The organism is Halorubrum sp. ASP1 (genome assembly GCF_005435135.1).
In the GTDB taxonomy this organism is placed as follows: Archaea; Halobacteriota; Halobacteria; order Halobacteriales; family Haloferacaceae; genus Halorubrum; species Halorubrum tropicale.
This window is the reverse complement of the sequence record NZ_SGUA01000007.1, coordinates 1-216,355: the sequence shown is the minus strand read 5'-3', so window position 1 is coordinate 216,355 and position 216,355 is coordinate 1. Positions and strand designations below refer to the sequence as shown.

Genomic DNA, 216,355 nt, shown 5'->3' with positions numbered 1-216,355 from the left:
GTGTAGCAGTAGACCCCGAGTAGAGTGGCTGCGACTGCCACGTCCCAAAGGAGACAGCGGAAACGGTGGGGTGGGTGTTGTAAAGGCTACCGGGAAATGTAGTTCTGCCGAGAGAAGACAGCGGAAACAGTGGGGTGATATTGGATTACGGCGCTTGAACAATCTCAGACACTCCAGCACGGACGATGTGTTCCGGTTGCTGAAGCTCGTGTTCCTTATACTTACCACCGCTCTCGCCCTGATTTATCTCAGTTGAGGAGACGATTCCGAGTGTTGCGAACTCAGAGAGATGATCGCGGACGGATCTCAGAGTGATAGGGTCAAAACCTTCCTGTTCACAGATTTGGTCATACGCTTCTTTGACGGCGCGTGTTCGAGCGGGAGTGAGATCCTGTTTCTTGAGATTCGTGAGCGCTAGGAGGGTCAGCTGTGCGTGGTCGGATGTCTTGCTAATCCCGTCGACGATCCGGTCCTTTTGGAGACGTTCGAGTGCGATATCGACATGCTTCTGGAGGACTTGGTCTGCATCTCTCTCGCGAGCAACGTCACCGCTCTCAAGTAGTAGATCCAGCGCCTGACGTGCGTCTCCCGAATCTTTCGCCCCGTGAGCAGCGCACTTCGGTGTGACGGACGAGTGTATCGCATCATCGTGGAAAGCAACGGAGACACGCTGTTCAAGAACCTCAGAGAGTTCATTAGCGTTGTACGCGCTGAACGAGAGTTCCTTCTCACAGAGACTCGACCTCACCTTTGAGCTCAGCTGCTCGCGGAACCGAAGGTCGTTCGAAATGCCGATGACCCCAAGGCGTGCATTGGAGACATCACCGTTTGATCGTGCTCGCGGGAGTTTGTACAGAATTGAGTCGTCTTCGATATGATCAACCTCGTCGAGAACAATCAGAACGGTACCACCTACATCATCAAGAGCTTCAAACATGAATTCATAAACAGACGCTTGTGGATACCCGGTGTTCGAGATTTGATTTTCGGGTTCTCGAAGAGCGTTCACGATCGCGACAGCGGTTTGGTAACTCGTGTTGAGTCCGTCGCAGTTTATCTCGATAGTCGTGAGGTCCAAGCCGTCTATCTGCTCTGCATCCGTTTTGAGTTGGTTGAAGAGGAATCGAGTCGCTGCGGTCTTCCCCACGCCGCTACGCCCATACAGGAATATATTGGATGGTGTTTCTCCTTCGATTACTGGCTGGAGGGCGTTATGGTAGCGACGAAGTTCGTCGTCACGACCGACAAGGACGTTAGGTGTCCATTCCTCAAGGAGTGCTTCTCGCTTCTTGAAAATATTCCCAGAGGGGGTGAAGCCGAAATCCGGTGCTGACATGAGAGATGTATAGTGAGAGCTACCCCTTAACCTTTGCTTCCGCTGTCTCCGTTGTCCGGTTTCACTTATAAACTTGCTACCCCACTACTTCCGCTGTCGTATGAATCTCCTCTGTCGGATCGTCTTATCAACTCTAAGCCGGTTGGGATGAACCGGCTACGGACGGAGAAAACTACCTGAAGTCATCAAGAGACGTTCCTTGCGTAGTGTCACGGCTAGTAGACTCAGAAGAGCTAGTGGAGGGCCGTGACATATCAACTGTACCAGCCGAGTTACCGAATTTCAGGAACTCTCGACCTGATTCGGCAATTGGGGGCTGCTGCCGGTCGCTTACGTCACCGCCGGCCCAGTCCTCTACAGCTTTAACGACTGTCGGGGCAGTCCCCGTAGAAATGTGGTCAGCGCCTCGGACGATGTTATCCTCAAAACCCGATGGCGCCTCAGCGTGCTGGAATACCAACTTTTCTACCGTTGAGGCACTCCCCGGCGGCGTATCTTTTTCCAGACCTGACCACGCGGTTTGGATCTGGTCCTCTAGTGCCATCACCCGGCCACGAGCGATCCCGTCGTAGGACGTCAGGTGGAGATCGTCCACAGTGACGCCGTCAGCAAGTTGTTGTGCGAACGTCTCCATCCATACAGGCTCTTCATACGGTGTCGCAGTATACAACTCACCAACGGCACCAATCGCCTCTGAGAGATTACTGGCCGTGGTAGAGAGTTGCGCAACATCGATTTCTGCGCGATCTTCGATCAAGTCAGCGTCGATACCTTGAGCCCAGAGCCACGTCATCACAGCTGCCGTCATCGTCTCGTCCGTCTGTTCGTAGCCGTTTCTATCCAGCAACTCCCACAGCGAGTTGCCCTCTCCGGGCGACTCCTGTAGATTACACCTGTATGACACCGCTGCGAATTCTTTGACCAGCCGCTCAGGAGAGATCGGGTGGTAGTTTTCCAGCATCTTGGTGACTCCCTTGAGCGCATCGGGAGTGGCCTCGAGCCGCGTTGCGTGATCGTACTCAAATACCGATTCACCGAGGTCTGTCGGCGTGATTTCATTGTCGGACCGATAGTTGATGAACTCCTTCTTGTCGAGCTCTTCAACAAACCGAGTCACCTTGTTTGCGACGGGATCACCGCCCAGAGTCGGGGTTGTCGCCGTCGAAGTTCCCTGATAGAATCCGTACAACGTCATCGACACGAACTCGATGATCTCATCGAGCGTATTCCAGCCACTGACAACCAACTCGATCAGCAACCAGCGGAGGTTCGTATCCGCATTTTCCGCATTCGATATGTATTCGTCTCGCGGGAAGTGGTCAGGAACAGGTCCGAAGTGTGACCCTATCGACTCAAGCGATTTCTCTTCAACTGGTGTGCCGAACTCAAAGTAATCTTCGGCCTCATCTTTTGTGTAGATGGGGTAGGCGTACGCCTCTTCCATATCCCCGCCACGACCTGCGCGACCAATCCACTGAATATACTCGTACTTCCCGATGAATTCCCCGAATCGGGCGAGATCGGCCACTATGACTGACTGGATAGGCGAATCAAAGCCGTACGCGAGAGTGGTCGTACAAGAGATACACTTGATATCCCCATTCTTGACGCCTTCCTCAACAAGCTCTTTTACGGAGTTCTCAAGACCGGCGTAGTGGAACGCCACTCCGTTTTCGAGACAGTTGATCAAGTCGTGGTGTGTGCTCGTAAGAACCGTATCAACAGCTGATTCGACTTTCGAGCGATAATCAGTATCCGGGCGCTCAAACCGACAGCTGTCTTTGATGCGTAGGGCTCGAGTCTGCGCGTTCGACGTCGAGAAGTTGAACACCATGAATGGCCCCACATCTCGATTATCCATTATCAGGTCCCCGATGAACTCCCCGTACGATTTCCGCGAGTCGCCCTTCATGACAGGCCGTTCAACGATGGGGACACCCCGCTCCGCAGGGCTGATGACAAGGTCAGACTCCAGCCACCGGGCAATTTCATCCGGATTACCGACCGTCGCGCTATTGGCGAATACCTCTGCCCCGTTCTGACGAGCGATTGTCAAGCACTTTTCAATTGTATCTCCGCGAAAGTCCGAATAGAGCTCGTGAAAGTCGTCGAAAATGACTGTGTCGACGCCGAGACCGACGCCCCGGATCGCAGCCTCGTAGTACGAGTCAAACGTCGCAACGATCACGTCCGCGCTTCGGTAACCAGCTGTTTGCCCCCACGTTGCATTCGCGAGCGTGTACCGGTCATCCAACCACTCGTCGATTGACGCGTACTTGCCATTCGTAAGCGAAACGCTCGGCACCAGATAGGCTACTGACCGTCCATTTTCAAGCGCTCGCTGAACGACAGTCTCGGCGCAGAACGTCTTCCCATTTCCAGTCTCGGCACAGAGTAGCGTGTTCCCCCTATCCATACCGCCTGCTTTGAGGAAGGCCGCCTGCGTCTCGTTTACTGAGTCAAAGCCTTTCTCGTCAAGTAAGTATTCGACTCGATCGCGACCTTGCTCAGAGAGGTTACTTGGTATGTCAGCCATATATTGAGTTGGAGAAACGATGTCGCCCATCGAATAAAAAATCTAGCTCTACCGACTCTATCGGGATCACGTTTTCAGAAAACATCTCTTCAAATAGACAGCGAAGTGATTCTTAAAACCTACGACGTTGCTAATGTCGGAGATGGACAGAACAAAGTAGATGCGCTGTAACTACGTTATTAACTTTGCCCGACAATAATCATCCACTCTTCGACCCAGATCTAGTCGAGGAGCACTTACAACAACAAGAGCTTAGCCGTCCAACAGACACAGATGAGCTAGTTGACTCTGTGGAAGGGTGGGTAGACACTACCACTACGCTCACGGAGCGGAATCTTCAACAGTCATTTGTCAGCGACCTCTTCAGCACAGTTCTCGGATATACGAGACCGCGTGGTACAGCTGGCGAATTCGAACTCCTCCCGGAATCGCTGTCGCAAGGGGGAGACGGATTCCCCGACGTCTTGCTTGGGCGGTTCGAGCAAGAAGAAGGAGAACTCGTTGAAGACGAACGTAAAGTCGTTGGGGAGCTCAAAGACCCCGGTACAGATCTTGACAAAGTTGATCCGTCACGACTAAAATCGCCCATTGAACAAGCGTTCGAGTACGCGATCACGAACGGGTTGTCGGTCCGGTGGGTCGTCGCATCCAATATGGAAGAGATTAGACTCTACCACCATGGATCGAAAAACCACTACGAGACGTGGGAAATTGATTCATTCCTCGATGACGGTGAGTTAACGGACACGTTCTGGGAGTTCTACTTCATCCTCCACCGAGATTACTTACTCGGTGACAGTGGCGGTGAATCACAGATAGAAGGGCTCATGCGGCAGAATCTTTCCGAACGGTTAGAGCTGACTGAAGATTTCTACCAGTTTTACAGAGTTGCTGTAGAAGACGTCTACGACGCGATTACTGAACAAGACCCAACACTCGCAGAAACCAGCGAAGGGCAACTCGAAGCCATCCAAGCCGCCCAGACTTTCATCCACCGCGGGCTCGTAATCTGCTTCTTCTCAGACCACCCATCGCAACTACTGCCAGAAGATCTGTTAGCCGATGTCATCGAGCGTGGGAAGAACTTACCAACACTCACTGGCGAAAAAATCTATCCCCTTCTCCATGATCTCTTTCGAGTCATCGACACTGGAGCTCCAGATGAGTACCCGTACGACATTTTTGGGTACGACGGTGGGCTATTCGAAGAGGACCCAGTTCTGTCTGAGATTGTCTTGCCAGACAATCTGTTTACTGAGACATACAAAATTGGCGATACAGAGATTGAGGGAATCTTCGGCTTTCACGAGTATGATTTTCATGCTGATCTCAACGAACACGTCCTTGGGCGAATTTTCGAAGAATCCGTCGCCGACATCGAGCAGGTCCGCGCAAACCTCGCAGAAGGCGACGATAACCCATTTAGTGGGACACGTGGCGACTATGGGTTGTTCTTTACTCGCGAGGGCTTAACTGAATTTGTCGCACAACACGTTATCGAAGACCTGTTGGAAGATATACGGGCAGAGGTACGCGAGGAGCTCGGTCTAGAAACTGGGGTACTAGAGGTCGAAAACCCCGACAAAGAATTTCTTGAAGCGTATCTCCAGAGAATCATCAACATCCGGATCGCTGATATCGCCTGCGGTTCTGGTGCGTTCCTCGTATCGTGCTTCAACCATCTTAGCCGGGAGGCACGCCGAGTCCATGAAAAGATGATCTCTGCTCAAGAGGGGCAGGTATCGCTTCGATCCTTCTCACAGACAGAGATTGATATTCTCGACGAGTGTCTACACGGTAACGACCTCCTCCAAGAGGCGGTGGAGATATCGAAACTGTCGGTGTGGCTGCGGTCTGCTCGGAAGGATACTTCGTTAGGGATGCTGACCGGGAATTTTGCGTCTCAAGACGCTCTTACGGGCGAGATCGAGTTCGAGGACGCGGACGAGACCGCTGGCTTTGGTGAATTCGACCTGATCATCGGAAATCCGCCGTGGGGCGGTCAGGTAAGCAACGAAGCAAAGCAGTGGGTTAGTGGTGAATTTGGCGACGAGTTCGATGTCGATAACATGGACACCTATGAGCTCTTCATTCTCGTCGCTTTGGAGTATTTAAATGACGGTGGCCGGTTAGCGTTCGTGCTTCCACAGACCATATTGAACCCGGACCACTCTGGTGTCCGAGAACACCTACTTGAGAACTACACGTTTGAGCGGTTCCACATACTCGGAGCCGATTGGTTTGGCTCAGAAATCCGGATGAACACCACGACGCTACAAATCCGGAATGAAGAGCCGAGCGATGGGAATACGTTCCGTAGTATGACACTCGTAGATGACGACCGCCGAGCGGCGATAGAAGGTGATTTGAGCCTGTCACAGCTGGAATCAGCGTATTCATTTGACATTCCGCAGGATAGGTGTATTAAATCTGGGGAGATTGAACCGTTCCGATATACCACGGACGACGAGATACTCGGGACGATGGAGTCAAACTCGATACCGCTCGGTGCGTTCTGTGAATCACACCGAGGAGTTGAGCTCAACAAAGCCGGTCACATCATTCAGTGCCCGGTCTGTGGGGTATGGATGCCGCCGCCGCGGGGACGCGATCCGGACACAGAGAAAACGTGCCCCGACTGTGAGACTGTATTCGAGTACCAGAACAAACTCGGCGAGGAGTACATCGTTTCCGACGATCCTACAAACAGCGACGTGACGTACATGGATGGGGATTCCTTCGGAGAGAGGTACGACCACTTGATGCTAAAGGGGTTAGACACAGGGTACAACGGGATCCAGTACAAGAATGAGGCGATATACAGCGGCGATAAAGTGTTCATCAGGCAAGCTGGAGTCGGCCTATCCGTCGCGTACCACGGTGACACCGTATACTGCCCACAAAGTGTCTACGTTTACAAGATTCGGGAGAACAGAAGCGAAATCCGAGACTGGTACGTTGATGCCGATCCTGAAGCTGACGAAGAGTATGATGGGAAGTGGACCGACCCGGAGAATATCCCAGATGGGTTAAAAACTGAAACGTATCATAAGTTCCTGTTAGGTGTGCTGAACTCCCGTGTATTCCATTATTACGTCTTTAAGCGGTTCGGTGAAATTGATGGCGCTCAGGCGTTTGCTAAGTTAACACAGACGAAGATCCGGTCGCTGCCGATCCCCGTGGGAAAACTGACAACAGAAGAGGGCATGGAGACAGCAGAAAACATTGCGAACTGCGTTGATGAGTTACTGGCGGGTGAGGGGGAATTAGGTGGAGAAACAGACTGGCAGATCGAACAAGGACTCCAAGATTTGTACGGTCTCAAAGGAGGCGACATGATCCACATTACCAGCCAGATGGGCCTCGTTGCGTATCATCAGACGATGCAAGAACTCTATCCTGACGGGAAGCCGCCAGCACCGGAACGAAAACAGAATATTCAGGTCGATGTAGATACGGCCACATCTGAAGCAGAGGCCGACGACTAGTCTACACCCTCAGATTGTCGATTGTCGGTGTTTTGGATCGCCTCAGTAGCCTGTGAAGCACGTTCAGCAGCCTCTATGTGCTGATACGCCTCTCTGACCTGTTCTTCGGAATTATCGAGATAACGAGCAGCAGCAGCGAACCCGAATTCCCGCACCATCACTTCACCCATGCCACGTCGAGCCCCGTGGAGTTGGAGGTAATCCGCACCGCCGCTTTCAGGGTCGATATCAATGCCAGCAGACTCGGTGAGCGACCGCATGATATTCCGGCCACCGTCTGTCGATAACGCTCGAGGCGGCTCGTAGCCGTTATCTGCCAGAATCAGGAAGTCAGTCTTCGCTCCCCGTAACTCAGCAATCTCGGATTCTGTATAACCATCTGCTTCGAGGCAATTGGTGGTATGCGTCGCCAGCGTAGGACGGTGGAGGGTGGTAAAGACCGGCCACTCATCTGGCGGCGAAAGCCGTTGTTGGTAGTTCTGGAGCGGCTGAATCACTGGGTCAGGAAGGGCTGCTTCCTCCCAGTTCTGCTTCTTGCGAAACACCGAGAGACTCCCATCGTCAAAGTTGATGTCGGTCCACTGGATCCCGCGCCGGCCGTCGCGATTGTCACTCCGGTCGCGAAGAAACTCTGCCCCTCTAAGCCCAGTATACGCGAGGAGGTACACGAACGCTCGTTTACGGACTGCCTTGATGGCCCTGAAGCGTAGCGTCTGCCTCTGTTGCCACAGATCACTAGACAAATCCCCCCACTCCCCGTCAGGAACTTCGACGTCGTCGTAGGCATCCAACGCCGCGTCAGCCAGCTCGTCGACATACCGAGTCAGCTGATCGCGATGAGACTGTGTCCACGCTTGCTGTTGTGTCCGTTCAGTCGGTTCCTCAAGGTTCCTGATCGCATCTGACTGTCGAGCGTAGTGAGAGTCCAAATACCCCTCACGAGTGCTCCACTTGGACCACGACGAGATGTATGCGTAGTAGGTCTGAATGGTACTATCGGCAAGTCCTCGCGATCGAAGATACCTGATGTAAGCCGAGAACGCCGTGGTGTCGAGGTCTTCGAAGGTCACAGCCCCCTCTTGAGCGAGTCCAGTCCACGACTCAGGAGGATCGGCGTTAGCAGGGTCAGCAATTTTGCCAGACGCCCATTTACCGAACTCTTCCAACTGTCCCTCAGCGTTCCGCCGGTAGTTCCCAGTCTCACCTTCGCCTTTCCCCTTGTCGCGAAGGAATTGCTCGAAGGTCTCTCGAATCGGCACTTGGGATCGGTGGTGTGACATTGTTAGTAGTTCCTGCTAACTAAAACAGCTGAGTAGTCGGAAGAGTCGATACGCGTCGGCGAGGGCTCGAACCGTCGCCTGTAGGCTGGAGTTGAGCATCGCGAGGAGCGGGGAGAGAGGTCGCGCATCGTTTGTGATTTGCCTCAGCAGGGGGTACGTGGAACCCCCAATTAGTTTTACCGATGATTACCTAGTTAATCACAGGTAAAGTCTAGAGCCGGTTTTCCCTCCCACAGCCCCATCTCAACTCGGATTCAGTCACCACAGCCTCTCTCGCGCAGTTATAGCCTGTAGTAAACCATATGATGCTATATCAAATGCGCTCAAAATTTTTAGCCCTCGGTATCACCGTCCACAGATTCGCTCTCGGCACAGGCAGGCATGTAGACGCCCAGAACGCCGATATCGAGTAGGAAGGGACCGGCCACGGTCGATGGCCAACCAGAGCAAACACACATCTTGATCGCACCCGCTTTCAACATTAACGACAGCGAGCGTCGGCGCGGCGAAGAACACGTCGTGTCGGTTCAGTACAATTGACATCCTCCAGTGGTTCTCCCCGGGGAACCCAAGGCTTGAACTCACAGCCCTAACACAGTACTTCCATGGGAGATTCGCCTTCCAGCGATAGCGATCAGAGCGAACAGCCGTGGGAACAAACAGAAGCTGGGTTCAGAGCGCCGGTGACCAAGAGCGCCGTAGAACAGGCAATTGATCTCCCGGGTATTGGAGTTACTTCGGGAGGTCTCTTCTGCCACAATCTCGACTGTGAGAAGGCTGACCGGGAGATGAAAGTCCAAGCGACCACACGCCTTGCCGATTTACTTGAGTCCCCGCACCCAGTTGATGAAGACCTTGAGGAAGAACTCCGCGAAAAATCAACTGAAAAAGTCCCTCACGAAGCACACGACGTCTACGAGGGAGACATCTGGTACTTCTCAATTGGACCAGTTCCTGATGAGGGCGAAGTGAAAATCGGAGGGTGGTACTGTAGTCCCGAATGCGTCGATTCAGTTCCGTCACTCTCAGCAGAACACCTCACGGTTGCAGCCTCAATGGGCTATCCGGGATATCCAGACGTACGGACAGGCACGACCCCGCCGGTAGTAGACGAAGTCAAAGGCGTGTACGCGGACCCGATGGACTAGTCTGACCCCAGCCGACACGAACACAGGGAGACAGCAAAGGGAAGAGAGACACCTGCCACGGTCGCTGGGTTCGCTCTCACTTCTGGTCGAGACATCTACCCGAAAGAAACAGGACGTATACCGTCATGTTTTATATGCGAACAGGACAATATACGTCATGTATGACGCACCCAGAGACAGGCCGAGACGACAGCCTCCCCGAGCGGTTCACCTTTGCCGGCTCAAGCCCTCGAAACGGAGCCCCCATGGACGATCGCACACGAGTCACAGCCCGTGGCTTCGTTGAGATTGACTCAGATTCTCAGGACGGCTCAGACGAATACATACAGGACTTGGTCAAGACAGAAGCTGCTAATGGACGGCTTTTCATTGACGGAGTCTATCCCGATGCCGGCGACGTCAACGAAGAGATGGCGTATCAATTGATACGCGCGCAGGCGGACGAAGGGTTTGTCGAGATTGAGGGCTGGGAAGTCGTTGTACAGGACTCTCAAAGCGACTCGAGCGACGAACTCCGTGTGAACGTTGCTTGCTTTGCTGACCTCCCGACAGAAGCGATCGTCGACGACCCATCATTTGATGATGCGGCGTCAAAACTCTCAGCGAGGTCGCTCTTGAGTCCGCGTGAGGCTGAGCTGTCGATTCTCCGTAACCGCGGTCTCAACCACCGAGAGGCAGCTGCGGTGATGGGAGTCACAAAGGGGACAACAGACAAACTCAGCCAGCGAATCGATGAGAAAAGGCGCAAGGCCGAAGCCACACTCGAGCACGTCAGGGAACCCCAAGACGAGCCACACCTGTCTTGACCGCTTCTCAGTGGTTTCCCGGACCGGAACTCTTTTTATTTCGTGTTTAATCTGTTATGATAGCCACGTAGGACGCCTATCTAGTCAATAGGTTGCTTGGCTTGTCCGTCCCGCTGACGGATCCAGCGCTTCGATTCCATGGTCGGTATCGGATTGCTCACGTTGCTCCTACGTGGCTGTTCTTGACCTAAGAGCGACTGCTCACCCACCGGATGCTGTCCGGTCACCGGACGTTTATTGGCGAGTGCGACAGTCTTCATACGTACAAATGGACTTACCTCGCAGCGAACTTCTAAAACGGTTACAGGCACTCGATCCATACGAATTTGAGAAGTTTGTCGCTGATGTTTGGGAGTACATGGGCTGGGAGACTACGGTAACACAACAGGCGGGAGATCGCGGGAAGGATATTGTCGCCCGGAAAGAGCTGCCATTCAAGCAAAAGCAACTGATACAGGTCAAGAGATATGCCCGGCATAATAGAGTTGATATCGCTGAAGTCCAGCAATACGGTAGCCTCTACTTGGACAAGAGCCCAACCCGCGACGTCGACGCCGATGTTGTAGCTTTAGTTACGACAAGTAGTCTCACCAAGCCGGCTCAAGAGAAAGCACAAGAGATCAATGTGCGTGTCGTCGACGGTGAAAGACTCACACGAATGGTTACCGAGTGGGATCTATCGGGGATTGTCGGAAAATACATTGAGTCCGGTTCAGACAGCCGACCAGATTTCCAGAGACAGGTAGAAGATCTCGAAGATAGCGACGGCTGGAACATGATTGAAGCATTCAACAGCCAAGAGCGCTCATCAACAGGTGAGAATCTAAAACTTACAGCGACAGCCGACGGTTCCGTCGCCTATGAACTCTATCACGGCCACTCACACCAAGATCAACTGTCGGAGCGGAAAAATATCCACTACGTCAGAGGTATCGACGATCAGCAGCTCGACCATCTAAAGTACATCGCAGATGACCTCAACATGCGGCTGTTGGTAGCAGATGAAGACGGGTGGCGAATCTTCGACAAAGGCGAAAGCGAACCGAAGGCGCACCGCACAGTCGAAATCGGGGCACGAATATTGAGTGGCGTATACGGTATTCAATTTGAACAGGCCACATTCGACGTTGAGGTTGGTCGAGAGGACTCCGCCCCAAAGCGGTTGTAGACCGGGCGCTAGGCGTATCCGCCGTCTTTACTGATTGTTTAGAACAGGCCCTCTGGCTCAGTGAGGCTGATCTCATACCGAGAGACGTTGTCCATCCGCCCTTCGTGTGCCTCTGAAATTTCTTTTGAGGTGTTCGCGGGTATCGTCTCATCAACCGTCGCTTCATCGGATGCGACTATTGTATCACCATCATACAGCGTGATATTCAACCCCACCTCAATAGCCTCATTAGACGAGTTCTTGACTGTGACGAGTGCGTTGACAACCTCTGTGCCAAACATCTCTGTGTTCTCAAGTCGGCTGGATTCAACGGTAATACTGTCAAACTCGTTCGTCACCACCGAAGAGGACGGACTACCACCGGAACAACCAGCGAGCGAAGTGAGTCCGCCGACCGAGACGATAGCTGTACCCTTGAGGAAATTCCGTCTTTCCATGGACCCCAGTAACTCCCAATCTGATATAATATATGGGGGTACAACTCGTCCTGTGTGTGGTCCTTGTACGCAGCTTCGACACCCCAAAATGAGCGGTCTAATATCCATTGGACTTATGTACACTGGTTAAGAATGCACACTGAAAATGGGACGCATTGAAACAAATACGATCTCAGGACAGATCTTGAGAGAGGCGATGTCAAATTCATCTGGTCACATCATAGCAGTTAACCCAGCAAAGGTAGGGGTAAGGCAGATCGTTCAAGAGATATTAGAAAGCAAGAGCTGGACGCCCGTCAAAGTCTTCGCGACCAAAGACGCTCTGGAGGCATCACTTTCTGAGTTCCTAATCGCAAGCCGAACGGCAGATTTAATAAACAATGGTCAGCTGGAAATAGCGTACTTAGATGCCGAAAATGAGACAGAGTTGCTCATGTCAAAAGAAAAGGTGATAATTCCAATTTCGGAAAATGCGTTTACCGTAGTAACCGCGTCAGAAGACAATACAGTCGGCGAACTGTATGAGGAATTCAGTCACCGGTTTGAGTCAGCAACGCAGCACAAGCTCCGGACACCAGCACTCAGCTCAATACAAGAGTCTCTGGCAGATGAGGTGGGCCAGTCTGTCCGAGCCGATTTAGAGTCAGTTCTTGACTCGGAAGTCGCGCTCACAGGTGAGAGTGGCTCCCTGAACATTGTAGAGCTAATGGTCCTTCTCGCAGCACGGAATCGTGCTGAGAACTACACGATCTCCAAGTGGGGAGAAGATGTTGGCATCGCTTCGAGAGCCACCTTCTCAAGGACAAAAAAGTCACTAGAGGAAGGCGGCCTGATCGCAACGGAAAAAATACCACAAGAGATTGGCCGCCCCCGCCTCCGACTCCTCCTCGCTACCGAGGAACTGAAAGAGTACTCACCTGTTGAACTCGCAAAGCAAGCGCCAAGCCAACTGAATTCGTAGCCGACAGTCCAATTCTCGGCCCACCCCAAATGCAAAACGTCTAATAAAAGAGTTAATTAGCACCCATACAGTACGATTAGCCGAAGAACATGTTCACCATATCAGAGGGGTGGTAACAGACATGAGCCGAGTCAAGTCACCGCTCGCATCTGGGGCCTCTATTTCAATCCTCCACGCTGATGATGACGGAGCATTCCGAGAACTAGTTAACACTGTCATTACTCACCATCATGCGAGTATAGAGATTGAATCAGTGAGCCACGCGCGGGAGGGAATACAAGCATTTGACCCTAACCAAGTCGATTGTATCATTTCCGATTGGGATATGATGGACATAGGAGGGCTGGGGTTCCTCAAGCAGATCAGGAAGAACCACCCCAACTTTCCGTTCATCATCTACAGTAACAAGCGTGAATCCCGCGTTGCTGATGAGGTAATTAGCGCAGGAGCAACGGACTTCATCCGTAAATCGGCGGGAGAGGACCACTACGAAGAACTCACACAGCGCGTTGCTTCAGCAGTATATCGTCAAAGCGACGCTATCCCAACTCGGAATGTGGAACAACTATTCGAAAGTATATCTGAGAAATCGCAGGACGTGTGCTGGCTATTTTCGTCAGAGTCAGAAGAGTTTACATTTGTATCAGGTCCATATAAACGTCTATTCGGACAAGATGTCGAGTCGATCCTAAATGACCCCTACGCGCTTCTTGATACAATCCACCCTTCTGAACAGCAAAGAGTTGAGCAAACGATGGAGAGCGCAAGAGAAGGTATCTCGTTCAATACGCGCTATCAAGTAAATGAGAACAACGACTTCGCTTCGCATGTCTGGGTGCGTGGCGAGCCAATCTTCAATAAATCCGGTGAGATCAGCCACATCGGTGGGTTTTGTAGACCTATTTCTCGCTATTGACGTGAGCAATACACCAGCTACGGGCGAAGAATATTTGACGAATCTCGTCTGATAACGCAAACCCCGCGTGATAACGTATGCGCTGTTATTACGGCGGCAGCGTGGTGTTTTCTGATTCTCGGTTCATCTCATGTCTACCGAATAAATATAAGCCAACCGGCTCATCTACAAACTAGCACATGGAGCATGGCGATCAGACAGCCTCTTTGAAGAGTGTGTTACAACGTGACGTTGTAGCTTCCGATGGACGAGCGCTCGTAGTTGGGGCTGATGTCCGGAAAATCTCCCGAGTTGTCCAGATACTCTCAAGAGAGGACTCAGATGGCCGAGTGGATGTTCTAACGAATGAGGGTAATCTGTCGTCATTCGCCGACCAAACCCTTCTGGCTTCCAGAGCCGACCAACTGGTACAGAATGGTCAACTGTCTCTTCGGTCGACTGGGCCACAGCTCCTCTCTGGACTGATCACAACTTCTGATGGGGTTTACGCGGAGGTGGGTGAGAGTAAGTACCTACCAGTCCAGAACAGATCGGCAAGTGACTCTGATATTCGCCAGAGCTACGCACCCACTGTCAAGGATTTTGAACCGTATCAGCTGGGAGCAATTGACTTCGGCCGACTTGAACGGACTCTCTCTGAACACGTTGTTGATGGAGTTGGGAAAGACCTCGCTGAGGCGCTCAATGGAGTGACGAACTTTACTGATAGCCGGGCGGGCTGTCTCTCTCTTGTGGCGCCCCTACTGACTGCTAAGCATAACGGATTTTTACACGATCTTGGTGAGTGGGCTGAGGAACTGGGGATTAGATCAAACTCGACGATATCACGGTACAAGACGAGACTGAGTGATGCTGGCCTTGTTACGACCGAAAAGGTTCGCGTTGGGTTGGGGTCTCCCCGTCAAAGGCTCATGCTCACAGATGAAGAGTTGAAGCAGCTATCTCCTTCAGAATTGATACAAACAAGTGAGGATTGGATCTATTCGGATTGAGTACCCTATCTTTTTGACTGATGGATAGGTAGACAACGTTACATGCGACGCAGAAAGTTGATGGCAACTGTCGCTGCAAGTGGGATCGCTACGTCTCTCGCTGGGTGTTCAGGGTCGTCGAGGGGTGCCGACACACCTGACTTTGAGGTGAATAAAGATGCCCCGGCACGGCTGGCATTACTAACTGGAACTCCTCCTGAAGAGGGAGTCGCCCTCAGAGATGAATTCACGATTACGGCAGTCGTAGCGAACACGGGCGGTGAGACACTCGACACGGAAGCTGATGTCGAAATGTTCCACCCCTCGAGCGGAGTCGACCCACTAAACAGTACGATCGTCGTCGACGGACTCAATTCTGGGGACACAAAGGAGGTGACTGTTGGGCCGTTCGAGCCAGCCTTCGCCGGAAAGTGGGAGTTCCGGGGCGGTAATGGGTTCGCAAGCACTCACGACAAGTTCGATCTCGCAGTGGACATCAGCTCAAAGGAATTCACTCTCGGAGAAAGTTTCGACCACCCCTCTGGCCTTCGCTTCACACCAGAAGAATTCTCTATCGAGCGCACGTTCCACTACATCAAAGCGGAATCCGCGGGCCTCTTGTATTCTAACGAGGTTAAAGCACTCCAGTCGCCTGCGTCTAAGCAGGTCATCGCACGGGTTTCGATGACAGTAGAAAACCGCACTTCAAAGCCCATGACGACTGAAGAGAAAGTCTACACAGATAATAAGAATCCTCTGAGCCAGACAGTTGTCGACTTCAATCACGGAAGCCGGTATCCGCCAATGAACAGCACCTTCGAGGGAAGTCACATTGATAACCTCGAACTCGGCGCAGGAGACTCTGGCACATACTACATCTTGTCAGCAGTAGACATCGAAAATCTGAGTGACCTGAGTCTCAACGTCGCGTTTACTGATGATGACTCCGCCCCGGAGATTGTCACTCAGCTAGATCCGCAAACCGACCTACCAAAGTTCGAATTTGTAGAGCTTGACCTTCCAGACGAGCGTAAAACCGGTAATCAGGAACTGGGTGTCGTCGTAAAGAATACAGGAGATTCAGCTGGCACGTTCAGGGGAGCTATCCAGTGGAAGTCGGACGATGAGTGGTTCCACCTCGAACCAGCGCTCAAGGCTGAAATCGAACCCGGTGAGACCGCTACAACAGCGGCCACGTCGGACGTCGATCCCGAAGACGCGCCATACGAGTACCGGGTTGTCCCGTTCAACGAGCGGTTTAGCTTCTAGCAGCAGAACCCGGTCGCTGACTTCCTTCCGTTTTTCTAGGACTCAAGACGAGTACTCTGGGTGTTGACCCCCCGGTCGGTTCACGTAGAACTGCCTTTTGCCGCGATCTCAACGCCGGCTAGGAGCTCGAGTGCGAGCGACCCGGTGTTCGCTGTATATTTGTCTTGATGTTCTTCAGAGTGCCTCATCATGATCTTCACTGAGTCAAGTACAGGCAAGTGCTGACTCACTGCGTAGCGGGATGCGCCGGCAATATCGGCCCACTCCGTTAGAGAGAGCGGGTCGATTTGTACACCGCCTGCGATGTGACTAGTAAAACAGATCTCACAGAGCCGACGTCGAACGCTTGACCGAAACAGGTCAGGTAAGCTCTCGATCGCCTTGTCTACATCAAGACGTGGTCCATCAACATTGGATAGCAACTCCCGAAACCCACCGGCACATGCGGTTACCGTGGTGAACGTCTGGTTATCGGTGACTAGAGAGTACAGATGTCGAGGCCCTTCGCGCGTATAAGAGAGCATACCGATTTCCTCAAAGATTCCAATATTGTCAGATACGCTCTGAATGTCGACACCGACATCGTCGGCGATCGTAGACAGTGATCTTGGGCTGCTGTCTCCAAATAAGCCTTCAGAAACGAAATAGTCGCACAAATCTCGACGGACAGGTGTTGAGAACATCTCCCCGACTGTAGTGATTGGTGGGTGATTGCTATTCTGACCACTGACCTCAGATATAGCGTCATCGACATGGATCAAGAACTCATCACCCTCTATACCGGCCATACGAGAAATCGGCCGTATCCAGTAATAAACATGATGGATGCGCGCTAATACTGGGATATTCCCAGTCGAGAGTAGCGAGACCGCAGCAACGAGCAAGCGGTACTCACAACCGGCAAAGGCCGGAGTGGGACAGCCGTTACTGTACCTTTTCTGCGAAAGCGACGTTCGGCGTGACGCTCTCTATCTCCGCCGTAACAGTGTCTCCTGTCTGCGTCTCAGGGACGATCACTACGAACCCTTCGCTAGTCTTCGCGATCCCATCGCCTTGTTCTCCAATTGTTTCAATCTCAAGCTCCCTGACTTCGCCTTCCTGAACAGGAGGAGAATCAGAGTCCACTTTGTCTGCATTCGAAGCCTCTTGCTCAGGAGAGGACCGGTCTGTTTGAACATCGTCCGACTTTACATCCTTGGAGTGTCCACTGTTACTACTGAGGACCGCTATTCGGTAATTCTCACTAACGGTCAGATCTCCCCCTTCGACTTCCCTCGCAGGGACAGCAATATGATACTCACTCGCTCCATCAACATCAGAGGATTTCTCAATATCACTAGTAAACAACGTCTTGAGCTCTGGCGGAATTTCTGTCATACGTATCGACGTGTTGTATCACTACTTCCACTTCTAAAACGTTGTGTGACTTCACTCCCGGATTTGTTCCCGTCGGATCGTTAGTACATCGCTCTCCAGAGTGTTTTTTGAGTCTCGAAAGATACACACCACTCCCCACGCAGAAGAGCTGGATGATACAGGTGCCTTGTCTCCGATCTGGAATCCCGCATCCTTCGCTCCGGGTAACTGAACCTGATACCCATTGCCTGCGATTTGTACTTGTGCGTCCCCGCCTCGGTAAATCGAGTCGCGTGCCTTGGATACAGTCCTAACCAACTCAGCAACCTGCGCTGGAGCTACTCGCTCTCTATCCACCACTAAGAGAAAGTCGTCGAAGCCATAGACTCGGACAGGGGCTAGTCTACGTGCCTCGCCTTCCGGATTCTCTTCTACTAACTGCGCTGTCCGAGCTGCTTCTGTGACTTGGAGCGCAACACCAGAGGCGGACTTTTTGATTTGATTTGTGCTGGCCACAAAGTTAGTATGTTATACTAACAGATAATATCTTCGCGACGATTCCCCAAACAGCACACGCAAACATTCAAGCGATACCGGTATAGATGGTCGATAGATGATACGTGGTCGGAAATCCTCACTAATACAGTCGTTTACTGCGGTCGCCCTTTCAGGATTTCTCTTGATTTCGCTTCTTACCACGGCGGCAGTAGTACCATCAGGAGCGGCACCGGCAGCTGTCGAGGAAGGGGATGGACCGGCCACCGACGTGGCCCACAATATGTCTTCTACTGTAAGTGATGAGGAAGCCAACCGCACTGTCACTCAACACACGACCCTCACTCTGGAACAGAACGGAACGGTCACAGTCACCAGCCGATTAACAGCAGACCCGACATTAACAGACGTTGCGGTCGAGGTATCTCTACAGTCAGCAGAGATTGCCCCTGATGGAATTCGTGTAGTCGGGTTTGATACAACTACTGCTGGGGCAGCATACAGCTGGCAGCCAAATGCGACACAGAACCACTCAGAAGCAGATCAACCTAGCTTAACATATACCGTTCCAAAAGATGCCGTCCAATACCGGGCTGAGAACCATACTGCGTTCACGGCCTCTCATCAGTGGCACACTATCGATCTCAGGGCCGATTGTCGGAACGTCTCACTAGTCCGTAACACTACCATACAGGGAAGTGGGGTTGTTGGTGATAGGGTTGCGTACTTTGGACCCGTCAGCACGTATACTAGAAGCGTCGACGGGGTCGAATATCGGTTATGGGTCCCGTCAGAAAGCGCAGACTCGCTATCAAAAACACCTAAACAGACCCTCAACTTGCTCTCCTCAACCGGGGGGTCGCTCGGCTTACACAACTACCAAGACTCGGTTAGTCTTCTTGCGATCCCCGCTGGAGAGGTACCAGAGGAAGGAATTGGAATGATGTGGCCCACTGAGGGAGAGGGATGGGTTCGAGCAGACCTACCTACGGACACATATCCGAGCGTCTGGGCTCACGAGCTCGCGCACGCAAGCCAACCATATCAGACTGCGGCAGACGCATACTGGTTTCTTGAGGGTTACGCAGAATACTATGGAACCACGCTCCCAGCAAGCTACTATAACGAAAGCGACCGGATAAACCAGTCGCTCACGCGTAGCGCAGGTAATGTAATCCTTTCTGACCCTGAGACGTGGCCTACCCGCAAGGTTGCTTATCGGGAAGGGTCAGTCACTGTAGCAGCACTTAACGCCCGAATCAAACGGGCAACGAACCACCAGAAAACAGTAGTAGACCTAAACAGGTACATAGCCCGGAATCATCCGAAAGGCGATCGACTGACGAATCAGCAACTCGTTGAGTACGTAGGCGAAGTATCGAACAGTAAAGTAGAAAACTGGACACGCGAAGAGACGACGTCTAACCTGTCACTCAGTAAGGACACTCGATCGCTATCAACACCCCAGCCGACCCCTGAAAAGCAGCCAAACAACCCCAAACAAGACTACTCACGATCGCCGCCACAAGACAAACCACTCCTTAACCAGCTCTGGCAATGTGCCGCCCGGTTGTTCGGATTCGGCGGACAGTGAACTACCCTACCCCTAATCGCTCACGGCTGATGCCGTTCGCTCCTTGAGGGTGGGGGCTTAGCGCCTATATCCAGCTAACAACTGGAAGCTCGGAAGAATAGCGAACCCGTCTCTCCCTCGATCCTGACGGGACAGGTGGACCCACCCTCTCTTAACCAACAGATCCCTGTATCATACAGACTTGTTGGTTAAACAGAGCAGTCTATATCCAGTCTGTTTATACAACTTTAGCGGTGTTTCTCTACCAGCAACACAAATATGATTGTAGACACACACACACCGTATTGCCGCCGCAAACAGAAAAGGCGGGTCGGACCTGAAATCATGGCTTGTTCATCGCCAATTGTCTCGTTCAGGCGCGTACTCTCGACAAGGACAGAAACACGTCGAGGACGTTTCTACCCCGATTTCATGTTTCCTCGCCGAAAACCACTCGGCTCGTCAGTACGCCAAAAAACCAGTGCGGCTATGGTACGGCGGGTGGGTATTTAGAACCCCGTGTTTTGCTCACTAGCTGGATCGGTATAAGATTGAACAGCGGAGAGATCACTGCTAAGACGCCCTCTATTGTGCTTTTGCGACTTCTACGGGTGACATCACACGAGAGACTTCTTCGTGGAATCAAGAAATCTAATTCGGACCAGTTGACTTACGGCGGCAATACGGTGTGTGTGTGTCCCCACCCGTGGCGGGTACTGACTTACGGCGGCAATACGGTGTGTGCCCCAACCGCAGTAGATGTGGGTCGGCTCTGGGGATTCGGTTTCGCCTGATCAGAAACAACACGTCCATGTCTTTGAGAGTCTTGCCAACTACTAACGAGACACCACCGCCATCTCAACGATAGCTCCCATCCCAAGCCAAGTTTGAGCTCACCCGCTTCACCACCACTGATCCCCTGATATTACGGCGGCAATGTGGTGTGTCACCTCTGCTTGACAGCAAGCTACTGTTATTACGGCGGCAATACGGTGTGTCCCCCCTGCTTGACAGCGAGTTACTGTTATTACGGCGGCAATGCGGTGTGTCCCCTTTGCTTGACAGCGGGTTACTGCTATTGCGGCGGCAATGTGGTGTGTCTCCTTTGCTTGACAGCGGGTTACTGTTATTGCGGCGGCAATGCGGTGTGTCTCTTCTCGAGATACGGCGGCAATACACCGATCTACCTGAATTAGAAACACGCTCTGATACCACTCTACTACGGATATACACACACTTACCGCGGCACCACGGTCAGTAGATTTATAACCAGTCAGGAGATTGTAGGAACTATGATTGACCCAAACGAATTGTTCGAGAACGACAATCCCATATTCGCCAACAAGGACCTGCTTCGTGTTGAGCACCTTCCTAAGGGTGACAAAATCATAGGGAGAGATGAACAAATACAATCACTCGCTAACGCCCTCAGACAAGCGGTCCACGGCCGAACTCCAAATAATGCCCTCGTATATGGAAAGACAGGTACGGGCAAATCGCTCTGTACGAAGTATGTGACGAAAAATATCGTCCCCCAAGCTAAATCAAATGGTGTTTCGGTCGGGGTGTCATATATTGACTGCCTACAGGAAGACAGTGAAACCGATCTAATATCCTCTATCGCACGCGAATTCAACTCTCCTGATACCGGTATTACCGTCCCGCTCAAGGGGATTAGCACATCTCAGTACTACCAGAAACTCTGGGACATTCTCGATCACTCCTACGACGTCGGTATCATTGTCCTCGACGAAATCGACAAGATTGGCGACGAAGATAGTGAGAAGGCCTTGATGCTGTTGTCACGTGCCGTTGAAGCAGGCAAAATATCCGACTGTAAACTCGGAATTATCGGCATCAGCAATGACATCCGATATAAGGAAAAGGCAGATGAACGGCTCAAGTCGAGCCTTGGTGAGCAAGAATTCGTTTTTCCGCCGTATGATGCAAACCAACTCAGAGAGATCCTCAAGTCGCGGAGAGAAGCGTTTGCCGACAGCGCATTATCTGAAGATGCGATCCCGAAAGCGGCTGCCTTCGCCGCGAAAGAGCATGGAGACGCTCGTAAGGCAATAGACATCCTCCGTTTCGCGGGTGAAAAGGCCGAAGCAGAGGGGGCAAGCACGGTCACCGATGCCCACATCGATGAGGCCCGAGACCGTCAAGAAGAAGCACGACTCGCTGAACTGATCTCATGCCAAGTCGACCACTCTCAGTATCTACTCATCGCGTTAGCTATGAAAACGAAAGAAAACGGACATACAGATGGAGAAGTCCCCACCAAGAAACTATACGAGTTCTACAAGACAATTTGTGATCGGGAAGGGACTGATCCGCTGAAGATTCGGCGTGTGCGGGGACTTCTCGATGAACTTGACTTTCTCTCGCTGATTGATCAAGAATACAAATCGCGAGGCCGCGGTCGGGGTGGCCACATGGTCAACACGTTACTCGACGATCCTGACCTCGTCCTTTCTGCGTGTGATCTGACCAACTCGTAGTACCTCTGATTCAGAATCGCACAATTTAATTAAATCAACACGCAACCGGGTGTATGGGGCACTACGTGTGACATCCATGCCCGACAATCCCGCCGGGCTATCGCCCCATACGCACAGCAGAAGCGTGTTGTAGCCGGGGGAATGCACGTTACTGCCCCTGTGCGGATTCCTCTTGTCAGAGGCATACCAGTCCTCCTTCCTGCGAATACCAGCCAAATAGAACATCGGTTTTATATTCGATGGGGTGGATATTTTATTCGCATATGGCAGACTTAGTCGTAAAGGCCGCCGTCAAGGAGGCCCTAGAGGACAGTAACGTGAGCGCAGACTTCTACGAAGCTCTTGACGAGGAAGTTGAAGAGCTTCTGTCGGATGCTGCTGAACGAGCCGAAGCTAACGATCGCAAGACTGTCCAAGCACGCGATCTGTAGCTGGCTTCCAGAGCTTCTACGCCTTCGGCCCTCCAGCATTTCGGCCAAGACTAATCCAAATCGCACCTAGCCGTAGGCTGCGCCTTTGTATAGCGACTTAGAGTACACTGTCCAGAAAAGCCACCGAGTAGATGCTCAACTCAGTCGGACGTGATTGCGTGCGCCACAGCAGACTCTTTCTCGGTAGACTGTTTGGACTCCCCGATTAGGACATCAATATTACTCACGACGAACGCCGCAAAACCGACACGGTAGATAATGTTCGTGTACTGGAGAGTCGCTATCAACGTGAATTCGTCCAAGATCCCGCTCACCTGAAGCTGTGACCATACAACGAGCATCGCGAATATGAAGACGATCAGGTTTCGCGTTTTCTTATATAGCAGCTCACGACGAGGGGCTTCCTTCGCAGCCTCCTGCGCGATAGGGCCGTACATGAGAGCGACCGCAGCGCCGTAGCCCACTATGATTGCCCCGTTCGCAACGATTGCGAGTGTTCCTTCGAGTACTGCCACCAGATCGTACGCAAACCGAACGCCGAGCAGAAGGCCTACCACGAGTCCGATATACCGCCGTCCGGCGTTTGCGACGTAGACAGTGAACCCAAAGAGGACAGCATATGTCGGGTAGTCCGTGATAACCTGAGGGACCATGATCTCCCCGCTCCCAACTGAGTACGTCCCAAGACCAGCACCCCACGCTACCGCCATGGCCCCTCCGAGTGCGACGATCGCAATAATCGGATACAAGTACCGGCGACCAGCATCCTTGATCTGGAGTGTGAGTAAGCTCAATACTACAGTCGCGATTGCGTACACTCCTGCCGTGGCATAGTGAACGCCCGCAACGTCAATCATCATCAACCCCCGTCTGAACCGCTCCAACACTCCCGCCTGCCGGTTGTTCGACCTCCATCGGCTCTACACTATCTTGCGTTTCGAACTCACTTAGCCGCTCTTCAAGCTCATGCGTGCGATTCGCCAGCTGACTTGTTGTGGTTTCAACTTCGGCCATTGTAGTTGCGGCTTGTTCTGCCGAATCAGCAACCGACCTCGCCTCCTCGACAGCAGCATCAGCTCCCTGACTCACTTCACTCACTATTGCCGCAACCTGTTCAACCCCAGATGCGCCTTCGGCTGTAGCATCCGAGATATCTTTCATCGCTGTGTCGACTTGCTCCACGGTCTCCGTCAGCTCGGCAATTGCTTCACCAGCCTCTCGTGCGGAGTCACTTGTTTCGTTGATTTCTGCTACCGTCTGGTCCATCTCCGCACTGACGTCGTCAACGTTGCCAATCACGTCGGAAATGATTTGATCGACCTCTTTTGTCGACTCCTGTGTCTCCTCTGCAAGTTGTTTCACCTCATCAGCGACAACTCCGAACCCATCTCCATCACTTCCTGCTCGAGCCGCCTCAATAGACGCGTTTAATGCGAGGATATTGGTCTGTTCGGCTATATCAGAAATGATGTCTGTCGTATCTCCGACGTCGTCCATCTGGCTGTCGAGACCTTCGATTACCCCCTGTAACTCCTGTAGCGACTGAGCGATCGCAAGAATCGACTCAATTGCTCTTGTTGCCTTCGTTTCACCCTCTTCCCCCACTTCTACAGCCATCGTTGCGTCTTTCGACACTTCGTCTGTCGTCGACGCTATCTCCTCGATGAGGGCGCTAAACGAGTCAGTTTCATTAACTGCTTCTTGGAGATCTTCACTCTGGGATTCTATGTCGCCTGCGAGGGCCCGGATCTGTGTCGCAACTTCTTGATTCATCTCTCCAACGCGCTGAGCTTTCTCAGACACTTCGGTAGACGTGTGTTCAACTTCGTTAGCAAACTCGTATAATTCCGTGACTGTTCCTGATAGCTCAGTCACCATACTATTGTACGAGGTCGTGATCTCTCGCATAGCCTCAACGTCAGCATCAGATTCAAGCTCGTGAGTAAAGTCACCATTTGCCGCAGAGTCCATAGCATCACCAACGGAAGCAGCCTGACTCATCAGCGTTGAATTTAGCTCTTCAGCTTCTTCCTGTGCTTCTTCGGCATCAGCTCGTGCTGTCTCAGCCTCACTCACAGCGCCACGAAGTGAAATCCGCATGTCGTCGACACTGCTAAACAACCGACCGATCTCGTCATTTCTGCTTGACTGGGCACTGGTACTGAAATCCCCGTCTTCGATCGATTCAGCAACCGTCAGTAACCTCGATAGCTCCGTCCCAATGTTGTCACCAACGATGATCCCCAGCGTCCCGAAGTTGAGTAGCAGGACAAAACAGGTTGCTCCTATCGCAGCTACTCCTGCGCTAGTGGTCCCCACAGCCTGTAGATACCGTGTGAATCCAATTGCCAGTCCAACGGTCAGCAATATTGTCCCGGCGACAAGGCTTCGAAATCTCCACCCATAACGCCCGAACAACTTTTTCCTCAGACCCATGTCTATACTCACAACAAGGATTGTAAAATACCCTCTCAACCAATTATCTTTGCTAATATCTGCTGGCACCAAATTACATAGCGTTCCATTCACCTCCAAATGTGACAGTAACACCGTTAATGAATATCACATAAAGCACCTCAGGCAACCAAGGTTGACACCCAATTGTCTCCTACACAATATTGTAGCTGGACTAGAAGGCGTAGCAGCCACACAACTATTTTCATCTGAACCAATCTACGCCGACAGACAATCCCTTTAGCAGGATTCAGATCAGCTCAAGAACTGCCCGGACTGTCACGCCTTGATGCCTCCCGCTCGTTTTGGCGACAGACAACCCGCTGAGTGGGACGCTACCTTCCATTGATGATTTCCAACAAAGAATTTGCGTCCTCATCTGCCTACTCTGAACCCAGTCAATTTTGCTCTGCCGCCTGTTATCTGCTGATTCAGACGGTTTACTGTACAGGAATCTTTATAGATAACTAGTTGTCTGTCTATTCAGATTACTGCGCGTCTTTCCAGACAGAAATGTATCTAGGTAACTGTCTGTGTTTCTGTCTGTCTGACGTAGTTTTATTACAACGGGCTTTCTATACCGTCGTATGCCAAGCCAAGCAACAGGCAGGCTGGACGGGTTGACTACCGACCATGCGGCCACACACCGAGGAGGCCAGTAAGACCAATGTCTGAAAAACAGCCTCGCTCTGTCGCGTTCAACGTTCTGAAAGGCGGCATGGGCAAAACAATGGTTTCAAAAAATACAGCGTGTGAGCTCGCACGCGAGGACTCAGTTCTCCTCATCGACCTCGACGACAATGGACACCTCAGCCGCCACCTCGGCTTCGAGGAAGAGTTCTTCGATGGCTACCACATCGGCGAAGCCATGACAAAACGGATTAATGTTGAGCTCGAGGACCTCGTCCACGACACTGGATTCGGGTTTGATTTCATTCCCGCAACCCACCGAATTGAGCAACTAGAAGGCTTCTTCCGTGGGCGCGCGTCGGAAGTCGAGGTCCTCCGGAACCAGATCGTCGAACCGTGGCTCGGCTCACGGTACGACTACATCTTATTTGACACCCCAGCTAACCGCAGCCTCGCAACAAAAAATGCTGTTGTTGCAGCGCGCAACTTGGTCGTGCCTGTCGTGTCTGGAGTCCAAGGAGACGATGGGATCAACTCCACGATAAAGCGGATTCACAAACCGCTCAACGAACGTCTTGATGCTGGCGTCCGGATCCTCGGTCTAATTCCCAACAAGATCAACCAGCGACTTGACCAGCAGACGAATGACCGGAAGCTACTCGAGAATATCAACACTCGAGATGGCATCACTCGGTGGGTTCCGAACTTTGCCCGAATCCCTGATGAGATTTGGACGGAGATTGATAACGGCGCGCTCTCTTCAACCCCGAAGCCCGGCATCAGGTACGATGGCGATCTCGACAAGGAAGCGCCCCTTCGGTACGTGAACGACGAAAGCCAACAGCTCGAGTACTTCGAAGAAATCGCAAACATCGTGCGATACGGTGGAGTCAGCCGTAACGATAACATCGCTGACGAAATCCGCAAGGAACACGGAGGTAGCTCAGCATGAGTGATGACGACCCATTCGCTGCGGCCGAAGAATCCGCAGAGTTGGAAGATGACGGCTGGGGCGGGGTGGGGACCAGTGACGACGAGGCGCCTCAGGCTGACAATGCGTCCACAGAGTCGCAGGAAAGCAAGACACAAGCAACAGCAGATGACCAGTCTAGCGGTTCGGACTCGACGCAGAAACTCTCGCAAGAAGACATACCGCCAAAGTTCCGACGGGAAGGAGCTAAGGACAATCGATCGTCTGTGAACTTCTACCTCTCTGACGACGATCGACAGCGGATAGACGAGCTAGTTGCCCTTGCTCGCCGCGAATTCTCCGACGAGAAGGTCTCTAAACTCGATGTTTACGCCGCCGCATTCCGCTCCGATCTCTCCGATGACGACTTCCTCAAGGAAATGCGTAAAATTGGGTACGATTACTGGGACGACTGACGTATCCCAGAAAGGGCTCGTTTTTGACCTACCGACTGCTCTCAACCGCCTTTTGACCCTCCCCTTCGGATCTCCGTTAACGACCTGACTTGCTAGCAAAACTACCGCTACTACTCATCGGTAACGAGGGTTGTCTCAAACGAAACCTCTGGGGGAATACGAGATACAGTAAGGTCCACACTCGCAGATGAATACGCGTACCCCCTTCCCCCTCCACTCTCGAATGAATCCGCCTCGTACGAGATTGTTGCTGGTCCCTTAACCTCAACCGACCCACTCTTTGTAGGATTCTCGCTCCCATAATCAGTTGCACCAACGTACGCACTCACGCTAGCGCCCGGAGAAACACTAGCATCAGCCCCCCCTGAATTGTATCCTCTGAAACTTGTCCCGGCATTAGCCTCAATCGAATACTCAACTTTGTATGTAGTCCCACTTGGAACGGTTATTGACCCACTATCTTCGTCTGTAATACTTGGGCTCGCAATTTGGGTCGGACTCGAACCTGATCCCTGTGTAAGATCAACCGTTACGTCATTTCCACCTTTGTCTATAGTGACCAGCTCATCATTGCCAATTTCAACCGTCACAGAAGGATATCTAGTCTCTGCCTCACCAACAGGTGTCAACTCCATATGTATTGTATCGGCTACGGTGGTAATTACATTTTTCGCGTGACAACCCTACCGAAGTATCGAAACAAAACCTCTCCAATCAGAACTAGTATTCAACATTTTCTACTTTAATGTCGTCACCAGAAACAGATGACACAAAAGACACAGTAAAATCCATACTATATTCTCCATGCGATGAACCGGGGACTTCATCAGGAGCTTTTGCCCGCACAGACCCATCAACCGTAATTGTACTCGGGCCTTCGACAGTAAGTGTCCCTGAGTCAGAAGCTTGATCAGTCTTACGAGGCTTGTATTCTCCAGTATAAGTGTTGTACACAAAAAGGCCCAGTAAGTTCTTCGTCGACCCGTCTACAGTTATATCGAGTTCCGCACCACCTGAAGTGTCATCACCGGGGCGAGTAACACTATCAGCTCCAACAGAACCACTGGCAGAATATTCCAACTTGACCGTTGACCCATCATCAACATCCAAATCAAGATGAGTTTTATCTTTGTATTCCCCACCGGAACCAGTTGATCCAACCGAAAACTCAATATTATCGTCGATGAATGTTTCTGGTTCGTCGTTTTGTTTGACTGGTGTGATCGATAATGTCGCATCAGCTGGCACAGTCTCGCTGACGACCTCGTCGCCATCCATCATTATCGTCACAGTCCGCTCTTCTATCTCTGTCCGGGTTAGAACTGGTTCAAGACTCATGTTAACAGATATCTCCTGAGAACTGTCTACTCGTCATGGGACAATTAACTCCCCACTATTCCCCCAGTTCCCCCTGTGGCCATCAGACGACCCTTCTGAGTAACCTTCATCTCCACCTTGGCCGGGAGACCCTCCGCTCTGTTTGACGACTCCATCTGGAAGTGTAACCGTTTCACCAACTGCGGCACAGTCTCCACCGCCGCCACCACCACCGCCGCCGGCACCAGAGTTTGCTTCGATTTGGTCCCCAGCACTTTCACCGTCTTCACCATCTTGGCCCCGCAAGTCGATCATGGCCGAGGGAGCAACGACGATTTCAGGAGCGCAGAGTAGTAATCCTGCCCCGCCGTTGCCCCCGTCTCCGCCCGCCTGTCCAGAGCTCCACGAAGCACCACCGCCACCACCACCACCGCCTCCAGCACCACCAAGACTGGGCAACGTAGTAAACGACGATGAGACGGCCATCGAGTAATAAGCGGCCAACTTGTTCGCACTGACAGACCGAGTGTTTCCACCGTCACCGCCTCGACCGCCTTCGTCGTAGTCACGGGCAAAAGCGGACGCCCAACCTCCCGAGCCTCCATCTCCCCCGGCACCACCCATCATACCCTCGTTGCCTTTTTCGCCGGGATCTTCCGTCCCGTACCCACCATACCCACCGTTAGACCCTTTCCCTTTGCCGTTTATCGTCGCGTTCGCCTTGATTTCTATCTTCTTGGTAGCAAACAAATAGAGGGTATCTTGCGCGGTAACGGATGCCCCCTCTCCGATTATAATCTCCTCAGCTTCAACGATCCCGTTGCTCGGAATGTTCGATTCAGTTACTTGACCTTCCGACCCACTAAGATATGGCTCTTTCAGCGGGAAACCTTGGCCTCCCCCGCCCATACTAATTGGCACTAACGGCATACCCTAATGTGGACTAACTGTCTACTTATCTATTTCGGCACCCGCCATGTCGTATCCGGTGCGAGAACTCAATAGATATCTACTCACCACCACGGGAATGAGCCTGAACTAAGTCCAGATCACGGTTCCTGTGACATCCTAAGCGATGTTATTCTACCCGCCCTTCTCCCACACGCTTAACTCGGCAGGCGATGGTTAATTCTCACATGGTACCACTCTATATCCACACTTCCGGTCGTATCCTGACCGTCGAAGCGCAGACACAAACCGCTACCGCGACGCTTCACTTCGCAATGAACACTGACAGAGAACTCTCAGAAAAACTCGAGTCGCTCCTTACCCGCCTACGGCTAACAGATCGAGGGCCGTTAGTCTACATTGGCGGCGCGTGGCACGACAACTCGCCTGAAGATGCTACCAACGGGCCTGAAGCAACAACCTCCGCATCTGATCCGTCAGCACAGGCGTATGTCCACCCAGACAGAAATCCAGAAGAACTTGGTCAGGCACGCTCAAGAATTGGCTCATCCACCGGTGCTGAGTCAGAAAACGAAGTCACCAGTCGGTTCATTCACCACCCACCACAAAGCATCGTTGACGCCCTTGAAGACTACCGCTTCAACTATCTCGGAGTCGACCCTTCCCTAACTGGTGTTGATCCTGCGCGTCAAAATGTAGCGAGGATCACCCACGTCTTCGAGTCGCCCCCTCCCGAAGTTATAGGCGACCGTAACTGGTCGTCACCGGTCACAAACACCGAGGCTCTTGACTGGGAGCCTCAGATTCCAGATGAAGAATTGAAAGCAGCTAGTGAAGCAGAAGACAACTCGGGCCCCGACGACGGAGCCTCTGTAGACAAAGCAAACAGCAGTGACGATGGAGAGGATCACGGACCCGCTACGGACCAAGACACGACCGCTGAGTCTACCGATTCAGAGCCTGCTTCAGCCTAAGGAAGCAAGCACTGGAGGGGTCGTTACTCCCACACATTTATACTGAACCGATATAGACAGATGCGTAGGCAGAGCTCCAACACATAGAGGGAGCCTGTAAAATCACAAATGTTTGAACGACTTCAGAAGGCGAAAGAAGCCCTTGCTAGTGACAACCGCGGACTGAGCGAGGCAACCACTGTAGTGCTCTTGATCGTAGTCGGCGTCGCCGCAGCTGGCGCCGTCTCCGGTGCGATCGGTGGGTACACCTCGGGCATCGCACCCACTCCCGGCGCGGATGTTACGGTTGACCAGCAGGACAATACCCTCTCGATCACCGTTAACAGCGTCGACGACGGCCTCGACAAGATCAAGGTGGGTGGTGACAATAGCGGCGCAGAGTTTGATAATGGCGGTAATGAAACCACTGGCGTACAAGTGGGTGATGTATACACGTATGAAAACGCCAGTGACAGTGGTGATGCTGGTCTTACAACTGGTGACACAATCACAATCATCGCGGTAGGCGAAGAAGGCGGTGAGAAGACCATCGAGACGATCGAAGTAGCCTAACGAAGCCGACTCCGCACCGCTCCCTACCGCAGTTTTCAGCGGCCCATTCATATGGAATTCACACCAACCGAAGCTGTTCCTGATCGACGAGCTAACTCAACGACGGTCGGCTACATCCTGATCATCGCCATGGTGCTTGCGGTCGCTGCTGGCACCTTAGTCCTCTCCGGGGCCTTATTCGGGGCCGACTCGGTGAGTAGCCATGACGCAGAGATCAACCTTGCCCAAACACCTGATGGGCTCTTCATCAACTACGGCGGCCCGCCGCCCGATGACGACGACACGATCATCATTCGAGGCCCTCAAGGGACGGAATTCCCCTTTGACTTCTCGTCTGGCCCAACCTGCGGGGCTGATGGGGTAGACCCAACAATCGAGGAGTACGCCGCTACTGATGGTTCAAGCGAGCCCCCGACGCCTGAGGACTACGAGGCTACAGGCGTTGTCGGCGTTGACGGCGAGAATGTTGGCTCAATCAACGGGGCCATCGCGAACGTCCGCGCGGACGGTGCTGACACGTGTGGCGAGGTTCAGGAGATCGTCGACGACATAACTGGAGGCACTCCCCCTTCCGACACTGAACTGTGTAATGCCCTTGGTGATGACATTGAGGGAGAAACTGTTGATGTCATCTACTCGACCGAGGATGGAGATGAAATCCTCGGGTCGGTCGAGATTGCTGAGGGTGCCTGTACTACACCGGGCAATAGCACCAACTCCTCGAGTGCAGAAGGTGATGGAGAGGTGGATGTTGTAATCGGGTAACACCCAAGAGTCTAAGCATGATGCCGAAAGAAGATGAATTGAGCCTGATGAAAGTCACCGCAAATAGCTCACACGAAAGTGGTGAGACGAATCCTGACGGCGAACCGAGGTCGACAGAAACAGCAGAGAACGACTGTAGTGAGTCTGGTAGCGAGTACGCGGTCACTCGTCGCGACGTGGTTTTGACGTCCACTGTTGCGGGCCTCTTCGGTGGTGGTAGCCTGTCGGCAGGCAGTGTAGCCGCGGAAGCGGGGTCAGGGAAGATCACGATCGACACGACCGACGCGGTCGGCGCAAATCACGTTCGCAAGCCGACACAGTTCCACCTAGGGAGCGGTTCGGAGTTCACAATCACGACTTCGAACATGGAGGACGGCAAAGTTCTCCTGATTGCGCTTGAAGCTCGTCCGGGCGGTGGTAACTATCACAAACTGGCAGAAGAAGGGTTCATTGTCGACGGGGACAGCTTCACATTCGATGCGGGCGACCTTCATAAAGCAGAGCGAGATTTCACTCGCCACCCAGAGATAAGCCTCAGCGACTTTGAGATCGACAGCAGTATCGAGGAATTGGCTCACAAAGAAAATACAACAAAGACGCGCACCTTCGACTTACGCATCCGGGTCATCGACGAAAATAAGCAGACGGTCGCGAAGGGAACCCGGTCGTTCGATGTTACGTATGGGCTCCTAGGTGGCCCCGGCGTCCGGCTAGGATATAATAGCATGCGCGTTGCACCTACGGATAGAATTCGAGATACGCTGTCTCGATAGCGATACACCAGAACACAATGTCATCGGAAGATAACGCGAACGACGTATTTGAGGACACAGGGCAGTCCCACGAAGACGCAATCAGCCAGTACGAGTCTGAGTTTAGTGGGGCTGAAACAGACGTTGAAGAAGTGACGATGCCGGGGGCAGACGAGCCATATTTTGAGCTCCTTACGTGGCTTGTGGCACGGGCAGACGCTGACACACTCAAATTCGGTGATCCGAACGACTACACTGGTTCCGATTCGACCGTGGCTGTTCTTCATGAAGCGGGGTCTGGAAACTATCAGATCACCCGCGTTGCCGGGGATGGAACACAGACCATCCTCGCGGACGAGGAAGCAGCAGAGCTAGGCCGTCGACTCAATATCGACAATTCTGGCGATAGCTTCGAGCTCGTGTTTGAGGGCGAAGACAAGACAAGCAACGTCTCGTTCTCGACCCAAAACGGGTTTGAGATCAATCTTGACCACACTGAGCAAACGTCACTTAGTGTTGTTGAGGGTGCCAGCGACATTTCGATCGAATACAACTCCGAAGATCTTGACAGCTCCAAAGAGATCATCACCGTCCCCAAGGAGTTTGCTGACGAGCCACAAAACTCAGCAAATAACTTCCCGACAGTCCCGATGCTGAACAAGTCGAAAACAGAAATCGAAAACACTGTTGATGTTCCTGATGGGGGGCTCGTGTACTCTCTTGTGGACGAGACCTTGTTCATCAACAAGTAACAGACTGTCTCCCAATTCGTTCAACTACATATGGAAGAATCCAATTACCCTGACGCAATTTCAGCTGAACAGTCCGCTATAGATACAGTTAGTAACATGGGCGGGTTCTTCGTAACTCCGAAGGGCCTCCCAACGATTGCTACCGGAGGCGATCTTGAGGCCTCGATTCCGGTTGAGGAACGCGAAGACCTCGTCGAACTGGATAGGTACTGGGCCGCCTATCCGTATTCGTACGTCTCAGTGTGTCGCTCGAAAGAAAATAATGAAGTCCGGTACTTTGTTGTCGAGCCCTACCTCTCCGATCCAGAAGCCGACCTTATCGCATTTCTGATGGAGAAGCTGGAGCATAGCCTGCGTAATGACGCAGGGACGATACTTGACGAGGACAGCCAAGTTCAGCGTTCGGACGTCCGTCGACGTGTCTTCACGCTCCTGAGCAGGTACGATCTGTTCGACCCGGCGCCTCTCGAAGCTGCTCATATGTCGACTGGGAAGTCGCTTTACGGGTCACAGTCAAATGGACTACTGAGCCGGCTCACGGCACTCGTGTCCGATTCGAGCGAGCCCTCGATACCAGAGTTCGAGTACTACGGGCCAACCGCTCTTGACTACGGCGGTCTGGAAACAGACGGGTATCTCCCCGTTGTGGATCATATTGCGGGCCACCCAGCATATCGGAGCAAGGCATCTGAAGAAAGCGAACCAGACGTTGACGCAGATGAGAGCGACTTGCCGCTCTCCGACAGCGACGTCTCCCAGTCGCAATCAGGCGAAGAAGCAGCGCCCGATGGAGGGGTTGCGAAAGTAACTGAGAACTCGCCCGGTCAAGATGAACTGAGTGGTGCTCCAGAGACCGCTTTCAGTAGCTCCGGTCAGTCGGATGGGCTATCAGGAGACGATGTGCGGTCTATGGCGCTATCCGACGCGGATGACGCGGCCCTCAATGAGTACCACGTCTACAAGATCCTCTACTATCTTGAACGTGAATTACTTGGCTACGGTCAGATTGACGCCATTAAGAACGACCAAAGTATCGAAGACATATCGTCTAACGGATACAATGAGCCGGTGTTCGTCTACCACGCTCAACACGAGCAGATCCGGACGAACGTCGTCCACGGCGAAGAAGAACTCGACCGATTCGTTAAGTCCCTAGCACAGTTCGCTGGAAAGGAGGTCAGTCGCCGTTCCCCGGAGGCTGACGCAAAGATTCCTGACGGCTCGCGTGCCCAGCTTACACTAGGCAAGGAGGTGTCTGAAGACGGGACAAACTACACGATTCGCCAGTTCAAAGATGTCCCCTTCACTCCGGTTGACCTCCTAAATTGGGGCACATACGGAGTCGATCCGCTTGCGGTCCTTTGGCTTGCCATCGAGTCGGAAATGTCCGTACTCGTGGCTGGAGGGACTGGTGCCGGTAAAACCACGACCCTCAATGCGCTTTCATTGTTCATCCCAAGCCGTAACAAGGTCGTCTCGATCGAAGACACTCAGGAAATCAAGTTGCCTCACCGCAACTGGACACGCAAGACCACCCGCGAGGCTGGTGACCAGATGGACGACTCGGCATCTATCACCGAGTATGACCTTCTTGAGTCTGCACTTCGGATGCGTCCTGACCAGATCGTGATGGGAGAGGTTCGTGGCTCGGAAGGACAGGACCTCTTACAGGGTATGTCTACTGGGCACTCTGGGATAACGACGTTCCACGCGAATTCTGTGGACAAAGTCGTCCACCGGTTTACAACCGACCCGATCTCTGTCGCTAAACCACTCTTCGCGTCCCTCGACTTGATCTGTGTACAGACTGAAACACAGGTAGATGGGACTCGAGTACGCCGCGCAACGAACCTCTCCGAAGTCAACGGCTATGACACCGACACGGACAGCATCGATATTGATACGCTCTATGAGTGGACTCCGCAAGAGGATGGATACGTGAGTAAGAAGTCCACTCCGGGCATTCTCGCTAACATCCAGCAGCAGAAGGGTTGGTCTGACGATCAACTTCAGGCGGAGCTCATGAAGCGGAAGGCTGTACTCACCTACCTGTCACTGAATGGTATTTCCGACTATCAAGACGTCGCAGCTGTGATTCAGGCCTTCATCCAAGACCAAGAGACTATTCTGACCCACATTGCTGACGGCACTTTGGAGAACAACCTCCACAAACTGCGCCGCCTCGGGAATATTGACATTGAGACGACCGCCAGTGCTGAAAAGAGCATCAACAGACCTGAACCCAGCGACGAGTTGGCCAATAAGCTCGATGACATCCTCACCGAGTGTATAACTGAGGTGTTCTAATCAATGAGCTCACCAAGCGCCGACCGGCGGATGAGCAAAGAAGAGGGTACTGTCCCGAACCACTCACAAATGTCTGTAGATGGCAAGTCAGAAGAAGTGTCTCCCGACCGCCTTCCTAACACTTCAAATGACATTTCGGTTAGGTCGATTAACGCCCGACTTGCCCGGTATCTGGATCCTGAAAAACGGCCACTCTCTCTACTCCCAGATCAATGGATACGGGGGAATAGAGACGTTCCAGTAGACCTATTCGCCGCACAGACATTTACTCTGGCGACTGTTTGCGGATTGGTGTTGGCACTCACGATAGCAGTCATTGTCCCCGCGACCGGTTCGGTGAATTCTCTCCCAACCGTTATCCCGGTACTCAGTAGCCTTCTGGCCGGCTTCTTTGGGGTTGTTATCTACCGGTTCGGGTCAACCGCCTCAAAGGCAAGTAACAGGGAAGATGAAATCAATGCCGTCCTCCCGGACGCGATTGGCTTCATGTATTCTCAGGCGGAAGGGAACACGAACATCTATGCCGTAATCGCCGCAATGAGCGAAGCTGAAGACGCTTATGGAGCCGTCGCAAAAGAATTCCAAAGTGTCACTCGGCGCTGTGAGTACTTCGGTACTGACCTCAAGCAAGCGCTTCACGACCAAGCAGAAGCGACCCCCTCTTCAGAGATGTCTCGCCTGTTTAGCGACATGGTGACCTTCATCGAAAGCGGTGGGAATATCTCTGAATTCTTCTCACGAGAGAACCAGAAGGCCTTCGAGCGCGTAGAAAACCGCCAGCAAGAACAACTCGACTTCGTTGACATGCTGTCCACGATGTACGTACCGTTCTCGACTGTTCCCGTTCTGTTGGTGTTGATCATAGCGGGGATTAGCTCTTTCCGACCTCTCGGGACAACTCCCTTGTATCTCCTTAGCTACGTCCTCGCACCGCTCATCCCTATCGCGTTCATGCTAATTGCTGATTTCATTAGTCCGTACAGTGACGAGCAGACTTCGCTTTCAATCGACCGAGGCGAGCGTCAAGTTCTATCGCCATCCGCTTACGCTAGCTCGGACGCGGAAGAGGATGAACCCGCTACGGACGATGACAAGACCACGCTTCGTACCCGCACGGGTGTGTTCGGTGGCCGGAGTCGCGCGAGTAAATCCGACGAAATCACCCCGTCGTCAGCACTTCACCCTGCGTCGGAGGGCATAGTCAAGACAGATTCAGCTACAGACCTTGCTGAGAGTAGCTCCGCATTTGACTCTGTTCCCAACCGAGAACGGTTCTACCGCATCCGATCGATTTTCACGAACCCGCTGAGCTACTTCACTCTAAAGCCCCAACACGCGTTCATCGTCAGCCTACCGCTAGCGATCGCTGCCCTTGTAGGGGCGATTGTGTACGGATACGTTCCAGCGCCAAGTCAGGAAGCCGCAATCAACGCCCCTATCGAGACGACAGCATGGTGGGTTATGCTGCCAGCAATCGTTGCCCTAGCGCCAGTGTCGTTCTTCCATGAGCTAGGGCGACGAAAGAGGCTGTCCGTCCGCTCAGAGTTCCCGAGCGCACTCCAGAAGATTTCCTCGGCAAACGAGACGGGGATGACTCTCTTCGAGAGCATTCGAGAGGCGTCTACTGAGCAGGCAACCCAAATCAACGAGGAACTCAGGATCATCGAAAATAAGGTCGCTCTTGGTGTTCCAGTTGAGCAAGCTCTCGTTGAGTTTGCGAATGCTCATAAGGATTCGCAGATCTCTCGGACCACTCGACTCCTGATTGAGGCTCAGCGTGCCAGTGAGCGGGTTTCAAACGTGCTTGACGTCGCGATCTCTGCTGCGGTTTCACAGGAGGCCCTCCGAGAGCAGCACGCGTCTGAAACAAAGTCGTTTGTCGCGATGATCTCTCTGACGACGGTCATCGTGATTGTCGCAGCCACGGTTCTCAGCCAGACACTCGTTCCACTCATCAGCGGTGGCAGTATGGGTCCAATACCCGGCGCTGGGGTGGACGTGGGATCCAGTTCGGGAGGGTTAAACCCTGACGTACTCCGAACAGTATTGTTCCACATCTCGTTCCAATATGCCGTGCTAGGCGGCCTGTTCAGTGGATTCCTCGCTACTGGCGAGTTCAAGAGTGGGTACAAGTTCGCACTCGCCGGGATGGTAGTTGCCACCGTAATCTGGGTCGTCTTCGAAAGTGGGCTGATCTAAATGAGGTCCAACTCCACCGACTCGTATCAAGACGATCGGGCACAAACAGTAATTGGGTTCGTGATTGCGGTCTCCACGTTTGTGCTTATCATCGCGGTCTTATTCGCGTCGCTCGGCGGCGTACTAACCACGCCAATCACCAATCAGGCCGACACGACGGAAGAGGCAGCACAGACGGCTCAGACTCTCGTCGTAGACACTCTATCGGCACACACAACCTCGTCACCTACGACGACCCAACTCTCCCACGAGAAGGTAGTAGAGTTTTTTGACAACGACAGCCCCCAATTAGACAACGTTACCGCAGGCGATAACCTCTCATCGCGAGTAACACTCGTTTACATTGGCCCACAGGAACCACCAACGGCATTCGGTTCTAACCGGACGCTCGTCGTGGGTGACCAGCCGCCAAACTCCAATGTGGCATCGTCGTATACGACAACAGCAGTACTTGACGACCGCCCTGTAATGGTTGAGGTGGAAACATGGCACTAAGGAGTACGCAATCATCTGATAGAGCAGCTGCTTACATCTTCGAGACAGTTGCCCTACTGGCAATTCTCGGAATCGCTGTCGTAGGTACGGTAACGGTGACTGGGATCACCCCTGCCTCTATAGCTGATACTACGCAGGTCGAGCAAGGGGCAACTGTGGGCGAAGAAGTAGATGTTGCTCTGTCTGCGTCGGTTAGTGACGGTTCGCTCAAGCAGACGGTCCTCGCATGGGACGACGACTCTACTAGCGCCATCCCGGCCCCGAAGTTCGCGGACGGAAGTGGAACCCCTGCGGCTGGTGACTTCGGACAATTCATCAGCTATCCAGATACCGCATTCGGCAAGCGACTGGCCCACATCAGCGATCAACATGATATTCAGCTAAACGTCTATGTCATCCCGCAGTATCCTGAATCGTCGGGTGACAGTTCCTCACCACGTCAGCGCGCGAATCGAATCCCGATCATCCAACGGGGGACTCCCGATGAAACCGCACGGACTATCCAAACGACGATCCCGATCTACGATCAAGACCAGCTCAGGTCACCGGCTAACTCGCACAGCATGACCACCCCTGCTGTCGATACCACTCAGGGAGAGGGTACTGTCGCGAGCTCATCCAGTTACCCGATACCACAAGGATACAACACCAGTAACCGCGTCTACAACGTGGTTACTGTACAGGTGGTGGTGTGGGATGTCTAGTCGCCCGTTCCAGAGTGATATGCGAGGGCAAGTACTCATGGTAACGGCTGTAGTCATCAGCTTGTTCTTCGTGACAATCATCGGCTTTGGGTACGTCGCCCAATCATCGACGAGTCAGGCGGCGACAGGCCCGACAGACTTCACAAGTGAGTCCGATAGAGTTGTTCAGCTTGCTGACTACAGTATGACAACTGCTATTCAGTCAGTCAACCATGACGAAACTCTGGGATCTCAGACTGCCCGTGAAACCGCTGTCCGTGAGACTCTCATAGCGAGCGTCTCCGGACTCAGCGCCGATGGCAAGTTTCGTGGTTACGACGTCGACGTCGAACTCGTCGAATACAATGGAGAAAAAACAGTCGCCGGCACCCGAGTGACCCAAAATCAAAACTCGGTACTGAATGGCACTGATAGCGCCGGAAACCCTGTCTCAAATTGGACGGCCGTATCTGGCGCCAAGCAGACCAGCCAAGCGGTCTTCTCCCTCGAGTCAGACGAACTAGCCACTGCCGGGGACCAGAACCCATTCACACTGAAACTATCCAACAGTAGTACCAGCCAGAACGTGAGTGTTTTTCAGAATGGCGCGGATATCGTGCTTGAACACGATGACGGTCAGTGTTCAATCGAGGCACCGTCTGAGGTAACGGTCGACTTCATATCTGGGACGGTTAACGGGATGTCCTGTAGCGGGTATGATGTGCCATCAACGATCGAAACAATAGCAATCGCGAACGGCCACAACGCATCTGGCACGTACACGATTGTCGGCCTTGGAGAGCCTTCCGCAATTGCCGGTTCAGAAGTCGGTGTGACTTCTACCGCACCCAGCTCGTCTAGCGCCGATACCCCGACCGGCCACCACGTCGTGTATGCCGTACCAGTCAAGTTGACTATCGCAACCGATCACACAACAACTACGCGGCTCGTCATAGTCGCTCCCGGCAAGCCAGTAAACCCACTACCAACCTGATGATTCGCTCAAAACAACTCACAGAAGACGAGAGGGCGGTGACATTCACTGTTGAGTATGTCACCACCTTCCTAATCGCACTCCTCTTACTGACGGGCGTTACCCCGATCTTCGCAGGAGGGGCCAACGATATTCAGCACCAGACGACCCAGTCAGAATTCGATCGGATAGGGGCGGAAGTCGCCTCGGCGGTCGAAACAGTTGACCACCATCAGTCGCAGCATGATACTGTCGAGTCACAGACTGGCATCACAACCGATTCAAAAGCCACAGTACGGTTAGAAGTTCCAGAGAAAGTTGGCGGGTTATCTTACTGGATACGTGCTGAAGGCAACAAGATCGTTATCGAACCCACCCGCTCAAGTGAAGTGGAAGCACGAGCTGAATTCCCGGTGGATATCAGCGGAAATGTAACTGCGAACGGTGGTACCCCCGGAGGGCATGTCACCATTAGCGTGAATCAGACAACCGGAAACATCCAAATTCGTCCCGACTCCACATCTGGCGCGGTCGCATTCAAACCAAACTCGCTGGCGACTTCGCCGCTTCAAGGTGGTGATCTATGAACCAGTCAAAAACACAGTCCAACCAGCGGGCTCTGGCCCCAATTATCGGCCAAATCCTCATTACATCTCTCGTTGTGGCGGCCGTCCTCAGCGTCAGTGCTATTGCGATCCCAGTAATCGAAGAGAATCAAGCCTCAATTCAGCAGGAGGTAATGCTAGACGCCACTGAGCAGTTCGAAGAAGAACTGATGGCTGTCGCGTCGACGAACATCTCTCGAGCCACATCTATTGACGCACCAGCCGGCACCGTTACACTGGGTGAAGAAACCACTACGATACAGTTTGAAGACACAGATTCAGCACAAACTCATACAATCAGAAGTAGTAACGTCGGGTTCACAGCCGGTGGTAGCGAACTCACATACGAAGCGGGGTTACTCAGTAGGTCTCTTGGGCCACAAAGCAGCCAAATTGAGAGCGAACCAGCTCAACAAGTCACTACTGGATCCTCTTCGCGATACGCGATCCAATTCGTCGAGCTCAACGTTACCGAGACTCGCCGGCTTACCAGCGGGCGCGCATTCAACTTCCAGACGTATATTGTGCCCCGTGGCGCACCTCAAACGTCCGTATTTGATTCAAACAACTCTGGAGACATCCGCGTCACCGTCGATACAAATAGTACAGCGGCTTGGGAATTCTACTTTTCCAACCACCCCGGATTCGAGAATGTCTCCACCAGCAGTGGTGAAGTGGTTGCCGATGTATCACCCGACACCACACTCCAAGTGACCTCAACGCCGATCTCTGTGCGAGCCGAACAGTAGTCAACCTGTTCAGCTGGCTACCCCCCTTGCCGCCCCGATAGATCCTTAGCCAACTCCCTCCACTCAAGCCCTATCCAAGGGTAATATGTAAGGGGCCGTCGTATCCTAATTTCAATAGAATTCGCATACCCCACTCGCATGATCTTCAACTCAACATTTTGGCCACATATCCAGACACGTCACGCAACAAGCAAAGCCACCACAAACGGATTTCAAGACACTACCAACATGCTGGAACGGCTTCATTCTCCGAACTACTTGACAGTCCGAACTGCCACTGGTGTTCTGCGAGGCCGATTCGAATAATGGCCAGCCAGAACGAAGAACCGATCGAGGTTCATCCTGAAGACCTCTGGGACATCATCTTCCCATTCCCCAACGCGTATGATGCTCAGTCAGAGGGCATTCGAGAACTTATCAAGACATCCACGCACGAGGACGGTGGCTATACCGTCCTCGAAGGTGCCTGTGGCACGGGTAAGACGCTTCTTTCGGTTGTCGCCGGGATCTCTTTGGTCCGCTCTCCGATGACGGACTTCAATAGGATCTTTATCACGACCAGTGTCAAACAACAACTTGAGGCGTTTGAAGACGATCTCGAAGCTGTCAACGAGCATCTTCGCGAACTTGACCCGAGCCAGTTTGATATACCAGATGAACTTCTCGATCCTATCACTGCCCTCTCCTTAGTTGGCAAGAAGGACGTGTGTCCGTTCAAATACTCTGGTCATATCGACCCAGACTACATCTACCAGAACTGTAGCGACTTGATGGACCGGACAGACGATATGATCAATTACTACGACGACAAGATGGATAAGGCATCTGCCGCTGAAAAACTCGCTGCCGATGCTCAATTAGCGCAGGGATCCGACCCTGAGAAATCACTTGACGTCGAAGACCCAGACACGCACCCGTACCCGGACACCCCACCACAGCTTAGCGGGAAGACGTATTGCCCCTACTACGCGCAGTGGCGACTCGACGACATCACCGACAACAAACCAATCAAATACACTGGGAGTGTTCTCACGCCACAGCGCCTTACCGAACGTGCGCTTCAGCAGGGAACTTGCCCACACGCAGCGATGAAAGAGATTGCTCCAGAGGCAGAAGTGATCATCGGAAACTATGTTCATATGCTCCAGCCGCAGACTGTCCGAGCCTTCACCCGACATCTGATGGGTAACGACACCTTCCTGATATGCGACGAGGCCCACACGATCGTATCTAAGGCCCGCCGCATGTTCTCAAAGTCGGTCACACTTACCGGGCTTAACCGATCTTGTGAGCAAATACAGCAAGTTATCGACTGGGCAAACAAAGGCCCAGTGGAAGCGTCTGAAGCTGTCCGAGATGCACTCTCACGGGCCAAACTCTCTCCTACTGATCTACAAGAATTCAAGCGATTAATCGAATTCACGATAGACCGCGCAGAAAAATCTATTCCAGATAACTTCTCCCGAGCAGACGCCTCCGCAAAGGAACTTCGGAATTACGGTGACTCACTGGAATACTCAGAGCATGTGCCGCTCCGAGACCCAGAAGAACCCGCCCCCGATGACATTTCGCTCCAATACGTCTACTCAGAATTTGGTGACAGAGACCCCCCAATCGCATCTCTTGGCGGGCAAGTTGGCGACGGGGTCAGGGAAGCATTCCATGAAGTAGCCAACGAACTTCCTGATGTCGACATTCCAACTGAAGTATACGCAGAGACTGTTGGACCGTTTATCCAACAGTATTACCTCCAAAATCACCGCGACTACTTCCGCGAAGCCGAAATTATCCCGCCAGATGATTTCCGCGCACCCTTCGGCAACGGCGCCCCAGAGCATCAAATCGATGTCCCTCAACCCATCTTGCTTAGCGTGAAAAACTGCGTTCCCGCTGGAAAGCTATCAAACTCATTTGACAACTTCGGGAGTGGAGTTTGTATGTCTGCTACCATCGCCCCACAATGGATATACCGGGGCGAAACAGGACTTAACTACCTAGATCATGAGATTACGGAACTCCAATACGGGCTTCAGTTCCCGGAAGAAAACCGGGCCACCTATGCGGTTGATCTCAAGAAGTTCACGTCTCGTAACCGCGAGACAAAATGGGCAAATTCGCAGGAAGAAAAGAAATCAATCCAGCGACTGAGAGATAATTACTACGAAGCAATCAAGGCTGTCGTCAGTGAGACGCCCGGTAATGTCCTTGTAGCTGGCCCCTCGTATGATGAAGGCGAATGGGCAGCTGACCGTCTTGAGAAAGACCCGGACATCACTAAGGAAGTCCTCTTGGACACTAGCAGCAGCAATGAAGCCACTAATAAGCTCAGAAAAGAGTTCATCGATGGCCCACCGAAAGTATTGACCACAGGGATGCTCGGAACCCTTACTGAAGGTGTTGACTTCGACGGTGATGCACTCAAAGCAGTCGCGGTCTTCGGCATCCCTATTCCGTATCTTGGCGATCCAGTCTCAGATGCCACCCAGATCGCATATAGCGATCTGTTCTCCGAAAGTGGAGACAGTAATGCAGGATTTCAATATGCCCACGGGATCCCCGCAATTCGGAAAGCTCGCCAAGCAATCGGACGGGTAATTCGATCAGGGTCTGATGTCGGTGTGCGAGTGTTAATCGACTCCCGGTACTGTTCAGGACCCTTCCACAGCCATCTTAGTGAATCTGAACGGGAAGAACTCGACGTCGTTTCCCATCGTTCGTTAGCAGAGGAAGTCAGCCAGTTCTGGAGCGATAGATAGTCAAAATCCACCTCCTCCAACTAAATGAGTACCTCCATAGACGAATGCTCCAATCATCGCTACAAAGCCTACTATCAATAGAGCGGTGTTTGAGGATTCATTCGATGCCTTTGTCAATTCGAACTTCACCTTTCGGTCGTCAACTGGCTCAAATGGGTTGATCCCCCACGGAGTGATCATGTCCCCTAGCAGATGGCTAAGAACGCCAGCAAACCCTCCGACACCACTAACAACCGCAATCCACTGAAGTGAGTCAATATCCACAACTGACTGTACAATGCTATTATTTGTATACAAAAAAGTCAATACAAGTAGAGATACGATACCCAGTAGAACTCCGTAAATCAGCCCAAACCAGACTGTGTGAAGAAATCCTCTATGTTTCACGACTGGCACGCGCGTGTCAACGTCAGGAAGCCCCCCGCCAGCAAGGAGAGAGCCAGTAAAGACAATGGCTTCCGCTACAAATCCACCCGCCAACAGTAGTCCGGTGAACGGCGCCGACACTAGTAACGACATCCCAGTGTGACCTCTCCGAAGCATATCAGAGTAGATGATAATGCGTACCAATAAATTATATCCAGAGGCCACTCTGAGAACAAGCACACACCACCACCACCAATTGTAGCATGGTGATTTATATGCGGGTGGATTTAGAATAGCACTCAACATGACTATCAAACCTCTCGGCGGCACCGGAAACACGGGTGAGGAGACACAGGCCACGGCCGTACTCTCCGATTCTCCTCTGCGGAAGATGGTAATCAAGAGCGAGTCGGCTGATGAGGAGATGTCTCGCACTGACGGCTTTGAAGGAACAGCAATTCCCCGGACAACAAAGCTGGTTGATACGGATCGGATGTCGGATAGCCTAATGGAACGAGCTCAGAAGATCACAGTTCAGTGAGCGTGGGAGAGTGGTCGTTTGACAAAGAACACGCCGATTAAGCATCCTTCGCCGGCAACTTCTCCTAATCAGATCTACCGGAAAACGTATAAGAGGGTGGAGAATGCATGGAGAATTACGAGGCTGCAAGAAACAACTTGTCCAGCCCGGGGTTGAGAACACCCACTACCATGAAACCAGACTTTGACACCACCGAGGACCGGAAGACCGAATCCTCGCATGACGGTCAGCTGTATAAGAGATTCAAACACAAGGTTCGGCAAGCCCTTCTCGGTGCTTTTGGCACACTGCTAGTTGCTGTCGCACCGGTTGTCGCAGATGATGAGACAACTTCCGCTTCTGAGGCGACGGACGCCATTTCATCGGTCATCGAGACCTTCACTGGCCTCATCGTCGAAATTGGTGCTGTTCTCCTGTTCGGCTACGCCGCTGTTTTGTTCATCCGAATGGGTATCTCTGGTTTCAGAAGCGATGGGCTCAAGCGCACCGCGATCACAATCGGCGCAGCAATTGCCCTCTTAATGTTCGAAGACGTCATCACGCCGCTCATTCGTGGTGTGGCACAGACTGGATCCGACGAAGCCTCGACGATCGTTGTTGACCCCAGCTTCATCAACTTCGCCACCGGAGTTGTGGGCTACTTCCCGATTTAACGACAACAGGCCCCGACATCAACTCTCAAACGTTGTGTCGGCACTTCATCCGCATGCGGGAGCATAGACCATTTCCCATTCATAATCGATCCATGATCAGTAACCCGCTCGCTGAGAGCCCTGAGAACAGTCGCATTGATACCCAACGAATAGCTGCTGTCTCCTTCTCGCTACTGCTTTTGGCAGCTCCTGTAGCACTCGCAGCAGGGACCGGACCGACAGCAGCGGCCGATTTTGGGGGCGTAGAGGACGCTGCTGGCAACGGCCCTTCCCCAGACCCTTCTGACAGCGTAATCGCTGTTATTTCCGGGCCAGATAACAGACACGACACTTCAGACGACCCGCCGGACTCGTCTGAAGATATTGTGGGCTGGACCCCACCGCCGCCTCCTCCGGGCCTTGACATCACGCCAATCCAGTATCTCGACCTTTGGGGACAAACGTACAATAGCAATGAGTCCGAGATTTTGTTGGAAGAAGCCGGCTTCTCTGAGAGTCAGATCACTAAGGGGGTAAAACAACAGAGTGACATCGTCTCGAGAGGTACAACGTACTCACTAGTCGCACACCACACCACTGCCGAGTGGAATGCGTATCTCAACCACTATGCTGCCGACACAAATGAGTCGGTTAGCCATGTGAAATGGAACACTGGTCGGAGTAGCGATACAAAAGACGGGTCGCTGTATCTGGAGGATGTTCAGTACGACTTGACGGCTATCGAGCCGAGTACTATCGTAACCGACCCGAACAGCGGAGACCCGGATACACACGGTGACGAAATTATCTATGTCGCAGGGGACACGATCGGCACCCACGGCACCTTTGATTACCGAATCGACGAACCAGACAATTCGATCGAATCTGGGACACGGACATTGTTTGATCTCGAAGAGACAGAAGTCCAAGGCCCGGATATCACCCTTGACATGGATAGTGGAGGGATCTATACAGGCAGTGGCTCAACGGCCAGCTCAACCACTGCCACAGAAGCGCAAATGTCGATTCCAGACTCACTCTCTGGTACTGGTGAGCTGACATCGGAAGTTGAAGTTGAGGTATCTTATACCAAGACGGTCGAGACCGAGATTTGTCCAGACCATGACGACGATGATGACGACGATGACGATGACTCGTCGAGCGGTGATGATAGCGGCGACGATAACGACGGTGGCTACGACCCCCCGTCAATGTATGACCCCGGCTCCGACCCCTCAAATGATAATGGCGATAGTGACGATAATGACGACGATGACGGCGGCGACAGCAGTAATGCCCCCAACCCCGGTCCCGGGAATAGCGGTGTAGTTAGCATCGACAGCCAATTGAACTCACCAAGCGCCAGCCACTGCTACTGGGAGCAGGAAAGTAGTGTAGAACTGAGCGATACAGTTACTGTTTCCAATACTGAGGAGGTTCGAATCGGCAATGGCGACGAGGTTACTGCCAGATATTGGGAGCCGAAGTCCGAAGCTGCTAGTGGATATATGGTTCTAGATACCCCTGACCACTGGGCAACCATCCAGCTGGCAGATGGGACTACACTTTCCGATCCCCGAGGTATCTACACAGAGCGGGACAAGTCGTATGGCCTAGCTGAAGCACGTACAGATGATGACGAAGAATACTACATTTCCGACTATAGGCCCGCTCGAAATTACTTCATCGGCACGTCAGAAACTGTGTCGATCACCAGTGGTAGTATTGTTGGGGATGCTGGGAGCGACTGGGCTGTGGGTCTCTCCGATGTTCAAGGAGACCGCGTAACACAAGATCCTCCGTCCTTGACCTCGCAAGGTTCCCGATCTCCCGAATTCATCCACGCAGATGAGATCCGATTATCCATCACCCAGCAAGCTGCCTCTCCCGATACCGATATCTTCGCTGATGGAATTCAAGCACGCGGACCCGCACCGGGACAAAACATAGACACGGAAACCGATAGGGCAGGAGTAGCGATCAAAGGCAACGTGACAGCAGAATACGTTGATGTCAACAACGGGACTGACGCAGACCCAGATTACCACCTCAAAATAACAACGACCGAGGAAGGGTCTGGAGATCCAATCGTTACCAGAAACTACCGCAACATCCGGGTCAAGATAACCGATCTCGGAAGTGAGGGGCAGGTTTCCATCGTCAACACCGACGTGGAAGGTGAAGCACTAGTTGATGTCGACGATACGTCCACGGTTGAAGCCGAAATCGTCAGCGAATTTGATCCTGTCTCAAATCTCTATATTGAGCCAGATTATGACCGAGCCAGCCAAACGAATGTGTCTGGATTCTTTGGTTATTTGCTGTCATTTGGGCTCTGGTTCGTATTAGCTCTACTCCCCCTCATTGTCGCAATAGCAACCCTTGAGCTAGCAATTAAGGGTAAGATCACTCTCATGGGCTTCTTGTCTTAACGATCAAAACGGGATACTGCCCCCGTTTTTCTCCACATAGTATTTATATTGGTGGGCGCTGATAGCCCAATTATCATAGGCACGTAACACGTGCTACCTTGAGGTCAGTCGCCTCACCCGCTAACCCGCAACAACACAAAATGTTGATCCGACTACTCAAAATTGGCGCCCTGTGGAATGAAAATTCTGCTGGGCTATCACGCATTGACCAGCTCAGAAAGGCTTCTGAGTACTCTCACTCAACCACTCGAGTACTGTTATATATCATCGTCATTTCTGGGGCCGTCGCAGCGCTCTTTCCGTCTATCGCCTTTGCCGACGACGATGACGACGATGATGATGACGATGATGGCAGTAACAACAGTGGCGATGACGAAGGCTACATCGAAAAGGCTCGAGAAGCAATAGCGGGAGCCCTACCGGATGCTGGTATCTCTGAGGCATTCGTCTCCGCAATGTCGTTTATTTTCGACGGGGTCGCCTACGCAATGGGATGGGTCATGATGTGGTTCTTCTACTATGTCGGTGTCTTTCTTGAAACGCCACTCCCACCGGAAGCTCCGGGAATCGCCGCAACGCCCGGTACTGGCATCGGGTCAAGCGCCTTCGGGACGTTCGGTGAGTTGAACACTCTCTTTTCTGAACTCGCGATATCACTTATTATCGCCTACGCAGCATGGTATATCGCTTCTATCGGCCTTGGGAGGTACTCTGCGTCAAGTAAGGGCCGGATTCTACTGATGTTCGGTGTGGCAATTGGTGTTATAGGGGCAAGCGCTGAGCTCATTGCGCTATTTTACGAGTTCCTCCACGCCCTGACTGAAGCAATCCTCCCGTCAACAAATGTTGGACAGGGAATCATGCAAGAATCACTCGCTGGTGTAACCGATATTGATGCTGATGGCAGTCTCGAGAATATGGCGAAGTCGATCGGGATAGGCGGCCTCACAAACGCTGCTATCATTCTTCTGTACCCGATGACAACCACTCTGTTTTCTCTTGTCGGTGGGTTTGTTCTCTTAGTTTTAGTTATGTTCCTGATTGTCAGGCTCATCGCCCTTTACGCCCTGTACGCAGCTGCCCCACTTGTACTCGTGATTTACACCCTCAAGCAAGGGCCTGCTAAACTACTTACTGGTCCCGCAGACCGGTTTATTAGTACAACTGTTTCGCTTGCTGTCGCCTCTATCCCTCTCGCTATTGCTCTCAGGATCGGTGTTGAACTCTCGATGGCAATGGCAGATACTCTGCCGTTCGGCGGCGGTTACCTCTTAGCGGTCGCTACTTTGTCTGCATCTACCTACTTCGCGTTGAAAACCACAGACACAACAAAATCTATCGCTGGCAAGCTCAAAACCGCAGGGCTGATCGCCGGTACGGTGGGTGCGGTCGCACTATCAGGTGGCGCTGCCGGAGCAGTCATGAGGGGCGCAGCATATCGTGGCTCTTCTGGCGCAATGGCAATGGGTGCGAGTGAAATCGGAACTAGTGCCAGTAAGAAGGTCAAAGAAAACGGACTCCCAAGCCCGTTCGGGCGGGTATTCGGAGATGATGAGACCGATCTTGATGACGCGGATAAGCCAGAAGCACTCCAAGACCTCGAAGACAAGAGCGATCTGGAACACGCTATCGACCAGACGGAGAACACCGCCGACGACGATGATGACGGATTTAATGCGTTCTCGCGCTCTCCTGCCGCAGAGCGAAAAAAGGACCTCACCCAGCAAGCACTTGAACAAGCGAATGAGAACGGCAACCTCGACGAGGTCACAAGCTATCTGTCTGAACAAGGTTACTTAGAGGAAGAATACGCCGAAGATCCCGACACGATCGCTGCGGATGAAGAAACAGAGGTGGGAGACGGCCCCGAGTCTGATAGCACTCCTGAATCGGCTAGTGATATTGGGCCTGACGACGGACGAGAGCTCGACACCGCCACAGACAGTCAGACTGCATGGAGTGCGACAGGCAGGAGCGGCACCGACTGGAGTACCGCCGCTGACTCGGTAGACAGCCAAATCGACCCCGACGAAGAGATGGGCGTCGTAGACGACCCACCACTCCCAGACGAGGCTCTTGACGGAGACGGCGGCTACTATATGAAGCTAGGAGATGCGGCTGAATCTCGGTCTGATTCCGAATTGGCTGAAACAATGCCTGACTCAGACTCCGTCGCAATCAGTGAGGACGAGGATGGAAACCTCATGTTCAACGTTCCTGATGGAGAGGCTGAAGACGTGAAGAGTCGGATTAGTCAGGCAACGAACGGGCGGGCAGATATCGAGGAAACAGAGGATGGCAACCTCAAGATGGATCCCGCTGACTATGAGGACTCTATCCACGGAGAACTCATGACTGGTCTAAACGGCCCAGAGAAAACGTTAGGGTTCGAAAATTCCGCCACGGAAGCTATCGCAGACGCACATACATCTGAGAGCGCCGGTACCGCAACACCAAACGGCAGGTTGCTGGACTCCGAGGCGCTTCAAGATCGCCATGACGTCGAAGAGGCACGCCGCCGCGCTGAGGCCGAAGGCAAAGAAGAATTGAGCAAGCGGCTTGCCAACCCCGGCGACCAGTTCCTACTCGAGACAGACGATATGCCCGCTAGTATCGCGGATGAAGTCACGCCTGACACAGCCGCAAAAAGTGATACTCTAGGTGGCTACCTTCTGGACACAAGCGAACTAGAGCAAGCTGCTCAAGGGCTCAACGACGCTGGTGCGACCATTTCACCCACAGACCAAGTTCAAAGACATCTCAGCGAACAGGGGATCAGCACCGGCAGCGCATCGCAGACTGTGGCCGCATCTGTGGGTTCGCTTGGTAGTATCGCACCAGCAGGTGAAGACAAGCGCCTAGATATTGTGGTTGGGGATGATGGAAAAGTCGATCAGATCAACCCCTCCGCCGATATTGATGCCAATAAGGCGCAACTCTCGCGACTCTCATACAGTCGCATGGACGACGCCGGCAACGAGGTTGTCGATACCCATGACGCGTCGACACTCGATCTCACACAAATCGACTCTGAAAAACGGGCACCAGTCAGGAAAGCATTAAACGGCCTTGACGGGGCAGAACCCATCTCGACCGGCTCAAACGGCGAGGCGTATGAGTACAAGGTGAAGACTGAGGGTAACACCACTTCGCAGGTGGCAAACCTCTTGAAAACCAACGGGATCGACTTCCAAGCCGACGAGTACACGGCAAGTAATATTGACCTCGAAGCAGCTGGACAGGCGACTACACTGGTCGATGTCCCCAGTACAGACGACGCCGTCGTCCAATTCCTCCCAACGGAGTCCGGCTCCGTGTACCCCACAAGCGCTACGGCTCCGCGTGGAGGAGTTGTGGACGCAGGCCTGAGCCCAGATACAGGAAGCGTCACTCTCGAAGGAACCGGTGTAGATACCGACGCGTTCCTTGATGTCGTCGAGCCAAACATAACCGACGAAGCCGCTGAAGCCATCGCAAATGGAGACCGTATGCCCGTCGTTGAGTTCATGCAACGCGACCTCGCACAAGACACGGTTAGACGGGCCGCCAACAAGACTGGCATTCAGATGGATCCATCTGATGCTCAGGCTCTCGGTCTTACACGGGAACAAACATCGAAAAGCCAGAGTTACCAAGTCGACCTCGGAGACATCACCGGAGAAACGTCTCCTGAAATCATCTCAATTGATGGTGGGGCAGGCGCCGAGCCGGAAGTCAATCTCCACTCATCTTCGGATACCATCTCGGACTACGATCTCGCTATCACGGAGTCGGACAACGCTGTCCGGCTGAATATGCCCAACTCGAAGTCCAGTAACGTCATGAAGGCGGTTGGCTCTGATCTGATATCTGGCGCCCCGCAGGAAGTCGGGGAAGACGTGACCGCCGCGGTCTTATCAGCAGACAACGTGGAGCAGAATCTTGAGCAAGTGATCACGCGTGCCCAGTCCGCAGGCCTCAATGTGAAAGCCACTCGCAGTGCGTTTGAAACTGCTGGAAAGAACCCGGCAACGATCCAATCGCAACTCAACATCAATGACGGTGAGCAAGTTCAGTTTGACTTTAGCCGAAGCAACAATCCGTCTGTCTCCACCGTGTCTCGCACAGAAGCAGCCAAGGCAGATGCTCGGGTGAGAACAATAGAAGGGACCGGCCCCACCGAGCCGACCGAAATGGAAATTGAACTTAGTGCCGCCGAACACGTTCAAGAACTTCGTTCAACGCTTGAGCAGCGTGTAGATGATGTCCGAGTTATTGACGATGACACACCGACGATCCGATCGCCAGCTGTCCCCGAAGAGGTGAAACGGGCTGTCAGAGACGCGGGCATTCAAACGACATTCGACCGCGAGTCCTTTGCCGAACTGAACAGTGTGTCTGAAGTTAGTCGAAAAGAATCGACGCACGACAAAGACCTCGCGGGATACCATGCTGACGGCTGGATGCTAGACCCCGACGAGTAACGACCCGCGCCGCACTGGTACTAACTTTTGCTCTATCCCGCCCGGTAGGTCGGACGAGCCGCCCGCAAACGAGCTCGAAAGGAGGAAACCAGCCACGGCTGCTTCTCCCGAACTATTTTGTTATCAGGACAGAGAGGAGATGATAGAATGAGCGGCCAGAGCCAGCGTCGAATACCGCAAGGAACAGAGAAAGCAGACAAATTAGTCGCCGGCAGGTCATTCCTCGACCTTGCTGTCTTCGCTGGGGTCCCGATGATGGCTGGTGGCGTGTTGATGTTCCTTGACGTGATCAACGCACTTGAGTACGTTATCGTAGTAGGAGCGATCCTCGGACTGGACTCCATTTTGTTCCGCCTCATCCCCGACAACGAATCCGTCACTCTCTGGGTTCGTGGAATGATACACCACTTTAAGACCCCGACAATATCGCACAATCAGATGAATAGTGACTCCATCCAAGCTGATGAGGATCTCGACTACGATCTCACCCTCCGCGCTGACGGCGCTGGCGAGGACGTTGAGTCTCGTTCTGATCTTGAGTCTGCGTGGTGGCAATCAGAAGCAAATGTAGTTGACCAAGTGGGAATCGAACAGGTCTATCCTAACGCTCCAATTGTCCTTCGTACTGACGGAAAACTCGTTGCGGCCGTCGAGGTCATCGGCCGTGACATCTCGCTCGCCGCTCGCGAAGAAACCCAGCGGCTCATCCGGCAGTACGGGTCCCACCTGAATAGCGTCGACTTCGACACGACGACCTACATTACCGACGACAAATTCGATCTTGAAGGCCACGTTCAGCACGCTCGCGATCGGCTCAACGACCAAGATATCCAGAGCCGGCCAATCCTCGCTGAACTCCAGATATCAAACATCCAGCGGCTGGAGAACAACCGCCAAGATATGGGCGTTCGCCAACGCCGCACGTTCGAGATTGTGACTGTTGACCCGAACGATCAACAGGAAGAGGAAGCAGATACCCCGTTCGACTTTATCGAGCCCGATTCCCCTGTTGGGCGACTACTTGGCATTCAAGACAAAGGGACAGGCGAAGAACAGCGCGCGTACGTCAGAGCCCAGAATGAACTAGAATCTCGTGTTGATTCACTAATGTCCGGACTCGGCGGCATCGAAGGGGTTCAGGCCGTCCGGGCCGACACAGACCTCCTCGTCGACATCATCAGCAATCACTACGAGCAAGGCCACATCACTGAGACGAACTGGGAGCCGCAAACCAACCCACTACTGGAAGCAGGGAACGGGACGAACACTCCCGCTCCCGGAGACCTCTTCGAAAAATAAGGGCGTATGGTGGCCGTGAGTCCCGCGAGGACTTATGTGGTTACAGAGAAGAGAAATCCGTAGATATCAGGCAGTCTGAGCGACAGACCGTACTCCACTCACACAAATGCTAGACAACATCCGATCAAAGCTCCCGCTTGGTGATTCGAGCAGTGGTAACGACGCCGACAAGCAAATCGACTCGAACGAAGTCGAGACGCCGCAGAATAACAACGTTCGAGGTGCGACTCCCGGACCAATTCGCTGGTACCCTTCCTTTGGGTACTCGGAAGACACAGACACGTACTTCAGGACATACGTCGTCAGCTCATGGCCATCCAATGCCTCAGAACATATGTTCTGGGACCTACTCACCGATACTAGCCTCCAATATGATATGTCGATCCACTTCGACCGGCATGACCCCCTGTCGGCAGTTTCGGACTTGAATGAACTCTCCGACAGACTCGAAGACAAGGCAGAGGGTGCGCTCAGTCACTTCACACTGAATCCTGAATCGGTGAAGCGGACTTCGCAGGTAGTGACACACATGAAGGAGTCCATTGAGCAGTCTGGAGAAAACTTGTTCAGTGTCACTGCTCACGTCACCCTCTACGCCGATAGCAAAGACGAGCTCCGGAAGCACCACAACGAACTCGAAGACAAACTCCAACTCAGCGCAGGCGTCCACCTAGACACGACGACCTACGAGCAAGACATCGGCCTCCGTGGTAGCGGCCCGCTCGGATACAACGAGTACTACGAGCGTCACGGAGACGACGTGAGCCAACTCATGACCGGCAGTGTCGCAAGTGCGATGTTCCCGTACGTCTCTGACACCGTCTTCGAGGAAGGTGGCGTCGACGTGGGGATCAACCTCGCGAGCAACACGCCCACGATCATCGACCCATATAACCGGGCCACGGGATACCACATGCTCCGGCTGGGACGGACAGGGAGTGGGAAAACATTCGGAGCCTCTCAGTTCCTTCTCCGACTCGCTCAGTCTATCCCGAACATCAACATGACAATCATCGACCCGATGGGCGACTTCGTCGGGGTCAACCACGCGCTCGCGGGCGACCGAATCCTGATCGACGGTAACGAGAACATCAACCCACTCGAAATCAAGCCAACACCTAAACACGTCCTCGAACGGGCAGAAGGGAAGATGAGCCCGTTCAATATGAAACTCCGCGACGTCGAGTGGTTCTTCTCCCGGTTCTTCTCGATGAACGATGACCCGCTTGACGCGCAGCACCGCGCCGTTCTGTCTATGGCGGTCAAAGAGGCGTACGCCGATGCCGGAATCACACACGACGTCGAGACGCACTCCCGTGATTCACCCACCGTCACAGACGTGAGGCAGATCCTCGCGGAAATGAATCAGAACCCGGCTGAGTATGCTGACCCCCAGACCGACGATATGGTCAACAAGATCCGCGACGCCTCGGGGGACTTGACTCTCGAGCTCCAGCCGTTCAAAGAAGGCAACCGACTTGACAACCTAGCAAAGCCGACCTCGATTGATTTCGGGAACAACCCAGTCACATACATCGACATGACCGCCGTGTCTGCGCGGAGCGGCACGCTGGGTCTGATGATGCAACTTCTCTTCAGTCTCGTCTATCAGGAGGCTCAGCAGGTTGAGGGACCGTACATGATGGCCATCGACGAGGCCCACAAGGTCCTTCGCAACACTGACTCCGTAGAGTTTCTGGAAGAAGTGTTCCGCCACGGTCGCCACTTCGACCTCGGGATACAGCTCATCAGCCAGACGTTCGAGGAGTTCTTCGTTAACGAGAGCGCAAAGACCATCGCTCGGCAGTGCTCGATGGTCCAGCTTCATCAAATGGAACGGATCGACAAAGACATCGCCCAATCCGCTATGGGGCTCAACCCCAAGCAGATTGAATACATTCAGGATCTTCAGCCGGGAGACGGCGACAAGAACTACAGTGACGCCCTTCTCCAAATCTCCGACAAAGGAACCATCCCCCTACGCGTCACAGCAACCCAAGACGAAATTGCGGTCATTGACTATGACCCGGCAGACAGCTGGCGCAACATGACCGAACCTCGGAGCCAGACTATCAAGCAAGCGCTTGACCGTCGCAACGAGTACGATTCACCGATCGTCAACCCCAGCAAAAACGAACTATCTGACGCCGTCATGAACGAGGTAGTGGAAAAGCAGCGTCGCATCCAAGGTATCCTCCAAGCGAAGGGCATTGATGCCGTCGACTTCCTTACCATCCCCGAGCGCGCAGAGCTCGGCCTCCCAGTCAACGGGCAGATCACTCGGATGTCTGACTCAGACGTGGACGCCGATTCGAGCAATGAGTCCGACCCAACACCCAGTGAAGATGAAATTGAGAGCGCACCTTCTATCGCGGAGTTAGAGTCGATGGCAACCCCCACAAACGCGAGGGACGGATTCGCTGAACCTACTACGGACGACGGCGTGGGAACCGATGATGCTAACCTGAGTAAACAGGCAGAGGTCTCCGACGATGATCAAACGGACTCGGCGGAGCAAGCGCAGGAATCCGACGACTGACACCAACTAGAAATCACATGGAAGACTCAAAAAACGACACTGTGGCATCCGACGATGGAAAGAAAGCAGATACAGCGAACGCTGAGCAACTAGGCTCAGTAATAGAGCAAAGTACACCCAACACCGACGCATCTTCCGAACAGCCTACACTGGGCCCAGACCAACCCACTACAACTACTGAGGATAATGCCGCTTTCGCATCACCGGAAGAATCTGAGCCACCGGATGATGTCGATGTTGGGAATACGAGTTGGTTCTGGCCCTCAGACCTAGCGGATGAGGACGAGATTGTTGAGGCAACCAACCCTCACATCCTCCGCTCAGTTGCCCCGTTCTCAGCCGGCGCGATGTTCCTGATTTTCGCACTCTACCTGTTTGTACTAGAGCTCACCGGCCGTAGCGACGGGTTCGTTAACGGGTTCGTTCCTATTGTTGAGGTGAATGCTCCGGGCTGGTTCATTCTCATCCCAGTACTGTCTACTCTGATCGGAATCGGCCTCATCGCCTCTGAATACATCCGCCGCCGTCTCACGTGGTTCATCGTCGCAGAAGACGCCATCTACATCCGTCGGAACATTTTGTTCCGGAATGTAAGCGACTTCACAGACAGCGATATCACCAAGATCGAACAGAGTGATCCGTGGCCCCTCTCCCGAGTAGGAGTCGGGCACATCTTGATCTACACCGCGTCAACAGACGAATGGGAAGCTCGAATGGAATACGCTCCCAATACATCAGAAATTCGGAAGGCCATCCGAGAAAGCACCGATATTAACGCTGATGCCGACGACTAGCCTCCTCCTACACACTGAGGCTGTCCTTCAACAAGGGATGGGTGTTTTTGATGAGCAAGTTAGTATTGAGTACGCTCACTCTCTGCTCACTAGCCTTAACGCGACTCTACTCCAGTCGGGCACAGACTGTATTCTCCCCGCCCTCGGATTTACTGACACCCTCATCTACCTCTTTGTCTTCGTGTCACCATTTCTGAGTGTCACATTTTTCGGACTGACTTACGTTTCTGATTATGTAATGGCCCATCGGCGGTTCTGTCGCTATCTGCTAGTGGTTTCTAGTGCGCTTATTCGCGTTAGCATCGTTCTAGCAATTGTCGGGGTATGTATGTACCTATTCGTGGGCTTTCTCGCACCTGACGGCTTCCAAGCCTGCTCTCAGTTTGGAGCATAATCCGTTTCCGCGAGTTTCTACATGATCAAAGCAGTCACCCAAACAAGTAAACCAGTACATTATGTACCCTGTCCCAAGTCGCACAACAAACGATACACAGCTGGACCCAACTCATGCAAAACCCACTTAACCGCATTCACGACCATACGCTCCCAGACTGGCTTAAGCACCTCCGGCATCTCCAACTCGGATCCAGAGAGCCGGACACACCACAGGTCACCGAAGAGTTTGTCGAGACGATCAACGACGCCGCAAACTCGTACGCAGGCAGCCTCAACCGAGTCCGTCCACACAAGAAGGAAGACGGACTAGCATACGCCGAAGAGCTCATCGCCGGGTTCCACAACGAGGGCGTCACTCACTCGGAACTTGCGCAACGATTCAACCTCGGAGAGCGACCGAAGAAGTTCTCTTTTGAGCTTGTCCTAACCGACGAGACTGTCAAATTCCATTTCGGCCTTCCAGACCGGATCCACCAACGCGAATTTCGCCAGCAAGTCTCTGGGCTGTATCCGAACGCCGAGATCAAGCCCGTCGACAGGCCGTTCCCCGAAATCGAACCGGGAATGTATCTGTCCGGCGGCAAGCTCGAACTCAACAAAGAGAAGTATCGACCACTCCGTGGAACGAGTGGTCCCGACGCGTTCGAGTCTGATCCGCTTCGCAGTGTCCTGAGCGAACTTGTCGGCTACTCGAACGAAGTCGCGATCGTCCAGTTTGTCTTCACCCCTGCGAGTCGAAACTGGACCGACGGGCTCAAACTCCACGAGTGGAGCGCAGACCAGATCAACGACAGCCTCACCTACGGCCGGAACAATGGTAGCTATCTTAACCCACGGTTGGACGATCCGTCAGCAAAGGACCTCCGAGCTGCTGAAGCCGTCCTGAATCAGGAAGGTAAGCAAGCGTACTATCTTAACACCCGCTTTCTGGTTTTCGCCTCGTCGCCAGACATCGCGAAACACCACGCCCACGGGATCGCGAACGTCTACTCAACGCAGTACCACAGCGACGAGACAGGGCAGGCGTTCATCCCACTCGCGTTCAAGGAACGGGGCGTCAAGGAACTCGCCCGGCGGACTGCCGCCCGTGAGTTTTCCTACGACCAGACCGCGCTAAACGTTGAAGAACTCGCAGGGGTAGTTCACCTCCCGGGAGAGGAAGTCGACCAGACGAACATCGACTGGACGCGCAAAGGCGTCGGCAACCGGCCTCCCGCACAAGCAAATCGGACAACAATGCCACCAGACATGCGGGTGAACCGTGACCTGTCCGAACTCGGTGGCGAGGCGTCTGCGATGGCGTCCCTCTCTGGTGACCAAGTTGAAGAATCGGATACTGTCGGCCCCGACCCGACAGAGAAGGAAGACTCCGTGTTCATGAAGGGGCTCGGAACTGTTCTCCGATTCTTCTTCGATGACCAGACAGAGGCCACCGATACGGAGCCCGACACACCCACCGCGACCGTTGACGTCGACTCGACGCCTGAGAAGCAAGAAGCGTTCAACGAGCTATATCGCCAGTTCATCTACGGCGAACTCACCCGTGAACAGATCAAAAGCCAATACAACGACCACGTCGCGGACAACCTCGTCCGGAAGTTCCAGAACCGGCGGGCCGAGGAACTCGGGGTCGATCTTGAAGAGCTCGATGAACGCAACGACGTGTTTGACGCCCCCGGTGCCCGAAAGACGCCCGAGTCAGACGAAGGGGAGGAGACACCAGCCACGGACCCCACAGACCACACCGAGTCTGAGAGAGGGACGAACGGCCCGAGCGACACACACCCGGAGGACGACGTCGAGGGCGTGGCCGACCTTCCCGCAAAGCCCGAAGAAGACCTCCCGCAAAAAACGGGCGACGAGACTGGCCCACCAAGCCCGTACACACGCGGTCGCGAGAACCCCGCCCACCACCAACACTACACCTACGATCAGTCGGATACTGATGTCCAGCTTCGCCGGGAGCCGGGACTCCAGCGCTACTTCCCGTTCGAGCTCACGGCGACCGCCAGCGGGAACGGCGCCGCCGAGGACGGCGACCTTTTTGCGGGCTTCGACGTGCGCGATCGCCTCGTCCACTCGCACACCCACCATCCAGACGAACCGATTTGGCTGGGCTACGACAGCAACCCGATGGACGGGATTCGGGAAATCGGGCTTGAGCCGTTCTCGTGGTTCCGTCACATGACGATCTTCGGGTCGACGGGGAAAGGCAAGTCAACCACCCTGAACATGATGATGAACCAGATCGCCCGGAAGGGCCACGGGTTCGTCTTTATCGACCCGAAGGGCGACACCGTCGACGACCTGATCACGCAGTTGCCCGACGAGCGGATGGACGACATCATCTGGGTTGAGCCGGGCAGCGAGACCTTCGAGAAAGTTGCGGGGATCAACTTCCTCGAACCCGGCGACTGTGAGACGGAGATCGAATTCGACCGCGAGGTTGAGTCCATCATCAACGACCTCCGGGCGGTCCTACGTGGCGGTGAGTACTGGGGGCCGAAGATGGAGGGGATCACCTCCAACATCGCTCGGGCGATGATTCGGTCGCGACGGAAGTTCACCCTCGTGGATATGTACTACGTACTGGCCGACAACGAGAGCCGTGCGAAGTTCTCGAACGTCGTCAGCCAAGAAGGGATGAGCTTCATCCACGAGTACACGACGAAAATCGCGGAGATGGACACCGAGGAAATCGACCCGGTTCTCCGCCGGATTCAAGACTGGGTCGAAGACCCCATCAGCCGGGGGATTGTGGCCCACCGGGATGGGACGATCAACCTCTCGCACGCCGTCGAAGAGGGGAAAATCATTCTCGTCCGGAACACGGTGCGGTCTGACGAGATCCGGAAGGTCGTCTCGACGGGGATTATGCGCCGCGTGTGGTCGACCATCCGGAAACGCGAGAAGATTGAGGAGGCCGACCGGGAGCCCTTCTTCGCGTTCATGGACGAGTTTGACGACATCGCCTCGGAGAACATGGCGCTTGACAAGATGCTCTCGAAAGCCCGTTCCGGGAAGATGGGCGTCGTCACCTGTCTCCAGAACCCCTCGCAGGTGCGGGAGATTGCGCCCCAGACGCTCAAGCAGATGTTCGGGAACACGGACACGCTGTTGAGCTTCGGTGTGACGGAAGTTGATGACGCCCGGATCATCGCCGAGCGGTTCGACGACGACGACATCGACTCGGGGACGATTCAGTCGCTGCCTGCCTACACCGCGTTGACGACAATCTCCACGATGGACGAAGACGGGCCGATGCGGTCGGACCCGCTTGCGCCCGACACCTTTGCGCCGTACCCCGCGCGGCGGACGCCGGCAGAAGCTGAAGCGATCATCGGGGAGAACCTCAAAGAGTACGGCGTCGACGCACTCGAGCAGAACCTCGATGAGTCGGAACACGCCTTGATGCACCTTGGGGGCGAACACGACCTGACGAAGTGCTTCCTTGAGGCGGTGTGGGCTGAACAGATCCGGCAGAACGCACTCGATACGCTGCCCGCGGCATACGAGACGCTTGAGCCCGCCCCGGCGTTGAATATCGACCCGCCGGAGATGGACGGCGACGACACACTCTCGGTGAGTGTCGAGGCCGCAAACGAGGGGTTCCACCGCCGGACGTCGACGGACTTCGAGGAGTTGCCTGACGGAATCCTCGTCGATGAAGAGTATGTTGAGCTGGCCGACCCCGAGGATGAAGAAGAGGAAACCAGCGTCCGGGGGACGGGCGGGACGCCGACAGGGCAGGTTCGGATCACCGACCCGGAGACGGAACTGTCGATCACGGACAAGGGGATCCGGTCGGTTCTTGAGCAGGCAGAAGACGAGTGGCGGCATCAAACAGAGAAGCACAACGAAGTGCTTCGACGGGCGTTCGTGATGCTTTCAGCGACCGGGATGGAAGTCTCGATCGTCCAGCAGGACAACAAACAACAGCTGCCTGACGCCGTTGCGTATCCGCCTATCGCCACGACAGTCGACACAAAGCGGGCCTCGCGTTTGCTTGAGAAGTTCAAGAAGGACTACCCGATTGCCGCAGACCTCTCTGATGGCGGGGTTATCGCGATTGAAGCAGAGACGTCGACGTACAAGAAGCCGGCCCACACACTCCAGAATCTCGCCCGTGCTGCTCGGAGTGGCCAGCGCGCGATGTTCCTGACGCCTGTTGCCGAATCAGCGGAAAGCGCAGAGCCAGCCGCTCGCGTCAACCACATCCTCACGAATCCGATGTTTATCCGTGGGCACCTTCGGATGCGCCCCAACGAGGACGCAGAAGACGCGGGCGACCTCTCGGAGCGCGACCCGATGCCGCTCTACTACAACAAGACGGACTTCCTTGAGTTGGGGACACCCACAGACGGCGAGCGGAAGCACGCGCTCATCAGGAAGGGCAAGCAAGCGGTGTGGGTCAACACCCACGACGACGAGATTCAGCTGTACGACGGCATGGCTGATGGCGCGAAGAAGGGCGCACTCCGGATGGACGAGGGCTTCGGATCAACGAACGCCTTCGACGTGTGGTGCCGGTACGACGACCACAACAACGAGTGGGTAGTCTACCCCGGCGGCGAAGTCCAACGCTACCCGACACTCGACGACCTTCGCGACGACTGGCAACTGGTTTACGAGCCGTTCGTCCCCGAGCGGGAGTTCGAAGAGATACCCACCGAGGATGACTGGGACATTGTTCAGACGCCGCTCCCTGACTTCCTCTCGCCGGCTGGTGGCGATGAAGATACAGATGCCAGCGACACGGAGTCCTCTCCTGAAGACACGCCAAACAGTGTCGACGAGGCGGAAAACACGCAGGCGGGTGAGACATACAACAACATCGAAGAAGTCCCTAAAGAAGCCGCACTCGACCAGCAGACATCTGAAGATGATGACGACACAGAGTTTGACTTAGAACGCGCTGGATTCACGCGCGAGGCCGTTCCGATTCCCGAACGGCTCATCACCAGCAAAATGCCGAGTCGCGATAGCGACGTGAGTGGGGTCGGCTCCAAGCCCGGAGCGAACACAACCCACGAAGCCCCACCAGAGGCCTTCGAATCAATGGTCCCTGACGCTCATATGCCCGTCTACCGGGATATGTCCGCCCTTGATGTCGAAGGCAACGGCCGCGACCCTGTCGGGATCCACGATGACGCAGCCTCGAGTGAGGGCGACACAGCGGCCACGGCCGACGGCGACACGCCTGACGAGGATCCGTCTCCCAGTGTCGAAACGACCGTGGATGAAGACGACCCGTTCGGCGCCGACAGTGACACGGACGGGCCGGTCGACATCCTCGAAGACGGAGACAATAGTAACGGCCCAATTAACGCCTTGACGTTCACCTACGACGCAGCAATGAAAAACCTGAGAACAAAGTACATCGCCAATAGCGACGAAATCGACGAGGACAGCTCGCCCGACGATATTGAGATCGACTCCGAAGCAGTCACTGACAAATTCGGCGCGAAAGACCCCACTGACGCTTCCTTCTGGCAGGACGTTTGGGACTCGGCGAACCTGAACGAGACGGAGGCCATCTTCCGGGACAACCTGCCCGGCGCACTCCGGTACGGGCCCGGTGTCCGTGGTCCGCAGGCCGCCGACGCGATTAAGATCGGGATTGCGACGAACAAACTCATGCCCGTCGGGGAGGATGCGCTCCGGTTGCCCGGGCCGCGTGACTCTCCGCAAGATTACCTCACCGACGAGGATATCGCGGAGATGCAACGTCGGGACAGCTGGGTGCCCGTGTGGGACGCCCTCGGAACGGACCACGACGAGAACATCGACGTCTCGATGGCGGTCATGACGCTCACGGTCGACCACGAGTTCAAGAATCCGATGGCACGGGCCGCGATCGGGGCGGGCGTCAACGCTGGCGTCATCGAGGAAGATGGAAAGCAACTCGCACTCGGTGAACGGACAGTCCCGACGTTCTGGGATGAGGTGCTGAACTCTGCGTCCAAGCAACCACATGACCCGTTCACACCGCAGGCCATGTCCATCGCACTCCGTGGGACGCATGACCTCTCCCAAGAGCAGGCCGAGACGACGGCTCAGGTCGCCCGTGAACACGGTTCGGTGTACCGCGACGACGAGACGGGCCAGATCAAGGTGAACACCCCACGCGACGAGAAGGGCCCGGAAATCGACGCCGCAGCGTTCGACCGGGATGCGTACCCCGTGGGTGGAGACGACTCGGACTCCGACGACAGTTCTGGCGACGACGACGACTCCGGCGGCGACGGTTCCGATGATACCGATGACGGCCCGGACGGTGGGGGAGAGACACCCGCCACGGACGACGGTGAAGATGCGTCCCCCACGCCTGCGGACGCGAACGGTGAGAGCGCCGAGCCAGACACGGCCAGCACACACGAGGAAGCCGCAACCGACACCGAGACGACCGACGCCCCGTCCGAGAGTCGGAATGGCTCAGGCGGTCGCACAGGCGCGCACAGCGAGGCCGGGAGTCAGGACGACGCAGACACCACAGCCGACGCCGAGATGGACGCCGGAAGCGACACCGACCCGGACGACGGCGAGACAGGGCCGCCCGCAGACGACGCAGCCGGCGCAGAGAGCGACGCCGACGAGACGCGCCGCGTGGGACAGACCGCACCCGGCGAGCCGCGTGCCGAGCCTAACAGCACGCTCGTCGACGCCGACCCAGAAGACCTCCGCTTGAGCCCCACGCCCGATCTGGGTGCGGTCCAAGCGTGTCTCGAAGAGGCGGCCCGCTTCTTCCACAGTCAGCTGGACACGACGATCGACAACAACGTCACGTGGAACGAGGAGCAGGCGTTCGAGGCGGGCTACCGCAAGCCCGAGACACCACGCGAGTACTTCACCGCACTTGACGAGCCCGACCCGGCGTACCCCGTCGAACAGGATCCCGACGCTGCCGACGCGATGCCGCCGAACGAGGACGCACAGACCGCCGGCATCCAGTCCACGGAAGACGCAGCCGAACGCATTGCCGAGCCCGAGGACTTCGCCGCCGACGAACAACCCTACCAGTATCTCGGCGCTGACCACCGGGGCTGGAGTGACGACCTCGTCGACGACAAGCAGCTCGGGTGGGCACCCGCCTTCGGCAAGGAGTTGTTCTTCCACCTCGAGGAGCAGGGCTTCAGCCACCACACGATGGTCGCGACGGGGCTGTTCACGAAGCCGAACGACGCCTACGGCGAGAACGAAGAGGGCGAGGAGTACGTCGATTACACCACGATAGACGATCCTGATGACCCCGACGACCTCTCGTGTCTCTTCCGGGCCCGGTACATCTTCCCGTACTACGACGAGGACGGCAAGGTCGCCTTCTTCATCGGGCGCCAGCCCGACTTCGATACGGAACACGGCACGCACCCCGACGACTTCACGAAGGGGAAGTACGCCAAGCTCGCGACGACCAAGAACTACACCATCGCCGACGAGCCCATCTACGGCCGCGAAACCATTGTCAAGGGCGAACCCCTCGCAATCACGGAAGGGATGGCCGACGCGATTACTGCTCACGCTCACGGGATTCCGTGCATCTCCCCGGTCACGAAGTCGTTCAAGATGAAGCACCGCGACGTACTCGCGGAGATAATCAAGCGCCGGGAGATCCCCGACGTGTACTTCCTTCAAGACTCTGACCCGCCAAAGCGGGTGGTACTGGCCGAAGAAGATCGCGACCACGACGAGCGTGAGTGTGAACGCGACATGAACCTCCGCGAGTTGTTCTGTACCGGCGAGTTCCCCGGCGACGAGATGTTTACCCGGAAGTTGGTTCTTGAAGCCGCTCGCGACGGGACGCTTCAAGAGAAGCTCGACGATCAGGACATTCGCGTCGCGCCGCCGACTGACGCCGACGTCGACGCAGACGAGAAAACGCCGGTCGCTGCGGAGGAAGTCCCGGTTCACCTGCTAGAGTCCGAAGGCGAATTCCACGGCAAAGGCCCGATATGCGAGGTCATCGAGATTCACCAGTACGGGCCCGGCGTGGATAGCGCCGTCAACATGGGGCGGGTACTCGACACCCACACGCCGTCGCCGGACGATACGTTCACGGGGACGGTCCAAGCGGCCGCCGAGGTGTATCGCGAAGAAGTCCTCGAGGGCGACGCCGACCCCAACGAGGATGATCACGAGCTCTGGGAGGAAGTCGCGACGCGGCTCGGTATGATCGACGTCGACACCGAGACAGACGAGACTGCTGAGAGCGCCGACGCGGACGGACAGACGGCGCTGACGCCCGACGAAGAGCTCGACCATACTGACTACGGCGGGACGAACGTGTGGCTCTTAGAGCTGCCGCAGTTTGGCGATGAGAAGCGTGACCTTGACGACTTCCTCCAAGAGGGTTGGCTCGCGCTCACGCCGCCGGCTGAGTGGGCGCTTCGACTGACGATGGGGAATGGCCCGACGACTACCGACGACGGGAGTGATGGACCGGCCACGGCCCCTGCGTGGATGCGGGCGCTCGCCGACCGGTCGAACCCAGTTGGCGAGTACCCAACCGGGATGGATCCGGCGTCGCTTGGCTACCCCACAGCCCACGACCTCCCCCAGACTGTCGGGGCGATCGACCGGACGGAAACGGGCGTGGATATGCCCGTTCGTGACCCCCACATCATCCCGGCTGATCCCGACGCTGACACGGGGGCGCTGACGGCCACTCACAGGTGGCCTGTTGGCGACGCGAGTACGCTTCGTGGCGAGGGTAATGTTCTCGATCCTGTGCCTGAACAAAACGCGGTGTATCCACCCCTCTCGCTGTTCGGTTTCATCCCGACTATCCACCCGTCACAACACCCCGCCGCGACGGGCAACATTGGGGGGCTGGTGAACGACGCCAGCACCGCAATGGACATCGACCCACAGGAGATCGAAGACCGGATCGAAGCGGGGGATTATCGCGAGCTCACTGGGAGCCACAACCCCCTCTGGAACCTCGACCTGCGCGACCTTGGACTCACGCCCGGATCCCGTGGGAAAAACCCCTTCGGTCACTTCGGTGAATCGGAGAACTACTTCGTCGTGATCGACGACGAAACTGCCTACTGCCACAAGCGGGAGGCACTCTATAACTTCCAACACTTTGCCCTCTGTGACATGGGCAAGCGCGACCCGAAGGATTCCGCGAGTGGTCAGAATCTCGATGATTTAGAGTACCTCCATCTGTGGACCTACGCCCGCCAGAACAACCTCGTTCCAGAGCACACGCCTATCCCGCTGAAGGGGCTTGTGGGATACGCGATCGAGCATGATTATTGCGAGCCTGAGGACCTCGAACAATTCGGCGGGGATAGCGATGATTCCGACAGTGATTCAGACGAACAGAATGCTGACTCGCCGGGCAGGAACAAAGCTGGGAAGCGCAACCTCAAGCTCCCGGATGATGTGTACTTCCCAGTTCTCAAAGATATTGAGGACACGACAGGATACACGCCCGCACGCCTCGCGGACAGTAGTGGATCCGGGAGTGACTCGGGCGAGGATACGAGTAGTTCGACGACGCCCTCGGTCGACACAGAAGACGTTGCGTTCGACAGCATCCATCGCAAGTATGGTCAGCCGCTCATCGGGGACGACATGCCCGACCCACTGAAGCAGTTCCTCCGTCGCTACACCAACACGGAAGACGAGACGATCACGACCGACACCGACGAGACGGTGTTCGTTCCGAAGGCCGAACTCCGCGATGCGTTCAATTCGTGGGCGCAAATCTGCCTTCGGCACATCCGTAACAGTACTGATACGTCGGTGGATGACGTGGCGATCCAAGAGTACGCGTCGGGTGCGTTCACCGCGCCGCTAAAAGCGCAAGTCGATGTCGAACTGAAGGAAGGTCGGCCGCGCTTTGAGAACAAGCCACGGAAGACAGTCTGGTTCGGAATCGAACTGACTGAAGAAGGTGAAACACTCGCAAACCTCGAGGGGAAATTCAATAAGACCGACTAACGCAGGATCGGTCTTCTAGCGGAATTTTTGATAGCTGTCTCTCTATGTCTCTCCAAACTATATGGATTCAGATAAGAACGTACGCAGTGATTTCTCCCACGTGCTATATCTAATCGACGGTCTGTTGGTAGACGAACAGCGAGCAGCACCCCCATTGCCATCGACTCTCCTATCGTCCTTGCGTAGTCGTCCGCAGGACCCATCCACTCCATTCTGAATCCAGTGCTATCTGTAAACCCGATCTCCGTTACATCGCCACGGATTTTGACTTCTATACACACTGAATACCCCCCTTGACCACAATCCAAAACCGCAAGACGTGACGGGTGGTCAGGGGGGTAGGCTCCATGTAGATATCTTCACCAAACCCGACGAAAAATAGTTCGATCTGCGCCGCCGCCCTCTCACCAATAATTACAGGCATCTTTGTTAGAAATATGGGATTCTGAGAATACCTGAAAATAATAGGACGTAGTGGGTGGTCAGGGGGTCTCAGTGTTTGGCAAACTACCCCCTTGACCACAATCTGAAATCGCAAGACGTGACGGGTGGTCAGGGGGTATTAGCTGACCCTATCATGAGTTTATTACGCTCAAAAGCATAATGATCTGGATAGATCCAAGGCTAAACGTGAAAATAACTAGACGGGGGGCTATTTTGGGTCAGATCTGCCCTGCTGTAGCCACCCCCCTTGACCACACTCCAAAACCGCAAGACGTGACGGGTGGTCAGGGGGTCACCACACCAAAATCACTGCTCAATCAAATATGACTCGCTCGCATACCTGAGCGTGTTCTAAAAAGCCGTTTCAGCCAATTTCTGAGACCGACTTATTTTCACCCTCTCAGAACACCCCCAATTTGAGCCGCTGCGTGTTGAAAAGGTACGATATACCCCCTCTGGGTGGGGGTGTTCAGGCCAGAAGGCCAAGAGTAAGATGCCTGATACAGCAGGCAACCGGGATCACCCCAGCAGTCCCCTGAAGGGGACATGAAGAGACAGGGTCTCAAACAGAAGCACCACCAGCTGGTTGACCACCGAGATCGAGACTGACCGCAGAAGGCAGTCGGCCAGCAAGACGGGGCCACCACTACACGGCGGTCGGCACTGCCACCGCCTCATCGACACACTCTGTTTCACAAATCCTCTCAGAATCTCGAAATAGTCTCAGCACACCTCCCCACGGGTCAGGTGGACCCCAGACGCAACACGACTCGTCGTCTCGACGACCACGATCGTCTCGGTAGACTTCCCATCTCCTGACGGTCGATGACCACCACCGGGACAGTCCCCTTGGGGACCAGTCGACTGTCGTCGACCTACTCCTCGATCCACAGACGAGAGACTCCCTCAACACATCGGCTGTCGACCAGTCTCTCACCGCCGAGTCGTGGCTGTGGTGACTGTTTCAGGAACTTGATGAGTCAGTCGGTGACGAGTCAACCGCAGACGCCGACCGGCTGTCACCATCGCCACGGTCACACGCCGTGTGGAACGGCTTCGACCCCGGCGGAATTCTCACCTCCGACGTCGGCGACCGACTTCGCTGATCCCCTCGTCCGGGTGGGCATGTCGATGCGACTCGACTCGTCGATCTCGACTCCCGGCGTCTCCTGACCGAGGGTCACAACGTGGTCACCAGTCGGCATCGACACCGCCTCTCCTCAAGGCCACAGACGCGGCGACCAGTCGCCGCTTTGGACCCCGCATTCGCTTGGCCCGTGTCGACGATCAGGATCCACAGCGAGACAGACCCCTCAGTATTCTGATGATGACGCTGTCGGCCGTCACCAGCGACGGATCGCCACCACCACAGACACGGCAGGTGACCGCTTCGAGCCTGACAGCCGGCGGGGACCGAACGGTGTCGGGTCCATCCCACCAACAGTGGTTGCGACCGACACGCTTCAGGGACAGCTGGTCACTGTTCTGCTGGGTGGGTTGCCCCCACCTCGACGACTCCCTCTTGGCGGGAGTCCTCGCCAGTATCCCCACCGAAAATCTCTCAGCAATCTGGTATACAGGATGGCGTCCACGAGCCACCCACCTCCGGTGGGGCCTCGTTCTGTCTCAACACGGTGAGACGACACCGTCTCAATCCGGACGGAGTGGCGGCAGGCCCCAACCCAGTGATAGCATTATTATGGCCGGGCCAGCGGTGAGGTTTCCCAAGATGAACACGCTTCTCGCACTCGTCGTTTTCACCGCGTCGTTCGGCACCGCAATCGCCCTGCTCGTCGGCATCGTCTTCGCCGCTCTGTTGTCGATGAACGCCCGGAGTGGATCGGAGGGTTGTGACTTCTGTTCGAGTGAGTCGGCCGCCCGTCTTGGTGGTGGTGACGTGGCGTGTAGTGACTGCAAACGCCGGGTCCTCTGACCGGCTTCTCAGCGGGGGTCGAGACCCCCTCTCTATGGCCCGGTGACTGGTGGGTTTGTTGCGGCAGATGACGGAACCGCAACCAGCCGGTAGTGGAGACGGTCGATCAGTCGGGTTTGTTCGGGGTCGATCTCGGGGGGTTACCAGTGGGGGAAACTCTCTGTGACTCCCCACTCGTGGTGGCCCCCATGGGACGGCTGGTTGTGACGTTAGCAGCAACTACTAACCCACCGTTCAGCACGGTGGCGAAGACACCGGCTACGGCCGAGTCCTGACCTCGCTTCAGCTGGTGACATTATCTCCCCCAGCCGGAGACGAGGGTTTCCCCCGAGGGGGTGACCCGACCGACAACCATGACGACGAACACCGACTCCGACGACAGCCGTACCGCGTGTTGTGACAATCCTGCGATCGCCAAGGTCCCGACCAGCCGGTTCAACGTCCCCGGCTCGTCGGGCAGGCAGACGTCCATAGAGTGTGCCAACTGCGGCACCATCCACGACTAACGTTCTCCCAGCCTGTTGCCTCTTTTTTTGCGCTACTCACCACTACCACAACTCGCCCGTAGTACAGATCACAACAAAACACCGAGATACTCGAATCCCCGGCTGACACTCTCCTGCGACCAGCAAGAAACATTATCGCCTTCATCCGGAGACGAGGGTTTCCCCCGAGGGGGTGACCCGACCGACCACTATGACCGAAACACTTCGCGGTTCGACGCCTCAGTCCGAGTTCATCCTGACGACTACTCTTGACGACGAGATCGAGTGTGCCTGTGAGGGCTGTCACGACGACGTCGACGACCAGCTGAAACTCCTCCTCGGCTGCGACGCCCGTGGGATGGTCGCTGACTACGGGACGGTCGGCTTCTGTTCGCTTGAGTGTACCCGCCAGTTCGTCTCGGCGGGCCCGTACCAGTCGCTCGAGGAAGACCTGATCGTCTACACCCAGCAGCCGGTCGTCGCGACCGTCGTCCACAACGGCGAGGTCATTGAGGCCACACTCGGGTTCGACGTCAAGGAGGCTATCGAGGCGGCCGCCGAGATCGTGGCCGACCTCGTCGACGACGTGGAGCTCTCGCCTGACGACTTCACCGTTGAGACCGAGGCACTCTGATCATGAACAGCACCGACGCCGGTCGGCAGTCTCGATCTCCCGTGTCCCGACTGCGACACACAGCTTGAGGTCACCGCGGACGAACAGCGGGCTCCCGACTACGAAGTGGACTGCCCCGACTGCGGCTTCGGGGATGTCTACGTCGCTGGGTGAGGATATCCAGCCGGCCGGCCTCTTTTTTTGCGCTCGGGCGATAGCCACCTCCGGGACGAGTCGGCCGACGCAGGGCAACATTGTTTGCCCTCGTCCGGAGACGAGGGTTTCGCCCCCGAAGGGGACGGAGACCTCGGAGACGCCCACGAACCATGGACAGAAACTACGTTCCAGCGAAAGTGTACAGAGACAACGACCCCGGCCTCCGCCGGCTGTTGACAGTTGCTTCGCATCTGTCGCCGCTTCAAGTCGTCGGGCAAGCGGTAATGCTCGTGGTCTCGACTGCCATCGGCGTGGCCGGGGCTGCCGTCGGTGCGTGGCTGATCTGGTGGACGGCCCGCCGGGCGCTCGCAACGCCATTCGAGTTTGGACTGGCGTGGGGCTTCTTTGTCAGCCTCGGTACCGGCGTGTGGATCGTCGGTATCGCGGTACTCAGCTTCCTGTGGCTCATCTCGATGGCGGTTGCGTGGCCCTCCGAGGACAACGACCTCGCCAAAGCCCTCTACGGCCCGCCGGTGTGATGCCAGCCGGCCGGCCTCTTTTTTTTGCGCTGGTGAGGACGCCTCGACGCGGACTCAATCACGTCGACGGGACGTCGGCCACTTTCCCAACCGCCGGGCCAGATTCGAAGCACCTGCGGGACGGTTGCCTCTTTCGCCGACGCCCTATCGCCGCTCTACCGCAGAAGGTCTCCCCGCAACAGCACGACCGCCACCCCCACTGCTATCGGCCGCGGCCAGACCACGCGGACGCATCACGCGGTCGCTTCGCTCCACACGCGTTGCGCCCACGGACCCAGTTCCCAGCGGGCCGCGGCCTCCCGCTCCCGCGACGGGATCGACTCCCCGCACTCCCCGGAACGGGCGGTTGACGCAAGGCAACATTATTTCCCTCATCCGGAGATGAGGGTTACCCGAGGGGGTGGCCTGACCGACAACGATGACGACGAACACCGACTCCCACGACAGCAGCACCGACACCAACTACACTGCCGACTGCGGTCACGTCATTCCGAGTGACAAGACTGCCTACTGGATTGGCGAATTCACGAACTGCGAGGAGTGCTTCCTCGAGACGGACAGCGAGTGGTTCGGCGTCGACGACTACCCGGAGGTTCTCCGCTCCCGGACGGACACCATCCACGAGGGCCGTGGCGCTTCCACCTCCACCAGCCACGTCTCGCTCGTCGGCATCCGGAACGACCGGGTGGCGGTCTACTACAACGCGATCGACAGCAAGCTCTGGATGGTCGTCCCGGCCCACGGCGATTACCACGACACCGAGGACGCCATCCGGACGCCTCTTCGCGAGGTCCACAGTGACTGTACGCTCGGCGCACCGGCCAGTCACGGCGACGACGACTTCCACACGCTCCCGAACGGTGACCACCTCGCGCTGGTCGAGAGCGTTGAGGCCCCGTACAGCATGGAGGAGTGGCTCGTCGCTCACGCCGACGAGTTCCGCTCGTTCACCGACGGCTTCCAGCCCCGCACGGAGTGAGGCCAGCCGGCGGCCTCTTTTTTTTGCGCTGCCAGCTGGCCTGCCTCATCCCGCAACTCCACGATCGCTCTTAGTGGAGCTCTCGGTTCCGCACTCCTACCGACAGCCGTGGACCCCTCGGCCGGCCGTCGAAGACAACATTATGGCCCCCAGCCGGAGATGAGGGTTTTCCCCCGACAGGGAAGCCCGATTCCGACCATGGAACGAAACAACTCTCAGCAGGTCGAGCCGACGCAAGAGCAGAAAGCACAGTCGTTCAGTCCCTTCAACGCTCGCAATCGATTCTCTTTCTTCGGTAACGAGGGTGAGGACGCATGAGCCGCCGCACCACCTACAATCCTGCCGGCATGGTGTCCACTCACCGTCGTCCCGTCACCGACGGCTCTGTCACGACCGACCTCGGCGAGGCGACCGTCGACGAGCTCATCGACCAGATGAGCCACCGGCAGTAGGCCTAGTCGGCGGCCTCTTTTTTTGCGCTACCTGAAACCACTACAACACAACCGTAGTACAGATCACAACCCAACAATGTGGCCGTGGATTCTACCAGCGACTTCGGCCACGGATATCGACAGCTCAACTCTCTGCCGTGGTTTGTGTCATCATTTACATTATGGCCTTCTGCCAGAGATGCCGTGAAAGAAGACAACCGTCTCACTTCCTCATCAACGGGGGTGAGTCAAGACGGAATCGTCGTCCAACTGAATTGGAATCTCCTCAATCAAGTAGCCTTCTGCGGGCTACTTCTTGTGGGGGTTCTGGTGCTCGCTGTTGACGGAACGCTCCTGTTCAACATCCTCAAACAGGTCGTCCTGTCGGCGGTCGCCATTTTCATCGCCCGAGGCAACCTCTAGCTTGCTTCGAGTCGGTGGTCTCTTTTTTTTGCGCTCTTTGTCGGCCTTCTCGACGATCTTGCCTCGTGGCAAGTCACGACTCGAACTCAACCGACAGCCTACTACATCACTCCCCACCCGACCAACCTCACTGGTCGAGTTCGAGTCGCCACTTCCCACCGGCAACCTGCGTCGCATCAGAGCTCTCCCGATCGGCGACACGGTCTCGTTGTACCGCACCGCAGAAACACCCACGCGGACGCATCACGCGGTCGCTTCGCTCCTCGCGCGTTGCGCCCACGGACGAGACCGCCGGGCATGTGTCGCCATTTGTCTCACCCTTTGCTGGCGACGCAACAAGACCGTAGTACAACTACACAACTCACTCCAGTTTTCCGTTCTCACACGACCCGACCGCGTTTATCGAACCCTGATAGGCGAGGCTTCCCCCGAGGGGGTGGCCGATAACCCTATGTCAGCGAAAACAGCCCATCAGGAATTCACTCCCCACAATGGTTCCCACGAGTCAGAAACGGAGTACAGCCAGTCAATCGAGGACTTCACCGTTCCGGAACCAGTTGCAGAGCTGACTGGCATCGACGATCTCTCGGAGTACAACGGCTTCGAACATCGCGGCGAGGTCTTCATGGCCAGTGTGGTCGTTTCCGATGTCCGGCATGCTCTCTTCTTCGAGCACTCCCATGCTGGTGAAGAACCAGACCCGCAGACACCGATCACCCCTCACGCAGCTATCGACCGGACACTGTCACAGCTCGCCTCAACTTTCGATAGTTGGTTCGAAGCAGATCCGACAGGGTACGGAAAGACCACCAGCGGTCACTCTGCAAGCCAAGACGAGATATACTCGAATCTGTACATCCATGATGCACTATGCCTCCGCGAGACTTCCTCCGATGTCTACTACTGTCGAGAAGCTCACCGCGAGATCGTTGTCTCTGCGATCGCATTTCTCCTCTCGAGTGTCCACAAGCATGCGAACGCGGACCACGTCGCCCAGAAGCAGGCCACTCGCAAAGAGTTGCGTAAGGTGGTAGTTGAGCGTGTCTCCGACGACCTCGCCCGTGACGAGGCCCTTCAGCTCGTCAACGACGCCTACGACCAACTCGATTCGAGCTCAGACTAAGCGACCATCCGATTATCCCACTAGTCTCACCTACCGCAACACAACGATAGTACAGCGACCAACAACAACCACTCACCCTTCACTGTCACGAGGCAGATTTTCTAGACAGCACCACCGTACCGCATTTATTTTGCCGTAATGACTGACCTTCGGGGGTTGTCTGAGTCCCCTGCCACCCTCAGTGAGTCACTGGAGAAGACTCACCGCAACGTGGATTGTGTGGCGGGATGGTCGTAGGGCAACATTATTGCCCTCATCCGGAGACGAGGGTTTCCCCCGAGGGGGTGACCCGACCGAGTTGTTAACTATGAGTGGAAACACCCAGCAGCAGACGGAAGAGCAGACTACCAAGTACACGACGTCCCTCACGACGGAAGACGAGGGCGTCACCGCGGTTGGCGGTGAAGAAGAGCAGGCAGGCCAGCAGACGGAAGTCGCGGTCGCGATGGGCGAAGAGACGACGCCGGAGACGGAAAGCCCGTCGCCCGAGCGGAACGAAAACGCCGCCTACGAATTCGGCTCCATGCCGAACACCTTCGAGATGGCGATGAACGCGACGGCGTGGCATCCCTCGTGGGGTCCGGCGCCGGTCGGCTACGAGAACATCGTCTCCCGGACGCAGTCCACGCTCAGTGCGAACACCGATATGAAGGTCGGTGAGACCGCCGATGGACAGCCGGTCAAGCAGGGCGTCCGCGCCATCAAGAAAGGCAACTACACGAACACCCCTGACGGGATGGGCGCGACCGTCGGCTCGGGATGGACGTACCACATCCCGGACTGGCAGCTGATGGAGCGCGAACTGGCAGGCGACGGTGTCGAACTGTCGGGGTCGGGCGTCGCGCGGCTCGAAGCGGCGACCGCCGAGAAGCAGGCTGAAGCGGAGCGCCGGGCCCAACTTCCGGGTCGCGAAGAGGTCCACGAACACTACGAGCCCGAAGACGGCGAGTCCATCAACGAGGATTCCAACGTGATGACGCTGTGGGATGAGGCCGACGAAGACACTCTCACGGACGTCGAGGGCATCCTCGGCGAGACCGGCGACGAACAGGTCGAGGCGATGTCGATGATGGACGCTGTCGAGGAGGTTCGTGAGTACACCATGGAGTGCGCGGCGCGGAGAGCGCAGCAGTCGCGCGAGGAGGTCGCTGAAGCGAACATCACGAACGGCATGCAGCCGAACTTCGAGTTCTTCAACAATAGCGGCAACCGGACTCGCGTTTCGAAGCAGGCTACCCAGCGCGCTCCGGATCACCGGCCGTTCGACCGTGACTTCATGCGTCCCCGCCCGCTCGGTGGCTTCTACCCCAAGTGGGGTTCGTGGAGTCCCGAGACGAAGGAGGTCGAGGTGCCGGCTGGCAAGAAGACCTACGAGGGCTACAAGGACACGACGACCATCGAGGTCGCGGCGGACCCGGTCGCCCCCATCCCGGACGACCATATCGAGTGGGCGCGAGAGCAGGCAGAGAAGTACCTGATGTCCCGGAATCTCCTTGACTCGATCGAAACGGGAGTCATGCGGCTGTTCGACCGGAATGCCGAGGCGTCGGGACTGTCGGCCGAGGAGACCTACTACGCGGACTACAGCGATGAACTCGAAGCGGGTGAGCCCCACCCGGCGAGTGAGGACTCCGGCGCGTTCGTCGCTCGCGATGGCTCGATTCCCCACTCGGCGGAGAGCACGGCTCTCGGCGTGCCCAGAGTCGCGCACATCCGGGAGGCGTACGAGAGCGCGCTTGCCCACGAGCGTGACCCGATTCGGGCCTTCGAGCCGGCGATGGAGGAACTCTGGCACGGAGACGCAACGCAGTCGTTCGCCCAGATCGACGGTGGGTGGCCCGGCTGCACGGTGATGGCGCGTGTCACGAAGGCGTACGTCCCGAATCACCCGGACAGTCAACAGCAGATCCTCTACCTCGAGGACGTCGCACCCAACGTGGCCGAGCCCGGTCAGATGGGCGGCGAGGTGAAGTTGACTGTCTGGCGGAAGTCCCAGATCGAGACGATGGCCAGCGTGGGAGACGTGCTGTTCATCTCGAACCCCAAGCCCGGTGAGTTCCGTGGCGACCTCACCCTCGCGGCGACGGGTGACACGACCATCGACCGCCTCGTGGAAAGCGATGGCCCGATGATGACGTTCCGGGACGCGTGGGGCAAGTTGACCGGCCAGAACGATGGCAAGCAGCGCATCGCCTCCGATGATGTCGCGCCCGGCGTGGGTGGGACGATCGAGGATGACGACGTGACGCGGCTTCCGAACAAGCGCTACCGCCGTCCGGGTGCGTCACTCCGTCGTGGCCCGCCCGAGGAAGACAAGAACACGCGGATGTCCGTCCCGCTGGCCGAGCAGCGCCCCCCGATGGGGTGGACTCACCCCATCCCGGAGTGGGCCGAAGACGTGTACCCCGAGGACACCGTCGGTCGCGACACGGTGGGTGAGCGGTACTCCACGACCCAAGAGCCGAGTGAGATTCTCGACGACAACTCCGTGGACATCTCGCCTGACGACTTCGCTCTCACCCTCGGCCATCTCGAGGCCGACCTCCCCCGTGTCAGCGACGAGGAGATCGACCCCGGTGCGGACGTGACGATTCACGCGTCACCTGACGACCTCGGCGGTATCGACGAGATCGTCGGCGTGGTCGGTCATCACCCTCACGCGCCTGATGACCACGAAGTGCGCGTCTTCTCCGGTATCACCCTCGACCCCAACGAGGACAACACGGCGATTCGCGTGGTTGAGTGGGATACCGAGAAGGACGAGCCCGTGGACTTCGACTCTCCCGTGACGCACACTCACGGGTGGGGCAAGCGGATGAAGGCGAAAGTGCGCTCGCTTCGGAACCGGTACTTCGACGAGGACATGCCCTCGCCGGTCGCGCTGGCCAACGGTGGCATCTCAACGGGTGCGACGAACGGCGGCGTGGAGGTTGTCGACCTCGACGCGGCTCCCTCGAATCACCCCGAGTGGCAGTCCCGTCTCGTCCTTCGCAACGCCGATGACGACTACGAGTGCCCCGTGGAGGGTTGTGAATTCACTCACCCGACGAAGCGCGCTTCCGTCGTCGCGCACATGGGTGGAAAGGCGCAGACGTGCGACGACCATGCCGCGACGCTCGAGGAGGCGGCTCCCGAAGACGGTGCCAGTGAGGAAGAGTCAAACTCCTTCGTCACAGGTCACACCGACGACGGAACCGCCATCGTGGACCTGAACTCGGCGTAAGCCCGAGCCAAGTCGTCAGTAGTTCCCGGCTCCGATAGACCGGCTACTGACCTTCTTGACACACACCGCGACTTCTCCGGTTTGTGTTCCGGGATGGGTGCGGGTCCATCAAGTAGGCACACGAAGCGAATATCCCGTGCAGAACCACCTCTGGTTCAAACACCTCCTGTCGGGGGTGTTTGGGTGGCACGAAAGGGGTGCGGCAGGGAGACTGACCTCGAAGACAGATAGGTCATCTTCCTCTCGCACTCCCGTGTCATGTTCTGTCCACAGACACCCACGGCAGTTTCGACGTGACGAGGTAGCCTAGCCAGCTCATCTCGTGTCCTCTCTCCGGCTTCTCACTCCAGCACATCCACTCCGTCACCCCCTCAACTCGCCTGATCGGACGGCTTCTCCAGAGCCCATCCCGATCATCTTTCTCTTGCCCGGCGGCCGTTCCCCCCACGGCCGTCGGGCCTTTTTTTATGCCATATCTCAACCGCCCTCGGGCACCTCCTCCCACCCTCCTCCACGTTCCGGGCGGGTCACGACCCGCCGGGCTTTCGCCATACCTCTTTCACAGTACGACGTCTCCGCATTTATATACTAGAATAGGTGAGCTACGTTCCAAACCGGGCACAGCCCGGTCCGAGGGGGCGTGGCGGAAAGCACTATGAACCGAAATCCGACCCCGATAGCAGATGCACCGAATGAAGAAAACCCGTTCGAGCAGCGCGAAGAGGCTGTTGCGTTCGAGAGCCTCACCGCTGAAGCCGAAGCGGTTGAATACGCTCAACGTGCAGCGGAGAGGCCCGGACAGTTCGCTAACGATGAACTCAGTGCGCGCCCCACGTGTCCGTTCTGTGGCGACGCAAACTGTACCCAGCACACCGACTACTGATACCCCATGAATCCACCCGGACCACACATTCCAAACGAAGCTGCCGTTCGCGATGAAGTGACCGACGGCCCCGTCCCAGAGTTTGAGGACTCTCCTCAAATCTCTGTTGACGGCCTCGGTGTCATTGCTCCCGGAGATGTCTTCTACCACGGCCGCGATGACCTGATCCTGATCGATATCGACCTTGCGGATAATCCGGGAGACGCAACGCTACACCTGTTCAATCAGCGTACGACGATTGTTGCCAAGACGACCGCGGACGAAATGGCTTCACTCGTCCAGAGCAATTTCCCCACCTTCCACTTCTCCGATATTCTCATTCCTGCTGATGCGACCTACCACGTTGAACCAGAGTCCGAACGCGGCCTTCCCCGAGCTGAGTAGTAGGGGTCACCGCAACCGCATTTGTAACCCAAGATGGGTACCTCATCCACCACAGTCAGGTCCAGATGACGGTTCAGGCCTGCCGGCAACCAGCCCAGCAAGGTCAGTCACGCCGAGCGCTGAACCGCATTTTTGGGCTACGAATAGGTGCGATGTCCTGACACAGAAGAGATAGTGCGGTAGTGTCCCAGCTCGACAGCGTTCTGGCTGCGTGACGTTCCAGATCGACTGTTGAGCCGGCGCGCAGACCGCATTTTTTCTTCCTAAGGGGTGAGGCGACGTTCGAACTGAAGTCGTCGTCGGCGAGAGCAGTATAGGTGACCAACCAGCGGTGTGAGTGGTGTCCCGGCCCACTCACGTCGTGTATGAGGTTCAGTCCGGGAGATTTAGTCCAACAATGAGTGACATTCAGTCCGAGGCAGTCACGATCGCAGAGGATACCGACGAGTACAGCGTTGAAGAGATCGCAGGAAAGCTCGCCGAAATGCACGAGGAGTACCGCGTCCCCCTCGAAGAGGCGGTCACTTCGGTTCGCGATGACCTCGGCGTCTGGGGCAACGACGAGGTCACCGACCTCGAAAACGTCGAGGGCGACGAAAACTGGTACAACCTCGAAGTGAAGGTCGTCGATCTGTGGGAGCCTCGCAGTGACGCGATGGCTCAGGTGGGCCTCATCGGTGATGAGACGGACACTCGGAAGTTCGTCTGGTTCGACGGCACCGATGGCATTCCGACTCTCGAAGAGGGTGAGTGCTACTCGCTCGACACCGTGGTCTCTGACGAGTACGAGGACTCCACCTCGGTCAAGCTCACGACGCCCACCGAAGTCGAGCACCACCCCGACATGGAGATCGAGGTCCCCGAGAGTGGCACGACCCACACCGGGACTGTCGTCAACATCGAGTCCGGGTCTGGCCTCATCAAGCGCTGCCCCGAAGAGGACTGTACGCGCGTCCTGAACAACGGGCGCTGCTCGGAGCACGGCGAGGTCGATGGTGAGTTCGACATGCGGATCAAGGCTACCGTCGACGATGGTCTCGACACCCCGACGGTCGTGTTCGACAAGGAGGCTACTGAAGAGCTCACGGGCATCTCCCTCTCCGACGCAGAGGAGATGGCTAAAGACGCGCTCGACACGAGTGTCGTCGCTCAGGAGATGGAAGACGAACTCCTCGCAGAGCAGGTCACGGTCACTGGCCCCGAGTACGAAAACGGTGGCTCCTCTACCATCTCCGCAGACTCGTTCGACATCAGCAGTGGCATCTCGGCTGATGACATCGACGCCGCCCTCGTCAAGGCTCGCTCGAACGCCTGATTCCCAGTTCGGCCAGCCGCCACACGCTCCCTGATCAGGAGCGCTTGTAGCGTCACTCCAGAGTGAGACAGACGTGGCGGTTGGCGGGCCGAGCGCAGACCGCATTTTTGACCCCAGAGGGGTGAGGCGACATTCGAACTGAAGTCGTCATCGGCGAGAGACGTAATCGCGTGGCAATCAACGGGACGAGTGGCTGTCCGGTGCCCTCGTGTCGTAAACGCAGTACCCGGAAGACTTACTTCAACAATGAGCGCAAGCCAGCAGTCCAACGACGAGCAGAGCCAGAACAACTACAACCGCGAGCCGGCTATCCGTGCGACTGTTCAGGAGATCAATCAGGCCAAGGACCAGTTCAAGACCTCGGAGGCCGAGCGAGCGCCGTCCTACCAGCTTCTTCCCACCGGGGCAGGTGCCAACCGCGTGTTCACTGCCGGAACCCTCACCAACGTCGAGGACGTGAGCAACGAGGACTCTGATGGCGCCTACCTCAAGGCCACCATCTCTGCCGAGTCCGGAACCGTGTACGCCTACGCTGGTCGCTACTCTGAAGAGGCACAGGCCTTCCTCCGTGAGGCCGAAGCGCCTCAGTTCGTGGCCGTGTGCGGCAAGATGGACCTCTACCCCGAGGACGAACCCATCGAGGAGCGCAACGTCTCGCTTTCCCCCGAGTGGTTCCAGACCATCGACGCCGATCGTCGCGACGAGATCCTCCTCAAGAACGCCATGGCCACCATCGAGCGTGCCGACGGTGGCGGCGCCAGCCTCGACGCCCTCGTCGAGCGCGCCGAAGAGCAGTACAAGTTCGACGAGGACTACACCGACACCGACTTCCGAGCTGGTGCGGTTGAGGTCCTCGAATCGCTCGACGAGTTCCACCGCGACGATGAGGGCGCGACCGCTGGCGACTCTGAAGAGGTGCCTGAAGCGGCTGCCTGACGCCCACGCCCTCTCCTAAGCGTGTTCCCCTGTCATTGTGTGTTGTCGTCTTCTGTCCCCTCTGACGCTCCCTCCTCCTTCGCCTAACTCTCCCAGTCTCTTCTCTACTCTCTCGAGCATGCCGGTAGTGTAACTGGCAACACGCCGCCTTTTGCCTAGGCGGAGCAGGTGCGTTCGATTCCACCCCGGCATATTGCGGTCCTATCTCCCCCAACTCTGCTATCTCCTCACTTCGCGGTCTCTCTAATCTATTTCTCTCAGCTCCGGTTGGACGGCTGGCCGGAGCTGTCCTTTTTTTATGCCATGTCTCAACCGCCCTTGGGCACCTCCTCCCACCCTCCTCCACGTTCCGGGCGGGTCACGACCCACCGGGCTTTCGCTTCCGCTATCTTCGCGTCGTCTTTCTGTCGCGTCACCCATTGTTCCTCATCGCGCGACGGAGCGCTGCGCTCGCGCTGCGAGCGGTCGGTCCACCGTGCCTGCCGTAGGCGGGCGCGGTCCCCGCCAACGCCGTCAGTAGGTATGTAGCTTCCCGCATTTGTGGGTGTGGATTCGTGATGTCTTCTACCTCTCGCAAGTACGAATCTGATGAAGACGAAGTCGCCCACCAGCAGGCAAAAGCAAAGGACGCTCGAAGCACTTTTTCCATTGGCGAGACCCACGAAGCCGTTGTCACAGACAGTGCTGCCGAGAACAACGGCCGCCAAGCAATCACCAATCTCAACAATATCTACATTTTCATCGACGACGACGACAATACGCTCAGCAAGGGCGATTATGTGAAGATCCGAATATTCGACGTCGGAGAGAATTATGCGAAGGCCGTCTGTATCGCCCACCTCGACTAAGCCTCAACTACGCAGAAGCATGTCCAACAGCCATCGCGGTGCCCACAGCCAGTACAACGGCCCACTCCCAATGGATCGCTTCTACGTGGAGGAATACCAGTGACGTGGCAGCATCTCCACCGAGAAGAGGCCCCCAACGTCGGTGACCCAAAACATGCGACACCGGGAGAGCTCGCCGGTATCGCGCCCCCATGCTCAGAGTGCGGACTCCAACCGATTGACCCAGACTCCCAAGACGATCTCTGCGAAGAGTGTGAAAACACACACTCTGAACAATCCTAGTTGAATACAGCCACTAGGTTCATTCCCATCAGCGAGACAGCACTGCTACAACACCAGCATTTTTCACACTCAACAATGGGTGCTGATGTGGACTCAACCCAACACCGGCAACTCGAATCGTGACTCAAAGAAAAGTACGCGCCGCAATCTCCTTGCCGCCGCAGCGGTGGTCTCTACAACCGTTTTAGCTGGCTGTTCGTCAGCCGCAGGTACGTCAACTGATGAGGCGTCCACGTCGGAACAGCCGGCTGATTCAGCGGAGAAAGCCCCCGATCCCGAGCCCGATCCTCCGGCTTCTCCTGACGCTGTTGTCAGGAAGTACCTCACCGCACTGACCGAAGGCAACTTCCACGAAGCAGAGGAACTTGTAATTGGAATTCAGGCCCAGCGCGTGTCTGAGTCCTACGTTCAGGAGATGGCAGAAAGGGCTACAGACGCCGAGATTGAAGAGCTCCATGTCGAAGAAGTTGATGGGGACATGGCCACTGTCGTCGCTACTGTCTCGGCTGACACTGGTGTCATGCAGAAGTTCCAAGAGACCCAGTTCCTTCTCGCCCGGTGGGAAGGTGAGTGGTTCATCGAGAACGCGATATACTAACGCCCCCTTTTTGCTGGCAGCTCGTTTGTGACTGCCCGTCTGTCGCCCCCCTTTTGGCAGATCGCGGACCGCTCTCTCCACCAACCACTCTCGCCCTTTGTATTAGAGACCCACATACGGCCGTTAACCGAATATCCCACTAGCAGACGCTACCTCAAAGCTCGTATACTATGATCAGAAAACGCATCCATTGACACAACCCAAAGCTGCTTTTACCAGACCCAACCCGGAAACCGTTCCTGATGACTGAAAGATGGGATGGACTCTGATCAGAAGACGCTGGACTTTGGAAGGAATTATGTCTGACTCTGATCGGAAGACGCTGGACTTTGGAAGGGATTATGTCTGACTCTAATCGGAAAACGCTGGACTTTGGAGAGAATCAAATGTTGCTCTAACTGAAAAACGCTGGACTTTGGACAAAAGCAAGATAACTGAATATAGAATCGACGAGTCCCCTCTAACTGGACTCTCCAAGACCTTTTACAAAGACCGCGTCGACGTTGATGAGAATCCTCAACGTCCTGCGGACGGCCAACAGAAGGGGACGGCTGGCTGGTAGCCGCCGATAAGTTTCTCTACACGCCTCCCCCGTGACCGTCCTGAGCGCACCCAGCTGTGGCGCACGGCAGAGCGGCGCCGGCAGCGAGCGCCGACGAAGCGCGCCGTCAGGCTGGCGCTGGAGCAGAGCGCCGAAGAAGCGCGCTGCCGACGTGCCCTGAAGAGGCGCGCACACAGAAGGCGTCAGAGAAGCGCACGCCGCGTTTATCAGCAGGAATGGCTGCTGACTCTCCCGCAACCACAGACCGACTAAGACGCACAAAGCGATCCAAGCAACATTCATCGAACCACAACGACCACCAAGCCACCTCAAATGAGCAAGCCCATCTCCGAAATTAAGGCCGAACTAGAGCAGATCGACGACGTCGACGAGGTCCTAGCGTACCCGGCAGACTACGATCTCTGTAGCCCCGACATTATCCGCGTAGAAGGGACAGATTCAGAGCGCGTTACGCAGACAATCCGAGACGCGGTCACCGACGATGAAACCGCCCTCAATCCCCAAGAAGGGACCTACGTACTGTACGACAGTGCCGCAAAGATCATCAGCCCCAACGGTAGCAAGTGGGACGTTCTCGGGTCGTCCGACCGGAAGTACGAAGCGATCTTGGTCGAACCCGGAAGCGAAGAAACATCGACTGTCGGCGAAGTCCTATTTTTCGACCGCGAAGACACCGACTACCGAGTGAAACTAGACAGCTCCCTGCCGGCGTAACACCCGCACACAATACCTCAACACCACACACATGGCAACTCAGCAAGCAGTCACTTCCTCAAACGAGGCGCCGATCACTGACAAAAGCGCAGTCGAGTCGATTCTCGAAGAGCACCACTTCGGCCACCTGAACACTCGAATCAGAGATAGCCAAAACGGTGACGGGCCCACACTCGCGATCTTCGGAGAAGACACCTTTCGAGTCTTTCCAATCTCCGAAACTGGAGGCCCTGACCGTGATACAGGTCCGGTGACCGAAAAGTTTCTTTCTAAAATTGCTGAACATATCGCACCAGACGAGCGTCTCGACATCCGGAGCGTAAGCCACACCAAATGTCGCCACCCTGTTGGTGCTGCCCGGTACGTTGCAACGCCAGACGAGATTTCGTACACAGACCTCTCTCAAGGCCTCTCTCCGATCAGCGATCCCGCATCTTCTGACTAGCGTCGCCAACATCAACACCCTCCCGATTTATTCCTTAAAAAGGGTGAACCATGTCTCAATCTGCGCACCAATCAGTAGAGAACGGCTTACCCGCACAGAGGTCGGAATTTAAATCGATACCAAAGTTACATAGCCACATCCGCGACCTCCCAGCCGTTAGCGGCCTTGACTCCGACTATCTGCTTCAAGACAACTGCTCGCGATTCCGTGTTTCACTCACCCCGTTCCCAACCTTAGACAAGAGCCAGCTCAAGCCGGGAGTTCTCATTTACCACCCCACTGACCCCGTTACCGAAGCCAAAGAAGTTCTCTCCGAGCCGTACGAGAACGAGCATGGTTCTCTCCGAGTCGACACCAAGACGTACTATACGATGCATACTGACTCTGGCCCTCGATACCAAACGTTCACCAACTCGCAGTTCCTCCAGCAGATACTGCTCGAATACACGTACGTCCCAGCGGAGAGCGTCCAAGTGACTTTCAACGACATCCTCACCGCCTAACTGTGTCTCACTCGTACGTTAGCTCCCACTACACTAGTACTGGCTTTCAGATCACTCACGATGGGTCAGACAGCGTCGTCAAGTCCGTAAGAAAACTCCTCCACGACAACACCCCGCTTCCACCGGCTTTTTCGATCAGCAATCTGGACCGAGATCACTACCCTGACTTTGTTCAGTCGGTAGCACAACGATGTGGAGGACCGTTAGCCCACCCTAGTGGTGGTCTCTCTCTTATGATCGACCCGGCAGACACCACACTCCCAACCGACCTACAAGAGTTACTTCGCCCGATCTGTAGTGCTTATCAGCGGTGGCGAAACGATACTAGCCAGATACGGAAGAATTTCACCGACGAGCGGCTCACCATCAGAGCAAAAGTGCTGTTTGACGAGGATAACAAACCCGCCATCGCTACACTCTTTATCGGCTTCCACTTCCTTGGCATCCCCGCAGACTCGATCCCTACTGTCGAAGATATGCTTCGTGACGCACCAGCACCAGAGGGTGATTGTCTCTCTCCAGAGAACAAAGTGAACGGTGTGGCCACACTCTCAGGCTAGCCATGTCTCACCAACAACATACCCTGTCCAGCTCATCGCGTATTGGCATCACTCCCGAAGACGGCAGTCAGTACCTCGTCAGCTTAGATTCTCAGTCGGTCGCGAATGTGGCCATCCATCTTAACGGTCACTTTCTCCGCATCTATCAGTCCGCACATCCGCTTGAAGACGATACCATGACGACCATCAAACTGCCTACTAGTACAGATGAAGACGTCGCTCCAGCCGCTATTGATCCGACGGCTTCCGAACTCACAGAATTCGGTATCACCCCGAAGTCATACGGTCGTTTTGATTTTTCTGAACTGCTCACCGTCTCAATAGACGGCCAAGAGACTCCAGTCCTTGCGATCGACTTCTCTGGTGCGGTCCCGTTTGTACTTGCCCGAAGCGATAGCAGTACCCGCTTTGGCTCCTCCTTCAGCGATAATACGTTCGCAGGTTACGTCATCAACGAGTCCCCGTCTATCTTATAGCGAAATCCCTGCCAGCCACACGGGAAAGAGGCTGGTCACCACATTTTTCTCGGGTAATGGGCGAACTATGCCTGATACCGTCTCTGCGTCAGTCGAATACGAGCTTTCAGACGACTCTGTTAGTGTTAGTGAGAGTGTCGCTATTCATGAGGAAGTCGGAGGATCTGAATTCGACTACGCCCTCGCTGGGACCAACCCCGACGACGGCTCCGAAATGATCCTCTTCGGCTTCCACGAAGATGAGCTGGACCTCCCCCTCCCCACTTCCAAGTCGGAGTAACCAATATGACCACATCCCATATCATCTCGACAGAATCGATTGCTGACGCGATCAGTTCCAACAGGGACGACATCGTTTCTTACGCTACTCCTGATGAAGTCCCGACCGAACTGATGAATACTGTCGATGAGATGCTTTCGGAATTTCAAACTGAAATCCTCTCAGAAGAACTCAACGACACCGTCGAGGTCGCGAATGAGGGCCACATCCGCATCCTCTCTCTTACGCCGCAGCGGCTCATCGTTGAAAACAGCTATGAGTTCTACAACGTGGTTCTCAGCCGTCTAGGCTACACTGACACCACCCTACAAAAGATTGCCATGTCCGCACACGAAAACGAGGCTGCACTCCACGGGCATGAAACGCCCCCTAATGTCCACCCGGTCGTCCTCTCTCTTGATGTTCAGCCTGACTCCGTGACAATTCCACAAGACGGCTTCGATGCGATCGTCAGTTGCGTCGAAACCATCCGCGAGAACCGTGGCGACAACCCCGAGGCTGCCAGCTACGCTCTCGACGACCTCGAGAACATCCTTAACGACTTCTCGTAACACGCCCTCATCACTGACTCTGACACCAGCCGCCTACATCAGACCCGAGTCTTCACCCCCTCTGACTACCCTCCCACTTTCCGCGCCACATTGACTTCACCCAGCAAAGCCTACCTCTTCCGGCTCACCCTCACCGAACACGGTGGTATCGAAACAGAGACAATCGCCCCCTCCGAGAATCCCCAGCTCGCACACATGGCTGCTAACCATCTAACGAGCGACAAAGACACCTTCACCTTTGCTGCTTGACGCACTTCCCGTTTTTCTGAGTCGATGGTTGACTTCTTGAGTACCAGTTACCTCACGCACCACACTCACTACAATGTCCTCAGACACCACAACTCGCGTCGAAACAGACGAACTGGTTTACGATCTTATCCACCATTCGGAGTCCACCACCGCCATCCACGGCGACTACGGACGAGGAATGCCCGGCCTCGACCTCACCCTTCACTACGAATACGTAGCTGAAGTCGTCGACGCCGACATCGAGCGCCACATCAAGATACTCCTCAACGCCATCAAGGCCGAGATCGCCGATGAGATCGACCTCGCCGACGTGGACTCTGATCCCCACACTGGAGAACTCAACCCGGACCCGGTCGCAGGAGAGATCATCAATACCGGCTGGGCAGACAACCGGACCTACTACGCCGATGTCGAGAAGGATGGCGACACTTACCGGGAGTTCTACACCATCGACGCCGTCGAGAAACGCGACTGAGTACCCACTCCAATGAACGAAATCACTTCAGACGAAGAGTTCGATACATTCGTCGCCGAGGTCGCACGCAACAACGCCAATCGAGACGGCTCAAGTCCGCGTTCTGTTGCAGAATGTGTAATCACGAGTATCACCGTCATCAGCGACGGCGAGGCAACGCTGAGCCACAACGCTGGCGTCTATGCTGACGAACGAATCTCCCCAACAGACGTACTCCGACACACCATCCACGACGCCGACTCCCCAACCGAACTCCCCAACGGCTACCGGCAGGCTGCTGTTGACCTCCTCGCAGCCGAAATCGACGCCAAACAACAAGAGCTAGACTCCGAATAACTCCCGGAGACGAAGCCCTCCGCGAACATATGGCAGAGAACAGGAACACAGCCTTCCCACCTACAACTCCCAAGCCTCAAGGAGTCTGACTCTGGACGGTCTCTGAATACACCCTCCGACCTTTTCTCGGTCAGATAGACGAACCGTTCTCTCCCATGTCCTCAGACGAGCACGCAAGCACGCTCAGCGATTTCTTCAGAGACCAGCCCAATGGGTCTCCCGAGTCATCCTCGGAGCATACTGAATCCAGCAGCCAGTCAGAATCGTCTGCCACAACCAACCCGCAATACGACCCCGGCGATACCGTTCCCAACGAAGGACTCCCCGACTGGTGTAGCTGGAAGGCACGCGCAACTAACCGAGACGGGTACACGGTTCTAACGCCAATCACCAACAACGGGGCTACCCACGTCCACCCCACGAGTGACTACTCAGTCCGATTCGACCGTATCAGTTTCCTCCCCAACCCCACAGAAGTCACTAAGGCACGAACCAACTCTCCGTTCGACCCACTTCGCGTCTCTCGCCCGGATCTCCCTACGACATACGCCGAATTCGAAGACGATCTCTCTCACTCATTTACTCCGGTCATCGTCGCTCAAAGCATCGCCTACGGTGGCTATGCCGTCGTCAACGACGACATCCTCCAAGCTGCGTATCGACTCACTCAAGGAAGTGGCCACATCACGCCTTCCCACACCCGAGTCACCCCCCTCTCGGCTCACTACTCGCTCGTCGAAGCTCGCGACGGCTCCCAGCACGCATACTTAATCCAAAACGCGACTTCCCCACTGTCTGAGTCCGCTCTGGAAAGCAAGTCGTACGAACCAAACATGCAGAGTGTCAACGACATCTCGCTTCCAGATGACAACGAACACGTCGGTGATGGCCTTCGCCGTCTTCTACCTCACATCTCTAAACTTCTCGACGTCGAGCTTACAGAGCACTCTCATCAAGTAGGTTCTTCTCACGTCTTCGAATCCACTGAAGACACGCGCTACAAGATCAAGTCAACTTCTCTGAAGAAAGTTCCAAAGCTCTTCACCCTCGACGACTTGTCCCCACTAACCGGCGAGATCGATCTTCCGTTCGCGCACGGCGTCGCAACCATTGACCTCTCAGACGCAGACTACGAACACCGGTATGGTGATTGGCTTCACGACAAGCTCCAAAACGAGAAAGTTCTCGGCGCCTCCCTCCGTCTAAACTCCAATAACAGCCCATACAGCCAGCGCCCCAGTCGTGAAGCTGAAATACAGTACTACACACTCTCTGTTCGGCAATTCGACAGCCAGCCCGACGCGATCTCAGTCAATCGCTCGACAACGTCTTCTCTTGGCAGCGTTCCATTCTCTAACATTTCGTACGGGGCGGCCGATACCCAAGCCAGCCCACTAAGTTAGACCGCTCTATTTGTTCTGGTCAATGGGTGACTTATCCGATGATACCGCCCTATCTTCAGTCAGTCCTCCACGAATCGTTCGAGTATCGCAATGCGAACGGCGACTCGCTCGCAGCTGTCGCTCACGAGATTGCTCACCGGAACGAAAATCTCGTTTCGATGGACAGTGAGCCCCATGACGCACTTTCGGTTCTCACCGATCTCAGAGAGCTCGATTCTCTCTGCGCCGAAGAATTCGACGCATACCGCAACCAGCGCAACTCTTCGCGAGAGCATTCCATCCTCGAGGCAGTCGCACTCCGATCTCTCGAACAGTTCATTTGGACCTCGATTTCAAACGAGTCAGATGGCTTCCTCCAGCAATGGACCGAAAAGCCATCTGAACAACTATCTGGAAACGGCTATACCAACGTCCATTACGGCTGGGAACACGACAACGACCCCTTAGCAGAAGTCCTCGTTTACTCAGTAGATGGGACCGAAATGGAATCGATGACAGACAAGTCTCACGCAGTACAGCACCCTCACGACTCTGAAGAAGCTCACACACACTTCTTCGATGGCCTCGAAGACGCTTTTGGATTCGCGATTGACTACATGCAGTCTCATCACACCCCAACTGGTGAACCTGTGGCTCTCCCCTTCGAAATCGTCCTCCACTACCCAACCGAAGGAACGACCAAGACCGTCACTAATGTCATCTCGTTCGAGACAGAATGGGGCGATAAGAATACGATCAACGTCGAGTACGCCGATGGTGAGCAGGACAACTTCACCGCAGTCGGCCTGACTGTCTCTGCCGGCACCCACTAGTGCCCAAGCCAAGTATCTAGTCGCTTCTGCCCAGAAGATCCGTTTCCCCGAACCCCCCTGTTTCGTGTGGAAGACGCTACTTAATCACAAAATATGAACCCCCTCAGTAATTCTCACGGCGACCACGACGGACAAGCCACTGCTGCTCAAGTGACTCTCACCAACCCTGAGACCAAGTCGTCTCAACCCGACGATACAGATGTAAGCGCCTCGACCCGACCAAACCATGTGGGCTCAAAAGACAAAGTGGGTTCCGAGATGGAGTTTGAGAAGCCTTCTGTCGGTAGTGAGTACAGTCCTAATCAAGTCACTCAGTGTAAAGCCCAAGAGCTCGACAACTGGCGTGAACGGCGAGAAGCAGAAGATGAACCATACGCCTTCTACCATCTCTCTCTCCACCGCTACACTGACTTGACGACTGACGCCAAGTGGCTGGACGCAACTGCCAAGATCCGTCACGACACTAGTTTTAGTAAGGCTCGAACCTGCGCCGGAACGAGCTTTAGCAGTCCGAATGAAGACACAGTAGTTGAGTCCATCATCTCTTGGTACCTCGACCTCATGGCTACCCCTCACCACGAGAATGCGCGGCCGATCTCGGCTAATAACATCCAGATCTTCGTGGCCGATCAAGCAATAGACGCGCTTTCGGACGCCGGTGTCGAAATTTCACCGCTCATCGAAAAGTTACACGACATCCCGGAACACAATCCCTCGCCCGAATACGTTGAACTGTTAGATGAACACCGAAAAATCAAGACGCAATGTGGCTCTGACAGCGGACTCTCTGCCAAAATCCGGCAGATCGAAGCCACTGTCCGCTCTAAATTCGGTTTCAGTAGGAAGTACGGAGGCCCAACACCGGACCCCCACGAAGACTATGAACATCTCCCAGTCGATCAGCTCAAAGATGAACTTGAGGGTGCCCGAGCCGAATTAGAGCAGAAAAAGGCACGGGCAGATGAACTCTCTACGATGTTAGACAACTTAGAACAAGAATGGGAATCTGAAACGCGGGACTCGCTGTTCTCCGCTCATTAGTAAGAAACAACCAACTCGATAATCATACAACAGTCATGACAGCGACGATCCGAACCGAGGCCGTAACGGCTACGATGGAAGTTAGTGTTAGTCTCGATGAAGAGGAATCTGAAAACTTCGATCCGAAAATTCAGACTAAAGAAGAGTACATCGAGGAACTAGCCGCTAAACACGTCTGTGAACAAGACGACCGGCTTCGTAGTCCACGATCTGTAGGGATAACCGACACAGAGGAAGTCAACGGCACCACCGTCTACTACGTCACAGTCCACATCATGGAAGATCGCTAATCAAGAAAGCACTACGTCGGCCGTTGAACACACTCCGTAACTCACCACCAACCTATTCCTGAAAGCCTCTATTGGCAACTGACAAAAAAGACGCAAGTGACCATTTTGGTCGAAATCCCCATCTCAATTCCTCCAACCAGAATCTACAGGCGGTCACTGGTCAGAAACCATTTGAACTCAGTATGCCAGAATCAACGAGGCACTAGGCCAGAACCAACACTAGTCGCAAACCAAAATCACCTGAGCTGTCTGGTTGAAACCAACTAGGTGTTCCAAGTTGGAAGCCATCTGTAGATTGTTAGAATCCTATTCGATCCCAATCTCTCGAACCCATCTGTGCCTTTGAACAGATTCTACAATGACTTTTGACCTGAATCACTCAGCTACATCTGTCAGCGTACAAGTAGCACCCCTCCCACTCAGAGGCTTAGCGCGGTTTCGCCAGTAGGCGACTCAACCGCCCTAGATATAGTAGACGCACCGTTCAGTGCGTAGAATTTCTATACACGCAATTTGCGTGACCGTTGTCGGAGCGCGCCCTCCGCATTCAGCCCTATCGCTGGTGGCAGAGAGCGCGCAATGAACAGCGGGAGCGCTAACGCTCAATCTGCTCCAGCGCGTCAAGCTTTGCCGCCACGACGGTACCGTCGCTACTTGTACTCTGGATCTTCGCCTATCTTGGACGCTGCTGGCCCCGTTTGGTTTTGGTATTTCGACCCCCGATCTTCCCCATAAGGACGATCGGCCGCAGATTTCATTTCGGTAAACGTCATCTGGGAGATCCTCATCCCCGGTGTCAAAGCCACAGGCGCTGCTCCCAAATTAGAAAGCTCAAGCGTAATTTCCCCCGAATACCCCGGATCGGCCAAGCCTGCCGTCGCGTGGACGATTATCGCCAAGCGCCCTAATGATGACCGGCCCTCAACATGGCCCACGATATCGTCTGGAATAGTCACTGTCTCTTCGGTCGTTGCGAGTGCGAAATCTCCGGGATGCAGCACAAACTCTCCGCCTTCCGGCACGGTCACTTCAGACACGTACTCATTGATTTCTGTCTCATCGCCCGGGTGAATACACGAAATGTTCGTGCGATCAAACACAAGGAATCTATCACCAAGGCGTAGGTCTACACTCGCAGGCTGGACCTGCATCGACAAGTCTTCTATTGGCTCAATCTGAAGTTCACCTTCCTCTAATCTCTGGAGGATCTGAATGTCGCTGAGTATCACGGCTTTGAGTCGTAGCTCCCCGACAAAAACTGCTCGGGAGACTCAGTAGATACCGACTTGCCACCGGAACACGGTGAGGTGGACCAGCCACGCAGCGTGGCTACGAGCTTTTCAGGGTGGTGTTTTTTGAGTGATGTGCTTCAACAGTCTCTATGGACGCAATCGAGGCACGGCAATCTCTCGCTGAATTGACTCTCCAGCGGAACTTCCCCGATCAGCCTCCCCACAGTGATGATGAAGACTTCCTTGAGTGGGTTCGAGAATACCACGACAGCGACACCCGGCCGGCACTGTTCACAGCTCCGCCTTCTTTCCTACTGAACCTCTTTCTGAACGGCTCTCGGTACTTGAAGTACGGAGACGGCCTTCCGACAGTCTTCAGTGTCCGACACCCCCCACTTGATCAGGTCACAGCTGTCCCAGAGTTTGTCTCTGATGACGCCTCACGAGAGGAACTCCAGTCGATGCTTGACGAGCACATCCGAGGGCGAGAGGTCATCGAGCAACCGATGCCTCATGAGATGCCGCATGATGTCCGGAAGTACATCACTGAGGCCGACTACTCACCCACAGTTCCCCCGCAAGCCGATCCGACACTCTATCGCAATGGGATCGTGTTCGACGAGGTCAACTTTGCCGTCTTCCTGACACCGGGCAATCTCGCCGAACTCCTCACTGACGCCCGAACAGTCGCCGGTTACGACAATCGCCCAGTCCACATTCGCATCTCCACACGCACAGATACCCTTCAGAAACTCATGTCTGAGCCGGGCAAACAGATCACTCCGACCCCCAGCCGGTATACTCCTCAGTAAGTCTCCTCGGAGTCAAGCCTCAGGACTTCCTGCTCCCACGGCGCGGCTTCCACCCCCTCGCGAGGCTTAATCCTTCAGGCAGCCTTTATTTTGGATGAATGGCTGAACCATGAGCTCTGGCTCGCAAAAGCAAGCAGAAGAACCTGACAATCTCTCAGATTCCCCAGCACAGCCGGTCGACCTCGACGACCTCCCCTCCGATGAGCGTGTTCTGGTTATCCGGGGGATCTCTGGTGTTATGCACAACCCGAGCATCGTAGAAGGCCGCACCTCTTCTACGGGGAAGACGATCACCGTTCCGAAAGCAATCGATCCTGACAGAGACGACGACGGATCGTTAGCCGATAGTGAAGCTGTGTACAGGCTTGACGCCAGTACTATCTTCTCTGACGGCCTCGAGGTTCGTGGCGCTACTACGTTCGAGCTGTACACTCCGCTTAATTACCGCCGAAAGCAATCTGCGAACCACAGCCCGGGACCTCAGGCTGGCGCGAACGGAGTGAGCGACGAGCCCGACATCCCGTCTGCCACCCACCTGCCGGCACCCTCCCAAGACGATGAGTGAAGAGGCTACTTCTCGTTCCACAGCTGATGGAGACATCGCTGAGGAAGACTACGCCGCCGATGAAGCCACTCCTGCCGATACCGTACTAACCACCCCTGACGAGAAGATTCTGATCCACGGCCCCGGTGAGGAAAGCAGAATCTCCGAGTAGTTGCCCAGAAAGTTTAGGTCACTCTCTCATATATCTCTGGTACGAAAATGCCAGATAGCTCTGACGCAGAAACTCTCAATCCACTACAAGCGTACAACATTTCCCGGAGTATCGCAGCTACGGCCGTCGATATCGATTCGACTTACGCGAGTAGCGACACAGTAGACAATCCTGATCAGCCATCTGCCGAAGCACAATTTGCTGAAGCCCGCTCGTCTCACGACAATTGGCCTTTCAATTCGGTTGAGGATCTCCATACAACTGTTTCCCAGATAAATGTCGACAACCGGAGTGAGCTTGTTTCTGAACTAGAGCAAGCTGTCATGGGCCGACTCAGAGAGTCCCCTGATGTGCTTCTCACTGACTCCAGTTCGCCCTCTTCATCAGACACAGGCGACTCCACGCAGTCGACGAACACCACCACAGAACAAACTGTAAGCTCTCCAGATCCTGCTGCCAGCGTCTCTCTATCTGAACTTGACCTCAGTGACCTTGCTCAGCGAAAGCATTTCGAGATCGCCGTCGATCTCGTGACTATCTTCCAAAGTGACAAGCGAAACTACGACTCCATCGCTGAACAACACCCCACATTCGCAGCACCCCGGCCTGCGGTAATGCGGATGGAAGTGACAAACCGCAGTAGCCCCGACGTCGCAGCCCACGTCCAAGCAGTCACTGAATGGGTCGCAGATATCGAATCCGGTTCTCAAGCAGGCAAACGCCTCTCGAAACGACCGATGGGTGCTACAAAACTCTAACCCCCGCCCGACGATACCGACTCGCGACGATCAGGCCCCTTACAACCCACTCCACACCCGGTATTTATACGATATGGGCAGATATGACCCAGTGTCTCCAGCCGACCGATAACCGGAGGCAACCAGTCATGACAGCGACAAGACAACATGCTGAAGAACTCGTAGAGGAGTTTTCAGACCATCTAGAACTCGACGTCGAAGAAGTCGATGAACAGCTTAGCGAACTCGTCGACGAGTATACCCTCCCCGTCGAAGAAGCGGTTCGTTCCTTGCGTTCGAACTACATCGAAGACGCCGGCCTTGAGTCGGAAGACGCACTCTCCAGTAATGATGAGGTCCTCGTAAACGAACCTGACGAAGACGGACAGTGGGTGGACATCCGAGTGACCGTCACCGATCTCTGGACACCCAACTCCGACAGCATCGCACAAGTCGGACTCGTGGGCGACGAATCCGGTGAAAACAAGTTCGTCTCTTTCGAGACCTCCGATCTCCCTGAGCTAGAAGAGGGTGAGAGTTACCTTCTAGAAAATGTCGTCACCGATGAGTACGACGGGAACGTGTCGATAAAACTCAACAGAACGACAGAGATCACGCATCTCGAGGAATCCGTCGAAGTGGGAGATGATACAGAAGAATTCGACGGAGTCCTGATTGACATCCAGTCTGCGTCTGGCTTGATCAAGCGTTGTTCCCATGACGACTGTACACGAGTTATCGACAGCGGCCGGTGTTCTGAACACGGCACCGTCGACGACCCCATATTCGACCTTCGCATCAAGGCAGTCTTCGACAACGGTCTCGAAACTACGGAGGCCATCTTCAACGAAGAGATGACCGAACAACTCACCGGCATCTCACTCGAAGAAGCAACCGCCATCGCGGAAGAAAAGATGGATACTGGGGCTGTTATGGACGAAATCTTTGAACTCGTCCACGGAAGGAACCTCCACATTGAGGGACCACGGTACAACGAGTACCTTCTGGTAGACGAGTACGGCCCCAGTCATGAAGTTGATACAACCGCAGTCGCAGACAAAGTGAGGTCGATCTAAATGAGTGCCCAAACAACCGTTGACCGAGAGGTCGCGACGCGAGTGTTCGCGCAGGAGTTCAACGACGCATCGTTCTCCTTTACCGAATCCGACGACGAACAGGCCCCTGTCTACCTGCTTCTACCAACAGGAGCAAAAGCAAACCGCGTCTTCATCACTGGCACTCTAACGGAGAAAGAAGACGTGGGCGACGACAGCGAGTACTGGCGTGGCCGTGTGAGCGACTCAACTGGCACATTCTTCGTCTACGCCGGTCAGTATCAGCCAGAGGCGGCAGCCAAGCTCCAAGATACAGAGACACCAACCCGGATCGCTGTCGTCGGGAAACCACGGACGTACGAGCGCGACGATGGCTCTGTAAGCGTCTCCATTCGCCCCGAGCAGATCACAGAAATTGATCAGCAGGCCCGGCAGAAATGGACCAACCTGACGGCCAAGCGGACCGCAGAGAGGCTCGAAAAACACGCTTCGTTCCTCGATACTGCTGACGACCTCGCTGAAGGCGAAGCAATTGCCGCCTACAAGTACAGCAAGATGGCTGTCGACGAGTACGACTCGTCGCTCGAAACTTACCAACGCATCGTTCTCGAAGCACTCGAGGCTACCGGCGAGATCGATGAAGTCGGAACGATCAGCCGCGAGTCCCAAGACGAGACCTCCTCCTCCATCGACTCCGACCCATCCGAGTCCGGTGAGAACTCCTCTCCATCTGACTCCGGAATGGGTGCTGCTCACGAACCCTTCCCTGACAGTTAACCTGTGGGGCGTGGCCAGCAGGATGGCCCGAATTTGTTTTTGAGAAATGAGTGAGCATGTCTCAGCAAGATACCGATGTTAAAGAGGGCATCCAGAATACGGTTGATTGGTTGGATGATGTCCGACTTGAGACGGGACACCGTCTCTCTCGCGTCTTCCGTGACTGGACTACCCTCATGGTTGCAGCTCTCGCTGGCGACGACGACATCTACAACCACCAACTAGACGACTACGCCTCTCTTGAGGAGGATCCGAACACTCGAAGAGAAGTTGCCGAGTCGTTCAGTAAGGCTTTCGGCGAACTCTCTGCGACAACAATCACCGCTGACCGCCCGGTGATTGGAGACGTCTACGAGGAAATCGGAACACGATCGGATAGGCTCGGCCAGTACTTCACCCCATGGAATCTGTGTCAACTCAAAGCCGAGCTCATCACCGCAGGCAAGGACCACGACCAAAGCGGCGACCCGGTAACCATCTCTGACCCTGCCTGCGGTAGCGGACGATTGCTTATTGCGGAGGCCAAACGCCTCCACGAAGAGGACCCCGAAACTCCCGTCATTGCTACCGGTGTTGATAAGGACCGCACTTGTGCTCGGATGGCGGTAATCAATCTCGCTATCGCTGGCGTTCCGGGCAGAATCCACCACGGTGACTCTCTTTCAATGGACTTCCATCGAACGTGGCTCATCGACCCGACGACGGCCGGGCCGACGGTCAAACAGGTCGAACCCCCGGAAGTCTCTGAAGAGTCAGACGCGGACGACGCTCGGCAGGCAACACTCTGAACCGTTTGACCATGTCCCGCAACAATATTCCTCTTGGAATCAAATCGTATTGATATGAACCGAACCAAAGAGTCGATGTTCACAACGCTGTTAGAACACGGCCAGAGCCGAAACTTCCCTATTCTCTCTTTCGTTCTTGAGGACCGTCGCCGGTTCAAGGTGGAGTGCGTCGGCATCTCCAGTGCAGAAGAGTACGAGTCTACCTTCTCTCATGGGAGCATCGACTATACTGTAGAGTTTGGACACGACCTTGTCGAGAAATACGGCCTCGAGTCCGATGTCGGCCGCCTCATGATGTCCCAGACCGGGAAGGATTCCTACAGCGACCTCGAATTCCTCCTTGCGGGTGCCCGTGCCGATCAGGAGCTCGTGCCCGTCGGGGTTGTTAGCGCGTTAGAAGTTCTGGACTAACCGCCCAGCAGCCTCGAATACTCTCCCGATCACCACCCGTCAGGTCCCTGTTTGTCGCCGTAGATGGCTGATGACGTATCCAAGAGTCACAATCGAAGGAACCGACCTCCCAGAGCCGATTGACGGAATCGACGATCGTGAGTACGCAGACGCTGATCACGCGGTCTACTACCCACAGCACTTCAAAATCAAGCCGGATCTGGAGATGGTCTATCTACAGTACGATGAGGACACCCGACGGTGGATCGACCTCGACAGCATTCGCTCAATAACTGCCAAACACCCTGATCGCGGGTCTCAAGACTGATGTCTGACCCCACAGACTCGAGATACGACGACCGTGAACCTCCGAGAAGCGAAGTCGACCTTTACGGAGAGCCTGTTGCCGCAGAACAGTCCGCTAATCACTATTACGAGGTGTACGCAGATCGCCATGCCGAAGCTCCTGAAGACGTTCAACACGTATTCGTCGCAAAACACACTCTAGAGGCCGGTGAATGGGTCAAGCAGGGGCTTGATCGCCATCGAATAGGCAACCTCTTCAACGAAAACGAGTGGCCCACCGACTGAATCCACGGATCAGGTAGAGATAAATGCTTACTCGCGGATATTCGCTACAACAAGATGCCCACCCCCGACCTGACAGCAGGAGAACGCGTGTATTCCCTTGACGAACTCGCAGGGGATGACACCGTCCGACCTCGGGGCGATATGACAGGCCACCCTCGAGATCGAGTACGCGTTCTTGACCTCTTCTCAGGTCGTGGCGCTGTCGGACTTGCCCTCCACACGTTCTTTAAGCGGTGGCCTCAGCCCCACCAACTCACTGGCGACTTTATCGGCGTCGACAAGGAAGATTTCTCAGAGGACTACCCCGGTCGGTTCCTCCAGCACGACGTCGCCAACCTCACGCTAGACGATCTCCCCATTGACGAGAAGGTGGACCTCGTATGGGCTTCACCACCTTGCCAGCCATACGCCAAGGGCAGCCACCAGCACTATGAGAATCTTCCAGAAGACCACCCTCTCCCATCTATTCCTGATCTCAACCTCCATGAGGTTTGTAACCGTCTTGGGCGCAACTACGTCATCGAAAACGTCCCCGGGTGTTCGGACCTTCGTGATGACCGCATCGTCAAAGTGAACGGTGCTGCATTTGGACTCCCAATAAACTTCGAGCGCCACTTTGAGGTCAGCTTCTACGACGAGTTCCGACGCCACGGCACCGAGGACTACCGAGCACCTCTTCCCCCAGACATCATCCAGTTCCAGACCGCCACGATCGAGCAACTCCTCCGTGGGAAGGCCATCCCACCCGAACATATGGACAAGCGCAGCTGGAACCAAAGCGAAGCCCGAGCGGCAATCCCACCGAACTACGTGACGTTCATCCTCTCTCACTGCCCAACACTCGACGAACTCACCACGCCGAGCGGGAGTCTACAATGGTGGTCGTCAGTCGCACTCGAAACCGGCCAACACGCAATCACTCACTACTGAACTCGGAACCATTGAAAGGCGCGAACTGCCTCAAGCCGGGTTTCAAGGCTCTTCGGCCGTATCTGACTCTGACTACTACATCATTAGCAGGTGACTCCTACGCCGCTTTCGTTTGTCACCTCAAATGGGTGCTTCCAATCATGTCCCTCAGCTCACCGCTCTCGCCTGACGATCTCCCTAACCTCCCTGAAAGCCACAAACGGGCCACCACCGAGCTCATCACCCGCTCTGCCTGCCTCCTCGACCAAGTGAACGGCCCATCAGCACCCGTACAAGCAGTCAAATCCATCGTCCGTGGGTACGATGACGTTCCACTCCCGATCGTCGAGACGGCACTCCTCGTCCTCACTGAAGTGCATGACTCCATCCGCTCCGGCCGCAGTATCGGACAGGCAGATATCACTGCGTTCACCTCCACCTGATTTGTCACTCCTCAGCGGATTGTATCCGATCCCGGTTTTCTCGCATAGCAACGCTCAAACTCACTGAAAAAGCCGAAGCCGGTGACATCGCCTTCCTACGAGGTGTTCCTCCCCTAGCCAGCCGCAGTAGCGTATAGCGAATAGTACACAAAAGCGTTGTAGGCCCCATGGACAGCTATGGGGTAGAAGAGGTTGCTAGTTTTCAAGAATACCCACCCTAGCGGTAATGCCACCACGAAAATTGTCGCGAGGCTCGATAGCGTTTGTCCGCCGGTTCCATTAAGATATGATGGAAAATGAACCAGCGCGAACATCATGCTCGACACGACTACCGCAGTGCCCCCAGAGAAGTTCGTATATAAGCGCTTCTGAACGATGTTCCGGTAGACCAGCTCTTCAGCCGGCCCGACAACAAGAAACGCAAGTACGGCCAGCCAGAGGAGTATCTCCGGATTCCCACTTTCCGCGACCGTGTCGACAAGCGAATGCGACGCTGACTCCACGCCCGCATAGCGGCTTACCTCACCGACGGCATATACACCAAGGACGACAGCTAGCAGCGCAAAGAGGCCATCTTTAGCTTGACTCAACCTTGGCACCGAGACGTCGATATACGCCCATTCATCATCTGATAGCGTAAAGTACACTACCGCCGTCAACAGCCCACCCAGCCCAACAGAAACATTTGAGATAGCAATTGAGTATACGGGCGTCACTTCTCCGACCGACTGTACAGCAACCATTCGAAGCGTAACAGTCCAAAACGCAATCGAAAGAATTCCGCTGACCGCGACTGAGGCTGCTATCAAAAGATCACCGCCAGCCTTCCCGATCACACTCTGTATCGAGTTTGCTAACCGACTGGCTCCTACCGACGGAGGGCTTTTCCCCGCTCTCTGAGACATATCGCTCTCTACCTTTTCCTACAACTTAGTCCTCTGGCAAAGCCTTCCTCAGTAGTTTGTCTATCGCGGATGGGTAGCTGTCTTCAGAGATAAATCCAATGGCACGAAAAACCCACTACCAGCAACTCAAGGAGTATTATGAGGAAAAAGTCGATACTGAAAAGCCCTGTTCCGTTGGCAATACTCTTTCTGTTTCCCGCCTCTCTGGGGTACCTGAGTGGGCTGCCGATTACCCTGTCACAGGCCAAGTCACCCGCGTAGAGCCGAAAGGAGTTGGCACCCACAACATCGTCGCGGATTGGTTTGTTAGAGTCCGTTTCGACAGTGATCAGCCAACTGGTGTCGCAGGCACCACAACAGAGCTATTCTGTGTGGGCGGTTCACGCCGGAGCTGGGCTGACCTCCCAGTTGTCGTCACAGACGACTAACACCTCAATCCAGCATTTATCAGCAGACAATTGGTGATGTCCTTGATTGACTACACCAAAGTTGGCCACTGGGGCTATTGGAAGGCACTCATTCGCGACCTCAACCTCGAGGATACTTTCACCGATGTTTGGGGTACCGATCCTGACTCGTTTGAAGCAGACGAGCCCGAAGTCACCATCATCGAAGAGACGCTTGAGGCCGCTAACAACGAGTACATGCTCCTCTCGGACACCTCTAACCCGCCAAGTTACCGTGTCTTCCAGATCAACAGCACCCAGTCGGAAGAAGCCGAAAGCACTGTCACAGTCTCTGACCCCGACGAGATCCCCGCAGATGTTGGAGAGTACTTTGTCAAAGCCGTTGCGGCCCTCAACTACGATACAGCAAACGTCTCTCCGCAGTCCGCGGCTGAAAACATTCGCGAGGCTGTCCTCTCCCAGAACATCAGTCTGGGAGTAGAATACGAGTACAAGCGCGAATAATCGACTAGACGACCAATAACAATCATGAACGCACTCTCAAAACAGTTCTCTCGTCATGATGAGACTAATAAGGAGGCTGCTCTCCTCGCCGGTTACGCCGTTCTGGCCGAACTGACACGGCACAGCCGGACTGACGAATGGACCATCGACCGACGGGAAGGAGTACAGAAGGCCACCGACGATTCTGGCGACTGGCTCGTTCTCAGGCTAACGAACACGCACGGCAATTCCGCTACAGTGTATCTCCTCGGAGGTTCCAACGATTTTCAAGTCTTCTTCGACGACGATGACTGGAGTGACACTGTTTCTGAACCTGCTGCGGTTCTGGACATAATCGACTCCCACTGGCCCACCTTGTAATGTCGATCTGGTCTGATCAGTGGCGTATTCGATGTCCCAATGGGCACGCTTCTCTGAAACGGCGGCATTCCAAAGGGTACTGGTACTGCCGCAGCTGCCACGACAATCCACAGATCGATGTCCACAAACACGATCACGTAATCGACACGAAGAAAGACGAGCAGATCCCCGCCTCTCCCGATAACATTTCCAACATCGACGGTATCAATCCGCAGAGGTAAGTCGGCAACATTTATTTTCTGTGATGGGCGAGGATATTCTACTACAACAACAATGTGCCAGAGGAGCATGGGTGGTTCATGCACTCGGCTTGTAACCGAGATTCCCTGCGTTCGAACCGCAGCTCTGGCTTCTGGGCACGTATTCCAGATATGACTCCTGATTGGTGGAGTGGCAGAGTGGCCTATTGCGCTGGTCTTGAAAACCAGTAGCGCCTCGCGCTTCGGGGGTTCAAATCCCTCCTCCACCGTCACTGTCAGGCAGCACCTAATAGTGCGAAATACGTACTGGGACGATGGGTTAGTGGCTATACTTCGGGCTTTGGGTGCCCGGTACCCCGGTTCGAATCCGGGTCGTCCCATTCACAACAGATTACATTCATGATCAAAGTTACTCTCGAACTCGAAGTCGCACTTCCAGAGACTACCGACGTTAAATCTGAACAAGACGCAGTCGATGAAGCATACGAGATAGTCGACAGTGCGCCCGCATTCGACCGGATCGACGCTGAAGAATTGGCTCACCATACCACTGATACTCGCGTCGAAGGCCTTCGTGCCGACACAACCGAGTAACTGCTAATTTCACACAATGGGAGCTCACCTGAAATTCAAACTCGAAGACTCAAGTAACGCTCTAGAAGCAAACCAGTGGATAAGTGAACAAGAAGAAGATACGCGGCTGGCTGAACTCGAACACGCACAGGCCATCCGATTCGTCGAAGAGGAGCGTGAATTTGGCAGCAATGTTGGCGAAGGAGATGTCAAGCCTAGCAGTATCCACGATAACAAAGCAGAGGTCCTAGAACTCTGGGCGGCTCTATTTGACAAACTCCACGACCACGATTCATTCAACATCCGAGTCCTCGCCTCGAGTTGTGCCCTCCGGTTGATGACTTTCTCGCTCGATCAGCTCCAGCGTATCACCAATCGTGGCCGAGCCCTCTCCGGCCCCAGAAGTGGTGAGTATCGAGACATGCTACAGAAGTCAGAGATCGCAGACCAGTACAACACGTTAGCCGAACAGTTTGGCAAAGACGCAGTACCAGAATGTCTCGATTACTTCTTACATCATTTTGATGTAGAAGTTACTCCAGAAGGTCTCACCGAGGACTCTCCTTTTAGACTCACTACAGTTGTCAATGCGATCGAAACGCTAGCTGAGATCGGCGTAGTAGAAAAAACTCAGTCTGGACTCTACTGTCTCGATGACGCACACCCAGCAACAGAACCGTTTCTAGAGGCATACAGAGAGTTAGCAATGGAGATCGGCCCGCACCCTTTCTCATCTATCTTTTCCAGCCAGACGAACGCTGCTGTCCTCAACTGCTTGCTCGTATACCATACCGAGACGTTTCGGATGGACATGCTCACAGAAATGCTTCCAGTGTCAGATTCAGAAGTCTACCTCGCATGTTCGGGGCTCGAAGACACAAATGTCGTAACGAGCTCATACGACTCGTTCTGGTCGCTAAACGCACAAAATGCTGGTGTTGAATCGCTCTTAGAAGCACACCGACACCTGATTCTGCCTACTAACTAGATCAGAGAATGTCCTCCGGATCAACCACTACTGACACCAGCCAAGGCCGCCTACAAAAGCCTCCACAGCCGGGATACGTCTACGGTGACGAACGTCACGCATCTGATTCTGGTACAGAACCTACCTACCCTGAACAGTTTCAAGTAGTCTTCATTGATTCTGAGCGCGTTCTCCTCCAAAATCTCGATGCGACCGATTACCGGTACGAACGGCGAGACCCCTTTGAGGATGCAATAGGGACTCGATGGACGCTGTTAGATCAAGAAGACGTAGACGAGAGCTCACGAGCAGACGTCCCTGAGATCACTCCATTCGTTTCGATACTGGAGGTCAAAGCAGAATCGTATCGTCGAAGCCGCACAGAGGCTAATAGACTAAAGGCAGAAGCGATTGAAGATGCGATACAACTACTGGAAGGCCACCAACCTACTACAATCGACTGGAGCGAGGTTGACGGGATTGGAGAAAAAACAGCCGAACAGCTAGTCGATCACGGCTTCTCAACCGATGCTGACCTAGCTGTTGCGTCTGATGAACAGCTACGTGAGATACCCGGCATAGGCGAGAAAAACCTCGCAAACGCCCGGAAGTACATTGAGAGCAACTGAGAGGTCTATGAACCTCTGGCCTACTCAGGGGTACAGCATTTGTCTCCTGTAATAGGTGCTATGCCACGCAGACGCGAAAGTGGGCACTACGATGTCGGACAGATCGAACAGACTCGCGGTGGTCCTCGACCACGCAAGTGCGGCGTCTATGGAGTGATCAAGGGCACTCAGATAGAATCCAACGAGCACTTAGAATGGTCCCACATCTGCTCCGGCATCATCAAAAAGTCTCGGTGGTGCGCATTCCGGATTGGCCCCGGCGACAACGGCACGGGGACCCGCACAGACCTTCTACAGGCGTTCGACACCAAGTCTGAAGCTGTCGACTACCTCAATCGGAAGTACGGAAGCAAATTCGACGAGACGTATTAGACCGCCTCTCATTCTCTCGTTTTTTCCAGTAAATAAGTGAACCACGTTATGACCGAGTATCCAAGTTTGAATCTCAGCCACGTTGAACGGCGACGGATCATCCGCGACCACGCCAGCTGGTACGCTGAAGGCCCCGACCGAACTACCAGAAGCATCAGAGAGCATGTCCGCAGCCTGTCAAAGCTCAATGACGACAACCTCATTCGAGCATGGTACGACGACGTCGGCGAGTGGGTGTTGTCGCGGCGAGATGTTCTGCTCCCGCGAACCCTTGACGAGGACACCTTCCTCGATTCACAACTCGGGCGTCTCCTCAACGGTCAGGAGACTGATTACGGTTTTCTGAACGTGATCTCTGTCTCGAGCGTCCTCGATAGCACTACTCCCACCAACCAGCAGAGCGAAACCACAGCTAACACCCCAGTATGAACACGAAACTCACCCCTCAAACGGAATCGCACTGGAAAAAGACGTACAACATCCTACAGGTGACTGAATGACCGTCGACGATCGCTACCTCAACGGCATCTACTACGATAGAAACGGTGGGGGCTCTGTCCGAATCGAACGCGATGAGGAAACCGGAGGAGCCATCCTGATCAACATGGATGGCGAAGAACAAGCCCGTCTTGGGCCCGAAGAGTGGCTCGAGCATCAAGAAGATTTCATGCCGGTTCCAGAAGCCGCTGTTGACGATCCAGTCGGGTACTATGAACGGGTAGTCGAAACCCTCCGCCGTGACGACCACAACTTCGACCAAGGCTTCATGTACGCCGATGAGGCGACTGAGGTGGTGGAGCGTGACTGACCGAAACGCAACAGTCTCAGAACTCGTCGACCTCTGGCAGGAAGGAGAACTAACCCTCGAAGAGGGCACGGTCAAAAGAACTGACCATACTACTCTCCACGTCGAGTACGAAGGCACAGACGGTGCGCTCGAACTCACGTACACACTGGCTGAAGAACTGAGTTACCGAAGCGACGGTACACAAGATCGGTTTAACATCTTAGCTGACCAATGACGGTTGCAGACGCCGAGCAGACCATGATCCACGAAACGGAGGACCCACTAGTCGAAATGGAAGTCCCCGGTGTAGAGATCATGGCCGCGCTCCCGGACGAAGAGCAAGCGAAGATCGTCGAATCGTTCAACACAGTCTGTGACGACTGGAATGAAGAACCGGTTGAATCAGTAACAGAACTCCCGGATGCGATACTAGCCGACTGGGAGGTGTGGGTCGATGCGGAGTCGTCTCTGACCCGGTGGCAGATCCTGCTTCGTGTTCTCGAAGCTCGTGACAGGGTCTACACGTGGTCGAACCCCGCATTCTACACTGTCGTCACTGACCTCGGAGACCCACCGCTAGAAGTGGCCAGCTCATAGAGCGACTACCCCAGTTTTCAGCCGCTAACCGCCTCACAGCAACTCACCAGACCACATGAACACAAAAATCGGCCTCCCCGCTGTATTCATCACAGCAATCATCGTCGCGAACGTTACTGCCGCAAAGCTCGCATACTTCGAAATACCCCTTCTAGGTGGTGTTGCGATCCCCGCAGGGTTCATCGCCTTTGGCGTCGCATTCCTCGCTAGCGACTTGATGGTAGAGGTACACGGCCGGGAATTCGCCACAACGGTAGTCAACTGGACAGTCTCCTGTCTCATCCTTGGATATGGGCTCATCTACCTCGCGATCGCACTCCCTACCGCTCCCTTCTACCAAGCACACGCGGCCTATGCGACAACTCTCGGGGCGTCTTCTAACATCATCCTCGCCTCTATCGTCACTCTTCTGCTCTCACAGCATATCGACGTCAATCTCTTCGCAGAAATCAAACAGCGCACGGGCGACAACCACCGCTGGATACGGAACCTCATGTCGACATCCATCTCGCAGGCTGTCGACACCGCCCTCTTCATCACACTCGCGTTCACCTTCTTCCCCGCACTCACCAGTGGCGACATCCTCTGGGGGACCGCTCTCGCGACCACTATACTCGGCCAGTACGTCGCTAAAGTAGTTGTTGCCGCTCTTGACACCCCATTCTTCTACCTCGCAACTACCCTGAATCGGCGAACCGCTTCCTCAGCAAACCCCACCTCCACTGACATCCAAACATGACCACTCCAGACTTCATTCCACTCAATACCAGCGACGGGCCAACACTGTGGGCACGCACGTCCGAGACGAACAGCACGACAACTGAGCCGACACTAACTGTCGTTGAAGGGCCAGACCCAACTGACCCTGTCGACACGTTTCACATCTCCACTGACGAAGCACACCGGCTCGCGGCCCTCGCACCTTCGGATACCGACAGCAAACTTGAAGAAGTAACTCGGGATCTCATGGCTATTGAGCGCGACCGCCTACTCGGATACCGCACTTCCGACCTTCACATGGACCCGAAAGCCGCGCTCAACCGAGCCATAGCCGTACTAGAGGCTCATGGGTACGACCCCGATGAGCTAATCCTTCCTGAAGATCAGCGTTCACTCGATCTCGACCTCGACTGAAGCGAGTGAAACGGCATCTACCCCCAACTAGAACGCCTCTCCCGCATTTTTTAGCCCTGATAGGCGAGGCCTATGAACGTACCAGAAAACCCGCGCCCTGACTTTGGCCCTGACCAACTTCAAGAACTGCGAGAGGCGTACCACCAGCGAGATGATGCCGAGTACGAACTGTTCTACAGCTACATGGTGAGTGAGGTCATGGACCTCTCTCCGGGAGACGACCTCCGCTGGGGTGAACGGCTCTACTGTGTCGTTCACACCACCATGCAGTCCCGACAACTCGTCTTGAGCCCATTTGACGACATCCTCGAAAAATACCACGGAGAACCTAGCGGCGACTTCGTAACCGAATTCTTCTGTGACTGGTTCCGCGGTAATGTCATCCCCGGAATGGCGCATGTAGTCACCCGGTTTAATGGTGAAACAGACCCAGAAACCGCAGAGGTAGCACACCTACTCGACTAGCCTCGTTCAAATCCTTCTTATTCATGAGCTCAAATTTTCTCATCATCGTCAGCGATACGGGATCGAATCTCCACCGATTCCCCAACGCGCAAGGATTTTGGGGCGACTACACCGGCAAAGAGTATTCTGTGTACGTCGTCGACGAAGAGGGAGAGAAGCACGGATTCTATTGCGGCGAGATTGTCTATGCCGCACCGGCAGGCAGCGGCGCCGTTCCCTCGCCTGAAGAGTTGATAGAGAAACACGAACCATACGGGGACCGAACTGGCGAAGAAGAGTGGGGCCACATCAAATGAGTCGGCAACTCCACACCAGAGACATCCTTACTCGCTCAGACCACTCTCTCCAAGAGGTGATCGAATCCCGCGCCTCTGGGGATATTCTCATCATCATGCCCGACGATGAGCGCCTTGATGCGTATAACCCAGAGCAACAGACCCTAAACGGCTCCCACTGGTCGTTTCCCAGTTCCCCAGAAGTGTATGTTGGGACTATCCCCCACAAAGGTGATCAGGATCCGCTCCCGTACAGCGAAGACCAGTTTGATACGGTCATCTCGCTGTTCAGTCGCCGGCAACTCGTCAAGCGGATGATCCCCTTCCACGAGTTCATCTGGCTCACCAGAGGCGGCGGCCACATCCTCCAAGCGACTGGCCTCCTCCCAAAGGAAAACCCCGACCATGATTTCGGCGGGTGGGTCTCCGAAAGCGAAGACGCCACCCTCAACGAGCTGGTCGTCACTCGCTACGAGGGGTTCAAGACACCCTACGTACTCGGCGACTGGACCGTCGATAACGCCACCCACACACCTGCCACCCGACGATGAGCAAATCACAACCTACCTCGACGTCGATCACCCCGGAACGCCACGACACCGACGATCTCAAAGACACATGGACGTGGAGCGAGGGCGTCACCAAGACCGTCACCCGGCTTCTCCGCTCCCCATCGCTCAAAGTCTGTACCGGTAACACGCCAGCGTGTGACCACAATCTGGATAAAGACCCGCTCGATGGCGTGACTATGCAAGCAGATGCGTTCAACTTGCCGTACCGCGATTGTACCTTCGAAACCACCGTAAGTGACCCCCCGTGGCTGGCAAAATCGACCGAGGAACGTCGTCGCCTCTTTGAGGAGGTCCTCCGAGTAACGAAACCGGGTGGCCTGATCATCTACAACGCGACGTGGATCCCGGAGAATGAACGTGCTACCGTTCGAGATCAGGGCTTCCGCCAAGAGGGAGAGTTCTGGGGCAACCAGTCATTCTTGCTAGTATATCAAAAGACACCAACAGATAGTGAACTTCTGGAGATGTACGACGTTGACAGCGATCGACGGCTCTCTCCAGATGACTTTGGGGGGAATGCCCCGTGGCAGGATGTCGACCCGGAGTACCTTACTGACCCTCGAATTGTAACCCCCCATAACGAGTTTAGATGTCCCGAATGTGGTTGCTCTAAACTAGGCCAGCATCGTGACGTGGAGCTTAGTGGCAACTATCGCTGGGAGCTCTATCAGTGTATGAACCCTCACTGCGGCTTTAGACCAATGGCTGAAGAGATATACGAGGCACGAGAGCAAAGATTGTCCAGTGAAGGAGTTGATGTTTCCTCAACCAGCCAGCAAAAACTCTCTGACCTCTCACAGAACGATCCGCCCACTCTCCAGACAGATATCAGCAGATACTCACCAAGTCGTCAGTACGCCGTTGCTGAAGACTAACCGCCAAAATTTGTTTTCTAGCATAGGTAGAGGTGCTTCCCATGCTCGACATGACCGACATCGAAAAAGGCGTCTTACTGTTCGACAAAAATTCAGGCACGGTCTTCCGAGTCGCTGACCGCGATACTACCTTTGAAGGAGACGAATTTTTCGGAGAAGTCTCCATCAATGCGCTTGGCTCCGATCACGAAGAACAGGTTGACGCAGAACAGTTTGCACGGTCGCTAACGGCAGGCGAGTACTGTGCTATTGCTGATGATGTTGTTCGCGACCCGGCAGACGTTCTTGCCCGGATGGCCATGAGAGAAACCAACCAACTCTCTACCCAGCTTGGCTTCGGACACGAGTACGACATGAAGGGCGTAGAGACAATCGCAGATCTTCAAGCTGCGTCGTATCTGTACCGTCACCAAGACTAGCCATTAGCCTAATTTCATTTACTATGCCAACCAAACCAACTAACTCTACAGACAAAACTCAAAGCCGGTATGCTACAGGCCGGGAGAGCGCAGTCACTACCTCGCCCGAATCAGTATCGGCAACGAAGTCTCCGCTTCTGTATATCAGTTCTTGGCGGACACTCATCGGCGGTGGGTTCGCGTTTCTGACGCTGTGGTTCGGTATCCCCGCTCTCCTCTTGTTGGCCTTCCTCACTGAACTTATAGAAGCAGAGATAACGAACCGACAGACAACCATCAAGCTATTCAGCTTCTCTCGCTCAATGCGAGATGGCGTCCGAGGAATTGGGGTTGTCTCTCTTTTGTTCATAGTCCCACTTCTTTCGTGGGCCCTCTATAGTGGCCTCTCTGCGTTCGGCAATTCCGCCCCTGACAGTCTCCTATTCAACAACCCGCTTCTACTCGTATTGCTACCGATCACAGCAGTCGCTCTCTTCGGAGCTATCTACGCTTCTCCAGCAGTATTCATCGAGAGCGTTCGGATTGACGCATCTATGACAGCGTTCAATTCCCACCTAGTTGGGACACTCACGTCTCCACACTACTTCCTTTCGTGGTGGATGAGCGTCATTACAGTCATTGGTGGGTTTGCCCTATGGAGTTTCTCATTCATCCTCCCTCCAGTAGGGCTCTTCTTTGGGCCCGTCATCGGGTTCTACTCGGTCTGTGTAGCCACTGTCATGCTCACGAAAGCCGTCGACGAGGCTTCCAACGGGATCAATTATCCGTTCGCCGATCCGAATACACCTTCAGAGACGCAGCCTGAAGGAACACCAACAACAGACTATCCATCGCTTTCTGAGGTTCGTGAACAGAATGATTTTAAGTGACCCACGCGCTCATCTCACTACCTCAACTTCACTGAAGGTGTTTGCTCCTCCCGAATTTTGTCCCACGATACGTTTGTTTTTCACCCCAATATCAAGCCCTTCCGCAGCTCGCTGAACAGTTGTTACCCCCACGCCGTCAGGCAATCGTTCATCAAACGTATCTCCACATCCTTTCTCATACTCTCCAGTGAACACAACCGCATTTTTCCCGTTCGAGTGAACCCACTTTTGAACCTCAACATCAACTCCATCAAGATCGTACAGCAAGTGGTGGTCGTTGGTCACCTCTCCGCGAAATACGACGATAAACTCTCGAGTCGGCTCTACCAACTCAGGCCGTGAAATTGAGCCGTTGTAATCATTGTGGTGAGCAATCACAGACAGCTCAACACGAGAGATCTGATCGAGATAATTCGGAGACGTGACCTCAGGAGTTACATTCCATAGAATTACATGCGAGTCCAAATGGTGTCCACGGAGTTTCGCAAGCTCATCAGATTTTCGCGTTCCAATCAAAGGGTACTCACAAATTCGGTCAATTTTTGAGTCCGCATTTTTCTTCAGATCAGAGCCATCGCTAAGTGACTGGTACTGCTTAATGAAGTGCTTTCCAGCACGGACTTCCCACGGCACCTGATTGCTGTCACTGACACCGAGTGTCAACATAGCCTATAATTGCTCTTGCTCGTATTTAATACACCACCCCTGAAGCAGTTTTTATCGGCGATATGCGTGAGCATTTCCTGTTCATCAAACCATGTCAAACACTACAAAAATAGCCGGGGCTGCCGGCAAACCCGACTCTGAGGCAACCCAGCGAGACACCGATACTGATTCCGACTCCCGTGGCACTCCAGAAGAAATTATGAGCGTTCTCATTGGAGCGCTTGGTAGGCTATTTGACCTTGACCCCTGTTCTGGAGCTGAAAACACCGAAATTGCAAAGCGTGTTTTTACCGAGTCGGACAACGGTCTTTCAAAACCGTGGTATGGCCGGATCTGGCTGAATCCTCCATATTCTGACATCGACCCATGGTTTGACAAGGCTGTGTCGGAAGTGAATTCCGGCCGCGCTGAGTTCGTTCTCGCACTCATACCGTCCTACGGACTCTCCGCGGACTGGTTTCACGACCACGCAAGCGATGCATCAATTCTCGCCCCGATTGATGGCCGACTAAATTTCACCAACACCGACGGCGCGGCCCCGTTCGCCTCGCTGTTCATGGCGTTCGGCACTTTACCAGAATCCCTCCGGCTAGCCCTTAGTGAATTAGGAACGGTATATCGAGTAGAAGCAGATAGTGGTAATGACCTCAGGCAGCAGTCGTATCTCTTCGAGATCGGCAATACACAAGAACAATCAGATTCTCAGTCGGGAGTTGTCCTCTCCACAGAAACGGATGTCGCGACGATCGCAACGGCGGCAGCGGGTGACACTTTCCGACTCTCTATCGACACCGACATGCTGGGAACTCCTGAAGATGTCCAGTCAGATCCCGTCGTCACCCTCCAGACGACTCGCACTCGTAACGATCATATTGAACATCTCCTACTTGACGAGTCCACCGAAACGTGGTACATGATACGCATCGGCTCTCCAGATGGGAACGGTACTGTATTCGGCGGTGGTAGCAGTTCTACTGATTCGTTCGTTTCTGCCGCAGCACAGGTCGGCGGCCAAGGCTGGACACCTATCTCCCTCCGGCAAATCTCTATTCCGCCCTCGAAGATTGACTCGGTGTGAAATCCCTATGACACAGCCCACTCTGTCTGATTTTGAGCCAGACCGCTGCTCCACCAGCTCATCCCCTCCTCCTGAAGAAATTCAAGAAGCAACAGACCAGATCACGAATCCTGCTCGGCCAACACACGATGAAATCAGTAGTGTCCGAAAAGCTCTAATTTCTTCTCTCCCCGGCTTCGATGAACTCTCCCATGCCCCAGAACCGGACACACCGCTCACCGTCTATCAGGAATTCATTAGCGCAAGTCCGGGAATAGAAATCAAAGGCCCAAAAGATACTCCACATCGAATCTGTGACGTGACCCTTGAACGAGCCCCGTTCCCCGAGTTGTGGATCCAGACCAAGATAGGCGATAAGGTCCATATCTACTGTACAGATCAAGTGGAGACTTCTCCTGATTCGGTTTATCACCCCAATATATCGCCTTACTTGTCACCCCGTACCCTTTCGATAGAATTTCTTGGGGCCGGTAGTAGAAGCTTCGCGCTCACTAACACAAGAACATCATTCTGTATAGGGGCCCGCCTTGCCATTCTCACAGCGTGTGCGACGGCAAATTACCGAGAACAGTATACAGAGCCAGAATTCGACCGCCGAAGTGAGATGCTTTTAGCTGCCGTCTACGGATGGGAAATGCTAGAGCATAGCCGTCAGAACGGAAATACTGAACCTTCAGTCTCGTCCCAGTTCAAAGCGCACTCCACCACTAACGGGCCACCAGTGCTAGATAATGTAGACGAGGGTGTCGTTACGTGTCTTGAATCCAGCCTCGAGGCAAACCCGGAGATTGAGTACCAGCCACGGACAAAAGAAGCAACCCGCTCTCTTCCGAAGGCTATCGATCCGAACCACCCCGAGTTCACACCCGTTTCCGACGAGTACACAATCAAAACGGACTCCGAAGATCGCATTTCTGCTGTTCAGTACAAACATCCTCTCACGGGCAATGTCTCAACTGTCGTCGACCTCAACCAGTATGAGCAATTCCAGAAATCCAACTAAGCGCTATCTTATTTATACGAGTGTATGAGTGATGTCCAATCCTGCCAGCCGAAGTGAGACGCATACAGTGGGACCGCTTGAGGCACTGTATTATGACGATGGCGACCTCACGCTCCAAGAACGATCAGGCTCAACCAGTGGCGCGCACAGTACTGGATTCGTTCTTGCCCCCAAACAGATCTCAAAATTCCAGACACGAGCACGACTAGTTGTTTCAGCATCGGACCCAATCAGCTACAGGGTAGGTGAAAACTGCGTAGGAGACCGCCTTTTCGTTCGGTTCACTGGGCCTGACAGTCCCGCAGATGAAAGATATGCCATCGCGGACAGCACAGACCAAGTTCTCCTTTCAGAATCTCATCTCGTTCAATTGCTCGGTGTCCTCAAGAAACTCTCATGATTCCCCGCATTTTTTCTCCAGTGATAGGTGAAGCGCTATGGTTAGAGTAGACACGATCCCGCAGCAGATTAAGACGCTCGCAACACACCACCATTTCACGAATGAAGGGACTCTCCCAGACATCCCAGAGTACCTGTTGGGTGCCACCGCAACAGAGAAAGTCTACGTGATTGCGCGGATAACTGAGGAATACGGCATCTCCGATTCCTACATTACGGAGATGATTCACCCGGGCCCGTACGCTAAGATCATCTCTCAGATGTTCAAAGACGCAGTCCATGAAGCAATCATGATCGAGGCCGACGAACACTCCGGTGAATTCCACACCCGGACCTACCCCGACGACTTGGGATCCATCGATACCTACCTCAGCATCCAGACGAATATTGATGAACTCGTCGAGGGGCTTTCAGAGACCGCCCAGTTCTATTACGAAACAGAGGATGTTGAAAAGTCGGTGGCCATAAACGATTCACTCGACAACCATCGAGAGTACATCTTTGGGGACCTCACAGTCGTCGACCAAATGTATTTGATCGAGGAGACAGCCAACCAGTACGAAATCAAATCGGTCCAAGAATCGGGCCAATTCCCCGCAATGGTCAACGGTCGCTGGGAAGACGTTATCCAGCATGGAATGCTCTGGAGTCACCTTGCTGCTGTAATCGAAGCAAAAGTCAACTTCGAGCAGTCCTAACTAATTTCTATATGTCCAACTCTCCAGCTTCAAGAAGCACATCGCCATCTGGCGATGAACAGCCTACAAAGGAGCAGGTTTCGAATGAATACACTGGACAGATCGTCTCTACCTTTGCCCACCTACAGAGCGCAGACAAACCGCTCACCGCAAGAGAGCTCATCAATCAGATAGACGCACCGTCCTCAACGATCACTACAGCATTGACTAAGCTCGTTCGAGCGGGATACGTAGGCCGGTCGCAGCGGCCTGCTGAGGAAGGCCCTACCGACAAGACACCTACTGAATACGCCGTCAGGAACTCCATCTCACCGATCGCCGAAGCCGAGCAGGTCCACTGTCCACAGTCGGTCCTGTCGAATCCAACTGACCTAGATGTATACGCCCTAATTTCCGACTCTCCTGCCGTCCCGAGAGACTCTCGTGACGTTTCCCACGAGCTTGATATCTCTCGAAGACAGGCATCCGCCTCGCTAAAGCGCCTACGGGATTGTGGATTCCTTGAGCGCCGCGAACGGGTTGTCCTGAGTGGTGCTAACTCCAAAGAGTACTACCTTCAGGGAGAAGACCCATGTCGATCTCCAGTGTTTCAGGAGCAGCCGCATTTTTGACCCTGAGAGGGGTGAGATGTGTTCTGACCCAGTGACACAGGCAAAAGCGCTTCCACCGGGGCTCCACCGCCGTGATATCGGTTCCCCCACAGACATGGACAAAATGGCCTTTCAGAACGCTCTGAAGGCTGCTGATGCGCTCCTCTTTGATATCGAAGACAAAGAGGAAGTTATTGACCACGTTCCAGAGGGTGTAATGCTACTCGCAGACTCGCAACACACCCGGAATCGGCACGAGTGGGAATACCTGAGTGGACCCGATACTGAAGGGGTTGATCCCGGAAAGGTGATGACCCAGCTCGGAACACACCTCACGCACGATACTGCCATTCTCGATATTCGACGTCGGAAGCCGGATTCGTTCGCTACGCTCCTTGGCGCTTAATCAGCGTCCGCAGGCGACAAACAGCTCCTCAGGCGCAGAGAGCAACAGCACCACACCCCACCCCGAGATCATACATGAATCCATTCGAAGAAACTCTACGAGAAGCAACGACCGTTAAAAAAATGCCCAACACCCAGTTCAGCAGCGAGGCGTTCCTCTTCAAGGACTACGTCATGGCTGACCCCGAGATGTGGGCGTACGCCCCTGAAGGCGAGGTCGACGTCGAGGAGATAGCTCGTCGAAAGATGATCAACCTCTTCTCGCTGTGGTTAGGCCATGTCCCAGAGATTGAGGTCTCGACGAACATCAACAGCGATTACGGGGACATGATCATCTGTAACGTAGAAGTGTCCATGCCTGAAGAGGAAGAGCGGCAAAAGAACCTCGCTCGTCTCGTCGCTAGTACTTGGGAGGAACGGATCCGCCGATGAGCGAAGCCACAACCATCGCTGATTACGATACTCCAGACGAACCGACGCTTGAACTAGAGCAGGCAGTCGAAGTCATCAGAGATGGCGTCTCGACTGATTACGGCGACCGGATCACCCCGAAGTCCAACCTCATCCGGTTAGCTAACGAGGTCTTCGGCCATCTCGACACATCGCCGGTCATGGACCCCCGGCTTGAGTTCACCATCTGGCGCTATCAGCACGATGCGGAGATCGTTGCGGAGACCATCGACCTTGCCGTCGAGGACGCACAGGCCGATGGAGACGACCGTCTCATGCGTGCTGATGAACTCACAGAGCTACTGAAGATAGCCGGGTACAGGCGCCTCCACGAGGAAGAGCCGTACTGACAGGTGAACCGGCCACGGCACAGCAACTCAAACAACTCTCCACAGACACGCTACGAGTCCATACATATGTACCGATCAGGTCACGTCGGCATCTCTCTCCTACTGTACGCCCCAGTACTCATCGTAACGGGGGTGTTTGTTGAAGCGCTCTTTCCCCTCGCCATTTTGGGGTCCTTCCTACTTGTCGATCCGCTTCTGGTGGTAGTGCTTCTAACAAAATTCACCTACAGCAAGGTTCTATTCCACCTCTCCCAGCTCAGTATTTCACTCAGCACGATTCAAGACGCAGATCGGCACATTCCGGGCGTTGAGCACCGAGGGCTAACACACACTATCTGGTTTGCGGCCGGAATGGGCATTGTTACGGGTATCTTTGGCACCCTTCTTGTTGTCATGGTCGGAGCTCCAGTGTTCCCTGAAGAAGGACTTGGAATCCTCGGCGCAGCCGTACTCTGTCTCTATATTGGTCTTCACGCCGGTCTTTCTCACCTCCTTGCCGATGTTCTGACCCCGGCAGGGATTCAACCCCTCTCTCCATGGTCAGAGCGGCACTTCACACTGAACGCGATCAGAGCAGACAACACAATCGCCAATCTCGGCACCTTCTTCGTCGGGATATTCACTACCTTCTTTGCGGTCATTACCGGGATTCTTCTCTGAGAAATTTTCCACCTTGTCGACGACGACGACCGCATTTGTTCTTGCCAATCAGTGAGCGATTCTTATGTCCAACGCCTGCCTATTCCCGAAGACTACGATCAAAGAGAGTCGACAACCGCAGGACCACCCACAGCTTGAGGACGGTGGCATATGGGTCCAGTGTACTCAATGCGATACCTACAAGCGTCACGACAGACGCCGCGCAGGCCAGCGACGAATTGTGTTCTGCCAAGAATGCGGCTCAAACACAGATCACGTCCCGAATAAGCCCTCGTACGCGATTTGAACCTCTGTCCTCACCATCGTCATGTGCCCTAACTTCAGCTCACAGTCATACCGCCCACGGGCCCCGACATTTGCTGATATGTTCGCAGGAGGGGGAGGCCTCAGCTACGGATTCCATCTTCAGGGCTTCAATATCGTAGCCGCGTGGGAAACCGACCCCGCTGCTCGGTACACCTACCACGTCCACCACTGTGAGCGCAATCAGACAGTCCTCTACGGCGATGTCACAGACGTCGACGAGACTAAACTCCCGTCAGACCTTGATGTTCTTGGAGGGGGTCCGCCTTGCCAGTCGCTTTCGACCTCACAAGGGGTAGCCGACCCAGATGACCCTCGACACCAACTACCGTTCTCGATGGTTGAGTGGGCTGATGTAGTGGATCCACGCGTTGTCCTCATCGAAAACGTGACCGGCCTCACTAATCGCCATGGCGACATCCACAGCTCACTACTAACCAAACTAAAGCGGGCCGGTAGTGGGTATCAAGTCAACAGTATCACTCTCAACGCCGCCGATTACGGCGTTCCCCAGTGTCGAGATCGCGTATTCATCATTGCCATCCGTACCGATCTCCCTACACCAGATAAGTGGAAGCCTGACCAGACAGCTCACAAAACATCGGTCCAAACACTCACCGGAGACAAACTCGACGCATATGCCACGGCCAGCGAGGCACTTGAGTCTCTCCCCGAACCCATTCCTTCTCAGTCTCCTTCAGACGACCCAGTACACACCTCTATCGAAGAGTACCAACCAGCGGTCGGGAAAGAAGGCCGTCACCGAATCGACCCACATAGCGTGCCAGAAACGGTTTCTCGCGAAGGGTCAGATGAGGTTGTACCTCCAAACCACGTAGCGATCAATCACAGCGGCTCTGTCCGTCAGGCAAAGGCAGAGCTCGAACTAGGGGCATCTATTAGTGAAACCGATCGGCGACTTCACCCCGACCAGCCCGCACCTACGCTTACGGTCTCACAAGGTTCTCCGCCCTTCCACTATCGTGGGAAGTCCCCCCAGTTCCCCTCACGCAGTGTAGAACACGTCCGGAGGTTGACGCCACGGGAAGCGGCGCGACTCCAAACCTTTGACGACAACTACGTATTTGCCGGCACGAAGACCGAGCAGTACCGTATAATCGCAAACGCTGTCCCGCCACTCCTCGCCGCGCATGTTGCCAACCATATCAGGAAGAATATCCTCAACCACCAGTTCCTCGAAGAGAAAGAGAATTCAGAAGCTGACTCGCAAGCAGAAACTACGGCAACCTCGCGAGAATCAGCTGCTGACTGACGTTAGCACATTCTACTAACTCCACACTCGCCCCACTTCCGCGCTTAAGCATCTGACAGCAGTTTTTATCGCCAGATGGGTGGCCGTTCCCAGTCACGACCGTCGCAGAGAGTCTCTCTGCGTCTGTGATTGAATTCCAATTTAACAGCATGTCCGCACAAAGCCACACAGAAGATACTAACGAACCTGAAGAGTTCATCGGCGCGAGAGTCGACGTCACCCTCACCGTGGGGGCTCTGCTGTATGACGACGACACAGCAGAGGAAGCCGTTCACCGAGAACTCTCTGAAAAACTCACTGAACGCCGAGCGATGGCACTGCTAGAGGACGCTACCGTGACTAACGTCGAATGTCCTGAGATCAAGCAGGACTCAGAAACTAATTAACACACATGAGCGAATCTGAATCAGCACCCCAGAGGGTCAACGCTACTCTCGATCAGTTCACTAGCCCCAAGCAAAACGCTGAACCTAAACCCTCCTCTGAACAGCAAGAAGACCAGCTGTTCAATCTCGACAACGTCGATAGCCCGGCGCTAGAAGCCTTAGTCGATGAACTATCGACTGATGAACTTGAAACAGTCGTAAACGACCTCGGCGGATCGCACAAGCACCTACTGGCATTCATCGAGGAGGCAACCGCTGACGACGAGCTAGCATCTAATATCGAGTCTGTCATGCAGTTCCGTGCTGAGCGACCATCTCTTGTCAAGGCTGCCGGCGACTATATCGAGGAGGCCCTCGGTATGCGACCGTTCGATCTGACCCTGACCGAGCCGGATAACGACTTCCAAGATCCGATGGTCTGTCTTGACGTCGACGACGACGTCGTCTTGACCAACAATCCCGACATCAATACGGAGCTACTGAACCATGCTACCCGAATAAAAGGCGTTACTAAGAGCGGACAAGAAAGCCTATTCGGGCGTTGGGCAGATGCGATCGGAGCCGATCAAGTTGTCGAATTCAAGCAGGGTCGACATCCTGACGCGCTCGGCTTCGCAATTCCGGGACAGATCCCAGCGACGGGGGATGAACCCGGCAACACGCCGATTACGGAAATCCCGTATATCGGCCCAGCAACCGCAGAGGACATCCACCCTTCGGGCGACTTACTCGCAATCGATGACCTCGATTCGCTCACGAAAAAGCAACGGGCATGGATCGACTTTAGGGTTGACAACAAGGACTACGACAGCCGTCTCGCCCGAGGCATTGTCCGAGGCCTGATCACTCACGCAGAAGAGGACGCTCCAGATCTTATCGGAGCAGCTCTAAACATGAAAGACCGCCGTGAGTCAGACGGTCAATTTGATTGGGTCAATCCTGCTAACACGTTTGGTATATCGCATGGAAACGATGTCCTCGAGGAATTCAACACAGACCCCACGATTTCCACCTCTCAAGACAGCAATAAGATCACCTCAACGTCCAGTGCTGGTGAGTCCATCTACAAGCAAGAGTACTGGCAGATGCTCACCAGCGCGTCAGAAGCTAGTGACACCGAGGTCCAACATGGAGAGGACACGCCAGCATTCATTGAGTTACCCGGAAACCGCTATCTAGTTGCCGCACAGATATCGAACTAACCCGTTTTCGTAGTCTCCCGCATTTGTCCTTCGCGGATTAGCGCCTGTTAATTCCAATTATGTCTCAAAACAGCACCTCCCATAGCCAGATGAGCCTCGGCGATGTATCGTTCGAAAAGCACGCCGCCGAACTACCTCCGCAGCACCGTGTTACCACCCAGCTTGAGTCTCCAAGTGACTTCTACGACTGTTCCCCGGGCGATACCATCTGGCTCGATGGTGATGAGTACGTTATTCTCGAATTTGGTACGTCTTTACTCGCCCCGACACCAGTCACTGTTGCCAACCCGAACGGAGAGACGAAGGTATTCCGGGTCGGACGTGTTGACTCTGACTCTGTAGGCTTCTGCTCGCAAGACAAGTTGGATACACTCAACGACGGCGAGACACCCAAGCGTAGTGATTTAGCATGTGATTTTGACCGTGCGTACCTCCTCGAAACGGGACGCCACGATCGTATCCACAACTGGACACCTACTGCTTGCGACCGTGCCTGTCCGGACTGTGGCAAAGACAACGGAGAACCGATCCAAATCGAAAAGCAGGCCGGTCACTCCGTCGAACTACGGAAGTGTAGTGATTGTAACGGTGCCTACCGGTACACTACACCACTCACTAGTTCGGAGTCTGCCACAGTGTTGACGTACACCAAAGATGGCGAAATGGACACTGTGGACATCTCTGGGACATTCCGAGTCGTTGAGCAGGACTCGTTTAAATTCCCAACCGACACAAACAACGGTCGCGACGACGGTGTCCGAACCGCAAAAGAGGTCGCAGAGTTCGTAAACAAAAAGATTCTCTCCCCTCCGTTCCACTCACTCCTCACCGACGATCCTGACTTAGACGCGATCAGGGAGCAACTACACGACTCCCTCGACCCTGACGTCGACCCGAATGTCCTCTCTCCGTACACAGATGATCTCCCGCCCAAGCCCGATGTGTACTCAACTTTCAACTCAGAAAGTGGAGTGATTCCAGATAGTCAGGGCACTGCCCGATTCATTCACGCTGTTGTTAGCCATATCACGCAGTTCACTCCCGGAGAAGTCCTCCAACTTCTCGGAGAGGAAGATGTATTTGGGACGGTAGGCCACCATCCAGATGGCAAGCGGGTAAGCCGAATGACCACGTATGACATTCCAGATGTCAACCGCCGCTCGCCGCTGATCCTCTGGCGAGACGGCAAGTATGACATCAAAATGCGTATCGGATTCTTCAAACTCACAAGGGAACAGCCAGACTACAAGTTCCCAATAAGTCGTAGCGGCTCTATGGACCATTTCTCGCTTCTTCAGGAACATGAGTAGTCCGTATACCGAGCGTCGTGACGGCACTTTCGTCGTAATCGGGTGTGGATCAGCAAAGAGAAACCCGAACGATGACAGCGACCTCGCAGATGCCGTCTGGACCCCCGAAGGGCATGATGTCGAAGTGCCCTATTGGCGAGCTCAAGACCTGTACACCAGTTCCTACTTCAGGCTCAAACGCGACTACGCAGAGCGGATGACAGATTGGACTGATAGAGATGAAGACAAAGCGTGGGCCATCCTCTCAGCTGAATATGGGCTCGTCTTACCCGATCAGCCAATCCCCTACTACGATACAAACGCCAAGGACCTCCCTGACCAGCCCCCATCTAATGATGCACCAGATACCCGCCCCGATGGTAATCCAATCAAAAACAGAGCAGACGAGTGGGCATACAATGTCGCTCAAAACCTCGAAGCGTGGACCCAGTTATTCGCGAAGAATTCTGAGAGTGAATCTCGCTGCCAGCGACTTCTTATTCTTGCGGGCAAGACCCACTACACTGGCCCGTTAAGAAAGCGCGGGGCCTTTAACGGGCTCGCGAATATCTCACGTACAAGCCCCGGACTTGCCGTAGAACCAGAGTTCCCTTTCAACGAAATCGACGCCGCTGGGATTGGGGAGCAAATGGGGTGGCTGTCAGAAACCAACAAACGGCTCACCGAAGTAGCGCAGTCTTGAACCACAGTGAACCACCTTCCGAACAGATCGAAGCAACCCAACTATCCATGAACTGTACACCGTGTGAAGCGTCATTCGACCTTCCAACTTCACCACTTAGCTTCGATCGCCACCGAACCCAGTTTGGCAATATAAAATACTCTTGTCGAGAGTGCTCTCAAGTCGCCCCTAGCATCGCAGCTATCGAACATGCCCCCAACTGTAGTGTTAAGCCAGATGCTACTGGTCTATTCTTGGACGACGTCACCGCAGATCAGATTGGAGCTCCACTTTCGGACAACACTCTCGAACTAGTAAATGATGTACTCTATCGCGTCTCTACCCGGAACTCGCCGGAATCCTCTCGATACGATCTTGACGGAGCTCAAAAATCAGTTGCCGAACACGCTGGGGTCAACTGGACCGCAACTGGGAGTACAGCACGCTTCACAGCATCTCTAGGAAAGACCAACCAATACGGCTCATTTCACCTCCCGGACCAACGCCCACTTGTACTCAAGGTTGACCCAAATATCAGGTTCAGCACCGACTTCACCCCGATCAGCGGGAACTTTGACGAGTTACGAGTGTGGGAAATTGCGAGCCAAGAAGGTGACCAAGATCTATTTGCGAATGTTATCGCGGCAGCGCCCGACGGATCGTGGGCTCTTGTAAATCAGTGTCTTCCGATTGATGTCCGGGTCAACGACTCCCACCACAGCCACCGTGATTACATCTATGACGAAGACCGAGAATACATTGACCCTCTGAGAGCCGAGCTCAAAAAACGAAGGTGGACACAGCCAGACTGGAAAAACGGAAACGTCGGGCTATCTCCGCATGGCCACCCAGTACTCCTCGACTCTGGTACGGGACTCGAGCATGAAAACCACTCTATTGAGCAGCCTCTCTGAAAACTCAATAACAGGGATAGCGCTGTTATAGGGTCTCTTCCGCATTTGTTTCTCCCGATAGGTGCTATGTCTGTGTTCAACAAGGAAGATGTTCCAGACGTTCCCGACGAGGAATTTGAAAAGTATCAGCCCGGAGAAGCCCCTCCAGAGAGTGTAGAGTATGCCCGACTGATCTATGTCCCGCAGGTCTGGTCCAACGACCGACCAATTTCAAGCGACGACGTGACCGTCTTCGATGTCCCACTGAGTGAAGTGAAGATGCCTGATGGCACCCTGCCGACAACGCACTCAGAGCAGTTAGATGGCGCTGTTCAGGAGGCGTCGACACCGGACAATGTCACTGCCCATCTTCAGACTAAACAGCCCTTCGAGGTTAGGGTCAAAGGTCTCTACTGACAGCGACCACGCCGGCATCGGCATCAAGACCACTCACCTACTGCCCACTCATTAATGTCCACCCGAATCCCCCTAGACATCGACTCTGAAGAAGAAGCAAAGCAACTCAACCGAGACATTCCACACCTTCTTGGGGACAAGTTGTACCAGCGCAACCCCGACCGCTACGCAAACGTTGATGTCCCTGATGTTCTCTCTTCCAATCCTGCGCTCTCAAACGCGCCAAAATCCGACACCAGCTTCGGCGCGATCACCGCCTTCCGAGATGGTGGCCCATTTGCGTCGGTCACTATCTGGGAAGGCGACGAGGACAGCGAGTACAATGTTAGCTACGGCGGCATGGCCGCGTGGGACAAATATGGCACTATCAACAACCTGCGCACCTACTTCCTCGCGTTCGACACGCTACTCTCGAAGCTAGATGTCCTCTACGACGAGTACACCGTCACCTGCCCGTGCGGATTCGAAAAGACGGTCGGCAGCTCGTTCGTCGAAGTACGAGAAGCATTCAATGAACACAATGATGACCACGGCGATCGCGTCAGTAATACCGCTCTCATGGGCCGAGAGGTCACCGGGGAGAACAAACCGAATACGTCGCCTGAACCAGCGCAGGTCGGCACCCGTTCGGAATCTTAGCTCTCCGCGTTTTTCCACGACGGATAGGTGTCCTTTCCATGAACGAAGAAGTCAAACAACGAAACCGGATCGCCAAGCGGGCCAGTGTCGACATCTATCTTTCTGGGGGCAACGGTCGGATGTATTGGCCGCACCGACTCCAACCCGTCCACGACTCAACACCGTCCGTTCGGCGAAAATCCTGTAAATATATTATTGATTCCGGGTTTAAGTCAGAGTCAGATGCTGACAGCGACAAATCCGATTCAGAATCAGAAGGCCTTGCTAACAGACAGCTCGACGACTTCGGCCCAGAGGCTGACAGGGAAGACGTCTCCACAGAGGAGGCCAAAGAAACGCTCCATGACGAGGAAGTGAACCAAGCCCTCATCGACCGGGCTCACGAGCGGCAGCCCGACTACATCATCCCAAACGATTCCATCCACCTCTCTAACTCTCTTGACCCGGCAGATCCGGGCCACCGGGAAGCAATCGAAAACACGGCTGAGATCGTCGACCACTTCCTCGATCTCATCGATGAACATCGGTTCCCAGCAACAGTAATCATCCCACTTCAGCCGCCTCACGACCTTCACTACGCGTACCTCCATGAACACTATCCTGAACAAGCCAACAGAGGGCACTTCGCACTCGGTGGAATGAAAGACTTCCCACCGGATGACCAACTCGACTGTGTTCGTGCCTTCCGCCGTATCGCCGGCTACGACGCGTACGTTCACGGCTTCGGCATGGGGGCATCTCGTGAAGTGATACTGGCCCTTCGAGATGAACCAGAACTTCTCGACTCTGTCGACTTCTCAACTGTTCAGCAGCACGCAAACAACGCGAAGTTCGCCGGCCCATCCAGAAAGCCAGTCCACGTCGGTCGATCGATGGGTGCTGAGTCAGCGACCACAACCGGCTCCATGCTCGCTGCCGAACTCACGGACATCTGTCGGATGCTTTCTCCAAGTCTAACGAGTGAAGACGATATTGAGCCCTCTTGGGACAAGCTCCCGTTCAAAGGCCCAGAAGAGGACAACTCTCCTACTGAAGACAGAACCCCCAACGACGACCAGTCTGGACTCACAACTTTCAACACTACCTAGACAGGTCCACTGTATCTCTCGGTGAAGCAGACACACCACGGCCCAATATCGCCGTGTGCGCTCCGTGAGCAGTTTTGTTGGTTCTGATGCCCAACTGGACATCCTTGCGAGCAAAACGCCTCTAGCTCTGCGGAGGGAAGTCACTCTCTGTTTGTTTTCACAGAACAGTGAGTGCCCACGTCATCGATACGATTCAGATTATGAATTCCCTCACTCCACACGTCATTAACGACGACGAGCGGTTTACGATAGCCTCGTATGCTCCAATCAACGCGTTTGTTCCAACCGAAGAGAACACCCAGTATGTCTCTGATCACACCGGAAATTACTGGCCCTTCCGCAGTCTCGACTTCCAGTACGCCCGTGACAACCTGACAGCCGCCGAGCGGACGAGTAACCGAACTGTCTCCCTCCGACTCGTCGATAACCGCGCGCCGCATGAGACTTTTCCGCAGCCACTCTGGGAGACTGCACGCGAAATATTCGCCGATCAGGTTCTCCCCAACTGGCACGTCACCAGTCGCTCCGACATGGCCTGTCCCTCATTCATCTACGAGAACCACGACCCGACGGAAGATGCCGATATCCTCACGCCAGCTCCACAGCCCCACGGGATGACCCTCGGGACCGTCAGCGAATCCCTCACCAGCCCGAACCTGAACAGGAGCGACCCCCTCGGCAGCACGCCCCACGTGAGCGACATTGCTGTCCGAGACCTCTCCCGGAACTACGGAGAAGGAGGCGACCTCCTCGAGACGGTCGAACTCGCCATCGATTCGACGACAGGTGATGTCAATATCCACCTCCATAAGCCGGTCATCAACAGCGAGCTCGTCTCAGTCATCCGTGAGTACCCCAGCGTGGTCGGGTCTGTTTCTATCCCACCGTCTGCGACTGACTACATCGACGTCCCTGAGGCCGAGACCAGTTCCTTCCTGAGCGGCGCCGGCTCACGCGACCTCTCGAACACGCCGTGCCCTTATGTCCGGATCGCTGCCGAGCTCAGTCTCCTCACCAGCTCCTTCATCGATGACGAGAAACTCCCAATCGCCCTCGAGGCGTCCGTCATCCCGCGCGTCGACACCGACATCTCGGTCGATGTCCCCACTGTCTCCCCGGCAGAACACAGCAGTCAGGAAACCCTCGACTCTCTCCTCTCCTGACCGGCTCACAAAGCCACTAGACCATTTGTTTGTGATTAATACTTGACTCCCCATACCCCATGTCCAACAACTCCCCCATCCCATCGTCATTCGGCTGTCCGTGTGGCAAGTCCCCCGGTGACTGCTCTAAACAGAGCTACCCCAACGCAAACACCACCGAATCAGCCCCAGCAGGCCCAGCAGGTCCGCAATCCAACACGCCGACGCCGACAACTAGCGGCCCATCACTACCTGACTCGGATGCAGGCCCACAGAAGAAGTCGTTCGGCTCTCTCGAAGCCCAACTCCCCGAGACGGACCCTGCCGACGAGATCCTCGAAAACGCCCGTGCCATCGATCATGACCACGCCTTCGCCCTCGTCTCCGGTGGTCACGACAGCCTCACCGCTGCTCACTACACCTACATGGAGTCTGCTGTCGATCTTAACGGATACCTTCACCTCGATACCGGAATCGGCGTACCAGAAACCGAGGATTTCGTCGAGAAACGAGCTGATGATCTCGGTATCCCACTCTACATTGCTGGCGAACGACGCCATGAAGATGAATATAGCCAGCGCGTCGAAGTCTATGGATTCCCGGGGTCGAACAAAACTTCGCATAAATATGAGTGGATTTGTAACAAAGATAGGCCTCTCCAGAACTTCCTCCAGCAGTTCGACGGTGACGTGCTGCTGATTTCGGGGGCGACCCGTGAGGAGTCAGACGCCCGGTGGGAGAACGTGAACGCCAACGGGATTGAGAAGAAGAACGGCCACTACTACGCCGCCCCACTCGCCAGTTGGACGCCGTCCGAGGTTCGCGCCTACCGGCGAGACAACGGTCTCCCGATGAACCCCGTCTCAGAAATTCTGGAGCACTCGGGTGACTGCATGTGTGGTGCGTATGCAGATCGACGCGAGTTAGGGTGGCTACACGCCGAATATCCACATATGTTCGCCTACATCCAGTCACTTGAGGCTCGCGTTATCGACGCCGCCCGCAACGGAGATCTCAAAGACGAGAAGTACGAGCGGTTCGTCCTCTGGGCACACGGTGACATCTCCGATCGCGAACTCGATCAAAAGCACAGCAACAAGCAGATGACGCTCTGCCGGGCGTGTGAGGATGTCGAAGAAGCGAACCTCTCTGTGGGCACGGATGACCCGATCACACTCACGGAGGCCGCACTCCAACTTGACGACGACGAACTTCCTGACTCGCCAACGTTGTTCCGGGACGCATTCGATGTGACTCAAGCGATACCCGATGACAACGACAGTCCCATCGAAACTCTGCGCCGGGGATACGAGGCACTCGATGAAGTGGCCACCCGGCTCGGCTATGACGATCACAAAGAAATGATACGGGAAAAAGCATCCAACTCCGAACCGTAAGCACCTTCCACGAACGAACCTAAGCCGTTGCGTTCTGCCGCATTTGTTTTCCGTAATGGGTGAAGTCCATGTCGAATACCGAAATCAACATTATCAGGAACGCTACGCTCGAAGACGTACCGACAGAGCACGTTCCAGACACAGTTCCCCCTGTCAGTAGCGAACAGCACTCGTTTTCCGAACATCACCCGATTGATCAGGACTACGGCCCTGATCACGAGGATATTACGGTGTCCTCCCAGCCGGGAGCTGAACCTGAACCAGTCTCAGATGGAGAACTTACCATCGATGTTGGAGATGTTGTCGTTATGGAGGCACTGGAAGGCACTCCAGCACGCACCCGTGTTCACTTCCTACTAGACATCGTCCATCATGAGGACCTAATCGTTTACAGCCAGCCGCAAGGTGTCTACGCCTGTTTCGCCACTGAATTTTACCACGGCGATCTGTACGAGACGCGCGGCAGCACAACGATTTTCAAAGGCGCTCTATTGGACTAGTCCAACAATGACTGAGCGAAACAACGATCCAGACCGAGCAGAATCGATCCCTAATCGTCCGCTTCCAGACCCGCCGAAAGTTATGGGCTTCGAGGCATCGGGAAATGATCTGGCTGACCCGACTAATATCACGGTGTCCGTGGAATTCCTCACACCGGGGATTCCGGAGCCGTATGAGGCAAGTGTCCTCTTCAGTGTAACTGATGGTGTCGCGAAGCTCCGCCGAGTAGAGGAGGACTTTCATCTGCCACAGACGCTTGTTGCCGCAGACGCCGCTTCGGACAAGGTCAGCAGCCATCCAGCAGTTAAATCCGTAGAAGGCGTTGACGCAATGCTAAATACCCAACGTGAGTGGGTTGATGACTGTGAGCAGTATGCGGAAACTGGCTGGGCAAAGATCCGAGACGAACTCGATAGCGAAGTAGCAGAGTTCGTTGAGGGCTACGAACACGAAACTGGCGATCGGCTGATTATCTGGAACGCCACTCATCATCAGGACTTCAGCGATTACGTCCTAGAGTATCGTGACAATAGCGGTGAGCCAACAGAAACAGCTCACGAGACCATCGACAAGGCCCGAGCACACGCGGTGGGAGAGATATTCGGTAGCACTTCTGAGTAAACCACCGAATTGTGCGAGCCAACTCTCTGAGCCATCAGCCGCAGCTATCACGACCCAATCACTAAACCCATGAAAACCGGAATCTACAACGACATTGACGAATACATCAGCGCAGTAGACGAATCAGACGACGTACACCGCGATCACGACCTGACTGGCGCCAAGATGGGATGTACAGTTGACACCCTACTCTCAGCCCATGAGGAGTTCGAAATCAAGAGTGTAGTCACTTCCTCTCGACATGATACACCGCACCCGCTCGGAGCAGAAATCAAAGTAACCTCGCTACATGAACTTGCTGACCTATCAGATAAACTCGGGCTAAACACTGTCGTAGATCTACAGCCCGAGGACGACGGAGGTCTCCTAGTCGGGTATCACTTCGATTGACTCGGAGACTGCCCATCGTAGTCCGGTATCCGTCCGATTTCAGCGGAAACACGGTGTGGTGCGGAGAGACACACTACGGGCGCAATTCGCGAAAACTTGTTGTAGGGACTGAACAGAACGAAGTCTATTTACTCACCAATTTCCAACCGCAATCTGAAGCATGTTATCAGTCGAGTCAGCAGTCCTACTATTCATCCCGGTCGGTCCAGAGGCCGCTATCATACTCGCGATCATCGTTTTGTTGTTCGGAGGAAAGCGGATCCCGAAGGCGGCTCGTGCAACCGGTCAATCGATTGCTGAATTCCGCCGCGGACGTGAAGAGAGTCACCCTGAAAGCGACAACCAGAGCTAATTGCGACTCTGCTACGGAGTCGGTCGAGGTTTTGTACGCGCTGCCCGCATTTGTGGATCTTAGAATGGGTAGTGATTTTCATGTCACAAGCCACCTCACATCTTCACACTGAAGCTGGTGAGTCCCAGAGTCCAACCGACATTTTAGATTCACACGGAGAGACGACTGAACACGGATTTAAACTCTCTCACCCGAAAAACTACCTTGGAGTCGCACTGGCTGTCGAAGCACCGGGTTCAACCGGAGGGCTGGTCATGCAGCACCTCGTCGGCATGGCTGGTGAAGCAAAACTTGGCGCAGCCGCTCTCGGGCTCCTAACCGACGATGGCATCTTAACTGAGCGAGGCAAGAAGGTCACGGACGAAGCGACGGCGCTCCACGGTAGTCCCAGCGCTGGCCTCTCCGCCCTCCACGATCTCAAGGGCAGCAGCGGCCGGTTCATCGACTCGCTTCCCGGATGGACAGCGACTCTCCAAAGCATCTTCGTCAGGTATCCGCCTGTCCGGGCGATTCTCAACGTCGTCCCACCCGGTTCAGATCCAATCGATTTACCGGCACTTGTCGGGCGGCTCTCAGCATTCTCACCAGAGACGGCAACTGAACACCTCCTCCGTACGGAAGCGATCGACACTGCTGACCCCGTAGGTGACGCAGCTGCCGCACATAAGTCCGGTAAAGACATCGCAACTGCCTGTCCGTGGACCACCCTGCCGAGTTCCTTCCAGAGCTCAACGACCTTCCAACTCAAGTCGCTGCTCTACCATGCGGGAGTTGTTACGGAGCCGGGAGCAGACAGTTCGCGGTTGACTCCCGCAAAGGACTACTGGGCACACAGTCCCCGTTTTGACGATCGAATCCAAACCCGGCTCGGTCTCTTCGAGGGTGATCTGAAGTGACGCTTGAACGCGAACTTAGCGAGCAGATGCGGATAATTGCCCGTAACACGAACACAAACGTCTACTCCGCAAGTTACTGGCCGCAGTACCGTTACCCGTACCGGCTAGCAAAGTGTAATAAGGCGTGGAGCGCCCTCCGTGACGCCTCATACGAATTCATGGTTGACTCCGCGTATAAAGAGGGAGAAGTTACCAATCTACAAGTTATTGAAGATGCCGCCGCACTCAACCCAGATCACATCTTTCCGAAGGATTACCCCGGTCAGCCTGACCGAACACTCCAATCCTTCATCGAGTTTGAAGAGCTGATGGCAGATCGGGATGACCTCAACGCAATGGCGGTCCCGATCATACAGCCGCCGCACGCCGACCATCTCAAGAGCAACCTCGACTTCTACTCGAACTACTCCAAGCTTGCTGTCGGCGGCCTACAGAAGTATGACCCGATGGAGCAGATTAAAATCATCCTCAACATCAGGGAAGTCGTCGGTAGCAGCGTCGAACTCCACGGGTTTGGAATTGGGACGAGTTTCCCGATGATCAAAGCTATGCGCGAATACCCCAAACACGACTTTCTTAATTCGATAGACGTCTCGACAGCGGAACGCGCAATCAGAAACGGGCAGATCCCGGATAAGACTCTCACGCAGCATACATTCCAGACCCCATACGGCGAGAAGTCGACCACTGTCCGAGCCCAGTTCAGTAAGGCCCTCTTGATAATGATCAACTACCTCTTGAGCGACCTCGTAAACGAACGGACGCTCGAGGAGGCTTACTACGAAGAAACAGGGCTTCCTGACGTACACGAGGCCGTAGAAGAAGTCGACATCCGAAGCCGTCACGAGCTCGACTTTGGGATCGCTGAAGAGACCGCAGACGCGTCACAAGCAACGACCCTCTCCGCGTTTAACTAACCCAGACTCGCTGAAGCCCTTAGAGACATCTGAGCGCACTACGGACCTGCCAGAAACAATGACAAACTACGATCCGAACCATCTCAAGCAGATACAGCAGTACCGTGCAGTAATCGAACCGATTCCATCGTCTAAGGGAGGGTTCATCGACCGGGAAGTCATTTCTCTCCCAGAAGAAGATCTCGACGCACTTGTTGCTCTTGCCCATCCGGCCCGTGACTCACCAGCTGATGCTTCCTCACGGGTTACTGAACTACACAATGGCTTCCGGAAGGCACGCACGGAAGTAATCGAGTCTCGCCTGTCCCGTATCGCCAACCAAGATCCCACAGAGCCATTCGAGGCAGTCACGAGTACTGAAGTCGCGTACGGATTCTCTGATCAGACTCTGACCGATGCCCGGCTTGTCAACCCTACTGGCGTCGGCGTCGCCTACTCCGCTCTACTCGGCCTTCTTGAAGAGATGGAGATAAACCCAGAAACCGCTTTGCCAGATGGATTCCCCTCGTCTCCGATCGCTACGCCAAACGGTGAACCACTTGCGCCGTCAGGAGCCCAAGCACTCGAGGACTACTTCGAGCATGGCCCAATCTCAGACGGTGACAATAATGACGAGTCTCCCGAACGCCTTCGCGACCCCACAGAACAATTAACTGCCAAAGACCTCGCAGACCAGCATAGTGGCACTACAGATAGTCTCCGACATCAGCTGAAGTATGTTCGGGACTGCGCGTTCCTCCGTTCGCTCTACGGGCCTCTCACTTCCCTACTCGACAGCTGTAAGTGCCCGAAATTGGTTTGGAAGCAAGCTGCCATCGACGTGAAAAATGAACAGGACCCCTTCAGTTCAGATTCTACCGACGAGTCGATTTCCACTGAAGACCTGTTCAATCCGAACCACCTCCCTGAACACCTCCAGTCTGGAGACAATTCAACCGAGAGTACAGACGCACAGACCGGACTCGGACAGTTCTAGCCGATCACAAACCAGAGACGCTCTCTGGCGACATGGGACGCACCCGCCACGGCCGTGTTCAGCGTTTCTCCAGACGATCACACATATCCAAATTGTCAATTAATACTTCTCGAACTCAAACGCCCGAAATCGGCTGTTTCAGGCGATTCGGGTCCAGATGGCCGAATTTTGACCCCAAAATCACCCCCCTTACTTTTATACTAGAATTGATTTGGTTCAATTGAAGCGTGCCCCGCCCCGCAACGCGTGAACGGTCCAACGCCCTCCACCAGTGCGGTGGGTCGATCAGCCCGCGGGCTGTTCTCGTTAATCTTGAGGCGCCGAGCCAATCTAAGGGGTCGCAGTATGCGCTGCCGGCTGACGAGCTACCTTCCACATATGTCCCATCAATCTGCCACTCAATTCCGCCGAAGTAGTCCGAAGAACGCCTCGACTGAGACCGAACAGGAAGAGACCGCCGAAGAGACAGACATTTGCCCTGAATGCGGGGGCAACGTCGTCGCGTCATCAGAATCTGGCTTCGAAGAGCGAGCATGTGAAGACTGCGGCCTGATCGAGGAGACGTCGACGATCGACCATGGTCCTGAATGGCGTGCGTATAACGCAACCGAGAGGGAGCAAAAGCGGCGGACTGGCCCCTCTACTGAGACACCTCTGTACGAGGGCAGTATGACCACCAACATCTCATGGCAAGACCAAGATGCGAAAGGGAACACCCTCTCCGATGACCAGCGGATCCGCATGTCGCGTCTTCGCCAGCGGAATCGCATGTTCAAGCAGAAGGACGGAGCCGAATCCCTCCAAACCGCCCTCGGCGAAATCAACCGCATGGGTTCCGCCCTCGGCGTCTCAAAGTCGACTCGAGAGACTGGAGCAGTCATCTACCGCCGAGCTCGCGAAGAGGACCTTATCATCGGTCGAACAATCGAAGCCCTCGCAGCGGGTGCCCTCTATGCGGCTCTCCGCATGGGTGGCTACCCTCAAACGCTTAAGAAAGTCCAGTCTGTCTCACGGTCCCCCTCCCAGAGGAAGGTCTACCGAGCCTACACCCTACTCCAGCGTGAGTTTGGGCTCGAGATTAGGCCGGAGTCACCAAGTCAGTACATCAGCCAGATCCGCTCTGAGCTCAGAGTCCCTCTCGTCTACGAAACAGAAGCCAAGGACCTCATTGAGGCGATTGATCCGGTGAAACTCTCCGGTCATAACCCCACTATCTCAGCTGCCGCCGCTCTCTACGCAGCTGGCATCACGCATCCAGAGCTTCCACTCCTCCGGCAGATAGATATCGCCGATGCGGCTGACTGCCAAGAAGTGAGTGTTCGGAACAGCTACTTCGACTTCGTCGCTGCGTCACCGCGTACGCAGATGGATCGCGAAGAGCTCATCGCAGCTGCGAGGTCAGAGCAGGCTGGCGACACGGGGCACATCTCCAAGAAGCGGCTCCCGGGACCGTACCGCACATCTGAAGTCCTTCATCCGGGAGTTGAAATTCACCAGTTTACAGATGATGGAGGCTCCGAACACATTCCAGACCGACTTCTGCGCCCTAGCGAGAAGTAGGACACCCTCCGTATTTGTGAGTCTGAATAGGTGGTATGTCCACCAGCACGGACGACACTGAATCAGAAAGTTTCTACTACGACAGTGTCGCCGACTACACCGAACTTGTCGAAGAAGAAATCACCGCGCTCGAGGCGCAGAAAGAAGCTATCAGCACTCTAGCTGAACGGGTCGCCACTGTTGACTGCGATGTCGGCACCGCCTCGATGGAGTTTGCTGAACACCACGAACTCAAGACGGTCACAGTGGTTCTTACAGCGTACGGCCACCCCGACGAGGTCGAGCAGATAGTTGAGGGGTACAACTGGGACAAGCGCAGAGAAGTCGAGCGTGTAGAAATCGGTAGCGATGAGTGCGACACGGTCGGTGGATCGACTTCCTTCCAGTGGACTCTCAAGGCAAGTATAGAGGCACTGGCAGAGAGCGCTAAGTAACGCAGTAGCGGCCTCAGAAGACACAGCCCTCCCTCACGAACAGTAACTACTGAACCCTCCGTTTGCGGCGTCTAGATACATCAGAAGCAAGCCACCACCATGCAAGACACGACGTTAACTCAATTCGGCGACGCCACTCCGACTGATAGCCAACTTGAAGAAGAGGCCACCAACGAAACTGAAGACGACTCAGAATCGGTAGTCTATCCGACTGTACCCAAACCGTACCCCAGCGAGACGATTGCCGCTCTCGAGGACGACCAAGCTACCTACAAGTTGTGCGTTCCTGACGGCGAAGTAGAAACCACGTATACTGTAATCGGTGGCAGAGGTGGGATGGGCCCATCCGGAGACCTTCCGAACGCCGATCGTGTGTTCAGTACAGCCGAGTCGCTCATTGGGGCCCCAGTTCTACTCTTTGGCGGAGGTATGAACGCAGTCGGAGGCGGCGGGGCTCTCTTCGGCCGCTTAATAGACACCACTAAAGCCTCTGAATCAGTCCGGGTTACTCTCGACCCGATATTCCGACGAAGCGGATACTGCCGCAAAGATGAACGCTCAGCCATTCTCGGGTCATACTGTCTCAGCGTCCCCGCCACAGCGAGCGACGCGCAGGCGGCAACTGCTGCGTTCACTGCGTGGCTAGACGACGATATTGACTACCTGATCCCGGAAAAGCGGGAGGCCGCTTCGAACGTAAAGGCGCTCACAGAGAGCTTTCAGAGCCTGTCACCGGGAGACAAAGTTCAAACACCTGTATACAGCACCACCCTCACTGTCGTCTCAGAGCCTTACGACACATACGTAAGAATCCGGAGCCTGAATTTCGACGATAAGTTCCACTCCGTACAGTCAGTCACCGTCGACAATCCCCGAGGTGGCTACTACCAACTCGGGCTCAAAGAGTCGAGTTCGCAAACAAGTCACCCGACCTGTTTCATGGGTCCATCTTCTTCCTCACCACCGACCCCAAACACTTCGTTCGGGCGAGACGCCAAGTTCTCCAGCACCGATCTTGAGATCACGGCCAACGACCAGCCCGTCGACGTTGTTCCACCAGATGAAGAAGTGATAGAATCGCCCCTGCCAGAAAGCTGTATGAGAAAGTATGTTGGCGATATCGACGGCGTGGGCGAAAAGACGACTCAGCGGCTCTTCAAGGAACTGAAGACAACAGACGCTCATAAGCTCGCATTCAATCTACATGGAACTGGGGACGACCTACATGAAGCAGACATTGTTCGTGCCCTTGATGGCCTGTCAACGAAGTCGGTAGTTATGAGAGAACTCAAACAGCTATGGAAGCGGATTGATGACTGATTGACGCTGTTGTTTTTTATCATAAGGGATTGCAATTAGAAAGCGAGATGCAGCACCCAACACTTAACGACGCATGCGAGATGGATAGACAGAATATCAAGGTATCTGAAGACACCAAAGACATACCCGACGACACAAGACGCCATAACCAAACGTTGGACAACTGCCTACAGCAGCTCACCCAATTCGACAAAGCGACGAGGCTCGAATGATGAGCGAGAATGTATATCCCGCCAGAGAGATTCCTTCCCGATACAGGTGGTTCGCAGCCGTTTTTATATATTTCGTCGGCGCGGCTGTGTTGCGACTGCTTATACAACTCTTTCAATCAGGAGGCTTCGAGGCTATAGCTGCTTCTTCAAATGTAATTCAAATATCGATGATGCTGAGCATTGGCCTACTCGTGTTTGCTCTATTCTTTCACATCCCTTGGATGTTTCTCTCTGGCCGTATGGGGCTACAATATTCTAAGGTGATAATGACCAGACCGCTTGAATACTACGAAGAGCACGAAGATTACGTTCTCGTCAACGAAGACGACGAACCGGTGAATAGGTGAAGTTGATATCCTCCTCCGCCTAGGCGGAGGAATCCCGAGCGGTGGGATAATTCCGTGTATCCAGAAGTGTCGTGATCTGCTGACAGGCAACTCCCTTACTCTCATATACCTCCACTATAGAGAGGTAGCCAACATGCCGTGTGATCAGAGAATCAGACCAAAGGATTCACCTGCTAATGATACACTTTTCGCGCTCAACTTTGACTGTCCACCTGTATCTAAACTGCTTGGTCTGAAAGGTTCGTACGCAACTCGACCTGCTAGCATCCGGCCTCTTGCGTAACCAACCAGCAAAGCACAATGGAAGATACCCCTGACTCAGACCTATCGCAGCGTCAAGCCACTACACAGCTGGATCCATTCAATGGTCTGCCTGTATACACAATCGGATACGTACTCGAAAATTCGGATCTGCGTAATCCGAATATACTATCGTACGTCCGCCGTGAGACGCTTGATGAGCCGACCTCTAGAGAGTGGCTCGAGACAGTAGTCGACACTAACGGAGAATTAGCGCTGCTATTTTATCATAAAGAAACCACCGCGCAACCTCGTCGTCACTACGTGATTGCTCGCGACGAAAACGGGTGGCTTGCAGCGTGGCGTGAATGGGATAAATCGTACACCAAAGCGTACCACGTCCGGCCCACACCGGGAACAGCGAAAGCGTGGGTAGAAAACGCAGAGGCCATCTCTATCTGCCACCGGACAGACGTCCCTAACGCGGTTACTCAACTATTTTCACAAGCACCGGAGATTGATACAGCAATCCACGACGACAAGCCGGACGTGTGTACTGGATGTAAGCGAAGCCTCTACACTAGTGACGCCCCGACACAGTCTGAGACCGATTTTCGACTTGACCGTGAACAGTCAAGCGACCGCGAACTCATTTGGCAGTGCGTCAACTGTCAAAAGGTAGTCCTCGAACATTCAGGGAGAGACACTACCTGATCACCGTAGCACATTTTTGTTACCGATAATGGGTGATGTCCGATTACTCCCAAGTCGTTGAACCCGACTCAACGCAAAGCCCGGAAAACGGCGTGCCGACTGTCGACGATCGTGTAGTCGGTGGTTCTGCCAGCGACGACCGCGAAACGCTCACGACGACGTTCGAGTCGGCCTCGGACAATCAGGTCGAAAAGGCACTCCGGCAAGACATGGCCCGATACCCAACCAAGAGCCCGGACGAGATCGCAAAAATGCACAATGTCCCAGAAGCGTTCGCAGAGTACGTTGCTGCTGTTCGTGGGACGGCTCAACTGTCTATCACTGACCTCCGCCATCAGATTCTCTGTACGGCTCTCCTAAACCCAGACTGGTCTCAAAAAAGGGTCGCAGAAGAGACCGATAGTCATCAGACCTCTGTTAGCCAGTCGCTTTCGCTACTTGAAGACAAGTACGGTATCACGCCTCCGTCGTGAACCGCCTCAGGGTGAACCCAAGATCACCCTAGTTATTATGTGAATCCACTGTCCTCCTTTTGATACCGCCCTTTAGAGGCGGCATCTATGGCGTCAGGAACACCCCCGAATCCGTCTACTACGTCCCCAGATGGAGCAGAACGCTCAGAACAGCAGCCCGCACTTAAGCGAGCAATCGAGCAGGATGCTCCGTTAGGGATGATACCACGGTTAGAACATCAGTGGTCACATGATCGAGTTTTCGAAATTGTACAGCCACCACAGGTAATGGTCAAGCTCCAAACGGCAAGAAGGATAGCCAAGTTGGGGCGGACAGCTCGAAGCCATTTTCACCCTGATACCACTGTCATCACAACGACGACGACCGATGACGCAGAGCTTGCCCGGACTAGTCGAGAGCACGAATGGGCCGTCGTAAAAGAATTCCAACCGGATTACCATATTCCAGCAGATCATTCTACTTACGAATCGCAAGATGAGGAGACCCGCGCGCAACAAGCTGCTAAGTGCCTGTCTGGAACAATATGGATGCGCGACAAAATCTCCAACAACGCAGACTGCTTCAGTGGCAATCCACCTGAGATAATCCCACTGATAAAAGGAACCACTGAAGAAGAACGCCGCCCGTTTTACGAACTTGCCCAAAACATTGGAGCGCCGATGGCAGTGTTTTATGCGGCCCAGTATTTCACAAGAGGAAACAAGATTCTCCAGCTGCTCGACGATCTGGAAAACATTGATAACAACGCTCCAGACAACCTCCCGCTCGGTCTCATCGGACTTCTTGCACCCAACAGACTCAAGCAGTGCCCTGACCGAGTCGTCGCATCAGCTGGCTTTACCGGATGGTTCTCCGATATTTCACCGCGAAAAGATTCTCCAAAAGAAGTCACCGAGAGTTTCGAGTCCACCGCCGCAGAAGTTCACGACGCCTTGGACACGCCAGTGAATTTTCGCTAGATTAGCAATCAAATAGGGTCTTGGTATTCACTAACGCTGGACTCGTGGAAACTTCCATCGAGTGTCACGGTTGTTCTCAGCCGAAGGGCTTCAGCTTCTGGGGGCTGTAGTCTCAGCTCGAAGTCTTCAGCATTGTCGGGCTCTAAAAACCCGATTTGGTGTGAAGCGGCTTCCTGAGTCGTTTCGCTCCTGTTTTCGAACTCGGCATAGAACTTTCCAGAGAGCGCTGTTGAGTCACCGACGTTCCACACTGTCGACTCCAACACGATCTCGCCAACTTCCTCATCATACCGTGTCTCGCAATTATAGATCAAAGACGCATGTGGCCCAACCTCACTGATAGCCGCATTAGCATCTGAGTACTCATCCGGGATTTCACCTACCTCCCAGTTCTCCCCAGTGGTTTCAAGGTAGTAGTAGCGATCACTGTCTACTTCGTAGTACGTCCCGTTAATACTCGAATCGCCTAGAACGCCAATTGCCATGTGGTCTGGTGAGTTAGCTGGCAACTCAAGTAAAGCCGAGCCGTACCCAAGTTCCCGGAGAAGGGCCGCCATCAATATCGCAGTATCTTCGCAGTCTCCACCCTGATTTATCAACGTCTCGACCGGGTAGTTCGAGTATTGGTCGTACGAACTTGTGACGCTGTCTTCTGTGTATCGAAGTCCCTGTACGAACCCCACAGCCAGATTGACCACCTCTGGCTTTGTGAGCTCGTACCGCTCTTTGAAGCTGGTGAACTCCTCGACGATTACCCCAACTGTATCCCGATCATATGTGTCAGCAAGGTACTGGTCGAAGTCCCCGCTCGTCCCAGACCGATTCTCATAGTACTCTCCCAGCGCTTTTGGAATCTGTAACTCAAGATACCAGCTGTCGCCTAGTGCTTCCCACTCGTATCGCAAGTCATGATAGCCTCCATCATCAGGCGGCCTCAGATCAGCCGAAATGCCGTGGAGGTGCTCAAGTGCCGGCGATTCGTCAGGCTCTGTTGGCTCTACTTCCTCCGGCTCAGCCGATTCGGTATCTGGCTCACCCGAAGAGTCCGATTCCCTCTCTGATCCCTCTTCGCCCCCGTCCGCAGAACTATCAGTTGATTCCGAACACCCTGAAAGGGCAATACCAGCCGTGGCTACTACACCAGCTCTCAGAAAATACCTCCTACTGGGATTTGACTTTGACATTAACTGGATTATCCAGCCACCTCCGAATAAAAGTTGGCTCCGTGCCTCACAGATCACAGGACGGCCAGCAAGTCAAAAGAAGGCGTGAGTGGGACAAAGTATTATGACAGTGGACAGAGTGGCCAGAAGTAACGAGACGTAGCCGCGTGAAGACACAGACCGGCCACGGTCGAAAGTCTTCATGCGGGTACAGGTGATTGTAATGGGACAAACCCACGCTACAAAGGGGAGCGGAATAGACACACAAGAGGATTTTGCAGGCCGCGAGGCCGCAGATGAGAAGTCAACAGACGGAGTAACAGATGCTTCTTCCCTAGACGAATTTGTCCCCGATCCAGAGGAGGACAACCCCTACGCAGACGAACAGGGGAACACTCCAGTTGAGAATGCCCCGAGCGAGGAGCAACTTGACGAGCTCTTCGAGTCCCGATCGCTACCAGAAGAAGCGTCAAATGAGCCTCAAGAGGTTGAGGGCCCGGCACAATCGGATGAAGAGCCATTGTCAGCCAGTGAAAGAGCCCGGACGAAAGGCGTCTCCGAATGGCAGAATGAATCTGTCATTACCCCGACCGCAGAGGAACTTCGCAACGACGAGTTGGACGTCGACGGGGAAGATGGCTCGACAGTAGAATCAGGAACAGCCGGGATGCGAGAGATCGCAGACCTCGGACCAGAAGCACAAGAGATGCTCGGTGAAGTGGAAGAAGGCACCCCTGCCGATGACCCTGAGCCAGAACTCGAGATACTTGATGAAAAGGACATAGCGGACGCTTCTTCCGAGCCTACTCCAGTCGTTCCGACGCCTGAAGAGCGAGGGGATGTTCCTGATAAGCCTCTGAGTGAACTCACTATCGAGACGGAAGACGGCGAAGTCAAGACGATATCTGACCCTGATGGATACGCAGCCAAGTATTCGGCTGTAGACCCAGACGAGACACCGAGCCCCGAAAACGAGCAGGGTGAACCAGAATTCTTTGACGATGACCTCCCGTCACCCGGTCGGCTCTCGGCCAGTCAGAACGACCGACGCCCCGGCCTTGACCCCAATCCAGAGGGGAGCGACGAATTCGGATACACTGAACCGGCTACCGGAGATGCTGGTGACCCAGCTGCTGGGATGAGCACCGCCCCAGATCCGCGCCAAGGCCCGCAGACAGGCAATATCTCGAAGGCGCAAGGAGCAGAGATGAGTCGGGATGCCGCGCGACCAACATCGTTCGACATGGAGTACGGGCTCTCAGCAAAAGCCCGAGACAACCCTCACTGGCGCAACGACGACAACGCCACAGCAACTGGCGGTATCCCGTCAGCCCCCGGCGACGAGTCGATGGGAGAACTAGTCGACGATGATCACTGGGACCTCCCATCGACGACAGTGAGTGAAATGCAAGAGCGGTTCATGATCGCAGAGGCTGAACCGAAACAACAGCACGACGAACTCAAAGCCCGCCACGGCGGCGAGTTAGATGAGGAGGCGGGTGTCGCAGAGGTTGCCCGCACTCGAGCGAATCGCCATGCTGTCTCTGAAAATACCCCCTCGAAACGGAAGCAAGATCCAGACGAGGCATGGGATAGCTACGAGCCGTACACGCAGACGCAAAGCATCGCAGGCGAACGCGTCGATGTCGCGATTGGCGGGAATGCGCCGCAGGTCCCAACTAAAGAGTATCAGTATGACTCAGCTCGAGCAGATCAACTCTATCGGTCATTCTCGGAGCCACTTCAAGAGAACATCGACAAGGAAGTAGCGGATATCGCGAGTAAATCTAACCACAAGACAAAGCGCGAAGTCCGCAATGAGTTCATGAAGCGGATGGAACTCGATGCGGGAACAATCCATGCCTCAGATATAGAAGCTGTAAAACTGAAGGTCAACGACCTAGAGCAAGGGGCTGACACACAGCGGGTCAAACGGGAAACAAAAGGGGCTATCCTAGCCGAAAAAGTCGCAACTGGAAGCAGCGGATACACAACTCAATACACGACATCTGGTTCGATCGGTGTCGGAGATGTCTCTGATCTCGTCGACCACTACGAAAGAGAAGGCTACAGCGGCTACTCAAACTGGGAAGAGTCTCGCGGGACCGTAGAAGGAGAGGTAACCGGCACCGTCAATCGATCCGAAACGAATGATGGGATTGACCAAATCGTCTATGTTAGCGACCCAGACAACACTGGTGGGAGTGAGCAGCTGAAGGTTACAATCTGGGACTCGGGTGTAGACACAGACGAGCGAGCTGCATCCAACAACGCTGAACGAGACGCGACAGGCCGGACGATCGACCAGACAAAAGATATTCCATCGAACATTTCTCGAGGCGATTCAGTCACACTTCACGACGTTAAACTTGACAAGTTCTACACAAGCAACGGGCAAGAAGTGCCCACCGCTCAAGTGGATAAAAAAGCCGGTGTCGATGTAGAACGAAGTAGTAACCAGTCCGCCTCCAGTTCAAGCGAGTCGAGCTCTGCGGGCAACCAGCGCACCGCTCGGGAACGCAAACGCAACCCTTCAGGCGCAGATATGGCCGATCGGATCGAAGCCAACGCCCTCAACAACTCGCCTCACAGCGATAAGCCGCTGATACCGAGACAAAGTCTTGTTGATGAACAGGGTCGCCTTGACGAAGATACCGCGAATAGCATCAAAGAATACGTCTCAAACAACCCGGGACTCAAAGACTACATGACTGGCGTGACGAAGTCGATGCTAGACCTAAACGACGACTGACGCTCGACTACAAGTAGCCTCGTACAGATCATTTTTTTGCGGGGGATTCGTGACCGGTTCAGTTCCACATAGGACATTTAGCAACCGGAAGTAACCAGAACACATCGATAGAGTTGTGTCCGTCTATCTTGATATGGTCGATAATACCCCTCAAACACCCCCCGAATACCAAGCTCGGGGCCAGTCTGTCTCACCGACAGCTGGATTCACATACGTCTTCCAGCAAGAACAGTGGCGACAAACAATTGCCATCGGAGCCCTCCTCACGGCCCTCTCAGTAACACTAGTGCCGACGATTCTGATTGCTGGCTATGGGTGGCGTGTCACCGCTCACGCTCAGCGAGATGCTCCACCCCCCGTCTTCAATGACTGGGGCAGGCTCTTCATCGAGGGGTGCCGTGCCATTATCGCCCTCATCCTTCCGAGTATCTCCATAATCGTCGGCACCTCACTTGTTTGGCTCACGGCCCGCTTCGCTGTCTTTGGCTATCTCCCGCTTGAACTCGACTCTATGCCTGCACTTTCAACGTGGGTGATCGGAGCTCTGCTGACAGGGTTCCTTGGTCTGTACCTCACTCCTGCTGGGTTCGTCAACGCTGTTAGAGACAATAGCCTCCTTTCAGCTTGCTCACCAAGTATCCTTATCAGCACTATCAGCCCCAGTTATCTCCTTCTGTGGGTGATAGCTTTCTCGACTGCTACCGGCCTCGTCCTGACCTCACTAATCTTCTCGTTGATACCAGTTGTTGGAGTGATTCTCGGCGCGGCCTCGACGTTCTACAGCGTTATCGCATTGGTCGCGTTGTTTGCATTTGGACTCCGGTAAGATGGTCTCTACTCAACATCCGACTCTCTCAGCAGGCTTTCCTTTTCGCCCTCTAGGGTGAATGTACCATCTGCGTGCCCGGTCTTTAAATGCGATCAACCTATAATTCTACCCGTCGAACGTGCCCCAAAATACCGAGGCTTCCCGACGGAGTCATCTGCCCCTTCCGCTGGGAATTCACCCAGCGAGTCACCACGGAGGGCCCAGTATGTCTGCCACGGGCACACCATCGAACTCTCGAATTTCCATCGATCACTACTACAATGACTGACCAGCCTAGCTCTCCGCGAAATCGACACGACGTACCACCTACCAACAGCGGCCCGAAGACCCCCAAGTCGATCAGTTCAGAACAGCACCTCCAGCTCTGGACATACGGTCCCGGAGACGAGATCGTCTTCTACCGCGTGACCGGGGAGTCTCCGGTGCCGCTGGGTTATGCCCCTGAGAAGACTACCGGGGATGTCGGTAGTGAGACGTCTACATCAGAGCCGGACTCAAGCACTGACTCAAAAGGCTCCAAAGAGCCGGCAGAGCCCAAGTCAAATGGCCGTGCCCGGTACCGCCATGGAATCGGGCCTGACGGGACTCTGGGCGAGGAAACATCAAGCAAGGAAGCCCATCAAGCAGGGCTAAAGATTGAAGAAGACACCTCTCGTCCGGATTTCCCCGCCGAAAAGATCCCAAGCGGGATTGCTGCCACAGTAGTCGCTACCATGACTTACGGTGGGATGCGTCACCTGATTCTGGACCTCAAGCCAGAGATTGAAGAGAATCTCCCAGACTGCGTCACTGGGGCGGTCCTTCGAACTACGAACCCTGTCTCAGATGGGCTCGTCTCGGAAGCAGATGCAACCGATTCCCACGCAACCCCGGTTCTGGACTTCAGCACTGAATGTCCTCGTTCGCAGTCTGAACAGCCCGACATCCCCCCAGTTGCGATTACTCTGGCAAGGTGTCACAACTTCGGTAAGCCGGATGAACGCAACCCCGCCCAACCGCTTCTCGTCGGGAAAGTGGACTATATGGGCACAGAAGCGTACGGTATCATCAAGCAGGACGGCGACATGCGTCTGCTAAAGCCCAATCCGGAAAATCCCTCAGAGGGGACTTCAGAGACGATCGAAATTAGTGATCTGGAGGCTCTCGCGCGGATGTCACTCACAGAGTTCCGCGACTTCGTCAACCGTGGAGTAATCTCTCCACTGACTGAACAGTCGGAGGAGAACATCTCGCAAGTTTGAGTTGGTTAGTACTCAGTACTAACTACCAGTCGTCAACTCCCCCCGAGTCTTTTTATCGCACGGATTGAGAGGCTACCATGTTCTGGAATAATTCGTGTGTGCTATTCACGATCCCAGACAGACACGCTACTGCCGGGGGACACACTCTCCCCTCGGTTACTCCTCAGAACGAATTTGGAATATAATGCACTCATCGCTCAACACCACCACTCGAAGTTGGTACTCGATTTGCTTCCGTATCGCAACAGCACCGGGAATCATACTCCATGAATTCTCTCACCGGATGATGTGTGCCATGTGCGATATCCCGGTGAAAGAGACGGTCTATTTCCAACTTACTGGTTCTCCGGGGTACGTCCAACATGCTAAGCCTCGAACATGGTTGACGTCGCTGCTCATCTCAATCGCGCCTGTGATTGGGAACGTTTCTGTCGCGCTGGTTCTATTACAGTATTCTCTCTCAGAGCTCGCTGGTTCTGGGAGAGCTGTAATCGCCGCAGCGCTAGTCAGCTGGTGGGTTGCGATCGCGGCTATCATCCACTCAATCCCCTCAACCACGGATACAGAGAACATCTGGAACGCGACTCGCGAGCGCTGGTACAGGACCCCTCTCGCAGTTATAACGGGACCGATCTACGCATTTCGGAAGGTGGGTAGAAAGATTGGCATCTACCGACTTACGGTCCCGCTGTCGGTGGTTACAGTCATCTTCCTGTTCACGGCCCACGATATCCCCTTCGCCGCCTTCACGGCATGTCTTACTGATAGAAATTGGGGCTGCTGGGATGCGCCGAACGTTCTACTTACTGCTGCTTCTGAATTCCTCGTCGCTAGCACTGAGATCCTCATTGAGTGGTTGAATGACCAGATTACTGGTGTCGAATTCGAGCCTAGCGATTTTTCTCTTAACTAGGCCTCTGTACTGCCTTTTTTGAGTGAGATGTATAGCCCCGCATTCACTCATTCATGTCTTCACCACATCCTACCCAAGCTGGACCAACAGGCGAATCGGATACTGAGCAGCAACAACTAGTAGGTAGTCCAGTAGAGTCGGGATCTTCCCAGTCGACAAATGAACCCGCCAGCCCTGATGACAGTACGAGCTCCCACTCTAGCGGCGTTGACAGGGTGTCTTGGGATACATCCACTGGGCCAGTATCATATGAGTGGGCCCCCAGTGGCGAGTGTATTAAGATCCTCACCGCTCGTCACGATCAGGCTGCGGTCGAAGTAGGAGGACACATTTTGAGAGCCCGTGAGATCGCATGTGTTACTGACGGCGCATCTCAGTATCGTAAAGTGTTCGGTACGGGTTCTCCCGTTGATTTACCACAATTCTACTCAGAGTTTGACCGCTTTGACCCCATCATCACGGGGCGGAGCGTCGCAGCTCGCGGAGGGGCCTACGGGATCACTGCCACCCGATTAGAGATGCTTGTCCGACTCTTCACAGGGGGCGGTCGATATCGGGCACCGAACCTACGAATTACACCAAGCGGGGCGCATCCCATATTGATTGAAGATACAACTACAACTTCAGATACGGGCCTGCTTCTCCAGCCCGCACAGATGGATATCACAAAGCCCACTCGAGAAGCCCTCCCCAAACAGTCGGGAGAGTACTCGCCGAATCAGACAGGGATGGCCCCCAAGACCTCAACAGCACCCTTCACTGTTCCTGAAGACCAACCAGACATACAAATTGGGCTCAACCGCGTTTACACAGTACTTAAGTCGTGTTTTGGGCTCCGACTCGCACGTCACATCAGCCACGATCCGCGCAAGCAGTCCCACCGTTTCGAGACAGCATCTGGGATAGAAATTACTGTCCCATTCGCCACGCTCGCGAGCCTGAAAGAAGGAGAGCAATCCCCTGAAAACATCAGAGAAGCTCGTCGAAAAGCCATCGGTGAGAAGCCAGCCGGCAAGTTCGCGGCTGAAGAGTTAGACTATTGGCTCGGTGACTCACTCAGACGCCCCCGAAGTGCTGTTTCAACAATTGGATTTGAGACCGATCCCACCTCTCCGCAAGAATCCAGAGAGTCTGGCAGCACTCGAACGGTTGTCACCTACCGAGCAGTCTGCCTGAGTGATCCCCCAGCATCTACAGACACCCTGTCTGTCAGAATGATCAAGACACGAGAGGAGCTCAACCGACAAATACCCCAGTAGAAACTTACCCCCACAATTGAAGCCAAGAGGGTAACATATCACAATACATGGAGAAGGCGTTAGAGCAGCTTCATAACCGACCGGTTTCACCAGTAGAACTCTTCGGACTAATGAAACCCCCTCGGGAAGGCATCGGGTTTGCTCATCCACTATTGGTAGATGCCAACGGCTCAGTTGTTGGGGCATACGCCGAGGTCGACGGCGAGGTGGCAGCGCTCGCATACAATGGGAACGAGTGGCAAGTTGTTGGGCCGAGAGAGGACAATTTTGATCTCATCCTCCACAACGATCAAAGAGAGGAGAAAGTCTTCCGAGAGTGGTCTGATACCAGTCAGCGCGTGATCCCATCAGAGACACGGTCTCCTCAGCCAGAGGTCCAACAGCAGGCTCCACCGGGATACTTCTCAAAACTTTGCATCCGTCATCGCCCATTATCTACAGACGACTTCACTAAACTCTCATCATGGCCTCAGTTCGAGAACTCGTTCGCCATTCACGGCTCGCCTGACGACGGGATTATCAGCGTTATCGTGTCTGAACGAAATTTGACGGGGAGAGTTCCGAACGCGGTCGTAATGTACTACAATCCAATCCTCGGGACTTGGCGGATAGTCGATAGTACACCTGTCAGCATGTTCGACGACGTCGCCGATCAGATCTACCAAGACACCCACGATCAAGTTTCAATGCACTACCAGAGTGTCGATAGAATCAGCGCACCCCGAGCAGATTGAGTGTAACCCACCTCAAGACCACCCCTGAGTCACTCAACCTGCTCGGACCGCAGACAATTTAACCTACAACTAGCCGCTGGTCAGATCGTTTTGTTGGTTAAACATCGCAAATGTCCTTCTCGCTTTCTGACCAACAGATGAACCGGACGATGCCTTGACGCCGTAGTACCGCATTTGTACTGGTGAGATAACTGCCCGATTCTGAGTGTACTCATGACAACACCACACGACGATTCAGATGACAACTCAATCGATGTAGGAGTCCACAATGAAAACCCACCAGATGATGTGTACCCACGCGCAGTAAGCGCAATGCGGGCCGAGACCTCGCGTTCCACGGAAGGTCCACTGACAAAGACCGGGCGACCCGGCACTCCCGCAGAGCAGGTTGTCGCAACGAAAGCGATCTGCGATGGCGTGTTCGCGCTTGAACACCTCGAAGCGGTGTACACGATTATTCGGACACTAGACCGGCCGGGAGTCAAGATGGATAACACCCGCCAAGCATCGGCATCCCATCTCGAGTGCGTCCGCGACTACGTCCAGAAGGCTGTTGGGGCCGTCCAACACGCAACGAACACCAACAGCGAACATTCCGATCTAAATACTACTCTTTCTCAAGACTTCATTTCATCCCACGAGACGCTTGTAGCAGTTCAAGACACTCTCGGAGATCTTATTCACAAACAGCCATCCCCGCAAGTGAACAATACAACATCGACGATTGCTGACGAGTTTGACTCCAATGAGGAGTCAAACATCAATATAGAAGGCGTCTCGAACTGGGAAGAGACCGTCAACACAGCTGACTCAGAGAACTACCCAGCTACACCCACAGTCGATGAGCTGCGAAGTGTAGCAACGGACCTAGCAGAAGCAGTCGTGAGGCTCAATGTCGGCCTCGCAGAAAATTACGGCCATATCATCACATCCCCCGAAGAAAAGCCGCAGCCGGCGCAGATGGAGTCGCAGGATGAGCCTGTGGTCGAGTCCCACTCACACTCCCCACAGACTCCGGATAGTAATACCCCACCCTCTGCTGCGGACGATACTTCTCTGTCCGAGTACGTCCCGACAGCACAGACCTCTCTTCTCCAGACAGCGTAACTCCACCGCGGTTTTTCAGCGTGAATAGGTGCGCGTCGAATCACATCGGATGAACCAGTAACAGCGCAAACCCATCATGTCGAGTAATCCCAAATACAGCAGCGAAGACACGTCCAGTCGTACCGTCGATATCACCGTCAATACGCAACTCTCTGACTCGATCAAAGCGACCGACCTCCTGAAGAAGGCAGCCACGATCCCGTTTTGTGGCCTGACCCCCGTAGATAATGCGTCCCCTCCTGAAGAACTCTCTAGCCGAAGTTCGTTCTACACCGACGTTAATCGCAGTCTGAAAGAGGCACTGACTGTCCTTCCTGATGCCGGTAGCGGTGAGCTGTTCGCAGAGAACCAATTCGTCGGCAACGACGGAACGCCTGATGTCGAGAAGATTCGCCAACAGTCCGGGCTCGATCTTGAGGAACTCAGCGACTTTGGTGTGAATCTAGACCAGCGTGCAACGCGAGACCGCGGGAAGTTGGACACCGTTGAGAGCCACCAAGACATTCGAGACCCGCGTCGGGAGGCATTAGCCGCACTCGGTTTCGACGTCGAGTACCGATGGCAAATCGCGAGTGATCGATACTCGATCATTCAGCCATCCGAAACCCTCATGCGTGCGATAGCAGCACTCCAGCGAAACGGCCACACGAACGTCTACGGCGCAATCTCTCTACGGAAGTGGGGCGGGGCAGCAGACGTTTTCATGTTCTTCCCTGACCTTAGCGTCGACCTCAAGTCGGCACTCAGTGACCCAGAGGACGTTGAGGGCCTCGCTGACGCAGCCAAGAAAGCAGCGGCAGGCGAACCTAAAGAAGAGGGAGAGAGAGGATTCAAAACGCCGGACACCGACCCTGACAAGCTCGCGAACAACGCCGACCAAGAGGTTCACCTCGGTCTGTGCGCAAACTACAGTCATACCGGAGGGAGTGTATTCCGGGTGAGTGACATTGCTCTCATCCCTGAGGAGAACGCGATGTTCTTTACCGACGGGTTCGAAAAACGCCGTCGCCACGATGGCAATCCCAACAGCGTTCAGCACGAGCGGAAGAACGACCGAGTACCGCTGAGTGATTGGTGGGACGATGCGATTAGCGAACTCAAGAGGCGAAAGTCCCGACTCCCGGAACTGGTATCGCGAGCGCGTAAAACCCCGATCAACTTCTCAGACGCAAAGTACACAGTTGAAGAATTCTACACCCACCTTGGGATCCCAGAAGAATACGCAGAGTCGGCTGCCACCGTCGCACAGCGTCTAGGCATGTCGCCAACGGTAATCACCATGTGGCCCCTGTATGTCGGCTTGGGCGCAGTCCTCACCAGCGATTTCGGCGGGAAGTTCGCATCTGAAAGCCACAAGGGATACTACAGCACTCTCAACGACATCCTTATCAAACCGGCATCCACGCTCGAAACAGTCAATCAGGCCGCCGAGATGGGCGAGTACGACGATATCAGCAGCATCCCGGACAGCGCACTCACACATATCGACTCACTCGAGGACATCAGCAGCCTCCCAGAAGTCGCGAGTGAAGCTGATTTAACTCAGATGGAGGCTGTCGACTTAACTGAAACAGTCTCTACGGGTCTCGATGACTTCCTCTGAATCACCCACCGCATTTGTGATTCTGCGATAGCTGAGATGGCAGATCGAACGCTCACCGACTTCACGACAGCGGGCGATGAAAACACCGACCATCCCTCGCCGGGACAGCCAAGCCAAGGTACAGACGGGGGGACCCCAGCCGACTCTGAAGTGATCGAACACTGGAACGAGCGATTCGCTGGAGGCATTACCAAAGGTACTCGGGCAGGAGTTATCCCCAATCGGGAGGTAGACAGCGACACCTCTTCTCCGATCGCACTAGACCCATCAGAAGAGGGTTTAGCTCCTATAACCTCTCACCCCTCTACTGAGAAGAGCGTCGTGTGGGACCCCGTACTCAAGCCCTTCAACGGGGCACAGATTCTCACACCGCACCCAGCAGTGGGTACCGTCGGCCTTCCAAGTACGAAGGGAATTGAGGCTAGTGAGGTCGCCTATGTCCATGATGGCCTCGAAGAATATCTCGATTCAGTTGAGTACGAACGAGTTTCATTCCCGAAGTACTATAGTCGATTTGGAGAAGAGTTCACTCCGTATATTGGAGCGTGGACGGCCACCGCAAGCGACGGCGCGGTCGGGATTAACCCTTCGCGCCTCGAACAGATGATCCGTCTAGTGAATGGATCTGGAGGTCTTGACCACCGCAAGACGACCGTATACGGATGCGGGCCGAATCCAGCTGTTGTGAGTAAAGGAAGCAACGCATTCCTCGTCTCACCGGTCAACGTAACACCAACAGATTCCCAGCACCCTCCCAAATCTGCTCTTCAAACCGTTCCGACAAATGGGCATCAGATTGAGCTTCCTGAGGAGTTGACAGTCGGGAGTCGCGGCCTTTCTAGAATCATCTCTGCGTTTGATCGCGCCGGACTGGTACTATCGGACCACCTTAGCACGGCAAATGGGCAGGTGTCCTTCGCCGTCGACGCCGAGTCTGCCGGCGCAGCCGAGACAGACGACCCTACCATCTCCACATCGATAAGCGATCCCCGAGGAGATGCTGACCAGCCCGAAGTCATCCTTAATACAGACGATCTGCGGACAGCAGCAACCGGGTTCGGTTCGGTGGAAGGTCTAATGGACGACCTCCGAGCGCGACCGACTATCGATGAAAGACATTTAGAGGCAATTCCAGAGCCGACGGTCCTGCCGGGCGAGTCCCTCTCAGGTTCGTTAGCCCCGGACGACAGTACGTTCTGGCCCACCGTGATCTCCATCGATTACGCTCAGCCCAATACGAATGCGGCCGGTACAGACCTGACCCGGCATAAGTACGGCTGCTTCCGCTATACAGTTCTTACTGAGTACACCGGATACAAGTCAAAGACTCATCGAGTGAAGATCTACACACAGCCGGTTACTGTCCAACATCAGCGAGAACACGACGAGGTCACCCGAGAGTACAACAACCTCAACACTTCTACCGACCAAGTTCTCACCGGATCTAGTCCAGACAACTAAGCGCAAAAGCCGTTACTAGCAGTCTTCAACCAGTCAGGTTTTATTTTCTGTGAGGGGTGAAGCGTTGCTCAAATACCACCCCTCCTGAACTCACCCACAATGCCACGACTAATCAACACGGTTGAATCGCACCCCCTGCCCCTCTCTGGAGAAGTAGACAAGTGGATAAATGCTCAGTCCGAAGTAGCCCGACAACTCCTCCCTGACGAACCCCTCCACGTTGATGAAATCCATGATAAGTACACTGAAGAGCTTAGTCGGAATCATGAATGGACTGTATTCATGCTCCCGGCTCTCCATCACCGAGACATCTTCATCTGGAATCACCAACTCGGTGAGGGGTTCAAGATAGATGATGCCGAAGGCGCGTTTTCCTCATTGGCTGAAGTCATCTCTGAAGCCGCAGAAGACGAAGAGGATAGACCGGCAACGGACGAGGTAGAGGAGGCCATCGACCACTTGGACGAGGCGGTACAAGAAGCAGAGAAAGTCGGGATCGACCCTCATGCGGTTCTTGAGGCCCGCAGGACTCTCAAGTCCGCACTCAACGAGTGACATCCTCCACGCCGTGAACGGCGCGGCTTAACAGATAGTCCGACAGCAGGGGCACAACACTACCTTGCGGTTTCGACGCCGCCCGATTTAACTTGCCGTAATTGGATCCTCACACAATGAGATCACTCCGAGCATCGGCAAGCCGGGGACCGTTTTTGTCTCGTAAAGGGTGGCGCATTCCTGATTTCCCATGAATTCAACTGAATACACCGACCCGGAGCGAGTGAGCTACTTCACTCGGTACGTTCTTGAAGAGCAGAGTGGCAGCGTAAGCATTGACACCGTCAAACAACGCGCTGCTGAAGAGAATCTAGACATCGACATGGCCACCTTCGACTCGGAGCTCCGAGGAGGCGGTGACATGTACGAGATAGACCGCGCTCAGGGCTCACTAACCATAACCGGTGTGACTCCCCGCGGCGACTGCCCTGAAACCATCGCGCTTCTGTACGAGAACCTCCGTGACGGCCCGTCTGTGGAAGACGTCGCAGGCGAGTCTTTCGAGGACGAGGCCACCACGCTGAGCGGTAATAGCGAGATTTCGGATCTTGGCGCGGTGAGTGATGCGAAGGTAGAGGCGATGAACGATCGGGGTTACGATACTCTCGACGATGTTCTCGGCGCAACGGTCGAAGAACTCGCACAGGTGCCGAGCATCCCGCTTCCCGAAGCGCGAAAGATCAAACAGCAAGCAGAGCTCGCATCAGACCCGGCTGACCAACTGGCCCGCGAAGCCCTCGCCCGCGATCTTGGGCTTGACGTATCCCACCACAACACGCCGGATATTGAAACGCTAGTCGAGCAAGGCCGTGATGGCGCTTCCAGTGCTGATGTTATCAGCATGGACATGGTCAAGCAAGAGCCCGGAGAACCAATCCGTGTCTCTGAAGAGTGGGATGGCGAAGACTGGCACTTCCAAAATCTTCCAATCTTAAACGATGTCGACCACCCGCTCGTCCCTGACATGGAAGGAGCTGTCGAGCCTAAAGAGATCAGCCTTCCCACTGGTGAATCTATCTCTGAAGTCGTCTGTAACACGCTTGCTCGTGGCGAAAAAGGCGTACTTCTCGAGGGGCCTCACGGGTGTGGGAAGAACTACTTGATCAACTGGGTCATGTGGAAGACGAATCGGCCAGTCATTAGCATCGATCTTAACGAGTCGATGCTAGCCGAACACCTCATTGGATCGATGATGCCGCAGGAAGACGGGTCTGTCGCCTTCGAGGACAAACTCATCCCGTACTGTGCGAAGTACGGCATTACTCCAGTGTTCAACGAGATTCGGGCCGCCCCTCCAGACGTGACGATGGCGCTCCACCAGCTCCTCGAAAACGGTGAAATGGTAATCGAAGAGTCTGGTGAGCGGATCACTCCCCACCCTGCCTTCCGATTCATCGCCACGACAAATCCGAACACCGTCGAATACGACGGTGCGGGCTCGCTCAACGATGCATTCCTTGACCGCCTCCGGATCGTCCCTGCCGACTACCTCGCTCCCGCAAAAGAGATCGACCTCCTCGACGATCGGTTCAACCAACACCGACAGGTCGTCTCCCGAAACGTAATCAAGAGTTTCGTCAGTGTGGCTAACGAGACTCGCGATGACCGCTCCGTCCCCACGCTCTCTACACGACAGCTTGAGGACGCGATTTACTGGACTGATGAAAACGGCAACCCCCGAGGCACTCTCAAAACCATCATTAAGGGGAGGGCCGACCGACGCTCGAAACTCGAAAGCCTCGAACAGTACGTAAATGATACCGTTCCGAAATCGGTCACGAGCGACTGAATACGACGAGAGTGTGCCAGTAACATGTTCACGAGAAGGAGGGACCAGCCACCCCGTTTATTTCTCAGGAAGGGTGCGCGACTAACAGAGCTCCGGGGAGATCAGAACATCTCCCTTGGGGAACCACACGTTATTACTCAACACCATGCCGCACTCATTCAGTAACATCACAATTGGAAATAGCGAAGGGTTCAATCCTGAATCGTTCGATACTTCGGTCCACCCTAGTGAACTCCGTTGCTCAGAGCAGCGTCGACGTACTCTCGAACGGTATGCGAATGCTCATGCCCCAATCGGGAAGACGGTTGACCTCTTCCTGAGTAACCAGATCAGCTCGGCGTTCGCACTAAACCCAGACGTAGGGCAAAGCCCTGAGGACACCCCCAACAAGATCAATCCCCGCGACTTCCTTGGGACGGATGCTGATTACGTAATATTCGTTACGTCCCAAGAGACGCCGATCCCACTAGACGAAACTCCGTACCAGTCGAGGCAGGTCCTCGATTACGCTGCCCAGTGCGCATTCATCCTCCACGAAGTCGCCCACGTCTGCTATACTAACTTCAGGGACTACGCCCGTGTTCTTGGGGACATCATTGGGAGCTACAACGAACAACAAGTCACACAAGTTGCCCAGAGTTTCTTCAACGGGTTCGAAGACGGAGCCATCGAGCGGGCTATTCGGCTTGACACGACTGAACGCGCAGCCGAGCGTCAGAAGCTCCTGAATCATTTCCTCCGCGTCCAGTATCAAGAGCGGACATTCTCATGGCTAAGCGCTGTTAGCCTCTCTGCGATCGACCTCTCAGTTTACGACACCGGTACCCTCCGGAAACTTCTCGACCCCGCAAACACTGATTTCGTCTTCGTAAATAGTACTAACCGGCAAGTATTCATTTCTCTTCTTCCCGACCTCCTCAGTCTTCGCAACGGTGTCCTCTACACACCTGATCCTGAAACGCGGTACAACCTACTCGCGGACTTTTGGAATAACAAAGTAGATCCGCTAATCGCTAAAAGTCAGTCCGGTTCACAGCAGCAGAAGCAGCACGGTAGCGATACTGACTCTTCTCAGACTGGCCAGACACAGCAGCAGCAAAGCACAGCCGAGCCAGAACCTGAGAACAAGTCCAGTAGCCATGAGGACAGAAGCGAGACTCAGGGTGGTAACACTTCACCGAACGACGATAATTCGCAAGAAAGCCAAAGCAATAAGCCCGACCAAGGGGCTGAGTGTGCGAATGAGAGCTCTCCAAAGGGCCAGAACGCCAGTGATTCTGAGGAAACTCTTGAGGAAACTCCTGAGGAAACTCCTAAGGAAACTCCTGAGGAAACTCCTAAGGAAACTTCTCTAGAGAGTGACGGGCCGGCCGAAAGCTCTGCCACAGACTCAGAGGCGGCAGGAGACGAGCAACCTGACTCCATCCCTTCCCCAACTGCGGGCGATGATGTTGAACCCTCAGAGCACTTCCCTGATGACTACTCCAGAGCCGCAAGCGCAGATGACAACGCTCCAGAGCCACTCGGGAGTGACACCAGCCAGCCAGCTGATGATGCTCCTGCCCCAACCGAGGACGATCTCTCCCAGTCATCGCAGTCGGGAGATAAACCGGCTCTCTCCAACGACACAGACAGCTTCGGTGACCAGTCAAAAGAGGCTCCCCAGCTCTCCAATCAGGGCGGGGCAAAAGCCACTCAGGAGAATGGAACTGACACCGAACAGGACTCTGTGGAGGAGTCCACTGAACAAGCCGATACCAGCGACAGCAACCAAGAGAAGCACGATCCGAGCGGAGATCACTCAAACACGGAAAGCGGGGAAGACACGCTTAACAAGGATAGTACCTCAGGTGAGTCACAGCCGCCGGAGTCCACTAGTGAAGCAGAAACAGGCGAAGACGCCGACAAAGATGGCGAGACCGATTCACCAGAAGTAGAAGCCTACCAAGACGGGCAGACCACCTTCGACGCGTTCTCTAGCCCGTCGTCAGATAGTCCATCCAACTCCCAAACTTCCACCGACTCGGCTGATAGCGATGGAAACGATTCCTCCCCAGAATCGACCTCTACCTCCAGCGAAACTTCTCTTGAGCAGCCGCAAAGAAGCGAGTCAGATGGAGAACAGACGAGTCGGGGCGACGGAAAAGATCAGCATGACGAACACTCAGATGAAAGAAGCACGTCTGAATCGGCAGCCGCTAAGCCCCAAGCGAACGCTCCGAGTCCTGAAGTACCCGGTGGGTCGGACAAATTTGATGCCGATGAGGACTACCTCAACGCGGAACATGAAGCTGTAGAATCACAAAGCCCGGATGAAGAACTCCCTGCCGAACTCGATCGCGAATTGGACCAGCTTGAGCAGACTCTTGAAGAACTAAACCGCGAGTACGACTCAACCGTTGAGTCGAAAAAAGATGGAGGGAATGGTTCCGGGAGTGGCGTCCAACAAGACACACTTCAGGTCATGCCAACGTCCGGAGTAGATGCGACGAAGACTGAGCGGTGGACAGAAGCAGTAGACGAGTCCCCCTACACTGGCCAAACCCTGAAGCAAGCGCTCACGAACTCTCAACGCGACGACGTTACCCGAGGTCGTTCTAGCGGCCGATATGATTCAGGGCGGTCGACGGCCTACGCCGTTGGGAAGACCACCTACTTCCGACAGCGTGACTTCGGTGGCGACAGACAGTACGCGCTCATCATCGTCTTAGACCGTTCGGGATCGATGACGAGCGGCAAGAACCTAATCAACCCAGCTGAGAAAGCGGTTGCACAGTTCGCACTTGCCGCCGAAGAAATTGGTATCGACGTCTCCATCCTTGACTTCTATAATGGAGAGATTCGTGTTCCTGCGCCCTTCGGTACACCCATCGAACACTGCGCCGATTCGATCGTAACGGGCGATGCGACTGGTGGAACGCCTCTCAGCGACGCCCTCGCCTTGGGCCGTGAAAGAGTCAAACAGGAAGCGTCGCGCAACCTCCACCCACTCATGCTCGTCGTTACTGACGGCAAGCCCGCAAACGATGACGCATACCTCGAGGAGTTAGAACGGACAAATCAAGAAATCCCATCCGTCATGGGGCTCACCCTCTCTCCGGGGACTGACCCTCACAACCCGCCCGAAAAGTTCGCCGAGCAAGAGCAGTACTTCAACAGCCACGAGTTCGTAACGAGCCTCTCATCCAAAGAGATCACAGAAAAGCTCGAAGATGTTGCCCTCCAAGCAGATAGCCTCAAGCAGTGACTACACTGGTACCCAGCCGTCCGCATAGGCCTATTCACACTGGGGCCGAAACCATTTTTTTCGCGGGATAGGCAGCCCGCTTCAGTATACCTGCGTTTGCCAGACAGAAACCCACCAGACCATGACTCGACAAAGTCCGCACGAAGAAGCGAAGTTAGAGAATCACAGCGAACACGAATGTGATGGCACTGGGAAGTGCCTTCAGAGTCGACTCGAATCTCATGAACCACTCGTTTCGGCGAACCTACCCGGCACGTCCTACTTGCCAGCTCATCCAAACTTCGAGCTACCAAATTCGGCTGGTTACGATGACTTATCAACACCGAACCTGATCAACTATCGGCTCAGACACGCTGTTGCCTCCTGTTCGACGGCCAATAGTGCGCGTAGAACCGCTTCCACTATTCTCCAAGACCATTGGGAATGGGAAAGCGATAACATACTCAATGTTAGCGCGTCGTTCGCCGAACATCTCGAGCCCGCCAGCCCATATCTCCGGGACGCGCTCTCGGATGCCTTTGATGCTGCTCTCTCACAACTACACGATCTTCACAACGAGCGAAAAGAATGGTATCATCATAAACTTCCTCGCAGCCTGAAGACGGCCTGTGAGAACTCCACGCAGATCGACCCTCAAGCCGACATTCGAAGCGCGCTCGTCGTGTCCCAAGATACATTCGACGAACACGTTGACTCTTCTCGAAAAAGCATCTATGAATCGACTCAAACTGGTTATAGGGATGACGACCTCATCATCGCAGAACCCTATTTCGAAACCGATCAATATCCGACCGCATACGGGTTTGACCTCCCCCAGCGCTTCCTTGTAACTAAGTCTTCATCGCGAGAGCACTATCACCTATTCATTCCTTGGTGTGGGGTTCTTCGCTGCACCTGCGGATATGCCCGTAAGAATCCCCTCTGTAAGCACGAAATCGCTGCTCTCGTCAATCTCGTCCCATCTCCTGATACTGATGGGACTACCTCAGGCCTAAACTATCGAGGTCCTGATGTCCACCCCCGGTTCGAACGGTTTGTCAAGGGGACTGAGGCCGGCGACTTCTACAAGCAGTTCACGCCCGCTCTCAAGCGAACGCACGAGAGCTACGCATTAGAGACGACCACAGAGTGAAAGCTCCAACGAGTTCCATTCATCAAATACCACCACATGGAAATTTTTCTTCTCAGAAGGGGTGAACGTTCATGAATTCACTCCTAAAAGCGAATCACAAGCCGCAGACGCGTGACCGGCCTCCGCCGCCCCGAGTCAGACCTCAAGACAGAATCGAGAAACACACCAAACAACCCAAACCCTCTCATGAGCAACTCTCCCGACATCATCGACCTGAACGAATCGAATAGCAATAGCGCGGAAAACAGCAGCAACAATGGCGCAGAAGCTGAGCACGAATCGGCACCTGACGAGGCCTCGAACGCTCCCTCCGAGTCTACCGAGTCCAGCGAGCCCGCCGAAGAAGCACAACCCGATGAAAACAGCCAGACTGAAGCGGACGAGCCTACCGAGGAAGTACGCTCCAGTGAAAGTGACGAGAGCAACGAAGAAGTAGAGACTGCCGAAGAAGCTCCGGCATCTGACGAAAGCGACACCACCGAAAATACCAATACCCCGACAAACGATGGTGATGAAGAGAGCATGAGTGAAGCCTCTAACGACGCCCAGACCGACGATCAGGACTCCAGTGAAGTTGACTCGTCAGAAGATAGCACCACGCCGGATCAGCAGGCCAACTCCTCTTCCAATGAGGGATCTCAGAGCGGGTTCCATGCCATTGTCGAGGCCTCCACGATTCAGGACGCACTAGAGTCGCTCAGCGTGCTCGTCGATGAGTGTAAAATCCGACTCCATTCGGACGAGCTATCCGTCCGCGCGGTCGATCCAGCCAATGTAGCTATGGCGGATCTCTCGCTCGAGCAGGGCGCCTTCGAACACTACTCTGGCGGTGGCGGCGTCATCGGTGTCAACCTCAACCGGCTGGAAGACATCGTCAACATGGCTAACTCGGGCGACCTCATCAACCTCGAACTCAACGAACGCACCCGGAAGCTCGACATCAAGTTCGATGGACTGAGTTACACCCTGTCGCTCATCGACCCAGATTCTATCCGGCAGGAGCCAGACATTCCCGAACTGGACCTCGCTGCTGAGATCGTCCTCGAAGGGAGCCAGATCGATCGGGGCGTCAAAGCCGCCGATATGGTCTCTGATCACATCCGACTCCGCGTCGACGACGCTGAAGAAGCGCTCTACATCGAGGCTGATGGCGACACCGACGACGTCAACCTCAAACTCACGCGCGAGGACCTCATCGCACTCAACTCTGGCACGGCCAACTCCCTGTTCAGTCTCGACTACCTCAAGGATCTAAACAAGGCATTCCCGTCGGATGCAGAAATCACGACAGAGCTCGGAGACGACTTCCCTGTCAAGTTCCACTTCAATTTCGCTGAGGGACTCGCTAACACTACGTACATGCTTGCGCCGCGGATCCAGTCCGACTAACCGCTTCTTCCCACGCGGTGAGACCAACTCATCGGCATCTAACGGTAGCGTCGAGTCTTCTGAGCCACAACTTCTAGCTGATAATTGCCCATTTTGAACGTCCGAAAGCAGGAAACCACTTACTCATTATTTCTTCTTGGATTATTGATTACTCCATCTCAACGTTCGGTATCCACGCATTCCCCCAAACGTCAGAAACCCCACTGATTTTCCCATGCAATCCTACCTTCACACCTTCTCAAGTGGAAACGACCGCGCTAAAGCCATCGCAATATCGCGGTCAGACCCTCCTGCCGACAGCGAACTACCCGGTATTATCGCCCCCAATGAACACTACAGCTTCGACACCGAAAGTGTAGACGGGATCAGCCAACTACGGCGCCGGATTCGTGACGCAGAGTACGCCGTCGACAGAGTGGAAGCATGGTCGTTTCTCCTAGGGGACTACATAACCTACCGCAACGAAAAGTTCACCTCCGAGATCGCTACATTCAATATGAGTTCCGCGACTGATTGTGTCAATTTAGGAACAAGAATGTGTCAGGTGGAAAGTTCGAGCTGTTTCGCCGCTCGCAATGAGAGAGATTTCCCCTATCCAATACACCATCGGCGAAAACAGGAGATTCTCTGGAATCACATTGACCCTGTTACGTGGGCTAAAGCCTTCCGCCGCCATGCCGACCGAAAAGACAACTCAGTCACCACGATCAGATTTAACGAGGCCGGCGATTTTAAGACCCAACACGACATCTGGCGAGTCGACGAAATCGCCCGGCGTCTCCCCAATTACAACGTCTTCACCTACTCCGCAAGCTCCTACCTCAACTGGGACAGCGTAGAGCATTTCACTGTCAACGCCTCTGACACGGACCACGACTACGGTGACAGACACTACAAGGTCGTCGACGACAAAAGCGAAGTTCCAGACGATGGCGTGTTGTGCCCGTACGATCGCACAGACGGTAAAATCCATTGTGGCGAGTGTGTAGCCTGTATTACTGACCACGCACCTGACGTCTACGTCGAAAAATTTGAGGGTTCGAACCGTTAATACAAACAACTCCACTGTATCTTGTCTTCGTCATTGGCCATCCGAACCGCATTTATGTGTTTTGAATAGGTGCTAGATTTTCGGAGATTAAAAGCGAGTACATGTCGAGTCTGTAGATGAGCCCAAGATTCATCTCTACAGCGGATGAGGATGATCGACAGAGTTGAATCGATACTTTAAGTGAGTCCCAATTAATCAAGACTCAATAAGGCAAAATCGGATGACGGCACACAATTTGTTTTCGACTGACACGGCACGCGTTCGATCATGAAACCTGTTCCAGAAACTTCACCACAGAACCCCGCAAGTACAGTCATCCAGATGAACAAGCACACTGACCTCTTCAACAAATGAGACGCAACCAAGTTTTGGCAGTCGTCTTCGCTGCCATCCTCACTTTCGGTATCGCAGGAGTTGGGACCGCAGTCGCCACTCAGCCTTCTTCGTCGCTCGACGCCGGCCCGACTCTCCACAACACAAACGACGACTCGAATATCACTAGTGAGGGAACGGAACTGATTGGTGGCCAGCAACTTCGAAACGCAAACCAAACCGGTGACAACGTCACCGTAGCAGTGATCGATGCTGGATTCTCAGGAGATCCGTCCACCGACACAGCATCTCACGAGCCTATCACTGACAACGTCATTGAGTACAACGACGTGCGAGGAGGCGGGCAATCAGCTAGTGACAAGACGCACGGCGACGACAGTGCCGAGGTTGTCACCGACGTCGCCCCCGATGCCGAGCTCGTCCTCTATACAGCAGACAATACAGGTGATTGGACGACAATCGCTAATGACATCCAAGACCGAAATACGGACCCCGGCCGAAAAGACGTTGATGTCGTGTCGATGTCCCTCGGATCGACGCAGGCTCCCCTCGATGGGTCCGAATCTCACTCACAGGCGATTAACGATGCAGTTGACTCCGGTGTGATCTGGGTCACTTCCTCCGGGAACACTGCTGGCCCTAATCACTACAGCGCAGACTACAAGACAGGATCGTATACCAAGCAGCACGAATTTGGATCCGACACCACTCGAGGCAATTTAACCGCAATCGGTACGCTCGGGTCGACCGGGACATTCTCCCTCGAGGGCACGCTCCACTGGAACGGTGACTCAGCGCAGGATTACGAATTTGAAGTCGACCTCTACAAGAAGAGTCAGGAGGGCACGTACGAAAAGCAACAGACCATTTCCTCTCTTGACCCCAGCACGTCTAGAGCACCATTCTCAGTAGGCGGTTTAGACGCAAGTGAAGACTATGCAATCGGTTTCAATCGCACCGATAGCCAGTCAACTTCCCCAACTAATCTTCAGCTCAACGCCTTCATCGATAGCAATGCGCGGTTCACCGAGCACCCAACGCAGGAAGCTAGCCTAACTGCCCCCGCCACCCTCTCGAACACCTTCACTGTCGGTGCCGCAGAGGTCACCGGCAGCTTAGATACTCAAGAACTCGACTCGGATAGTAGTCGAGGCCCGACCGTCAGTGGTACTCCCGGTGTGGACATTGTTGGGCCGACCGACGTTACCACCAAAACACAAATCGGAATTAAGAATTTCGGCGGAACATCTGCTGCTGCGCCACATGTCGCCGGAACTGCAGCTGTTGTGCTCAGTACTTTCCAGCAGTCTGAACAACCCGGAACAGAGCCAACAGTGGACGCAGTTCAGCAGCGTGTCAAGGACCGAGCATCCCAAATGGGAGGAACTGAAAGCCAAGTTGGTGCCGGTCACGTCAATGCCGCAGCAGCGACGATCCCTCAATCTCCGACGGGCATTTCCTCTCCCACGGTCGTCTCGAGTAAGAACAATAGTGATGTTCCAGTAAGTGTCTCACTCCCTGCTGAGCCAGTAGACGGTGAGATCACCGTTGAAGCCTACGTCGACGGGTCGAAACAGGCTAGCACGACCGTCACGCTCGAAAATGGCAAACAGCAGTACGATACTACCCTCGACCTCACGAACGCAAACGACGGTGTGGTGAATCTTACTGCGTTCGTCGAAGACTCTTCGGGCATCCGGTCTCTTGACGCTGGAACACTAGACACGTTGACGTTAGACACCGAGCGCCCCGAAGCGGAAGTCGACCTCAAACAGGACACGATCAACAGCACCACCGGCAGTGTGGATGTTACCATCGAGTTCTCTCAGCAGATGGACACCTCCACACTCCCTTCGCTTAAGATAGACGTCGGTGGAGAAACGGTCACGCCTGAGCGGTCGGGTTCTTGGACCAACGATACCCACTTCACTACCCAGCTCTCGCCAGTCACTTCCGAAGAGCGACAGACGGCAACAGTCTCAGTCATCGATGCGGCGGACCCGATCGGGAATCCAGTTGGGAGCTCAACTGGAGGAAACATCATCGTTGACACTGGCCTCCCGGAAGTGACCAAGCTCAACGCCGAGAAAGGACTTAACGAGACTAACATCACGCTCACTACCGACGAGGAACTCAGTGGAGCAGAAGTCCAAGTTACCGGCCCTGACAGCGGCCTCGTAACTCTCAGCAGCAACCTCACACTGAATTCGAGTGCTGATGATTCCTACGAGTACACTGGGAAGTACGAGACAACTGCTCCGGGTGACTACACGGTCACTATCAAGAACGTCACCGACCTTGCCGGTAATGAGGGTGGAAACAGCCAGACCTCCACGGCAACGATTACTGACGAAGACGTGGGGACGATCTCCGGTGCCGTCAAAAGCAGTGTAACTGGCAAGAACATCTCAAATGTCACTCTCACTGCGACGAACGCCGAGACAAGCGTAACAGAGACAATTCCGGTGGGAAGTAATGGCAACTTCGCCGAAACAGTTCCCACTGGGACCTACACTCTCGAGGCGACACACAACGAAAGCAACTATAACCCCAATACGACTGGAGCATCGAGCATACTGCTGGAAACGTCTGAGGCGCAACTATCGCTAGATCCGAAACCAGCTTCCCTTTCGGGTTCAGTCGCAACGACCTACGCTGAATCTGACCCACTAGCGGGGGCAGGCGTTACAGTCAGCAATGAGAAAAAGACTGTAACAGCGACTCTAGATTCGAATAACGAGTTCGCAGTAGCAGAGATCCAACCGGGACAGTACACCGTAACCGTCACTCCTGAAGACTACACGCAGTACCAGACCACGGTTACGCTGACCCCGAATAGCGCATCTAGTATCTCTGGCACAGTAGACCCGCTCCCAGCAACTGTCTCAGGTACCATCACCGACAACGTGACAGATAGCCCGGCAACGGTAGCAACCATCAAGGCCGCGAACAACAGTACCGGTGACATTGTCAACACAACGAGTGTCGGCGGTCCCTCGAATACGTACGCTCTGGACGTTCCAGTCGGGAACTACACGTTCATCGTAACAAGTCCCTTCCACAAAGATGTTCAGGCCAACAGCGAGCTAGCGCCCAACGAAGAACTAGAATCCGACTTCACCGTATCCCGAGTCGAGTCCTACGTCGGGATTTCGTCCGGAACAGCACCCAGTGAAGCAGAGACAGGTAATACAGTTAGCATCGAAGCTACGATCATCAATCGGGGGAACAACTCCACTCAAGGCAACATTTCGTTCACTGTCGGTGGTAACCCAATCGGTACAGAGAACACCACGATGTTAGCCACCGACGAAAGCCAGCTAGTCCAAGTTGAGTACAGTATCCCGGATGATGCTGGTGGAACTACGAAAACCGTCAAAGCAGAGACTGCTAACGCCACTGAAACCCTCGGGACTATCTCCATCCCCAAGGACGCTCCTGCCAACCCCGGCGGCGGTGGTGGCGGCAGTGGCGGCGCAGCACCCGCACCTTCACCGCAGCCAGAGCCACCGGCTAATGAGTCCAGCAAGGCTGTTTCGGTGAGTAACAAGGTTGCGGACTTCGGTGAAGAAGCCCCAGTAAACACGATCGAGTATGAAAACGAGGTCAGTGCGGAAATCAGTGTGGAAGCTGTTGATGCTAACGAAGTTGAAGTCCCCGGAGCGGAGAAAGTTGTACACGCAGTTAGCATCAACTCCGAGAAAGATGCCAGTGAAGACACAGACACAGTAGGAATCAACCGAACAGTCACCTTCAGAATCCCTCAAGAAGACACTACTACTGATCAACTCGCAGTCGTCCACGAGTCAGAGGGTGGATGGACTCAACTCAATACGACTGTTGAATCCCGCGAGACCAACTACGAAGTGTCGGCAACAACCGACTCGTTCTCCCGATTTGCGGTCATTGAAGCCGATGCCGAGCCGGCACCCAATGAGAGCGATAATAAAAATGGGAGTGACAAAGCAGACGGGACAAACGAAACAGATGAGGAAACTCCAGAGACCAACGACTCCACGGAACCAGAAGCAAACGGTTCCCAGTCGGCAGGTGGTGATGAAACTGGTAGCAACAACGGGGGCGAGACCGGTGTTACAGGCAGTTCAGATGACGAAACACCCGGATTCGGCCCGGTTGTGGCTCTGTTAGCGCTACTTGCGGTCGCTGGAATAGCCCGCTACCAACGGTAGGTCACAGACCTATCGCCCGGTGTTTTTCATTCACGCCGTTTCAAGCCAATTTTGGCACCCCCTTTCTCTAGTCACTGCTACTGAGATATGGGCAACCACCCGAAACAATTTTTACACCCGGATTGCTTACGGGAACTAGAGCGGTTAGAGCGGTTGCTGCTCAGTCAGTATTATGAGAAGGCCAGAGACAACGCGGGGAGATACGGACACGCTACAGTCACAGGAGCAAAGCCATCCGAAGCAAGGAATATGCCCCGAATGCGCCAGTGGGGTCGTATCCGATAATGGGGAAGCAGTCTGTAAGGACTGCGGCTTGGTAGTCGAAGAAGACAAGATCGATCACGGGCCTGAATGGCGAGCTTTCACAAGTAGCGAAGAAGACAGCAAGTCCCGCACTGGCTCACCGACGACCATGCGTATGCATGATAGGGGGCTATCAACCAAAATCGGCTGGATGGACAGAGACGGATACGGAAACACACTCAACAGCAAACAGAAAGCAAAATTTAGGCGACTCCGGCAGTGGCAGACGCGCACTCAAATCACAGCAGAGGACCAGCGTCTCAAAGAGGGCCTCAGTGAAGTAGAACGAATGGGCTCAGCCTTAGGCGCACCAGACGATGTTCGTGAGACCGCTGCGGTCATCTTCCGGACGTCCCGCGAAAATGACCTTCTTCCCGGCCGTTCGGTCGAAGCAATGGCATCAAGCGCTCTTTATCATTCTTTCCGAATACAAAGCGACTCACGGTCACTTGACGAAATCGCAACCGTAGCTCGTGTTGGCCGAAAAGAGATTAGTAGGGCATATCGCTATCTTTCTGATGAACTGGGACTTGATACAGTCATCCAGCACCCAGCTGAGTTTATCCCACGATTCACATCCCGTATCGGTGGTTCTCGTTTGCTTAAGCAACAAGCAAAGAAAATCGCTGAAGAAGTCGAAGGCACACAAGTCACGAGTGGAAAGTCCCCAACAACCATAGCTGCGGCCTGTATCTACATTTCTGGCCAACTCATAGGAGAGAAGTACACTCAAGATACGGTTGCTGAAGCAGCCAACGTCTCGAGTGTTACAGTTAGATACCGCTATAGATCGATCGCTGAAAATTTTGACCTCAAAGCAAGCAAATTAGATACAGAACAGCTCGGGTTAGAACCCAACGAGACAGAATATCACGAAAAAAACACCCCGGACTCGATTGATGCTGAACTGCGTAGTGAGTGAACTCAGACTAAGTTCTTCGAGATGCGGGAGAATGAAAATTAAACGAGTGCCAGCAGGAGGCCCCCGGCAACCCCCACAGACAATCTTCTAATGAGCCAGACGATCACAGAGGAGCTATACTCTTGTCCCAACTGTCATAAGAGTCTCAAAACAGCCGAAAACAAGCAGTCATGCCCACATTGTGAGCAGGTTCTAACCAAATGTAACTTCATCTGGGGAAGACTCACGAGTGAACCGCAGTTTAGGCCCAAGGATTCAGGTGGAAAAGAACGAGTAAACTGCCGATCCGAATCGATTGGTACGACTCAGATACAAAAGCTGAACCATTCTCTTGAAGCCCCAGATTGTGTTGGTCAGACCGCGATCGAACTCTATGACCGCGCAGTTTCAAAATCCCAACTCGGGAAGCGCGGGAAGCGGACGACAGCAGCGGCTTGCTTTTTCTACTGTACAAAAGACAATGGCACGCCGCGAACACTCAAGCAGATCGCCGCTACAGATTCGCGTCTTGAGAGAGGAGAAATAGGCCGCGAATATCGACTGTTATGTACTACGCTCGACCTCACAGTGCCGCCACAAACCTCAACAGATTTCGTATCACAGATATCCCAGTCGCTTGGCGTTTCAGAAAGCGTACGAACAAACGCACTTACTCTCACGAAAGCGATTGAACAGAGCGGTGAGATGAGCGGTAGAGACCCCTGTGGACTGGCCGCTTCCGCCGTATATATTGCTTCAAGGAGAGCGGGAATCGAGATCACCCAGCAGCAAGTAGGCAATATTGCCTCAGTAACAGAACGGACTGTCAGCTCCAACTGTAAGCTGATCACCGAGAAATTCTCCCAGACGAGGGCAAGCACGCCATCGTGAGGACTGCGCTATTGTGGACAACCAGCCGGATCTCCCGCATTTATTGATCTGAATTGGTGGGCTATCTCTGCGGCGGTATCGCCCAGATACCTTCCTCAAGTTGTCCTTCTGGGCTAGCTGAGGAGATAGCACTACAAAACACCCATGCGAAATCCACGTTACCTGTACGTTTTAGAGCCGAATAGCACAATCGAAACTGAGTGTGAAACCGTTGATGTCAATTCACTCGCCGGCCACGACCACAAAACGACCGACTCTGTCCACGGAGAGCACCAGCCAGCACTCCAGATCGAAGCAGGAGCATCCACTTACGTGGTTCCTGAAGACTCTGTGATCGACATCATTGACCTCGCAGAACAGGCAACCAACCATCGGACTGCCCCTATCAACCAATGACAACCGACACCCACTCCATCGACCCTTCCTTGATCAATGAACACCCGCCGTCGTGGCTTGGCTGTCAAGTCCGCGATCTCGAAGTCGAACTCCCCTCTGGCGGGATCGCCACTGGGATGTCCATTAGCCGAACAGAGGCAACGTTCAACGTGTCCGAATCGTTCGGTACGGGCACCACCCCGTATGCGGAAATCCCAGAAACGCACGAAGAATATCTTGACGGTCCCGATGTTGAATCGACAGAAGGCTACGTGGAGTACCAGCGGGAGGATGACACCGTCAAACTCCCCAAGCAGGTGTTCTTCGAGTACAGCTTCGAATTTGAGACACCGATCGACGCTGAGACACCGACCGAACTCGCATCCCAAGTCGAGTCGCGGCTCAACGATCTGGATGTTGTCTCCCAGCCGGTGTCAGTCTCTCCTCCCGAGGGTACACAGCGTGAGGTTAGTATCCCGTTCGATAGTATCGTTGCGGGGACTGACGCGGAAGGTGGCGAAGTTCACGATATTCAGTGGAATGCCGATGGGGAATTGGTGATTGCGTACACGTAGCGGGCGTCGCTGTGTCGACGACCGCTCCGATATACACAAGATCAACATATCAAATCTGCTTCTGCTAGGCGCTACTACGTCACCAGTTTTTTTCTTTGAATTGGCACACCAGTATCCCAGTAGTCAGTGGCGCCTAATACACCAGCCACAGACGACAATATCTCAGCCACAACGCACCAATATGTTTGAAGCACCAACTACTCCTGATATTCCGGGATTGACAGATGTAGAACTCCCGACAGAGGACTCTGATAGAGTACTATTCGAGACCGGAGCGACTCGAACCGATGATATGCACTCTGCGGCCGCTGCTTGGTTCGAAAAACTCTCGACAGATCCTGATGAATCTCAAACTGTCTACCTCCTCGACCGGTGGCTAGATGTCGCATCATCACTATACGATTTCTCTGCCAAAAATACGGTTCTATTGAGTCTTCAGGACCCAAATGCGTCGTTCGCCATCGACTACGATACGTGGAACGAGGAGCACAAAACTCGCGTGGAGAGTGGCACGCGTTCGAGATTTCTTTGGGATTCTGTTGTAGAACCGATGTGCCCAGAATGTGGAAATGGACCCACACGGCACAACCGAACTGATTGTGAGTATGACGAGACCGGGCCCGAGGCTTGGACCGAAGGCGTAGTTGGCTTTGCCCCCTCACCAGTATTTACTGCTGACCAAACGCAATCCGGAAGAGTCCCACCAATGCGGCAGCTGTGGGAAGGCGTACCCAGCAAGCAGTCTGCTGAACACCTTCGTAATGCGATCGTCAGCGCACAATCCTACTACGGAATCGCTCCAACCAAAGCAGATCCCCTCCCCACTGAAGAAAGGTATAGTGTGGCTGGAACTCACTCTACCAGCACTGAGGGCGCTGCGGTTTTGAACTTGAAATCGGGCGTCTCAAACACATCGACAAAGGCTACGGCTGGTGGTCCGGAACTCGCTCCTTTAGATGCGTCAGCAGAGACAGACTACTACACTTGGCAGGCATCGGTTGAAGTCCCAACAGAGGAATGTCCCGAAGAAGCAGCAGTCTCAGCATCAGTCCGACAGATTGCTAAGGCAGTTCTTACTGGAAATACCAACAAGAGCCACGCTTCAGACCAGATCACGCCACATAACCCTTTGAGCTCAATGGAACAAGAGAACAGAACAACTGAAGCAGAACTCGTCTCGCACCTTGTCGCTCGACGTGTCGGCATCGACCCTCCGAGAGAACTAGGCCATCTACCACTGGATAACTGGTTCGGCGAACACCACACAGAAATCTGTTCTCGCATAGAACGAGTCCTCAATACGGCAAACTTCTTGATCAAGCCAGTTGACCGACGATGCCACGGAGCTCAGTCGGGGAGCGATCTGTCACAGCCTGAGATGCCTCGGTGAGGATGAGCGACAATCTTCAGTGCTGATTTTGATTCGTTCACCCGTTTGAGAATCTATCTCGCTTGGATCGGTGTCACACAAATGCCACTAGATGATGTCCACTAGAACGCCCCAAACCAGTCAGATTAGTAGCCCAGAATCGAAGGACCTCCAACTCAGCTACCAGACGGTTAATCCAAATAGCCAGACATTCAGTCAAGAAAAGATCCACAGGTGGGTCCTTGATCAATTGGATAACAGTGGCATCAAGCGGATTTTGAACCCTTGTGCTGGATCAACTCAACTCGAGGTTAACAGAGCATGCGATGTTATTCGGAATGATGTCAATCCAGAGCATCAAGCTGATCTCCACGTAGACTTTCGCGAGCTTAACGAGTATTTCGAAGACGAGTCTTTTGACGCGATCGTCTTTGACCCGCCCTACACGGCAACGCAGTCTGAGAAGACTTACGCCGTCGACGATGGCGGATTTTACAGCCCCTCCGCGAAAGAAGGACTAGACGACCTCTTGCGTCCGGGCGGTGTATTCATCCAATTTGGCTACACGACGACCATCATGCCGCCCGAGAAGGGCTATAAGCTGGACGCAGTTACGCTATTCAACACACTCGGCGATCAGGACGACTACATCGCTGCCGTAGCAACCAAACCAGAGTCACAGCCGCCCAATCACGGTGAAATGGCGACGCGTCAAGTATCTAAACAGAGCCCTAGACTCGAAGCAACTACTTCTCTCAGTCCAAACGAAGGGACAAATGGCCTGAACGGATCCGTCACTACTGATGGCAATGGGGATTCCTCTATTGAATTCACGTACCGAAAGCTCGCATCGACCGACGATATCTCAGAGGCCATCGGTGAAGCTGTTAACAGCCTCACCAAGTCGGGGTCTCATCAACTCCACGTCACACCCGGAAGTGGCCACATAGCCGACCAACCAGAGTACGAAGCATTCGGTCGGGAGAGCTACACGGCATGCCGAATCGATCACGACTCGCTCGACGATACAATGGGAGAGTACGCACATCGGACAGACATTAGCACTAAGCCGTGGAATATCAACTCGAACTTTGGAGACGCCGTCCTCGATAACGTCGTCCTCGACGTCCCCCATCTAGCTTTCCAACGGAATATTCGAACCCCCCGATCTTCTCCGGAGAACACGCACCTCATTACATCGCTCAAACGTTCCGTCGCGGACCTCCCCAAGCCCGGAACAGGGCAGATCATTCAAATTGGGCACACAGCAACCCTCATGAGCGACTTCGAGTATAATTACGTGCGGTCTGCCTGTGTCGTCATCAACCATCCTAACGAGCCTCGAGACTTCATCATTAGCGTAGACCGCCGTCCGGATACGAGCATCTCAACTGCCGGGCTAGGGGATGGTCCTGTGGACGCGACAAAAGCTCCTCCAGCGCAAGAGGCTGACCAGCGCCACCGTTCGCACGTCGGCGACATAGGTAATGATGGATACGAGTGTGTCTACTGTGGCTCAGCTTGGTACCGGCATCCAGCGTGGTACTCAACATGTCATGAGTGCGGTGCTGCTCCCAACAATTACTGTGTCGATAAGAATGGGAACAACCTCTCTGAACCGCACGACGCACGGATCAAACAAGCAGAATCCCTCCATGATGGAGACTGTGCGTTCAAGTCCACACTCTCCCTCCCGCAACTCCGAGATACGACCTCAACAAAGACAGACAAAACATCTCTCACTGACTTCGCGTAGCACAGAAGATTTCTCCAGACAAATATCAACCACCTCTGTCCCGATAGGGGAACAGACCGACCACGGCCAGTGATGAACACACCCCACCGAAAATACCATTAGAGTTGGCCACTACCTGATATGTGGCGGAAGAACAACTCCTAACAGAGTTTGTTCCTTCGGAATGGGTGCCCAGTGGCAGTCCATCGGTGACATGCCCACCGAAGAGGAAAAACGAGTCCGCAAAGACAGTCCACATGGGCACCGAGAACCAATATGACAACGTCAGACCCACCGACTCTCCCGGTCAAACGAGAGGACGCAGAGACACTCCAAGAAACGCTGACTACAAACGCTTACGATAACATCCTGCCGGCGCGCTACCTTCGGAAAAATGCCGACGGGGAGGTAATCGAGGAACCAGAGGAACTCTTCCAGCGGGTTGCCGAAAACGTGGCCCTCGCAGAGGCAGTCTTCGAAGCGGACAAGCAAGGCCTAACGATCACAGTTACGCCGGACCAACTGAAACCAGATCACCCGCGCCGAGGCGAACTAGCAGAGGAAGTTTTCGGCAAAGGAACGTCCACAGATGATGATGTTGAGACAGAACTGACAGTCTACAACGTCAACAAGTTCTCCTACGAGACGCTTATCGATGACCTTCCAGATGAGGTAGCTGGAGAAGTCTCGAAGAAGGCGCAGGCGTTTCGTGACATGATGGAATCGCTTTCCTTCATGCCGAACTCCCCAACGCTGATGAATGCTGGCGATGAACTCCAGCAGCTATCGGCCTGCTTCGTCGATTCGCCCGGTGACGACATCACCGATATCCACCAAGTCGCTAAAGAAGCGGCTGAAGTGTTCCAGTCAGGCGGGGGAATGGGCTACGCATTCTGGAAACTACGCCCATACGGCGACGCAGTTGGATCCACTGGGGGGATCGCCTCCGGCCCGATTACGTTCATGCGGACCTATGACCAGCTCTGCGAGACGATCGCGCAGGGGGGTGCCCGGCGTGGTGCCCAGATGGGCGTCATGCGCATCTCGCACCCGGACATCATCCAGTTCATCCACGCGAAGAACAAGGATGTCTCTCTGGCGAACACCCTCCGCCTGAACGACCCTGACGACTTCACGCACAATTCCTTCGCAGAGGCGCTCGAGGAAGCGCGCGAACTCATCGACGACGAGGGGCGTGTCCCGGAGCACCTCCGAAACGCGGTCGAAGGGCACCTCTCGAACTTCAACATCAGCGTCGGAGTCACCGACGACTTCATGGAGGCATTAGAGAACGGGGACGACTTCACCTTCACAAATCCCCGGACAGGAGAGCCCCATATCGCTACTCCCGAGACGAAAGAGCTCTACAGCATGTTCGGACTCGGAGACCACGTTGAAGTTGGTGAAGAGCTCTCAGTCCCGGCCGAAGTTATCTGGGACGACATGATTGACGGCGCTCACGAGAACGGAGAGCCGGGCGTTATCTATCTCGAGCGGGTAAACAAAGAACACTCCTTCGACGTCGACGAACATCCAGACCACCGGATCCTCGCGACGAACCCCTGCCTAACTGGCGAGATGGAAGTCAAACTGGCCAACGGGGAGACAGCTCCCATCGCCGAACTGGCAGCCGCAGACGAAGACGTTGATGTTCTCTCTCGGAACAACCGAAAAGTCGTCTCCCGCCCTGCAAAAGCCTTCCAAACGAAGGAAGACGCCAACATCGTTGAGCTCACAACTGACTCTGGAACGTCCATCCGCGTAACTCCTGATCACGAGCTCCGAACAGATGAGGGTAAGTGGGTCGAAGCAGATGACCTCTCGGCAGGCGACAAGATCGTCGCCCTCTCGAAACCACTCGCGACCCAACACGGGAGCGAACACGAGATGGCAACCGAAACCGTCGCGAGCGTCAACCCCGACGGGACAGCCGACGTCTACGACCTGACTGTCGAATCCACACATAACTTCTTCGCCAGCAAGTCCGGCGAAGAAAGCCTCAACGTCCACAATTGCGGGGAACAGCCACTCGAAGAGTACGAGGCGTGTAACCTCGGGCACATCAACCTCTCGACGCTTGTCTCAAAAGACGCCGAGTTTCAGGACTATCGAGCCTTCCGGGAACACCGGCTTCAAGCGATGGGCAACCCGAGCGGGATGAACGTCGATGAAGCCGAACTGGTCGACTCCTTCCTCGAGCAGGCAATCGATTGGGAGGAATTCAACCACCGGATCGTGACTGGAACCCGCTTCCTCGAAAACGTCGTCACGATGTCCGACTTCCCAGTACCCGAGATAGAAGAGAAGGTACGCGACCTCCGGAAGATTGGCCTTGGTATTATGGGCCTCGCTCAACTCTTCGTCCAACTCGGAATTCGCTACGGGTCCCCGGAAGGGAACGAGGCAGCTCGCCAGTTGATGACCCACATCAACCACGAATCGAAGTGGGCCTCACACGAACTCGCTGAAGAGCGCGGAACGTTCAACGACTGGGAAGACTCGAAATACGCAGATCCCATCAAGTATAGCGACTGGTTCGAAGAGCACGTCGGGGTGAGCGCAGATAAGTTCCCAGACGGCTTCCCGATCCGCAATCACAACACGACGACTGTTGCCCCGACCGGGACGACGTCGATGATCGGAAACACGACGGGTGGGTGTGAACCCATCTATAATGTCGCCTACTACAAGAACGTCTCCGACGACGTACAAGGGGACGAGATGCTTGTTGAGTTTGACGACTACTTCCTTCGCACCCTCGAAGAGAACGATGTCGATGTCGACGCCGTTAAGCAGGAGGCCCAAGACCAGATGGCCGCCAACGAGTTCGACGGCGTCACCGGCCTTGACACCGTCCCTGATGCTATTGGTGAGCTATTCGTCGTTACCGGCGACCTCTCCGGGAAAGAACACGCAGCGGTCCAGTGCGCTGTCCAAGACGGCGTTGACTCTGCAATCTCGAAGACCTGTAACTTCCCAAACGACGCAACGAAAGAAGACATGGAAGCGGTGTACCGCTACATCTACGAGCATGGCGGCAAAGGCGTCACCGTCTACCGCGACGGCACTCGCTCGAAACAGGTCCTCACCACTCGCGCGAAGAACACAGAGTTTGCCGACGATGCCGAAGCGGCCGAAACCCTCGTGAAGCAAATGAACGATGTTTTCGGAGGCGTCGACGCGTTCCTCGAGAACGACGAGGTCCAAGCGGCCATCGATCAAGAGGTCAGCCAACTTCTCAAAGCTGCTGATCAGCCCGACAACGCGTACACTGAAGCGCAACCCCGCCCTGACACCCTGACAGGAGTCACACAGCGAATCGAAACAGGATACGGGAAGGTGTACATCACCATCAACGAAGACGACGACGGTCGGCCGATGGAACTCTTCGCGAACATCGGGAACTCCGGCGGTTACACGAATTCGTTTACCGAATCGCTTGCGAAGGTCATCTCGACCGCGTTGCGGTCGGGTGTGTCTCCTGATGAGATCGTTGACGAACTCCAAGGGACACGTAGCCCGAAAGTTGCGTGGGACAGGAACGACCAGATTCGTTCTATCCCCGACGCAATCGGAACTGCTCTCCAGCGGTATCTCCATGGAGCAGTCGACAAGGGGGCACCGCAGCAACAGAACCTCGACGAAGTTGATTCTAAATCCCCACCAAGCCAGACTGACGGAGGGCACGCCGACTCTCTCCCGAAGGCTGGCTCCTCAAGCGTGACACAATCTGAAAATGAGACAGCTGGAGCAACTCAAGACCTAATCAAAGCGGGCGAGTCTCCAGAGTGCCCTGATTGTGGGGGGATGAACCTCTACTACTCTGAAGGCTGTAAGACGTGCGAGACGTGCGGCTGGTCCGAGTGCTAATAACCCACTGACCAAGTCGGGGTGACTAGTACCACCCCCAACACCGCGTTTCCCTTCTTTGTACAGACACGCTTTACAGCATTTTTTTTTTTCGTTCGATGGGTGACTCTTTCCCCCTTCGGGGAAGAACTAATATCGATGCTCACACATATTTCAGACGATGACAGGTAGTCCAAACACAGCGACCAATAGATCAGATAGCTCAGTTCCGGTTCCCGAGCGCGATCTCACCTGTAGAGTAGACAACGCTGTAGGATGGATGCACATAGAGGTCGACCCGGCATGCGACCCAGTTGGAAACTACTGGGTCCCGGTAGCCGATCAAGACCTTGCCGACCGAGACCACGTCCCAGAGGGCGATATCAAGCAGTTCCCCGTAGAAGACAGGCAACCTGAATACGGATCAGGCGAGCCAGCACCAGACACCGTTCAAAACTGGACCTTCAAGCACAACACCCATGCCGAGTGAAAACGATCAAAACAGCGCTGAAACAGACGCAGATTCCCACCAGCGGATCGAAGTCATTGTGAAAAGTACCCGGAAGGGGAATTTAGCAACCTTCGCCGACACATCCGCCGGCTCAGGGATCAGACCGATGACTAACACAGAAGTTGAAGCCCACGACTTTCTAAAAGACGTCGTTGCCGAAGTCGACGCCGAAGCCCATGAGAGCGGCGACATCGTAGCGGAGGTGTTTGTCGACACCGACGGAGAATGTAGCGTTGAATGGGCTGACGACGCGATTCGCCGTACTACAGATGGGGGGATCGATGAACCCCCTGATGGGGTTGGTCGGGATCCAGACGAACAGCTCCGGATCGACCTTCTGAACGCATTCTACCGCGCGTTCAAAAACGGCGTCTCAGAAGAGCAGGCAAAACAACACGCCAAGTATGCCAGAGAAACCGCAAAGGAAGACGCTTCCAATGTCTGACAACGTCGACGGAGAAGTTCCGCAGAAGGGCTGGATCGAATCCCTGCTGGAATCACTAGAGATGGTTCAGTGGGACCGGTTCGTTCGAGCCGAAGACGACAAGCTCGGCGTCTACTTCGATATCTACGGGTGGATCGACCGCGACGAGGACGCGTACAAGGACTTCATCCTGCTCCGCGTCTTCCCCGAGACGGACGAGAACCTCCGGATGTTCACGACCTCGTCAGACTACTACCACGACGAGATCAACGAAATCCTGTTCGGCGACACAAGTGAGTCGAACCACTGCCAGCGCGTCGAGCACACGTTTGAGGTCCCGAACGTCGTCGAGATCGACGAGCCCGAGCTCGCGACCGACGGCGGCCGTGTTGAAGACGCCGATGAAGTCGATCAGCCCGAGTGCGTCTATATCGACTGCGGGAAGTGCGGCGCGTCGAACCACTACGACGCCGCTCACAACATCAGCGACCCCGGTCCGGGCCGGTGCCACAACTGTAGCGCGTACCTTCGCCAACCGACCGAGGACGAACATGAACAGTTCACCGAGTTCCTGAAATCCAACGCCGAGGTGGGTGAGTATGCCGAGTGAGCAACTCGGAGACGAAGATCCTCGCTGGGGACAGGGACAGGTCGTTCAGCGCCGCCGAACGGACTACTACTACCACGTCGTCAACCGGTACCGCGACATCGACGACGGACACGTCCTCTACCGACTCGCGTCACCGACTCACACCGGCTACGAGTACATCCGCGAGGAGGACGCGATCCACGAGTACGAGAGCGCAGGCTTTCGGCTCCCCACCGGCGTCAAACCTGCCGCTGTGTTCGGTCACCGCGTCGAGGGCATCCTCTACGGCTACAACGAGCGCCCCCACGAGCCGGTGACCGACGGCGGTCGCGAGCAACACACTGCCGAAACTGATAGCGAGATGTACTGTCCCGATTGCGGGCAGTATCACGCCGTCGACGCTCACCTCTCTAACGGGGATGAAGCCCATGCCGAGTGACGCCGTGGAAGACGCCGATACGATCCATCAGCGGTCGTTTGATGGCCGTATTATCAGGTATCGCCTTGTCGAATGCGACAACTGCGGTGATGACGTTGAAGTCCCAACCGGCTCACCAGATTCAGAGTTGTCGTTCTGCTCGATCAGTTGCTCAGAGGGCTACAACGAGACAGCATCTGATGGATTCGAAAACGGTGATAGCCCCACCGATGGGACCAGTGAGAGGTCGTGCTGATGCTCTTCAAAGAGTACCACATTCCGATGATCCGGACAGGGTCGAAGACTGTCACACGCCGCGAGTGGGACGAAAACTACCATGGCCCAAACGTCGGCACAGTCGTCGCCGCGAAAACCGACCTCTTGAAGCCAGATGAAAAGTGCGACTGCTTCATACGGATCACCGAAAAGCGCGAGGAGTATCTTGGCGAGATAACCGAAGCAAGTGCCCGGCGAGAAGGCGACTACGACGGCGTAGAAGACTTCCGCGACGGCTACGAGGAGGTTTACGGTGAAGGGTCGTGGGACGACGACAAGCAAGTCAATGTCATCGAGTTCGAGTACGTCGGGAAGACCCGCCCAGAAGATGACGGCTCGGAACAGACGCACCTCGTAGGCGACGGCGGCCAGACTGAAGATACCAATGGCGCTGATCGTGTCACTCACACAATTGAGGACCCCGTAGAAGTGGATAACTTCGATTGTGAGCACTCAGGTCACGATTGGGAACCGATGAGCGTCGGCGACGACCGTAATACCGATCCGATGACAGCTTCTCACATGGAATGTCTGAATTGCGGCAAAACGCGGGAAGTTCGCGACGGCGACCTCTACGGTTACGTCGGTGCGTATCAACCGCCAAAGGGGGTGTCGATCCGTGACGACTGATGGAGCCGCCGAAATCGACCGGCCCGAGTGGCTTCCAGACGAGTACGACCCGGACGCACCACTTCACGAGCGGCTAGAGATTCTGGCGCCGATCGACGGCGGGATTGAACTCCACGCCGAAGGAGACCGCGTTACCGAAGTCATTGGAGAGCCACGCAGACTCACCAAAGTCGGTACTAATACAGTACGGCTCAAGACCGGCACTGGTCCCGACACCTCCAGCTGGGACTGGGAAGTAACAGCACCACAAAACGGCGAACCGTACCTTCAGAAAGTTGACCCTGATCAAAGAGCCGAAGCGTACATGAAGACGAAGAAAACTCGAATGAGAGGTATGGACATCCGCGTCTTTGGCGTCGACGCCGAGGCATGGCTGCGGCTTCGGCGTCAACGCCGAGACATGGATGAATCAGGTGACTCCTAATGGCCGCAAATGAAAACAAAGAGTACAGCCACAAATTCGACGAGTGCCCCACCTGCGACGGCGACCTCCAGTATCAAAACGAGGCCGATGCCGAATGTCTCAACTGCGGGGAGGTTTTCTATCACGAGATCCGCGCTAACCGCCATCTATTATGGGACTACGACGAACTCGGGTGGATGCGTGGGGTTGTTAGCCGTGCCTGAATCTACAGAAACCTCCAACAAAGTTGCTCAACCCGAGAAAGGTTGCCGCGACGGATTCCGGTTCGCATGTGGGTACGACTGCGGTGAGTCATTTCAAGGCACTAACCTCACCAAGATTGCCCGACGTGCAGCCCGGCACTACAACGAAAAGCATGGGAATGAACTCCGTCACCGTTACGACGTTGTCGAAACCGTTGAACGTGGAGGAGACCACATCCAAGATAACATCTATCAAGTCGAACGCATCGAAATCTACCTAACCGTATTTGACGTTGTTGAGCGCATAGGTGGGATCGACGGCTGGCTCGCTGACCCAGACTCAGACAGAGTTTGTTCAGCATGCTACTGCCATATCCCCGACACCAACGAGCAGATAGAAGACAAACCGGATGTCCCGCATGACGATTCTTGGACGTGTACAGAGTGTATCAAGGAACAAGAAGCCACAAGAAGAAATGGTGAAAACAAACAGTTAACGGAGTGGTCAAATTGAACGACGAATTTGAAGAGGTCATCGAATCTTCGCTCGAGAAGACACACAAATGGCTACCTACAGCCATGTCCCCACTGGCCGATGACAACCTTGAGAGTTGGTGGGACGTTTTCTGGCTGTTCACCGAGGCAGAGTACGAAAAAGCCATACAAGAGTACGGAAGCAAATACGCAGACGGCCAAACGCGACTCGTCACAGACGGTGGCCCTGTGGAAGACACTAATGAAACTGAACATCCCGGACAGGAAAATTTCGAGGTTCCTGATGCTGTCTTCCCCACAGTAGGGTCAACAAACGGTTCGGTCGACGTGTACGTTGAACAGGGGCGAATGAGGATGCGCGAAGAGGGTAAAACAAAGGCGAGTCTCGGTATCGCAAACGCACAGATAGAAGACGCAACCCCAATAGCGACACTTCACGCGCCGATCAGTGACACCGCCACCGACGAGGTATACGCCGAACTCGCATTTACTGACCTCAACGATCTTCGCGAGCTTCGAGACATACTTTCCGCCGCCATCGAATACAGGGAAGAACAGTCATGAACGCCAAACAAGACGATAGAGAGGAAGTTTACCAAATCGACTGTCCAGATTGTAGCTGGAAAAGCCGTAAGTTCGAGAGACTCAGCGGAGAGCTCGCAGCAAAGGAAGACGCTGAGCAACACTACATCGAAGATCACAACGAGAAGATCCCAGAGGACGCTCCTTTTGGAGACAATCAGTGTCCGAAGTGTCTCAACACAAAAGGGTTCAACGGAACAGTTAGCTGCTCAGAGTGCGGGTTTGTCCCACCTCGAGTAAGAGCATGAACAACAGCAACTTACCCGCGACCCAAGGCGTGATGCCGAGAGATCAACTCTCTCCGCGGGCATCCTACCATTCAAAGGGTAGGTCACGATCGCCGCAGAAGGTCGAAAAATCGAGCGACCACACATGAAAGACAGAGAAGACACACATTCAGAAGCCGACAGTAGCACCTTCATCGAACAGCTAACCCGGATTTCCAACGAAGGCTATGCCCTCGTCAACGACGATAAAAAAGACAAATGGTTGAGTATCGTCTATGAAGGGAATGTTGGACATATCCTTTGTACGACGCTACACTCTAACGACATCGCAGACGGCGAAGAGATTCCAACACCGCTAGCCCGTGACTTCATCATGGATGACGGTCTTGTATATAAGGAACCACCCGAGAAAGTCAAAAGAGAGGTAAACAGGCTTGAGCAGATATAATCAAGACGACAAAAGACAGAAGACAGCCTACAGAGTAGCAGCCCCCGCAGTCTCAACAGGCTATAATTTAGCCTGACTACATTACAATGCTCCACAGACTCACGGTACCCCCATGGGAACGAGAGCCACCAACATGCGACATTTGTGGCGGGGAAAAATGGGGAGGGCCTTCATCGCACAAGCACTATTGTAAACACGGGCACGTAGCCCCCGTCCACGTTCGAACGGACGTCAACAAGAGGCCACAATCAGATACTGAGTCGGAACATCCCTCTGAGCAACTAAACAGAATCTCACAAGAAGGATACGCCCTTATTGACGACGGGCGAGAAGACATGTGGCTTAGTGTTGGCCGCAGAGGTGATGCTAGCTATATCCTGCGCGCCACGCTGCACTCCAATGAAACTGCTACAAGCAAAGAAATTCCAGCGCCACTTGCCCGCGATCTCATCCGCAAGAATGGCCTAATGTTTGAAGAACCACCAGAAGCGATACAGCACGAAGTCAACCAAGTAGACCGGATCTAACCACCGAACAACCCTCACGTAAGCATGTCAGAGCAAAAAGATACGACCCAAGAGCTGCCTGAATGGGAAATTGGGATCCGCGCATGGGGCCCTGACCACGAACCGGGAGAAGCAGATTACGAGCATTATCACCCCCAAGCTGAAACGAAAGAGAAAGCGATCGAGATGGCAAAAGAAGAGGCAACGGGGATTGGCATCAACAGTATCGTCGGGATAGCTGATTCCTACGAGGTCTACATGGTAGAGGGACCGTTTGATGCCTGATCAAAGCCACCACGCAGCACATGACGCCGATCAGCTCGGATGGGCAGTATGGACTACTGACGGGCACAATGAAGAGTGCTACGCGGTAGTTGCCGACTCAAAACGAGAAGCTCGAGAGAAAGCCGAAGAACGCCACGGCGAAGCACTAGGAAAAGTCCATATCGATGGCCCCTTCCAAGACGCTGAACCCGGTGTGTTCCGGTTCGAGTACATCACAAGGCATAGAGAGACAATCACCGTGGAAGCTCCAACAGAAGAATACGCAAGAGAGTCAGCAAGCGCGAACCGAAACTATAGTGGTGAGTACATCGACACGGTGTACAGCGAGACGCGGAAATTAGATACAGAGACAGGTAGTGAAGATGAGTAGAGAGAGTGAGTCCAGTGGATCAAGTCCGACAGGGACAGATGATCAAATCAATAACAATCCCCATGTAGATGGTCTTACTCGAGGGACTATCATCGAATACGACGGCTGGCAATGGGGCGTGGTCACCGAGATCGCTGAAGAAAAGGATCCAACTAAAATCGGGTTCGTCCTTCTCGACGAAATAAGTGATGACCTCGTGCCCTTACTAGAAGAGGCATCAAGGTGTCCAGAACACTACAAGGTCGTAGAAGCATTCCGCGGATCAGAACACGAGTATTGGACAGACATACAGTACGTATTAGAAAACGATATATGGGGTATTCTCGGGCCCACACACCCCAGTTCACATGAACCCAATAACAGAGTCGAACACAATTCAACCCCGTTGGAGTAGCACGGCTCGTCTCCGTGCCGGGGCATGGGTAGTAACCTACCCACCAACCACGCTATGCCAACAGCTGACCTAACAGAAGTCGACTTTACCCTGCGAGAAGTACTAGTCCGGGACCGAATCGATGATGAAGAACGGACCATGTGGCAGGTAGAAAACGAGAACATGGAAGGCGCCATTCGAGAAGACAGCCCAAGCGAGGCGCTCGAAATGTTTGCTGCTTGTCTTGAAACAGACAATGAAAAGGCAAAGATCGACCTCGAAGACCTCGAGACAGAGTCGGAACCGCTAGCGTAAGGGGGTAACCCCTCTATATCTTATTGGGTAGCGACCCACATCGTAATACAATGACTGAACCCAAACCCCAACCCGAATTCCCCGAGCCGAAGGATCCAAAAAAACGAGCCGAGATCGCTGTCGAGGAAGCAGGCGGCCTCCCTGATGACAATCCGTTCACCGAGGTCGTCGAAAACCTCAGAGCTGATGGGAAGTCATGGGACGATATCTTTTGGAAAATGGACGAAGTGTTCAGCGTCGTTGATGAAGGTGCAGCAGAAGAGGGCACCGAGATGATCGCAGAATGGAGTGTCACGGCAAAAGTTCCTGATCAGGGGGCACCCTCAGGTTTCCGGTATGAAACACACAAGCGAGTGGCCGAAACAGCTGAAAAGGCTGAGCAGAGGGTAAGTGAATCAACTGGCCACAAAGTCGTTGAAGAGAAAACTGAACAGACCGACTACGGGAAATACTCGTAACAACGCGGCGGGGCACAGGTAGCTTGCCCCAGAGAATTTTCACATTCATGAGCAACAGTAACCACGTCGAGATAACCGATATAGAAGAGTGGGTTAACAGGACGTACAGCGATCGCACCGTCATATACCTCCCACATAACTGTCTCAGAGTAACAAACAGCTCTTCAACAGATTTTGTAGATGTCTGCGTCACAGGTGAAGGTGAGATCCGACTGTTCGGTGAGGAACACGGAAACAAGATAGACAAGACCTGCGACGCCACCCGTCAAGACTTCCTCAGTACTCTTCCAGAACTCAAGTGATGTTGTTTGTTTAGCTGTATGGGTGATTTTCCACAATGAAATCCAAACACTCTCGCCCCCAGCAAAAAGGTAAAATCCGAGAGTCGCCCCGGTTTGATCGGTCCCACTGGCCGCAAACGTGGACAAGCGAATGGAGAGTTCAGGTCGCGGACTTCTTCTGCGGCCGTGGTGGGGTAGGTCGAGCTCTCGACGAATGGTTTCCGAGAAACATGTACTTCGGCGTCGACATAGAGCCATATGGAGAGGACTACCCCGGTAACTTCATCCAAGCAGACTTGCTGAATAATGGACCGCCATTTGATGGCGTTGTCGCAGATCTAATTTGGGTTTCATTCCCCTGTACCGCATACTCACCGCTATCAGCTACACACTACGGGAGCGCAGAGGCAGCACTCAATGAAAATCCGAGGATTACCGAGGAATTAAGAAAATTTCTTCTTCAGCGTTCCGCACACTACGTGATTGAAAACGTTCCGGGCGCGACTCGAGCCGGTGACCTAGACGCTAACACTCGGTGTAATGGCCTCTTCTTCGGGGAAGATTTCGATCTTGAGCGTCATTTCGAAACTACCTTTGATGTCCCTGAAGCGTACACCGAAGGTACTGCCTCAATCACGATCGATACTCGAGGCGACCAATCACCTGCTGAACTTGCTCAAGCAAAAGGAGTGCCTCATACTTGGTCTAAGCAATCAATCCGCTCTGCTATCCCGTGGCAGTACACGTGGTGGATTCTTTCGCACTGTCCGTCTTATACCGTGTCCCGCACCAAAGATGGAACAGCAGTCTCTCAAGAGCTTCACAGAGGGTGGCGTCGGTAAATACCTCCGAACCCCTGAAGGAAGACTTGGAGGGACAGATGTCGCCCCACAAGACAAACTCTACACCGATAAGAGAGAGTAGCGCACCTGAATTCGTTACTGAAAACATCATCTAAGACCAGACAACTCAAGGGCTTCTCTTGCGCTCTTTTATCAAGTAGTATAACCAGCCCCGATTCAGCTCAATACTATGACCGGAAACTCCAGAGATTCCAATGACACGATACCCGCTGAATGGCCGTCAGACACACCAGCTATCTCTAAGCGCATCAGCGCATTGCTGAAAGGGATAGTACACAGCAACTCCGATCACAAAATCCAGACCGCGATAGGAGCAAAACCAACCCACAAGTTCCGAGGTGACCCAGAGATAGTCAAGATCGATCTCATCAAGATATGGTACGTCCTCCATTACGGAGAACTTGGAGAAAGCCGTACAACGAACATCTACACGGAGAAGATAGGAACTACTCACACAACTCCAGAACACATGTCAAGGGAGAGCATCTGTGCCATGCTGCTCCCGTTAGAGTCGAACAGCTGGCAGCCACCGGATACTTCCTGCGAGCCTCCGGATGGCGGTACAGATGATTGAACAGCGGTACGGAAAAGAGACAAGAATCGAGTCATCAACGTTCGTGTCACCGACAATGCCAACTAAGCCACACACACCAGCGCCTGACAAAATGAATCACTTCGTCGTAATGGATAGCTTTGGGGGCGATTGGACTCCCTTCGCAGTCTTATCAGACGCCACAGAAGCAATCCACCTCCAGCAGATGCTATCAGCCGACGCCGATGCGCGGTGCGCAACAGGGCCGTTTTTCGGCAGTCCAGAAGCGGCAAAGAACGGAGAGCTATCAAAGCCACCAGAGGGCATTGACGAGATCATAGTAGTGTTCAACTCGTATGACGTCGTCGCGCTGTCGGACAACGATCGTACGGCCAGAGAAATACAAGCCGAACTCGGGGAGAGTTTTAGAACCATCCGTCTTCAGTTAAGACTCACACCTCGGTTGTGTAGCGGTAGCGAGTGTCTCTTGTAAGATTGGTCGTCGTTTGTGGATCTTTTGAGCGTCTTCGATCAGCCGGTCGAGCAGCGGCGGTGGTGAGTAGCCGAGGAACTCGCCGAGTTCGTGGAGCAAAAGCTGGGCGTGCGACCGAAAGGTCGCCGCCCAGCGCTCTGTCGGAAACACAAGCTCATCATCCGCCTGCTCAGTGACTAGATCCAACAGATCGCGGCTTACAAGCAGCGACAGCAGCGCTGCGTACAATAAGATCCTCACCACGTGTTCGTCACTCGTGTCGAACTCGTCCAATTCGTACTGCGTCTTCAGCTCCCGGAACAGCAACTCAACTTCCCACCGACAGCGGTAGATCTCCGCTAAATCCGCCGGAAAGAACTCTTTCCTCGCTAAATTCGTTATGTACAGGTGGTAGTCGTCGGCGTCCTCGTCGCGGACGCCGACGACGCGAAATCGCTTCGTATCTAGCGACTGCGTCCCATTGTACGGCCCTCGTTTGAATTCGACTTCGACCTCCACATCGATGTACTTCCGATCGAGATCGTTGAGAACAGCTCGGAGCTGCTTGCCCTCCAAGGGAATGGCGCGGCCGCGCCATTCCCGTAATTCTGCCGTAATCACCGGGTTCGCGTTCTGCTTCAGCCGACTCACGAAGTAGCCGTCGTTCTCGTCGATCAGCGCAAACCGGCGGTACTTGAAGTAGGCGAGATCGAACAGCATGAGGCGGTTCTCAAGCCATGGCCCTGTTTTGAACAGGGTGCTGTCGTGTGTTTTCTCGTCAGCAGTATCGATCCGTTCGATCGTCTGCTCTGTGGCATTGTGGAGCAGGTGGAGCTTCGCTCCAGCCTGCTCCTCGTGGCGGGCTTCGAACTGATCTGAAAGAAACTCATGTAACCGCAACACCGTTCCATCGGCGATCATCACGTCTCTAAATCGGTCGATATCAGCGTCAACAGCATCAGGAACAGCGACCTCGTCGAGACCGCGCTCGACGAGGTCGCGGAGGTACTCCGCAAGCGTCGGCGTCAACCGCTGATAGAACCCGCTGGGCGAGATTGTCTCATCGGCAGTTGAGTTGTAAGATCGTCTGAACCCGGCGAGTGTTCGGCTTTCGCCTGCGGCGAAACCGAACACAAATGTCCAGACGAAGGCAGGGATCTGAAGCTTGCGGTCACGTTCGACCACGCCGAGTTCCTCGGCGTGCTCTTCGAGAAACTCAGAGGGAAACAGTGTAGTGAGCCGACGCATAATTCGAGATGAGGAGCCGTTGGGCACAAACTCGGCTTCCTCATTCCTTCCGAAAGATGTCTCGATAAGCCTCCGCTATCACGCGGTTTCTTGCTTAACTGAAGACAGATGGTTTTAGAACAGCGTATGCTGTATACGAGACCGCCGAAGACGTTGTGACAGAAAAACCACAAGCTGTTGGGAAATTCATCAGCACCAACGCGACTGCCAGTGACCTCCTCGACGAAATTGAGTGAAACCCCCGCTTGACCGGCATTCCAAAGAAAAAAGTCCAGACAGAGAGGGAGATGGATAACCTAGAACAGGTAATTCAAGCAGAAAATTAGAACATCGCTATCAGCATTTTTCGCTAGGTAATGTGCGGCCATTATGAAGAAAGTAACACTAGATAGCGGCCACACGGTAAATATTGGAGACCGATATACGATGGATTACAACAACAAGCAACTAGGAATACCGGACAGCTCCCACCTGAAGGTCGCCAATATCACCAGTATTCCAAACGGCACTTCGATCGTGTTCGATGTGACCTTCCCCGAAGGCGTCGAGCCGATGAACCACTTCAACGACGACTACACCCAGATAATGGCCTTTGCCATGAGTAACCTGCTCGAAGACGCTCGTGGAATGTCTCCAAAGTGAGCACCCTTCCGATTTCTGTTTCTTGAGTAGTTCACAACACGGGTGGGTGATACACCGGCAACGGACGAGTGTGGGAAGTAGCGATCATCCGAGAAAACATTAGCCAACCGCTTCAGCGCAACAACGACAGCTCATCGGTACTCTTTGACTTCAACTGGATGCGGTTTATTCGGTCTTGAAGCTCCCAATTGAGGAACCTAGCTGATGTAGCGTGAGGAGAGTCATCGACGTGATTGTCCTCGCGGAACCGCGCGAACCCGGCTGCCAACTTTCGCATCGTTTGATACGCCTGCTGCTTGTCGGTAATGGCAGAATGGGGTCCATAAGAGGGTTCGCCACAAAACCGGCCGCTGTTCTCATCAGCTTCGACGGTTGCCTTGATCTCACACTCTGCATGGTTGCTAAATTGTGGTTCGTCTACCGACGACGTGTACGGCCCCTCATCTGGAACGAGCTGATCCGAAGAAAGGTACTCAGATTCCAGTTCGACACACGGTGAATCGGCAACAACGAGACCGGCAGCGGACAGAAGTTGAGGTGGGCACTCAACTTGCTCAAGTAATGGGACTTCATGTTCAAAACACCCGTTTACTGGGCTTGACAAGCACAGTATCGAAGCAGGTGATTGGAGTGTTGTGTGAGTACCGCTTCGAGAGAACGTATACTCTCCAGTTGAGAGTACTGATTCAACCGCTTTGAGTACATCCACGGGGAGTGCTTCAGGCCGTTTGATCACGACAAGGGAAGGTTCGCATTCGAACAGGATCCCGTGATTCACCTGTCCGTTCTTGATCGTGCCAATTACCGTTTCAAAATCTGCTGCTTCACCATTAACCTCAACCGCACCGGAGATCTCCTCCGATATCTGGGCGGCAGCAGACTCAAGGAGGGAGCCCGCTGGTAGAAACATTGCCGAGTGGAAACGATCCCTAAGCGAAAGGCGGTTGATAGCCTGTAATTTCACTGTGAGATCAGCCAACTCAACTCCGGGGTCCAATAAGCGGTGTGAGCCATAATCCTCAGACTCCACCGAGTTACCCCTTCCAGTAAGGCTGTGCGGAGAGACCATCCTATACCCAAAATGAACTCTGAACCCTATAAATATGTTCGTACGTATTATCAACTATGAATCTTGGGTGAATTTTGGGTCCGGTTTCAGAATACTATATGATATAGCGACATATAATATGTAGTACCCCTGAATTGAGTACTCGGTGATTTATTTTTTGTATATTGGTGTCTCCTGCTGATTCGTTCGGAGTCAAGAACTCTTACCGCCAGTCTGATCAAAGATCAAAAACACTTCCTATTCGATAAATATAATGAACACAATCGCCAGCCGTCAAGTCAATCACGTTGATAATGAGGCCAAGTCAGTTAGGAATGTCGCCAGCGAGACAACCGCTTCAATCGAAAAGTTGTCTCCGTCTCCCCCGGCCCCTGCTCACACTCTTGAATTGCCAAATACGAACCCATTGCGGAGTTACCCACAGAACTACGACTTGATCTACGATACTGAAGCTGGATCGTATGGCTGGCTCGCTCCTACGCAAGGTGAGTCACTGTCGCTGACGTGCCACTGGTTATCGCCACCCCTTGCGGGTGAATGTACCGACGTCGACCAGCACACGCTTGATCGGCGATCGGCAAGTGGGGCGCTCAAAATTGTTTGTGAGTCAGTTCCGCATCCGCACGACTGTTGGTGGATCCCTTTAATATTAAACCGTTCCCCAACTGAGTTCGGGATTGCTGCCCGCGAGTCGTCCCCCGCACATCATTCTGGTTCCCTCTTCCCGGAGTCCACAAGACGGTCGGGGCTGATTGATGAGACTGAGCTGTATCTTGACGAACCAACTCGCCCTTACAAGTCTCCCGCAGTTAGCACGAGAGACCTGAAGTGCGTCCGACTTCGGAGCCGAGCAAAGGTATCAGACTTCCTCGAGTCTCCCCTAGTCGATCATCGGCTGGGAGATGTTCAAGGGTGGAAAGCAGTCTTTGCGGCTGTCTCCCCTGAAGGCCACATTGTTGCGCTTACAACATTAGGGAGGCCGCCCAGCCGCAAGATTGATCCGAACGCTGGCGGAAAGCATCCTAAATATGGCGAAGTGACAAATCTAACTCGGTACGCAGCCCACCCTAACCGTCCAGAAAACGTGGCAACGTGGCTCATCGCCCGCGCTAGAAGATGGGCAGCCTTGAGCGGATATGAAACACTTTTGACTTACGCGGGGGTCGACGATAACAGGGGAACAATCTACCGGGCAGCTGGGTTCAGGGAAGAGCAGTCGAGCGAAGTGGATGGATCTACATGGACAAACCGTTCTGGAAGGGAAGAGCGCCATGAGTATGAACTAAAGCCATTTCTTGCCCGCCTCACCGACTGTTCACCACTTAATGAGCTCGAAGACACACAGTTTGGTAGCTCCTATGACTCCAGACAAACTGACGGAGAAACTGTCGAACAAACGACTCTGTCAGGAAAGTCGTTTCAGCCGTCACCTGATTCGGGGGCATCACCAAATGGGGTACTAAGACTGAATCGCCCAACAGAGGGCGTAGGGGAAATGACCGAAGAGATCCTCGAGACAACTGCGGCTAGAGAGTCACAATTCACCGCTAAAGAGCTCAAGTCCCATCTAAATCAAGCCGATGCGTGTTATGGCTACGCAGCCGATGGGGATATAATTGCACTCGCATGTGTCGTCCAGCCCCCCATTGACAGGTACACTTCGGCTGGTGAGCGCGCGATTTGCCGTTCAGAGAGCGAGCAGAGCGCGTCCCCGCGCCGCGACACAAAGGCGCGCGTGACTGCCTTAGCAGTCGCACCAAGCGCGTGTGTCCACCTTTCCACGAAAGTCGGAGAACTTCTCGGACACATACGCCAGTGGAGCAAGCTTGAAGGATTCGACGGAATTGTCGTCGACGTCTCACCACCCGTCGACTGTCCGGATTTCACCGGGACCAATATACAGAGAGCCCCAAGTGAGGTTGTCTATAGTGCTTGTAAGGATACAAACGTCCCCGCCACTCCGCTACTGTGACTCGGTTTCCAGATCTGTAGCTCCTACCTTCTTGACCTGAATTGACTGGGTGAAGACAACAGCTCCCTCTTGGATAACCTTAGCAGATGCTCGGACAAGGTCTCCATCTTTTTCTATCATATAGGAGCCAGATGCCGTCCCACTGGTGACTGGTAAGTATTGAGTATCAGCGAAGTCCCTAACATTGTACTTGAGAGTTCCCGGGTCGGGTTCTCCAATAATAGCCAGATCAAATCGTATCAAGTAGCGCTCGATGACTCGTCCGATCGGTTGTAGCAAGTAGTCTACCGCGCGCCCTTGTGACTCGAACTCGCTCTCAATAGAGCCTTGGTGTAGTACTGTGTCGTCAACAGAGGCCGACCGGTTCTGCTCATCAAGTCCATCAGATTGGTAATCTACTACTGCACGATTTGCTTCAGGGTCGCGCCTAAACGTACCGTGACGTCGCCACGCGAGCTCGCTTCCGTTTGGGCGATAGGCCGATTCAACCTCACAAGTGAGATTAGATTCGCGTAAGAAAGCGACCAATTGAGTAATGACATCTACAGACGAGACAACGCCATCTGCTCCATACCCGTCTGGGAATGTCTGAATATCAGTAGCACTCTCAGAGGCGTCTTTAGTAGCATTTGAGCCACCAGTTGGCTCGCTCTTGTCCTCCTCTCTGAGAGCGGTTTCTCGCCAACTTTCAGCAGATCCCAAGCACCCAGACAAGCCGAAGGTTGTTACCGCCCCAATCGATGAGAGCAGTCTACGGCGGCCAGTGATGGTACCGTTTGACTCAACACACTCAGACAAGTCTCTACCAGCCATACGATAGAGAAGATAGCGAACACACATAGTTACAACGGGGTCGCAAAACCGTAGTGATGGAAAAGCCACGGCCGGTGGCGCGAGTCTTTTGAGAGAGTCGATATAACTTTGATCCACACTTGACATGGACGCTCCAACATCACTGGACGAAGTTGTCGACATCGTGGCAAACAATGAACCCGTAACCCCAGAGGACGTCTACAACCAGATCGAATCAAACGAGATCAGTCAGGAGCAAGTTGAAAACCTCCTATCAGTCGCACTCAAGCGAGAACGTATACTAGAAGTGAACGATAAGTTCTGGGTGATGCGTGTAGGAAAGTACGCAGACAACCCCGACCAACTAGAGTGACAGCCGAAAAACAGAGGGAATCGCGAAAGGTTAGTCAGCGAGAGCAGACTCGTCAAAAGCAACAGTGTTAGTCGACTCACCAGAAACGATATCAGCATCTTCCTTCAAGAGCGCAGCTACGATATATTCTGAATCTTCCTCGAAGTAGTCAAGCAATCGCTTGAGACGTTCCCCGTCGATCATCTCAACCGAATCGAATAGAATGAACGGCATCCTCTCAGATATGTCGTGAGTCAGATATCCAGCGAGCGCAAAAGCGATCGCCACAACCTCTCGCTCACTCTCTGACAGATTCGAGAGGTCATCTCGGACTACTGACCCGTCAGCAGTTTCCCGAACAATCTGGAGATCAAATTTTGTTTCTGACGTCCCTCTCTGTGTCTCTTGTTTTCTGTCAATGTAGACGCGCGAAAGGTTGCCGTAGTCAAGGATGTCGATAAGGTCCTCCATGTGGCTGTTGAATCGTTCAACGACCTCCTCTTCCAGATCGCTAATTTTCTCGCGCACAGAGGTCAGCTCTTCCTGTACACTCTCACGCTTTTCTTCCAGCTCTTCTTCGTTTTCTTTGGCCTCTTCAGCCTCTTTGAGTTTTTCTTTCTCCAGCTCAATCTGCTTGACTACACTACTGAGATCACCCTCAAGATCCTTGCGTTCTAATTTTAACGAGACAATTTTATCTTCTTCATCGTCTTCCTCCTGTATCTCAGACTGCAATTCATCTATTTCCTCTGTTAGATCCGCGATCTGCTGTTGCGTGTTCTCACGCTCCTCTTTCCACTCTTCAATATCCGATTGCTTCTCTTCGATCTGTGTTTTCAGGTCTTCTTTCTGATTTTCAAGCCGCGTTATTTCACCCTCAAGTTCTCTATACCTCTGAGCATCGTCTAGTAGCTGACTTGCTCTATCTAAAAGTTGGTCTGCCTCCTCACTCAGTGCTTCACGCTGCTCGCTGAGCGCTCGTATTTGATCTTCTATATCCGCAACACTCGTCTCTGAGCCACAAGTCCAACAATTCACAGAAGCATCTTCCTGTATTTCACCCTGTGAGAGCTGCTGTGTGATATCTTGAACGTCAGACTCGCCCTCAGAGCCCGCTAATCTCTCTCGCAAGGCACTCTGGTCATCTTGTAGCATCTCACGATTGAACGACACAACCGAATCGATAGCGCTGACCGTGTCGTTCAATCTTTCTGCTCGAGTCTGGATCTCACGACGCTGTTCTTCAGCAGCATCTGGATCTACGTCAAGATTGCCGAACGCTGAGCGCGCGTCTTCAAGATCAGCAATTGTTGATTCTCGACTCTCTTCGAGAGACTCAATCCGTGATTTCGCTCGCTCAATCTTCCCTTCGAGATCGTCTAAATCCCCCCTCAAAGACTTCCTATCAGATGAAAGAGTGTCAAGCCGCTTGCTTCGTTCATCCTGATCGCTACTCTCATCATCAGCAGCTTCAATTTCTTCTTGCTTCTGAGCGATTTTCTCCTCTAACTCCGCTTTCCTATCTTCAAGCGAAGTAAGCTCTTCTTGAGCTAAAACTTCTTGATCCTGTTTCTGTTTGGCTTCCTGAATTTGCTCATCGAGCGATTGCTTCTGATTTACTAACTCTCTTTCTCGAGCCTCAATAGCAGCCTTGTCCACAGGCAGCATCGCCAGATCCGCAAGCCCACTAGTGTCTAAGTTCCGCATGGCCTGTCGGATGTCATTGTCCATAAACAACCATGCGAATGGAGCGATGTCAGTCACATCGTCTACATAGCCATCTCCAGATACAACCGAATTAGCGCCCTTATCTGTGACTTCTCGAGTGTATTCTTCATCGCCCAACTGGATTATGACGCTACCGGCGTCTTCTCCTGACTTCACAGAAGAGTAAGACCCTCCCAACCCTGTCGCAAGTGCCTCTAAGAAAGAAGTACGATTAGTCGCGTTCGCTCCGGAAAGAATGTTGATGCCGGGCTCGAGCGCTGCCGATCGGCTATCAATGCCACCAAGGTTCGTAATGCCAATTTTAGCCGGTTTAAATGTGTTACTCATTGTTAACTCTATAAATATCAGTCCACTAGGTACAAATTACTTGTCCTCAACGGAAGTCGGGAGCGCTTGCTCTCCAACACCGTCAGCAACAGTATTGCCGCCGTCTGACTCCTTCCTCACTTTGGCATCTCCCGAACCACCGTTCTCAGAATTTTTGTCCTCAACATGGACATCGGAGCAATAGCACCCACCGTCCTCGAGAAAACTCACGAGAGACTTTTTGTATCCACACTCATCGCATCGAATATCAACGGAAGCACTAATCTCAAGACGACCAGATACGTCGTCAGAATCTTCCACGTTCCTATTCATCAATGTCTCTCCAATCTTAGCTGCTTTTGCCGTAATTCGACGAACCGTATCTTGATCGTTAGCGAGGGAATTCTCACTCTGATTCTTCGCAGAGGGAGACTCAACTTCTAAACATTTTGTGAGATGGGTGTAGATAGATTGGTATGAGACGAAGTAATCCGTGGTGATCTTATCTACATCAAAGCCAGATTCCTCAAGATCCTCGATTAGTTCCTCGCGGTCACGTCGAGCTGACTGAGGCGACTCCTCATCATCTGGATCCTGAGACAAAATATCATAGAATGGGCCTGCTTGGCTCTTCATGAATCCAGTGTCAGATTCTTCAAAGAGTTTTTTGAGAACTCGGGTATTGAAATAATCAGCCAACTCCCTGACGCTCATCTGTTCAGGGTGGTCCCCACTCCAACGACCAACCAACTCTTCATCAATATCTGTAAGACCAAGTTGGGACGCAACGTCGCCAACTTTACACCCGCATTTTGATCCCGCTCCCACTGGCTGAGTCATCTTGAGGTAAAATCTGAACGCAATGTATTTAAAGCCTATTATCGTTTTTAGTTAAGTATCGGTGACATTGCCCACCGAAGATAGTACAGATCAGACGATACGCACACCGCATCCCAGTAGATTACTATTAAGATAGAATGGCATTTTCGCCCCAGTTGGTATTTCCAGAAGCGCTCAATCAGCCCGTATCTCAAACCATGATTAGAGGCCTGTTCTGTGGCTAAACACGCACTGACAACCGGATATTATCCTTTTTGATACCGTCCCCTGACACGACTCATGGTATCCGAACGCTTGGGAAGCCCCAACGTTCACACCGGACAAAAATTACAATCTAGTCCAATCTGATGTTTTGGTCTGACGTGCCTTGATCGCGGTACCCGCTCTCATCTCAACCTCAAATTGAGCCCCAGAGCGGCAAAATTCGTCTGGCAAGTCAGATTTCGATACGATTTCGGTTGTAGTGTTTGGTCCCGACCCGACAACTAGTTGAACAGCTTCTCTAGTCTCCGTTAGCACTTCAGCATCGTGGACCCCTTCCTCGGGTTCGGTATCTTCCGCTCCCAAAGTCGAGTCTGGACTTCCACGAGAGGACTCATCTCCAATGCCACTAGCAGCGTTAGGGTCTCTCATATGCTTCATTCATACTCTCCCCCAATATGAAACCACGGTCGCTACGGCTGCTAGAAATGCCGGGTTCCAGTTAGTGGCGCCTCATATCCACTCTAGGCCGGTATTTTATATTCAGGTAGTCTATGTGATTGGACTATGCCTCCACAGAATCCTCCAACGAACTACAAGCAGACGCTAGCAGCGAAAGAGGGGATTAGACCCAAACTGTCTCCAACTGATATCGCACAGTACATCTCACATTCAGAGTGTCCCCGGCTCTTTGAGTTCCAAGTGAGTGAAGAGTTCGAAGAAAATCATCTTGAACAGTACTCGTACAATGCGCCCTATGATCCCCTTAGCCCTGTCTTGGCCGCGGACGGGATCGCGTTTGAGAGTGCTGTCGAGCAAAGGCTTTCGGCTAGAGCCCACACACATTACGACTATACTGACTCATATTCGGATGGAGCAACTCCAGCTGATAAGTGGAAAAAGAGTCGCAGAGACCTTGGTGAAGCCATCTATGAGTATGCAACACACCCCACGCCCGACGGTCACCTATTAATCACACAGGCACACCTCGCACCCGCTCTTGGAACGTGGCCGTTAGGTGGTCAAGCGGACGCACTACTCATCTGGCGGTGTGATGCGACAGAGGCCAGCAAACCGCTTACAGACACGGGAGGGGGCACACCGGCCACGGACGACGTCAGCCAACCTCACCTCCGTTTCTGTATCATCGACGCTAAGGCATCATCTGAAGTCCAGACGTACCATCAAGCGCAAGTTGCGGTCTACACCCTCCTTCTTCGCCAGTTTCTCTCGGCGATCCCGTGGCTTGAGCCATCCGCATGTGATACGAACGAGTCACCGAAGAAGTCCCTTCAGTCTCGATTCCACACCTGTACCGACACTGTAGACGTTCTCCCGGGGGATCCAGATGGAGTGCTATCCATCCCAGACGATATCGACTCCCCATTCTCGTGGGATATTACAGGGGGTGTCATAACCCGAGACACGGATCTTGATATCCCCGAGCAGAAATCGATTCAGAACATCAGTACGGACCAGTATGACGCACCCGCTGTAACACCCAGCGAACTGCCATCTTTCGATCTCCAGAGTCGTGAACTCGATATTAAGAATCTACTCTCGGATAGTGGGCGTTTTAACAAAATCTGGAACAGCTCGCCGGCTCAAACCCGGTATAGCCTCGGAAGTAAATGTACGAATTGTCGCCATCGGACAGCATGTTTCACAAGCGCTGTCGAAGACGGTACACTGGGAGCACTCGGTATTAGTGCCGGAGAGCAAGCCGTCCTTGAGCAATACGATATTGAAACCATCGCCGACCTCGCCAATATAGCGTACAAGCCGACGGACCCGAATCCGCGAGACGAGCCGGAACCAGACATCAAGCGCGCGTATCAGGAAACATATGACAGCTTGATGAGCGACACGACTCTCAGCCAGTCGCTCCATCGATACATCATACAAGCACAATCGCACCTTGGCTTGGTCAGGAGCTCATCGGGGAGCGCCCTCGGCGGAGTCAGGCCGTCAGCGATTCCCGGGAGCCGGGACGCGAAGCTTCCAGAAGACGATCCGGGATATGACCTATCCCAGTACGGAGACGGACTCTCTTTCCCGCAGGGGAGTCTGATCCGGTGCTACCTGATCCCCCACACGGATCCGCGGTTCAACCGACTCGCGATGATCTCAGCTCGGGTGACAGCCGTGAACGCCGACGTGACTGAGACTATTGTTGCCTCTCTCCCGTCATTTCCTACGAATGAGTCTGAAGCGGGAACTACCGAAAGCGAACTTATCCGCGACTTCACAACCCAGCTTTCATCCGCGATCTCGGCGGTGGCAAAGGATCTCGATGTCGACGGGCTCCCACTTCACTTCTACACATTCACCGATGGGGACACACAGGCAATTACTGACGCACTTGATCGGAACAAGGATCATACTCCTGAAGTGGACACCTTATCAGATCTCCTCCAGAGTCGAGGAGGCATCGACGAACACGTATTAAGCTCGGTCAAGCCTGCGATCAGCTCTCAATTCGCGCTCGGAACACCTGCTAATGGGCTACTCCAGTACTGGAGTCTCCTCCGGGCGGGAAGCTCAGGTGAAGCCCTACCTGCGCATTCAATGAAGTACGAGCGAACAGACGGGACAGAAATCAATCTAAGAAAAGCATTCACTTTCCAGTTCTTCGGGTACGAAGCGCCGTATACATCGGCGTCTCCTACACCGACGCTCTACCCGGAACAGAACGCAGACACCAGCCCAGACGGACGGTTTCCATTATGGCCGACAGCGACAAATCAAGTACCAATCGAATATCTTGCGGCCGCAGAAGGCTACCTATCAGACGATTTCATCGCTTCTCTCGGCGAACACTACGACGAGGCACCACCGCTGAGTGAATTCCGATATATTGATCCGACCGACGACGACCCAGTAGAGTTGGCGAACGAAGACGTCGAAACGATGGCAGGGCGCCTCGCACATGCGCTAAATCACATCGAACGGAGCGTCGATCACAAGGCACTCGCAACTGACAAGACCGCTTTCCCTGACGACCTGTTTAACGAGTTTTCTCTCGGCACATCAGACCTGAAGCAGGCTTCCATGGAGTACCTCCACCTCGAACACGATACAGCTCAGTCTGATCTCGATGACCATCTGGAGCGCCCTATAAGAAGCCGAATTGCGAGTGGGCGATCCATCCCAATGGCCGTTGAGTCAGCTAAAATCGACGAGAATTCGAATAATCTGATTGTCGAAGGATGGGTGGCGTATAAATGGTTCTTCGAAAACCCGGAGGTCATCGCCCACGCCTGCCGTCACTCAGGAGCGGGAGAAGATGGAATGGGCTCATGGCTCGTCGCAAATGAGCTCACCGACAATCTACAACCTAAATCAACGAGCCCGGGGGAGCTCAAGCGTGGCGTCCCGATCACCCTGAATACGCTTGACCTCAATAGCGGACGCATCTCTTTCAGTGCGCTGCCGGGGTACTTCTACAAAAACGAGACTGAGTTCGAATACTACCATGACGACTGGACGGTTGAAGCGAGCGAAGCCGACAACGGTACAGTCCTTTTCGAAAAGAACTCAGTCTTCATTCTGGATGAACGCCCTGACGATTTGACTAGCCAACGCATCTATGAAGCGCTCAGCGACTCTAAGAGTGGAGGCTTTGCGGCTGGCTTCATCAATTCTCTACTGACAGACACCCCGACAACGCCGGGAGAACCAGAACCCATCCCGACAACAGACAGGTTCCCCGACCGGGGGATAGAGGCGTTCATCGATTGGGCATCCAACACACTCGAATTCGAACCCAATGACGCACAGAAGGCATTTGCGAGGGAGAACACCTCACAACTAGTCGCCCTACAAGGGCCTCCGGGTACTGGAAAAACAAGCGGTGCGCTGGCGCCAGCGCTTCTCTCCAGATTGTTTGCTGCCGGCGTCGACGGCGACTCAACGATCAGTCTGGTAGTCGCTGAGTCGAACAAGGCAATCGACGAGGCACTCGAGGACGTCGCAAGTACATACGTAGATTATCAGTCCTCCCCGCTTTACACTGCCTCCCCCGACGTAACCGCAACGGATACCCGAGTACAGGGCGCAACAACTCAGGCCAGCGAGGGGATCAATCCAATTGAGTTTGATACGGACCTCATCCGGCTTGTGGGCACCCCGCCACGAGAAGAGAAGCAATTAGAGGGCGTTTCGTACCTCAGTTACGATGAAGATGACCAAACAAGCGGAGGGTTGTCATTCGAGGACATTGCCACCCGCATTCGGGACAACCAGACCGCACAACACACCCTCTCAGAACACGGCGCCGGGACCGCACCGATACGCAACCCTGATCCTGAACAGGAGGTCGACGGCCAAACGACACTTACAGGGCTCTTTGGAGCAGCTGGCGACGAAAAAGAGAATGAAGGAACGCAGGGGAAGAGCGACGGCCAGTCTGGTGGTCCATTGCCGGCGAGTGCGACGGGGACCTCAAATCGCCCGCATACAATGATCTTCACCACACCTGCGCGGCTCTACAAGCTGATAGATAATCTCGATCCAGATACAAGCCCTGTAGAATGGCTCGATGAACAGGTAGGGTTCTTCGATCTTGTCGCCGTCGACGAGGCGTCAATGACGAGTCTCCCATCGTTCCTTCTCGCAGGTGCCTTCGCGCGTCCGTCAGCACAGTTCCTCCTCTCAGGCGACCACAGGCAGATGCCCCCTATCCGTAAACACGAATGGGAAGGTGAGACGCGTCGCACTATCCTCGAGTACGCTGGGAACCTCTCTCTACTTGACTTCGTCCGACTCCTGCGTGGAGATCTTCCCCTCGACACGGTCGAGGAGATCGACGCAGATACCCTACTCCCAGAACTCCGTGACATCGACTATGACGTCCCTCTCATCCAGCTCCCAGAAGGCTACAGGTCACACAAGCAAGTCACCGACTTCCTGAGCCAGAACATATACGAACAGGATAACTTGACCTACAACACAGAGCGAACATGGACTACACCTGACCCGTCGCCCTCTACTGATGGCTCCGCAGCTGCTCTCAACCCCGACAAACCGCTCACGCTTATCATTCACGACGATATGACGAGCCAGCAGTCAAACCCAGTCGAGGCAGCAATCTGTCACACTCTCGCTGAAGACAGACACCCAAAGGAAACATTCGGAATCGTTACCCCACACAATGCTCAGCGTGGCCTCTTGAGCACGGCCGTCACCGACGCCGACGTTGACACCGTTGAGCGCTACCAAGGCGACCAGCGTGACATTATCACCGTCTCTGCAACCGCTGCTGACCCCCAGTTCCTCCACAATGAGTCTGATTTCATCCTCGCACCCAACCGCCTCAATGTCGCCATGAGCAGGATGAAGCACAAACTCCTCGTCACCGCGTCAAGCTCAGTGTTCACACTGATGCCACAAGATGTCTCAGTATACGACCGGGCCCACCTCTGGAAGAGCCTGTACCAGACGTGTAATGTCTCCGCAGGAGAGCCTACATGGAGCGGAACTCTCGATGAGTTCTGTAGCCCCGCAACGAAGCAAAGTCAGCTGGAGATACCTGAAGATGTGTCTGTTGAGGTTTATCATCAATAGCCGCTTCGGATGCTAACCCACCAGCCCAGATGTTAGCACTAGCTACTAACATATGAAGATAGAACCGACCGCGGCTACCCAGTTGACGAGTGACTGTACGCCCGCAAGGAAAAAGAGAACGCAGCATAGTTGTCAGTACAGATGGTGAGGATACCCGCCCCGATCAGCCGAAACCGACTCGGGGAATTCAGCTGGTTTACCCTCGCGTGGTTGATCGGCGGTGTACAGTTCCTCACATCGGGGTTCGTAGGCCGAGGGGGGCTTTCAGACGCACACATCGCCTTAATTGTGCTTTCTGGGCCTCTGGTGCTACTGTTGTTCTCGTGGACCTACCGATTTTTCAGACCGTATGTGACGGCACTCTTCGCGAGACCGCCGCAGCGGTGAGCGGACCGAGAGGGAGTCCCCTTGTCTGGTGCCCGTGTTGTGTGAGAATCGCCAAAGCTGTCGCACGAGAAGACGGGAGCGCGTTTTTTGAGGCGGATTAGCGTCCAGACATTGTCATTTGAAAATTTGTAAAAGTCATGTCCTCAGAAATTCATCCAGATAACCGACACATATCGGTTCACGCAGAATGGCTCATCGAACAGCTCCCCGCACATGAGACCTATATTGAAACGCATTCGCACCGTGGCACACTACTATTCCAGAAGCCTCCAAGCAAAAATGAGGTGATTAACGACCCTAACAGCGACTTCGTCGTGTTGTACGAGACACTCCATACGGACCGCACTGAGCTCGTCAATCGCCTTACAGAGATTAACCCCAGCAAGGATACGCTCCAACGCTGGCGGGAAGATATTGAACTAGGCGACCGCCCTGAAGATCCGGTCGAGCGCACCCTCCAATTCCTGTATACTACCCCGGGCTTCCCGACCTGCTCAAGCTCTATAGAGGACATCACGAAGTCTCTAGAGTACGTAACAGATCGACTCAAAGACGTTATCGTAGATAATCGGACGTTCAGAGATATTGCGGAACAGTATGCTTACGGCAGCGCTTGCTACATGATCAACCCGCCGACAGATGCCCTCCATCGAGAGTCATACGTTCAGCCAATTGCCAACGAGTACGTGTACATTCCAACGTATATCGCAGAGTGGGATCACTCGAGCGGCACGCCTTATTACATCTACGTGACGACTAGCCCCCCACTCTGTCTTGAGCCTTGGCCCAGCCCCTCACATGTGGGTGTTAAGGCAGTGCGCAACTACGGGTTTGAATTCACTGACCAATTCAAACCTACTCAGGAGGGTGCGACGTCAAGCACCGAGGCCGGTTCACAGAAGGCGCTTACTGATATATGATAAGAGGCGGGTCAAAGCAATTTTTTGTGTGAGATAGGGTGAACCATGTCAACGACTTCAACGACACTGTATGCCGTTTGTACAGACGATCCAAACACGACTGAAGACCCGTTTGCTAGAATTGGCCCAGAACTTGCGATAGGACGTACCCAAGACGAAGCCCAAAGCCTGATCCCCAAGGTCAGAGCGTTCATGAATTGGGAAAATCAGGCTCTGTTGAAATCCTATTCATTAGGTATATTCTTGCCTGAAACAGTTGGCCGATGAGGACTGCGAACTATTCAATAGAGTATCTCGGCTTCTTGACGGTGACTTTATGACGCTTTGGACGAGAGAGTTTAGCATGGGTAAGACGGTTTCCCGCTTCCCGCGTCCGTCGGCCAGTAGCGTCGAACGTTCCCTTGCGGTTCTCTTGGTGGGGTTGCTCGGAGTATACGCTCTTGGGACACTTATGAGAGACATTATACCAGCACTCAACATGGCAGGCGTGGTTGCAGTTCATTTCGCGGTCGTGGTCGCAGGCGTCTTCCCTATCGCTGTGCTTGGACACGCTCTGTATAGCCGATTCCGTACTGGGACTGCCAAGCCACGTCGTATCGAAATCTTCAGCTCACTCGTCGCGCTCAGTTGCTTGGGTACTGCGCTCTGGCTCACAATTGATTCGACCTCCAGTCTCAGCACCCCGCTGTTAGGGATTTCGTATAGTGCATTACTCGTTCTCGCGGGTCTCGTGACTGTCCGATAATAGTCTGGACTGAACAGTGTGTGGAAACTATCTTGACCGGTCAGAGTGATCGGTCAAGATTGTGAATGAGACAGGCGATGGTGAGCTCACGGAATTGCTTCCACCATCGTCGTGAGCGGACGAACGCACCGTACTTCCGCTTGAGTGTTGAATTGACGGTTTCGGATTGACTTCGTTGGCCGTAGAGATTAGCCTCTAAGCGTGCGTTCCATGCCTTGTGGAGCGATGTAAACTCACGGTGCTTAATCAGTGGACGAACGTCGTGTTGACGGGCAAGTCGTCTGATTTTCTGGTCGTCGTACCCTTTGTCACCGAGCAGGACGTCAATATGCTCGAGATTGCGCTTGATCAACGACGGAGCAATCTGGCTATCGTGTTTTCGTGTCGTCGTCACGTGTAAATCGATAATTGCGTTCACCCTCGTATCGGCCAGTAGAGTCACTTTGAGTTGCTGAATCGTGAGTTCGGCTCGTTTCGTGTAGTGTTTCGAGGCGTGACTACGATCGAATCCTGACGCATCGACTCCAACGACGCCACTTGTCGGAAGTAGCGTCGCTGAGAGGGTCAATAAGACACGCCATACGGCCATATCAAGCCGATTGAACGCTTTACAGAGCGTTGATGGCGTGGGAAGTTCGACTAAGCCAAGAACACGACGGATGCGTGGCATCTCGATCAACTCGTCAAGCAGGCCACGATAGGTCGTATTCTTCCGAACTTTGAGGCACAGCAGAACAACGTGCTGTGGGAGTGTATAACGATGTTTGGAGAATTTTGAAGAGTATCGAGAAACCGCTCGGCGTGCCAGATTGATCGCCTTCTCTGTAAATCGGAGTAACTGTGACTTTGGGAGGGTGCTCATCTCGTCGAATTACAGGACGAACCTGTAACTCTCTGAGGATTTCAACAGAGCCGAAAATCACGAACCAGATAGGCTCAAAGTCTACGAGGTGACATTCGATGCGGCGCCGTGATGTGAACCACCCTTAAGATGAGTCAGACACCATTTCCATGGCCCGGAAATAAAGCACAGCTCACAGATTGGATACTAGATCAGGTTCCTGCTCACTCGGAATTTGTCTCTGTGTTTGGTGGATCAGGGGCAGTTCTCCTTGCGGGAAGAGAACACGCGGAGATCGACCTTCACCAACCGCATTTCAATGACGCGAATCGAGATGTGTCACAGTTTTTCCGAACGCTTAGAGACGAACCTACTGAGCTCATTGAGAGGCTCAAAACAATCCCGTACAGCCGAGAGCTTCATCAAAAATGGGGGGCTCAATTTTTCGACGGTAAGCGACCTAGTGACCCGATTGAACGGGCAGCTCGGTTCTATTTCATCCGGCGAACACAGTTTGGGGGCGATGCTGAATCGCTAACTGGTTTTAGGGCAACCGCCAAAGGCCGTCGAAATTCAGCCAAGCAATGGGCGAATTCACTCTCTCGGCTTCCTCGATTCGCTGAGCTTCTTGATGACGTTACAATATCCTGCGAAGACTATTCTGCCATTCTAAGGCATTTCCGCAATCGACCTGAACAGGAAGCGAGCGAGCAAGTTGTTCTCTATTGCGATCCTCCGTACTCCGGGACCGAGCACAGATACGGGGACACTGCCGGCGGTTTCGAATTTACCGACTTCTTCCAACAAATCCAGTCACTTGCGCAGATCAAAAATGGTCCACAGGTCTTGATATCAACTGATAACATCCCCGACTCCAGCAGGTTCTACTCAAAAACACGCTCACACAGCCACTCAATGAACGCGCAACACGGTACGAATCAAGTACAAGAACACTTACTGTGTAACTTCGACCCAAATAGCGTCCGATCAGCGGGTACAGCGACGACGCTAAGTGAATTTCAGTGAGGACCAACGGAGGCAGACGATAGCCGCTCCTGAACCAGAGATTCAGAGATGCCAAGCCGATCCGCAATATCGCCGTCAGTTAACCAGCGCCCGAAGTAAGCGTAGTACGCCACAACCTCGGCCTCACTACGATCATAATCACCCGTATCGCAAACGGACTCAATCAGATGTTCAAAATCTACCGGTTCGATTGAATTCGTAAGTCGGTCACAGAGCTCAGGATCACTATCCCGAAGCGCATCGAGGTTGATACTGCCACTACTCTCGCGAACCACGGGTGCCATACTGTCAGACTTCACGATGTCCTTTGGAGCCAAGATAGGTGATCCACCAGTGTAAGCAAACACCATTTGATTACGCCCAATTACACTGGCAGGCAGGCCATAACGTAGCAATGACCCGAACTCATTTCTTGACAAAGTTCTATTAGCGGCTTCCTGAAGGGTAGCTGGACTATTCATATTTGAATCCCAGATTCGCGGGTTAAAATGCTCACCGTTCCCCTCCAGATAATATATAATAAATTACTATTTCTGCGGATGAGTATAGTTAGTAGTATAATAGGTAGAAGGCCTGAAACGTCAAGCAAGAATATGCCAATCCTTAAAATAACACACGAAGTACAGTTGGAAAATGAGACAAGTACAAGGCGCATCCGATCTACATAAGCGATTTCGGGGTGAACTCAAGCACGCCCCCGAAGCCCTCACTAACGACGGGTACGAACTAGCAGGTTTAGTTGCGACGCTCCAGTTGATTAATAGATTTCATCCAGCAGACCGGATTAATGTCGCTTACTTAACGCCGATTCCAAAAACAGCTGAGTCGGTCGGCCGGACGATATCAAAAGGTATCGACGACGTTGTTCATGTTAATGGGAAAGAGGCTAGCTTTGACGATGTTATTGGGTGCGTAGTAGATGGGGAGATCGAAGCTGGCGTTATCTCCGATGAAAAGGTATCGACAGTTGTCATCACCTACCCAGAAGAACTCTCCACAAAGACGCGAAACGCATTGCTCTCAGTGATATCAACTGGTTCGTACACACTTTCGATTGGAGGACAAAACAGGACGGTTCGCTCATCAGCAACATTCGCTACTATTTCTCCACCAAAAGGGAACGAGTTCGATCCCAGCTTTACAGCACTTGACCAAACAGACGTCGACCCGGAGATCCTTCGCGAGATGGATCTTCTGGTAGTGGACAGCCCAGAACACGATAGCCCCGAGACGAGTCGAGGCCAGCCGCACCCAACGTCGTCATCCATTTTGCAGGATATGTTCAATACTAGCGAGGCCCAAAGCAAGCCCGACATTCCAAATGGGATCAAATACGGCCTATTAACTGCAATTGAGAGCCATGACTCGGCTGGGAGATTCACCGATTGGCCCTCAGAGCGCCATCACGGACTCTTCACCCGTGAGGGGCTCGCACAGACCATGTCCAATGTAGCGATTGGTTTCGCCCGATGTATGGGAGACACAACGGTCTCAGATTCACATGAAGTTGCCACCAGAGAATTGATGTCACTCTTGGTGGATAGAGTTGAGTACACTCTCCCAGACGATTTTTATCGTGGGACGCAGGGCACTAGTGAGCCCTCTGTCCCCATAGCAGACGTTTCCTCACCTAACCCTAGCCGTTGAGGCCTTTCCCACGCTGAGGCGCGAGAGCTTCTTCTCGATTTTTCCTCAGGCTCGAGCAATCACCGAGACCAACTAGCTTTTGGAAGTAGCAGAACGCGCAACCAGCTCTCCGCCGACTAAACCGAAGGGGTATGGACAGGCCACGGGCGCTTGACAGTAGCGTTCAACTTCGGTGGCCGGCAGGTAAACCGTTGAGAAATGCCAGTTGATTGAAACAGGGATATTATAAGCAATAGGTTTCAGAATAGACGGTAGACTGATGACCTCCAATCCAAGCGACGGCTCCAATGATTCAAACCACGGATATACAATCGACTCAAATGCGGATATCGAGACAGAACATGGAATCGCATTTCCGGAGTCGGTGAAGGCATTCCGGTTCGATACAGCATGGTTGAATTCTATCTCTCGGAGTCTCCGCAGTGGGATGGAGGTGATCATCGATACCGACCGAGCCCCATTCACAGTAGTGGACACTGATTGGTTCCCGAACACTCCATTCGACGGATCTGTTGATGAGATCTCTGTCCCGTACTCTACTCGAACTCATTCAAAATCGGTTGAGGCAGGTCCAGAACAAGACTGTGAGTTTATCGCAGTCTTGGAAAAGGACGGCCTATCGGAGACGCTTTTCACACTTCGAGTCGCATGGAACACAGCAGCGAAGCCACTTCTGGCTCGGTACGAAGGCGAAAGCCTCCCGGAGGACACGGATCTCGAAACCAGCGGCCTGTACTCCCCATCTGACGATCGTACCATCTCCCGGATTGAGCGTATCCCGCCGAACCAAATACAGTCTGACAAGACAGCATCAGACCTGATAGACCAAGAGTTCGCCGTTCAGGGATCGGCTCAGACAGCAACGACGCCGCTGTCAGACTTTGAGCTGTCTGGCCCGGACGAATCGAGTCATGGGGACATTCCGTCGCTTCCAGACCGGTTCGACGCCATCGGCCGGTGCCCAAACTGTACGAGCGCTGTAGTCAGGGATATCAACAAAGACCGAGTCGTGTGTGTGGATTGTCGTCGATGGTGTACGTCGCGTGAGTGGTCGAACTACCACACAACTCCCGATTTCTAGCTAGATCCACAGCTTCATTTTCGGTTGCGTTACGGCGACTCCTTCGACGTCGGAGAGGCACCTTCCTCGGTAGCCATGCTAGTGAGGATTTGGTCGCGAACGTTCGGGGCCACACCGGAGACAGATTGATAAAACAAGACGTGTGCGACCTGAATCACACCGATGAGGCCACCTGAAGCGAAGAGGAAGAGCCCAGATTCAAAGCCTGACGGGATAGCTCCGACCCCCACAACCAGCGGGAGGGCAACGGGGAGAAGAAACGCGACCGCGAAAACCGTCGCAGTGACTCTGAGAAGGAAATAAGGCAGAATTGTCTGCCAATCGGACTGAAGAAGGTCAAACGCTTCTTGGATGCTTGCCGTCGATCGTAGATTCCCACAGGAAGTAGCGATGTCGAGAAACTGTAGCGAGTACGCTCCAAGCATCCCGACAATCCAGATACCAAGCACCATCAGTCCCGAAACAGCGAGCCCCAGCCCCGAATTAAAAGACGGTTCAGCGCCGGCAGAGACTAAGTACAGGACACCACCGCCGATAGTGAGCACGACGCCATTGGCAGCACCAACACCAACATTCCAGACGAATGAATTGGCGATGAACGTACTCCAACAGCAGCGGAACCGAGCTCGTGCCCCAGCGAGTAGTTTCCGCGCAGTCAAGTCAATCTCAGCCTCTTGAGCGACAACCATCGTCAGCGCCAGAACCGAAAGGAAGCCAATTGTGACCGGGAGCGCGACCAGCAAGGTGAATACACCCCCAATTGTGGGGTTGAGCGTGATCGCAGTCAACGAGACAGTAGCCGCCATGATGACCGCTACCAGTGAGAGGCCAATATACGATGGCGTTTGAGCACAGGCCTTCAAGCTGGGCCAGAAAAACTGTTGATACTCGAACGGGTGGTTGAATTTCATCGCCTGCTACTCACTGCTTCGCCCATCGTAAAAAGAGGCTGGGCAAAGACCCACAACCCACGTCTCGAAGCCGCCTGATTTGGACACGGGTTTTTAAATCAAGGAGCGGATATGGTCATGTAGAATGGCTCACGATCCCCCATCGACCGGGAAGTCAACAGCAGGACAGGTTGCCCTCACACCGGCAACTGTATCTCCGGAGGGGACGGGGCTGCCAGACGGGAAGGCGGTAGCGAAGCACGAAGCGACCGTAATCGCTACCACAGGGACGGCCCTCTCTAGGGAGTCTACCCCGGAGCTCCATCTCCAGCTCCAAACAGAGGCGGGAACGGTCAATATCCCAATCAGCTGCCGGATCTCCGTCCACGGCCTCCTCCGCCTTCAGGCGGAACTCCCGATTGGCGATTGGCCGAAAGAGTACGTTAGCATGCTGGGTACGGTCTCCGATCGGGCCGTGGCGACGAACAATCCAATGTCGATTGAGTTTGATTCAGCCGTCAGGTTCGATGAGGCCGTCGCTTCATCAGCTATCAAGCGGATCTACTTCGACGGCGCACTATCAATGGCTGCTGAAGAAGCGTTCCGGGGAGTAGAAGACCGGATGAACGCGTCACAAGACACCGCGTCGACCCACATGATACCAAATCCGGTTCTCGAGACAACCGATATCGTCGGAGCAACCCCACACTCCACGGTCGTTGCGTTCCCCGGTACAGAGATGTCTGACTACCACCGGCTCTGGGTACTCGCAGCGGCAGCATCCGGCTCAGATCCGTTTGCCCGGATTCCTGATGGGGGACTTCCCGCGCTGATCAGCGTCCCGCCACAGCTAGAACACCTCGCTGGCGACCAGATTCGGTTCCGGGAACTCGTCGACGCCCACCACATGCTCGTGCCGGAGACAATTCGTAAGCACGCAGTAAACGCTCGCGACGAAAGGGGCGACAACGTCTTCGATACCCCGCCGGCAGTCCCATCCCAGTCAGACGTGGGGCGCATGTCTACAGATCCGAGCCAACCGAGTATCACTGAACTGGACTCGCCAGAATTGCCTGAAGAGCTGGCTCCGTCGCTTCCTCCAGACTCCCACCCACGTGCACGAGATGACGCCGCCGCGGTAAGCAGTGAGATTGTCGACGCGATCGAAGACAACGCCACCATCCCCACCGACCAGAATGGGAATGAGATTCGAGCGACTGGGTGGGACACCATCCCCGTTCACGACGCGCCGACAGGGTTCGATGCGTTTGAACTGCTCGCGTTCACTCGGTGGTGGTTTACACCATACGGCTCGCCAACGCCAGACGATATCGAGATGAGTGGCGCTGACCCCGATGGACGGTCACCGTACCTGTTCAGAGCGACAGCTGCTGTAGTGTACTGCGGGAGCGCCATCTTTGAGTGCGAACTGGAGACGACTCCTGACGACCCCATCTCCACCGACATCCATCAGAAGGGCTACCTACCGCAGTCAGTCAGTAGAGCGCTTCGAGACTTCATCAAGTCTCACGCCCCAATCCCCGCAACAGCACCGAAAGAAAAGCAAGATGATCCATACAGAACCGCTCCAGTGGCCGGCGCACAGAACTAAGCACGTCGGAAAATAGCCGCCCAAACTTCCTACTTCACCGGTACGTGAGCCGACCGTCCCGCTCGAGCTTAGTCACGGCGGCGACGACTTCCTCGATTTCTTCTTCGCGATCCAGATCAGCAAACGTGTGCCGGGACAGGCCCTCGCGAGAGGCGATCCGACGCACCTCGTCGAATTCATCTGATCCGATTTCACCATACGCATCGAGTTGGACGCATTTGAGCACCTTTTCAGAGCCATCAGACATCTCAACTTTCTCGAAGCGAAGCGAGCCGGGACGCGCCCGACCAACGGCAACGCGTTCGAGACCATCTTTGTGAGCAACAAGGTAGCCGCCTACGCGAGAAAACTTCTTGAGAGAGTTCAGCGACCCACGACCGGGGCCATTAGACTTGTCAAGAAGATCCGAATCAAGCGACGGACCAATCCCGTAGTCGACGAGTCCAACAACACCCTCATCCAGTAGCCCATCGATGATTTCTTCATCAAGATCGGGCGACACCCGATTCGAGACGACCATTGCGCCCTCACCAACAACACGGCGGCCACGGCCTCCGGCGGATTCCTTCATGCCAACTCACAGGTCGAACAATTCATTGTTAAACCCAGCGCTTTTGGCGATTCTGTGGCTCCTTCTAGGTCAATCAATATATGACTTACCCCAAGTCTATTGTAACACACGTTACCCTGTCAAGTATGAAAAAACAGACAACCAACCGTCAGCGGTGTTTTTATCTTGAGATGGGTGACCATCCTCTAGTCCACCAGCGGGCTTAGATTCCCACAGTCACCATACTAGCAAGAGGGTGAATATTCCAGTGAAGTCACCAAGCAATCCTCCAACTCATGCCAACAAAAAACTCACACGAAACGTTTGAACTCGACGCACGCAACCTCAAGTCCTTCGTCGAAGATCCTTCGAACCCACTCAGCAGAAACAGCGTCGACGTCGTCGTCACAAGCCCCCCATATTGGTCTCAACGAGATTACGGCCATAATGACCAGATCGGGGAAGAGGAGACGCTTGACCAGTACTCGGAGACGATCGCCAACGTGGTTGAAGCCTGTCGAGCAGTTCTCAAGCCCACTGGCTCATTGTTCCTGAATCTGGGCGACACCTACGTCGATAAGTCACTCACGGCCGCCCCAGCGAGTGTTCAACAGGAACTCCTTGAGAGGGGCTGGCTCTGCCCCAACGTTATCCAGTGGGCAAAGACGCGCTCCAAGCCGACTCCGGTTCAAGATCGACTTAAAAACACCACAGAGAAGATTTACTGGCTTGTCCCAGAAGTGACGACTGGATACGTTACAACGCCCACCCAGTTCGCCCGAGAATACGGAGAAGGGGATGTCTGGCGATTCCCACCCGCACAGACCGGTTCTGGACACGCAGCCCCTTATCCCACTGACCTTGTCGAACGTGCGCTGTCTTTGACCGCACCGGATGGAGTCTGTCCGGAATGTGGCACCCCCCACGTCGTCGACGACCCCCTCACAGCTGATGACTGGGGCTGTGAATGCGAGTGCGACCCGACCGACATCCCCGTAGTCTACGACCCGTTCGTCGGCACAGGGACAACAATTGAGGCAGCGCTCGACCGAGGCTACAATGCGGTTGGTACAGACCTCGCCCCCGAAGACGTCGACGTCAACGACCAAACCAGCCTCAACCAGTTCGAAGCGCCCCCCACGACACAGGACTAATTCACAAAATGCCTTCACCGACAACAGCCCGCGACCCGACCGAGACAATTCTCTCAACTTCAGCACTGAATAGCAAGCACCTCTGTGACTACGTCGTGAATGTTGCCACGGGGTGTTCTCACGGTTGTAAGTTCTGTTATGTCCCTAATTCCCCGAATATCCGGACCCGAGGGAAGATGTTGTCCGAGGAAGTCGATGTCGACGACGGTCAAAAAGAATGGGGCGACTACGTCCTCTACCGGGATACCATCCCAGAGCGACTTCCGGGGATTCTCGACCGAAAGCGAACGTGGAACTCTACCGAACACGGGCAAGGAATCGTCATGCTCTCTTCGGGAACCGACTGCTTCATGGACCCACGAGCTGGCGACATCACCATTCAGACGATCCAGACTCTCGCCAACCACGAGCGCCACACACGGGTTCTCACTCGCAACCCGCTACTCGCTGCCCGTGGTCACGTCGACGCCGATGAGACTGCTGTCGACCTCCCATCTTCCTCGTACCTCGACACTCTCACAGCTGCCGCCGAGAGCGGGTATCTCACGGTCGGCTCTTCGATCAACACCCTGAACCCGGACCTCGCGACGGCGATCGAACCCGGAGCCCCGCTCCCCCAGCAGCGTCTCAACGGCCTTCGGGAACTGTCAGAAGCGGGGATCCCTGTCTACGTGAGTATGAGCCCAACCTACCCGACGATGGACCGAAGCGACCTTGAACACCTCCTCGAGCAACTCTCCCAACTCAACCCCGAAGTAATCTTCCACGAGGTCATCAATCCGCGTGGAGGTAATTTTGACCTCACTGTCAGTGCCGCCCGCGAAAACGGCTGTACCGAGGCCGCAACCGAGCTTGAACGGATCGCGGACTCGACAGACAAGTGGGTCGAGTATGGCATCCGACAGTATACGCAGGTCCAGCAGATATGCGAACAGAAAGGCCTCCCGCTGCATATCTGGCCCGATAAGAAGATCATCAACCACGCCCCGGACGACCATGCAGACTGGCTCTCCCAGTGGCTTCACAGGCAGTCCGTAGAACCCTTTGCGAACCGTCCCACTCCAGCGTCTGGTCCACCCACACCACCACAACGGCTTGATTCGTTCTGAGCTTCAAGCAAGGTGTAGAGGTCTGTTTGGACCGGATAACAAGAGATAGTCCAGAAACGAATATCACCCCAGACCGGAAAGTACTGATCATGTCGCGCAAGTGGACCCGCGAGTATATGCGGAATGAGTTCGTCGACGAGGTAAAGCAACTGCGAGCCGAGCAGGGCTACAATACGAACGAGAAGCCGACTCACAAGTGGCTTCGGCAGAATGGATTCAGTTACTTCCTCCAACGTGTCCGCGAGCTCGACAGGAGCGCTGATGAGTGGCTCCTCGAGGAGTGCGAATTCGAGGAGCCGAGGAAAGACTACCCGTGTAGCAATCCCGAAACAGTCCGGCGCATCGAAGGCTGGCTCGAGTACGAGGAAGGAATCGGCGGGCGGATCAACGGGACGAGCATTCCCACAGCGCGGACACACATTCGGCGCTCGATGGAGATCGCCAAGGAGGCTACCGGGACGAGCGACATCTTCGAGCTGGGCCGCGGCGAGCGTGAGGTCTGTTTCGATCGCGCGAAGAAGCTGATGCGGGGGTTCAAAAACGAGTTCAACAGCGGCCAGACGAGGTATAACTATGCGGAGACGCTTGGCGATCTTTTCGCACGGATGGAGCAGAAAGGCGTTATCGACCACGATCCGCTGACGCCGCTGGTCGAGACGTCTGGCTGGGCCTGAAGTCCAACAAACAACGATCGATCCTCAGAGCCAGAAAAAGGGTGTAGCTCGCGGATGAAAGCCGAGACAGAGTAGGAGAGGAGATCACAGAACAGCGAGTCTCTACAGAGAAAATAAGGCGAGTGCCTCGGGGCTTGACCCCGAGGCGGTTCACTGGCTAACGATTATGTTACACCGTTTTGTAGAACACCCGTGTTCACTCGAGATACGGATAATCTACCGTCTCCAGTCGCCTCGTTATCTGAGTCTCCAGCAGACATCGCACAGCAAGAAGAAAAGATAATCGTACTGTTTGAGGACATCTCGAAACCTGTTCCCGATAGGTTGATCACAGCATCAGACATCATCCGGCGGGCAACCCAACAGGCACCAAGGAGAGCGAGCAATTGTACTGACCTCTTCAGCACACTTCTGAACACACATTGTGCGCCGATCACTGAAAACACGTACCGGGCAATCTACACCGTCACAGAAGTGACGCCTGAACTCACACACGACTTATCGACGGAAATCCTCAAGTCGCTTCGAAACACCCCAGACACGAATCCTCACTCAAAAGCAGAAGTAATAGCAGCTGTCGCCCACGTTTCCGATAAGACAGAAATCGACACCCCCATATCCGAGTTTGATCCACTCTTCGCAAAGCTACTCAAGCATGGAGATAAGGTTGTTCAGGTCGAAATAGCTGGGAAAATTGGAACTATCGTTGCCCAGAAGCCATCGGGATGTACGTTTACGCTTGACGCGCTGTCAACGGCCCTCAAGTCATCATCTGCTAAAGTCAGATTAGAAGCTGGCCGGTCGTTAGCCCTTCTCGCAGAACAGAATCCAAAAGCTCTCGACGATTGGGGCGAGACGCATTCACAAGTTTTGAAGTTCAGAACCGACCCAGAGATTCCAGATAAAGAGGCACAAACGATTGTCAGTATTATCGGAGAGCAAGTACAGTGACTACTCTATTGAGCCGGAGAGACGCCCCAACTTGACAGTTTCTGACTTTTCCCGCCTCGGTCACGAACGTCACCAAACGGAGTCTCCTCTACAGGCCTCAAGTAGGCAACTGCTTTTTGCTCGGAGAGGATGCTTTTGTCGAGGATCTCATCAAACCAGCCACGGTCGACAGCTACGTGGCGAACTGTGGGGGTAGACACCATTCGCTCACTGCCCGTAGACTGTTTGGAGGGAGAAGCGACGTCTCGGGTCACGTGGATAGCCTGAATGTCACCGTCGACGACCCGGACAAACGGTCGCGACGCCACAAAGAGCGGCTTCAAATCAGCCACGAGACGACCGTCCGATGCTTCGAGGATGCGCCACAGCTCTTGAGCCCCATTGTCAATCTCGAACCGGGTTCCCCCATCCCGACGCTGGCGCTTCTCGTAACACTCACTACACCAACTCTGGGGGCCGAATAATCTATCCTGATTGTCTTCCGATCGGCAATGAGTGAAAACGTAATGAACACGCTCACCCAGTTTGCCACCGCATTGAGCACACTCCTCGGGATCTAGCTCCCCCTGTATCGACTGAATTCGCTCTCCCACCCAAGAGCGACTCTGATCGCTTTCGCTACCATCAGGTCGCCCAGTAGGATTCGAGGAGCTACCCGCTGAATCGCTCATGACTACCGGTATCTGCCCTTTCGATTTAAAAACTAGGGCGCTATAGCACCAGACAAGTCAAACTGGGGTGAGCTATCGCTCCCACCACTCGCTGATCTTCATGGTATCAACGTTGACAGTCGACGTGACGCCACAGGAGCAGTGGATGCCAACTGTGCCGGGGTGCGTCGTTATCGGCCCCTTTGTCTTCCCACAGCCCGGACACTCAACGTAGAATGTCTCAGTCATATCTGTTGAGTTTGGGTTACTCAGCATTAGGCAATTTGCTTCTTTAACCAACAGTCAGTAGTTCGAGTTTCGGTACGTTGGTTAAGACCCACAAAGAATTTCCATCATCTGTCTCCTGTCCTGTCATCTGGCGTGTGATTTCCACGATCATCTTTCAGAACACATTTATTTCAGTATTTGACTATATTTCTGTGGACTATGTTTGACCTAACTGGATTCCAGCGCGACTTGATGTACGTCATTGCGGGCATGGACAAGCCGCACGGGTTAGCCGTGAAAGACGAACTAGAGGAATATTATAATAAAGAGATCCATCACGGTCGCCTATACCCTAATCTCGATACACTCGTCGACAAAGGTCTACTAGACAAGGGAGAAGCAGATCGGCGGACAAACTACTATGTCGCCACTCGGCGTGGAAAGCGCGAGATCGAAGCACGGGTTGACTGGGAGTCGGAGTACATCAACCACGATAGCTCCTGATCGCGATTGGCTCGAGTTTTCTGAGTGCCCAGTAACCTCTTGGCAGCGACGCTCGCTGAAGACCCTCGCCTACAAACCCTCAAAAGTCTCCTCGCCCGAAGATACTCTCCAGTAGAACGTCCGTTAGGTTATTTATTGCTCTAGATTATTGAACTGGCTATGACAGACCTGATCTGCTTGAATTGTGGCGCAAAGTGTTCACACGCGGATGCGATGGCGGGTGACTACCGCCGCGATTGCGGTGTGAGCGCTGAGCCGGCCAATATGAACGATTCAGGCAATTACGGTGGCGGAAAGCACGACTGGAGACCAACCAATACGGTGAATCTCAACTAATGCACTTACAAGGAGGCAAGCGCGGCGGCCCAGTAGCACAGGAAGGAACCGTCTTTCACGAGGGCAACGAAGTCCACTACGCGGAAGTAGTTGAGTCAGACTCCCACTCAGCAACATTGGAGTATCTCAACGACGGGCGAAAGATCACGGTAACCAAAGGCGAATTTTCTGAGATATTCGAGCCGTAGCCAACGCTGCCGTAGCCGCCCGGGCACCGCAACGACTCTTAGATGAGTTTATACTACACGCCGAGTAACAAATTCACATGAGCAGTACAAGCAAAAACCACACCAGCAGAAGGTCAGCGAACCTCACAGAGAAACAAAGCCGTATTCTCGAGTATATTATAGAGCAACTCGATGAACAGTCGTTTTTCAAATCACGATACATGGCCGAGGACTTAGATCTATCTGCTAAAGAGATTGGAGTCAATCTAGGCATCATCTCCGAAAAAGTTGGAGAACTGGACTTTGAGAAATGGGGGAAATCATCTGGGACAACATGGAAGATAACCCGGCTTAATAGGTCTGAAACGCACTAACGAAACTACTTAGCGAGGTCCTGTACAGTAGCAGCTGACATCCGCAGTCATGTTCTCGCAAAAGCCAGAAAGGAGGATCCAGTAGGATCTTTGATGTGGACAGTCTTAGAACACCCCCACCCCACTATTTCCGCTGTCTTCTACAGCTGACGACTGCCACACCTCCATGTGAGGGGGTGTATTGTCGTCACGGTGCTAACGCCGTGCGGATATTGTTTATCCCAATAGCATAAATAGTTAACTCAATTGCTGTACTGTCTGAGACGATCTCACAGAAAGTGACGGCGGATGGAGAACCACCTGCGGGAAGCGTCTGTGGAGTAGACAGCGGAAACAGTGGGGTGGGTGTAGCAGTAGACCCCGAGTAGAGTGGCTGCGACTGCCACGTCCCAAAGGAGACAGCGGAAACGGTGGGGTGGGTGTTGTAAAGGCTACCGGGAAATGTAGTTCTGCCGAGAGAAGACAGCGGAAA

The 216,355-nt window shown here is 54.3% G+C and carries 201 protein-coding genes, 3 tRNA genes and 2 pseudogenes; 178 read left to right on the top strand and 28 right to left on the bottom strand.

What is annotated here, in order from left to right:
• Positions 1-145 precede the first annotated feature (145 nt).
• Positions 146-1,336 carry an orc1/cdc6 family replication initiation protein gene (locus EXE48_RS12385; RefSeq protein ID WP_137711645.1) on the bottom strand — a complete coding sequence of 397 codons (1,191 nt, stop codon included), beginning with the start codon at positions 1,334-1,336 and terminating at the stop codon, positions 146-148.
• Between the two features lie 172 nt (positions 1,337-1,508).
• Complete coding sequence (locus tag EXE48_RS12380) at positions 1,509-3,902, bottom strand: DEAD/DEAH box helicase (protein WP_137711644.1); 2,394 nt, start codon at positions 3,900-3,902, stop codon at positions 1,509-1,511.
• Positions 3,903-4,057: 155 nt separating this feature from the next.
• Here EXE48_RS12380 and EXE48_RS12375 point away from each other — a divergent pair, with 155 nt between their 5' ends.
• Positions 4,058-7,360 carry an Eco57I restriction-modification methylase domain-containing protein gene (locus EXE48_RS12375; protein ID WP_137711643.1) on the top strand — a complete coding sequence of 1,101 codons (3,303 nt, stop codon included), beginning with the start codon at positions 4,058-4,060 and terminating at the stop codon, positions 7,358-7,360.
• Here the strand turns inward: EXE48_RS12375 and EXE48_RS12370 are convergent.
• Positions 7,357-8,619: a tyrosine-type recombinase/integrase gene (locus EXE48_RS12370; RefSeq protein WP_321168088.1), complete on the bottom strand. Its 1,263-nt coding sequence runs from the start codon at positions 8,617-8,619 to the stop codon at positions 7,357-7,359. The two genes, EXE48_RS12375 and EXE48_RS12370, sit on opposite strands and share 4 nt — an antisense overlap.
• A 626-nt stretch (positions 8,620-9,245) precedes the next feature.
• Between EXE48_RS12370 and EXE48_RS12365 the strand changes: the two genes are divergently transcribed.
• From EXE48_RS12365 to EXE48_RS12355, 3 genes are all read left to right on the top strand, one after another.
• On the top strand, positions 9,246-9,788 hold the full coding sequence (locus EXE48_RS12365) for a hypothetical protein (protein WP_137711641.1): 543 nt from the start codon (positions 9,246-9,248) through the stop codon (positions 9,786-9,788).
• Between the two features lie 161 nt (positions 9,789-9,949).
• Entirely contained in the window at positions 9,950-10,594 is a 645-nt protein-coding gene (locus EXE48_RS12360; RefSeq protein ID WP_137711640.1) for a hypothetical protein, read from the top strand.
• 268 nt (positions 10,595-10,862) lie between these two features.
• Complete coding sequence (locus tag EXE48_RS12355; protein ID WP_137711639.1) at positions 10,863-11,762, top strand: restriction endonuclease; 900 nt, start codon at positions 10,863-10,865, stop codon at positions 11,760-11,762.
• A 38-nt stretch (positions 11,763-11,800) separates the two neighbouring features.
• Here the strand turns inward: EXE48_RS12355 and EXE48_RS12350 are convergent, their stop codons facing one another.
• Positions 11,801-12,199, bottom strand: coding sequence for a twin-arginine translocation signal domain-containing protein (locus EXE48_RS12350; protein ID WP_158295127.1), 399 nt, complete (start codon positions 12,197-12,199; stop codon positions 11,801-11,803).
• A 145-nt stretch (positions 12,200-12,344) separates the two neighbouring features.
• On the opposite strand from EXE48_RS12350, the gene EXE48_RS12345 reads away from it, so the two are divergent.
• The 4 genes from EXE48_RS12345 (at position 12,345) to EXE48_RS12330 (ending at position 16,316) form a co-directional block, all read left to right on the top strand.
• Positions 12,345-13,160, top strand: a complete 816-nt coding sequence (locus tag EXE48_RS12345) for a transcriptional regulator TbsP domain-containing protein (RefSeq protein WP_137711637.1) — start codon at positions 12,345-12,347, stop codon at positions 13,158-13,160.
• Between the two features lie 121 nt (positions 13,161-13,281).
• Complete coding sequence (locus EXE48_RS12340) at positions 13,282-14,076, top strand: response regulator (RefSeq protein WP_137711636.1); 795 nt, start codon at positions 13,282-13,284, stop codon at positions 14,074-14,076.
• Positions 14,077-14,255: 179 nt separating this feature from the next.
• Positions 14,256-15,068, top strand: a complete 813-nt coding sequence (locus tag EXE48_RS12335) for a transcriptional regulator TbsP domain-containing protein (RefSeq protein WP_137711635.1) — start codon at positions 14,256-14,258, stop codon at positions 15,066-15,068.
• A 42-nt stretch (positions 15,069-15,110) separates the two neighbouring features.
• On the top strand, positions 15,111-16,316 hold the full coding sequence (locus tag EXE48_RS12330) for a hypothetical protein (RefSeq protein WP_137711634.1): 1,206 nt from the start codon (positions 15,111-15,113) through the stop codon (positions 16,314-16,316).
• 80 nt (positions 16,317-16,396) lie between these two features.
• On the opposite strand, the gene EXE48_RS12325 is transcribed toward EXE48_RS12330, so the two are convergent.
• Positions 16,397-17,104: a winged helix-turn-helix domain-containing protein gene (locus EXE48_RS12325; protein WP_137711633.1), complete on the bottom strand. Its 708-nt coding sequence runs from the start codon at positions 17,102-17,104 to the stop codon at positions 16,397-16,399.
• A gap of 136 nt (positions 17,105-17,240) precedes the next feature.
• Positions 17,241-17,693 carry a TRAM domain-containing protein gene (locus tag EXE48_RS12320; RefSeq protein WP_137711632.1) on the bottom strand — a complete coding sequence of 151 codons (453 nt, stop codon included), beginning with the start codon at positions 17,691-17,693 and terminating at the stop codon, positions 17,241-17,243.
• Between the two features lie 592 nt (positions 17,694-18,285).
• On the opposite strand from EXE48_RS12320, the gene EXE48_RS12315 reads away from it, so the two are divergent.
• From EXE48_RS12315 to EXE48_RS12305, 3 genes are all read left to right on the top strand, one after another.
• A complete protein-coding gene (locus EXE48_RS12315; protein ID WP_137711631.1) occupies positions 18,286-19,761 on the top strand; it encodes a hypothetical protein in 1,476 nt (491 codons plus the stop codon).
• Positions 19,762-21,032: 1,271 nt separating this feature from the next.
• Positions 21,033-22,241, top strand: a complete 1,209-nt coding sequence (locus EXE48_RS12310) for a Cdc6/Cdc18 family protein (protein WP_137711630.1) — start codon at positions 21,033-21,035, stop codon at positions 22,239-22,241.
• 263 nt (positions 22,242-22,504) lie between these two features.
• A complete protein-coding gene (locus EXE48_RS12305) occupies positions 22,505-22,672 on the top strand; it encodes a histone H3 family protein (RefSeq protein ID WP_137711629.1) in 168 nt (55 codons plus the stop codon).
• A gap of 140 nt (positions 22,673-22,812) precedes the next feature.
• Here the strand turns inward: EXE48_RS12305 and EXE48_RS12300 are convergent, their stop codons facing one another.
• Both EXE48_RS12300 and EXE48_RS12295 read right to left on the bottom strand, forming a co-directional pair.
• A complete protein-coding gene (locus EXE48_RS12300; RefSeq protein ID WP_137711628.1) occupies positions 22,813-23,529 on the bottom strand; it encodes a G protein-coupled receptor family protein in 717 nt (238 codons plus the stop codon).
• Complete coding sequence (locus EXE48_RS12295; RefSeq protein ID WP_137711627.1) at positions 23,522-25,108, bottom strand: methyl-accepting chemotaxis protein; 1,587 nt, start codon at positions 25,106-25,108, stop codon at positions 23,522-23,524. The genes EXE48_RS12300 and EXE48_RS12295 overlap by 8 nt, the downstream gene beginning before the upstream one ends.
• A gap of 685 nt (positions 25,109-25,793) precedes the next feature.
• Here EXE48_RS12295 and EXE48_RS12290 point away from each other — a divergent pair.
• Complete coding sequence (locus EXE48_RS12290; protein ID WP_137711626.1) at positions 25,794-26,708, top strand: ParA family protein; 915 nt, start codon at positions 25,794-25,796, stop codon at positions 26,706-26,708.
• Positions 26,705-27,142 carry a DUF7970 domain-containing protein gene (locus EXE48_RS12285; RefSeq protein ID WP_137711625.1) on the top strand — a complete coding sequence of 146 codons (438 nt, stop codon included), beginning with the start codon at positions 26,705-26,707 and terminating at the stop codon, positions 27,140-27,142. Before EXE48_RS12290 ends, EXE48_RS12285 begins: the two co-directional genes overlap by 4 nt.
• Positions 27,143-27,252: 110 nt before the next feature.
• Here EXE48_RS12285 and EXE48_RS12280 read toward each other — a convergent pair whose 3' ends face one another.
• The 3 genes from EXE48_RS12280 to EXE48_RS12270 form a co-directional block, all read right to left on the bottom strand.
• A complete protein-coding gene (locus EXE48_RS12280) occupies positions 27,253-27,777 on the bottom strand; it encodes a hypothetical protein (RefSeq protein ID WP_137711624.1) in 525 nt (174 codons plus the stop codon).
• 85 nt (positions 27,778-27,862) lie between these two features.
• Positions 27,863-28,423 carry a hypothetical protein gene (locus EXE48_RS12275; RefSeq protein WP_137711623.1) on the bottom strand — a complete coding sequence of 187 codons (561 nt, stop codon included), beginning with the start codon at positions 28,421-28,423 and terminating at the stop codon, positions 27,863-27,865.
• Positions 28,424-28,524: 101 nt separating this feature from the next.
• On the bottom strand, positions 28,525-28,752 hold the full coding sequence (locus EXE48_RS12270; RefSeq protein ID WP_137711622.1) for a hypothetical protein: 228 nt from the start codon (positions 28,750-28,752) through the stop codon (positions 28,525-28,527).
• Positions 28,753-29,595: 843 nt separating this feature from the next.
• Between EXE48_RS12270 and EXE48_RS12265 the strand changes: the two genes are divergently transcribed.
• The 13 genes from EXE48_RS12265 to EXE48_RS12210 all read left to right on the top strand — a co-directional run bounded on the left by EXE48_RS12265 (position 29,596) and on the right by EXE48_RS12210 (position 43,930).
• Positions 29,596-30,342, top strand: a complete 747-nt coding sequence (locus EXE48_RS12265) for a hypothetical protein (RefSeq protein ID WP_137711621.1) — start codon at positions 29,596-29,598, stop codon at positions 30,340-30,342.
• A 108-nt stretch (positions 30,343-30,450) separates the two neighbouring features.
• Positions 30,451-30,894 carry a hypothetical protein gene (locus EXE48_RS12260; RefSeq protein WP_137711620.1) on the top strand — a complete coding sequence of 148 codons (444 nt, stop codon included), beginning with the start codon at positions 30,451-30,453 and terminating at the stop codon, positions 30,892-30,894.
• Positions 30,895-30,945: 51 nt separating this feature from the next.
• Entirely contained in the window at positions 30,946-31,659 is a 714-nt protein-coding gene (locus EXE48_RS12255) for a hypothetical protein (RefSeq protein ID WP_137711619.1), read from the top strand.
• Between the two features lie 17 nt (positions 31,660-31,676).
• Entirely contained in the window at positions 31,677-32,432 is a 756-nt protein-coding gene (locus EXE48_RS12250) for a hypothetical protein (protein WP_137711618.1), read from the top strand.
• Between the two features lie 17 nt (positions 32,433-32,449).
• Positions 32,450-33,163, top strand: coding sequence for a hypothetical protein (locus EXE48_RS12245; protein ID WP_137711617.1), 714 nt, complete (start codon positions 32,450-32,452; stop codon positions 33,161-33,163).
• Between the two features lie 30 nt (positions 33,164-33,193).
• Positions 33,194-35,470: a type II/IV secretion system ATPase subunit gene (locus EXE48_RS12240; protein WP_137711616.1), complete on the top strand. Its 2,277-nt coding sequence runs from the start codon at positions 33,194-33,196 to the stop codon at positions 35,468-35,470.
• A gap of 3 nt (positions 35,471-35,473) precedes the next feature.
• A complete protein-coding gene (locus EXE48_RS12235) occupies positions 35,474-37,669 on the top strand; it encodes a type II secretion system F family protein (protein ID WP_137711615.1) in 2,196 nt (731 codons plus the stop codon).
• Positions 37,670-38,164: a DUF7287 family protein gene (locus tag EXE48_RS19415; protein WP_443984490.1), complete on the top strand. Its 495-nt coding sequence runs from the start codon at positions 37,670-37,672 to the stop codon at positions 38,162-38,164. It begins immediately after the preceding gene.
• Positions 38,155-38,868 (top strand): DUF7288 family protein, encoded by a 714-nt coding sequence (locus tag EXE48_RS12230; protein ID WP_443984489.1) that lies wholly within the window; start codon positions 38,155-38,157, stop codon positions 38,866-38,868. Before EXE48_RS19415 ends, EXE48_RS12230 begins: the two co-directional genes overlap by 10 nt.
• Positions 38,869-38,905: 37 nt before the next feature.
• A complete protein-coding gene (locus EXE48_RS12225) occupies positions 38,906-39,841 on the top strand; it encodes a hypothetical protein (protein WP_137711613.1) in 936 nt (311 codons plus the stop codon).
• A 38-nt stretch (positions 39,842-39,879) separates the two neighbouring features.
• A complete protein-coding gene (locus EXE48_RS12220) occupies positions 39,880-40,407 on the top strand; it encodes a DUF7266 family protein (RefSeq protein ID WP_137711612.1) in 528 nt (175 codons plus the stop codon).
• Complete coding sequence (locus EXE48_RS12215; protein WP_137711611.1) at positions 40,404-41,174, top strand: DUF7289 family protein; 771 nt, start codon at positions 40,404-40,406, stop codon at positions 41,172-41,174. The genes EXE48_RS12220 and EXE48_RS12215 overlap by 4 nt, the downstream gene beginning before the upstream one ends.
• 305 nt (positions 41,175-41,479) lie before the next feature.
• Positions 41,480-43,930 carry an ATP-dependent DNA helicase gene (locus EXE48_RS12210; RefSeq protein WP_137711610.1) on the top strand — a complete coding sequence of 817 codons (2,451 nt, stop codon included), beginning with the start codon at positions 41,480-41,482 and terminating at the stop codon, positions 43,928-43,930.
• On the opposite strand, the gene EXE48_RS12205 is transcribed toward EXE48_RS12210, so the two are convergent.
• Positions 43,931-44,536 carry a metal-dependent hydrolase gene (locus tag EXE48_RS12205; RefSeq protein WP_158295125.1) on the bottom strand — a complete coding sequence of 202 codons (606 nt, stop codon included), beginning with the start codon at positions 44,534-44,536 and terminating at the stop codon, positions 43,931-43,933. It lies immediately after the preceding gene.
• Positions 44,537-44,600: 64 nt separating this feature from the next.
• Between EXE48_RS12205 and EXE48_RS12200 the strand changes: the two genes are divergently transcribed.
• The 8 genes from EXE48_RS12200 to EXE48_RS12165 all read left to right on the top strand — a co-directional run bounded on the left by EXE48_RS12200 (position 44,601) and on the right by EXE48_RS12165 (position 67,340).
• Positions 44,601-44,837 carry a hypothetical protein gene (locus EXE48_RS12200; RefSeq protein WP_137711608.1) on the top strand — a complete coding sequence of 79 codons (237 nt, stop codon included), beginning with the start codon at positions 44,601-44,603 and terminating at the stop codon, positions 44,835-44,837.
• Positions 44,838-44,944: 107 nt separating this feature from the next.
• Positions 44,945-45,490 (top strand): hypothetical protein, encoded by a 546-nt coding sequence (locus tag EXE48_RS12195; RefSeq protein ID WP_137711607.1) that lies wholly within the window; start codon positions 44,945-44,947, stop codon positions 45,488-45,490.
• Between the two features lie 53 nt (positions 45,491-45,543).
• Positions 45,544-47,901, top strand: coding sequence for a DUF8186 domain-containing protein (locus EXE48_RS12190; RefSeq protein ID WP_137711606.1), 2,358 nt, complete (start codon positions 45,544-45,546; stop codon positions 47,899-47,901).
• Positions 47,902-48,041: 140 nt separating this feature from the next.
• Complete coding sequence (locus EXE48_RS12185; RefSeq protein WP_137711605.1) at positions 48,042-52,364, top strand: TrbL/VirB6 family protein; 4,323 nt, start codon at positions 48,042-48,044, stop codon at positions 52,362-52,364.
• A gap of 147 nt (positions 52,365-52,511) precedes the next feature.
• Positions 52,512-53,663 carry a TraC-like domain-containing protein gene (locus EXE48_RS12180; protein WP_137711604.1) on the top strand — a complete coding sequence of 384 codons (1,152 nt, stop codon included), beginning with the start codon at positions 52,512-52,514 and terminating at the stop codon, positions 53,661-53,663.
• Between the two features lie 106 nt (positions 53,664-53,769).
• The gene (locus EXE48_RS12175; protein ID WP_137711603.1) at positions 53,770-56,202 is read left to right on the top strand and encodes a VirB4 family type IV secretion system protein; all 2,433 of its coding nucleotides are present in this window, start codon (positions 53,770-53,772) and stop codon (positions 56,200-56,202) included.
• 17 nt (positions 56,203-56,219) lie between these two features.
• A complete protein-coding gene (locus EXE48_RS12170; protein WP_137711602.1) occupies positions 56,220-56,996 on the top strand; it encodes a PH domain-containing protein in 777 nt (258 codons plus the stop codon).
• Positions 56,997-57,503: 507 nt separating this feature from the next.
• Positions 57,504-67,340, top strand: coding sequence for a DUF8128 domain-containing protein (locus EXE48_RS12165; protein WP_241991984.1), 9,837 nt, complete (start codon positions 57,504-57,506; stop codon positions 67,338-67,340).
• Positions 67,341-68,818: 1,478 nt separating this feature from the next.
• Here EXE48_RS12165 and EXE48_RS18450 read toward each other — a convergent pair.
• Positions 68,819-68,989 (bottom strand): hypothetical protein, encoded by a 171-nt coding sequence (locus EXE48_RS18450; RefSeq protein WP_158295124.1) that lies wholly within the window; start codon positions 68,987-68,989, stop codon positions 68,819-68,821.
• A gap of 524 nt (positions 68,990-69,513) precedes the next feature.
• Here EXE48_RS18450 and EXE48_RS12160 point away from each other — a divergent pair.
• Entirely contained in the window at positions 69,514-69,717 is a 204-nt protein-coding gene (locus tag EXE48_RS12160; protein WP_137711601.1) for a hypothetical protein, read from the top strand.
• A 696-nt stretch (positions 69,718-70,413) separates the two neighbouring features.
• The gene (locus EXE48_RS18445) at positions 70,414-70,836 is read left to right on the top strand and encodes a hypothetical protein (RefSeq protein ID WP_158295123.1); all 423 of its coding nucleotides are present in this window, start codon (positions 70,414-70,416) and stop codon (positions 70,834-70,836) included.
• On the opposite strand, the gene EXE48_RS12150 is transcribed toward EXE48_RS18445, so the two are convergent.
• Positions 70,837-71,136 carry a hypothetical protein gene (locus EXE48_RS12150; RefSeq protein ID WP_137711600.1) on the bottom strand — a complete coding sequence of 100 codons (300 nt, stop codon included), beginning with the start codon at positions 71,134-71,136 and terminating at the stop codon, positions 70,837-70,839. It abuts the gene before it with no gap.
• 5 nt (positions 71,137-71,141) lie between these two features.
• On the opposite strand from EXE48_RS12150, the gene EXE48_RS12145 reads away from it, so the two are divergent.
• The 13 genes from EXE48_RS12145 to EXE48_RS12095 all read left to right on the top strand — a co-directional run bounded on the left by EXE48_RS12145 (position 71,142) and on the right by EXE48_RS12095 (position 84,211).
• Positions 71,142-71,510, top strand: coding sequence for a hypothetical protein (locus EXE48_RS12145; protein ID WP_137711599.1), 369 nt, complete (start codon positions 71,142-71,144; stop codon positions 71,508-71,510).
• Positions 71,511-71,928: 418 nt separating this feature from the next.
• Positions 71,929-72,489 (top strand): hypothetical protein, encoded by a 561-nt coding sequence (locus EXE48_RS12140; RefSeq protein ID WP_137711598.1) that lies wholly within the window; start codon positions 71,929-71,931, stop codon positions 72,487-72,489.
• 314 nt (positions 72,490-72,803) lie between these two features.
• Positions 72,804-72,941: a hypothetical protein gene (locus tag EXE48_RS18440; RefSeq protein ID WP_158295122.1), complete on the top strand. Its 138-nt coding sequence runs from the start codon at positions 72,804-72,806 to the stop codon at positions 72,939-72,941.
• Between the two features lie 183 nt (positions 72,942-73,124).
• Positions 73,125-73,343 carry a hypothetical protein gene (locus EXE48_RS12135; RefSeq protein WP_137711597.1) on the top strand — a complete coding sequence of 73 codons (219 nt, stop codon included), beginning with the start codon at positions 73,125-73,127 and terminating at the stop codon, positions 73,341-73,343.
• Between the two features lie 451 nt (positions 73,344-73,794).
• Positions 73,795-74,466 carry a hypothetical protein gene (locus EXE48_RS12130; protein ID WP_137711596.1) on the top strand — a complete coding sequence of 224 codons (672 nt, stop codon included), beginning with the start codon at positions 73,795-73,797 and terminating at the stop codon, positions 74,464-74,466.
• A 181-nt stretch (positions 74,467-74,647) separates the two neighbouring features.
• The gene (locus EXE48_RS12125; RefSeq protein WP_137711595.1) at positions 74,648-77,689 is read left to right on the top strand and encodes a single stranded DNA-binding domain-containing protein; all 3,042 of its coding nucleotides are present in this window, start codon (positions 74,648-74,650) and stop codon (positions 77,687-77,689) included.
• An 889-nt stretch (positions 77,690-78,578) separates the two neighbouring features.
• On the top strand, positions 78,579-78,956 hold the full coding sequence (locus EXE48_RS12120; RefSeq protein ID WP_137711594.1) for a hypothetical protein: 378 nt from the start codon (positions 78,579-78,581) through the stop codon (positions 78,954-78,956).
• A 397-nt stretch (positions 78,957-79,353) separates the two neighbouring features.
• Positions 79,354-80,271: a replication factor A gene (locus tag EXE48_RS12115; RefSeq protein WP_137711593.1), complete on the top strand. Its 918-nt coding sequence runs from the start codon at positions 79,354-79,356 to the stop codon at positions 80,269-80,271.
• A gap of 246 nt (positions 80,272-80,517) precedes the next feature.
• Positions 80,518-81,207 carry a DNA-binding protein gene (locus EXE48_RS12110; protein ID WP_137711592.1) on the top strand — a complete coding sequence of 230 codons (690 nt, stop codon included), beginning with the start codon at positions 80,518-80,520 and terminating at the stop codon, positions 81,205-81,207.
• Positions 81,208-81,325: 118 nt separating this feature from the next.
• Positions 81,326-81,400: transfer RNA gene (locus EXE48_RS18435), tRNA-OTHER, on the top strand.
• Positions 81,401-81,764: 364 nt separating this feature from the next.
• On the top strand, positions 81,765-82,055 hold the full coding sequence (locus EXE48_RS19360) for a TRAM domain-containing protein (RefSeq protein WP_137711591.1): 291 nt from the start codon (positions 81,765-81,767) through the stop codon (positions 82,053-82,055).
• Between the two features lie 367 nt (positions 82,056-82,422).
• Complete coding sequence (locus EXE48_RS12100; protein ID WP_137711590.1) at positions 82,423-82,935, top strand: hypothetical protein; 513 nt, start codon at positions 82,423-82,425, stop codon at positions 82,933-82,935.
• Between the two features lie 874 nt (positions 82,936-83,809).
• A complete protein-coding gene (locus tag EXE48_RS12095; RefSeq protein WP_137711589.1) occupies positions 83,810-84,211 on the top strand; it encodes a hypothetical protein in 402 nt (133 codons plus the stop codon).
• 58 nt (positions 84,212-84,269) lie between these two features.
• Here EXE48_RS12095 and EXE48_RS12090 read toward each other — a convergent pair whose 3' ends face one another.
• Positions 84,270-84,668 carry a hypothetical protein gene (locus EXE48_RS12090; protein ID WP_137711588.1) on the bottom strand — a complete coding sequence of 133 codons (399 nt, stop codon included), beginning with the start codon at positions 84,666-84,668 and terminating at the stop codon, positions 84,270-84,272.
• A gap of 359 nt (positions 84,669-85,027) precedes the next feature.
• On the opposite strand from EXE48_RS12090, the gene EXE48_RS19275 reads away from it, so the two are divergent.
• The 11 genes from EXE48_RS19275 (at position 85,028) to EXE48_RS12040 (ending at position 91,632) form a co-directional block, all read left to right on the top strand.
• Entirely contained in the window at positions 85,028-85,159 is a 132-nt protein-coding gene (locus tag EXE48_RS19275; protein WP_274595441.1) for a hypothetical protein, read from the top strand.
• 233 nt (positions 85,160-85,392) lie between these two features.
• Positions 85,393-85,719: a hypothetical protein gene (locus EXE48_RS12085; RefSeq protein ID WP_137711587.1), complete on the top strand. Its 327-nt coding sequence runs from the start codon at positions 85,393-85,395 to the stop codon at positions 85,717-85,719.
• Between the two features lie 2 nt (positions 85,720-85,721).
• Positions 85,722-86,195 carry a hypothetical protein gene (locus EXE48_RS12080; RefSeq protein WP_137711586.1) on the top strand — a complete coding sequence of 158 codons (474 nt, stop codon included), beginning with the start codon at positions 85,722-85,724 and terminating at the stop codon, positions 86,193-86,195.
• Positions 86,196-86,262: 67 nt separating this feature from the next.
• Positions 86,263-86,475 (top strand): hypothetical protein, encoded by a 213-nt coding sequence (locus EXE48_RS12075; RefSeq protein ID WP_137711585.1) that lies wholly within the window; start codon positions 86,263-86,265, stop codon positions 86,473-86,475.
• 5 nt (positions 86,476-86,480) lie between these two features.
• Complete coding sequence (locus EXE48_RS12070; RefSeq protein WP_137711584.1) at positions 86,481-87,026, top strand: hypothetical protein; 546 nt, start codon at positions 86,481-86,483, stop codon at positions 87,024-87,026.
• A gap of 322 nt (positions 87,027-87,348) precedes the next feature.
• Positions 87,349-87,750, top strand: coding sequence for a hypothetical protein (locus tag EXE48_RS12065; RefSeq protein WP_137711583.1), 402 nt, complete (start codon positions 87,349-87,351; stop codon positions 87,748-87,750).
• 12 nt (positions 87,751-87,762) lie between these two features.
• Entirely contained in the window at positions 87,763-88,086 is a 324-nt protein-coding gene (locus EXE48_RS12060) for a hypothetical protein (protein ID WP_137711582.1), read from the top strand.
• Between the two features lie 155 nt (positions 88,087-88,241).
• Positions 88,242-89,489 (top strand): hypothetical protein, encoded by a 1,248-nt coding sequence (locus EXE48_RS12055; RefSeq protein WP_137711581.1) that lies wholly within the window; start codon positions 88,242-88,244, stop codon positions 89,487-89,489.
• 38 nt (positions 89,490-89,527) lie between these two features.
• Positions 89,528-90,301, top strand: coding sequence for a hypothetical protein (locus EXE48_RS12050; protein ID WP_137711580.1), 774 nt, complete (start codon positions 89,528-89,530; stop codon positions 90,299-90,301).
• 93 nt (positions 90,302-90,394) lie between these two features.
• Positions 90,395-91,342: a hypothetical protein gene (locus EXE48_RS12045; protein WP_137711579.1), complete on the top strand. Its 948-nt coding sequence runs from the start codon at positions 90,395-90,397 to the stop codon at positions 91,340-91,342.
• Between the two features lie 35 nt (positions 91,343-91,377).
• Complete coding sequence (locus EXE48_RS12040; RefSeq protein WP_137711578.1) at positions 91,378-91,632, top strand: hypothetical protein; 255 nt, start codon at positions 91,378-91,380, stop codon at positions 91,630-91,632.
• Positions 91,633-92,282: 650 nt separating this feature from the next.
• Here EXE48_RS12040 and dcd read toward each other — a convergent pair.
• Positions 92,283-92,861, bottom strand: coding sequence for a dCTP deaminase (dcd, locus tag EXE48_RS12035; RefSeq protein WP_137711577.1), 579 nt, complete (start codon positions 92,859-92,861; stop codon positions 92,283-92,285).
• Positions 92,862-93,013: 152 nt separating this feature from the next.
• Here dcd and EXE48_RS12030 point away from each other — a divergent pair, with 152 nt between their 5' ends.
• From EXE48_RS12030 to EXE48_RS11980, 11 genes are all read left to right on the top strand, one after another.
• The gene (locus EXE48_RS12030; protein WP_137711576.1) at positions 93,014-93,676 is read left to right on the top strand and encodes a hypothetical protein; all 663 of its coding nucleotides are present in this window, start codon (positions 93,014-93,016) and stop codon (positions 93,674-93,676) included.
• 109 nt (positions 93,677-93,785) lie between these two features.
• Positions 93,786-94,241 (top strand): hypothetical protein, encoded by a 456-nt coding sequence (locus EXE48_RS12025; RefSeq protein ID WP_137711575.1) that lies wholly within the window; start codon positions 93,786-93,788, stop codon positions 94,239-94,241.
• Positions 94,242-94,439: 198 nt separating this feature from the next.
• Positions 94,440-95,150, top strand: a complete 711-nt coding sequence (locus tag EXE48_RS12020) for a hypothetical protein (RefSeq protein ID WP_137711574.1) — start codon at positions 94,440-94,442, stop codon at positions 95,148-95,150.
• 128 nt (positions 95,151-95,278) lie between these two features.
• Entirely contained in the window at positions 95,279-96,205 is a 927-nt protein-coding gene (locus tag EXE48_RS12015) for a replication factor A (RefSeq protein WP_137711573.1), read from the top strand.
• Entirely contained in the window at positions 96,206-96,961 is a 756-nt protein-coding gene (locus EXE48_RS12010) for an RPA family protein (RefSeq protein ID WP_137711572.1), read from the top strand.
• A 176-nt stretch (positions 96,962-97,137) separates the two neighbouring features.
• On the top strand, positions 97,138-97,749 hold the full coding sequence (locus EXE48_RS12005) for an N-6 DNA methylase (RefSeq protein ID WP_158295119.1): 612 nt from the start codon (positions 97,138-97,140) through the stop codon (positions 97,747-97,749).
• Positions 97,750-97,803: 54 nt separating this feature from the next.
• Positions 97,804-98,160, top strand: a complete 357-nt coding sequence (locus tag EXE48_RS12000) for a hypothetical protein (protein ID WP_137711570.1) — start codon at positions 97,804-97,806, stop codon at positions 98,158-98,160.
• Between the two features lie 70 nt (positions 98,161-98,230).
• On the top strand, positions 98,231-98,467 hold the full coding sequence (locus EXE48_RS11995; protein WP_137711569.1) for a hypothetical protein: 237 nt from the start codon (positions 98,231-98,233) through the stop codon (positions 98,465-98,467).
• Positions 98,467-98,730, top strand: coding sequence for a hypothetical protein (locus EXE48_RS11990; RefSeq protein WP_137711568.1), 264 nt, complete (start codon positions 98,467-98,469; stop codon positions 98,728-98,730). Before EXE48_RS11995 ends, EXE48_RS11990 begins: the two co-directional genes overlap by 1 nt.
• Positions 98,731-98,784: 54 nt before the next feature.
• Complete coding sequence (locus EXE48_RS11985) at positions 98,785-99,660, top strand: DNA cytosine methyltransferase (protein ID WP_137711567.1); 876 nt, start codon at positions 98,785-98,787, stop codon at positions 99,658-99,660.
• 140 nt (positions 99,661-99,800) lie between these two features.
• Positions 99,801-100,082: a hypothetical protein gene (locus tag EXE48_RS11980; protein WP_137711566.1), complete on the top strand. Its 282-nt coding sequence runs from the start codon at positions 99,801-99,803 to the stop codon at positions 100,080-100,082.
• A 113-nt stretch (positions 100,083-100,195) separates the two neighbouring features.
• Here the strand turns inward: EXE48_RS11980 and EXE48_RS11975 are convergent, their stop codons facing one another.
• Positions 100,196-100,918: a CPBP family intramembrane glutamic endopeptidase gene (locus EXE48_RS11975; protein ID WP_158295118.1), complete on the bottom strand. Its 723-nt coding sequence runs from the start codon at positions 100,916-100,918 to the stop codon at positions 100,196-100,198.
• Between the two features lie 167 nt (positions 100,919-101,085).
• On the opposite strand from EXE48_RS11975, the gene EXE48_RS11970 reads away from it, so the two are divergent.
• From EXE48_RS11970 to EXE48_RS11880, 19 genes are all read left to right on the top strand, one after another.
• A complete protein-coding gene (locus EXE48_RS11970) occupies positions 101,086-101,415 on the top strand; it encodes a hypothetical protein (RefSeq protein WP_137711564.1) in 330 nt (109 codons plus the stop codon).
• Between the two features lie 36 nt (positions 101,416-101,451).
• The gene (locus EXE48_RS11965; RefSeq protein ID WP_137711563.1) at positions 101,452-101,898 is read left to right on the top strand and encodes a hypothetical protein; all 447 of its coding nucleotides are present in this window, start codon (positions 101,452-101,454) and stop codon (positions 101,896-101,898) included.
• A gap of 24 nt (positions 101,899-101,922) precedes the next feature.
• Positions 101,923-102,258 carry a hypothetical protein gene (locus EXE48_RS11960; RefSeq protein ID WP_137711562.1) on the top strand — a complete coding sequence of 112 codons (336 nt, stop codon included), beginning with the start codon at positions 101,923-101,925 and terminating at the stop codon, positions 102,256-102,258.
• Between the two features lie 384 nt (positions 102,259-102,642).
• Positions 102,643-102,727: transfer RNA gene (locus EXE48_RS11955), tRNA-Ser, on the top strand.
• A 39-nt stretch (positions 102,728-102,766) separates the two neighbouring features.
• Positions 102,767-102,838 (top strand) — tRNA-Pro (locus EXE48_RS11950).
• A gap of 230 nt (positions 102,839-103,068) precedes the next feature.
• Positions 103,069-104,019: a hypothetical protein gene (locus tag EXE48_RS11945; protein WP_137711561.1), complete on the top strand. Its 951-nt coding sequence runs from the start codon at positions 103,069-103,071 to the stop codon at positions 104,017-104,019.
• Positions 104,020-104,027: 8 nt separating this feature from the next.
• Entirely contained in the window at positions 104,028-104,627 is a 600-nt protein-coding gene (locus EXE48_RS11940) for a helix-hairpin-helix domain-containing protein (protein WP_137711560.1), read from the top strand.
• 420 nt (positions 104,628-105,047) lie between these two features.
• Positions 105,048-105,428, top strand: a complete 381-nt coding sequence (locus EXE48_RS11935; RefSeq protein ID WP_137711559.1) for a hypothetical protein — start codon at positions 105,048-105,050, stop codon at positions 105,426-105,428.
• Positions 105,429-105,495: 67 nt separating this feature from the next.
• Positions 105,496-105,807: a hypothetical protein gene (locus EXE48_RS11930; protein ID WP_137711558.1), complete on the top strand. Its 312-nt coding sequence runs from the start codon at positions 105,496-105,498 to the stop codon at positions 105,805-105,807.
• The gene (locus EXE48_RS11925) at positions 105,800-106,021 is read left to right on the top strand and encodes a hypothetical protein (protein WP_137711557.1); all 222 of its coding nucleotides are present in this window, start codon (positions 105,800-105,802) and stop codon (positions 106,019-106,021) included. Before EXE48_RS11930 ends, EXE48_RS11925 begins: the two co-directional genes overlap by 8 nt.
• Positions 106,018-106,383, top strand: a complete 366-nt coding sequence (locus tag EXE48_RS11920; protein WP_137711556.1) for a hypothetical protein — start codon at positions 106,018-106,020, stop codon at positions 106,381-106,383. The genes EXE48_RS11925 and EXE48_RS11920 overlap by 4 nt, the downstream gene beginning before the upstream one ends.
• A 55-nt stretch (positions 106,384-106,438) precedes the next feature.
• Complete coding sequence (locus EXE48_RS11915) at positions 106,439-107,122, top strand: queuosine precursor transporter (RefSeq protein ID WP_137711555.1); 684 nt, start codon at positions 106,439-106,441, stop codon at positions 107,120-107,122.
• Complete coding sequence (locus tag EXE48_RS11910; RefSeq protein ID WP_137711554.1) at positions 107,119-107,517, top strand: hypothetical protein; 399 nt, start codon at positions 107,119-107,121, stop codon at positions 107,515-107,517. The genes EXE48_RS11915 and EXE48_RS11910 overlap by 4 nt, the downstream gene beginning before the upstream one ends.
• Before the next feature lie 72 nt (positions 107,518-107,589).
• Positions 107,590-107,982, top strand: a complete 393-nt coding sequence (locus EXE48_RS11905; protein WP_137711553.1) for a hypothetical protein — start codon at positions 107,590-107,592, stop codon at positions 107,980-107,982.
• 23 nt (positions 107,983-108,005) lie between these two features.
• On the top strand, positions 108,006-108,278 hold the full coding sequence (locus tag EXE48_RS11900) for a hypothetical protein (RefSeq protein ID WP_137711552.1): 273 nt from the start codon (positions 108,006-108,008) through the stop codon (positions 108,276-108,278).
• Between the two features lie 56 nt (positions 108,279-108,334).
• Entirely contained in the window at positions 108,335-108,808 is a 474-nt protein-coding gene (locus tag EXE48_RS11895; protein WP_137711551.1) for a hypothetical protein, read from the top strand.
• Positions 108,805-109,704, top strand: a complete 900-nt coding sequence (locus tag EXE48_RS11890) for a class I SAM-dependent methyltransferase (protein WP_137711550.1) — start codon at positions 108,805-108,807, stop codon at positions 109,702-109,704. The genes EXE48_RS11895 and EXE48_RS11890 overlap by 4 nt, the downstream gene beginning before the upstream one ends.
• A 41-nt stretch (positions 109,705-109,745) precedes the next feature.
• Entirely contained in the window at positions 109,746-110,123 is a 378-nt protein-coding gene (locus EXE48_RS11885; RefSeq protein WP_137711549.1) for a hypothetical protein, read from the top strand.
• A gap of 23 nt (positions 110,124-110,146) precedes the next feature.
• Positions 110,147-110,992: a hypothetical protein gene (locus tag EXE48_RS11880; protein WP_137711548.1), complete on the top strand. Its 846-nt coding sequence runs from the start codon at positions 110,147-110,149 to the stop codon at positions 110,990-110,992.
• 9 nt (positions 110,993-111,001) lie between these two features.
• Here the strand turns inward: EXE48_RS11880 and EXE48_RS11875 are convergent, their stop codons facing one another.
• Complete coding sequence (locus EXE48_RS11875; RefSeq protein WP_137711547.1) at positions 111,002-111,658, bottom strand: hypothetical protein; 657 nt, start codon at positions 111,656-111,658, stop codon at positions 111,002-111,004.
• Positions 111,659-111,749: 91 nt separating this feature from the next.
• On the opposite strand from EXE48_RS11875, the gene EXE48_RS11870 reads away from it, so the two are divergent.
• The 32 genes and pseudogenes from EXE48_RS11870 to EXE48_RS11720 all read left to right on the top strand — a co-directional run bounded on the left by EXE48_RS11870 (position 111,750) and on the right by EXE48_RS11720 (position 138,915).
• Positions 111,750-112,736 carry a DNA N-6-adenine-methyltransferase gene (locus tag EXE48_RS11870; protein WP_137711546.1) on the top strand — a complete coding sequence of 329 codons (987 nt, stop codon included), beginning with the start codon at positions 111,750-111,752 and terminating at the stop codon, positions 112,734-112,736.
• 7 nt (positions 112,737-112,743) lie between these two features.
• Positions 112,744-113,739: a hypothetical protein gene (locus tag EXE48_RS11865; protein ID WP_137711545.1), complete on the top strand. Its 996-nt coding sequence runs from the start codon at positions 112,744-112,746 to the stop codon at positions 113,737-113,739.
• A gap of 437 nt (positions 113,740-114,176) precedes the next feature.
• A complete protein-coding gene (locus EXE48_RS11860; protein ID WP_137711544.1) occupies positions 114,177-114,836 on the top strand; it encodes a hypothetical protein in 660 nt (219 codons plus the stop codon).
• 531 nt (positions 114,837-115,367) lie between these two features.
• On the top strand, positions 115,368-115,832 hold the full coding sequence (locus tag EXE48_RS11855; protein WP_137711543.1) for a hypothetical protein: 465 nt from the start codon (positions 115,368-115,370) through the stop codon (positions 115,830-115,832).
• A 74-nt stretch (positions 115,833-115,906) separates the two neighbouring features.
• The gene (locus EXE48_RS11850; RefSeq protein WP_137711542.1) at positions 115,907-116,263 is read left to right on the top strand and encodes a hypothetical protein; all 357 of its coding nucleotides are present in this window, start codon (positions 115,907-115,909) and stop codon (positions 116,261-116,263) included.
• Entirely contained in the window at positions 116,260-116,631 is a 372-nt protein-coding gene (locus tag EXE48_RS11845) for a hypothetical protein (protein ID WP_137711541.1), read from the top strand. Before EXE48_RS11850 ends, EXE48_RS11845 begins: the two co-directional genes overlap by 4 nt.
• 66 nt (positions 116,632-116,697) lie before the next feature.
• Positions 116,698-117,291 carry a metal-dependent hydrolase gene (locus EXE48_RS11840; protein WP_137711540.1) on the top strand — a complete coding sequence of 198 codons (594 nt, stop codon included), beginning with the start codon at positions 116,698-116,700 and terminating at the stop codon, positions 117,289-117,291.
• A gap of 364 nt (positions 117,292-117,655) precedes the next feature.
• Complete coding sequence (locus EXE48_RS11835) at positions 117,656-118,867, top strand: DNA cytosine methyltransferase (RefSeq protein ID WP_158295117.1); 1,212 nt, start codon at positions 117,656-117,658, stop codon at positions 118,865-118,867.
• Positions 118,868-119,016: 149 nt separating this feature from the next.
• On the top strand, positions 119,017-119,253 hold the full coding sequence (locus EXE48_RS11830) for a hypothetical protein (protein ID WP_137711538.1): 237 nt from the start codon (positions 119,017-119,019) through the stop codon (positions 119,251-119,253).
• Between the two features lie 5 nt (positions 119,254-119,258).
• Complete coding sequence (locus EXE48_RS11825; protein WP_137711537.1) at positions 119,259-120,455, top strand: hypothetical protein; 1,197 nt, start codon at positions 119,259-119,261, stop codon at positions 120,453-120,455.
• A gap of 89 nt (positions 120,456-120,544) precedes the next feature.
• Entirely contained in the window at positions 120,545-121,765 is a 1,221-nt protein-coding gene (locus tag EXE48_RS11820) for a hypothetical protein (protein ID WP_137711536.1), read from the top strand.
• Positions 121,758-122,447, top strand: coding sequence for a DUF6884 domain-containing protein (locus EXE48_RS11815; RefSeq protein ID WP_137711535.1), 690 nt, complete (start codon positions 121,758-121,760; stop codon positions 122,445-122,447). Before EXE48_RS11820 ends, EXE48_RS11815 begins: the two co-directional genes overlap by 8 nt.
• A gap of 233 nt (positions 122,448-122,680) precedes the next feature.
• A complete protein-coding gene (locus EXE48_RS11810) occupies positions 122,681-123,340 on the top strand; it encodes a hypothetical protein (protein ID WP_137711534.1) in 660 nt (219 codons plus the stop codon).
• 72 nt (positions 123,341-123,412) lie between these two features.
• The gene (locus EXE48_RS11805; RefSeq protein ID WP_137711533.1) at positions 123,413-123,736 is read left to right on the top strand and encodes a hypothetical protein; all 324 of its coding nucleotides are present in this window, start codon (positions 123,413-123,415) and stop codon (positions 123,734-123,736) included.
• Between the two features lie 54 nt (positions 123,737-123,790).
• The gene (locus tag EXE48_RS11800; RefSeq protein WP_137711532.1) at positions 123,791-124,375 is read left to right on the top strand and encodes a hypothetical protein; all 585 of its coding nucleotides are present in this window, start codon (positions 123,791-123,793) and stop codon (positions 124,373-124,375) included.
• A gap of 38 nt (positions 124,376-124,413) precedes the next feature.
• Entirely contained in the window at positions 124,414-125,463 is a 1,050-nt protein-coding gene (locus EXE48_RS11795) for a hypothetical protein (protein WP_137711531.1), read from the top strand.
• Between the two features lie 167 nt (positions 125,464-125,630).
• Positions 125,631-126,626 carry a hypothetical protein gene (locus EXE48_RS11790; RefSeq protein ID WP_137711530.1) on the top strand — a complete coding sequence of 332 codons (996 nt, stop codon included), beginning with the start codon at positions 125,631-125,633 and terminating at the stop codon, positions 126,624-126,626.
• A gap of 59 nt (positions 126,627-126,685) precedes the next feature.
• Entirely contained in the window at positions 126,686-128,002 is a 1,317-nt protein-coding gene (locus tag EXE48_RS11785; RefSeq protein WP_137711529.1) for a phosphoadenosine phosphosulfate reductase family protein, read from the top strand.
• A gap of 68 nt (positions 128,003-128,070) precedes the next feature.
• Positions 128,071-128,502, top strand: coding sequence for a hypothetical protein (locus EXE48_RS11780; RefSeq protein WP_137711528.1), 432 nt, complete (start codon positions 128,071-128,073; stop codon positions 128,500-128,502).
• 7 nt (positions 128,503-128,509) lie between these two features.
• Positions 128,510-129,124, top strand: coding sequence for a hypothetical protein (locus EXE48_RS11775; protein WP_137711527.1), 615 nt, complete (start codon positions 128,510-128,512; stop codon positions 129,122-129,124).
• A gap of 69 nt (positions 129,125-129,193) precedes the next feature.
• On the top strand, positions 129,194-129,514 hold the full coding sequence (locus tag EXE48_RS11770) for a hypothetical protein (RefSeq protein ID WP_137711526.1): 321 nt from the start codon (positions 129,194-129,196) through the stop codon (positions 129,512-129,514).
• A 160-nt stretch (positions 129,515-129,674) separates the two neighbouring features.
• Entirely contained in the window at positions 129,675-129,866 is a 192-nt protein-coding gene (locus EXE48_RS11765) for a Sec-independent protein translocase subunit TatA/TatB (protein WP_137711525.1), read from the top strand.
• A 254-nt stretch (positions 129,867-130,120) separates the two neighbouring features.
• A complete protein-coding gene (locus EXE48_RS11760) occupies positions 130,121-130,762 on the top strand; it encodes a hypothetical protein (RefSeq protein WP_137711524.1) in 642 nt (213 codons plus the stop codon).
• The gene (locus EXE48_RS11755) at positions 130,759-131,679 is read left to right on the top strand and encodes a hypothetical protein (protein ID WP_137711523.1); all 921 of its coding nucleotides are present in this window, start codon (positions 130,759-130,761) and stop codon (positions 131,677-131,679) included. The genes EXE48_RS11760 and EXE48_RS11755 overlap by 4 nt, the downstream gene beginning before the upstream one ends.
• A gap of 58 nt (positions 131,680-131,737) precedes the next feature.
• Complete coding sequence (locus EXE48_RS11750; protein WP_137711522.1) at positions 131,738-132,655, top strand: hypothetical protein; 918 nt, start codon at positions 131,738-131,740, stop codon at positions 132,653-132,655.
• 345 nt (positions 132,656-133,000) lie between these two features.
• A pseudogene (locus tag EXE48_RS19355) lies at positions 133,001-133,240 on the top strand (hypothetical protein); the annotation flags it as partial.
• A gap of 84 nt (positions 133,241-133,324) precedes the next feature.
• The gene (locus tag EXE48_RS11745) at positions 133,325-134,215 is read left to right on the top strand and encodes a transcription initiation factor IIB family protein (protein ID WP_158295116.1); all 891 of its coding nucleotides are present in this window, start codon (positions 133,325-133,327) and stop codon (positions 134,213-134,215) included.
• 35 nt (positions 134,216-134,250) lie between these two features.
• Complete coding sequence (locus EXE48_RS11740) at positions 134,251-134,649, top strand: hypothetical protein (protein WP_137711520.1); 399 nt, start codon at positions 134,251-134,253, stop codon at positions 134,647-134,649.
• A 99-nt stretch (positions 134,650-134,748) separates the two neighbouring features.
• Complete coding sequence (locus tag EXE48_RS11735) at positions 134,749-135,969, top strand: hypothetical protein (protein WP_137711519.1); 1,221 nt, start codon at positions 134,749-134,751, stop codon at positions 135,967-135,969.
• A gap of 211 nt (positions 135,970-136,180) precedes the next feature.
• On the top strand, positions 136,181-136,528 hold the full coding sequence (locus EXE48_RS11730; protein ID WP_137711518.1) for a hypothetical protein: 348 nt from the start codon (positions 136,181-136,183) through the stop codon (positions 136,526-136,528).
• Between the two features lie 989 nt (positions 136,529-137,517).
• Positions 137,518-137,955 (top strand): hypothetical protein, encoded by a 438-nt coding sequence (locus EXE48_RS11725; RefSeq protein WP_137711517.1) that lies wholly within the window; start codon positions 137,518-137,520, stop codon positions 137,953-137,955.
• A 267-nt stretch (positions 137,956-138,222) separates the two neighbouring features.
• Positions 138,223-138,915, top strand: coding sequence for a hypothetical protein (locus EXE48_RS11720; RefSeq protein ID WP_137711516.1), 693 nt, complete (start codon positions 138,223-138,225; stop codon positions 138,913-138,915).
• A gap of 8 nt (positions 138,916-138,923) precedes the next feature.
• Here the strand turns inward: EXE48_RS11720 and EXE48_RS11715 are convergent, their stop codons facing one another.
• Positions 138,924-140,099, bottom strand: a complete 1,176-nt coding sequence (locus EXE48_RS11715; RefSeq protein ID WP_137711515.1) for a transglutaminase-like domain-containing protein — start codon at positions 140,097-140,099, stop codon at positions 138,924-138,926.
• 202 nt (positions 140,100-140,301) lie between these two features.
• On the opposite strand from EXE48_RS11715, the gene EXE48_RS11710 reads away from it, so the two are divergent.
• The 40 genes and pseudogenes from EXE48_RS11710 (at position 140,302) to EXE48_RS11515 (ending at position 184,892) form a co-directional block, all read left to right on the top strand.
• Positions 140,302-142,830 carry a hypothetical protein gene (locus EXE48_RS11710; RefSeq protein WP_137711514.1) on the top strand — a complete coding sequence of 843 codons (2,529 nt, stop codon included), beginning with the start codon at positions 140,302-140,304 and terminating at the stop codon, positions 142,828-142,830.
• A gap of 133 nt (positions 142,831-142,963) precedes the next feature.
• Positions 142,964-143,656, top strand: a complete 693-nt coding sequence (locus EXE48_RS11705; protein WP_137711513.1) for a DUF4013 domain-containing protein — start codon at positions 142,964-142,966, stop codon at positions 143,654-143,656.
• A gap of 263 nt (positions 143,657-143,919) precedes the next feature.
• Positions 143,920-144,900: a hypothetical protein gene (locus EXE48_RS11700; RefSeq protein ID WP_137711512.1), complete on the top strand. Its 981-nt coding sequence runs from the start codon at positions 143,920-143,922 to the stop codon at positions 144,898-144,900.
• Positions 144,901-145,312: 412 nt separating this feature from the next.
• The gene (locus EXE48_RS11695) at positions 145,313-145,813 is read left to right on the top strand and encodes a hypothetical protein (protein WP_342764970.1); all 501 of its coding nucleotides are present in this window, start codon (positions 145,313-145,315) and stop codon (positions 145,811-145,813) included.
• 1,306 nt (positions 145,814-147,119) lie between these two features.
• Positions 147,120-147,806, top strand: a complete 687-nt coding sequence (locus EXE48_RS11690) for a hypothetical protein (protein ID WP_137711510.1) — start codon at positions 147,120-147,122, stop codon at positions 147,804-147,806.
• A gap of 213 nt (positions 147,807-148,019) precedes the next feature.
• Positions 148,020-148,913 carry a hypothetical protein gene (locus EXE48_RS11685; protein ID WP_137711509.1) on the top strand — a complete coding sequence of 298 codons (894 nt, stop codon included), beginning with the start codon at positions 148,020-148,022 and terminating at the stop codon, positions 148,911-148,913.
• Between the two features lie 76 nt (positions 148,914-148,989).
• Positions 148,990-150,516 carry a hypothetical protein gene (locus EXE48_RS11680; protein ID WP_137711508.1) on the top strand — a complete coding sequence of 509 codons (1,527 nt, stop codon included), beginning with the start codon at positions 148,990-148,992 and terminating at the stop codon, positions 150,514-150,516.
• A gap of 36 nt (positions 150,517-150,552) precedes the next feature.
• On the top strand, positions 150,553-151,977 hold the full coding sequence (locus EXE48_RS11675; RefSeq protein ID WP_137711507.1) for a hypothetical protein: 1,425 nt from the start codon (positions 150,553-150,555) through the stop codon (positions 151,975-151,977).
• 99 nt (positions 151,978-152,076) lie between these two features.
• Positions 152,077-152,532, top strand: coding sequence for a hypothetical protein (locus EXE48_RS11670; protein ID WP_137711506.1), 456 nt, complete (start codon positions 152,077-152,079; stop codon positions 152,530-152,532).
• A 223-nt stretch (positions 152,533-152,755) separates the two neighbouring features.
• Positions 152,756-154,321 (top strand): AAA family ATPase, encoded by a 1,566-nt coding sequence (locus tag EXE48_RS11665; RefSeq protein WP_158295115.1) that lies wholly within the window; start codon positions 152,756-152,758, stop codon positions 154,319-154,321.
• A gap of 145 nt (positions 154,322-154,466) precedes the next feature.
• Entirely contained in the window at positions 154,467-157,568 is a 3,102-nt protein-coding gene (locus tag EXE48_RS11660) for a VWA domain-containing protein (protein WP_137711504.1), read from the top strand.
• A gap of 661 nt (positions 157,569-158,229) precedes the next feature.
• Positions 158,230-158,700 (top strand): hypothetical protein, encoded by a 471-nt coding sequence (locus EXE48_RS11655; RefSeq protein ID WP_137711503.1) that lies wholly within the window; start codon positions 158,230-158,232, stop codon positions 158,698-158,700.
• A gap of 657 nt (positions 158,701-159,357) precedes the next feature.
• Positions 159,358-160,089 (top strand): DNA polymerase sliding clamp, encoded by a 732-nt coding sequence (locus EXE48_RS11650; protein WP_241991986.1) that lies wholly within the window; start codon positions 159,358-159,360, stop codon positions 160,087-160,089.
• A 214-nt stretch (positions 160,090-160,303) separates the two neighbouring features.
• Positions 160,304-161,140, top strand: a complete 837-nt coding sequence (locus EXE48_RS19410) for a GP88 family protein (RefSeq protein WP_443984488.1) — start codon at positions 160,304-160,306, stop codon at positions 161,138-161,140.
• Between the two features lie 350 nt (positions 161,141-161,490).
• A complete protein-coding gene (locus EXE48_RS11640) occupies positions 161,491-165,663 on the top strand; it encodes a S8 family serine peptidase (RefSeq protein WP_137711501.1) in 4,173 nt (1,390 codons plus the stop codon).
• Positions 165,664-165,835: 172 nt separating this feature from the next.
• A pseudogene (locus EXE48_RS19070) lies at positions 165,836-166,015 on the top strand (TFIIB-type zinc ribbon-containing protein); the annotation flags it as partial.
• Between the two features lie 66 nt (positions 166,016-166,081).
• Positions 166,082-166,888 (top strand): transcription initiation factor IIB, encoded by an 807-nt coding sequence (locus EXE48_RS11635; RefSeq protein ID WP_241991985.1) that lies wholly within the window; start codon positions 166,082-166,084, stop codon positions 166,886-166,888.
• A 90-nt stretch (positions 166,889-166,978) separates the two neighbouring features.
• Positions 166,979-167,758, top strand: a complete 780-nt coding sequence (locus tag EXE48_RS11630) for a transcription initiation factor IIB family protein (RefSeq protein WP_137711499.1) — start codon at positions 166,979-166,981, stop codon at positions 167,756-167,758.
• 392 nt (positions 167,759-168,150) lie between these two features.
• Positions 168,151-168,708: a hypothetical protein gene (locus tag EXE48_RS11625; protein WP_137711498.1), complete on the top strand. Its 558-nt coding sequence runs from the start codon at positions 168,151-168,153 to the stop codon at positions 168,706-168,708.
• A gap of 181 nt (positions 168,709-168,889) precedes the next feature.
• Positions 168,890-170,098 (top strand): hypothetical protein, encoded by a 1,209-nt coding sequence (locus tag EXE48_RS11620; RefSeq protein WP_137711497.1) that lies wholly within the window; start codon positions 168,890-168,892, stop codon positions 170,096-170,098.
• Positions 170,099-170,189: 91 nt separating this feature from the next.
• Positions 170,190-171,833, top strand: a complete 1,644-nt coding sequence (locus tag EXE48_RS11615; protein ID WP_137711496.1) for a TRM11 family methyltransferase — start codon at positions 170,190-170,192, stop codon at positions 171,831-171,833.
• A gap of 255 nt (positions 171,834-172,088) precedes the next feature.
• Positions 172,089-175,682, top strand: coding sequence for a ribonucleotide reductase barrel domain-containing protein (locus EXE48_RS11610; protein ID WP_137711495.1), 3,594 nt, complete (start codon positions 172,089-172,091; stop codon positions 175,680-175,682).
• A gap of 160 nt (positions 175,683-175,842) precedes the next feature.
• Complete coding sequence (locus EXE48_RS11605; protein ID WP_137711494.1) at positions 175,843-176,151, top strand: hypothetical protein; 309 nt, start codon at positions 175,843-175,845, stop codon at positions 176,149-176,151.
• Complete coding sequence (locus EXE48_RS11600) at positions 176,141-176,617, top strand: hypothetical protein (RefSeq protein ID WP_137711493.1); 477 nt, start codon at positions 176,141-176,143, stop codon at positions 176,615-176,617. The genes EXE48_RS11605 and EXE48_RS11600 overlap by 11 nt, the downstream gene beginning before the upstream one ends.
• Complete coding sequence (locus EXE48_RS11595; protein ID WP_137711492.1) at positions 176,610-177,206, top strand: hypothetical protein; 597 nt, start codon at positions 176,610-176,612, stop codon at positions 177,204-177,206. The genes EXE48_RS11600 and EXE48_RS11595 overlap by 8 nt, the downstream gene beginning before the upstream one ends.
• A complete protein-coding gene (locus tag EXE48_RS11590; protein WP_137711491.1) occupies positions 177,196-177,624 on the top strand; it encodes a hypothetical protein in 429 nt (142 codons plus the stop codon). The genes EXE48_RS11595 and EXE48_RS11590 overlap by 11 nt, the downstream gene beginning before the upstream one ends.
• Positions 177,625-177,858: 234 nt before the next feature.
• Complete coding sequence (locus EXE48_RS11585) at positions 177,859-178,509, top strand: ASCH domain-containing protein (protein ID WP_137711490.1); 651 nt, start codon at positions 177,859-177,861, stop codon at positions 178,507-178,509.
• The gene (locus EXE48_RS11580) at positions 178,499-178,933 is read left to right on the top strand and encodes a hypothetical protein (protein WP_137711489.1); all 435 of its coding nucleotides are present in this window, start codon (positions 178,499-178,501) and stop codon (positions 178,931-178,933) included. Before EXE48_RS11585 ends, EXE48_RS11580 begins: the two co-directional genes overlap by 11 nt.
• Positions 178,933-179,136, top strand: coding sequence for a hypothetical protein (locus EXE48_RS11575; RefSeq protein WP_137711488.1), 204 nt, complete (start codon positions 178,933-178,935; stop codon positions 179,134-179,136). Before EXE48_RS11580 ends, EXE48_RS11575 begins: the two co-directional genes overlap by 1 nt.
• Complete coding sequence (locus tag EXE48_RS11570) at positions 179,129-179,629, top strand: hypothetical protein (RefSeq protein ID WP_137711487.1); 501 nt, start codon at positions 179,129-179,131, stop codon at positions 179,627-179,629. The genes EXE48_RS11575 and EXE48_RS11570 overlap by 8 nt, the downstream gene beginning before the upstream one ends.
• Positions 179,626-180,174: a hypothetical protein gene (locus EXE48_RS11565; protein ID WP_137711486.1), complete on the top strand. Its 549-nt coding sequence runs from the start codon at positions 179,626-179,628 to the stop codon at positions 180,172-180,174. Before EXE48_RS11570 ends, EXE48_RS11565 begins: the two co-directional genes overlap by 4 nt.
• Complete coding sequence (locus EXE48_RS11560; protein WP_137711485.1) at positions 180,171-180,440, top strand: hypothetical protein; 270 nt, start codon at positions 180,171-180,173, stop codon at positions 180,438-180,440. Before EXE48_RS11565 ends, EXE48_RS11560 begins: the two co-directional genes overlap by 4 nt.
• A gap of 124 nt (positions 180,441-180,564) precedes the next feature.
• Positions 180,565-180,867: a hypothetical protein gene (locus EXE48_RS11555; RefSeq protein ID WP_137711484.1), complete on the top strand. Its 303-nt coding sequence runs from the start codon at positions 180,565-180,567 to the stop codon at positions 180,865-180,867.
• A 551-nt stretch (positions 180,868-181,418) separates the two neighbouring features.
• Positions 181,419-181,658, top strand: a complete 240-nt coding sequence (locus tag EXE48_RS11550; RefSeq protein ID WP_137711483.1) for a hypothetical protein — start codon at positions 181,419-181,421, stop codon at positions 181,656-181,658.
• Positions 181,651-182,028 carry a hypothetical protein gene (locus tag EXE48_RS11545; RefSeq protein ID WP_137711482.1) on the top strand — a complete coding sequence of 126 codons (378 nt, stop codon included), beginning with the start codon at positions 181,651-181,653 and terminating at the stop codon, positions 182,026-182,028. The genes EXE48_RS11550 and EXE48_RS11545 overlap by 8 nt, the downstream gene beginning before the upstream one ends.
• Before the next feature lie 118 nt (positions 182,029-182,146).
• Positions 182,147-182,422, top strand: coding sequence for a hypothetical protein (locus EXE48_RS11540; RefSeq protein ID WP_137711481.1), 276 nt, complete (start codon positions 182,147-182,149; stop codon positions 182,420-182,422).
• Positions 182,423-182,446: 24 nt separating this feature from the next.
• Positions 182,447-182,716, top strand: coding sequence for a hypothetical protein (locus EXE48_RS11535; RefSeq protein WP_137711480.1), 270 nt, complete (start codon positions 182,447-182,449; stop codon positions 182,714-182,716).
• Between the two features lie 50 nt (positions 182,717-182,766).
• Complete coding sequence (locus tag EXE48_RS11530; protein WP_137711479.1) at positions 182,767-183,174, top strand: hypothetical protein; 408 nt, start codon at positions 182,767-182,769, stop codon at positions 183,172-183,174.
• Between the two features lie 47 nt (positions 183,175-183,221).
• Positions 183,222-183,476: a hypothetical protein gene (locus EXE48_RS11525; RefSeq protein ID WP_137711478.1), complete on the top strand. Its 255-nt coding sequence runs from the start codon at positions 183,222-183,224 to the stop codon at positions 183,474-183,476.
• Between the two features lie 1,011 nt (positions 183,477-184,487).
• Entirely contained in the window at positions 184,488-184,892 is a 405-nt protein-coding gene (locus EXE48_RS11515) for a hypothetical protein (protein WP_137711477.1), read from the top strand.
• 403 nt (positions 184,893-185,295) lie between these two features.
• Here the strand turns inward: EXE48_RS11515 and EXE48_RS11510 are convergent, their stop codons facing one another.
• A complete protein-coding gene (locus EXE48_RS11510) occupies positions 185,296-186,570 on the bottom strand; it encodes an IS4 family transposase (protein ID WP_137711476.1) in 1,275 nt (424 codons plus the stop codon).
• Positions 186,571-186,939: 369 nt separating this feature from the next.
• On the opposite strand from EXE48_RS11510, the gene EXE48_RS11505 reads away from it, so the two are divergent.
• On the top strand, positions 186,940-187,212 hold the full coding sequence (locus EXE48_RS11505; protein WP_137711475.1) for a hypothetical protein: 273 nt from the start codon (positions 186,940-186,942) through the stop codon (positions 187,210-187,212).
• A gap of 112 nt (positions 187,213-187,324) precedes the next feature.
• Here EXE48_RS11505 and EXE48_RS11500 read toward each other — a convergent pair whose 3' ends face one another.
• A complete protein-coding gene (locus EXE48_RS11500) occupies positions 187,325-188,281 on the bottom strand; it encodes a hypothetical protein (protein ID WP_137711474.1) in 957 nt (318 codons plus the stop codon).
• 1,495 nt (positions 188,282-189,776) lie between these two features.
• On the opposite strand from EXE48_RS11500, the gene EXE48_RS11495 reads away from it, so the two are divergent.
• Positions 189,777-190,253, top strand: a complete 477-nt coding sequence (locus EXE48_RS11495; protein ID WP_137711473.1) for a hypothetical protein — start codon at positions 189,777-189,779, stop codon at positions 190,251-190,253.
• Here the strand turns inward: EXE48_RS11495 and EXE48_RS11490 are convergent.
• On the bottom strand, positions 190,245-191,066 hold the full coding sequence (locus EXE48_RS11490) for a hypothetical protein (protein ID WP_137711472.1): 822 nt from the start codon (positions 191,064-191,066) through the stop codon (positions 190,245-190,247). The two genes, EXE48_RS11495 and EXE48_RS11490, sit on opposite strands and share 9 nt — an antisense overlap.
• A gap of 124 nt (positions 191,067-191,190) precedes the next feature.
• On the opposite strand from EXE48_RS11490, the gene EXE48_RS11485 reads away from it, so the two are divergent.
• Complete coding sequence (locus EXE48_RS11485; RefSeq protein ID WP_137711471.1) at positions 191,191-191,418, top strand: hypothetical protein; 228 nt, start codon at positions 191,191-191,193, stop codon at positions 191,416-191,418.
• Positions 191,419-191,448: 30 nt separating this feature from the next.
• Here EXE48_RS11485 and EXE48_RS11480 read toward each other — a convergent pair whose 3' ends face one another.
• Together EXE48_RS11480 and rdfA are read right to left on the bottom strand one after the other, a co-directional pair.
• Positions 191,449-193,452 (bottom strand): archaea-specific SMC-related protein, encoded by a 2,004-nt coding sequence (locus EXE48_RS11480; RefSeq protein WP_137711470.1) that lies wholly within the window; start codon positions 193,450-193,452, stop codon positions 191,449-191,451.
• Between the two features lie 36 nt (positions 193,453-193,488).
• Positions 193,489-194,271, bottom strand: a complete 783-nt coding sequence (gene rdfA, locus EXE48_RS11475; protein ID WP_137711469.1) for a rod-determining factor RdfA — start codon at positions 194,269-194,271, stop codon at positions 193,489-193,491.
• 768 nt (positions 194,272-195,039) lie between these two features.
• Here rdfA and EXE48_RS11470 point away from each other — a divergent pair.
• Positions 195,040-200,037: an AAA domain-containing protein gene (locus EXE48_RS11470; protein WP_137711468.1), complete on the top strand. Its 4,998-nt coding sequence runs from the start codon at positions 195,040-195,042 to the stop codon at positions 200,035-200,037.
• A 524-nt stretch (positions 200,038-200,561) separates the two neighbouring features.
• On the top strand, positions 200,562-201,344 hold the full coding sequence (locus EXE48_RS11465) for a DNA adenine methylase (RefSeq protein ID WP_137711467.1): 783 nt from the start codon (positions 200,562-200,564) through the stop codon (positions 201,342-201,344).
• A 785-nt stretch (positions 201,345-202,129) separates the two neighbouring features.
• On the opposite strand, the gene EXE48_RS11460 is transcribed toward EXE48_RS11465, so the two are convergent.
• Positions 202,130-202,951: an IS5 family transposase gene (locus tag EXE48_RS11460; protein ID WP_004048671.1), complete on the bottom strand. Its 822-nt coding sequence runs from the start codon at positions 202,949-202,951 to the stop codon at positions 202,130-202,132.
• Positions 202,952-203,080: 129 nt separating this feature from the next.
• Here EXE48_RS11460 and EXE48_RS19350 point away from each other — a divergent pair, with 129 nt between their 5' ends.
• Positions 203,081-203,956, top strand: a complete 876-nt coding sequence (locus EXE48_RS19350; RefSeq protein WP_137711466.1) for a DNA adenine methylase — start codon at positions 203,081-203,083, stop codon at positions 203,954-203,956.
• Here the strand turns inward: EXE48_RS19350 and EXE48_RS11450 are convergent.
• Entirely contained in the window at positions 203,950-204,417 is a 468-nt protein-coding gene (locus EXE48_RS11450; RefSeq protein ID WP_137711465.1) for a hypothetical protein, read from the bottom strand. The two genes, EXE48_RS19350 and EXE48_RS11450, sit on opposite strands and share 7 nt — an antisense overlap.
• Positions 204,418-204,589: 172 nt before the next feature.
• On the opposite strand from EXE48_RS11450, the gene EXE48_RS11445 reads away from it, so the two are divergent.
• On the top strand, positions 204,590-205,603 hold the full coding sequence (locus EXE48_RS11445; RefSeq protein ID WP_137711464.1) for a hypothetical protein: 1,014 nt from the start codon (positions 204,590-204,592) through the stop codon (positions 205,601-205,603).
• 259 nt (positions 205,604-205,862) lie between these two features.
• Positions 205,863-206,684 (top strand): hypothetical protein, encoded by an 822-nt coding sequence (locus EXE48_RS11440; RefSeq protein WP_137711463.1) that lies wholly within the window; start codon positions 205,863-205,865, stop codon positions 206,682-206,684.
• A 29-nt stretch (positions 206,685-206,713) separates the two neighbouring features.
• On the opposite strand, the gene EXE48_RS11435 is transcribed toward EXE48_RS11440, so the two are convergent.
• Positions 206,714-207,595, bottom strand: a complete 882-nt coding sequence (locus tag EXE48_RS11435; protein ID WP_137711462.1) for a hypothetical protein — start codon at positions 207,593-207,595, stop codon at positions 206,714-206,716.
• 124 nt (positions 207,596-207,719) lie between these two features.
• On the opposite strand from EXE48_RS11435, the gene EXE48_RS11430 reads away from it, so the two are divergent.
• The gene (locus tag EXE48_RS11430) at positions 207,720-209,186 is read left to right on the top strand and encodes a hypothetical protein (RefSeq protein ID WP_137711461.1); all 1,467 of its coding nucleotides are present in this window, start codon (positions 207,720-207,722) and stop codon (positions 209,184-209,186) included.
• A 34-nt stretch (positions 209,187-209,220) separates the two neighbouring features.
• Here EXE48_RS11430 and EXE48_RS11425 read toward each other — a convergent pair whose 3' ends face one another.
• On the bottom strand, positions 209,221-209,757 hold the full coding sequence (locus EXE48_RS11425; RefSeq protein WP_137711460.1) for a hypothetical protein: 537 nt from the start codon (positions 209,755-209,757) through the stop codon (positions 209,221-209,223).
• 275 nt (positions 209,758-210,032) lie between these two features.
• On the opposite strand from EXE48_RS11425, the gene EXE48_RS11420 reads away from it, so the two are divergent.
• The 7 genes from EXE48_RS11420 (at position 210,033) to EXE48_RS11395 (ending at position 215,883) form a co-directional block, all read left to right on the top strand.
• Positions 210,033-210,890, top strand: coding sequence for a DNA-methyltransferase (locus EXE48_RS11420; protein ID WP_137711459.1), 858 nt, complete (start codon positions 210,033-210,035; stop codon positions 210,888-210,890).
• 8 nt (positions 210,891-210,898) lie between these two features.
• Positions 210,899-211,999 (top strand): SPL family radical SAM protein, encoded by a 1,101-nt coding sequence (locus EXE48_RS11415; protein WP_137711458.1) that lies wholly within the window; start codon positions 210,899-210,901, stop codon positions 211,997-211,999.
• Between the two features lie 89 nt (positions 212,000-212,088).
• Positions 212,089-212,673, top strand: coding sequence for a hypothetical protein (locus EXE48_RS11410; RefSeq protein ID WP_137711457.1), 585 nt, complete (start codon positions 212,089-212,091; stop codon positions 212,671-212,673).
• A gap of 192 nt (positions 212,674-212,865) precedes the next feature.
• Positions 212,866-213,624 carry a hypothetical protein gene (locus EXE48_RS11405; protein WP_137711456.1) on the top strand — a complete coding sequence of 253 codons (759 nt, stop codon included), beginning with the start codon at positions 212,866-212,868 and terminating at the stop codon, positions 213,622-213,624.
• 1,097 nt (positions 213,625-214,721) lie between these two features.
• Entirely contained in the window at positions 214,722-215,006 is a 285-nt protein-coding gene (locus EXE48_RS11400; protein ID WP_137711455.1) for a PadR family transcriptional regulator, read from the top strand.
• A gap of 159 nt (positions 215,007-215,165) precedes the next feature.
• A complete protein-coding gene (locus EXE48_RS18430) occupies positions 215,166-215,342 on the top strand; it encodes a hypothetical protein (RefSeq protein ID WP_158295114.1) in 177 nt (58 codons plus the stop codon).
• Positions 215,343-215,607: 265 nt separating this feature from the next.
• Positions 215,608-215,883: a DUF7123 family protein gene (locus EXE48_RS11395; protein WP_137711454.1), complete on the top strand. Its 276-nt coding sequence runs from the start codon at positions 215,608-215,610 to the stop codon at positions 215,881-215,883.
• Positions 215,884-216,355: the final 472 nt, after the last annotated feature.

Coding starts and splice junctions, on each gene's coding strand:
- EXE48_RS11525 (WP_137711478.1), top strand. CDS start 183,222: ATGAGCAACAGTAACCACGTCGAGATAACCGATATAGAAGAGTGGGTT.
- EXE48_RS12020 (WP_137711574.1), top strand. CDS start 94,440: ATGCCAGATAGCTCTGACGCAGAAACTCTCAATCCACTACAAGCGTAC.
- EXE48_RS11715 (WP_137711515.1), bottom strand. CDS start 140,099: ATGTCAAAGTCAAATCCCAGTAGGAGGTATTTTCTGAGAGCTGGTGTA.
- EXE48_RS11515 (WP_137711477.1), top strand. CDS start 184,488: ATGACCGGAAACTCCAGAGATTCCAATGACACGATACCCGCTGAATGG.
- EXE48_RS11425 (WP_137711460.1), bottom strand. CDS start 209,757: ATGAAGGAATCCGCCGGAGGCCGTGGCCGCCGTGTTGTTGGTGAGGGC.
- EXE48_RS12050 (WP_137711580.1), top strand. CDS start 89,528: ATGATACCGCCCTATCTTCAGTCAGTCCTCCACGAATCGTTCGAGTAT.
- EXE48_RS11585 (WP_137711490.1), top strand. CDS start 177,859: ATGCTCTTCAAAGAGTACCACATTCCGATGATCCGGACAGGGTCGAAG.
- EXE48_RS11900 (WP_137711552.1), top strand. CDS start 108,006: ATGAGCTCAAATTTTCTCATCATCGTCAGCGATACGGGATCGAATCTC.
- EXE48_RS12335 (WP_137711635.1), top strand. CDS start 14,256: ATGGAGCATGGCGATCAGACAGCCTCTTTGAAGAGTGTGTTACAACGT.
- EXE48_RS11870 (WP_137711546.1), top strand. CDS start 111,750: ATGTCAAACACTACAAAAATAGCCGGGGCTGCCGGCAAACCCGACTCT.
- EXE48_RS11935 (WP_137711559.1), top strand. CDS start 105,048: ATGACCGAGTATCCAAGTTTGAATCTCAGCCACGTTGAACGGCGACGG.
- EXE48_RS12010 (WP_137711572.1), top strand. CDS start 96,206: ATGAGTGCCCAAACAACCGTTGACCGAGAGGTCGCGACGCGAGTGTTC.
- EXE48_RS11885 (WP_137711549.1), top strand. CDS start 109,746: ATGCTCGACATGACCGACATCGAAAAAGGCGTCTTACTGTTCGACAAA.
- EXE48_RS12185 (WP_137711605.1), top strand. CDS start 48,042: ATGTTGATCCGACTACTCAAAATTGGCGCCCTGTGGAATGAAAATTCT.
- EXE48_RS11995 (WP_137711569.1), top strand. CDS start 98,231: ATGACGTATCCAAGAGTCACAATCGAAGGAACCGACCTCCCAGAGCCG.
- EXE48_RS11880 (WP_137711548.1), top strand. CDS start 110,147: ATGCCAACCAAACCAACTAACTCTACAGACAAAACTCAAAGCCGGTAT.
- EXE48_RS12255 (WP_137711619.1), top strand. CDS start 30,946: ATGGAATTCACACCAACCGAAGCTGTTCCTGATCGACGAGCTAACTCA.
- EXE48_RS11780 (WP_137711528.1), top strand. CDS start 128,071: ATGTCGAATACCGAAATCAACATTATCAGGAACGCTACGCTCGAAGAC.
- EXE48_RS12165 (WP_241991984.1), top strand. CDS start 57,504: ATGCAAAACCCACTTAACCGCATTCACGACCATACGCTCCCAGACTGG.
- EXE48_RS11765 (WP_137711525.1), top strand. CDS start 129,675: ATGTTATCAGTCGAGTCAGCAGTCCTACTATTCATCCCGGTCGGTCCA.
- EXE48_RS12345 (WP_137711637.1), top strand. CDS start 12,345: ATGGGACGCATTGAAACAAATACGATCTCAGGACAGATCTTGAGAGAG.
- EXE48_RS12230 (WP_443984489.1), top strand. CDS start 38,155: ATGGCACTAAGGAGTACGCAATCATCTGATAGAGCAGCTGCTTACATC.
- EXE48_RS12340 (WP_137711636.1), top strand. CDS start 13,282: ATGAGCCGAGTCAAGTCACCGCTCGCATCTGGGGCCTCTATTTCAATC.
- EXE48_RS11945 (WP_137711561.1), top strand. CDS start 103,069: ATGGGAGCTCACCTGAAATTCAAACTCGAAGACTCAAGTAACGCTCTA.
- EXE48_RS12145 (WP_137711599.1), top strand. CDS start 71,142: ATGGACAGAAACTACGTTCCAGCGAAAGTGTACAGAGACAACGACCCC.
- EXE48_RS12170 (WP_137711602.1), top strand. CDS start 56,220: ATGGAAGACTCAAAAAACGACACTGTGGCATCCGACGATGGAAAGAAA.
- EXE48_RS11730 (WP_137711518.1), top strand. CDS start 136,181: ATGAGCGAGAATGTATATCCCGCCAGAGAGATTCCTTCCCGATACAGG.
- EXE48_RS11420 (WP_137711459.1), top strand. CDS start 210,033: ATGCCAACAAAAAACTCACACGAAACGTTTGAACTCGACGCACGCAAC.
- EXE48_RS11820 (WP_137711536.1), top strand. CDS start 120,545: ATGAGCCTCGGCGATGTATCGTTCGAAAAGCACGCCGCCGAACTACCT.
- EXE48_RS11735 (WP_137711519.1), top strand. CDS start 134,749: ATGCAAGACACGACGTTAACTCAATTCGGCGACGCCACTCCGACTGAT.
- EXE48_RS11400 (WP_137711455.1), top strand. CDS start 214,722: ATGTTTGACCTAACTGGATTCCAGCGCGACTTGATGTACGTCATTGCG.
- EXE48_RS12160 (WP_137711601.1), top strand. CDS start 69,514: ATGAACACGCTTCTCGCACTCGTCGTTTTCACCGCGTCGTTCGGCACC.
- EXE48_RS12225 (WP_137711613.1), top strand. CDS start 38,906: ATGGTAACGGCTGTAGTCATCAGCTTGTTCTTCGTGACAATCATCGGC.
- EXE48_RS11740 (WP_137711520.1), top strand. CDS start 134,251: ATGTCCACCAGCACGGACGACACTGAATCAGAAAGTTTCTACTACGAC.
- EXE48_RS12380 (WP_137711644.1), bottom strand. CDS start 3,902: ATGGGCGACATCGTTTCTCCAACTCAATATATGGCTGACATACCAAGT.
- EXE48_RS12355 (WP_137711639.1), top strand. CDS start 10,863: ATGGACTTACCTCGCAGCGAACTTCTAAAACGGTTACAGGCACTCGAT.
- EXE48_RS12075 (WP_137711585.1), top strand. CDS start 86,263: ATGCCTGATACCGTCTCTGCGTCAGTCGAATACGAGCTTTCAGACGAC.
- EXE48_RS11440 (WP_137711463.1), top strand. CDS start 205,863: ATGACCTCCAATCCAAGCGACGGCTCCAATGATTCAAACCACGGATAT.
- EXE48_RS18450 (WP_158295124.1), bottom strand. CDS start 68,989: ATGCCGACTGGTGACCACGTTGTGACCCTCGGTCAGGAGACGCCGGGA.
- EXE48_RS12030 (WP_137711576.1), top strand. CDS start 93,014: ATGGACGCAATCGAGGCACGGCAATCTCTCGCTGAATTGACTCTCCAG.
- EXE48_RS11460 (WP_004048671.1), bottom strand. CDS start 202,951: ATGAGCACCCTCCCAAAGTCACAGTTACTCCGATTTACAGAGAAGGCG.
- EXE48_RS11495 (WP_137711473.1), top strand. CDS start 189,777: ATGACCGAAGAGATCCTCGAGACAACTGCGGCTAGAGAGTCACAATTC.
- EXE48_RS12005 (WP_158295119.1), top strand. CDS start 97,138: ATGGTTGCAGCTCTCGCTGGCGACGACGACATCTACAACCACCAACTA.
- EXE48_RS12385 (WP_137711645.1), bottom strand. CDS start 1,336: ATGTCAGCACCGGATTTCGGCTTCACCCCCTCTGGGAATATTTTCAAG.
- EXE48_RS12025 (WP_137711575.1), top strand. CDS start 93,786: ATGAGCTCTGGCTCGCAAAAGCAAGCAGAAGAACCTGACAATCTCTCA.
- EXE48_RS12315 (WP_137711631.1), top strand. CDS start 18,286: ATGATACGTGGTCGGAAATCCTCACTAATACAGTCGTTTACTGCGGTC.
- EXE48_RS11845 (WP_137711541.1), top strand. CDS start 116,260: ATGAGCGAAGCCACAACCATCGCTGATTACGATACTCCAGACGAACCG.
- EXE48_RS11395 (WP_137711454.1), top strand. CDS start 215,608: ATGAGCAGTACAAGCAAAAACCACACCAGCAGAAGGTCAGCGAACCTC.
- EXE48_RS11620 (WP_137711497.1), top strand. CDS start 168,890: ATGTTTGAAGCACCAACTACTCCTGATATTCCGGGATTGACAGATGTA.
- rdfA (WP_137711469.1), bottom strand. CDS start 194,271: ATGACTCAGCCAGTGGGAGCGGGATCAAAATGCGGGTGTAAAGTTGGC.
- EXE48_RS11840 (WP_137711540.1), top strand. CDS start 116,698: ATGTACCGATCAGGTCACGTCGGCATCTCTCTCCTACTGTACGCCCCA.
- EXE48_RS11600 (WP_137711493.1), top strand. CDS start 176,141: ATGCCGAGTGAAAACGATCAAAACAGCGCTGAAACAGACGCAGATTCC.
- EXE48_RS11770 (WP_137711526.1), top strand. CDS start 129,194: ATGAAAACCGGAATCTACAACGACATTGACGAATACATCAGCGCAGTA.
- EXE48_RS12040 (WP_137711578.1), top strand. CDS start 91,378: ATGACAGCGACGATCCGAACCGAGGCCGTAACGGCTACGATGGAAGTT.
- EXE48_RS12045 (WP_137711579.1), top strand. CDS start 90,395: ATGAACCCCCTCAGTAATTCTCACGGCGACCACGACGGACAAGCCACT.
- EXE48_RS12360 (WP_137711640.1), top strand. CDS start 9,950: ATGACGCACCCAGAGACAGGCCGAGACGACAGCCTCCCCGAGCGGTTC.
- EXE48_RS11915 (WP_137711555.1), top strand. CDS start 106,439: ATGAACACAAAAATCGGCCTCCCCGCTGTATTCATCACAGCAATCATC.
- EXE48_RS12070 (WP_137711584.1), top strand. CDS start 86,481: ATGACCACATCCCATATCATCTCGACAGAATCGATTGCTGACGCGATC.
- EXE48_RS11445 (WP_137711464.1), top strand. CDS start 204,590: ATGAGACAAGTACAAGGCGCATCCGATCTACATAAGCGATTTCGGGGT.
- EXE48_RS11685 (WP_137711509.1), top strand. CDS start 148,020: ATGACAACACCACACGACGATTCAGATGACAACTCAATCGATGTAGGA.
- EXE48_RS11795 (WP_137711531.1), top strand. CDS start 124,414: ATGAACGAAGAAGTCAAACAACGAAACCGGATCGCCAAGCGGGCCAGT.
- EXE48_RS11940 (WP_137711560.1), top strand. CDS start 104,028: ATGTCCTCCGGATCAACCACTACTGACACCAGCCAAGGCCGCCTACAA.
- EXE48_RS11435 (WP_137711462.1), bottom strand. CDS start 207,595: ATGAAATTCAACCACCCGTTCGAGTATCAACAGTTTTTCTGGCCCAGC.
- EXE48_RS12350 (WP_158295127.1), bottom strand. CDS start 12,199: ATGGAAAGACGGAATTTCCTCAAGGGTACAGCTATCGTCTCGGTCGGC.
- EXE48_RS12250 (WP_137711618.1), top strand. CDS start 31,677: ATGATGCCGAAAGAAGATGAATTGAGCCTGATGAAAGTCACCGCAAAT.
- EXE48_RS19275 (WP_274595441.1), top strand. CDS start 85,028: ATGCATACTGACTCTGGCCCTCGATACCAAACGTTCACCAACTCGCAG.
- EXE48_RS11530 (WP_137711479.1), top strand. CDS start 182,767: ATGACTGAACCCAAACCCCAACCCGAATTCCCCGAGCCGAAGGATCCA.
- EXE48_RS12175 (WP_137711603.1), top strand. CDS start 53,770: ATGCTAGACAACATCCGATCAAAGCTCCCGCTTGGTGATTCGAGCAGT.
- EXE48_RS12365 (WP_137711641.1), top strand. CDS start 9,246: ATGGGAGATTCGCCTTCCAGCGATAGCGATCAGAGCGAACAGCCGTGG.
- EXE48_RS11785 (WP_137711529.1), top strand. CDS start 126,686: ATGTCCAACAACTCCCCCATCCCATCGTCATTCGGCTGTCCGTGTGGC.
- EXE48_RS19360 (WP_137711591.1), top strand. CDS start 81,765: ATGTCTTCTACCTCTCGCAAGTACGAATCTGATGAAGACGAAGTCGCC.
- EXE48_RS11595 (WP_137711492.1), top strand. CDS start 176,610: ATGTCTGACAACGTCGACGGAGAAGTTCCGCAGAAGGGCTGGATCGAA.
- EXE48_RS11860 (WP_137711544.1), top strand. CDS start 114,177: ATGGTTAGAGTAGACACGATCCCGCAGCAGATTAAGACGCTCGCAACA.
- EXE48_RS12245 (WP_137711617.1), top strand. CDS start 32,450: ATGTCATCGGAAGATAACGCGAACGACGTATTTGAGGACACAGGGCAG.
- EXE48_RS11745 (WP_158295116.1), top strand. CDS start 133,325: ATGACCACCAACATCTCATGGCAAGACCAAGATGCGAAAGGGAACACC.
- EXE48_RS11640 (WP_137711501.1), top strand. CDS start 161,491: ATGAGACGCAACCAAGTTTTGGCAGTCGTCTTCGCTGCCATCCTCACT.
- EXE48_RS12290 (WP_137711626.1), top strand. CDS start 25,794: ATGTCTGAAAAACAGCCTCGCTCTGTCGCGTTCAACGTTCTGAAAGGC.
- EXE48_RS12000 (WP_137711570.1), top strand. CDS start 97,804: ATGAACCGAACCAAAGAGTCGATGTTCACAACGCTGTTAGAACACGGC.
- EXE48_RS11505 (WP_137711475.1), top strand. CDS start 186,940: ATGAAGAAAGTAACACTAGATAGCGGCCACACGGTAAATATTGGAGAC.
- EXE48_RS12085 (WP_137711587.1), top strand. CDS start 85,393: ATGATCGACCCGGCAGACACCACACTCCCAACCGACCTACAAGAGTTA.
- EXE48_RS11910 (WP_137711554.1), top strand. CDS start 107,119: ATGACCACTCCAGACTTCATTCCACTCAATACCAGCGACGGGCCAACA.
- EXE48_RS11555 (WP_137711484.1), top strand. CDS start 180,565: ATGAAAGACAGAGAAGACACACATTCAGAAGCCGACAGTAGCACCTTC.
- EXE48_RS18440 (WP_158295122.1), top strand. CDS start 72,804: ATGAGCCGCCGCACCACCTACAATCCTGCCGGCATGGTGTCCACTCAC.
- EXE48_RS12110 (WP_137711592.1), top strand. CDS start 80,518: ATGAGCGCAAGCCAGCAGTCCAACGACGAGCAGAGCCAGAACAACTAC.
- EXE48_RS11920 (WP_137711556.1), top strand. CDS start 106,018: ATGACGGTTGCAGACGCCGAGCAGACCATGATCCACGAAACGGAGGAC.
- EXE48_RS11825 (WP_137711537.1), top strand. CDS start 119,259: ATGAGCGAATCTGAATCAGCACCCCAGAGGGTCAACGCTACTCTCGAT.
- EXE48_RS11630 (WP_137711499.1), top strand. CDS start 166,979: ATGAGCCAGACGATCACAGAGGAGCTATACTCTTGTCCCAACTGTCAT.
- EXE48_RS11865 (WP_137711545.1), top strand. CDS start 112,744: ATGACACAGCCCACTCTGTCTGATTTTGAGCCAGACCGCTGCTCCACC.
- EXE48_RS11760 (WP_137711524.1), top strand. CDS start 130,121: ATGCAGCACCTCGTCGGCATGGCTGGTGAAGCAAAACTTGGCGCAGCC.
- EXE48_RS11510 (WP_137711476.1), bottom strand. CDS start 186,570: ATGCGTCGGCTCACTACACTGTTTCCCTCTGAGTTTCTCGAAGAGCAC.
- EXE48_RS11750 (WP_137711522.1), top strand. CDS start 131,738: ATGACAAACTACGATCCGAACCATCTCAAGCAGATACAGCAGTACCGT.
- EXE48_RS11700 (WP_137711512.1), top strand. CDS start 143,920: ATGACTGACCAGCCTAGCTCTCCGCGAAATCGACACGACGTACCACCT.
- EXE48_RS11890 (WP_137711550.1), top strand. CDS start 108,805: ATGAGCAAATCACAACCTACCTCGACGTCGATCACCCCGGAACGCCAC.
- EXE48_RS12100 (WP_137711590.1), top strand. CDS start 82,423: ATGTGGACTCAACCCAACACCGGCAACTCGAATCGTGACTCAAAGAAA.
- EXE48_RS18430 (WP_158295114.1), top strand. CDS start 215,166: ATGACAGACCTGATCTGCTTGAATTGTGGCGCAAAGTGTTCACACGCG.
- EXE48_RS11560 (WP_137711485.1), top strand. CDS start 180,171: ATGAACGCCAAACAAGACGATAGAGAGGAAGTTTACCAAATCGACTGT.
- EXE48_RS11680 (WP_137711508.1), top strand. CDS start 148,990: ATGTCGAGTAATCCCAAATACAGCAGCGAAGACACGTCCAGTCGTACC.
- EXE48_RS11815 (WP_137711535.1), top strand. CDS start 121,758: ATGAGTAGTCCGTATACCGAGCGTCGTGACGGCACTTTCGTCGTAATC.
- EXE48_RS11800 (WP_137711532.1), top strand. CDS start 123,791: ATGTCCACCCGAATCCCCCTAGACATCGACTCTGAAGAAGAAGCAAAG.
- EXE48_RS12265 (WP_137711621.1), top strand. CDS start 29,596: ATGGTACCACTCTATATCCACACTTCCGGTCGTATCCTGACCGTCGAA.
- EXE48_RS19410 (WP_443984488.1), top strand. CDS start 160,304: ATGCAATCCTACCTTCACACCTTCTCAAGTGGAAACGACCGCGCTAAA.
- EXE48_RS11615 (WP_137711496.1), top strand. CDS start 170,190: ATGATGTCCACTAGAACGCCCCAAACCAGTCAGATTAGTAGCCCAGAA.
- EXE48_RS11985 (WP_137711567.1), top strand. CDS start 98,785: ATGCCCACCCCCGACCTGACAGCAGGAGAACGCGTGTATTCCCTTGAC.
- EXE48_RS19350 (WP_137711466.1), top strand. CDS start 203,081: ATGAGTCAGACACCATTTCCATGGCCCGGAAATAAAGCACAGCTCACA.
- EXE48_RS12095 (WP_137711589.1), top strand. CDS start 83,810: ATGAGCAAGCCCATCTCCGAAATTAAGGCCGAACTAGAGCAGATCGAC.
- EXE48_RS12260 (WP_137711620.1), top strand. CDS start 30,451: ATGTTTGAACGACTTCAGAAGGCGAAAGAAGCCCTTGCTAGTGACAAC.
- EXE48_RS12210 (WP_137711610.1), top strand. CDS start 41,480: ATGGCCAGCCAGAACGAAGAACCGATCGAGGTTCATCCTGAAGACCTC.
- EXE48_RS12275 (WP_137711623.1), bottom strand. CDS start 28,423: ATGATGGATGGCGACGAGGTCGTCAGCGAGACTGTGCCAGCTGATGCG.
- EXE48_RS11835 (WP_158295117.1), top strand. CDS start 117,656: ATGTTCGCAGGAGGGGGAGGCCTCAGCTACGGATTCCATCTTCAGGGC.
- EXE48_RS11575 (WP_137711488.1), top strand. CDS start 178,933: ATGGCCGCAAATGAAAACAAAGAGTACAGCCACAAATTCGACGAGTGC.
- EXE48_RS11905 (WP_137711553.1), top strand. CDS start 107,590: ATGAACGTACCAGAAAACCCGCGCCCTGACTTTGGCCCTGACCAACTT.
- EXE48_RS11875 (WP_137711547.1), bottom strand. CDS start 111,658: ATGTTGACACTCGGTGTCAGTGACAGCAATCAGGTGCCGTGGGAAGTC.
- EXE48_RS12200 (WP_137711608.1), top strand. CDS start 44,601: ATGACTATCAAACCTCTCGGCGGCACCGGAAACACGGGTGAGGAGACA.
- EXE48_RS12060 (WP_137711582.1), top strand. CDS start 87,763: ATGAACGAAATCACTTCAGACGAAGAGTTCGATACATTCGTCGCCGAG.
- EXE48_RS12215 (WP_137711611.1), top strand. CDS start 40,404: ATGAACCAGTCAAAAACACAGTCCAACCAGCGGGCTCTGGCCCCAATT.
- EXE48_RS11930 (WP_137711558.1), top strand. CDS start 105,496: ATGACCGTCGACGATCGCTACCTCAACGGCATCTACTACGATAGAAAC.
- EXE48_RS12195 (WP_137711607.1), top strand. CDS start 44,945: ATGGAGAATTACGAGGCTGCAAGAAACAACTTGTCCAGCCCGGGGTTG.
- EXE48_RS11850 (WP_137711542.1), top strand. CDS start 115,907: ATGAATCCATTCGAAGAAACTCTACGAGAAGCAACGACCGTTAAAAAA.
- EXE48_RS11675 (WP_137711507.1), top strand. CDS start 150,553: ATGGCAGATCGAACGCTCACCGACTTCACGACAGCGGGCGATGAAAAC.
- EXE48_RS12240 (WP_137711616.1), top strand. CDS start 33,194: ATGGAAGAATCCAATTACCCTGACGCAATTTCAGCTGAACAGTCCGCT.
- EXE48_RS11410 (WP_137711457.1), top strand. CDS start 212,089: ATGTCGCGCAAGTGGACCCGCGAGTATATGCGGAATGAGTTCGTCGAC.
- EXE48_RS11415 (WP_137711458.1), top strand. CDS start 210,899: ATGCCTTCACCGACAACAGCCCGCGACCCGACCGAGACAATTCTCTCA.
- EXE48_RS11535 (WP_137711480.1), top strand. CDS start 182,447: ATGGGTAGTAACCTACCCACCAACCACGCTATGCCAACAGCTGACCTA.
- EXE48_RS12190 (WP_137711606.1), top strand. CDS start 45,544: ATGCGGGAGCATAGACCATTTCCCATTCATAATCGATCCATGATCAGT.
- EXE48_RS11710 (WP_137711514.1), top strand. CDS start 140,302: ATGGGACAAACCCACGCTACAAAGGGGAGCGGAATAGACACACAAGAG.
- EXE48_RS11830 (WP_137711538.1), top strand. CDS start 119,017: ATGTCCGCACAAAGCCACACAGAAGATACTAACGAACCTGAAGAGTTC.
- EXE48_RS11450 (WP_137711465.1), bottom strand. CDS start 204,417: ATGAATAGTCCAGCTACCCTTCAGGAAGCCGCTAATAGAACTTTGTCA.
- EXE48_RS11490 (WP_137711472.1), bottom strand. CDS start 191,066: ATGGCTGGTAGAGACTTGTCTGAGTGTGTTGAGTCAAACGGTACCATC.
- EXE48_RS11635 (WP_241991985.1), top strand. CDS start 166,082: ATGCATGATAGGGGGCTATCAACCAAAATCGGCTGGATGGACAGAGAC.
- EXE48_RS11550 (WP_137711483.1), top strand. CDS start 181,419: ATGTCAGAGCAAAAAGATACGACCCAAGAGCTGCCTGAATGGGAAATT.
- EXE48_RS12320 (WP_137711632.1), bottom strand. CDS start 17,693: ATGACAGAAATTCCGCCAGAGCTCAAGACGTTGTTTACTAGTGATATT.
- EXE48_RS12115 (WP_137711593.1), top strand. CDS start 79,354: ATGAGTGACATTCAGTCCGAGGCAGTCACGATCGCAGAGGATACCGAC.
- EXE48_RS12080 (WP_137711586.1), top strand. CDS start 85,722: ATGTCTCACCAACAACATACCCTGTCCAGCTCATCGCGTATTGGCATC.
- EXE48_RS12235 (WP_137711615.1), top strand. CDS start 35,474: ATGAGCTCACCAAGCGCCGACCGGCGGATGAGCAAAGAAGAGGGTACT.
- EXE48_RS12280 (WP_137711624.1), bottom strand. CDS start 27,777: ATGGAGTTGACACCTGTTGGTGAGGCAGAGACTAGATATCCTTCTGTG.
- EXE48_RS11625 (WP_137711498.1), top strand. CDS start 168,151: ATGACAACCGACACCCACTCCATCGACCCTTCCTTGATCAATGAACAC.
- EXE48_RS12305 (WP_137711629.1), top strand. CDS start 22,505: ATGGCAGACTTAGTCGTAAAGGCCGCCGTCAAGGAGGCCCTAGAGGAC.
- EXE48_RS11670 (WP_137711506.1), top strand. CDS start 152,077: ATGCCACGACTAATCAACACGGTTGAATCGCACCCCCTGCCCCTCTCT.
- EXE48_RS12055 (WP_137711581.1), top strand. CDS start 88,242: ATGTCCTCAGACGAGCACGCAAGCACGCTCAGCGATTTCTTCAGAGAC.
- EXE48_RS18445 (WP_158295123.1), top strand. CDS start 70,414: ATGACCGAAACACTTCGCGGTTCGACGCCTCAGTCCGAGTTCATCCTG.
- EXE48_RS12300 (WP_137711628.1), bottom strand. CDS start 23,529: ATGATTGACGTTGCGGGCGTTCACTATGCCACGGCAGGAGTGTACGCA.
- EXE48_RS12180 (WP_137711604.1), top strand. CDS start 52,512: ATGAGCGGCCAGAGCCAGCGTCGAATACCGCAAGGAACAGAGAAAGCA.
- EXE48_RS11970 (WP_137711564.1), top strand. CDS start 101,086: ATGGCACGAAAAACCCACTACCAGCAACTCAAGGAGTATTATGAGGAA.
- EXE48_RS11605 (WP_137711494.1), top strand. CDS start 175,843: ATGACAGGTAGTCCAAACACAGCGACCAATAGATCAGATAGCTCAGTT.
- EXE48_RS11705 (WP_137711513.1), top strand. CDS start 142,964: ATGGTCGATAATACCCCTCAAACACCCCCCGAATACCAAGCTCGGGGC.
- EXE48_RS11470 (WP_137711468.1), top strand. CDS start 195,040: ATGCCTCCACAGAATCCTCCAACGAACTACAAGCAGACGCTAGCAGCG.
- EXE48_RS12310 (WP_137711630.1), top strand. CDS start 21,033: ATGATTGACCCAAACGAATTGTTCGAGAACGACAATCCCATATTCGCC.
- EXE48_RS11965 (WP_137711563.1), top strand. CDS start 101,452: ATGTCCTTGATTGACTACACCAAAGTTGGCCACTGGGGCTATTGGAAG.
- EXE48_RS11990 (WP_137711568.1), top strand. CDS start 98,467: ATGTCTGACCCCACAGACTCGAGATACGACGACCGTGAACCTCCGAGA.
- EXE48_RS12090 (WP_137711588.1), bottom strand. CDS start 84,668: ATGTTGGCGACGCTAGTCAGAAGATGCGGGATCGCTGATCGGAGAGAG.
- EXE48_RS12015 (WP_137711573.1), top strand. CDS start 95,279: ATGACAGCGACAAGACAACATGCTGAAGAACTCGTAGAGGAGTTTTCA.
- EXE48_RS11960 (WP_137711562.1), top strand. CDS start 101,923: ATGAACGCACTCTCAAAACAGTTCTCTCGTCATGATGAGACTAATAAG.
- EXE48_RS11775 (WP_137711527.1), top strand. CDS start 128,510: ATGACTGAGCGAAACAACGATCCAGACCGAGCAGAATCGATCCCTAAT.
- EXE48_RS11465 (WP_137711467.1), top strand. CDS start 200,562: ATGTCCTCAGAAATTCATCCAGATAACCGACACATATCGGTTCACGCA.
- EXE48_RS11485 (WP_137711471.1), top strand. CDS start 191,191: ATGGACGCTCCAACATCACTGGACGAAGTTGTCGACATCGTGGCAAAC.
- EXE48_RS11480 (WP_137711470.1), bottom strand. CDS start 193,452: ATGAGTAACACATTTAAACCGGCTAAAATTGGCATTACGAACCTTGGT.
- EXE48_RS12325 (WP_137711633.1), bottom strand. CDS start 17,104: ATGGCCGGTATAGAGGGTGATGAGTTCTTGATCCATGTCGATGACGCT.
- EXE48_RS12295 (WP_137711627.1), bottom strand. CDS start 25,108: ATGGGTCTGAGGAAAAAGTTGTTCGGGCGTTATGGGTGGAGATTTCGA.
- EXE48_RS19415 (WP_443984490.1), top strand. CDS start 37,670: ATGAGGTCCAACTCCACCGACTCGTATCAAGACGATCGGGCACAAACA.
- EXE48_RS11430 (WP_137711461.1), top strand. CDS start 207,720: ATGGCTCACGATCCCCCATCGACCGGGAAGTCAACAGCAGGACAGGTT.
- EXE48_RS12330 (WP_137711634.1), top strand. CDS start 15,111: ATGCGACGCAGAAAGTTGATGGCAACTGTCGCTGCAAGTGGGATCGCT.
- EXE48_RS11980 (WP_137711566.1), top strand. CDS start 99,801: ATGTCCCTCAGCTCACCGCTCTCGCCTGACGATCTCCCTAACCTCCCT.
- EXE48_RS12130 (WP_137711596.1), top strand. CDS start 73,795: ATGTCAGCGAAAACAGCCCATCAGGAATTCACTCCCCACAATGGTTCC.
- EXE48_RS12140 (WP_137711598.1), top strand. CDS start 71,929: ATGACGACGAACACCGACTCCCACGACAGCAGCACCGACACCAACTAC.
- EXE48_RS12120 (WP_137711594.1), top strand. CDS start 78,579: ATGAATCCACCCGGACCACACATTCCAAACGAAGCTGCCGTTCGCGAT.
- EXE48_RS11545 (WP_137711482.1), top strand. CDS start 181,651: ATGCCTGATCAAAGCCACCACGCAGCACATGACGCCGATCAGCTCGGA.
- EXE48_RS11500 (WP_137711474.1), bottom strand. CDS start 188,281: ATGGTCTCTCCGCACAGCCTTACTGGAAGGGGTAACTCGGTGGAGTCT.
- EXE48_RS12285 (WP_137711625.1), top strand. CDS start 26,705: ATGAGTGATGACGACCCATTCGCTGCGGCCGAAGAATCCGCAGAGTTG.
- EXE48_RS11590 (WP_137711491.1), top strand. CDS start 177,196: ATGCCGAGTGAGCAACTCGGAGACGAAGATCCTCGCTGGGGACAGGGA.
- EXE48_RS11725 (WP_137711517.1), top strand. CDS start 137,518: ATGTCCGATTACTCCCAAGTCGTTGAACCCGACTCAACGCAAAGCCCG.
- EXE48_RS11610 (WP_137711495.1), top strand. CDS start 172,089: ATGACAACGTCAGACCCACCGACTCTCCCGGTCAAACGAGAGGACGCA.
- EXE48_RS12270 (WP_137711622.1), bottom strand. CDS start 28,752: ATGGTGAAGACGGTGAAAGTGCTGGGGACCAAATCGAAGCAAACTCTG.
- EXE48_RS12065 (WP_137711583.1), top strand. CDS start 87,349: ATGTCCTCAGACACCACAACTCGCGTCGAAACAGACGAACTGGTTTAC.
- EXE48_RS11660 (WP_137711504.1), top strand. CDS start 154,467: ATGCCGCACTCATTCAGTAACATCACAATTGGAAATAGCGAAGGGTTC.
- EXE48_RS11690 (WP_137711510.1), top strand. CDS start 147,120: ATGGAGAAGGCGTTAGAGCAGCTTCATAACCGACCGGTTTCACCAGTA.
- EXE48_RS11720 (WP_137711516.1), top strand. CDS start 138,223: ATGGTCAAGCTCCAAACGGCAAGAAGGATAGCCAAGTTGGGGCGGACA.